The organism is Mycobacterium sp. 20KCMC460 (genome assembly GCF_022179425.1).
GTDB lineage: Bacteria > Actinomycetota > Actinomycetes > Mycobacteriales > Mycobacteriaceae > Mycobacterium > Mycobacterium kiyosense.
On record NZ_AP025524.1, the window covers coordinates 1201250 to 1427864 of the forward strand.

Here is a 226615-nt window from a genome sequence, read left to right on the forward strand (position 1 = left end):
TCCCTGCTCGAGGCGGGCGTCTACCCGCCGTGCAGCGCCTTCGAGGCCTGGTTCGTCTCGGCGGCACTCGACGACACCGCATTCGGTCAGATCGCCGATGCGCTACCGGCCGCGGCCCGAGCGGCGGCCGCGGCGCAGGAGGACACACCCTGATGGCCGAGACGACCCGGGTCCATGTGGTGCGCCACGGCGAGGTGCACAACCCCACCGGAATCCTGTACGGCCGGATACCCGGCTTCCGCCTGTCGGACACCGGCGTCGCCCAGGCCGCCGCGGTCGCCGACTACCTGGCCGACCGGGACATCGTCGCGGTGATCGCCTCGCCGCTGCAGCGGGCGCAGGAGACCGCCGCGCCCATCGCCGCCCGGCACAACCTGACCGTGGACACCGACCCCGACCTCATCGAATCGGCGAACTTCTTCGAGGGCAAGCGCATGGGCCCGGGGGACGGTGCCTGGCGCAACCCGCGGTTCTGGTGGCAGCTGCGCAACCCGTTCCGGCCGTCCTGGGGCGAGCCGTACGCCGAGATCGCCGCCCGAATGGCCACCGCGGCCGGCAAGGCGCGGGCGCTCAGCGCCGGCCACGAGGCGGTGTGCGTCAGCCACCAGCTCCCGGTGTGGACGCTGCGTATGCACGTCAGCGGTAACCGGCTCTGGCACGACCCGCGCCGTCGGCAATGTGCACTGGCGTCGGTGACGACGCTGGTCTACGAGGGTGACCGGCTCGCGGACGTGGAGTACGCCGAACCGGCGGCCACGTGAGAAGCGTGCTGGTCGCCGCAACCCTGCTGGCGGTGTTGCTGAGCGGCTGTTCCACCGGCCGCGACGCGGTTGCGCAGGGCGGCACGTTCGAATTCGTCTCGCCGGGTGGCAAGACCGACATCTTCTACGACCCGCCGCAGAGCCGCGGCCGGCCCGGCCCGGTGTCCGGGCCCAGCCTCACCGACCCCAACCGCACGGTCTCCCTCGACGACTTCACGGGCAACGTCGTCGTCATCAACGTGTGGGGTCAGTGGTGCGGCCCGTGCCGAGCCGAAATCGCGGAGTTGCAGCGGGTTTACGACGCCACCCGCGGCTCCGGGGTTTCCTTCCTGGGCATCGACGTCCGGGACAGCAACCGCGACGCGGCCCAGGATTTCGTCACCGACCGGCACGTGACCTTCCCGTCGATCTACGACCCGCCGATGCGCACCCTGATTGCGTTCGGCGGCAAGTACCCGACCACGGTGATCCCGTCCACGCTGGTGCTGGACCGCCAGCACCGCGTCGCCGCGGTGTTCCTGCGGGAGCTGATCGCCTCGGATCTGCAGCCGGTGGTGCAACGGCTGGCCGCCGAGAGCGCCGGCCCACCGGGGCCGCAGTGACCGGCTTCGCGCATCTCGCCGCCGCCGGGCCACTGGTGGTGGCTCTCGGCGTGTGCATGCTGGCCGGGCTGGTGTCGTTCGCCTCACCCTGCGTGGTGCCGCTGGTGCCGGGTTACCTCTCCTACCTGGCGGCGGTGGTCGGCGTCGACGACCCGCAGCCTGTCCCGGGCCAAGCGGTCCAAACCGGCCAAGCCGGTCGAGCGGTCAAAGTCCCACCCGCGGCCCGCTGGCGGGTCGGCGGATCGGCGCTGTTGTTCGTCGCCGGCTTCACCACGGTGTTCGTGCTGGGCACCGTCGTGGTGCTGGGCATGACCACCGCGCTGATCGACAACCAGCTGCTGCTGCAGCGGGTCGGCGGTGTGCTCACCATCGTGATGGGGCTGGTGTTCGTGGGCTTGATTCCCGCCCTGCAACGCCAGGCCCGATTCAGCCCCCGGCAGGTGACGACGGTGGCCGGCGCCCCGCTGCTGGGCGCGGTGTTCGCCCTGGGCTGGACCCCTTGTCTGGGTCCGACGCTGACCGGGGTGATCACCGTGGCCTCGGCCACCGACGGCGCCAGCGTGGCCCGCGGGATCGCGCTGGTGATCGCGTACTGCCTGGGTCTGGGAATTCCGTTCGTGCTGCTCGCGTTCGGGTCGGCCACCGCGGTGTCCGGTCTGGGCTGGCTGCGCCGGCACAGCCGGGCCATCCAGGTGTTCGGCGGTGTGCTGCTGATCGCGGTCGGGGTCGCCCTGGTCACCGGGGTGTGGAACGACTTCGTGTCCTGGCTGCGCGACGCTTTCGTGTCCGACGTGCGGCTGCCGATATGACGGCGCGAAAGCTGCTGCGTCTGCTCGCCGCAAGGACGCGCAACACCTGGCGGTCGCTGACCTCCATGGGCACCGCGCTGGTGCTGCTCTTCCTGCTGGCCCTGGCCGCGATTCCCGGCGCATTGCTGCCGCAGCGCAGCCTCAACGCCGGCAAGGTCGAAGAGTACGTGCATACCCACCCGATGATCGGGCCGTGGCTCAACGAGCTGCAGGCCTTCGACGTCTTCTCCAGCTTCTGGTTCACCGCGATCTACGTGCTGCTGTTCGTGTCGTTGGTGGGCTGCCTGACCCCGCGGATCGTCGAGCACGCCCGCAGCTTGCGCGCCCAGCCGGTGGCCGCGCCGCGCAACCTGGCCCGGCTGCCCAAGCACGCCGAAGCTCAGGTGCACGACGCCAGCCCCGACGAGTTGGCCGCCACCGTGACCGGCCGGTTACGCGGCTGGCGGACCGCCATCCGGCACCACGAGAACTCCGTCGAGGTCTCCGCGGAGAAGGGTTACCTGCGCGAGTTCGGCAACCTGGTGTTCCACTTCTCGCTGCTGGGTCTGCTGGTCGCGGTCGCCGTCGGCAAGCTGTTCGGCTACGAGGGCAACGTGATCGTCATCGCCGACGGCGGTCCGGGATTCTGCTCGGCGTCGCCGGCCGCGTTCGACTCGTTCCGCGCCGGCAACACCGTCGACGGCACCTCCCTGCACCCGATCTGTGTACGGGTCAACGACTTTGCGGCGAACTACCTGCCGTCGGGGCAGGCCACCTCGTTCGCCGCGGATATCGCCTATCAATCCGGCGGCGATCTGACGACCAACACGTGGCGGCCGTACCGGCTGGAGGTCAACCACCCGTTGCGGGTCGGCGGCGACCGCGTCTACCTGCAGGGCCACGGCTACGCGCCCACGTTCACGGTGACCTTCCCCAACGGCCAGACCCGCAGTTCGACCGTGCAGTGGCGACCGGACAATCCGCAGACGCTGCTGTCGTCGGGAGTGGCGCGCATCGACCCGCCGGCCGGCAGCTATCCCACCGCCGCCGAGCGGCGCAGTCATCAGATCGCGATCCAGGGGTTGCTCGCGCCGACCGAACAGCTCGACGGAACCCTGCTGTCGTCGCGGTTCCCGGCGCTCAACGACCCGGCGGTGGCGATCGACGTCTACCGCGGTGACACCGGTCTGGACACCGGGCGGCCGCAGTCGTTGTTCACCTTGGATCCGCGGCTGATCGAACAGGGCCGGCTGACCAAGGAGAAGCGGGTCAACCTACGGGTCGGGGAACAGGTCCGCATCGACCAGGGCCCCGGGGCGGGCACCACGGTCCGCTTCGACGGGGCCGTCCCGTTCGTCAACTTGCAGGTCTCGCACGACCCGGGCCAGGTTTGGGTGCTGGTCTTCGCGATCACGATGATGGCCGGGCTGCTGGTGTCGCTGCTGGTCCGGCGTCGTCGGGTTTGGGTTCGGCTCACGCCCGAGGGCGGCCCGCCGGGTACGGTCAGCATCGAACTGGGTGGCCTGGCGCGAACCGACAACTCCGGCTGGGGTGACGAGTTCGAGCGGCTGACCGAAAGGTTGCTGGCCGGGTGCCGCACGGCGGCAGCACCCGAGATCGCGGACAGCGGCGCCCCGAGAGTGGATGTCAAATGAAAGTGGACCTCAGATGAACACCCAGCACATCAACATCGGCTTGGCCCGGTACTCCGACTGGGCATTCACCTCGGCGGTGGTGGCGCTGGTGGTGGCGTTGCTGCTATTGGCGTGTGAGCTGGCCTTCGTGCGCACTCGCAAGCTCGAACCCGCCTACGCCGGCGGCGTGAGCAGCGACAGCGCCACCCCGGGAGTGGTGGACGACACCGTGGCGCGGCCGTTCGACGAGCGGGTGGGCCGCGCCGGTCTGGCGGTGCTCTACCTGGGCATCGGTCTGTTGGCGACCTGCATAGTGCTGCGGGGCCTGGCCACGATGCGGGTGCCTTGGGGCAACATGTACGAATTCATCAACCTGACCTGCATGTCCGGTCTGATCGCCGGCGCGGTGGTGCTGCGCCGGCCGCGCTATCGGCCGCTGTGGGTGTTCCTGCTGCTGCCGATCCTGGTGCTGCTGACGGTGTCCGGACGCTGGCTGTACACCAACGCCGCGCCCGTGATGCCGGCCCTGCAGTCCTACTGGCTGCCCATCCATGTCTCGGTGGTGAGTCTGGGCTCGGGGGTGTTCATGGTCGCCGGCATCGCCAGCATCCTGTTCCTGCTGCGGACCTCGCAGCTCGGGGAGCCCGGGGCCGACGGGAGCCTGGCCCGGCTGGTGCAGAAGTTCCCCGACGCGCAGACGCTGGACCGGATCGCCTACCGGACCACCATCTTCGCCTTCCCGGTGTTCGGGTTCGGGGTCATCTTCGGCGCCATCTGGGCCGAGGAAGCCTGGGGCCGTTACTGGGGCTGGGACCCCAAGGAGACAGTGTCGTTCATCGCATGGGTGGTGTACGCCGCCTACTTACATGCCAGGTCAACGGCGGGTTGGCGGGACCGCAAGGCGGCCTGGATCAACGTCGCGGGGTTCGTCGCGATGGTCTTCAACCTGTTCTTCGTTAACCTGGTGACCGTCGGCCTGCACTCGTACGCGGGAGTGGGCTGACCAAGTACACGGGCCGAAAACAGGGGGATTGACGACAGTGGCAGAGCATCCGACGCCGGGCGTGGGGGCGCCGCGGGTCCATCAGGGCGACGGGGACGCCAGCCCGGACCAGCCGACCATGCAGATACCGGCCGTTCCGCACGAGGCCGTCGGTGAGACGCCCACCAGGGCTTTCGCCGGATTCCGCACCGAGCGCCGGGTGCCCGGGGCCACCGACAGCACGGTGGGTTCGGCCAGCATGGTGCCGCCGCCCCAACCGGTCGGGGTGGCCGCCGAGCGGCCCCAGTGGGATGCCGGACCGAACACCGGACCGGTGTCGGCGGCCACCCGGGTGGATCCGACGGCCTACGGCGCGTACTACCCGGGACCGGCCGACCAAGGCGCCCAGCAGGCGCCCGAACGCCCCCAGTTCCGTCCGGAGCCGCTGCCGCAGACGCCGTACCCGGAGCTGTCCAGCACGGTGCTGCTGCGCCCGGTCAAGCCACCGCCATCGGAGGGTTGGCGCCGGGCCCTGTACGTGCTGTCGGGTCAACTGATCAACCTGGGTGAGAGCCCCCGGGCGACGCGGCACAACAACCTGGTCGCCCAGATCAACCGACCGCTGCGCGGCAGCTACCGCATCGCGGTCCTTTCGCTGAAGGGTGGCGTGGGCAAGACCACGATCACCGCCACGCTGGGTTCGATGTTCGCCTCGGTGCGTGGCGACCGGGTGGTCGCGGTGGACGCCAATCCCGATCGCGGGACGCTGAGCCAGAAGATTCCGCTCGAGACCCCGGCGACCGTGCGCCACCTGCTGCGCGACGCCGACAAGATCGAGCGGTACAGCGACGTGCGCGGCTACACCTCGCAGAACGAGAGCGGGCTGGAGGTGGTGGCCTCGGAGAGCGATCCGACGGTGTCCGAGGCGTTCAGCGGCGACGACTACACCCGCACCCTGGAAATTCTGGATCGTTTCTACGGCTTGGTGCTCACCGACTGCGGCACCGGACTGCTGCATTCGACCATGTCGGCGGTGCTGGACAAGGCCGACGTGCTGATCGTGGTCGCTTCGGGATCCATCGACGGTGCGCGTAGCGCCTCGGCGACGCTGGACTGGCTGGACGCCCACGGCCACGAGGATCTGGTACGTAACTCGATCGCGGTGATCAACGGGATCCGGTCCCGCTCGGGCAAGGTCGACATGCAGAAAGTCATCGACCATTTCGCACGGCGGTGCCGCGCGGTGCGGGTGGTGCCGTTCGACCCGCATCTGGAAGAGGGCGCCGAGATCAGCCTCGATCGGCTGAAGCGGGATACCCGCGAAGCGCTCGCCGAGCTGGCGGCAGCGGTGGCCGAGGGATTTCCGGGCGACCCGCGACGCGCCAACCCGAACTTCGTCTAGCGCGGCTTGTTGTCGCCCAGACGGCGCAGAAACTCCGGGTCGTCGTCGGGACCGATGACGCGTGTCTTCGGCGGGCTGGACTGAGCCCGCGCCGCGCGCAAGCCGAAAAAGATCAGCGTCCCCACAATAAGGACGACGAGCAGGAAAAGCACTCGACACCTCCTTGGTCGAATATACCTGCGTCGTAGGCTCGGGTTGTGTCAGAAGCGGCGAGCGAACAGACCACCGGCGGGCCCGGCATAGTCCCCGTCGTCGTCTATGCGGCGGCCAGGCTGCTATTGGCGGCCGTGGTGAGCGGCGCGATATATGGCGTGGCCCGGCTGCTCGGAGTGGCCGATTTCCCGGTCACCGTCGCCGTGCTGCTCGGCCTGGTCGTTGCGATGCCGCTGGGCATGTGGGTGTTCGGCCCGTTGCGCAGGCGGGCCACCGCCGCGCTCGAAGTGACCGGCGAGCGCCGGCGCAAGGAGCGTGACGAGCTTCGGGCCCGGCTGCGTGGCGACGCGGTCGCCGATTCGGGCTCCGACGAGGACTGACTCAGTTGGCGGGCATCCGCACGACCTGCGCGGCGTAGCTCAAACCCGCCCCGTAGCCGATCAGCAGGGCCAGATCACCGGGCCGGGATGCGCCGGTCGCCAGCAGCTCGTGCATCGCCAGCGGGATGGACGCCGCCGACGTGTTTCCGGTGTGTTCGATGTCGTTGGCGACGACCGTGTCCGGGCGCAGCTGCAGGTTCTTGGCCAGCAGCTCGTTGATTCTGCTGTTGGCCTGGTGCGGGATGAAGACATCGACCTCGTCCGGCCGCACCCCGGCGGCGTCCATGGCCTCCCGGCCGACCTTGCCCATCTCGAACGCCGCCCAGCGGAAGACGGCCGTGCCTTCCATCCGCAGGAAGGGGCGCGGGCCGGTCGGATTCAGCGTGTAGTCGATCCAGTTGATGTCCTGGCGGATGGCGTTGGCCTGCTCGCCGTCGCTACCCCAGACGGTCGGACCGATTCCTTGCTCGGGCGTTTCGCCCACCACCACGGCGGCGGCGCCGTCGGCGAAGATGAAGCAGTTGCTGCGGTCCGACATGTCGACGGTGGGAGACAGTTTCTCGGTGCCGATCACCAGCATCTTGCGCGCGCTGCCGCCGCGCACCATGTCGGCACCGACGGCCAGCGCGTAGCCGAAGCCCGCGCACCCCACCGAGAGGTCGAAACCCGGTACTCCCTTGGCGCCGAGCGCCGCCGCGACGGCGGGGGCGGCGGCCGGGGTCTGCAGGAAGTGGGTGTTGGTGGCCAGGATGACGCCGTCGATCTCGGTCGGGTCGAGCGCGGCCCGGGTCAGTGCCTCCCGGCTCGCCTCGACCGCCATCGATGCCGCGGTTTCGTCGTCAGCGGCGAAGCGTCGGGTCTTGATGCCGGTCCTGGAGAAGATCCACTCGTCGGACGAGTCGATGTTGCGGCATATCTCTTCGTTGGTCACCACACGTTCGGGGCGGTAGGCCCCGACGCTGAGCAAACCGATCTTCCGGGGGCCGCTGGCCGAGGCAATTTCCGACATGCTCGTCCTTCCGCGTCATCTAACCCCCCAAGCTTGATCGACTCTAGGCGCGCCGGGGCCGGGGCCGCGCAGTCGGGTGCCTACCGCAGCGCGGTACCGATGCCCCTGCGGCGCGCTCGCCGCCCCCGGAACGGCCGCCGGTTCGGTGCGTCCGTCTTTCCCCCAACCCCTGAGTTACTTGCCGACATTTCCGGCCAGCGCCAACGCCGCAGCCACCGCAATCGCCCACACCACCATGGCCAGCCCGGTGTCGCGCAGCACCGGAATCAGCTCCGGGCCGCCGCGGCCGGATCGCACCGGCCGGTCGGCGCGCAGCGCCAGCGGCGTGGCGACCAGACCCGCCGCACACCACGGCGTCGCGGCCAGCAGGACCAGCGTCAGCACGCCGGTCAGCGCCAGCAGCGAATGGTAGAGCACCCGGGTGCGATGATCGCCCAGCCGGACCGCCAGGGTGATCTTGCCGGACACGGTGTCGGTGGGAATGTCGCGCAGGTTGTTGGCGACCAGCACTGAGGACGACAGCGCCCCGATCGCGACGGCCAGCACCGCGCCGACCCAGTCGATCCGTAACGCCTGAACGTACTGGGTGCCCAGCACGGCGGTCAGGCCGAAGAAGACGAACACCGCCGCCTCGCCGTACCCGGAGTAGCCGTAGGGCTTGGAGCCACCTGTGTACAGCCACGCGCCGAGTACGCAGGCGATGCCGACGCCGATCAGCCAGGGTCCGCTGACCAGCGCCAGCACCAGCCCGGCCACACAGCCGATGAACAGGCTCACCAGTGCGGCGGTCAGCACCGCCCGCGGGGTGGCCGCCCGCGACCCGACCAGGCGCATCGGGCCGGCCCGCTCGTCGTCGGTGCCGCGGATGCCGTCGGAGTAGTCGTTGGCGTAGTTGACCCCGACGATGAACGCCAGCGCCACACCCAACGCCAACAACGCTTTCCACCACACCGCGGAGTGCAGCCAGGCCGCGGCCCCGGTGCCGGCGACGACGGGCGCCACCGCGTTCGGCAGCGTTCGTGGGCGAGCGCCGGAAACCCACTGCGCAAAAGTGGCCACCAGGGCATCCTGCCCTATGCACCACAATGGGCGGATGCTCGGAGTGATCGGCGGCAGCGGCTTCTACACGTTTTTCGACTCGGACACCCGGACCGTAATCCCGGACACCCCGTACGGCCGGCCCAGCGCACCCATCACCGTCGGCGCCGTCGGGGAGCACCAGGTCGCTTTCCTGCCGCGGCACGGCGCGGACCACGAGTACACGGCGCACACCGTGCCTTACCGGGCCAATATGTGGGCGTTGCGCACGGTGGGAGTCCGGCGGGTGTTCGCGCCGTGTGCTGTCGGCAGCCTGGACCCCGACGTGGGACCCGGCTCGGTGGTGGTGCCCGATCAGCTGGTCGACCGGACCAGCGCGCGGGCGGACACCTACTTCGATGTCGGCGGGGTGCACACCAGCTTCGCCGACCCGTATTGCCCGACGCTGCGCACCGCCGTCACCGGCCTGCCCGACGTCCGCGATGGCGGCACGATGGTGGTCATCCAGGGTCCCCGGTTCTCCACACGCGCGGAGAGCCGATGGTTCGCCGCCGCCGGTTTCAGCCTGGTCAACATGACCGGCTACCCGGAGGCGATTCTCGCTCGCGAACTCGAATTATGTTATGCGGCAATCGCTTTGGTGACCGACGTGGACGCCGGCGTCGCGGTGGGCGAGGGCGTCAAGGGCGTCGACGTGTTCGCGCAGTTCGGGCAGCACATCGACAAGCTCAAGCAACTGGTTCGCTCAGCGCTGGGACGTGTCGCCACCGAGCGCACCTGCACGCACTGTCAGCAGCATGCCGGGGTGGCGCTGCCGTTCGAGCTGCCCTGAGCCGGCTCAGGACGGGTTACCCGGCGGCCGGTAGATCTTCGGTCGCGGCGCCCCCTCGCCGGGTGCTGCGGCGCGCGGAGCCTGGCCGTGCCCGGACAGCACCGAGGTGGGTGCGTCGGAACCGGCAGCCCCGAACTGGGTCGTCCGGGCCTCCGACGGAGGCGGCGGTCCGCCGGGACGGGTGGGCAGCGGGACCCGGGGCCGGCCCGGACCCGACGCCCCGGCGGCGGGACGCTGGACGGGGCCACGGCGGCGCGGCCGGCGCGGTTTGCGAATCCGTCCGGCGACGATGATCGCGACCAGGACGCACAGGGCGAGCCCGCACAGGGCTACGTCGAACGTGCTGTCGATCTGCTGCGCGAGGTCGTTTCCGTACACCGGCCCCACCGAGGGCTGCGCGAAGCGCGGCGCCAGCAGGACGCCGAGGATCACCCGGGAAATCATCAGGGCGAACACCAAACCGCTCAACCAGACGAGCAGCCGCGACCGCAGTGCCCCGTCGGCCAGCTTGGCCCGCAGCCACCACGCCAGCATCGCGGCGGTGAGGTTGAACACCGCCAGCATCGAGATGTCGTAGCGGGAGTACGGATAGTTCAGCAACATCTCGACGGCGAGGTCGGTCAATCGCATGAGTACCGATCCCAGACACCAGACGATGATCAGCGCCAGGGCTTTGCGGATCGCGGTGCGCCAGATTTCCCGATCGTTGCGCGTCTCGCCGGAGCTGAACAACGCCATCGGCGCGAAGATCGCGGCGGCGCCCGCCCAGGCCAGGTAGCCCTCGTAGCCGACCCCGGCCGTCGAGGTGTTCTGCGCGATGCCGTGGAACGCGTCGATCTCCCGGCCGGCGGGCAGGGCCCACACGATCATTCCGGCGAGCAGCGTAGAACCGCCCAGCCACAGGGTCGGCAACCGGGAGCCGACGGCGTTGCGCAGCACCCATCGCGACGCGACCAGCACGGCGGCCAGCGCCACCGCGCCGTACACCACCGCGGTCAGGATGACCGCGATATTGCGGGTGCCGAACGACGCCGACCCGTTACTGTCGACCAATGCGTACCGCAACCGCCAGCACAGGTGGAATCCGGCGCTCAGCGACGCCCCGAACATCGATGCGTAGCCGATGAGGCGGGCCAGGCGCAGCCATCGGTGGTAGAGGTTCTCGTCGATCACGGGCCTGCCGAGCACCGGCTGGGCGCTCAGCAGGGCGCCGGCGAAGCCCAGCCAGCCGCCGGGACCGACGCCGCCGGGAACGTAGGCCTTGCCGCCGATCTTGATCGACTCCCACACGTCGAAAACGACGAAACCGACCACCAGCAGCAGGTAGGGGGCGTTCAGGATCACACGCAGCCGATTTGCCGAAACGCGGCCGCGCGACAGCGCCAGCGGCAGCAGCGACAGCAGTGTCACTGCCCCGAGCAGTACCCACAGCAAAGTGCTGCTGTCCGGGATGCCCAACCCGAAATACAGGTTCCACGGGAACAGGGGGGCCAGCAGCAGCAACGCGAACGCGCTCAGGTCACGTCCGGCGTTGCGGCGTTTGGTGAGATGATCGGGCGCCTCCGGCCCGGCGTATGCGGCTGGCCGGGCATCCGCGGGGGGCGGGCCGGAAGGCGCTTGGCGGACGCCCGCGATGGGGCCGGTCGGCGTGTCGTCGCTGCTCAGGCTCACGATGGCCCCCAGGGATCGAGGTCGGGTACTGCCGGTGCAGGTTTCCGAGGGCAAGGGAACCCCTTGCCGGGGCCGCTGCGTTGCTCTGTTGCGAACATAATCTCCATTCGGACGCAGTGGCTGTGAGCAGGTTATGAACACCGGCTGGATAACCGGTGACCGTCCCCGCCGGTCGGGAATGCGGTTACGCTGCGCTCATAGGAAAAAACCTGGTAGCCGAATGATGGATAGTGCCGACGGTATCGCAGTGTAATTATGCCGGGAGATTGCTGGTTATGGGGTAGGCAGCCGAAGGAGAGCCGCATAAATGGACGTGGTGTTGGGGGTGGCGGTCACGGGCCGCGTCGCGCGCCTGGCTCTGGTCGACGCGGTAGCGCGCGGTGGCGAGGTGATCGACCAGTATTCGGTTGACTTGGCGGGCGACCCGGTCGCGGACTTGTCCGAAACGGTGGTGGGCACCCACCGGCTGTTGTCCGACGAGGGACACCGGTTGCTGGCCACCGAGTTGTGCTGGCCTGACCGGTACGGGGCCGAGCGGCTGACGCAGGCGCTGAGCTACGCCGGGGTGCCGAATGTTCATCTGGTGCCGCCGTCGGAGGCGGCGCGGCGGCCGGTGGGCCCGGGGCGTGCGGCCGCGGTGGCGTTGCTGTTCGGCAATCAGATGGCGAGTCCCGCTGCCTCGGGCGACCCGGACGCCCCGCCGACGATGTTTGCCTCCGCACCACCCGACAGCAACTTCGCAGCCGACGCGACGATGGCGTCTCCGGTGGTGTCGTCCGACGCGACGATGGCGGCCCCGGCGCTGGGCGGCGACGGCGGCTACGGCTCGGCCGGTGGTGGCTGGCCGCCGGGCTCGGGCGTCGATCAATCGGTGCCGCCAGGCGATGGCGGCGGTTTCGGGTCCGCGGGGGCGACGATGGCTCAGCCGGTGCTGCCCGGTGATGGTGGCGCTGCCCCCGCTGGTTGGGGGCCGTCGGGTTCGGGTGTGGATCAGTCCGCGCTGCCCGGCGACGGTGGTGCTGCCGGCTCGGCCGGTGGTTGGGGGCCGTCGGGTTCGGGTGTGGATCAATCGCCGCTGGCCGGGGACGGCGGTGCCGGCTCGGCCGGTGGTTGGGCGCCGGCGGATTCGGGTGTGGACAAGTCGGCGCTGCCCGGTGATGGCGGGTCCGGCTCGGCCGGTGGCGGCGGGTATGGCTCACCGATCGAAAATCCGCACTTGCCCCCTGATCACGGCGGGTTCAGCCCCGCCGGCTCGACGGTCGCGCAGCCGGCGCTGCCCGCGGATGCGACCATGGCTGCGCCCTCACTCGGCGATGCGACGATGGCTGCGCCGATCTCCGGTGACGGGGGCGGCGCGAACTTCCATTCGGGTGTCTCCTCGGGCGACCCCGGTGTGGGCGGCGACCCGCATGCGCACGCGTACCTGCATTCGGGAGTGGCTTCCGGTGATCCGGGCGCCCCTGGCGACGCGACCGCCTTCCTGCCGCCCGCCGACGGCGGCGCGTCGTCGTCCGGGGACGAACAGCTCGCGTATTCACAGGCCAGCGAGTACGACATCCTGCCGGTGGACACCGACGGCTTCGGTGAATACGGCGACGAGTACGCCGACGGGTACGAGGACGAATTCGACGACGGGTTCGACGAGGACGACCCGGACGCCGGCGGCAGTCCGCACAACCTGAAGCGGTTGCTGATCAGCAACGCCGTCGCCGCGTTCGCCGTCATGGGGTTTGCTTCGCTGGCCGTCGCGGTGGCCGTCACCGTGCGCCCGGCCGCGGCGTCCACCCCGGTCGAAGGACACCAGAACGCGCAGCCGGGCAAGTTCATGCCGCTGTTGCCGACCGAGCAGCAGGCGCCGGTGCCGCCGCCGGCGCCCGAGGCGCCCACCGTTGGGTTCCAGGGCGGCTCGATCCCCCCGGTGCAGAACATTCCGACGCAGGCGCCGGTGCCGGCCGCTCCGGCTCCGGTGCCGAATGCTCCCGCTCCGGTGCCGAACGCTCCGGCTCCCGTCCCGGTGCCGATTCCGCTGCCGATTCCCTTCCCGGGTTGGGTGCCGGGCATGCCGACCTGGCCGACCTACACGCCACCGACCTACCCGACGCCGTTCACTCCGCCGACTACGCCCTACACAACCCCCGCGACCACGCCTGCCACCACGGCACCGACGACGCCGCCGACCACCGCGCCGACGACGCCACCGAGCACCGCGCCCACGACGGCGGCCCCGACCACCCCGCCCACCACTGCGGCACCGAGGGTGAGCACGCCGCCCACCACGGCCGCCCCCGCCCCGACCACCGCCGCCCCGGTACCGACGACCGCCGCCCCGGTACCGACGACCGCAGCACCGCAACCCACCCGGGCTCCGCAGCCCACCTACGCCCCGCAGCCCACTCAGGCGCCGGCGCCGCGGACCCAGGCCCCCCAGGCGCCCACGGTGGCGCCCAAGGTGCCAACGCAACAGGCGCCGAAGGTGCCGTCGGGGCCGCGCTGAACCGCCAACCTGGTCGGCGGTTTACCAGTTGGTAAAGATGAAGCTGTTCAGCAGCAGCGCCCCGGCGGCGTTGACGGTCAGCCACGCGCGGTGCGACCGCACCGGCAGCAGCGCGGGGGCGGCGGTGAGCCAGACGGTGAACGGCAGCCAGATGCGCTCGGTCTCGGCCTTGCTCAGCATGCTCAGATCCGCGAGGACGATCGCGGCCAGGGCCGCGAGTAGCAGCAGGTGCAGGCCCGATCGGCGCCGGATGGCGGCGGCGTCGAACACCCGGCTCAGCCCGGCGACACCGCCCAGGCCGACCGCGCAGACCGTGCATGCCAGATTGGCCCAGCTCCAATACTGAAACGGCCGGTCCTTCGCGATGCCCTGCCAATAGCGTTGTCGCACAAGGTCGTAACCATCGAACCAGTAGAACCCGGACACGGCGAACGCGACCGCCACCGCCACCGCCACCAGTACGGCCGGTCCCAGCGCGCGCAGGGCCGCTCGCCACTGTGGCGCCGAGATCAGCACCGCCAGCGCGGGCAACCCGATCAGCACCAGGCCATAGCTGAGAAAAATGCCCCAGCCGAGCAGTAGCCCCGCTGCGGCGGCCAGCGGCACCGGGAAGCGGGATTTGCCGTGTGCTGCCAACGCCAGCAGCGCGATGCCCCAGGCCGCGACCCCGGCGAAATAGCCGTCGGCCGATACCGCGATCCAGATCGCGGTCGGTGCCATCGCCACGAACGGGGCAGCGCGGCGCGCGGTCGGTTCGTCGGCCAGCGCGCGCAGGGCGATCACCACGGCGGCGGCCGCGCTGGATCCCACCAACAGGCACAGCAGTCCGGCCCAGGCGCCGCCGTGCAGGCCGATTCGGTCGAGCCACACGAACGTCAGCAATGCGCCCGGCGGATGCCCCGAGACGTGCGTGGTCCACGAGTGCGGTTGGAAGTCGACGATCCGGCCGGCGAACCCGCGCAGCGTCGCGGGGATGTCGGTGATGCCGGGGACTTCCCACAGGTATTCGTCCCGGGTGGTCAACCGGCCCGCGAAACCGCGCTGCCAGCCGTCGATCATGGCCAGCGCGAACGCCCATCCGCACGCCGTCGCCCAGGTTCCCAGAATCAGTGCACGCCACGAAAGTCGTTGTGCTGCAACCGGTCCCCAGCCGATGACAGTCACCGCCAGCAGCGCCGCGGCGACCGTTGCCCAGCCGTAGTGGATGTCCCAGTAGCCGAAGATGGGCGCGGCGCCGGCGTGCCGGGCGAAGCGTTCCAGGCCGGTGTCGCGGCGCGGGTTGACGCCCAGGTGCAGCCGTGGCAGCACGAACGCCGCGACCACCAGTGCGATCGCGGCCGACACCGCGACAGTCTCCCGGCGCGCGATCCTCACAACCGGTCAGCCTAAGACCCGAAGCGGCGGATCAACGCCGTCCGGTCCAGCTTGCCGATGCCGCGGCGCGGGAGTTCGGCGACCACGTGCAGGTCGCGCGGCGCGGCGGTGCTGTCCAGGGTCGCTGCGACGTGGGCACGCAACTCGTCCAGCGTCGGCGCTTTCGATCCCGGCCCGACCACGATCGCAGCGACCACCCGCTGGCCCAATCGGTCGTCGGGAACACCGAACACCGCGCAGTCGGTCACCGCCGGATGGGTGCCCAGTGCCGCCTCGACCGGGCCCGGCAGCACGGTCAGCCCACCGGTGCTGATCGCGTCGTCGACCCGGCCCAACACGATCAGTGCGCCCGAATCATCAAGGGCGCCAACGTCGTCGGTGACAAACCAGCCCGGCTCGGCGAACGGGTCGGGGTCGACCGGATTGCGATAGCCGACCGCCAGGGTGGCGCCACCCAGCACGATGCGGCCGTCGTCTCGCACCCGCAGCCCCACCCCGTCCAGGGGGACGCCGTCGTACACGCAGCCGCCGGCCGTCTCGCTCATCCCGTAGGTCCGGATCACGGTGATGCCTGCCGTCGAGGCGGCCTCGAGCACCGGCCGCGGTGCCGGACCGCCGCCGAGCAGGACGGCGTCCAGTTCGGCCAGCGCAGCGGTCGCGGCGGAGTCGGTCAGCACCTTGGCCAGCTGGGCGGCGACCAACGCCGTGTAACGCCGTCCGGACCCCAATTCGGCTACGGCGCGGGGCAGCCCGCTGACGTCGAATCCGCCGGACACGTCCAGCTCGACCGGCACGGTTCCGGCGATCACGCTGCGGATCAGCACCTGCAGCCCGGCGATGTGATACGGCGGCACGGCCAGCAGCCAGCGGCCGGGACCGCCGATGCGCCGGTGGGTCGCCGATGCGCTGGCGGTCAGTGCGGCCGCGGTCAGCAGCGCACCCTTGGGTGCGCCGGTGGTTCCCGATGTGGTCACGACCAGGGCGACGTCGTCGTCGATCTGCTCGCCGACCCGCAGGCCACGCAGCCTCTGATCGTCCCGCTCGGATGCCACGACCAGCGCCGGGTCTTGCCCGGCGAGCACGCGTTGCAGGGCGGGAAGCAGTACCGCGGTGGCTGATCCGGGGGGGACGCGCAACGCCCGGAGGACGGCTATGCGTGGTCTCCGTTTTCGCGGGCGTCGTCCAGTGGCCAGCCCTGGGCGGCCAGTCGGGTGCGCACGCGTTCGACGTCTGCGGGAGAGGGCAACTCGTCGGTGAGTTGGGTGATGGCCACGCCGATGTCGATATGGTCGACTTTGAGTTCCCCGCGCCGCATCAATTCGTTTGCGACCGTGACGATTTCGTCGTTGGTCAGGCGGCGCGCCAGCAGTGCGAGCACCGCGAAGGAGTCTGTCGGTGGAATGCCTTCCGGGTATCCCGCCCGCAGCCACGAGACGATCGAACTGAGAAATCGGTTCATTGTGCGATCAACTTACCCGGCCGATCGGCGCCGAAACCTAAGTTGACCAGGATTGCTGCGTCATGGCTTGGCCCCCAGGAACGGATAGTGAGTGTGATGAGCGATGAAGTCGCGCGCGATGTAGAGCACCCCCAGAATCACCACCGCGGCCACCAGCGCGTAAATCGCCCAGCCGAGAGCCACCAGCAGCGGGCGCGACTTACCGGGGGATCCGTTCAAGCCGGCGTCTACGCTGCCGGCGGCTTGCAGTCGGATGCCCACCGCGAACAGCCCGGGCAGCGCCGCCCCGGCAAGCAGGCTGAAAAGCAGGATCTTGAGGGTTGCCTCGTAGTTGAACCACGCGTTCATGCCACATTCCCTGAAGTCAGCGAGTCATCGGAGCCGAACTGAGGTGGTGTCGCACCGGGACGGGGTCCGTGGCCGTTGGACGGTTCGTGGTCTGGACTGTCCAGACCAGCGGTCAGGTCGCCCTTCCAATCGGCGTTAACGTTCTTGTGGTCGACGGTGACCTTGCGCGACTGCCGGTAGATCACGCCGGATACCGCCAGCAACAGGCCGAAGCCGATGATGGCTCCCGGGTACCCGCCGATCAGGTGGACGATCCAGTAGGTCACCGCACCGACCAGCCCGGCCAGCGGCAGCGTGACCAGCCACGCGGTTGCCATACGGCCGGCCACGCCCCAGCGCACCTCGCCGCCCGGCTTGCCCAATCCACTGCCCATCACCGAACCGGTGCAGACCTGGGTTGTCGACAGCGCGTAACCGAAGTGCGCAGAGAGCAGGATGACCGCGGCCGAGGACGACTCTGCGGCCATGCCCTGCGGCGACTTGATCTCGACCAGGCCCTTGCCCAGCGTGCGGATGATGCGCCAGCCGCCCAGGTAGGTGCCGGTGGCCATGGCCACCGCGCAGGCGACGATGACCCACAGTGGTGGCACCGAGGCCGACTTGGGGATTGCCCCGTACGACATCAGCGCCAGGAAGATGATGCCCATCGTCTTCTGCGCGTCGTTGGTGCCGTGTGCCAGCGAAACCAGCGACGCCGAACCGATCTGGCCGCGCCGGAACCCGGCCTCGGTGCGTTCGGTCGGAACACCGCGGGTGATTCGGTAGACCAACCAGGTGGCCAGCGCTCCGACCAGGATGGCCAGGATCGCCGACACGACGGCGGGGATGATCGCCTTGGACATGACGCCCTTCCAGATCACCCCGTGTCCGCCGACCGCGGCGATGGTGGCGCCGACGATGCCACCGATCAGTGCGTGCGAGGAGCTCGAGGGGATACCGAGGAGCCAGGTGAGCAGGTTCCAGATCACGCCGCCGACCAGACCGGCGAATACCAGTTCGAGGGTCACGATGTGCGAGTCGATCAGGCCCTTGGCGATGGTGGCCGCGACCGCGGTCGACAGGAACGCGCCCACCAGGTTCAGTACCGCTGACAGCGCCACCGCGACCTTGGGCGCCAGCGCGCCACTGGCGATGGACGTGGCCATCGCATTGCCGGTGTCGTGAAAGCCGTTGGTGAAGTCGAAGGCGAGCGCGGTCACCACGACGATGATCAAGAGGAACAACTGGATGTTCACAGGGCCTGATTCTGGTAGTCGGAGCATTCCGTTGTCGAACGGATGATTAGGTGAAACGCAGGAATATCGCGAGTCGTCGCCAGATGTTACCTAGTAGTTAACCTTGGGTTCGTTCTGCTCACTGCCGGGTGTCCGCGCGCAGCGGATGACCTTGGGGAACCTCGATGAAGATGAGCGTGACGCCGTCGGGATCGGTGACGTGCATCTCGTGCAGACCCCACGGTTCGCGCCGCGCCTCGCGCGCGATCGGCACGCCGCGGCCGCGCAGTTCGGCCTGGGTGGCTTCCAGGTCGCGCACCTGCAGCCACAGCGCGCCGGGAAAAGGTCCGCGGGAATGGTCCGGCTCCCCGAAACCGGCCAGTTCCAGCAGTGACTGGCCGGCGAAAAAGACAGTGCCTGCGCCGTATTCACGAGCGATCGCCAGCCCGATCTCGTCCCGGTAGAAGCTCAGCGAGCGTTCGTAGTCGGCCGGTCGGAGCAGCATCCGGCTCGCGAGGATCTCCATCACTCGTGTCTAGCACGCACGGGTTCAGGCCGAGCCGTTGCGGCGCTGCATCAACGAGTTGACCCAGCGCGGTCCCACGGTGTTGAGGGCCTTGGCCGCGATGGCCATCCGGGGCGCGATCTGCACCGGCCGGGTGCGGGCCGCGGTGACCATCCATTCACCGGCCTCCTGAGAGGTCAGGGCGGGCAGGCCGGCGTAGGCCTTGGTGGGGGCGATCATCGGGGTGGCCACCAACGGGTAGTAGAGGGCCGTCGAGTGCACGCCCTTGGGGCCCCATTCGGTTTCGGCGATCCGGGTCACCGCGGTCAGCGCGGCCTTGGAGGCGTTGTAGACGGCGAACAGCGGGGCTGCCTCGTTGAGCACTCCCCAGGTCGAGACGTTGATGACGTGGCCGTCGCCGCGCTCGATCATCCCGGGGGCCAGTCCGCGCATCAGCCGCAGCGGCGCGTAGTAGTTCAGCTTCATGGTCCGCTCGACGTCGTGCCAGCGTTCCAGTGACTCGATGAGTGGCCGCCGGATGGATCGGCCGGCGTTGTTGATCAGGATGTCGACCCCGCCGATCCGCTCGTTGACGTCGGCGATCAGGGCGTCGACGGCGTCCATGTCGGAGATGTCGCAGGGGATCGACAACGCCGTTCCGCCGCCGGCGGTGATCCGGTCGGCGAGTTCGTCCAGCAGATCCTGACGTCGCGCGACGGCGACGACGGTGGCGCCGCGCTCGGCGAACTGTTCGGCCGCGGCCGCGCCGATGCCCGAGGAGGCGCCGGTGAGCAGCACCCGTTTGCCGTGCAGTTCGACGGGTTTGATCACCGGGCGATTGAGCAGTACCTGGGGCGCCGCGGGCGGGCGCATGCTGGCCAGCACCAGCTGGTCGGTCAGTCGGCGTAACGGGCTCTTACTCACGACGGCAGTCTAGGTGGGTGGGTTGACGCACTTACGCCCAACCGGGCCACGCTGACTATCGAAACCCAGGAGGGTTGGCCTGAATTGAAGCGGCACAACTGATTTCGTCCCTACCTACTCAAGAAGCAGAGGACTTGTCGGTGCCCCTTCGTAGAATTCGGGTATGTCGTCGAGCACGTGTGGGGAGATCGCCGCGGTGCTCGACGGGCTCGATGGCGAGGCGGAACGCTTGTGTGAGTTGAGCTTTGAGGCCTCGACCACTGCGGAGCTGCTGGGTGTGATCGACCGGGTGGAACGCATCGTGCGCAAGCTGGCGGTGCCCGGGCATGCGGTGATCAACCAACTCGCCCTGGCGGCCACCAATGCTGAGCTGTGCGGCACCCTGGGACAGGCGTTGTCGAATCGGTTGCGGATCAACAAAAGTGACGCCAACCAACGCATCACCCAGACCGCGGCCGCCAACGCGACGGGCTGATCGGGGCCGAGCACGTCAACATCATTCAGGGGTTCTTCAACAAGCTGCCCGACACGTCGATGCGCCCGCCCGCGCCGAAGCCGAAGCCAAACTGGCGTTGATCGCCGGGGGGTATCGCCCCGACCAACTCGCCGACTACGCCCAGGTCTATAAAGACTGCCTCAAACCCGACGGCGACTTTAGGCCCGACGAACCCGAACACACCCGCAAACGCGGCATCACCCTGGGCCGCCCAGCAACCCGACGGAATGACCAAGATCAGCGGCTGGCTGACCCCCCAATGCCGCGCCACCGTCGAACCGGTGCTGGCCAAACTCGCCGCCCCCGGCATGGCCAACCCCGACGACGACCACCCGATCCTCGACGGGCGCGCCGCCCAAGACGCCGTGGACCGCGACACCCGCACCGCCGAGCAGCGCACCCACGACGCCCTGATGGGGGCCCTGCGCGTCCTGCTGCAGTCCGGCACACTCGGCCAACACCACGGCCTGCCCACCACCCTCATCGTGACCACCACCCTGGCCGAACTCGAAGCCGGCGCCGGCCGCGCCCTGACCGCCGGTGGCACCCTGCTGCCCATGACCGACGTGATCGGCCCGGCCGCCCGCGCGCACCACTACCTGGCCGTCTTCGACCACGACAAAACCCTGGCCCTCTACCAGGGCAAACGCCTGGCCACCCCCGAACAACGCCTGGTCCTGCTGGGCAAAGACCGCGGCTGCACCAAACCGGGCTGCACCGTGCCCGGCTACTGGACCCAGGTCCACCACCTCGAAGGCTGGTTCGCCAAACAACGCACCCACATCGACGAACTCACCCTGGCCTGCGGACCCGACAACCGCATGGTCGAACTGCGCAACTACATCACCCGCCGCAACGCCCACAGCCTCACCGAATGGATCCCCCCCGACCACCTCGACCACGGCCAACCCCGCACCAACTGCATGCACCACCCCGAACGACCACTGAAACCCGACCCCAAACCCGAGAAGGAACCCGAACCATAGGTACGCCGCTCAGAAGTAATCAGAAGTACCGCGGAAACGGGCTCCAGTCGGGTGGGCGCTTCTGCAGGAAGGCATCTCTGCCCTCGACGGCCTCGTCGGTCATGTACGCCAGCCGGGTGGCTTCCCCGGCGAACAGCTGCTGGCCCACCAGCCCGTCGTCGAGCAGGTTGAACGCAAACTTCAACATCCGTTGCGCCTGAGGAGATTTCGCGTTGATCTCGGCTGCCCACTGGGCGCCGACGGCTTCCAGTTCGGCGTGGTCGACAACCTCGTTCACCGCGCCCATCCGATGCATCTGCTCGGCGGTGTACGGCCGGCCCAGGAAGAAGATCTCGCGGGCGAACTTCTGGCCCACCTGACGTGCGAGATACGCGCTGCCGTAACCGCCGTCGAAACTGCCGACGTCGGCGTCGGTCTGCTTGAACCGGGCGTGCTCGCGGCTGGCCAGGGTGAGGTCGCACACCACGTGCAGGCTGTGCCCGCCGCCGGCGGCCCAGCCGTTGACCAGGCAGATCACCACTTTGGGCATGAACCGGATCAGCCGCTGCACCTCCAGGATGTGCAGCCGCCCGGCCCGTGCCGCGTCGACCGTGTCGGCGGTTTCGCCGGACGCGTACTGGTAACCGCTGCGGCCGCGGATGCGTTGGTCGCCGCCGGAGCAGAAGGCCCAGCCGCCGTCCTTGGGCGAGGGTCCGTTGCCGGTCAGCAGCACCACGCCGACGTCGGGTGACATCCGCGCATGGTCGAGCACCCGGTACAACTCGTCGACGGTGTGCGGGCGGAACGCGTTGCGCACCTCGGGGCGGTCGAACGCCACCCGCACCGTCGCGTCGTTGACGTGGTGGTGATAGGTGACATCGGTCAGGTCGTCGAATCCGTCGACAGTTCTCCAGATGCCGGGGTCAAAGGGGTTGGCGGTCAAGGCTGTTGAACTCCATCCTGGTCGATGGTGAGGTTGCCGCAGCTGATCGTCTGCGCGGATGTCACCTCGGGGTCTGCTGTCGAGGCGGCCGCCAGCGTATCGGAGCGTCCGGTGGTGGCGCGGGTGCCGTCCAGGTTGATCTCGGTGCGGTGCACGGTCCACTGGCCGCCGTTGTCGAGGGCTTGCAGTGCGACCAGGCGACGGCCGTCGCCAAGGTCGCTGCAGCCGACGCCGGTGCCGCTGTCGCGCAGGTTCTGCAAGTCGAAAACGAACGGCTTGCCGGAGCGGCTGTCCACCACCGTCCGGAGCTCGCATTGGGCGAACACGAACAGCTGTGCGCCGCGGCCGTCGCTGACCAGGATCTGGGTTTCTCCGTTCTGCTGCGCGTCAACAGCCAAGGCGCGCAATGGAATCGGACTTGCCGATACGATCGGCACGCCGATCCTGGCGCCGCTTGCGGTACTGACCCCCACCAGTCGGTTCGTGGCGCCGTTGTCGCCCTGCTGTAGTCCGATCCACAGCGCGTCGGGCAGTCCGTCGCCGTCGAGGTCGCCGACCTGGCGCTGCACGCTGCCGGGCGGCAGCGCAGCCCCGCCCGGCGGGCAGCCGGGGGAGGCGTGCGCCGCAGGTGCGAGGCCGAGCCAACCCAGCAGGACCACCACCGTCGCCGCGCGCAGCATCAGAGGGCTTCGAATCGGAAGACGGCGCATCGTCCCGCCAGCGCCTCGAACTCCTCGGGACGGCCGTCCTTGACCAGTCCGGACCGTTTCATGAAGCCGACCCCGGTGGGGACCTCGGTGGGGAACGACCGCAACACCGGTTTGGCCTCCTCCGGGGACAGTTCGACCATTCGTACCCGCTCGGTGCTGCGGCCGCGGGTCAGCGTCACTTGCCCGGCGGCTCGGACGTTCTTCACCCAGTCCGCGCCGGGGAAACCGGCTACCACGTAGCGCCGGCCGGCCAGCGTCATCGGGGTCACCGGGGTGGACCGCTCGGCACCGGATTTGCGGCCTCGCACGGTCAGCACCACCGGACTCTCACCGCCGAAACTCAACCCCAACTTCGACAGCCGGATGAAGACCTTGTTCATCGGTTTCAGCCACCACGGCGGCTTGACGGATTTGCCGTTCGCCATGGCGCCGACGTTACCGCCAGGCGATCGCTGCGCGCCGATCCCTACGCGCCGATCCCCTGCGCGCCGAACCCTGCGCGCCGATCCCCTGTGCGCCGATCCCCTGTGCGCCGAACGTCACGCTAGCGTGACGTTCGCCGCCGAGCGTTGCGCCAGCGTGACGGTCGGGGGGGTCAAGGGGTCAAGGGGTCGGGGGGTCAAGGGGTCGGGGGGTCGGGCGGTCGAGGGGTCGAGGGGTCGAGGGGTCGAGGGCGAACGGTGGGGGGCATGGATCAGCCCACGGCGCGCCCGGCGCCCTCCCAGAACTGTGCGCGGACGGCCTTCTTGTCCGGCTTGCCCAGTCCGGTCAGCGGCAGAGCATCCACCACGACCACCCGCTTGGGCGACTGCACCGAACCCTTGCGTTCCTTGACCGCGGCCTGGACCTCGACGGTCATCGCCTCCACGGCGGCCTCATCCTGGGCGGCGTCGGCACGGAGCACCACCACCGCGGTGACGGCCTCGCCCCACTTCTCGTCGGGTGTACCGACCACACACACCTGCGCAACGGACGGGTGCTCGGCGATGACGTCCTCGACTTCCCGGGGGAACACATTGAAGCCGCCGGTGACGATCATGTCCTTGACCCGGTCGACGATGAAGTAGAAGCCGTCCTCGTCCTCGCGCGCCATGTCGCCGGTGTGCAGCCAGCCGTCTCGGAAGGTCTCGGCGGTCGCCTCGGGCAACTGCCAGTACCCGCCCGCCAAAAGTGGTCCGCTGACACAGATTTCGCCCGGCTCGCCCTGCGGCACCGGCTTGCCGTCCTCGCCGAGCAGCGCCACCCGCGCGAACAGGGTGGGGCGTCCGCAGGAGGTCAGGCGCTTCTCGTCATGGTCGGCCTTGGCCAGATAGGTGATCACCATCGGCGCCTCGGACTGCCCGTAGTACTGGGCGAAGATGGGGCCGAAGCGGCGGATCGCCTCGGCCAACCGCACCGGGTTGATCGCCGAGGCGCCGTAGTACACCGTCTCCAGCGAGGACAGGTCGCGGGTCTGCGAATCCGGGTGGTCCATCAGCGCGTAGAGCATCGACGGCACCAGCATGGTAGCCGTAATACGTTGCTCTTCAATAACTTTCAACACCTCGGCCGGGTCGAACTTGGATAGCACCACCATCTCGCCGCCTTTGACCACCGTCGGCGTGAAGAAGGCCGCACCGGCATGCGACAGCGGGGTGCACATCAGGAAACGCGGATGCTCGGGCCATTCCCACTCCGCGAGCTGGATCTGGGTCATGGTGGCGATGTTGCCGGTGGTGCCGATCACACCCTTGGGTTTTCCGGTGGTGCCGCCGGTGTAGGTGAGGCCGCCGATGTGGTTTGGCGGTAGGTCGGCGACCACCAGCGGCTTGGGCTCGTATTTGGCGGCCTCCGCCGACAGGTCCACCGCCACACCGCGCAACGCCTCGGGCACCGGCCCGATGGTCAGGATCCGCTGCAGGGAGGGCACCTTCTCCAGCAGACCCAGTGCGCGCTCGACGAACATCGGGTTGGGGTCGATGATCAACGCGCTGGCGCCGGCGTCGGAGAGCACGTAGGCGTGGTCGTCCAGCGAGCCGAGCGGGTGCAGCGCGGTGCGCCGGTAGCCCTGGGTCTGGCTGGCGCCCAGGATCATCAGCACCTCGGGGCGGTTGAGCGACAGCAGCCCAACGGTGACCCCGGTGCCGGCGCCCAGTGCTTCGAAGGCCTGGACGTACTGGCTGATCCGTTCGGCGAGCTGACCACCGGTCAGGGTGGTGTCCCCGAGAAACAGCACCGGTCTGTTCTTGTGCCGTTTGAGTGCGCCAACCAGCAGGTGGCCGTTGTGGGTCGGGTTGCGCAGCAGGTCGTCGCTCATGAACCCAGACTAGAACGTGTTGCAGTTCTGCCGATGCCGACCCTCGGCGGCTACTGTTTCAGCACATGAGCGCCGCCGAGGTCGTGATTACCGGGACCGTACTGACCGTCGACGAAAACCGCCCCACGGCGGAGGCGATCGCCATCACCGACGGCCGCATAGTCGCTGTCGGCGACCGCTCCGACATGGCGCCGCACATCGGCCCGCAAACTCGGTCGATCGATATCGGGGACGGCTGTGTCATGCCGGGATTCGTTGAGGCACACGGCCATCCGCTGATGGAGGCCATCGCGCTGTCGGACCGCATCGTCGACATCCGGCCCGTCACCATCCCGGATCCGCACGACGTCGTCGCCGCCGTCCGCAGCGAAGCCGCCCGCCGCGGACCGCAGGGTGCCTACCTGAACGGCTGGGACGCGCTGCTGCAACCCGGCCTGCCCGACCCCACACTGAGCTGGCTGGACGCCGTCGCGCCGGACGGCCCGCTGGTGATCATCCACAACTCCGGTCACAAGGCGTACTTCAACTCTCGCGCCGCACAGCTCAACCGCTTGACCCGGGAAACCCCCGACCCCAAGGGCGCCAGATACGGTCGCGACGCCGACGGAGCGCTCGACGGCACCGCGGAGGAGATCGGCGCGGTGTTCCCCTTGCTGGGCGGGGTTATCGCGGCCGACAGCTACCCGGACATGCTGCGCGCCGAGTGCGCCCGGCTGAACCGGGCCGGGCTGACCACCTGTTCGGAGATGGCGTTCGACCCCAAGTTCGGTCCGCTGGTGCAGCAGTTACACGACGAGCTGACGGTGCGGCTGCGCACCTACGAGGTGTCCAACGCCGAGCTGCACACCGACGCGACCCCCGGGCAGGGTGACGACATGCTGCGCCAGGTCGGCATCAAGGTCTGGGTGGACGGCTCGCCGTGGATCGGCAATATCGCGTTGTCGTTTCCCTACCTGGACACCCCGGCGACCCGATCCGCGGGCATCACGCCCGGGTCCTGCGGCTGTGCCAACTACACAAGCGAGCAGCTGGACGAAATCGTCAACGCTTACTTTCCGCGTGGTTGGCAGCTGGCCTGCCATGTCCAGGGCGACGCCGGTGTGGACGTCATCCTGGATGTGTATGAGCAAGCGCTGCAACGCAATCCGCGCCCCGATCACCGGCTGCGACTGGAACACGTCGGCGCCATCCGGCCCGAGCAACTGCGGCGCGCCGCCGACCTTGGTGTCACCTGCAGCATCTTCGTCGACCAGATCCACTACTGGGGCGACGTCATCGTCGACGGGTTGTTCGGTGCGGAACGTGGCTCGCGCTGGATGCCGGCCGGGTCGGCGGTGGCCACCGGCATGCGCATCTCGCTGCACAACGACCCGCCGGTCACGCCGGAGGAGCCGCTGCGCAACATCAGCGTGGCCGCGACCCGGATGGCGCCCAGCGGGCGGGTGCTGGCTCCGGAGGAACGGCTCACCGTCGAGCAGGCAATCCGCGCGCAGACCATCGACGCGGCCTGGCAGTTGTTCGCTGACGACGTGATCGGCTCGGTGGAGGTCGGCAAGTACGCCGACCTGGTGGTGCTGTCGGCCGATCCGCGCACCGTGCCGCCCGAGCAGATCGCCGATCTCGAAGTGCGTGCGACTTACCTGGCGGGACGCCAGGTCTACTGACTCTTGCGAGCGCGGGCGGCGGCGAGCAGTTCGTCCACGGCGTCGCTGAGGCACTGTTCGTAAACCTCGGGGTCGGGCAGGGCGGCACGGTCGGCGGTGAAGCAGAAGGTCACCCGGTTTCCGTAGCTGCCGATGCCGTTGTTGAGGCCCATCCCGTCGAGCACCGGGCCGAGACCGGTGGTGTCGACCATCTGCGCGCCGCAGAAGTACATCGGTGTCAGCGGTCCGGGGACGTTGCTGACCAGGGTGTGGGCGGCTACGGCGCGTCCGCGCCGGCTGAGCGCGCGCACCGCTGCCCGCTGCACCGTGCCCATCAGGCCGCCGAGGGCTTCCTCCGACATCTCGATGAGCGAGCGGACGGGATGGGCGTCGGACTCCTTCACATGCGCGGTCGAGGTCACGATGCGCGCCAGCCGCTGCATCGGGTCGGCTTCGTCGGTCGCCATGGTGATGGGTGACACGGAGTACTCGTTACCGCTGGTGGCTGTGCTGGTCGCCGAGCTCGCACCGCCGCTGGCGCGGGTGCTGGTCGGCCGGACCGAGATCGGCATCATCGCCACCATCGCCTCGTCGGGCAGCTCGCCTTTGTCGCTGAGGTAGCGCCGGATGGCCCCGCCGACGATGGCCAGGCCGATGTCGTTGATCTTGGCCTCCGGCATTGCGGTGCGGATCTCCTTGAGGACGTCCAGCGTGGTGTACGCGGTGCCGAAGACGCGGTGGGGCGAGACGATCTGGTTGAAGCGGGTCGCTTTGGGCAGCGACGCGGGCGACGTGACGTCGGGGTCGCGGTTGTCGAGTACCAGCGTGGGCAGCTGGCGCGCGACCTTGCGGACTCGGCCCAGCACATCGAAGGGCCGGGTGATGCCGTGCAGCGCGGCCCGGCTGAGCAGGCCGGCGTCGGAGGGGATGGGGTCGGGCTCCCAGTGGTAGCCCTCGGGCACCGGCGGCGGCGCTCCGTCGGGTTCGTGGGTGTGGATCGCGGTGAGGATCTCGGCGCCGGCGACACCGTCGATTGCGGCGTGGTGGATACGAAGGAACACGGCGAAGGCGCCCTCCGGTAGGTGGTCGACGCCGTCAAGGCCGTCGATCAGGTACAGCTCCCAGGGCGGCCGGGTGAGGTCCAGGGGCCGGGCGTGGATGCGAGCGATCTGCGTGCACAGCTGCCGCCAGCTCCCGGGCCGGGGTAGCGCGATGTGCCGCACGTGGTACTCGAGGTCGAAGTCGCCGTCCCGGATCCACCAGGGCCGGTCGGCGCCGAAGGGTACGTGCACGAGCCGTTCCCGGAAGCTCTCGGCGACGTGGAGTCGGGCCTGGATGTAGGTGAGCACCTCCTCGTAGGTGACGGGCTCGCCATTGCGGGTCGAGGGGTCGTAGATGCCGACGATGCCGACGGTGTTGTGGGCATTCGAGGTGTCCAGTGACACCATCGTCCAGTCAGCGCTGGACAGCTGCCGCATGGTCCCTCCTCAGGTTCCGCGCGAGGTTGCGCACGACTCAGTGTCGCAGCCCGCACGATGTGAGCACGGCGGCGATGTGGTCGTCGTAGTCCCGGTCGCGCCATGCGGTGACGTGACCGCGCGGGCGCCAGGTGATCGACGGCTCGTCCCAGTGCCGCCAGAGTTGCGCGGCGCCGCGCGGCGGGGCGATCGCGTCGACCTGCCCGGCCACGATGTGACGCCGCTCGTGCGGGACGAGGCAAGGTCCGGCCAGCGGCGACACCACCCGATGCACCAGCGCTGACCGATCGTCGTGCAGCTGGCGGTGCAACCGGCGCTTGGCGGGTGTTAGCGGCGCCGCCGCGGCCAGCGACGCGGCCAGGTCGCTGGTCGGCACGACTGCGATCAGGCAGGCGAGGTCGCCGTCCAGCGTCGACAGCAGGCTGACCACGTAGGCGCCCAGCGACACACCCAGCACGCCGACCTGTGGCGCCTGCTGGTCGTCGCGCAACCATCGCAGCAGCCGGCGGACGTCCCACACCGCTTGGGTGAGCCCCAGCACGTTGTTTGTCGCGAAGATGTTGGAGGCGAACTGCTGGTAGGGGGAGAAGCCGCAGGCGCGCGGGCCGTGCTTGGGGAGTACCGGGAGGGCGACGTTGATGCCGAGCTCCTCGTGCAGGCGCCGCACGCGCAGCATTTTGACGTCCGACGACCGTCCCATCCCCTGTCCGTGCACGGCGACGAGCCACGGCCGCGGTGGGCCGGGGTGGCGGAGCAGCCGGACCGGCACCCTCTCGTCGGCGCCGTCATGCAGCCAGCGCTCGGCACCCGGTTCGCCCGGTGCGGGCCGCCAGCCGCTGTCGAACCACGCGAGCTCGACCCCGTGCGGTAGGCGCTGTAGTGACACGTCGTCGGGCGCGTGCGGGGGCGGGTGCCGGCGCGCCAGGTCGTCGAACCAGCCGGCGTCGCGGTAGTACCCGACAGCGTGGTCGAGCTCGGCCGATGCCGCCGCGTAATGCTCGGCTGACCCTAGTGAGGACAGCAGCGGCATCGGGCCCGCGATCATGGCGTCGAGGGCGGCCGCCACTGCGAGGCCGACCGACGGCTGCGGAACCGGCACGCCCTCGCGCGTGGTGATGCCGCGTCGGGCAGCGGTCACCGCCCGCGCGACCTCGCCGGCGCCGGCCACCCCGGCCGCCGCCAAGGGTGCGGCCGCGACGGTCAGACCCAGCCGGGTCGACCGTCTCACCGCTGAGCTCGCTGGGCAGTCATCGGTCCTCCGCCATAGCCACGTAGCAGAATAATCTTCTCGTTATTAGAGAATGATATTACCACCTGTCCCGAGCGGTCCGCGGCGTGCTTGGTGCGCTCGGTCTGCGAATCTGAACCCGTGCCTTCGTCGACCACCGTGGATGACCTGCTGGACCGGCTGCATGTCGTGGCGCTGCCCATGCGGGTGCGCTTCCGCGGCATCACCACCCGGGAAGTGGCGCTCATCGAGGGGCCGGCGGGCTGGGGGGAGTTCGGCGCGTTCGTCGAATATGGACCGCCCGAGGCCGCGCACTGGCTGGCCTCGGCGGTCGAGGCCGCCTACAGCGAGCCGCCGCCGGTGCGACGCCACCGGATACCCATCAACGCCACCGTGCCCGCCGTCAGTGCCGCCGAGGTGCCCGACGTGCTGGCGCGCTTTCCCGGCGCGGGTACCGCCAAGGTGAAGGTCGCCGAGCCCGGACAGTCCCTGGCCGACGACGTCGAGCGGGTGAACGCGGTCCGCCAACTGGTGCCCATCGTCCGAGTCGATGCCAACGGCGGCTGGAGCGTGCCGCAGGCCGCGCGGGCCGCCGCGGCCCTGACGGCCGACGGTGCGCTGGAGTACCTCGAACAGCCCTGTGCGACGGTGCCCGAGCTCGCCGAGCTGCGTCGCCTGGTCGAGGTGCCGATCGCCGCCGACGAGAGCATCCGCAAGGCCGACGACCCGCTGGCCGTGGTGCGTGCCGGCGCCGCCGACATAGCGGTGCTCAAAGTTGCTCCGCTGGGCGGCATTTCGGCGATGCTGTCGATCGCGGCGCAGATCGACATCCCGATCGTGGTGTCCAGTGCGCTGGATTCGGCAGTCGGTATCGGCTACGGCCTGACCGCCGCCGCGGCGTTGCCGGAGTTGTGTCATGCCTGCGGTTTGGGCACGGGCAGGTTGTTCCTGGACGACGTTGCCGACGTAGTCGAGCCCGTCGACGGCTGCCTTCCGGTCGGCCCGGTGACGCCGGACCCGGCGCGGCTGCAGGCGCTGGCCGCACCGCCGGAACGCCGGCAGTGGTGGATCGACCGGGTCAAAGACTGCTACCCGTTGCTTGTACCGTCGGTCGAGTGATCAACCTGGCTTACGACGACAAGGGGACCGGTGAGCCGGTTGTCTTCATCTCCGGGCGGGGCGGCGCCGGCCGGACCTGGCATCTGCACCAGGTGCCGGCATTCCTGGCGGCCGGATATCGCTGCGTCACGTTCGACAATCGGGGGATCGGCGCCACCGAGAACGCCAGCGGCTTCGTCACGCAGACCATGGTCGCCGACACCGCGGCGCTGATCGAATCGCTGGACCTCGGGCCCGCCCGCATCGTCGGGGTGTCGATGGGCTCGTTCATCGCCCAGGAGCTGATGGTCGTTCGCTCCGAGCTGGTCAGCTCGGCGGTGCTGATGGCCACCCGCGGCCGGCTGGATCGCACGCGGCAGTTCTTCCACCGGGCCGAGGTCGACCTGGACGCGTCCGGTGTCGCGCTTCCGGCCACCGTGGACGCGAAAAACCGCCTGCTGGAAAACTTTTCGCGCAAGACGCTCAACGACGACGCCGCCGTCGAAGACTGGATCGCGATGTTCAGCATGTGGCCGACCAAGGTCACGCCGGGCTACCGCTGTCAGCTCGATATCGCCCCGCAGACCAATCGGCTGCCGGCCTACCGCAACATCGCCGCGCCGGTGCTGGTAATCGGTTTCTCCGACGACGTGATCACGCCGGCCTATCTGGGACGCGAGGTCGCCGACGCGCTGCCCAACGGGCGTTATCTGCAAATCCCCGACACCGGGCATCTCGGGTTTCTGGAGCGGCCGGAGGCGGTCAATGCCGCGATGCTGAAGTTCTTTGCGGGGGTCAAGGCCTAGCGCCGAACTCAGACCGGGTTGAACTTGTCTACCAGCCAGGTGCCCTTCACTTTGGTCATACTCACCAGAGCCGAACTTGCCGCCACCGCAGGCTCCGTTTTGTCTTTGCTGGTGGTCGATTGGTTGACGAAGACCAGGATCGCGGCCGAGTCGTTGGTCAGGCTTTGAACCCCGGCTCGCGCAACCGTCGCGGAAGTCGTGAGTCCCCTATCCCGAGCACTGGGTGCGATGGTCTGATTGAAGAACTGGTCGTAATAGGCTAGGAAATCTCCCGTGAGGCACGTTTTCGCCGCAGCGAAATCGCGGTCGAGGGTGCCGGGCGAATAAGTCAGAATTTTGACTGTGCAGCTGGTCGCGGCTTGGATTGCCAGCGTTAGATCGGCGGGCTGATCGGCGACGGGTGGTGGTCGGCGACTCTTGGCCTGCCACTGCCAGTCGCCGACGAATGCGGCGGCAAGCGTTACAGCGGCCAGCATGACGACGAGCACCCACCAGGCGGCCCGTTTCACGGCACGAACTCCACTTTGGAAACTTTGTAGCCGGTGCCGATGTGCTCAACTTTCAACCGCAACCGCCAATTTCGGGGATCCTGGTTTGCGCCGGAACTATTGGTGACTTTCGATGTTGCGGCGACAAGAACGTAAGCTGACGTACCCTCGAACGATTCGAATGCGGCGCCGTTAACGGTGCCTTGACTGTCCACTTTGGAGTCGATCACCGACTGGGTGAAATCGGCTCTGCGATTTGCGAAGTCGTTGAGGAATTCGCCGGTCGAGCCGTCGATGATGCGCTGAATGTCACTGGCGGCGGACTGTGAGTTCAAACTGGTCAGCCAGACGGTGAACTGCTTGGCGTAGTCGACATACGGTTGCCACTGCGGCGTCGCGGTGGACGCCTGCGCCCGCGGACGCAAAACCTGCGTCGCCGCGAAGCTGACCGCGCCGAGCAGCAGCACCGCTAGCACCAACGGCACCACGATCGCCGGCCACCGCACCCGGGCCGGCGCGGGATATGGCGCCGGCTGCCAGGGCGGCGGTGGCCCCGGCTGCCAGGGAGCCCTCGGGTGTGGCGGTGGCTGATCGGGCACCGGCCACGGCGCGGCGGCCCGGGGCGCCGGCTCGACCGGCGGCCACACCGGCGCCGGCTGCGTCGCCGGTTGACGCTGCGGCGCAACATCCGTCGCTGCCGCGGCCGCCAGCGCCTGCGCGAAATCCTGACATCGCGCATATCTCTGCGCGGAATCCTTGGCCATCGCCTTGGTCAGCACCGCGTCCAGCGGCGCCAACTCGGGGCGGTGTTCGGCCAGCACCGGCGGCGGGGCGGTGAGGTGTTTGCCGATGATCACCGCCGCGTTGGAGGACTCGTAGGGTGCAACGCCGGTCAGCAGGTGAAAAGCTGTGGCGGCCAACGCATATTGGTCCGCGCGACCGTCCAGCGGCTGGCCCGTCAACTGTTCGGGCGCCGCGTAGGCGATCGATCCGACCGTCACGTTGGTTGCCGTCAGACCGCTGATTTCGTCAGCGCGACGGGCAATTCCGAAGTCCGCCAACAGGATTCGCTGTTGATCGGTCTGCGCTCCGGTGAGCAGGATATTGGCCGGTTTGACGTCGCGATGCAGCAGGTTGCGCTGGTGTGCGTAGTCCAGCGCGTCGGCGACGGCGGCAACGATTTCCAGCACTTGTCGTTGCGGCAGCCCGCCGGAGCCGGCTTCCTGCAGTAAGCGTGCCGCGTCGGTGCCCTCGACGTAGTCCATGGTGATCCACAGCTGGTCGTCGAACTCGCCGCGGTCGTGCAGACCGACGATGTGCGGGTGCCACAGCGTGGCCGCCAGGTCGGCCTCGCGGTTGAACCGCTGCCGGAATTCCGCGTCGCCGGTGAGCGACGCGGGCAGAATCTTCAGCGCTTCTAATCGCGGCAGCCTGGGGTGCTGCGCCAGGTACACCTCGCCCATGCCGCCGGAGCCCAGCAGGCGCAGAATCGTGTAACCGGCAAAGACGTCGCCATCGCGTAGCGGCATGACAGCAAATCCTACTGACTGCCGGGCGCCAAATTCGGCCCCGCACGGCGTAGGGCGCCGATGTGACACCCTGTAGTAGTGAATCCCTCGACGACTCAGGCCAGCATCGTCGTCGACGAATTGATCCGCGGCGGGGTCCGCGACGTGGTGCTGTGCCCGGGTTCACGCAACGCGCCGCTGGCCTTCGCGCTGCAGGACGCCGACCGGTCCGGCCGGATCCGGTTGCATGTGCGCATCGACGAGCGCACCGCGGGGTTTCTGGCCATCGGCCTGGCCATCGGGGCGGACGCGCCGGTGTGCATCGCGATGACGTCGGGCACCGCGGTGGCCAACCTGGGCCCGGCGGTGGTGGAGGCGAACTACGCCCGGGTGCCGCTGATCGTGCTATCGGCCAACCGGCCCTACGAACTGCTGGGCACCGGGGCCAACCAGACCATGGAGCAGCTGGGCTATTTCGGCACCCAGGTGCGCGCGACCATCAGCCTGGGCCTGGCCGAGGACAGGCCCAGCAGCATCGCCGCGCTCAACGCGACGTGGCGGTCGGCGACCTGCCGGGTGCTGGCCGCCGCGACGGGATCGCGCAGCGCCAACGCCGGCCCGGTGCAATTCGACATCCCGCTGCGGGAGCCGCTGGTGCCCGATCGTGAACCGCACGGGCCGGCGACCCCGGCGGGCCGTCCCGACGGAAAACCGTGGACCTACACCCCGCCGGTGACGTTCGACCAGCCGCTGGACATCGACCTGACGCCGGACACCGTCGTCATCGCAGGGCACGGCGCGGGCGTGCACCCGAACCTCGCGGAATTGCCGACCGTCGCCGAGCCCACCGCGCCGGCCCCGGTGTCCGGCGGCAACCCGCTACATCCCCTGGCGTTGCCGCTGCTTCGGCCCAAGCAGGTCATCATGCTGGGCCGGCCGACCCTGCACCGTCCGGTGTCGGCGTTGCTGGCCGACGCCAAGGTGCCGGTTTTCGCGTTGACGACGGGACCGCGCTGGCCCGACGTATCCGGTAATTCGCAGGCCACCGGCACCCGTGCGGTCACCACCGGCACCCCCGACCCGGCCTGGTTGCGCCGCTGCGCGGAGCTGAACGCAAAAGCGCTGGCCGCGGTGCGCGGGCAACTCGCCGATCATCCGCTGACCACGGGACTGCACGTCGCCGCCGCCGTCAGCGACGGGCTGCGCCCCGGGGACCAACTGGTGCTGGGCGCCTCCAACCCGGTGCGCGACATGGCGCTGGTCGGGTTGGACACCCACGGCATCCGGGTGCGCTCCAATCGCGGTGTCGCCGGGATCGACGGGACGGTGTCCACCGCGATCGGGGCGGCGCTGGCCCACGAGCGGGCCCACCACGGGCGCACCGTCGCACTCATCGGGGACCTCACGTTCGTGCACGACAGCTCCGGGCTGCTGATCGGGCCCACCGAGCCGGTTCCGCGGGATCTGACCATCGTGGTGTCCAACGACAACGGCGGCGGCATCTTCGAGCTGCTCGAGCAGGGCGACCCGCGCTTCTCCGACGTGTCGTCGCGGGTGTTCGGCACCCCGCACGACGTCGACGTCGGCGCGTTGTGCCGCGCGTACCACGTGGAGAGCCGCCAGATCGAGGTCGACCAGCTGGCGCCGGCGTTGAGCGAGCCGGCCGGCGGGATGCGGGTGCTGGAAGTGAAAGCCGACCGCTCGTCGCTTCGGCAGCTGCATGCCGCCATCCGGGCCGCCTTATGAAGTCCCCGAAATCCTTGCTGCACATATTGATTCACGGCACCAGCGACCAGCCGCCGCAGACCCGGCCGCGGATTGTGGTGCGCTGGGTGCGTATCGGGGTGCTGATCGTCACGCTGCTGGTGACGCTGCAGTCGGTGCTGTTGGTGGCGGGCGCTTTCCGTAATGACCTGGCGATCGGCCGCAGCATGGGGGTGGCGCAGGCCGAGGTGCTCAGTGCCGGCCCGCGGCGCTCCACCATCGAGTTCGTCACCCCCGATCGCGTCACTTACCGGCCGGAGCTCGGCGTGCTCTACCCGTCGGAGTTGGCTACCGGAATGCGGATTTACGTCGAGTACAACAAGAAGGATCCGAACCTGGTCCGGGTGCAGCACCGCAACGCCGGGCTGGCGATCATTCCCGCCGGGTCCATCGCGGTGGCGGCCTGGCTGCTGGCCACCGGGGCACTGATCGGGCTGGCGGTTCTGGACAAACGGCTCAAGCACTAGATTTCGCGTCGAGTATTCCCCGGCGCAACCTTCCCGACAGGCGGCACTGCGACGGTGGTTGGCGTGCGCGTTGCAATCGTCGCCGAATCGTTCCTCCCGCAGGTGAACGGTGTCAGCAACTCGGTGATCCGGGTGCTTGAGCATCTGCGGCGCACCGGTCACGAAGCATTGGTCATCGCGCCGGACAACCCACCGGGTGAGCCGCGGGCCGAACGCCTGCACGACGGTGTGCGGGTGCACCGCACGCCCTCGCGGATGTTCCCGAAGGTGACCACGCTACCGCTGGGCGTGCCCACTGTTCGCATGTTGCGGGCGCTGCGCGGCTTCGACCCCGACGTGGTGCACCTGGCTTCACCGGCGCTGCTCGGCTACGGCGGGCTGCGCGCCGCGCGCCGACTCGGCGTGCCGACGGTGGCCGTCTACCAAACCGACGTACCGGGTTTCGCCGCGAGCTACGGCATTCCGACGGCCACCCGGGCAGCCTGGGCGTGGTTCCGGCACCTGCACGGTCTGGCCGACCGCACGCTGGCGCCGTCCACCCCGACCATGGAAGTCCTTGCTGCGCAAGGCTTTCCACGGCTTCACCGGTGGGGCCGCGGGGTCGATCTGCTCCGTTATGCGCCGTCGGCCCGCGACGAGACGCTGCGACGGCGTTGGTCGCCGGACGGCAGGCCGATCGTCGGATTCGTCGGCCGGCTGGCCCCGGAGAAACACGTCGAGCGGTTGGCGGCGCTGGCGGCCGACGGCGGGGTCCGTCTGGTAGTGGTCGGCGACGGCGTGGACCGCGCCAAGCTTCAATCACTGCTGCCCACAGCGGTTTTCACCGGCGCACTCTACGGCGATGAACTCGCCGCGGCGTACGCCAGTATGGACGTCTTCGTGCACCCCGGCGAGCACGAGACGTTCTGTCAGGTCGTGCAGGAAGCGCTGGCGTCGGGGTTGCCGGTTATCGCCCCCGACGCCGGCGGCCCACGCGATCTCATCGCGCCGAGCCGCACCGGCCTGTTGCTGCCGGTCGAGGAGTTCGAAGCGCGGCTGCCGGGCGCGGTGGCCTATCTGCTGGCCGACCGGCCACGCTACGCGCAGGCGGCCCGGCGCAGCGTGCTCGGCCGCAGCTGGCCGGTCATCTGCGACGAGCTGCTCGGGCACTACGAGGCGGTGTTGTCACCTGCGGTGAGGGCACGCACCGCGGTGTGGCGCACCCGAAGGGCCTGAGGGCGCTTCAGGCGGCCACGGTAGCGTCGGCACCGTGAGCAGAGCGGACCTGGACAAGAACCCCCGAGACGTCGCGTCGATGTTCGACGGTGTCGCGCGCCGCTACGACATCACCAACACCGTGCTCTCCTTCGGTCAGGACCGGTACTGGCGCCGGGCCACCCGGTCCGCGTTGCGCGTCAAGCCCGGCCAGCGGGTGCTGGATCTGGCTGCCGGCACGGCGGTGTCCACGGTCGAGTTGGCCAAGTCCGGGGCGTGGTGCGTGGCGGCCGACTTCTCGGTCGGCATGCTGGCCGCGGGCAGCGCCCGCAACGTGCCCAAGGTCGCCGGGGACGCCACCCGGCTGCCGTTCGCCGACGAGGTGTTCGACGCGGTCACCATCAGCTTCGGGTTGCGCAATGTGGTCGACTTTGCGGCCGGGCTGCGTGAGATGGCGCGGGTGACTCGTCCCGGGGGCCGGCTGGTGGTGTGCGAATTCTCCACTCCCACAAACGGGTTGTTCGCCACCACCTATAAGGAGTATCTGATGCAGGCGCTGCCGCGGGTGGCGCGGGCGGTGTCCAGCAACCCCGAAGCCTATGTCTACCTTGCCGAGTCGATCAGGGCGTGGCCCGACCAGGCGGCGCTGGCGCAACAGATCGCGCTGGCCGGTTGGTCGACGGTGCGCTGGCGAAACCTGACCGGCGGTATCGTCGCCCTGCACGCGGCCTACAAGCCGCTGCGCTGAGCGGCTCAGATCAGCGGCTTGCCCCGCCGGATGCGCCGTCGGACGTCACTCATCAGTACGTGGCTGCCGCCCTGCCGGATGGCCTTGGGCAGTAGCCGGTTGACGAAGGAGACGAACAGGAAGAGGTGTTCGAAACGCCGGCGGTCGACGTCGGTCCACTGGTAGCCCATCGCCTCGCGGAACACCGGTGCCAGCGAGCCGATGGTCAGAAACCTCAGCAGCGGTCCGAACATCACCCGTAGCAGCGGATTGACCATCTTCAGTCGCACCAGGTCGTCGAGGTAGCCGCGCACCGCGTCGTCGATGTGGATGCGCTCGCAGGCGGTGTTCCAGTAAACGTCGAAACCGGCTCGGGTGGCGGGCCATTGGTCGGCGGTCACCTGCAGCGTGGTGCCCAGCGGCATGGCCGAGGCGTAGAAGTGCTCGGCCTGCTCCTCGGTCATCTTGCCGTACAGCAACTGGTAGGTGTCCTCGAAGCCGATGAACAGGCACGCCGCCACCCACATCTGCAGTTCGCGGCTGAACCCGTTGTACTTGACCGGGCTGTCCGGGGTTGACCGCACCTGCCGGTGCGCGACGTCGACGGCCTGGCGGTAGGCCTTGCGCTCCTCGTCGTCGCCCAGGATGGCCACGGCCAGGTACTGGGTGGTGGTGCGTGCCCGCTTCCACGGGTGGTCGGTCAGCCGGCCAGACGTGACCCGGCTCTCCATCACGCCGTATCCGACTGCAGGCCAGGACAATTGCATGATGACGTTGGCGGCCGCGCCGGCGAACGCCCAGAAGTCCAGCGCATCGGTGAGGTCCACCAGTTTGGAGTTCCAGCGCGGGGTGCGCTGGGTGATCTGAATCCGGGTCTGGGCAGTCGTCAGTGACGGCTGGTACGGCGTTTCGGCGAGGTGGCGGGCGGCCATCGGGAGTTCCTTTCGCTCAGACGGTTTCGACGTCGTTGACAATCCAGCGGTCGCCGCTGCGGATCAGCGTGACCACCATCCGGTACTTCTGGCTGTTGCCTTGCGGCGCGGTGACATTGGTGACGTGCTGGTCGACGAACCCAACGACGACGGCTGAGGAGTCGCCGAGGTGTTCAACCGTCACATGGCTGGCGGTGGCCGTCGCGACGCCCTTGCTGGTGACTACGATGTCGCGCAGCGCCTTGACCATCTCGTCGTACTTGTGGGCGAATTCCGTGGTGGAACCCGCGGTGATGGTGGCGCGATTGGCGTCGAGGTCCTGGTAGTTGAAGGCGGCCATCGCCTCCAGATAGCCGCGGGTGGTCGAAACCGCCTGCTGCGCAAGCTGTTCGGTGTGCCGATGCTGGTAGAAACTCCACGACAGCATGGCCGGCGCGGCAGTCGCGGCCAGCGCCGCCGCGACGAGACTCATCCGGCGCAGCCGTCGCCGGCGGGAAGGGGTCGACGGGGCCTCATCTGTTGCGTCCGAATCGGTTTCATCCTCGGCCGGCTTGTCCAGTGTCAGTACCGCACCGTGTTCGGAGTCGTCGGCGGCCTCCGCCGCTTCGTCGATCGGGTCAGTTAAGTTGTCAGTGGGGTTCATCGAAGTTTCCTCTCAGAATGGCCCGCCACCGGTAGACGATCTCGGCCAGTGTCGGGATTTTGATGGGGTCTTTGACCACCGGGGGACCGATGGGGGAACCGGGGATCTGCGAGTTTTCCATGCCCAACTCGTCGGGTCGCGGCGCGTTGACCGCGCCGCGCATCAGCATGTCGTGCGCCGGCGGGCAATACATCACCAGGTTGGGTTCAACCGGGCTGACGTCTCCGATGGTCCGCCGGTTGACGTCGTAATTGCACACCGGCCCCTGGGTGGCGATCAGCGCGAAATCGGCCCGGTCGCCCTTCACGATCGAGGCCAGGTCGCGCAGGCCCTTCGGTATCGACGTCAGTCCGGTCTGCAGCGAATCGGTGCGATCGGAGATCACTGGGACCACCGCGGCCAGGTTGGCCAGGGTGGCGCCGAAAGTGCCGCCGTAGGTGTCCAATACGTGTTGCAGCGAACCCATGATCGCCGGCGAATGATCGGTCAGATAGAGAAAGACCGGTCCGCTGGCGTCGAGCTGGGTGGCCAGGTGCGCGCTCGCCCGCATCCCATTGACGAACGTGGTGCGCTGGGCGGCCATCGCCGTCACCAGTGCGGTGGTGCCTTCGATCAGTGGTTGCAGTCTGCCGGACTGGGCGCGGATCCGTCGGGCGATGTCGGCGCCGTTGTCGATCAGCGCGGCCATGCTGGGGCCGAGCCCGCCGAACGCGTCGGCGAGTTCGGTGCCGACGGCGCCGACGGTGGCGGGATCGATGGTCTTGACCAGCCGGGCGGCGTCCTGCATCACCCGGTCCATCTGCACCGGCTGGCGGTCGGCGGGCGCGGCGATGACGTCGCCGGAGGCCAGGTATGGGCCTCCGTCGTGCTGCGGCAGAATGTCCACGCTCTGGATACCGGCGGCGGTGCCCATGCCGACGGTAAGGATGCTGTCGCGGGGAATCCGGGTCCGCGGGTCGACGGCGATGCGCACCTTGGCCAGCCCGTCGGCGTCCAGTGTCACCGATTCGACCGTGCCGACCTGCACCCCGCGCACGGTAACGCTGGTGCCCGGGGTGAGGCCGAATGCATCGGCCATGGTGGCGGTGAGCAGGATCGGCGTCCGAAAGCCTTGTGGGCCGGCCACATAACGGATGCCGAAGGGAATCACGATTGCCGCGATCAGCGCGAAGATCGCCAGCTGGATGATCACCAGGCGTTTCATCGAAGCCCGCCCGACAGGAAGCCTTCCAGGCCGTACGGAGCCGGGGTGGGCGTTCCGTTCACCAGCAGTCCGCCGGTGAGGATCTTGTCGATCGTCCCGGGGATGTCCAGCGCACCGTCGAACATCAGGTAGTCGCCGTGGACGGACTTGCCGAATTTCTCCAGGAAGTCGTTCATGGTCGCCAACGTCGCGCCCAGTCGGTCGTTGTACATCCCCAGGGTGGTGATCACCCGTCCCGCGTCGCCGACCATCGCCGCCAGGTCGGTGGCCGAGAGCACGTTGTTGGCTACCGCGGCCAGCGCGGTGGTGGAGGAGAACAGCGAATTCAGTTGCGCACGTTGAACGTCGAGTATGGCGACCACACGCGGCACCGCGTCCAGATACCCGGTCACGACTGACTGGTCGTGCGTGAGCGAAGCGCTGACGTCGGCCGCCAGACTCATCGCCTGCTCGAACTCGTCATGATGGGCAACGGCTTTGGCTGCCAGTGCGCTGAATGTGTGCACCAACGTCCGGATCTTGTCGGATCGACCGCCGAACGCCTTGTTCAGCTCGGTGACGATGGTGGTCAGCTGGTCGATTCCGCTGCGGCTGAGCAGTGCTCCGAAGGTGGCCAGCGCGCCCTCGATCTGGGGTCCCACCTCGGTGCGGTTGGACGGGATCACGTCACCGTCGTCGAGCACGGCGCCCGACGGCTGCGTCGGCGCGCTGAGCCGGACGAACGGATTGCCCAGGGCGGACGGGAGTTCCACGCGCGCCACACTGTTCTTGGGCAGTCTGGCGTCGGTCTGCAGACTCAGTTGTACCGATGCCCCCGCGGCGGCCATGCTCATGGATTTGACTCTGCCGATCACTCGTTGGCCGTTGCGCACGTCTGCACCGATGGTGATGCCGTCGGCGGTGGGCAGCAGCACCGTCACCGTCATCGCGGTGCCCGGAGCGTCGCGGCCCAGCGGCAGATCCTGGATGCCGGCATCGGAAACTCCGTACAGCACAACGGCACCCAGGCCGGCGGCGCAACACAGCGCGGCGGTGGTCGCGGTCGGTTTAGCCATGCGCGCTCACCTCGGGTATTTCGGGTTCGGCGGCGGCGATTGACCGGTGACGGCGGTGATGAACCCCAACGGATCCGACCGGCTGATCGGGTAGGAGACCGGGTTGGTGATTCCGGCGCCCGTGCACATCGGCAGCAGGTAGGTCTCGCAGAAATGCTGGGCGGCGGCGAACTGGGTCAGCACCGTGGACACGTTGAGCCGGATCCGCCCCCGACGGTCCGGCCCGACCGTCGCCGACAGGTTCTGCATCATCAGCGGCACCAGGTCCATGAATTCGGCCAGCGCGGGGCGTTTGGCCGTCAGCACCTCACCGACGGCGTTCAGGTTGGCCGCCACCGCGCCCAAGTCGTTGCCGTGGGTGGCGGTGAAGGTGTTGACCTGGTCGAGCACCACCTTCAGATCGTTCATCGAGCCGGTGATGTCCGGATCCTGATCGGCCCAGCTCTGTCCCAGCTGGCCGAGTTGTTCGACCAGCGTGTTCAACGACACCTGGCGCCGCTCGAACGCGTTCGTCAACGCGGTCAGATTGTCGACCAGGGCGCCGATGTCCTCGGCTCGGGCACCCAGCACGCCGGTGGCGGAGCTGAGGTTTCGAATCGCGGCGTTGAACTGCTTGCCTTGGCCGCGCCACTGTTCGGTGCCGCGGGCCAGCACTTCACCGAGGTCGCCCTGCTGCGGGCCGAGCGCCGCGGTCAGGGTGTTGAGGCTGCCGAGCATGCTGTCGAACGTGATGGGCGCGTGGGTGCGCTCGGCCGGGATGACGTGTCCGCTGCGCAGCGTCGGGCCGCTACCGCGGTACGCCGGACCGAGTTCCACGCTGCGGTCGCTGATCAGCGCGGGGCTGACCACGTAGGCGTCCACTTCGGGAGGTAGCGCGACGTTGCCGGGCAGGCTCATGCTGACGCGCACCGTGGTGCCTTGTGGATGTACGTCGGTGACACGTCCGACCGGCACGCCCAGCACGGTGACCTTGCTGCCGGGGTAGATGCCGTTGACGTAGTTGAAGTCTGCGTGCACGGTGGTCGAGTTGTCGGTGTGGCCGAAGGTGAACCACGCTGCGGCCAGCAGCGCTGGCACCGTTGCGGTTAGCACCGCCCAACGCCGGCCGTTCATCGGCACTCCCGTTGAATGTTCAACGCGCACAACAGGTTGTCCGGCATCACCAGGGAGGGCGAATTGACGTCGGCCCAGTTGCCGGTGCCGGTCGCGTTGACCACCGCGCGGATCGCCGGTGGCATCTTCAGCAGGATCGCGTCGATCTTGTCCGCGTTGGACTTCAGGGTCCCGGTCACCCGGGTCAGGCCGGCGGTAAGCGCCTGGAAGTCAGACTGTTTCGCGGTGTATACCGTCGACAGCTGCGCCAGGACCGCCCGCAGGTTCGCGGCGATCCGGGTCAGCGCCTCGCGGCGGGCGGCCAGGGCGGCGACGATGTGGGCGGCGTTGCCCGCGGTGTCGGCCAGCGTGTCGGTCTGGCGCGTCAACAGCTCCGACAGCGAGCGAAAGACGCGCAGCATCTGGTCGACCTTGTCGCCGTTGCGAGCGAAACCGGCACTGGCCGCGCCGATTCCGGCGAGCGCGGCGCCGAGCTCCTCGTTGTCGCCGGGCATCGACGCGATCAGGGTTCGCATCGTCTCGGCCAGCGTGCGTTGCTCGACGCCGGATGCGGACTCCTCGGCTTTGCGCCCGACGTCGTCGAAGCTGTAGGGCACCGTGGTGCGGGACAGCGGGATGAGCGTGGCGCTGTGCGGGTCGACGGTTCCGGCGGGCATCACGTCCAGGAACCGCTTACCCAACACGGTGCGCAGTCGCACCGTGGCGGTGGTCTGGTTGCCCAGTGCCTGACCGTTGTCCAGCCGGAAGGCGACGCGGACGTGATCGCCTGCCAATTCGACGTTTTCCACCCGTCCGGCCGGCACGCCGGCCACGTACACCGGTTCACCGCTGCTCAGTCCCGCTGCGTTGGCCAGTTCGGCCGCGCAGGCATCGGTGCGCGCGTAATACCAGACACGCGGGATGCCGATCGAGATCAGCATCGCGGTGATCAGCGTGAACGTTCCGATCGAGCCCAGCGCCAGCGGGATCGACGGATTGTGGCGCCGCTTGTCGACGAACAGGAAGATCACCACACCGACGAACAGGTCGATGAGTTTGACCAGGACCATCACAGGCACACCTCGGAATGTCTGCGGCCGAAGATGTTCGCCTCGTGCCGGGAGATCTTGATGGTGAAGTTGCACAGGTAGAGGCTGACGAAGCCGCCATAGCTGGTGGTGTGGTTGATGGCGTCACCGAATTGCGGCAGGTTGCCCAGCAGTCGGGTGAACTCGTCGGTGCTGGGCTCCCAAGTGTCCAGCATCGTCTTGAGTTCGCTGACGCTGGTGGCGTACGCGGCACCCGAGGCTGCCACCGTGTTGCCCAGGGTGGCCAACACCGCGTTGCCCTGGTCGATCAGCAGCTCGAGTTTGCCGCCGTCGGCGACGGTGGAGGTCAGCCGGTGCAGGCCGTCGAGCAACTCCTCGAGCCGGGGTTGGCGAACCTTGACCGTCTGGACCAGTGCGGCGAGGTTGTCGATCAGCCGGGCGAACACGTCGTCTCGGGTAGCCAATGACGTTGTGATGGTGGCGATCTGGGTGATCAGCGTGGCCAGCGTCTGGGTTTGGCCGCTGAAGGTCTCGACGAAGCCGCGGGTCAAGGTGTTCACCTGCGCGGGCTGCAGCGAGTCGAAGAGCGGTTTGAACCCGTTCAGCAGTGCGGTGAGGTCCACCGCGGGAGCGGTCTGGCTCAGCGGGATGACCGCACCGGCGCCCAGCGGCTTGGTCTCGTTGCCGGTGGACAGTTTGCTGATGCCGCCGTCCGGGTCGGACAGCGCGACGTATCGGGCGCCGAGCATGTCGCCATACCGTACTGCAGCCGTAACATGTTGGGAGAGAGGGTAATTGGATTGGACCTCGACTCCGACGTCGGCACGTCTGGTGCCGTCCCCGTTGGGGGCCGAGCGGATCGAGTCGACTCGGCCGATCCGGACGCCGTTCATGGTGACCGGGTTGCCGACGTTGAGACCTTCCACGCTGCTGAACTCGACGACGTAATGCACGGTGGGCCCGTGCACGGGCGTCGACAAGGTGTTGACCACCAGGACGGCCGATGCCACCCCGGCGGTGACGAACGTGCCCAATTTGGCCAGGGCGGGTGATTCGATCTTCATCCGAGCCGCACCTCGGTGCCGCGCACCAGGGGTCCCAGCATCAGTACCGTCGCGATGCTGGGCCGCGTCGAGGGTCCGCCGCCCAGTAACCGGTCCTGCAAGACGGTGAGCGCGTGCGACTGATCCTCGGCGTCAACGACATTGGCCGACGGCGCGACGTGTGGTCCGGGCTGCCCCGCCGCGTCGGCCGGCAGATGGGGGTCGGGCAGCACGAAGGGCGTCACCGGCAGGTCGGCGCGCGGAAGCTGGTAGGGATCGGTGGAGCGTGGCGGAGCCGGGCCGTCCGGCCCGGCTTCGGCGCAGTGCGCGCCGCGGCTGAGCCCGTAGACCGGGCAGTCCTGCTCGGTGTAGGGCATCGGCCCGGCGAAGGTGCCGACGGCGGTGATGCTGAACTTTCCGGTCGCGAAGACCCGTGCTGCGCCGGCACCGAAAGCCTGTGCGCCGGCCAGAGTGTCGAGCAGGCCCACGGGCTGGGCGCCCGCCGTCGCGAGGATTTTCCCGGCGGAGTCGACGACGGTGATGAGCTGTTCGCGGTGGTCGGCCAGAAATGACGTGAACACTCCGGCGAAGCGGGCCAGTGCGTCGGCGGCGCGGCCGATGTTCTGCCGGTCGTCTGCCATCCTGTTGGACACCGAGGTGGCCGCGGCCAGGGTCTTGACGATGTCGGGGGTGGCGGTGTGCAGGGAGTCCAGCACGGCGCGGAATTGCGGTGTGGCATCCAGAAACGCGGTCAGCGACGGAGTCAGGACGCGTGCGCTGTCGCTGAGATCGTCGATCATCGAGCCGATCTCGGTTCCGCGGTCGCGCAGAGCCTGACTGATCGCGGCGAGGGCGACCTGCATGCGCTCCGGCTTGATCTGCGAGAACAGCGCGACCACCTTGGTGAACACGTCGTAGAGGGCCATCGCGTCGGCCCCGGTGTCCATGGCCACCTGGTGGCCGCGGGACAACGGCTGGGCCGACCGCCGTCCGGCATCGACGAGTTGCAGGTAGATGTCGCCGAAGAAGGTGCGCGGAACGACGCGCGCCACCACTGAGTCGGGAATCTTCGCCAGCATGTCGTCCCGAATCGCCAAGCGCACCTTCGATGTTTCGGTGCCCGACTCGATATCGGCGATCCGCCCCACGTTGACGCCGTGATAGCGCACCGGTGATTGGCTGGTGATCATGCCGGCCGATACCGGTACTCCCACGAAGACGTCGGTGCTGCGCTCGAGCCGGCCGGAGGCCCGCGCGACCAGGAGCGTCCCCACACCGATCGCGACGATTACGGTGACCAACCCGCGCAGCGCGAGTTTCAGCGTCGTCCACCGTGTCGATCGTTGCCGGGCCATCACACGCCCATCCCCGGGATCTGCGGCACCAGACCCCACAGCGCGAAAGTTAGCAGCACGTCGAGCACCCCGACCGCGAGGATCGCGGTGCGCAGTGCCCGGCCGGCCGCCTCGCCGACGCCGACCGGGCCGCCGGATGCGAAATACCCGTAGGTGCAGTGGACCATGGCCACCACCAGCGCGAAGACGATTGCCTTGACGCCGGAGTAGGCCAGGTCGCGGGGACTCAGCGCGAGGTGGAAGAAGTAGTCGTAGGTGCCGGGCGATTCGCCGTTGAACACCACTACCACGGTTCGGGTGGACAGGTAGCTGGCGAGTAGGCCGATCATGTAGATCGGGATCACGCATACCGCCGAGGCCACCACCCTGGTGCCGACCAGGAACGGCACCGAACGCAGCGCCATGGCGTCCAGGGCGTCGATTTCGTCGGAGATCCGCATCGCTCCGATCTGTGCGGTGAAGCCCGTTCCGACCTTGGCGGCCAAGGCGATAGCGACCACCACGGGCGCCAGTTCGCGGGTGTTGGCGATCGCGGCCAGCATGCCCGACAGCGTGTTCATGCCGATCAGGTCCAGGCCGCGTTGGGTTTCGACGCCCAGCATCATCGCGGCCGCCAGCGACATGGCGAACACGATGCCGATGGTGCCGCCGCCGGACAGCAGTGAGCTGGTTCCGAAGGTCACCTCACCGATCTGGCTCAGCGTGTGCTTTCGGTAGCGGGTGATCGTATACGGAAGCGACGCAAGCACTTTGACGTAGAAGCTGACATGTCGGCCGACGACGGCCAGTCCCTGGTATGCCGCGTGCGCGGGTAGCAGGTAGCCCCGGTGCAGAGTTGCGGTCACCGATAACTCCCGACGGCGGGGACCGCGACGGTGTAGAGCGCCGAGAGCGTGGTGTTGAGAATGAACACCAGCGCGAACGCGATGACGACGGTTTCGTTGACAGCGTCGGCCACCCCGCGGGGCCCGCCCTTGGCGTGTAGGCCTTTGAACGTCGCGACCAGCGTGGCGGTGAGGCCGAAGACGGCCGCCTTGATCAACGCCATCACGAAGTCGGAGACCCGGCCGTATTGGCTGAACGTCGCGAGAAACGTTCCGGCGGGCAGATGTTGGACCCCGATGTGGTAGCCGTAGCACGCCAGCACGCCGCCGAGGGTGACTATCGAGCACAACATGACGGCCACCAGCACCGCGGCGATCAGGCGCGGGCCGACGAGCCGCTCGACCACGTCGAGTCCCATCACCTCCATGGCGTCGATCTCCTCGCGGATCTTGCGGGAGCCCAGATCGGTGCAGATCGCCGATCCGGCGACGCCGGCCATCATCAGCGCGCACACCAGCGCTGCGGCCTGGCCGACGATGATGAACGCGACCACCGCACCCGAATAGCCGCCCGCACCGATCCGCCCGGCCAGCTCGCCGACCGACACCGCGATGAAAACGCCGATCGGCATCATCAACAGCAGCGAGGGGCCGGTGCACACCCGGCCGATGAACAGTGTCTGATTGACCACCTCCTGCACCGCGAAACGACGGCGCAGCATCGCGGCGACGACACCGACGAACGCCTCGACGGCGAAGCCGATGATGTAGCCGCCCTGGGACATTACGTCACGCAGCGGGCCTTTCGGGGACGGCAACTCGTAGGTCATCCGCTTCCTTCTGGGTTGGCGCTACGGTCTCGACGTGTGCAGCATGTCACAGCCCTCATCCCGCCGCAAGAATAAGTTAATGATGGTTCTGTCATCGTGAATGCCGCGAAATTGACGAGTTTCCGCCACTTAACGCCGGAATACCTGGAACAATCCGGCCGGACAACGGGCCTGTACTTTGCAGCCGGTTCGCCAAATGCCGACAAAGTACCAGTTCAACGACTTTTACCGGCTAGAGTCCGGTCGAGACACAGGAGCGAATCATGGTTAACTTACCCGATGCAGCGGTATGGCCCGGTCGCCACCCCGTCCATCACCGGCGTCCATGCCCTTCACATAGCCGCGTTCGCGTCCGCGGCCTGTGCCGGAGGTGTCCAGACCATCGATGCGATACCACCGCGAAACGCCGACGACAATCACCCGCATTTGCTGGAACAAGCATTAACTTATCTGCGTGGCACGCGCGCAGCAAACTGGGCACCAGATGTCACGACGGTCGGTGCTCGCCGCCACGGCCGCAACCGCTGCCGCTGCCGCGCTGTCCGGCACGGTGCCCGCCGGCCGCGCAGCCACCAATAAGTCGGTCGCCGTTTTCGGGGCCGGTGTGGCGGGGCTGACCGCGGCCCACGAACTCGCCGAACGCGGTTACGCCGTGACCGTGTACGAGCGGAAGGCTCTGGGCGGCAAGGCTCGTTCCATTCCGGTGCCCAACACCGGACCCGACCCGCTGCCGGCCGAACACGGCTTCCGGTTCTTTCCCGGCTTCTACCGCAACGTCCCCGATACCATGCGGCGAATCCCGTTCGCCGGCAACGCGAACGGCGTCTGGAACAACCTGACGCGGGCCACCTCGTACCTGCATTCGGGAATGGGTCGCGCCGATCTGACCATCCCGCTGCCGTTTCCGTTGCCCACCATCCCGAATCCGATCACCCCGAAGGCCTTCATCGAATCCGTTACCACCGTCTTCCAGACGCTGTTCCGGCTGCCGTTGTGGGAAGCCGCTTACGCCGCGCAGAAACTCGCGGTCTATGTGACCAGTTGCACCGAGCGCAAGCTCGGCCAATGGGACAATATGACCTGGTCGGACTATATCGGTGCGGACAAGAGATCGGCCGAGTACAACCGTTACCTGGCCGACGGGATCATCCGTAACCTGGCGGCATCGAAATCCAAGGATGCCAGCGCCCATTCGATCGGACTGGTGGGCGAAGCCTCGGTCTGGTCGATTCTGCTGTTCGGCAACGATACCGACTGCAAAGGATTCGACCGGGTGCTCAACGGCCCGACCAGCGCCCAGTGGTTAGATCCATGGATTGCCCATCTCACCTCCATGGGCGTGACATTCAGAGTGGGGCAAGCGCTTTCACGCCTGAATCCGAACGGCAACCACATCGCGTCGGCCACCGTGACGGACGTGAACGGTCTGCCGCAGCCCGTAGTGGCGGACTGGTACGTCTCGGCGATCCCGTGTGAGAAGCTCGCGGCGGTGCTCACCCCGGACGTCATCGCCGCCGACCCGGGGCTGGCCAACGTCGCGCTGTTGCGTACCGAGTGGATGAACGGGCTGATGTTCTACCTCAAGGAGCGCGTCGACGTCACCAAAGGCCATGTCAACTACGTCGACTCGGGCTGGGGTCTCACCTCGATCAGCCAAGAGCAGTTCTGGAAACGCAGCCTCACCACCTACGGCGATGGCACCGTCAAAGATTGTCTGTCCGCGATCATTTCGGATTGGAGCACGCCGGGCAACTTCAACCGCAAAAGTGCGCGGCAGTGCACGCCGACCGAGATCGCGCAGGAGGCGTGGGCGCAGATCAAGGCGCATCTGAGCGACACCGGTCATGTGGTCGACGACTCGATGCTGCACTCGTGGTTCCTGGATCCCTCGATCATCGACTCGGGTACGCCCAACGTGCGCAACGACGAACCGCTCTTCATCCAGGATCCCGGCTCGTGGGGGCGTCGCCCCAATGCGGTCACCGGAATCGACAACCTGTTCCTGGCCGGCGAATGGATCCGGACCGACCAGAACGTGACGACGATGGAAGGTGCCAACGAGGGCGGTCGCTACGCCGCCAACGGCGTGTTGCAGGCCTCCGGTTATTCGGGGCAAATGGTGAATATTGTCAAGCTCTTTCAGGCGCCGTGGTGGGAGCCGATCAAAGCGGTGGACCAGGCCCGGTACCGCAAAGGGTTGCCGAACGCTCTCGACATCCTGGACACCCGCCGGCCGGGACAATAGTTCCACCGGCGCGACCGGTCGTCGCCGCACTGCCGTAGAGTACGGCTATGTCGACGTCCCCCGCTCTGGGAACAGAGCGTCGGCGGCGTCCCCGGGATCGCAAGGAGCAGATCGCCCGCGTCTCGGCGGAGGCGTTCAGCGAGCTTGGCTACCACGGTGTGAGCATGGAACTGATCGCAGCGCGGGTGGGTGTCACCGCCGCGTCGCTATATCGCCACTATGCCCGCAAATACGATCTGTTCCGGGAGGCGGTGCTGGCGCTGGGGGAGCAGCTGGTGGAGTGCACGGCTTTCCTCGACGACGAATACGGCGACCGCGACGATCCCGAGGAGATCTGGGATCATGTTGTGGCACAGCTGATTAGCACAACACTGCGGAACAGGAGCAGCGGCGGACTGTACCGGTGGGAAGGGCGCTACCTCAAGCCTGAAGACCAAGAGGTGCTCAACCAGCAGATCAAATTGGTGAATCGCAGGCTGCAGCGACCGCTGTCCCGGCTACGGCCCCAACTGAAGTCGCGCCAGCGCTGGACGTTGTCCTCGGCGGTGCTCAGCGTCATCGGCAGCATCACCGACCACCGGGCGCAGCTACCCGACGAGCAGACGCACAGCACGCTGACGCGGATCGCGCGGGCGGTGCGCGACGCCGACCTGCCCGACGACGAGCCTGGCGGCGACGGGGCGGCAAAGCCGTCCGTCGCGCTGGCCGCCGGTGAGTACGAGCAGATCCTGCACGCCGCGATCATGCTGTTCAACGAGCGGGGATACCGCGAGACCGGGATGGACGACATCGCCGCGGCCGCTCATCTGCCGACCACCAGCCTGTACCGCTTCTTCAGCGGCAAAGGTGCCATCCTGGCCGCCATCTACCGCCGTGCCGCCGACCGCGTTTCCAGTGATCTGTCCGAGATCCTGGGGTCCACGGACAACCCGACCGACGCGGTCACCGAGTTGATCGCGGCCTACGTCCGGCGTTCCTTCGCCCGCCCCGAGCTCGCCTACGTCTATTACGCCGAACGCAGCAACGTGCCGCCGGAAGAGCGAACCGCGCTGCGCAGCATCCAGCACGCGACGGTCGAGGCCTGGGTGCATCAGGTGCACCTCGCCACGCCCGAAATCCCAACGGAGGAAGCGCGATTCGCCGTGCACGCCGCATTCAGCCTGGTCGTCGACCTGGGGCGGCTGATGCAGTACGAGAACACCGAGATATCTCGCGCGGTGGTGTGTCATCTGCTGCACACCACCCTGTTGGGGCAGGCGCCGAAAGCCGCCACAGCGGCTCGTCGCGGACGAGCCCGGCAATCCCGCCGTTAGCGCCCAGCCTGCTGCAGGAAGCCCACGTGCTCGGGGCAGTAATGGTCCAGCGCGGCGCCGAGGAACTGGAAGGCCTGCCCCTGCGTGGTGCCCAGCGGCAGGTTGCGCTGCAGGAACTTGGCCGAGTCGTAGGCGGTGTGGTCGACGTTCCGGTCGATCCGCTGGCAACTGATCTTGCCCAGCCAGGCGTTGTAGTCCTGCGGGCCGTAGATGCCGTAGGTGTGCAGCTGCGTGTTAAAGGGAGCGTCGTAGTCGTCGGCCTGGGCGGGGGCCGCCAACCCGACGGCGGCAACCGCGACGGCGACGAAACTGGCCAGCCTCGTTACCTTCATTAGACAGACTATACACCTCAGCCGTGGGCGCGATCAGCCCAGATGCGCCGACAGCAGCCAGGCGCCGACCGACCGACGGCCGTTGCCTTCGTCGCGCGCGTCGAAGCCCGGCATGCCGGGCACGTCCGCCGGGACCTGCGCGTGGATGCGTGCGGGCCGGACGTCGTCGATCACCCAGTACTTGCCGACCACCTCACGCAACTCGGCCTCGGTGACGGCGTTGACCGGGCCGTCCTCGCCCAACGCGGCCCGGTCGAAGACCAGCACGAAGTACGACGCTCCGGGGGCGGCGGCGCGCACGATCGACTGCTGATAGCCCTCGCGCAGTTCGACCGGCATCGAATGGAACAGCGTGCTGTCCACGATGGTGCCGAACCGGCCTTCCGAGCCCGCCGGGTAGGTGCCGAAGTCGCTGATGTCGGCGACCGCGAAGGTGGCGGTGGTGATTCCGCGCTGCTGCGCCTCGCGCTGGGCCAGCTCGATGGCCGTGGGTGAAGCGTCCAGCCCGACGGTCGCGTGTCCACGTTCGGCCAAGGCCAGTGAAATGGCACCCTCGCCGCAGCCGGCGTCCAGGACGTCGCCGTGGAACTTGCCCTGCTCGATCAGCACGGCCAACTCGGGCTGGGGTTCGCCGATGCTCCACGGGGGGCGGCTGCCCTCGCCGAAGCGCTCGGAGTCGCCGCGATAGGCGCGTTCGAATTCGAAGTCCGTTGGTGTGTTCATGCTCCCATGATATATCAACCAGCCTGATATATATCAACTGCGTTGATATATCCGCGCCACTACACTCAGCTGAACGGCGGCCGACGATCGATCAGCCGGGAGGCGCGGCCGCCGCCGCGCCACAGCCGCGCCACCCAGTCGGCGTCCTCGTCGGTGACCAAGTTGGCCATCACCCGCACCGCGATCCGCATCAGGGTGGTGGAGCGCATCGCGATCGGCCCGGTCGCGGGCAGGAACCGCTGGAACGTCAGCAGCAGCGCCAGCCTGCGCGCCACCGAGAAGCCGCGGGCGTAGTGCTCGGTCAGCAGCGCCGGCCACAGCTGGGACAGGTCGCCCGAGTCCAGCACTTCGGCGGCCAGTCGCCCGGTCTCCAGGCCGTAGTCGATTCCCTCACCGTTGAGCGGGTTGACGCAGGCCGCGGCATCGCCGATCAGCATCCAGTTCGGCCCGGCCACCCCGGACACCGCGCCGCCCATCGGCAGCAATGCCGACGCGATCGCCCGCGGTGGGCCGTCGAAGCCCCACTCCTCCCGGCGCAGGTCGGTGTAGTAGGAGATCAGCGGCCGAAGTGCCAGGTCGGCCGGCCGCTTGGTGGTGGACAGCGCGCCCACGCCGATGTTCACCTCGCCGTTGCCCAGCGGGAAGATCCACCCGTAGCCAGGCAGCACCGCACCGTCCGGGGAGCGCAGCTCCAGGTGCGACGTCAGCCACGGGTCTGCACTGCGCTCGGTGGTCAGGTAGCCCCTGGCGGCGACGCCGTACACCGTGTCCTGATGCCAGCGCCGGCCCAGTTTGCGGCCCAGCGGCGACCGTGCCCCGTCGGCGACGATCAGCTGCCGGCACCGCACCTCGGTCCGGTCGGCCAGCGTCAACGACACCGCTCTTCGTGACGAATCATGATGCACTTCAACGGCTTTGGTGCCCAGCAGCATGCGTGCCCCGGACTCCTCGGCGACCTTGCGGATCCGGTCGTCGAGTTCGAGCCGGGCCACCGCGCTGCTGTGCGCCGGGAACGACGGGCCGGGCCAGCCAACCTCCACCTCGCCGCCGAAGCCGCTCATCCGCAGGCCCCGATGCTTGATCCGGCCGTCCAGCCAGTCGCCCAGCCCCAGCTGGCGCAGCTCGGCGACGGCCCGCGGCGTCAGCCCGTCCCCGCACGCTTTGTCCCGCGGGAAGCTGGCCGAGTCGACGACGAGCACGTCGCGGCCCGCGCGGGCGGCCCAGGCCGCCGCCGCCGACCCGGCCGGTCCCGCGCCCACGACGACGACGTCGGCCTGGCAGACTCTGCTGTTCACGCTCACCAGTATGTTGGTCGAATGAACACACCGGCGACCGTGGTGGCGGGCGTTGATCTGGGTGACGCCGAATTCGCGGCGACCGTGCGCGATGGTGTGGCCCGCGTCGAGAAGCTGATGGAAGCCGAGTTGCGCGGCTCCGACGAAGTGATGACCGAGTCGCTGCTGCATCTATTCAAGGCCGGCGGCAAACGGTTCCGGCCGCTGTTCACAATCCTGGCCGCGCAGACCGGGCCGAACCCGGAAAACGCCGAGGTCACCCTCGCCGGGGCGATCGTCGAACTCATCCACCTGGCGACGCTGTACCACGACGACGTGATGGACGAGGCCGAGGTGCGCCGCGGCGCGCCCAGCGCCAACGCCCGCTGGGGCAATAACGTGGCGATCCTGGCCGGCGACTACCTGTTGGCGACGTCGTCGCGGCTGGTGTCCCGGCTGGGTCCGGAAGCAGTCCGAATCGTCGCCGAGACGTTCGCCGAGCTGGTGACCGGGCAGATGCGGGAGACCCGCGGCACTCCCGAGGGCGCCGACCGCATCGAGCAGTACCTGAAGGTCGTGCACGAGAAGACGGGCAGCCTGATCGGCGCCGCGGGCCGGTTCGGCGCGATGTTCTCCGGCGCCGACGACGAGCAGGTGGAGCGGCTGAGTCGGCTCGGCGCCACCGTGGGCACCGCCTTCCAGATCGCCGACGACATCATCGACATCGACAGCGAATCCGACGAGTCGGGCAAGGTGCCGGGCACCGATCTGCGGGAGGGTGTGCGCACGCTGCCGATGCTCTACGCCCTACAGGAGACCGGGCCCGACGGGGCGCGGCTGCGCGAGCTGCTGGCCGGGCCCATTCACGACGACGCCGAGGTGGCCGAGGCGTTGACGCTGCTGCGGGCGTCGTCGGGGATGGCCAAGGCGAAGGAGACACTCGCGCAATACGCGGCCCAGGCCCACCATGAGGTGAGCCTGCTGCCCGAGGGGCTCGGCCGCCGGGCATTGCAGGCGTTGGTCGACTACACCGTCAGCCGGCACGGTTGACCTGCGGATCGTGCTCACCCGGAACCTTCCGGGGCGTTCCGGGCGTTGAATCCGCGGTAATCGACAAAGCTGAACGTGTTCGTAGGAGGACGCACCAATGACGTGGCATCCCCAGGTCAACAGGCTCAAGACGTTCCTGTTGTTGGTCGGCATGTCCGCGATGATCGTGTTCGTCGGCGCTCTGTTCGGCCGGACGACACTGATCCTGGCGACGGTGTTCGCCGTCGGGATGAACGTCTACACGTACTTCAACAGCGACAAGCTGGCGCTGCGCGCGATGCACGCCCAACCCGTCTCGGAGCTGCAGGCCCCGGTGATGTACCGCATTGTGCGCGAGCTCGCCACGTCGGCCCACCAGCCGATGCCGCGGCTCTACATCAGCGACACCAGCGCGCCCAACGCCTTCGCCACCGGTCGCAACCCCCGCAACGCCGCCGTCTGCTGCACCACGGGCATCCTGCAGATCCTCGACGAGCGTGAGCTGCGCGCGGTGCTCGGTCACGAGCTCTCCCACGTCTACAACCGCGACATCCTGATCTCCTGTGTGGCGGGTGCGCTGGCGTCGGTGATCACCGCGCTGGCCAACATGGCCATGTGGTTCGGCGCATTCGGCGGCAACCGCGAAGGCGGCGCCAACCCCTTTGCGATGCTGCTGGTTTCGCTGTTGGGGCCGGTCGCCGCGACGGTAATCCGGCTGGCGGTGTCTCGCTCGCGCGAGTACCAGGCCGACGAGTCCGGCGCGGTGCTGACCGGCGACCCGCTGGCCCTGGCGTCGGCGCTGCGCAAGATCTCCGGTGGGGTGCAGCTGGCGCCGTTGCCGCCGGAACCGCAACTGGCCAACCAGGCGCACCTGATGATCGCCAACCCGTTCCGCGCGGGTGAGCGGATCGGTTCGCTGTTCTCCACCCACCCGCCGATCGAGGACCGCATCCGCCGGTTGGAGGCGATGGCGCGTGGCGCCTAGGCAGCGGCGTCGGGCGCCTCGGTGGTCGTCAGCGACACCAGATGCCGGCGTGGCGGGTGGCCGCGCTCGAGCAGGCCGTCGATCCGGACTTCTCCGCCGGTTGCGTGGTGCCGCTGCTGCCAATCCGTAATCGCCTGGTGCGCAGCATGATCGAGGTAGCTGACGGCGATGTGCAGTGTCACCGTGGTGCGTTCGGGCACTGACGCCAGCACCCGGGTCAGCCGGGGCAGGCTCAGGAAGGTGCAGGCGCCTTCGACGATCACTCGCCATTCGTCGCCGTCGGCGATGGCGTCCACTTTGGCGCGCACCACCCGCCACCCGGTCATCGCGATGGCCAGTGCCAGCCCGATCATCACCCCGTGCAGCAGGTTGAGGAAGACCACGGCCACAATGGTCACCAGGTAGATCGCGAAATCGCCGGTTTTCACCGCGGTTTCGATGTGCGCCGGCTGCAGCAGCTGAATGCCGATCACGATCAGCAGCCCGGCCAGCGCGGCACTGGGGATCTGCTCGATCAAGCCCGCGAAGGGCAGGGCGAACAGCAGGATCCAGCAGCCGTGCAGGATTGTCGAGGCGCTGGTCTTGGCGCCGGCCTTGATGTTGGCTGCGCTACGCACGATTACGCCCGCGATGGGCAGGCCGCCGATAGCTCCGGAGACCAGATTGGAGGCGCCCTGGCCGATCAGCTCGCGGTCGAGGTTGGTGCGCGGGCCGTCGTGCATGCGGTCGGTGGCCACCGCCGTCAGCAAGCTCTGCACGCTGCAGATCAGCGTGACGGTGATGATCCCGATGACCACCGCTGTCCAGTTGCCGCGCGGTATCGCCGGCAGTGTCAGCGCGTCGATCACCGAGCCGTCCAGCGTGATTCGCGAGACGTGGAACGGGAACGCCACGGAGACAACGGTTACCACCACGATCGCGACCAGCGGTCCGGGGACGGCGGCCAGCTTGGCCGGCACCCAGCGCCAGGCGACCATGATGGCGATCACCATCAGGCCGAGGAAGAGTCCGGGGCGGTGCGCGCCGACGATCTGGGCGGGCAACTCCACGACATTGACCCACGCCGAGCTGTGCGACTCGCCGCCGAGCAGGACGTGGGTCTGCTGCAGTGCGATGGTGATCCCGATGCCGGCCAGCATCGCATGCACCACCACCGGCGAAATCGCAAGTGCCGCACGCGCTACCCGGCTGAGACCCAGCAGAATCTGCATCAGACCTGCGACGGCGGTGATGAAGCAGGTTACCCCCCAACCGAATTCGGCGATGAGGTCGGCAACGATGACGGTCAGGCCGGCGGCGGGACCGCTGACCTGTAGTGGTGACCCGCCCAGTGCCCCGCCGATGACCCCGCCGACGATCGCTGCGATCAGGCCGGCGAGCACCGGCGCGTCGGAGGCGATGGCAATGCCGAGTGACAGCGGTAGCGCGACCAGGAAGACCACCAGCGAGGACGGCAGGTCGTGGCGTAAGACCGATCGCCAACGCTCGCTTCGTGATTCGGCTGCATTCGCGTCGGCGAATGGTTCGAACTGTCGCATCGGAGGGCTCCCTCGGGGTCAAGCGGGGGACATTCCGACATCCCGCCCAGTATCACGGTCTCGTAACACATTGGCGCACAGGCGAATACGTGTCACCCGTAACGACGATGTTGTGGGCTGGACCGCCTGGCGACCACTTCCTGACGGTAGGTGGGTGGCCCGTTGCGGGCAACCAGACGCGCCAGGTGCATAGTGAACGCAAATTTTCTTTGTGAGCACCCAGGCATGGCCACCCATGGCGTGACGAAGGTCACAGGTAGGCGCTGCGGGTCAGAACCCCGACCCGTGCACCTCGTGCCCGGGTACCTCGGCGGCCAGCCCCTGGTAGGCCTGCTCGACGGTGGAGCCGTGGTTGATGACGGCATCGACCTCGCGCGCGATCGGCATGTTCAGCCCCAACTCGTTGGCGAATTCCATGATCACACTGGCGGCCTTGACGCCTTCGGCGACCTGGTTCATCGAGGCGATGATCTCGTCGATCGTCTTGCCGGCGCCCAGTTGTTCGCCGACGTGACGGTTGCGGCTGCGCTGGCTGGTACAGGTGACGATCAGATCGCCGAGGCCCGCCAGCCCGGGAAACGTTTCGGGGTCCCCGCCCATGGCCACGCCCAGCTTGGTCATCTCGCGCAGTGAACGGGCGATCACCAGGGCGCGGGTGTTCTCGCCGATGCCCAGCGAATACCCCATGCCGACGGCGATGGCGAACACGTTCTTCAGCGCCCCGGCCATCTCGACGCCCACCACGTCGTCGGTGGTGTAGACGCGGAAGCGCCGGGTGCGGAACAGGCCGGACAGCCGGGTCGCCAGATGCTGGTCGGGCATGGCCAGCACCGCGGCGGCGGCGTAGCCCTCGGCGACCTCGCGGGCGATGTTCGGCCCGGCCAGGATGCCCGCCGGATGCCCGGGCAGGATCTCCTCGATGATCTGCGACATCCGCATGTTGGTGCCCTGCTCGAGACCTTTGACCAGGGAGACCACCGGCACCCAGGGGCGCAGTTCCTTGCTCAGTTCGGTGAGTACACCGCGGAAGCCGTGCGAAGGCACACCCATGACCAGAACGTCGGCACAGTTCGCGGCTTCGGCGAAATCGGTGGTGGCGCGCAGGGATTCGCTGAGCACTACCTCGTCACCGAGATAGCGGCTGTTGCGATGGTTTTCGTTGATGTCCTTGGCGGTGTCCTCCGAACGCACCCACTGCAACGTCGGCCCGCGGCGCGCGCAAATGGACGCGACGGTGGTACCCCAGGACCCGCCACCGAGGACAACGACTTTGGGTTCGCGCTTGTCAGCTGGCATGTTTGTCACCCTATTGCGGTAACCGGGCATTTCCCAAGGATTCACCCGGGATACCTACGGCCACGAGGCGTGGGACTTCGTCCCCTTGCCGCGGTGTCCGCGGCGACGGATCGTAGGGGGTCGGAGCTTGATGGTGAGGAGGGGACGATGTCGGGACGACGCCGGGCGAAGACGCTCGCGCTGTTGGCGGCTGCCGCATGCCTGGCGCCGGCGGGGGCGCCTGCGATGGCGTCGGCCGACGGGGGCCGGCCTCAGTCCAACCCGGAGGAAAGGGCGGCCGCACTGATCCGGCCCGCCGTCATGGTGCTGGGTGCGCAGACGTATGGCCTGGTCAAGCTGCCCGACGGCAAGACGCTGTCCCTGTTCGGCGAAGGATCCAGTGCCCCCATCATCGCCACCTGGACGTGCACGGCCTTCGTTGTCAATCCCGACGGCTGGGTGGCCACCGCAGGCCACTGCGTGGATCCGGACACCGCCAGACGGCTGATAATCACCCGGGCGGCGACCGAATACCTGCGGCAGTTCCCCGACTCGCCGGTGGGGCACGACCCGCTGGTGGTGGCCGAATGGCTGTCGCGTGGCGCGACAATCGTCGGAAACGGGCCAGGGCAGAGTCCCACCGCCAGTCTCACCCTGATATACGGCACCGGGACGAAGGTCACCGACAAGGTGCCTGCCAACGTGGTGGATTTCCGGCCGTTGGGCAAGGGCGACGTCGCGCTGCTCAAGCTGGACAAGCACAACCTGCCGTCGTCCGAACTCGCCACCGACGCCGAAGTCAACATCGGTACTGCGGTGCTGGCGGTGGGCTACCCGGAAACCACCCAGCGGGTGACCGGTCGGACGCTGGACCCCACCAACAAGAGCGGCAAGGTCAGCAAGAAGTCCAGCATGGAATCCAGCCCGGTCTATGAAATCGACGCCGCGGTGGCCGAAGGCATGAGCGGGGGTCCGACTGTCGACCTGTCCGGCCGGGTGATCGGTGTCAACAGCTTCGGACCCGTCGGCGAACCGCAGGCCTTCAACTTCGTCGCCCCTGCCGACGGCCTCGCGTCGCTGATGGCGGCCAAGGCCGTCAAGTCCACGCTCGGGGCTGCCGACCAGTACTACCGCACGGGCCTCGCCCATTACTACGCGGGCCAGTACACCGACGCGATCAAAGATTTCGACCAGGCCCTGACGTTGTCGCCGGATTACCCCGGCCTGGTCGACCTCAAAGCCAGCGCGGCCAACCTGCGCCAGCAGTACGGCGATGTGTCGACGCTACGCGGCTCAAAACTGTTGTGGTACATCGTGGGTGCCGCGTTGTTGGTCCTGGTGGCCGGCGGTTTGGCGGCCAGGGTTTGGGCGCGCCGGCGCCGCGACGCCGGGCTGCACGAAGCCGGCGGACCCCGGCCGTTGGAACTCGTTGCTCCGCAGCGGCTTTCGCCGGGGGAGCCGCATTTCTGCGCGCATTGCGGAGCCCAGCACCACCACGCCGAGAAGTTCTGTCCGAACTGCGGCGAGAAGATTGTGCAGGGCGAATCCGCCTGACCGGGTCAGCCGGCCAGCGCCGCCCGATCCCCGGCCCGCCCGAACGCCATGGCTTCCTCGATGCGGTCGAACCGGTAGTCGATGGCGTCGGCGAAGTAGTTCTGCCGGACGTTCCAGGGCCGTTTGGTACCCGACTTGGGCAGCGCGTGCAGCGCGCGTCGCACGTAGCCGGCCTGGATGTCCCAGGCCGGCTTCTCCGCCATCTGCTGACCGCCCAGATGTGGACTGGCGTGGGTGTAGCCGTGCGCGGACATGTACTCGATCAGTTTGGCCGTCGCGCGGGCGGTCATGTCGGCGCGCAGCGTCCAGGACGCGTTGGTGTAGCCCACACACCAGAACAGGTTGGGTACGTCCTCGAGCATGTGCGCCTTGTAGACGAAGCGTTCGGTGGGATTGATCGGGGTGCCGTCGATACTCAGGCTGGCGCCGCCGAGGGCCTGCAGTTGCAGGCCGGTAGCCGTGACGATGATGTCGGCGTCGAGATGCTTGCCGGATTTCAGCGCGATCCCGGTGGCGTCGAAATGGTCGATGTGGTCGGTGACGACTTCGGCCTTGCCGTCGCTGATCGCCTGGTAGAGGTCGGCGTCGGGAATCAGGCACAGCCGCTGGTCCCACGGGTTGTAGTTGGGCTTGAAGTGCACGTCGACCGCGTAACCCTCGGGCAGGTTCTGGATCGCCTTGCGGCGCAGCAGCCACTTGACGTATCCCGGCGTCTTGCGGGACAGGAACCAGAGCACCGCTTCGGTCAACGCGCTGTAGAACCGGATCACCAGGTGAGCAGCCTTGCGCGGCAACAACTTCCGGCTGATCCAGGCGACCTTGCCGTATTTGGATGCCGAGATCATGTAGGTGGGGGAGCGCTGCAGCATGATCACCTTGCCCGCGCGGTCGGCCATCGAGGGAATCAGCGTCACCGCGGTGGCCCCGCTGCCGATCACCACCACTTGCTTGCCGGTGTAGTCGAGGTCCTCGGGCCAGTGCTGGGGGTGCACCACGGTGCCGCCGAAGTTCTCGATGCCGGGAAAGTCGGGCGTGTAGCCCTCGTCGTAGTTGTAGTAGCCGCTGCCGAAGAACAGGAACCGGCACCGGCACTGCTGGGTGGTGCCCTGATGTTCGAAAGTGACGGTCCAGGTGTCGGTTGCCGAATCCCAGTCGGCGCCGCGCACGTAGCTGTTGAATCGGATGTGCTGGTCGATGCCGTACTTACGGGCCGTGTCGGCCAGGTATTGGCGGATGTGGTCGCCGTCGGCGACGCCCTCCTCACGGGTCCACGGCTCGAACGGGAAGCTCAGCGTGAAGATGCTGCTGTCCGAGCGCACCCCGGGGTAGCGGAACAGGTCCCAGGTGCCGCCGATCTGCTCGCGGCGTTCCAGGATCGTGTAGCTGATCGACGGGTTGCGCTGCTTGATCCGGTACGCCGCGCCGATGCCGGAGATGCCGGCTCCGACGATCAGCACGTCGACATAATCGACTTCGGCGGGGGTGTGGGCGGCTTCGTGGGAAGTCAGGGTCATCGTCTGAGAACCTCACTCGATGTCGGGGACGCGTAATCCAGAGTAGGCACCCACCGGTTGGTTGGGCCAGGGACCTTCGACTCTGTCGCCTCCGACGGCCCCGGAAGCTAGCGGTAGTTGACGAACTGCAGCGCCACGTCGAGGTCGGCCTGCTTGAGCAACGCCTGGACGGCCTGCAGGTCGTCACGCTTCTTGCTGGTCACCCGGATCTCGTCGCCCTGGATCTGCGTCTTGACCGACTTGGGGCCCTCGTCGCGGATCAGCTTGGTGATCTTCTTGGCGTTCTCGCTGTCGATGCCCTGCTTGAGGGTGCCGTTGACCTTGTAGGTCTTGCCGGACGCCTGCGGCTCGCCGGCGTCGAAGGCCTTCATGGAGATGTCGCGGCGGATCAGCTTCTCCTTGAACACGTCGACGGCGGCCTTGACCCGCTCCTCGGTGGACGAGGTCAGCTCGATGCCCTCCTCGCCCTTCCACGCGATCTTGGTGTCGGTGCCGCGGAAGTCGAAGCGGGTGGACAGCTCCTTGGCCGCCTGGTTGAGCGCGTTGTCGACTTCCTGCCGGTCGACCTTGCTGACGATGTCGAATGATGAGTCCGCCATTGCGGTGTATCCCTCCTTCGGTACTGGCCGTTTGTGCTCTGTCTACCCGGTCGTTGTACCCTGCTAGGCGGCAGGTTGCCCGAGCGGCCAATGGGAGCGGACTGTAAATCCGTCGCGAAAGCTTCACAGGTTCGAATCCTGTACCTGCCACCACCAGGTCTGGCCATGTGTCTGCCTTGCGCAGCCGGTTTGCGCTGCACCGTCGTCCGCGGAGCGTCCGCAGTAGTAAGCCGGCCGGATCGCCGGTGATCTAACGGGCTGTCACGTCACCCACCGGGGTCATCGCCCGATCCGGTCCAAGTACGCGCGCCGGCCGACCGGGTCGTAGTGCCCGGGCGGCCGCCTCAGTGTCGCAAGGTGTTTGACGCGCTGCAGCAGCGGCTCCGGCGTCACTTCTTCGATTAGACCGAACGGTGCCAGCCAGCGCGGCACGGTGACCTCGTTGCGTGGGCGGCGGGCACTGTCGGCGATCGCTGCGGCGATATCGGCGGGCTGCCGGGTCGGTAACAGATCCAGGGAGACCCCTGAGGTCAGCTCGGTGTGCACGGCGGTCGGGAACACGGTCGTCAGTGTGACGTGCGTTCCCGCGATCTCGGCTCGCACCGCGCGGGACAGCGCGGCGACGGCGTACTTGGTGGCGCAGTACACCGACATCCCGGGAGTGGTCACTTTCGCCGCCATCGAAGCGACGTTGACGATGTGGCCGTGATCTCGCTCTAGCATGCCGGGCAGGAATTCGTGCATCCCATTGATCACCCCACCGAGGTTTACGGCGACCTCGCGGTGGTACAGCGACAGCTTCTGCTCGACGAACGGCCCCATGTACTGGATGCCGGCATTGTTGACCAGCATCGCGACGGGTCCGTCGGCGCCCGCCGCGGTGTGGAATGCGGCGACGCTGTCGGGATCGGTGACGTCCAGATGCACAGCGTGAGCGCCGATCCGCGCAGCGGTGCGCCGCGCTTCGTCGGCGTCGAGGTCACCGATCCATACCCGGGCACCACGGCGAACCAACTCCTCGGCGGTGGCGGCGCCGATGCCTCGTGCGCCACCGGTGACGCACGCGATCGCACCCGGTAGGCCGATCATGACGCGTCGGAAGTTTCGTCGCTGAACTCCCGCAGCGCGAAGTAGGCGATCAGCCGTACCTCGCCGTCGGGCATGGTGAGCAGCGCCCGACCCAGATACAGACCCGGCGTCAATTCGACGATCTCGTCGCGAGTGCGCTTGATGGGGAAGGTGCGCACACTCGGGTTGCGGTAGGCCGCAACGGAATAGTCCAGGGCGCGCACTGTGATGAACGGTGCGACCGCAGCCGTGCCGAGGTGGTGGTTGAAGTGAAAACCGTTGAGTTCCTTGCCGACACGGCGCAGGCCCCGGTAGCCCGGTGCAATGATCGGCATCACCCACTGGGCGATCGGTGCGAGCCGGTTGAATCCGGTGTCGCCGGCACGATCGAAAGTTTTGCCGCGCCAGGTCGGCTCGATCTTGAGCAGCGGGTTGGCCAGGTGTGCCTCGGGGATGCCGAACAGCTTGCCGACGATCAGGCCTTCCAGAGCACCGTCGATCTGTTCCGGTGCATCGCCGCGACCGAACAGTGCTGCGAGCTGGTCGTCTCGTCCGCGGTTGCCCAATTCCCTGAGGTAGTCCCAGCCCTGCCGTTGTGCCAGAAGCGGCGCAACGCGCGCGAGTTCACGAAGCTCGCGCAGCACGGATGTTCCGGCGTCGCCGGCCGTCGCCTCGGCAAGCGGAGGGACCTGGGGGGAGGTGCGCACGATTTTCCTTCCTATTTCTGGCACGATTTAGTACCAGAATGATCTGGTCCGGAACGGTGCCAGATGAGCCGGAGCGTTGTCAAGGGAGGTGGGACGACGAGAAAGTGCGACGATCGTCCGGTGCCCGATGCCACCTCCCGTCCGTACGCCGGCCAGTCGGCAGACGTCCGTCGGCGGGATCGCAGAGCCCGGCTGACCGCAGCCGCGCTTGACGTCTTGGCCAATGGCGACTGGCGAGCCATCACCGTTGACAAGTTGTGTACCGCAGCCGGGTTGAACAAGCGCTACTTCTACGAGAGCTTCTCCGACCTCGACGCGGTAGCCGCGGCGGTGGTGGACGACATTGCCGAGCAATTGCGCGTGGTCGCGCTGCAGGCCACCGCGTCCACTGTGACCGAGCCGCTGGCGGTGCAGGCAGTAGCGGCGGTCAGCGCACTGGTGAACACGCTGGCCGATGATCCGCGACGCGCGAAGGTGCTGCTGGGAGCGGTGGCCTTATCGCCCGCACTGCAGCGTCACCGCGAGGACATCATGAGCGGCCTGACGGGGGTGCTCGTCGAATATGCCCGTACCGTGCACGATGTCGAACTCGAACGCGATCCGTTGGCTCAGGTGGCGCCCGCGTTCATCATCGGCGGCACCGCCGATGCGATCCTGGCGTTCGTAGAAGGCCGGGCCAGAGTCACCAAAGACGAACTGGTCCAGAGCATCGCGACGCTATGGCTGATCACGGGTAACGGCGCTGCGCAGGTGGCGCAGTCCCGACGGGAGTCCTAGAGGGACGCATCCACGATCGGCAGCGTGAACCCCGCTCGGCGGGCCGGGCATTGAGGTCGCCGAGGGGATGTCCGTCCGGCCGTTCCACCAGACTGCGTGTCCTTGACCGTTGTCGTCACTTGCCCTTCAATCTCTGGTGCAGGATTCGGACCATGCATCGCAACGGATCCGTCATTCTGCGCACGTCTCTCGGCTCTGATGGGTGCGGTGACGAAAGCTTCAGAGGTATTCGAAGCAGTAATCGGAAACCGGTGCGCGACGGCAGAATCGGCGCGTGCCCGTCATGGTCTGCGGCCGGTAGAACAGCGCCTCTCCCTGAGAATTGATGAAGTAGGTTCTGGAGTTCGACTTGCGGTTCTGTTCCAGGTCGAAGTAGAGCCGCACGGCTTTGCCGCGACGCGCGATGTCTTGGTTCCAACGATCGAAGGCCGCGCGCGTCACCGAGGTGACGGCGGCGTTTCGTGACTTGGCTTCGGTGATGATCCGAACGACGTGAGTGGCGATCGCGTCGACCCACTGGAACCACGCGATACCTTGATACCCGAGGGCGCCAACCAGATCCCAACGATTGGGCAGCTCCGGACGCGCACTTCCGTTGTACGACCGTATTCCGTTGCGCCGGTACTCGTCGGCGAGGTCGAAGCCGTGGCGGCCAATGATGGTGCCGGGGCGGTAGCTCTCCGGGTCGATGAACAGGTCGTAACCGGTGGCTGTGACCAGTAGGTCGGCGGGATACTCGGTGCCGTCCACGGTGCGAACACCGTGGGCGGTCACACGGTCGATCGCAGTGGTAACCAGGTGTGTGGTCGGATGGTTGAACGCCCGCACGTACGCAGTGCAGATCACCGGGCGTTTGGCCTGCAGGCCGGACTTTGGCACCAGCGCTTTGCGAGTTGCCTTGTCTCGCAAAGCTACCAGCAACCAGAACCGGAAGAGGAGCCGATAGAAGCTGTCGTACACCGACATAGCGTTGCGGGTGAACGACTCCGGCAGCCGGGGCATGATGTGGAACAGCGGGACATATTGGGAGTCCATCGCATAGTCGCCGACAGCGACGATGGCACGCAGGACGCCCGGTATGCGCAGCATCTTGTTCAGCCAGCGGGGCATGGTGAAGTTGATCTTGGGCAGCACCCACGTCGCGGTGCGCTGAAAGACGTGCAGCGAAGCGACCTTGCCCGAGATCGCGCCAGCGATCTGGGCGCCGCTGGAGCCGGTGCCGATAATCGCGACGTTCTTATCCGTCAGGTCATACTCGTCGTCCCAGGCGTTGGGCCGCAGCACGGTTCCTTCGAAATCGTCCAGGCCCTCGAGGTCCGTCGACGCCTTGGCGTTGAGATACCCGCCCACCGCATTGATCACATACCGCGAACGCAGCGTCTCGCCGCTGCGCAGACGCAAAGTCCAGGTGCCGGACTGATCATCCCAGATTTGTTGCACCACCTCGGATTCGGTGCGTATGAGCGGCGTCAAACCTAACTCATCGACGGTCCGGGTCAGGTAGTGGTACACCTCCACTCCCGGAGCGAAGAATTTCGACCAGTTCGGGTTGGGCGCGAAGGAAAACTGGTACCACAGCGACGGTATATCGACTTCCAGGCCAGGGTAGTGGTTGTCGCGCCAAGTGCCGCCAATGTTCGACGCGCGCTCGAGGATCAGTAGGTCAGTGATTCCCTTGCTGCGCAGGTGATAGGCCGCCGTGATGCCGCCCAGTCCAGCGCCAATGATCAAGACCTCGGCGTCGAGTTTGCCCTCGCCGTCGGCGATAGTCACGCGCGGGCTCCGTCAGGGCCGGTGAGATCGGGACCTGACAGCGGCGTCTTCGCCGCAGAACGACGCGAAATCCCAGCCATAGTTACCTCCGCCGGTCCGTGTGCGTCAGGGGGTCGTGCCCGGATTGCTCCGATGCCAGCCTTACCATACATAATTACGATAGTGTATGGTATGAGTGATGTCGAGGCCCCAGGCTTCTACCGCCTCGGCCCGCACTCAGTACTGAGTTCCCAGGCGATCGAGTATCGTGCAACACCGCCGGGGGTCACTCCAGCACCGAAACTACAACCTGCGCAGGGTTTCCCGTAGGCCGATGCGGACGTAACTCGCAATCGTGTTTTGTCCTGACGAGCGCGGCAGCCGATCTCTTTCCTCAGGGCGACGTCAGCGCGCATTTTTCAGACCCCGAACCATACGTCTTATCGCCAGCGTATGGCCACGAGCTGCGATCCGGCCGCATCGGACGCCAACTCTCGCGACTGCGACCTTAGATAAAAGGCTGTGCGGGAACATATCTCGCTTTGCGGGTGGCGGCCGTCCGACGCCCACTTGTTATGGGCATACAGATCTGTCATAGTGTGTGTCTGGGTCAGTTGGATCGCCCGGAGTGAAGGACTAACGATGTCGGCCAGCCTGCTCGTTTTCAACAGTCCGCTACGTCTCGGCTGGAAAAACAACGCGGCGGAAGCGTTGAATCTGGGGCTGTTCGCGGTATTCGCCTGGTATTCGATCGTCCAGTTCCGTCGCAATAACCGTGTCTACGCGTTTGTCATGGTGACCGCGCTGATCTACGGGGTATCGCTAGAGCTGATGGGGATGGCGACGGTCAATCTGTATACCCAGGGGCCGTTCACGGTGATGTTGAACTTCCCGGTCATCCCGCTCTTCGAGGGCACCACAGCAATGCCGCTTTACGTCAGCATCTACTACCCGGTGATTTTCATGACGGGCTTCAAAGTGCTCGAGGGGCTGGGTATTGCCACGCGATGGAGGGCCGCCGTTGCGGGCGGCCTTTTCCTGATCTGCCAGGAGGCGCCCTTTGTCATACAGGGCGGACTCACCGACGTTCGATGGTTCACATGGCGTCACGATCCGATGTTGCAGTTCTTCATGGGTTGGCCGCTGGTGGACATGTATTGGCAAATCACTTGGGGCACAGTGTTTTTCTATCTTGTGCTGAGAGCGCGCGCCAACATCGACGGTGCGGCGACAGCGCAGCGGTGGTCGACGGGAAGGGCGCTGGGGCTATGGGCTCCGGTAGTGGCCGCCGCTGTCATCGTTGTGGGGTGCATACTCTTCGCGCCGATCATCCTCGCAAAGGTCACGATCGGGCGGCACTGGCCGGTGCTGGCGGTGTTGGTGGCTGGTTATCTGGTCGTGACGGTGACGGCGTTGCGCGCCGCGCAACCCCCGTCGCGGCGCATCCAGGGCGTGACCCTCGGCGTCGTTGTCGCCTATGTCGGAACGTTCGCGGCAATGGTCATTGCCAACGCGGTACATGAGGAGGGGATCACCGCCTACATGGTCGTGCAGACCCTCGGATTGATCGGTGTCACCGCCCTGGCAACCTTCCCGTTGTGGTCCCGGCAGGACTCCGAGGCTGGCGACTCGGTCGGGGTGAAAGCGCAAGGCGCGCAGCACTCGAGCTGAGTGCGTGTCGAAATGCGGCTCCGACGCCGTGGCGTCAACCCTGTGCAGTCGAGCCGGTTAACGTCTTTGACCGCAAGAACTTTCACTGCTGTGGACCGGCATCGGATTGGTGAATGCTTTGCCGCGCACCTAAGAATCCGGTGTTCGCCGTCACCGCACAGAGCGCGGGCCTGTTCGGCGGGGAGCAGCCGTCGGGTTGAGCGAGTTTATGGTCTGGGCGAGTCGCGGATAGATCAGCGCGGGTCCCAGTGTCCGGGTGAGGAAACCACGAAGGGCCGATGGACTGCGCGGCGGGTCACCGCGGTCCATGCAAAACGATTGCAACAGGCGCAGGGTGAACTCGCAAAGCTCGTCGAGTGCGGCGTCGTCAAAGCCATGGGCCTCCCAGTCGACGTCGTACCGATCGAGCATTGCCCGGCCAAAAGCCGTGCTGGTGTCGGACGTGATCGAGTGTGCGAATCCCCCCATTTTGGGGGTCGTGAGCATGGCGACGATCGGATCGTCATCTGCGAGCTCTTCGATCGCGAATGCGACTCCCTCCACGATCGCACTCAGTGGAGTGGTGCGACCCTGCAGATGTCGGGTCAGCTTGTCGAGGAAACCATCTCCCGACCGCATCGCAGTCGCCACCTGCAGGGCCCGGGTACTGGGAAAGTAGCGATACACCGTTTGCCTGGTAACGCCGATGGCACGCGCCACGTCGGCGATCCGCATCGCGTTTCCGCGCTCGGCGATGATCTCATCGGCGGCATCAAGAATCCGGTTGATTGCTTCCTGCTCGGAGGTCGGTGTATTGCCCGACCACCCATGACTGCGCACCAAGATTAACCTCATCAGGCGAGAAGTTAGTGGCCGGATTCTATCGGCCCTGTCATCACATGATGTGGCCAGCCGGTGGTCGCCGTTAAGTCGCGGCTACTGTCCTGGTGAGTTTGCTATGCAGATGCCAAGCCAACCACGTGTTACGACAGCTGCGGCAGCACCTCCGTCGCGAACAGCTCAAGCTGCGCCAAGTCGCTCATGTCGAGCAGCTGCGCGTACACCCGCTGCACGCCCAACTCGCCCCACGGGCCCAGCTTGTCGACGATCTCGCTGGGCGTGCCGACCAGCGGGCTGTTGGACCGCATCTCGTCGACCTCCCGGCCGATCACCGCGGCGCGCCGGGCGATCTCGGCCTCGTCGCGCCCGGTGCAGAGCACGAATGCGCACGAGTAGACCATCGAGCCGGCCGCCCGCCCGGCGGCGGCGACCGCATCGGCCACCCGCCCGAACTGGGTTCGCACCACGTCCATCGGCGCAAAGGGCACGTTGAATTCGGCCGCGTACTGCGCGGCCAGCGCCGGAGTCCGTTTGGCGCCGGTGCCGCCGATCACGATCGGCGGATGCGGGGCTTGCACCGGTTTTGGCAGCGCCGGTGAGTCAACGATGGTGTAGTGCTCACCGGTGTAGTCGAACGTCTCACCCGCCGGCGTGGTCCACAGGCCGGTGACGACCGCGAGCTGCTCGGTGAGCCGGTCGAACCGTTCCCGCACCGGGGGAAAGGGTATCCCGTAGGCTCGGTGCTCAGCTTCGAACCAGCCACTGCCCAAACCGAATTCGACTCGGCCGCCACTCATTTCGTCGACTTGGGCCACCGCGATCGCCAACGGCCCCGGGTATCGGAACGTCGCCGACGTCACCAGCGTGCCCAACCGGATCGTCGACGTCTCGCGGGCGATCGCGCCGAGCGTCACCCACGAATCGGTCGGGCCCGGCAGGCCGTCGCCGCTCATCGCCGAGTAGTGATCGGACCGGAAGAAAGCCGCAAAACCGAGTTGCTCGGACGTTTGGGCGACGGCCAGCTGGTCGGCGTAGCTGGCTCCTTGCTGGGGTTCGACGAAGGTGCGGAATTCCATTGGTCCCACTGTAATCGGCTGCGCCGCAACGGTATGAATTCAGGGGGTACGGGTGTTCTTGGGCTCGAGATCGGTGAACTTGACGCTGACGCGCTGGAAGCGTTTGACCCGTTCGGCTTTCGCCTTGCGCGTGTAGGTCTTTCGGTCAGCGGTCGTGAGGTCGGCGTCCTCGGTGAACGGAGTGAGCAACGAGCGCGGATGCAGCTTCTCCACCAGGACCACGTTGATCTCGGCGCACAGCACCAGCGTCGAAGACACCAGAAACAGGAATGCGAGCAACCCCAGCACCAACGCGAAGACGCTGTTGGTCGCGCTGGCCGACTTCACCACATGCCCGATATAGCCGGCGCCGAACCACTGCAGAACCTGCCAGACGAAAGCAGCGGTGACGGCTCCCGGCAGCACCTCGCGGTAGCTGAGGTCGCGCACGGTGGTGACGCGGAACGCCACCAGACAGATCAACGCGTTGATGCCCACCGCGATCAGGGCGACACCGATCCGGCCGAAACCGCCCAGCGACCCGGCGGCCTGGCCGATCGCCGAGACCAGGGTGGCCGTGATCGCGGCCGTGCCGAGCACCAACAGCAACAGCAAACTGTGCTTACGTGACCGGATCGGATCGCGACGGGTGTGTTTGGGCACCGCCCATACCGAATCCATGGCATTCTGCACCGCCTGACCCACGTTCAGACCGCCGTAGAGCGCGCCCAGAACACCGACCAGTACTGCGACCGTCCCGCCGCTGAGATGTTCGGGTTGGTGCAACTGGCTGCCGATGACGGGAAATTGGCTCAGCGTGCTGTCGAGCACCCGCGCCTTCAGGTCGGGCCGGCCCGCCAGCACCACGCCGAGGCCGGTGGTCAGCAACAGCAGCATCGGGAACAGCGCCACGAACGCGTAATACGTGATCAGGGCGGCAAGGTAACCGCCCTGGTCGTCGATGTACTTATAGACGACGGCCACCACCGCACCCAGCGCTCGGTTGCGTTGCTGCAGCCTGTCCAGCCAACCGACCATCGCCGATCACTTCGTTTCCGCGGACGCCATCCCTTTTGCAGGGCTAACGGGGGGCTACCCTCGTTCGTCGCGCGTCAATCGCCGAGCTGCTCACACCGTCGCGCGGTCGCGGCCGTCCCAGTACGGCTTGCGCAGATCCTTCTTCATGATCTTGCCCGTCGGGTTGCGTGGTAACTCGTCGGCGAAGTCGACGGACTTGGGACACTTGTAGGCGGCCAGCCGTTCGCGGGCGAACGCGATGATCTCCTCCTCGGTGGCCTCACCCTCAAGGGAGACAACGGCTTTCACCACCTCACCCCACCTGTCGTCGGGGACCCCGATGATCGCGACCTCGGCCACCGCCGGGTGTTCGGCCAGCACCTGCTCCACCTCGATCGAGTAGATGTTCTCCCCGCCCGAGATGATCATGTCCTTGAGCCGATCCTCGACGAAGATGTAGCCGCCCTCGTCGACGCGCCCGATGTCGCCGGTCCGGAACCAGCCGTCCTCGGTGACCGCCTCGGCCGTCGCCTCCGGCTTGTTGTGGTAACCCTTCATCAATTGTGGTGTGCGGAACCATAATTCACCCTGCTCACCGGCGGGTACGTCTTCGAGCGTGAACGGGTCGACCACTCGCACCTCCGCGTTGGGCACCAGCGTGCCCGCGCTGCCGAGCCGTTCCGGGTTGTCTTGCGCGCGGTGCGCATCCGGCAGCAGGTGGCTGATCACGCCACACACTTCGGTCAGTCCGTAGGCCTGGATGAAGTCGGTGTTCGGCCACGCCTCCAGCGCGGCTCGCAGCAACGGCAGCGGCATCGGCGACGCGCCGTAGGAATACGTCTTGAGCGCCCCGAACAGTTTTACGGCGTCCTCGCCGGACTCGAGCACCTTCGCCAGCACGGCAGGCACCAGGAATGTTCGGTTGGCGCCCTTGAGGATTGCGCCGGCCAGCGTCATGCCGTCGACGTCGCGCGTCATCACGCTGGCCACGCCGTCGTGAATGCCGAACTGCACATAGGACGATCCGCCGACATGGAACAGCGGCATCGACACCATGCTCTTGTCGCCGGGGTCGAACTCGAAGCCCTCGTGCGCGTTGATCGTGTGCGCGATGATGTTCGCCTGCGTCAGCATCACGCCTTTGGGGCGGCCGGTGGTGCCCGAGGAGTACATGATGATGCACACGTCATCGGGTTCGACGTCTTCGGACCGGCCGACTGGAGTGGCTCCGGCCAGCAGCGCCTCGTATTCGTCGCCGTCGCCGCCTTCCGGTGTCACCTCGATGATGTGTTCCACCTTGGTGAGATCACCGCGGATCTTGTCGATGCTCGGCTTGAACTCCGAGCCGACGATGAGCACCTTGGCTCCCGAATCGTTGAGGACATAGTCGAGTTCGTCGGCGGCCAGCCTGAAATTGATGATGGCGTTGGCCGCCCCCAGCGACGCGGCGGCGATGGTCAGCTCGACACACGCCGGGTGGTTCTTGTCCAGAAACGCCACCACGTCGCCGCGCTTCACGCCGAACTCGGTCAACGCACCCGCCAGCCGGCGGACCCTGTCGTTCCACTGCGCCCAGGTCCAATTCCGGTCCAGGTAGTCCATCGCCTCCTCGTCGGGCTTGGTGGCGGCCCAGTGGGCCAGGCGTTCGTCGAGGAAACGGGGATCGGCTAGGTCAGACATGGGATGAGCCTTTCATCAGTGAATGCGGGCGCTGCCACCGAGGCCGACTTCCAGCACACTGCCGGTGATGACCCCGCGGTCGGTGACCAGGTACACCACCGCGCGGCTGACATCTTCGGGCTCGATCCAGGGCTGCGGAATCGGGTTAGCCTTCATCATCCGGCGCACCAGTTCGTCGGGGACGTCGTCGCCGCCCTCGGGCTGGACCATCGGCGTCCGGGTCGTGGTCGGACACACGACGTTGATGGTGATGCCCTCCTTGGCGACCTCCAGCGCAGCGGACTTGGCCAACCCGATGACACCCCATTTGGTGGCGTTGTAGGCCGCCAGTTCGGGAATGCCCATCCGCCCGCCCATCGAGGAGGTCACCACGATCCGACCGAACCGCTGGCGGCGCATCACCGGGATGGCGGCACGCAATGTGTGGAAGACACCGGTCAGGTTGGTGTCGAGCAGCTGCTGCCAGATGGTGTCGCTGACCTGGTCCAACGGCCCGGTACTGACGACGCCGGCGTTGGCTACCACGATGTCGAGGCTGCCCAGATCGGTCACCGTCTGCTCCACGGCCGTGCCCACCTGCGCCGCGTCGCGCACGTCGACGGTCAACGGCACGCAGCGCCGACCCAGTTCTTCGACCAGTTTGGTGGTCACGCGCAGATCGTCCTCGGTGCCCAGCGGGTAGGTCAGGTCCTGCATCGGCCGTGGCGCATCGGCGACGACGATATCGGCGCCCTCGGCTGCCAGCGCCAGTGCATGGGTGCGGCCCTGCCCGCGCGCCCCTCCGGTGATCAACGCGACCCGTCCATCCAACGCACCCATAACCCGTCAGGTTAGCAGTAGCGCCTGGTCACGAAAACACTTGCAGCGCGCGCTGTTTAGCACCGCCGAACGACTACGGCAGCGGCCCAGCTAGAACCAGGGCCCGGGGTAGTGGCCGTCGGTGTCGCGGGCCAGCAGGATCTCCCGGCAGTCGCCCTTCTGCTCCGGTGCGGTCTCGCCGCGACAGACCAGCGTCCAGTCGGTGATCCGGCCGAACGGCCGGTCGGTCCAGTTGGTCGCCACCGGATTGGTGGCGGGCAGGGCAAGCACCGAGAAGCTGCCGTCTGATTTGGTGATGTAGAGATGGCCGCCGAAGAACGCCAGTTTGGTGATCGGCTGCTTCTTGGCATCGTCGCGGCTGACCAGCAGATCCCAGTGCTGGGTACGCAGATTCCACACGCCGTAGCCGAATTGCGAAGTGTCCGAACCGCGTCCGTCGACGAAGAGGTTTCCGTCGGACAAGGTCGCGGCCAGGCTGCCACCGGAGATCCGGTCGGTGTCACCGAGTTTGAGGACGGAGCGCGAGGCCAGGTCGAAGAACATGGTGGACGTCACCGATGGACTCTCCGAATCCCGGTGTGTGATCTGCACGAATCTGTCTGGTCCGTCCGACAATTCGCTGTCCACGCTGATAACGCCGTTGTCTTGGAAGACGGGTTCGCCGGTGGGTAAACGCAATTCGGCACCCAGCGCATTGCCGACCTGGGTGCTGGGCAGGGGGCTGGGCTCGGTGCTGCGCTGGAACGCGAGAATGTCCTGCCAGATGCGTCCGGGCTGTGCGTCGTCCCACAGTGTCGACAGATCGGTGTTGGACAGGACTACCGTTTTCGGTTGCGTCGCCGCTCCGCCCGCGTCGGTGTAGGGGTGTAGCCATGCCACGCCGGTGGTGGTGGGGGCCAGTCGCCATTCCTTGGGCGCGGCGAGTCTGAGGTCTGCGGGCGGTTGCAGTTCTCTGGTCGCCAGCGGCTGGCTCGACTTCAGGTCGACCACGTAGGCCGTGGTTTTGGTGACTTGAGGCTGCGGTCCTTCAGCGGGCTTGAGCGTGTTGACCAGGTAGACGACTTTCATGTCGGTGACATTGTTCGACAATGCGCAGATGGCGCCCGTGACGGTTTCGCCGGGGGCGATCGCAGGGATGGCGGGCATTATCAAATCCGCGGTGTTGGGGTCCAGGACTTTGGGCCGGATATCGTCGAGTGCGGATTTGCTGGCTGTGAAGTCGGTGGGGCAGCCGAAGTAGACGGTTCCGCCGTAGGTTTTCCAATCTTTGGCCAACGGGCTGATGTGCGGGGGAGGCGGCGCGACCGAGTTGGCCGCGGGTGTCGACGTCGGGATTTTGGTGCTGCCGGGCTGCGCGTCGGGCGGTTTCACGGTCGCCGAGGTGGCGCAGGACGCGCAGGTCAGGGCGGCGACCACCGCAGCCAGCGCACCCGCGCGTCTGGACGCGAACAGCCTGTTCGGCACACTCATCAGCGTTCCCCCCGCTAAGTCCTGTGTGTTCTGAGCCTAAAGCGGGCGCCAGGTTACGGCGAATCGAGCAAATTCGCGGGTTTTGCCTCGGTGTTCTCCGAGTTTGCACGGATGTTTTGCCGTCGAGGCTGCGCACATGCTGGCTAGCATGAGCGCAGATACGGTGAATTGGAGCGACCTGGGCGTGAACGAGCTGCCGACCGGAACGGTGACGCTGCTGCTCGCCGACATCGAGGGGTCGACCCGACTGTGGGAAACCCAGCCCGAGCAGATGGCGTCCGCCGTCGCGCGGTTGGATCGCACGCTGGGTGATCTCGTCACCACCCACCACGGCGTGCGCCCGATCGAACAGGGCGAGGGTGACAGCTTCGTGATCGCCTTCAGTCGCGCCGCCGACGCGGTGGCCTGTGCGGTCGATCTGCAGCGGGCCCCGTTGCAACCGATCCGGTTGCGTATCGGCATGCATACCGGCGACGTCCAGCTGCGCGATCCGGTGAGCGGGGATGCGAACTACGTCGGGCCGGCGATCAACCGGGCCGGCCGGCTGCGTGATCTGGCGCACGGGGGACAGACGGTGCTGTCCAGCGCGACCGAGGCGATGGTCCTCGACAACCTGCCCGCGCAGGCGTGGCTCACCGATCTGGGCACCTATCGGCTTCGCGATCTGCCGCGCCCGGAGCAAGTTCTGCAGCTGTGCCACCCGGAGCTCGGTAACGAGTTCCCGCCCTTACGTACACCGAAAACTGGTGCAGTACATAATCTTCCAGCGCAGCTGACCAGCTTCATCGGGCGCGGTGAACAACTGGCCGAGATACGGCGCATGTTGGGCACCAGCCGGCTGGTGACGTTGACGGGTGCCGGCGGCGTAGGGAAAACCCGGCTGGCCATCGAGGTCGCCGGTGGGTTGGCCACCGAGCCGACGGGTGCGCTGTGGTTCGTCGACCTGGCGCCGATCGCCGATTCCGACATCGTGGCGATCGCCGCGGCGCGGGCGCTGGGCCTGCCCGACCAGCCGGGCCGCTCCACCACGGAGACGCTGGTGGGCTTCATCGGGGACCGTCAGATGCTGATCGTGCTGGACAACTGCGAGCACCTGTTGGACGCGACGGCGGCGCTGGTGGGGGCGCTGCTCAGCGCGTGCGCGGGGCTGCGGTTGCTGGTGACCAGCCGGGAGCCGATCGGCGTGGCAGGCGAGGCGATCTGGCGGGTGCCGTCGCTGTCGCTGAACGACGAGGCGGTCGACCTGTTCGTCGACCGGGCTCGACTGGTCCGGCCCGAGTTCCGCCTCGCCGACCAGCGCGACGTGGTCTGCGACATCTGCAGTCGGCTGGACGGGATGCCGCTGGCCATCGAACTGGCGGCCGCGCGGGTGCGCGCGCTGTCCGTGGACGAGATCCGCGACAGCCTGCACGACCGTTTCCGGCTGTTGACCGGCACCACTCGCGCCGCGGTGCGGCGTCAGCAGACGCTGCGGGCTTCGGTCGACTGGTCGCACGCGTTGTTGACCGAATCGGAACGGGTGCTGTTCCGGCGACTGGCGGCGTTCGTCGGCGGCTTCGATCTGGCAGCGGTGCGTGCCGTTGCCGGGGGTAGCGAGGTCGAGCGTTACCAGGTGCTCGACCAGCTCACCTTGCTGGTGGACAAGTCGCTGGTAGTTGCCGAAAGCCCTAGTGGTGCAACGCGATACCGGATGTTGGAGACGGTGCGCCAGTACGCGCTGGAGAAGCTCGGTGAGTCGGGCGAAGGTGACGACGTACGAGCGCGTCACCGTGACCACTATCTGGAAGTCGCGGCGTCGCTGGAAAACGGGGCGGCCGATCAACAGCAGATCGACCGGGTGGCTGTCGAGATCGATAATCTGCGTGCGGTTCTCGCCTGGAGCGTGGACCAGGGTGACAGCGACAGCGCCTTGCGGTTGGCGTCGGCGCTGGTGCCGCTGTGGTTGATCAGCGGGCGGGTACGCGAGGCGCTGATGGCGTGGTTCGATGCGGCGCTGGGCCAAAATGAAGGCGCCGCAGCAACATCCGCGGTTCGCGCTCGTGCCCTCGCCGACCGCGCCCTGCTGCACACCTGGGCGATCGGGGTGGACAGCGCGACGTGGGCCGAACAAGCCGTGACGATGGCTCGCGAAATCGGCGACCCGGCGCTGCTTGCCCGTGCGCTCACGGCCTGCGGGGTGATGACCGCCTATGGTGGCCAAGACGGCCGGCAGTATTTCGACGAGGCGTTCGGTTTGGCCCGCCCGCTGGGCGACAAGTGGCTGATTGTCCAGCTGTTGGGGTGGCAAACGAACTTGGCTTTCATGAACGGTGACGTTCCGGCCGCTCGCAAGTTCGGAGAAGAAGGGGAGCAGCTGGCGGAGGTCGTCGGTGATCGCTTCACCCGCCGACAGTGTTGCAACTGGCTGGGCTGGGCTCGAACTGTCAGCGGAGATCTCGCGGGCGCGATCGACCAGCTGCGGGGCGTCGAAGCGGACGCGGAGGCGGCCGGCGACGGTATGTGGTGGACGGTGAGCAGGCACATGCTCGGATTAGCCCATGCGTACCGAGGCGACCTCGAGACCGCTCTGGGCATCTTCGACGAAAGTATGCCGATCCTTGCCGAGATGGGTGACCTTTGGCTCGGTAACGGCAACGGTGTGCACGCCGCGGCGATGCTGGCGGCGGGGGAGGTGCTCGAGGCGGACCGGCTGAGTGAATTGTGCCGCCAGCAGTTGAACGCTAACCCGATACACCAGTGGATGCACACCTATCTACGGGCCGAAGTCGCGCTGGCTCAGGGCGACCCGGCCGGGGCGCACCGGTGGGCTGATGAGTCGGTCTCGGTGTCCTCCGGCTGGTACCGGGTGTTGGCGCTTGAGGCCCGCACCCGGGTGGCGATCGCGCGGGGGGAATACGAGCAGGCCGAGCGCGATGCCCACGAGGCGTTGTCGCTGGCGGCGAATCTGGGCGCGTTGCTCGGAATTCCGGATATCTTCGAGCTGCTGGCGATACTCGCCGGCCAGGCCGAGCGGCGTGCTGAAGCGTGCCGGCTGTTCGGCGCCGCTGCCGCGCTCCGGCAGCGGATGGGCGCGGTCCGGTTCAAGGTGCACGACGCCGCGCCCGACGATGCGGTCGCTCGGTTACGGGATGCCTTCGGCGACAACGAATTCGACGTCGCATACGCCGAGGGCGCCGCGATGTCCACCGAGGATTCGATCGCTTATGCGCAACGGGGCCGCGGGGAGCGGCGCCGTCCGTCCGCCGGTTGGGCGTCGCTCACCCCGACCGAGTGCGCCGTCGTCGGCCTGGTCAGCGAGGGACTGGGGAACAAAGCAATCGCCGCAAGGCTTTTCGTCTCGCTGCGGACGGTGGAGAGCCACCTCACCCATGTGTATACGAAGCTCGGATTGTCATCCCGGGTCCAGCTGGTGCAGGAGGCCGCTCGCCATTCGTGATAGACCGAATGTTATGAGTGGACTTGCCGAGGAAACCCGATGGATGGACGCCACCGATCAAGCTGCGCTGATCGCCAAGAAAGAGGTGACACCCGGCGAACTGCTGGAAGCGGCCATCGAACGCATCGAGCAATCCAACGCAACACTGAACGCTGTCGTCATCGAATGGTTCGAACACGCCCGAGCGGTCGCCGCCGACGCGGGTTTGCCGCACGGGCCGCCGCGTCCCTTTCAAGGCGTCCCATTCCTGCTCAAGGATCTCTACACCAGCTTCGCCGGCCAGACGCTGTCCAACGGCAACGCGGCCCTCAAGGCGGCGGCCAAGATCGACACCGCCGACACCACGTTGGTATCCCGGTTCAAGGCGGCCGGACTGGTCATCGCCGGGCGAACCAACAGTCCCGAGATGGGCAGCCTGCCCACCACTCAACCTTTGGCGTGGGGGCCGACCCGTAACCCCTATGCGCTGGACCGTACCCCGGGTGGCTCCAGTGGCGGTGCGGCAGCGGCGGTCGCCGTCGGGATGGTTCCGTTCGCCAACGCCTCGGACGGCGGCGGCAGCATCCGGATCCCGGCGTCGTGCTGCGGGCTGGTCGGACTCAAGCCCAGCCAGGGCCGCATCACGGTTGGGCCGTTGCGCGCCGAGGCGGGCCTGGGCGTGGAGCTGTGTGTCAGTCGCACGGTGCGTGACACGGCGGGACTGCTGGACGCCGTGCGCGGCCCCGGGGTCGGCGACACGGTGATCGCCCCTGCGCCGCAACGGCCTTACGTCGACGAGCTCGGTGCCGACCCGGGCCGGCTTCGGGTCGGGTTGCTCGACATCCATCCGCGGGGAGGGTTCCTGCACCCGGACTGTGTGACGGCGGTGCGCTCGGCGGCCTCCATGCTGGAGGGGCTCGGGCACATCGTCGAACCGGCGTGGCCGTCGGCCCTGGCCGACGATACGTTGCAGCAGAAGTTCATGGCGCTGTGGGCAACGCAGCTGGCGATGGCGGCGCGTGGCTTCGGCGCGACGCTCGGCCGGGAGTTGACCGCCGACGACATCGAGCCGGTCAACTGGGTGCTGATCGAACGTGCGCGGGGGGTCAGCGCCGTCGACTACGCCGCGGCCGAGAACGCGGTGTACGCCTTCCGTCGGGCACTGCAACAGTGGTGGGCCGACGGTTGGGACCTGCTGCTCACCCCCACGGTCGCCGAACCGCCGTTGCCGTTGGCCGAGTTCGAGAACAAGCCCGAGCACCCGACCGCGCCGATGCGCCGTGGCGGCGAGTTCGCGGCGTTCACGCCGCCTTTCAACATGAGCGGGCAGCCGGCCATCAGCCTGCCGCTGCACCGCAACGGCGACGGGCTGCCCATCGGCATCCAGTTGGCCGCCGCTTACGGCCGGGAGGATGTCCTGATTCGCGTTGCGGCCCAACTGGAATCCGCTCACCCCTGGTCGTCCTGTCGACCGCCGCTGGCCTGAGTGTCGCCGCGCTCATCGGTCGAACCCGATCGGCGGTCTGGTTGCTGCCGGCCGCCGGCGCGTGGGTGCCGGCAGTCGATCGGCCGCCGGCCGCTAGTGTCGCTGTGTGGACTTCGAGCTCGACGACGAGCAGCGGGCCTGGCTGGCCGAGGTGCGTCAGTTCCTCGCGGACAACGTCACGGCAGCGCTGCGCGCCGAGATGGCCGAGCATGACCTCGAATTCCAGGGCGGTGAACTTTCGGCTTTTCGCCGCAAAATCGGTGCACGCGGCTGGTTCGGGCTGAACTGGCCCCGCGAGTACGGCGGCCTCGGGCTGACGGCCACCCACCAGCACCTGTTGATGAGTGAGTTCGAGTACGCGGGCGTCCCGGGCCCGGACCTGACCGTCACCTCGGTGGCACCGATGATCATGCGGCACGGCACCGAGCAGAACAAGAAGGAATTCCTGCCGCCGATCGCCCGCGGCGAAATCATCTGTGCGGTGGGTTATTCCGAGCCCAATGCCGGCACTGACCTGGCCGGCTTGAAGACGCGCGCGGTCCGGGACGGCGACCAGTGGGTGATCACCGGGTCCAAGATCTGGAACAGTGGGGCACAGCGCTGCACGCACGAATGGCTTTGCGTCCGGACCGATCCCGACGCGCCGCGGCACCGCGGGATCTCGGTGATCATGGTCCCCATCGACACGCCCGGCATCGAGATCCATCCGCTCTACGCGTGGTCGGGTTATCGCACCAACGAGACATTCTTCCGCGACGTACGGGTGCCCGTCACCAACCTGATCGGGGAGGTCAACCGCGGCTGGACCTACATCACCGGCGCGCTGGACTTGGAGCGTGGTGCGCTGACCAATGCAGGCGATCTGCGCCGAGCCCTCGACGAGTTGGTGGCGTTGGCGTCCCGACCGTGCCGCGACGGTTTCGTGCCGGCCGGCGACCCTGCGTTTCGCCGGCGCCTGGCCCAAGCCGAGGCCGACGTGGAAGTGGCGAAACTGATGGGCTACGAAGCCGCCTCGTTGCTGGACTCCGGACGGATACCCACCGTCGAGGTCAGCGTCGAGAAGATCTTCACCAGCGAATTACGGCAGCGCATCGCGGATTTGGCGATCGACCTGCTCGGTCCCGACGGACTGCTGGCGCATCGCAGCGCCGACGCGCCCGCGGCCGGCTTCTTCGAGCGGCTGTACCGGGTGGCACCGCTGATGCGGTTCGGCGGCGGCACCAACGAGGTGCTGCGGGATGTGATCGCCCAGCGCGGTCACGCAATGCCCTCCTACGGCAGGTGACCGCATGCGACTGATACCCGATCAGGATGAGCAGGATCTGGCCGCCATGTGCCGCAAGGTATTGAGCGCCGCCGGTCCCGCGACAGTGCCGCGTGCACCGCACGGCAACGACCACGTAACACCGGGACTTTGGAAATCGTTGGCCGAAGCGGGTCTGCTCGGACTGCCGATCGAGGAGCGACTCGGCGGATCCGGCGGCACCCTGTCCGAATTCGGCGTCTTCTGCGTCGAAGCCGGACGGGCGTTGTGCCCCATGGGTGTGCACAGCAGCACGCATGCCGCGCTGGCCGTCGACTGGCTGGGTGGTTCGGCAGCGCGCGAAACCTGGCTGCCGGCGCTGGCGTCGGGCACTGCACGCGCGACGACCGCGCTGTACAACCCGCGGGACGCCGCTGATGTCACCCCGAGGTTGCGCGCCCGCGCCGACGGCGACGGGCGCTGGCTGTTAACCGGTCGCCTGGACTTCGTCAGCGACGCCGCTGCGGCCGACCTGATTGTCGTCACCGCCGATACCGGTTCAGCGACAATGGGTTTCGTTGTCGACACCGCCGACCTGCGGGTCCAGCCACTCGCCCTGATGGGCGGGTATCGGGCGTTCGCGGTGGAGTTGCACGATGTGCTCGTCGACGACCACCGCCGCGTCCTGGGTGAGCTGGCCGGCCCGGAGCTGCGCCGGGTGGTCAACGCGGCGGTGGCGCTGTTGAGCCTTGATTTGGTCGGCGTGGCCGACGCGGTGCTGCAACGTACCGTCGAGTACACCAAGATGCGCGAACAGTTCGGCCGTCCGATCGCCTCCTTCCAGGCGGCCCAGCATCTGGTGGCGGACATGCACATCGCGCTGGCGGCGGCGAGGTTGGCCGCTCACTCCGCGGTGTTCTGGATCGGTCGCGGCCGCACGGCCACCCGCGAGACCGCGATCGCCAGGATGCAGGCGTGCCGGGTCAAGCAGATCACGCTGGATGCCCACCAGTTGCACGGCGGCATGGGCTACGTCGTCGACACCGACCTGCACCTGTTCTCCGAACGCGCGCGCATCCTCGCGACGGTCGGGGGCGGCGCCGACGAAGCCGCGAGATGGCTTGACGCAGAGATGAATTGGGAGGGCATGGGTGACTGAAAGCCTCATCGATCCGGACTCGATGGCGCGCGTCGGCAGCGTGGTAGCCACCGCCGTCGGCGAGGTGAGCAGGCGGGACTGGCAACGGTGGGCCGCCGCGGTCGGCGACCACAACCCGTTGTGGTTCGAACCCGAATACGCACGCGCACATGGTTACCGAGACATCGTCTGCCCACCGCTTTACCTGCAGTACGCCGTCCTGGGCGTCACCAGCCTGGACGAGCTGCGACCCGACGGGTCATCCGGCGCCACCACCGGCAGCCTGGCTTTCCCGCGCGCTCCGCGGCGGATGGCCGGCGGCGAGAGCACCACCTTCCACGCCCCGGCCTATCACCACGACCAGGTACAGCTGGTGCGGACCATCGACTCGATCGTGGAAAAGGAAGGCAGATCAGGCCGATTCGTCCTGGTGACCTGGAGTGCCGAATACCGCAATCAGGGTGGCGAGCTTCTTGCCGAAACCACCACGTCGATGATCGCGAGGCCCGCGTGACCGGGCAGCTATACTATGAGGACGTCGAAACCGGTTCGGCGATAACCACATTGACCGTGACGGTGACCGAGACGCAGATGTTCTTGTTCAGCGCCGCGACCTATAACGGGCACCGCATCCACTACGACAAGGATTGGGCGCGCGACGTCGAAGGCTACGACAACGTCCTGGTCCAGGGGCCGCTCCAGGCGGCCTTGTTGTCGCGGGCGCTGACCGACTGGGTCGGCGGCGACGGCAGACTGGTCCGGTTCTCGGTGCAGAACCGCGCCGTCGCATACCCGGGTCAGGAGTTGACGTTCGGTGGCGTCGTGACCGGCAAGGCGGACGGCCTGGTGGACCTGGACGTCTTCTGCCGGCGCGGCGACGACGTGTTGATGCCCGGCACTGCGACCGTCGCACTGCCGCACCGGGCCGGCCGATGAGCGGATTGCGGGGCGAGGCGGCCATCGTCGGCATCGCGGAACTGCCCGCCGAACGCCGCCAGAGTCGGCCGCCGTCGTTCACCCTGGACCAGTACGCACTGCTGGCGAAGATGGTGATCGAGGACGCGGGCGTCGATGCGGCGGTGGTGAACGGTCTTTCGTGTCACGGCCTCGCGGAGTCGGACATGTTTGCGCCGGCCACCCTTTCGGAGTATCTGGGGATCCCGCTGGACTTCGGCGACCGAGTGGACCTGGGCGGTGCGACCGCTGCCGGCATGGTCTGGCGGGCGGCCGCGGCGGTGGAACTGGGTGTGTGCGACGCGGTGCTGGTGGTGGTTCCGGGGTCGTTGGAGATTCCGCGCTCGCAGCGCCGGCCCGGCCGCACCCTGGGCTGGTACGGGGCGTCGAGCAACAACTATGGTTCACCGCAGGCCGAGTTCGAGATCCCCTACGGCAACGTCGGACAGAACGCGCCGTACGCCCAGATAGCCCAGCGCTATGCGGCCGAATACGGCTACGATGCAGCCGCTTTGGCGCGGATCGCAGTACAGCAGCGCACCAACGCCTGCGCCCACCCGGGCGCGGTGTTCCACGGCAAGCCGCTCACCGTCGAGGATGTGCTGAGCAGCCCGGTGATCGCCGACCCGATCCGCATGCTGGAGACGGTGATGCGGGTGCAGGGTGGGGCCGGGGTGTTGGTCGCCAATGCCGATGTGGCGCGCCGTGCCCGGCACCGGCCGGTCTGGGTCAAGGGCTTCGGTGAGCACATCCGCTTCAAAACCCCCACCTACGCCGACGATCTGCTGCACACCCCGATCGGCCGCGCCGCCGAAAAGGCTTTCACGATGGCCGGTTTGGTCCGCGACGACGTTGACGTCGCTTCGATCTATGACTGCTACACCATCACCGTGCTGATGACGCTGGAAGATGCGGGCTTCTGCAGCAAAGGTGCGGGCATGAGGTGGCTCACCGAACACGACCTGACCTTCCGGGGCGATTTCCCGGTCAACACCGCCGGCGGCCAATTGTCGTTCGGACAGGCCGGGATGGCCGGCGGCATGCATCACGTGGTCGACGGCGCCCGGCAGCTCATGGGCCGGTCCGGGGATGCGCAGGTCCGCGACTGCAACACCGCATTCGTGACGGGCAATGGCGGCATCATGAGCGAGCAGGTTGCCCTGCTGCTGGGAGGCGACTGAGATGACTGATCCCCGGCCGCTGCCCGAGCCGACGCCGGTATCGCAGCCATTCTGGGATGCGTTGCGCGAGCACAAGATCCGGATTCAATACTCGCCGTCGACCGGTCGCTACGTCTTCTACCCGCGCACCTTGGCGCCCGGAACGCTGGCCGACGACCTGGAATGGCGCGAAATCGACGGCGCCGGAACGTTGTACACCTACACGGTCGCGCGCCGTCCCACCGGTCCGCCATGGGCAGATCAGCTGCCGCAACTTCTCGCGGTCGTGCAGTGGGACGTCGGACCCCGGGTCAGCACCGAGTTGGTCGAGGTCGCGCCCGAGGACATCCGGATCGGCATGCGGGTCTGCCCGGTGTTCTGCGACGCCGGCGACGTGACGTTGTTGCGGTACAGGCCCGCCGATGATTGAAACTCTGCAGCAGCTGCTGCGCTCCCGCATGCAGGACGACTCCGTGGCGGTGATGCACAATGATCGGACCTGGACCTGGCGCGAGCACCTGCGCGAGGCCTCGGCCGAGGCGTCGATGGTGTTGAACCTCCTCGACCGGCGCCGGCCGCTGCATGTCGCTGCGCTGCTGGGCAATTCGCCGGCGATGCTGCGGTCGATGGCTGCCGCCGCGCTGGGCGGGTACGTGCTGTGCGGCATCAACACGACCCGTCGCGGGGCGGGTCTGGCGGCCGACATCGCCCGCTCGGACTCCCAACTGGTGCTGGTCGACGACGATCACCGGGCGCTGCTCGACGGTCTCGACCTGGGCGGTGTCGCCGTAGTCAACGTCGACGAAGCCGGGTATCGCGACGCGGTGGCGGCGGCGGGACCGCTGGTGCCCCGTGAGGTCGGCGGAGCCGATCCGGTGGTGATTATCTTCACCTCCGGCACCAGCGGCGATCCGAAGGCAGTGCGATTCGCCCACGCGATGGGCGTGCTGTGTGGGGCCAGTCTGGTTGAACGATTCGGGCTCACCCGCGACGACGTGTGCTACCTGGCGATGCCGCTGTTCCACTCCAACGGTGTCGCGGCGGGCTGGGTGGTGGCCCTGTGCGCGGGCGCGGCGATGGTGCCAGTCAAGTTCTCGCCGTCGCGATTCCTGGCCGACATCCGCCGCTACGGCATCACCTACCTGAACTACGTCGGCAAGCCACTGGCGCTGGTGCTGGCCACGCCGGAGCAGCCCGACGATGCCGACAACACGCTGCGTGCGGCGTTCGGGAACGAGGCCACCGAGCGCGACATCGAGGAATTCGCAAAGCGTTTCGGCTGCCGGGTGGTGGACAGCTTCGGTTCCAGCGAATTCGCCGTCGTCGTGATGCGCGAAGACGGGACGCCGGCCGGCTCGATCGGCAGGGGGTATCCGGGCGTGAGTGTGTACCACCCCGACACGCTGACCGAATGTGCCCCAGCGCTTTTCGACGAGCACGACGCACTGACCAACTTCGACGACGCCGTCGGCGAACTGGTCAACACCTACGGTTCCGGCGGCTTCACCGGCTACTACAACGATGCCGCGGCCACCGGTGAGCGGATGCGCCACGGCATGTACTGGTCGGGCGATCTGGCCTACCGCGACGCCGACGGGTGGATCTACCTGGCCGGGCGGACCGCGGACTGGATGCGGGTGGACGGCGAGAATCTCGCCGCAGGACCAATCGAGCGGATCCTGCAACGCCTACCCGAGGTCAACCACCTCGCCGTCTACGCCGTTCCCGACGAACGCGTCGGCGACCAGGTGATGGCCGCGCTGGTGCTCAACAACGGAGCAACGTTGACGCCCAACCAATTCGGTGAATTCCTGGCCGCGCAGCCGGACCTGTCACCGAAAGCGTGGCCGCGGTATGTGCGGATCGAGGCCGCGCTGCCGCGGACCCCGACCAACAAGATCCTCAAACGCGAACTCGTCAAGGCCGGCCCGACCGCCGGGGACGGTGGGGTGTTGTGGGTGCGCTCGGAGCGGGGGCGGGAGTACGTCGCTGCCGGTTAGTCGGGTCCGGGAGATAAATCAACGGCGGCAGCGTTTTTCGCTGTGAGTGAAATCTTCTGCTCGGGCGGGTTTCCGCGCTTGCGGGAGCGCTATTTGTCGGTGGGTCTTCGTAGCATTCGGGGTATGACGGCAAGCAGTCGCGAGGAGATCGTCGCGATCCTCGACGGGATCGACGAACTTCAGGACCGGTTGTGCGCGCTGACATTTGACGGACTGACCACACCCGAACACAAGCGGATCGTCCATCGGCTGGAACGCCAGGCCCGGCGTCCCCGAGCCGTCCAGCACACCCTGATCAACCAGCTGGCCGCCGGGGCCACGAAGGAAGAGTTGGGCGGATCCTTGAGTTCGGCGCTGGCCGACCTGCTGCACATCAACAAGAAAGAGGCGAGCCGCCGCATCGCCGACGCGGCCGACCTGGGACAGCGCCGCGCCATCACCGGGGAGCCGCTGGACCCGCTGTTGTCGAACACCGCCGCGGCGCACCTGGACGGGCGCATCGGTGACGGGCACCTGAAAGCGATCCGGGACTTCCTCAAGGATCTGCCCGCCACGGTGGATCTCGGTGTTCGCGAAAGCGCGGAGGCCGTGCTGGCCGAGCTGGCCGTGGATCGTCGTCCCGACGAGCTAGCCGGCTTGGCATCGCAGCTGTTGGACTGGCTGCACCCCGATGGTGATTTCTCCGATGAGGAGCGCGCCCGCAAGCGCGGTATCAAACTCGGCAAGCAGCAATCCGACGGCATGTCCGCGATCAGCGGTCTGGTCAATCCGGAACTGCGAGCCACGCTCGAGGCTGTGTTGGCCAAGCTGGCAGCGCCCGGCGCGTGCAACCCTCAGGACGACGCCCCGGTGGTAGACGGCACACCCGATGCGGACGCGGCGCGTCGTGACTCCCGCAGCCAGGAGCAACGCAACCACGATGGCCTGTTGGCGGGACTGCGCGGGCTGTTGGCGTCGGGCGAGCTCGGCAGCCACCGCGGTCTGCCGGTGTCGATCGTGGTCACCGCCACCTTGCAGGATCTGGAGTCCGCGGCCGGTCGAGGGGTGACGGGTGGCGGCTCGAAAGTCCCTATCTCGGACCTGATTCGGATGGCGAGTCATGCGAATCATTACCTCGCCCTGTTCGATGGGGCCAAACCGCTGGCGCTGTACCACACCAGGCGGCTGGCCTCACCCGCCCAGCGAATCATGTTGTATGCCAGGGATCGTGGGTGCACGCGGCCCGGTTGCACCGCGCCGGCGTACCACAGCGAGGTTCACCACGTCAGCGGCTGGAAGAACACCGGGCGCACCGACATCGGCGACCTGACGCTGGCCTGTGGCATCGACAACCGCCTGGTCGAAGACGGCGGATTCACGACCCGCACCAACGCCAAGGGCGAGACAGAATGGCTGCCGCCGGCACACCTGGACCATGGGCAGCCGCGGATCAATCGGTATCACCACCCGGAGAAGCTGCTGATACCCGGCGATGACGACGACGAGCCTTAGTCAGCGGTTCCGGATGATCTTGGGCACTTGCTCCGGTAATCGACTTGCCAGTGCTTGATGCCGGTGATGAACGGCGAGCGCAGCCGCTCGGGTTCGGCCAGCGAAGCCACGTCGGGCAAGGTGTCGGCGATGGCGTTGAACATCAGGTCGATCGTCATGCGAGCCAGGTTGGCGCCGATGCAGTAATGCGCGCCGGTGCCCCCGAATCCGACGTGCGGGTTGGGGTTTCGCAGGATATTGAACGCCAGCGGATCGTCGAACACGTCTTCATCGAAGTTGGCGGAGCGGTAGAACAGCACCACCCGCTGGCCCTTCTTGATTGCGACACCGCCGACTTCGGTGTCGACCATCGCGGTGCGCTGGAACGCGGTGATGGGTGTGGCCCACCGGATGATCTCGTCGGCCGCGGTTTTGGGGCGTTGGGCCTTGAACAGTTCCCACTGGTCGGGAAAGTCGGTGAACGCCATCATGCCGTGGGTAATCGAGTTGCGGGTGGTCTCGTTTCCGGCGATGGCGAGCGTGACCACGAACATGCCGAACTCGGCCTCGGACAGGTTGCCGTCGGCGTCGGCCCGCAGCAGCGTCGAGACTATGTCGGGACCGGGATTCTCGGCCTTGCTGGCCGCCAATTGCATGGCGTACCACATCATTTCGGCAGCGGCCGTCAACGAGTTGTGCTCGGCGAACTCGGGGTCGTCGCTGCCGATCATCTGGTTCGACCAGTCGAACAACTGCTCGCGGTCCTCCACCGGCACCCCGAGCAGCCCGGCGATGGCCTGCAGCGGCAATTCGCAGGCCACCTGTCGGACGAAATCGCCCGACCCCTCGGCCGCCGCGCGGGCCGCGATCCGCTGCGCCCGCTCGCCGAGGTCGGCGCGCAACCGTTCCACGGCACGGGGCGTGAACCCGCGGGCGATGATCTTGCGCAGCCGGGTGTGCTCGGGGTCGTCCATCATGATCATCGACGCCCGCCCGGCCTCGACCTGCGCCTGTGCCGCCTCCTGCGGGTAACGCGGCACGACGGACTTCTCGGCGGAGGAGAACACGTCACTGCGCAACGACACGTCGCGAACATCGCGGTGCTTGGTCACCACCCAGTAGCCGCCGTCACCGAATCCGCCCTGATCCAGTGGCTGCTCGTTCCACCAGACCGGGGCGGTGGCGCGTAACTCGGCGAATTCCTGCACCGGCAGGCGATGCGCATAGATGTCGGGATCGGTGAAGTCGAAGCCCGGTGGCAGGTTCGGAGCGGCCATGGGACTTCCTCCTCGATGAGGTGCCGAGCGCGGCGTTGCGCCTGATCGTAGCCGCCTGACCCGCCGACGGTGAAGAGCTCAAGTGTGGATGAACTCAATTCACCCGGGAGTCAGGGGATTTGAGTACCGCGTCGGCATCCAGGTGGGTTGCGGCGGCGACCACCACCCGGTCGATCTGCCGCAGCTGGTGCAGAACAGCGGGATGACGCCGCGGATCCGGTCCGGGCCGGCCGGGATCGAAGGTGTCGTCGTGCTCCTGGGCCAACGTTTCCGCGGCATCCAGGGCATCGGAAGCTGAGATGATGGTCGTGGCGTGCTCGCCGTCGAGCGTGGCGATCAGAGCGTCGATGTTGCGCCGAACCTGGGTCGCGGCATCGGTGACGGCGTCGGCGAGCTCGGCCGGGCAGTCGGGGTGGTGATACTGCTCGCTGCGGCGGGCCAGCACCCGGGCGTAGCGATCGCAGGCGGCGAACAATCGCAGGCTGCGCTGAATGCTGCGGCGCCCGGCCAGCCCGGTGACGCCGGCGAGCAGCGGTTTGGCGGTGGCCCGATACTGCTGCAGTTTGCGGTCGAGTTGGCGTGCCTGCTCCGTCGGGCTGCCGGCCGGACCGCGGTCGAACATCGCGGCCATGGAGGTGTCGATCAGGGTGGACAACGCCGTGAGGAATTCGCGGGTGTCGCTGCGCACGGTGGCGCCGATGTTGGTGGGCAGCACCAGAATTGCCACGGCAACTCCGATGACGGCGCCGATTGCGGTCTCCTCGATGCGGAGCAGCAGCACGTCCACGCTGAACTGACCCATCAGCCCGTACAGCAGCGCCAGCATGGTGGTGATCCAGAATGCCATCAGGCTCTGGGTGACCTGCATGAAGTAGAACGCGCAGAACAGGCACACGAAGACCATCACCAGCGAGGCGACCTCGTTGCCGGAGAAAAGGGTGGCGACCAGCATCCCGCACGGCACACCCAGGGCCGTGCCCAGCAGTCGCTGCCAGCCCTTGGTGAGGCTTTCACCCCAGGTGTTGGTGCCGGCGAAGACCACGAATGCGGCGATCACGGCCCAATACCAGCGGTCCGGTGACACCCGGTCGCCGGCGACGATCGCCAGTGCCGCCGCGACGCACGCCTGGATGGCTTGCCGGGTGGTGGGCCGCAGACCCGCGGCGGGTGGCTCGGTGTCGGTGTCCGTGTCGGGGCCGGTGTCCGGCTCGGGATTTTCGTCTTCCGCTTCGGAATCCTGAGTGACTTCGTCGGTGACGTGCTCAATCTGCGTGCGGGCCTCCGAAGTGGCTGTCGCAGCGGCGATTATCGACATGGCAAGCCGGCGCACCGCGATCTCGCCCAGTCTTTCCGAGCTCGCGGGGTGGCCGTCGAGCACCCGCTGGGCGCGATCCGCGGCGGCCCGCAGCCCGCCCTGGCTGGGAAACCTGATGGCCCGCGCGAGTTCGCTGAGCGCGGCGACGAGTTCGCCGCGGGTCTCGGGCGGTATCTCCGAAGCGACGAGGGCCGCCCGCTGACCGGCCAGCGCGACCCACTCGACGGCGAGTTCCGCATCGAACAGCCACGGTGCCAGTCGTTCTCCGACCGGGGCCGGGTTGGCCTTGTCCTCGATTCGGTCCTGCACCATCAACGCCGTGTCGTTGAGCCGCGCGATGCGGGCTCGCACCCGGCGCCGGCGCCGTTCGTCGAGCCGGCCCGCCTGCAGCCCGTCGGCGGTGGTGTCGACCACGATCGCCATTCGCGCCCGCAGTGAGCGAATAGTGGCTCGCAACACACGATCTGGATCATCGGGCAGCACGTAGGCCGTCATCAGGAACGTGAACAAGGTGCCTACCACCACGGCGCCGACCATCCAGGGCACCTCGTGCACGCCGGCCCGGAGGTAGAGGGTGAAGAAGTAGGCCATGAAACCCACCATGCCCAGCGCGCGACCGCGGGCACCGAAGCGCCGGATGTAGACCGCGATGAAAACCACCACCACGAAGACGATGTCGCCGGCCAGTCGATGCGGCGCCAGCAGCGTGGCGACGACGATGGACAGCGCCGCCGGCAGCGGCAGCAACGCCATCGTGATCCGCTGATCGCGGGGGTCGGGTTCGTTGACCGAGCGGGACGCGACCATGGTGATCACCGCACCGAGCAGGGCGACGGTAAGCGGCTGCCCGGTCGCCCGGGTCAACACGAACATCACCAACAGCGAACAGCCCAGGGCGAGTGTCGTGCGGATCGCCAGCCTCAGCCTCAGCAAGCCGGGGTCGGAGCCGATCGTCCAGGTCTGCGCCCGCTGGTAGAACGTCGCCACCGGTTCGATTGTGACCGGACTCATCCTTCGGTTTGTGTTGTGCGCAAAGAGAACTACCTATTCGCCCGGGGTGAACTTGATCGCAACGAGTTTCAGTCGTTCGATCGCCTCGGCGAATTCCTGCAGCGTCGGGATTCGGTTGTCGCGGAAGCTTATTCCCATCATCCGCTGGGCCTTCTTGACTCCGTAGGACTGCGCGCAGCGCAGGTAGAGTTCGTGCGTCTTGGCCCTGTCCTCGACGATTTCACCGCGCATCGGCCTGGTCTTGCCGTCGTAGACCACCTGCGCGAGGCCGCCGCCGGAGAAGTTGTACTTCCAGTTGGCGCCGGCCAGCGCGTACAGCTCGTTGTCGATGACGTGCGCGCTCACCGGAACCGAAAACTGTTTACCGGACTTGCGCCCGGTGAAGTTGAGCACCATCAGCTGCTTGCGCAGCGGACCGGCGAACGGCGTGCCCAGCAGAAAACCCAGGATCGGGTTGACGGCACGAAGCAGAGCCGACGGCGGATGGCCCACGTCTACGGCATACGACTGTTCTGTCATGAACCAACCGTAAGACCTGTCGCCTTCCGGCGTGGCGAGCAGTGCCCGCCGAACGAAGCGCCGCGGAGCCTGCCCGGCCCCGCGGCGCTCCTCGTGGCGGTCTCGGTCAGGGCGTGATGACGGTCTGGGTGTCGATAGCGTGCATCGCGTCCATCAGTTGCGCCGAATCTGCGTCGAGTGAGTCGGCGTCGAGCTGCAGCAGGTAGGTGCCGTTCGGTCCGGTGATCACCACCGTCTTCTGCGCGGCGCTCCGCTTCTTGCCGTCCTTGGTGTAGGAACCACCGAACTGCCAGGCCTTGAACGACTGCCCGGGGGGCACGCCGAGGGTGGATTCGCTTCCGTTGGGGCTGCTGCCCTCGAACCCGGACAGATTCTTCAACTCACCCGGCGCGTATTCGAAAATCTTGGCCGGGTCGACGTCACCTTCGAGTTTGGTCACGATCGCCAGGACGGTGGGAACCACACTGGGGTCCGAGGGAGAGGTCAAGACGATGGCGCCGTAGGAGGGGACGTTGGGGTCACTGCTTGTATCCCAGCCGGGAGGAATGGGCAAGTCGAGGTTCGGGGCGCCGGGGTCACCGCGTTTGACGACCGTCGTCTTGATGTTCTTGTCCCGGAAGTAGTCGTCGACGGTGTAGTTGGCCTGACCCGGCGGCGGGGTCGGCGTCGCGGAGGCGGCAGCGGTCGACGTCGAGGTGGACGTGCTCGTCGAAGTCGAAGTCGAGGTCTTCACTTCGGTCTTCTTGTCCGACCCGCAACCGACGAGCGTCAGGCTCAACGCCACAGTGGCGATCGCCGCGGTGAGAAGCTTCATCTTTTACTGTCTCCCAAGCTTGGGTCCCGGGCTCTGTGCCGGCGACGTCGGACTGACACTAGTCGAACAGCGCGGATGGTCCACAGGTAGCTGGGCGCGTCGTTTGCCGAAATGCGCCCCCTGGGGCCCTCGGTGGAGTAAGGAGACAGCTATGCGGTCGCGGCGGGCGTTGCGGGTTCTCGTCGCAATCCTTGCGGTGCCGATCCTGTTCGTACCGCTGCTGGCGGGCCCGCCCACCGCGTACGACGGCGAACCCACCATGGTCGGCAATCCAGTCGAGCACGTCGACACCCTGATCGGCACCGGGACCGGTGGCGCGGTGGTGGGCGAGATCAACGGATTCCCGGGCGCTACCGTGCCGTTCGGCATGGTGCAGTACTCGCCGGACACGGTCAACAACTACGCGGGCTACGCCTACGACAATCCGCGGGCCACCGGGTTCAGCATGACCCATGCATCGGTGGGTTGTCCTGCGTTCGGGGACATTTCGATGTTGCCGACCACCAGTGCCATCGGTTCGCAACCCTGGTACTCCTGGGAGCGGATCGCGCACGACCGCACCGAAGTGGGCACGCCCGGTTACTACACGGTGCGGTTTCCCGACACGGGAGTCAAAGCCGAACTCACCGCCGCCACCCACACCGGCATCGGCCGATTCAGCTACCCGCACGACGGCCGGCGGGCGCTGTTCCAGGTGCGTTCCGGTGCGTCGCTGGCCGGGACCTCCCGCGCGACCATCCAGATCGAGGAGGACAACACCACGATCACCGGGTGGGCCACCAGCGGATCGTTCTGCGACAAGTCCAACACCTACACCGTCTTCTTCGCGATGAAGTTCAATCAGCCGTTCCAGGCGTACGGCACCTGGGACGGCTACACGGTGACCGACGGTTCCCGCAACGCGAATTCCCCCTACAGCGGCGGATATGTCGAATTCCCCGCCGGTGCGGTGGTCGAGGTGCGAACCGCGATCTCCTACGTGGGCATCGAGGGTGCCCAGGCGAACCTCGCCGCCGAGGGTGCGACCAGCTTCGACGACATGCACGCGGCTGCGGCCGCCGAATGGAACAGCGCACTCAAGCGCATCGCGATAGCCAGCCGCAATCCCAGCGATGTGCAGACCTTTTACAGCTGCCTGTACCGGTCGCTGTTGCACCCCAACACCTTCAACGACCACGACGGCCGCTACATCGGCTTCGACAACGTCATACACGTCGTGCCACAAGGACATACGCAATACGCCAACTTTTCTGACTGGGATACCTATCGCAGCCTGGCCGCCCTGCAGGCACTGATCTTCCCAGAACGCGCCAGCGACATGGCCCAGTCGCTGGTCAACGACGCCGAGCAGAGCGGGGCGCTACCCCGGTGGGCGCTGGCGAACGCCGCGACCAGCCAGATGACCGGCGACAGCGTGGTTCCGCTCATCGTGGGCTTCTACATGTTCGGGGCCAAGGATTTCGATACCCGGGCGGCGCTGGGCTACATGGTCGATGCGGCAACGAGTGGCGGTGCCGGACGCAACGGATACGTGGAGCGGCCCGGAATCGATACCTATCTACGGCTGGGCTACGCGCCGCAGCTGCCCGAATTCGGGCCCGGCGCCTCGGTCACCCTGGAATGGTCGCTCGCCGACTTCACCATCGGCCGATTCGCCGACGCACTGGGCGACTCCGCCACCGCCGCGGAATTTCAGCGCCGATCCCAGTATTGGCAGAACCTGTTCAATCCCACAACCCGGTACATCTCGCCGCGCGGCCCGAACGGATTTTTCCGCACCGGGCCGGGATTCGTGGAAAACCACTCGGGATTCGGCCAATTCGGTTACGACGAGGGCAATGCCGAGCAGTATCTGTGGTGGGTGCCCCACAACGTGGCCGGGTTGGCTACCGCGCTGGGCGGTCGCAGCGCTGCCGCACAGCGGCTCGACCGGTTCACCAAGCGCCTCAACGTGGGGCCGAACAAGCCCTACCTGTGGGCGGGCAACGAGCCGGGTTTCGGCGTGCCGTGGTTGTACAACTACTTCGGTCAACCCTGGCAGACCCAGCGCACCGTCGACCGGGTGCGCGGCCTGTTCGCCCCGAGCCCCGACGGCGCTCCGGGCAACGACGATCTCGGAGCGCTGTCCAGCTGGTATGTCTGGGCGGCGCTGGGCCTGTATCCGAGCACCCCGGGCACTCCGATCCTGACGGTCGCCACACCGCTGTTCGACCGCGCTGAAATCGCCCTTCCGGCAGGTAAATTCATCCGGATCACCGCGCCCGGGGCCTCCGGTGTCAACCGGTTGAAGTACATCAGGAGCCTCAGCATCGACGGGCAACCCACCGATCGCACCTACCTGCCCGAATCGATCATCCGCACCGGCGGTGATCTCGCCTTCATGCTGGCGGGGCGACCCGACAAATCCTGGGGCACCGCCGAGTCCTCGGCGCCGCCGTCTTTCCAGGCGGGTAGCGCGGCGGTGACCAGCAACGTCGCCCAACCGGTACTGGCCATCGCGCCGGGGACGACGGGAACCGTCGAACTCGACTTGCAGCGGATGATCGACGGCCCCGCCGGCTACACAGTCTCCGGCGCCGTAGCAGCGGGCGGAGTCACGGTGGCGCCGGTATCCGGGCAGTTCGGCGACGACGGTTCAGCCACCGTCGACGTCGCGATCACAGTGGCATCGTCGGTGCCCGACGACCAATACCCGGTCTATCTGACGACCACCGTGGACGGCAGCAGAAGTCGCGCCGTAGTCGTCCTGGTGACCCGCCCGTCGTTCGATGAATAGCTGAGCCGCTCAGACCATTTCGTTCTTGGTGAGCCAGCGCATCACCGGCCATCCGATGAACACCGGCAGCCAGCAGGTGAGCACCCGGTACAGCAGCACCGACGGCACCCCGATGGCCGCGGGCACCCCGAACGCGGCGAGTCCACCGATGAGTGCGGCCTCCACCGCTCCGACGCCACCCGGGGTGGGGGCAGCCGAGGCCAGCGTCCCGCCCACCATCGTCACCACCGTGACGGTGACGAACGTGGTACCCCCGCCGAACGCTTCGACGCTGGCCCACAACGCCAGCGCGGCGCCGAGAGTCGTTCCGGCACTTCCCAATACGATCAGCGCGAGTCGTTTCGGCTCCTTGGCCAACTCGACGAGGTCGTTGCTGACCTCCTTCAGTTTGGGCTGCACCTCGGTGGCCAACCAGCGACGCAGGTTGGGCACGAACAAGAAAGTGCCGACGATGCCCAGTGCGACCCCGGCGATCAGGTACAGCACGGTGGCATTCGGCACGAAGTGCGACAGGTCGGTCGAGGTTCCTGCGACCGCGCTGAAAAAGATCAACAACGACAGGTGGACGATCACCTGCACGGCTTGCTGCAATGCCACCGCGGCGGTGGCACGCAGCGCATTGAGGCCGCCCTTTTGCAGGAAGCGCGTACTGAGAGCCAGGCCGCCCACGCCGGCCGGGGTCGTGGTCGCCGCGAAAGTGTTCGCGATCTGCATGATGGTGAGCTTCCAGAAACTCACCAGCCCGTCGGCGCAAGCCCACAGCGCACCGGCCGCACCGACATAGGTCAACGCCGACACCGTCAAGCCCAGCAGCGCCCACCACCAGTTCGCATTGCGGAGTTCGGAGAAGAACGTCGGCACGGTGCTGATGAACGGGTACGCGACATAGACCAGGGCTCCGATCAGCACCAGCTGAATGACCTGGCTACGGCTGAACCGGGTGATCGTCTCGTCTTTGATCTGGTCGGCACCGGTCTGGCGCTTGACCTCTGCACGGGCATCGGCGATCACCGCTTTGGCATTGGGCACCTGTGCCCGGATCCGTTTGGGCACAGCGGATTTCGTGAGACGCCGGGAGGCGTCGAGGATGGTGGGCTTGCCGAACGCGTCGATCGCGGCGGCCACCGCGGCCTGCGCGTCGTACAACGCCGAAGTGGTCACCAGCAGGTGGGCGATGTCGGACTGCAGCTGGGCGTCGGTGGCGCCGTATTCGGCAGCGCCGAAACCACCGAACAAAACTCGGCCCTCGGCGACGGTGATCTCGTGGCAGCGCAGGTCGCCGTGGGAGACCTGGTGGTCGTTGAGGGTCCGCAGCGTCTTCCACACCTCCGACACCGGCGTCTGGGCAGCGCACTCGTCCAGCGGGATGCCCTGAACGGGGTTGTGCGCGTACAACGTCCAGCCGCGGTCGAGCGCGGCCATCGCGATCGTGGCGGAATTGGCGACGCCGATGTCGCCAATCGCGATGGCCATCAGCGCCCGGTGCTCGACGGCACGGCGCAGCGAGGTCTGCAGGGGAGCGGTCTCCGATCCGCGCAGCCGCAACTTCCACCAGAGCTGGCGCAGGGCGCCGCCGCTGCGTTGATGCGGTCCGTACAGTTCGACGGTCGCGGTGGCCTCGGGATCGGTGGATTCGGCCGACAGCACCAGCGGTCCGGGGCCACCGGGCCGAACCACCAGCAGCCTGGACGCCAGAAATCCGCGCTTGGCCAGCGCGCGGACCGCGCCGTCCAGCGGCACCTCGAGTGCCGGAGTTCCGACGACGAGCACCACGAATGCGCCGACGAACCAGCCCACCGCCAGTCCGACCACGGCGCGGGCCGGGACGATGGCGCTGACCACCAGGTGGATCGGCACGAAGGCCAGCAGCAGACCCCACCACCAGTGCCGCCAGCGGGCCGGCAGCCACGGCCCCGACACCGTCAGCACCGCCGCAAGCATCGCGATCCACCGGGGATCGTCCAGAAACTGGGCGGGCAGCGTGCTGAGTTTGTCGGATAGGTCGAAGTGCCAGCGCGGCGCGGCGATCCGGTTGCTGCTGATCGACAGCGGCAGGAAGGCCATCAACCCGGCCGCCGCGTACGCGGCGAGCAGCTTCCACTGCCGGGAAACGATCAGTCCGATCAGGATCACGAACGGCAGCGCCAGGATCGCGGTGCCGTACACCAGGTACACCAGATCGGCCTGGTTGGGGCTGAGCACGCCCACGATCTCGGAGATGGACTTCTCCAGGGCCACCCACCGCGGCCGGGTGATCAGCGAACTGGTCACCACGGCTATCAGTGCCACCGTTGCCAGCGCCAGCCGGATGATGTCGTTGGTCCGCCGGGTGAGTGGTTGCAGCAAGTTGCCGGACACGGTGATGTCGCGACCGTCAACTCGCATGTGCACGGGTCGTCCTTCGGGGTCCTTCGGATCGGTTGCGCGTGCCGGCGTCGGCTGTTCTACGACAACTTAACGTGCCGACCTCCGCCGATCCTGCTCAAGTAGGGTCGGCACGGATGTGTCCTGCGACGAGGAGGGCTGGGCGTGGCGCGCAGCGATGGCGACAGTTGGGAGATCACCGAAAGCGTGGGGGCGACCGCGCTGGGGGTGGCCGCGGGCCGGGCCGCCGAGACCGAGAGTGAAAATCCGCTGATCAGCGACCCTTTTGCCCGCGTATTTCTGGATGCCGCCGGTGATGGGGTGTGGAACTGGTTCGCGACCGTGGAGCTGCCCGACGAGGTGCTCGAGGCCGAGCCGCAGTTGCCCCAGCAGATGCAGTCGATGGTGGACTACATGGCGTGTCGGACCGCGTTCTTCGACGGCTTTTTCCTCGACGCCGCCCGCGCCGGGGTGCACCAGGCGGTGATCCTGGCCGCCGGACTGGACTCGCGGGCGTGGCGGTTGCCTTGGCCCGACGGCGTCACGGTGTACGAACTCGACCAGGCCAAGGTGCTGGATTTCAAGGTGTCCACGCTGGCCGATCATCCGTCGGGCGGCGCTGCCGCACCGTCCTGCCACCGCGTCGGTGTCGCGGTGGACCTGCGCGAGGACTGGCCTGCCGCGCTGCGGCAGGCCGGGTTCGACGCCTCAGCTCCGAGCGCGTGGTCGGTCGAGGGTCTGCTGCCGTATCTACCGGCCGCGGCGCACGAGTTGCTGTTCGAGCGCATTCATGCGCTAGCCGCCGCGGGCAGTCGGATCGCGGTGGAGGCGCCCGGCCCCGACTGGATGGACCCGGATCTGCTGGCGCGGCGGCAGGAGCGAATGCAGCGGCTGCGTGAGCTGATCGCCGAGGCGGACCCGGATCGGGAGATGCCCGCCACCCAGGAACTGTGGTACTTCGAGGAGCGCGAAGACGTCGGCGCCTGGCTGAGCCGACACGGGTGGAACGCGAATGTGACTCCGGCCGATGAACTGATGGCTGGTTACGGTCGCGGAGTCCCCGACGGGGTCGAGGACACCACGCCGCGCACGCTGTTCGTCTCGGCGGTGCGCTCGTAGCCGCCGCTAGGCCACGCTGCCCTTGACCAGACTGCCGCCCTTGATGATGGCGCTGAACGTCTCGGCGGGCCGGGTGATCAGGGAGATGTCGGCGACCGGGTCGCCGTCGACCAGGATCAGGTCGGCCAGGGCTGCTGCGGCCACCACTCCCAGCTGTCCCGGGTAGGGGTTGCGCGGCCCGGACATGGCCAGCAGCTGAGCGTTGTGAAATGTCGCCTGCTGCAACACTTCTGCCGGTGTGAACCATCGGGTCAGCTTGGCCAGCTGAGCGCCCTGGCGCGTCGCGAGGTGTGCGTCGAACAAGGTGTCGGTGCCGAACGCAATCTTGACTTTGTGCTTGATCGCGAGTTCGTAGGCGCGGTCGGTGCCGGCAACCATCTGTTTGAACTTGGGGAGGCTGGCCGGGGGCAAGGGGGTCGCGTCTTCGTCGTCGAGGAACGGCTGCAGGCACCACCAGATGTCCTTTTCGGCAAGCATCGCGACCGTCTCCTCGTCGAGCAGTTGGCCGTGCTCGATACACCGGACTCCGGCCGCCACCGCGGTGCGGACAGCTCGCGGGGTATAGGCGTGCACCGTGACGTAGGTTCCCCAGTTCTCGGCGGCCTCCACCGCCGCACGCATTTCGGCGAGGGTGAACTGGGAGACGTCGAGCGGGTCGTAGCTCGACGCGACGCCGCCGCCGGCCATCAGCTTCACCTGAGATGCACCGCGGCGCAGCACTTCTCGCGCGCCGCGCAGCACTTCGGCCTCACCGTCGGCGATGACCGCCGCACCGACGATCTCGGTGTAGCTCAGGTGGCCGCAGATGCCGCGCGGCACCTCGTTGGGCAGCCGGAAGTCGCCGTGCCCGCCGGATTGCGAGATGAAGGCCCCGGCCGGAAAGATGCGCGGCCCCAGGATCGCGCCCTCGTCGATGGCCTGCTTGATACCGAACACCGGGCCGCCCAGATCGCGGACGGTAGTGAACCCACGCAACAGCGTCTCCTCCGCGCTGACGACGGCTTTGGCGAAGACATAGCCGATCTCGCTGAGCTGCGCCATGATCGCCGGGATGGTGGTGAACGCGGCGTGCCAGTGCGCATCGATCAGGCCCGGCAGTAGCGTCTTGCCGGTGCCGTCGATCGTTGGGCCGGTTGATGTTTCGGCTCCGTTGTCGGCAGTCGGGGTGACCGCGGCGATCAGACCGCCGCGGACCGTGACGTCCATAGGTTCGGTGATGCGGGCGTCGACGCTGTCGAAGACGTGGACGTTCGAGATGCGGAGGTCGTGCGTTTCCATCCGGGACTCCTCGTCGAGACGCGGGAAACTGCCGTCGCTGGACGCCGCCAAGCATCCGTGGCCAGCCTAAAGAACGCGTCTGTTCATCGTGGAGGCGGTGGCGCGGGTGGGTACTGGCCATAGATTCCCCACGGCTCACCGGATAGGAACGCTTGGTGCTGGCCGTCGGCGCGGGCCGCGATCCTGGCCTGCTCCGCACGACGGTCGAGCGCGCGTTCGTAGGCCCGGTAGCCGAGATAGCCCAGGCCCGCCAGCGCCACCACCCCGAGGAACACCGCGGGATGGCTCACCGCCACGCCCAGCAGGAACAGGCCGCCGAAGACGCCGGCGATGATCAGGCCGGTGTTCGACTGGCCCGCGACCCGGGGCCGGGACGGGCTGGCGATCGCCACGATCAGCCAGATGGGTAGCCACATGCCGCAGGTCAGCAACGTCAACACCAGGTGCAGGGCGTGGTTGGGACCACCGGTGAGCACCACAGGCGGTGGCGTGCCGACGTTGTTGTTGATGATGATCGCCGGCGCGGGCGGGGGCGGCGGCTGACGGTAGGTCCACTGCCGGCCGTCGAAAAAGCGTTGTCCGGGCACGCCGGACGGATCCGGGTACCAGCCGGGAGAAGGTGTATTGCTGTGCATGGTGCGAATGCTAGGACCAGGGTCCGACAGCCCCGATCGAGTCGACCGGTGGTCCGGTGATGTGTCGGTTCGATGCGTTACGGTGCCGGCGTGGAGGAAGGTCTCTATGAATCGCTGGTGACCGAGCGGCTGAGCCGGGCGCTGGCCGCGCGTGCGGATCTCGAACCCGATATCGGGCCGGTCGACGACGCCGAGCAGCCGCTCACGCTGACCAGGCATCTGACGCCGCTGATCGAGCGCTCGCTGCGCGCGTCCAGGACTGCGCAGGCGCGGGCCCGGTTGGTGGACAAAATCTTGGCCGCGCTTTCGGATCCCGCGGTGCTGGACGAGACGCTGCATCAAGACGACCCGGCCAGGATCGACCGACTCGAATCCGTGGTGCGGGCGCACAAGCTCGGCGCGTCCCGCCCGGTGCGTCCGGTCACTCCGTTGTCGGATGCCGCGCTGATGACCAACGCCCGCAACGAGCCGACGCTGGCCGCGGAGCTGCGGGCTGAACTAGCCAGCGCTGATCGGGTGGATCTGTTGTGTGCCTTCGTCAAATGGCAGGGGTTGCGGCTACTCGAGGACCAACTGAACGAGCTGCGGCGCCGCAACGTGCCGGTGCGGGTGATCACGACAACCTATCTGGGGGCTACCGACGCGAAAGCCTTGGATGCGCTGGTTGACGACTTCGGTGCCGAGGTGCGCGTCAACTACGAAACGGACCGGACCCGTTTGCACGCCAAGGCCTGGCTACTGCGGCGAAACACCGGATTCGACACCGCGTACGTGGGCTCGAGCAATCTGTCGCACGCGGCGTTGGTGGACGGGTTGGAGTGGAATGTGCGGCTGTCGGCGATTGCGACGCCGCACTTGCTGGAAAAGTTTCGCGCTACCTTCGAATCATATTGGGAGAACTCGGAATTCGTCCATTATCAGCCGTCCGCCGATGGCGAGAAGTTGCGGCGTGCGCTTGACGTCGCCTCCGGGGCGCAATCGCGCGACCGGCTGACCGTCACGCTGTCCGGCCTGGATGTACAGCCCAAACCCTTTCAGGCCGAAATGCTGGAGGAGCTTGACGCAGAACGGGTTCTGCATGATCGTCACCGCAATCTGATCGTCGCGGCCACCGGAACCGGGAAGACCGTGGTTGCTGCGCTGGACTACCGGCGGCTCGCTCGAGACGTGCACGGTCGCGACCTGAAGTTGCTGTTCGTCGCGCACCGCAAGGAGATCCTGACGCAAGCGCGTCGCATTTATCAGGAGGTACTGACAGATCCCACCTTCGGTGAGCTGCTCGTCGACGGCCAGGTCCCGGTGCGATGGCGTCAAGTGTTCGCCAGCATCCAATCACTGTCCGCCGAACGGCTTGCCAAGCTGGAACCAGAACATTTCGACGTCGTCGTCGTCGACGAGTTCCACCATGCCGAGGCATCCTCGTACCGGCGTCTGCTCGATCATGTGAAACCGTTGGAACTACTCGGTCTAACGGCTACCCCTGAGCGCGGCGACGGCGTAGACGTACGCGAATTCTTCGACGGGCGGGTGGCCGCCGAGCTGCGACTCTGGGAGGCGCTGGAGCAGAACTTGCTCTGCCCGTTCCATTACTTCGGGATCCACGACGGTACGGATCTGGCAGACCTGCAATGGAAGCGCGGCGGCTACGACCTGGATGCGTTGAGCAATCTCTACACCGGCAACGACGCGCGGACCCGCGTCGTGCTCAAGGAGTTGCGCGACAAGGTGTCCGACGTGGCGGCCATGCGGGCGCTGGGTTTCTGTGTGAGCGTCGACCACGCGCGCTACATGACGCAACGTTTTCTCGCAGCGGGGATCAAGGCCCGGGCGGTGTGGGCGCAGACCGGGCCTGCCGAACGCCGGGCGGCGCTGACCGACCTGCGCAATCGGGAGATCAACGTGCTGTTCGCTGTTGATCTGTTCAACGAAGGACTGGACATTCCCGAGGTCGATACCGTGCTGTTCCTCCGGCCGACCGAGAGTGCCACGGTCTTCCTTCAGCAATTGGGCCGTGGTTTGCGGTTGACGCCGGGTAAGACGGTGCTCACCGCGCTGGATTTCGTCGGTAACCAACGCCGGGAGTTCCGTTTCGATCAGCGGTTCCGTGCGCTGACCGGGTTGGGGCGAAAAGCTTTGGAACGCCAGATACAGAACGGGTTTCCGTTCTTGCCGTCAGGTAGCCAGATCGTGCTCGACCCGGTGGCGCAGAATCTGGTGCTGGAAAACATTCGTCAGCAACTCGCACCGCGCTCCGCCGCGTTGGTGTCCGAGATCCGCTCTCATCCCAACGGCGAACTGTCTTCCTACCTGGACGAGTACGGACGCAGTCTCGAGGATCTGCTGCGACCGGGACGCTCATGGACGACGTTGTGCCGCGAAGCCGGCAAGCCGGTAGCCGCGCCAGGTCCACAGGAGCGCGTCCTGGTCAAACGGGTGCGAGCCGTTGCCCACGTCGACGACAGGCGACGCCGCGCTGCCTATCAGGCGATGTTAGGCGGTGAGACGCCGAGTCCCGCGGAAGAGCGTTTGGCGGAGATGCTGTTCTTCTCGCTATTTCCCGACGGCGGTGGCTTTCCAAGCGCCGCAGCAGGTCTCGCTGCGCTGCGGCAGGAGCCGGTCGCCGATGAGATGCGCCAAGTGATCGACATCGCCTTCGATGGTGCGCACCGCAGCACATACCCGTTAGGCCAGTTCGTTCCCGAACTCGACCGAGTGCCACTGGCCGTGCATGCCAGCTACTCCCGAGAGGAGATACTCGCCGCGCTCGGGTTCGCGTCACTGCGTCGCACCCCGAGCACCATGCGCGAGGGTGTCGCCTGGTGTGAATCGGCGCGCACCGATGCATTCCTGATCACGTTGAAGAAGAGTGAAACGGATTATTCTCCGACGACGATGTACCGCGACTTCGCGCTGAACCAGCAGCTATTTCACTGGGAATCGCAGTCCACCACCACTTCGGCGTCGCCGACCGGGCAGCGTTACATCAATCACCGTGAACGTGGCTCCCACATCTTGCTGTTCGTGCGCGAAACGAAGGGAAACGCATTCGGGGCCGCCCCGTATGTCTTCCTCGGTCCCGCTGACTACGTGTCGCACGAGGGCGAACGGCCCATGGCGATCACCTGGCGACTGCGTTGCCCGATGCCCACCGAGGTATACATGGCAGCGCGTGCTGCGGTCGCCTAGAAACGATCAGGGCCGGCTTCGATCCACCAGGGTGGGACGCTGATATCCAGTCGGGTGCTCGCGCGATATCCGGCCCACGTGGGCACGCCCGCCGGCTGCCCACGGTAAATGCCGCGCGCGGCCGCGATGACCCGGGGCCGCTGAGTTGGCCACTGGATGTCATTGGCAATCTGCTCCAACAGATTTGGGTCGCGCTCCAAGACCCGGTCGACGATGTCCACGGCGGGCAGCGCACCGCTCTTGTCGCTGTTGCATCTGCCGCACGCCAGCACCAGGTTGGCTTAGCCGTCGATTCCGACCAACGACCAGGGGAGCACATGGTCGATCGGGTTGTTGGTCGGTAAATGCGTATTGCAGTAGAAGCAGTGCGCGCCGAAAGCTTCTTTCAGTGGATCCCGGACAATGGCCAAGGCGGTACGCTCCCTGCCGAAGAGATGTCCCGCGACGTCGGGCACCTCGGCGTCGAGAAACCTGTTCATCCGGCGGACGTCGTCGACCCACATGATTTCCAGCGCGGGTTTGAGCAGTCCGGACAGCCGTGCCAGGCCGTGCGCCACCCCTGGGTGCAGCACGATGGCGTCCCCGTGGGCGCGCAGCGACGACCGGGAAACGTGATCGTGCAGGAACGAGTCGTCGTACAGAAACGGATCGCTTTGCGCCGACCCGGGCAGCCGTTGCAGCCGGTGCAGCGGCTGCTGCGCCAGGCACAGCGCAATCTCGTCAAGTGCACGCCGATATACCTCCGGCACGCGGATCATCGCCACGTCCAGCGAGCGTCCACTGTTTCCGACAGCGGACGCTATACGTAACTGGTTGACGGTGTGCAGGATCCGGGCTTTGGGTTGGGTGGACTGCTGCAATTCATGTCCGTCGAAGGGGCGCACCTGGCGCCAGTAGATCTCCAACACCCGGTGGGCCAGATCGGGAATCGGGACCGTCAACCTGTCCTCGGGTGCCGGCGGCAGATTCTCGATGCAGAAGTCGATGAGCGCGGTCAGGGTCGCCAGTTTGTAGGTCGCGGTGCGCAACCCGGTCTCCAGGATCGCCACGACGCGCTGCCCCAGTAGCAGCGGATCCAAACGATTCTCGTCCATCGCCCACAGTCACCTCTTCATCCACAATCCTAGGGTTTCCGGTGCCTGCGACCCAGGCTCGGCGCCCTCTCGTGTCAGAACTCGGCGCGACACTCGAGGCAGTCGAAACTTCGAGTTGCAGCTCGCGCGAAAAGACAACGGGCAGTTGGCAACTCTGGATAGCGGGCTGGCGGCCCTGCACAGCGACGTCGCCGTGCTCGTTCCCGTCGCGCCCGGCTAAATCGCCCGAGTGGCGTGCAGCCGATGCGCAAGCCCGCTGGCCCGGATCGCCCGTCGGCCGACGGCGGCGCGCACCGTGCTCTCGGAACCGACTACTCGGACCTTCTTCTTGGCCCGGGTGACCGCGGTGTAGAACAGCTCACGCGTCAGCAGCCGCGAATCCTCCGGCGGCATCAGCACAGTGACGTCGTCGGCCTGGCTGCCCTGGCTCTTGTGGATCGTCATCGCGTGCATGGTCTCGACATCGGACAGCCGGCTGGAGGCGAACCCGAGCAAGCCGTCGGTGCCGGCGATGACGACGCGAAGCGCACCTTCGTGCTCCGCGTCCAGGACAGTCACCCCGGCGTCGCCGTTGTAGACGCCCAGCCCATAGTCGTTGGTGGTGACAAGCACCGGTCTGCCGACGTACCAGGACGACCAGATCGGCTCGCCGGTAGCCTCGGCCAGCCAGCGCTCGACCTGTCGGTTCCAATATTGGATACCGTGCGGACCGCGGCGGTGCGCACACAACAGACGATGCTCGTCGAGGGTCGCCAGCGCGGCCGTCGCATCACCCAGCACCGCTGCCGCACGCAACCGAAGCGCGTGCGGGACAAGTACCTTACGCAGCTCATCGGTGGGCTCGGCGGTGTCGATCCACTCGACGTGATCCCCGCCGGCCCGCAACACTTCGACCGCCAGGTCGGCGTCACCGTCGCGGATCGCCAACGCCAGCGCACCGATCGACTCACCGAAGCGATGGGAGGTCTTCAACACCGCCAGTGCCTCGTCCTGCGGGCCCAAGCCGTCCACCAGGTCGGCCAGCACAGCGCCGGCCTCCACCGATGCCAACTGGTCCGGGTCGCCGACCAGCAGCAGACGCGTCTGGGGGCGCACCGACTCGAGCAGCCGGGCCATCATGGTCAGCGACACCATCGAACACTCGTCGACCACGATGACGTCGTGCGGCAAACGGTTGGCGCGGTGATGGCGAAACCGCGACGAGGAATCCGGCCGACTGCCCAACAACCGGTGCAGTGTGGTGGCGCGCAGACCCGAAACCCGTTGCTGGTCAACCTCACTGAGCTCACCGATCTCCAACTGTACCGCCTCGTTGAGCCGAGCCGCGGCCTTGCCCGTGGGCGCCGACAATGCGATGCGCAACCGCGGCCCGCCGGCCAGCTCCTGCTGCTCGGCGAACAGCGCCAACAACCGTGCCACCGTGCTGGTCTTGCCGGTGCCCGGCCCGCCGGTGAGCACCGTCAAGCCTTGGCGCAGTGCGGTGTTCGCGGCCGCCCGCTGTTCTTCGTAGTCGTGGGGGAACAGCCGGTCGAGCCCGGATATCTGCCCCGCCGCGCGGTTCGACAACAAGGCGCGGTTTGACAACAAGGCTACGAAATCGTCGGCGACCTGTTGTTCCTCCCGCCAATACCGGTCCAGGTACAGCAGGCGGCCGTCGTAAACCCGCAGCACGGGCGGGGATCCGGCCAGCGGGCTGGCCAGGACGGCGGCCAGCCACTCGTCGGGATCCGGCCACGGCAACCTCGGCACACCGACCTGTGCCTCCACCATGCGCAGGTCCAGGCAGACCGAGCCGCCCCGCAACGCGCGCACCACCAAGGCCACCGCCAGCGAAACCGACGGATCCGATTCGCCCGACATCTCCGAAAGCCGCTGCGCGACATGGACGTCCGCCGATTCGATCACGCCGGCCTCGTTGAAGGTCCGCAAAATCCCGGCAGCCCCCACGGCCTGCCGCCAGTCGGCCGGGTCGACGATCTCCACCGTCATGCCGCAGCCCTGCCGGCGTCGAGCAAATCAGAAATCGACGTCACCAGCGCCGCCGGCGGCGCCCAACTGAACACCCCGGCCGGATGCCCGTCCACCACCGGGGTGTCCGGTCCGCACATGCCGCGCAAGAACAGATACAGCACCCCGCCCAGGTGACGGGCCGGATCGTAGTCGGGCACGCGCCAGCGTAGAAAGCGGTGCAGCACAACGCTATACAGCAATGCTTGCAGCGGATAGTCCGAATGCAGCATCGCCTCGACCAGTCGCGGTCGGGTGTAATCGGCCGCCGTCAGCGAGGACCGGTCCGCATCGCCGAGCCAGTTGGTCTTGTAGTCGACCACCAGATACCGGTGTTCGGTGCCGTCGGGAATCCGCAACACCGCGTCGACCGAACCACTGAGATACCCGCGCAACGATTGGTCGCCCAGCGGTTCGCCGGCCAACCTGTCGGCATAGCAGGCCAACGGGTCATCGGCGGGTAGGTGCGAGCGCAACAACAAACCGACATCGGACAGCCGAACATCGGCCGCGCCCGCGCGGACGTCACCGCCGGCCAGGGGAAACTCGAAGTCCAACTCGCGCAGCCGGTCCGGCAGACCGATCTGCCGTAGCGTCACCCCCGCGGCCAGCGGGCCCAGGGGAGTGTCGTGCATCGTGACCAGAGCGGCGGCCAGTTCCGCGGCAGGCGTGTCCACCGGCCACCAGACCGAATGCACCCGGATCTGCGCTTCGAGCTCAGCGGCGAGATCGGCGGCGAACGGATCGGCCGTCTCCAGCACCGCGTGGACCAACGAACCGAACTTCGCGCCGGTCGGCAGTGCGGCCATCGGCGAGGGCACCGCGGATGTGGCTGCCGGCCTGGTCAACGGAATGTCGCCGACTTCGTCGTCCAGCTCGGCCACCTCAGGCTCGCTGCTCACGCCGACGGACACCCCCGGCCGCTCCGAGACCCGGATCAGCCCCGAGTAGGACGTGCGCCGCCATGCGGTGTCGATGGGCCGATGGAAGTGCCGAATGTCCAGGTCCGACGGCGCCATGCGGTCCGGAACGCCGGGCGACGGGCCGATCACCGATTCCTCGATGACCGGACCACTGGCGTCTTCCCACTCCCGCAGTCGCAACCACGCTTCCTCGTCGCTGATCTTGGCGGGCGTGCAGCGGTCGGGCACCACGGAATCCCCGGGGCGCCGGCCCCGCAGCAGCCGGGACAGGCCGCCGTTGGGTTCGTCGTGTGCTGGCGACCACCAGGCCACCACCTGTGACTGGGCCCGCGTCAGCGCGACGTACGTAAGCCGGCTGTCGTCGCTGGCCGCCTCTTGACAACCCAGCTGTTCCACCGCGGCGAAATCCGGACTGTCCTTGCCACCGACATGCAGGCAACGCACATCCCCGTCGTGGAACAGCACCAGATCGCGTTCCTGGATGTTGCGATTGAACGCGAACGGCAGGTACACGACGGGATATTGCAGGCCCTTGCTCACCCACACCGTCATGATCTGCACCGCCGCGGCGTCGCTGTCCAGCCTGCGGTTGCGCTCGGTGGCGCCACCCCGCTCGTCGCGCTGGTCGCGCAGCCAATCCCGCAGCGCGGGCAGCGAATACTGCTCGCGGTGGGCGGTTTCCTGCAGTAGCTGCGTCAAATGCGCCAGGTCGGTCATGTGTCGCTCGCCGCCCTGCCAGGACAGCACCCGATCGCTCATCCCGGCCATCTGCGCCGCCTCGAATATCGCCGCCACGCCGCGCTGCCGGGCGTGGTCGGCCCAGCCGCGCAAGGTGTCGGCGACGCGGTCGGTGAGCGCGTCCCCGCCGCTTGCCAGGTCCTCGGCGGTGTGGCCGAAGAACATCGTCGCCGCGGCGGCGCGCACGATGCCGGGGCGGTGCGGTTGGTCGAAGGCTTCCAGCAGCGCCAGCCAGTCGTCGGCGGCGGCTGAGGCGAACACATCCGAATCGCCGGTGTACACCGCGGGGATACCGGCGTCGGCAAGGGCGCGATGGCAGGCGCGGGCATCCTTGTGCGTCTCGACGATCACCGCGACGTGACCGGCCCCCAGCGGTTTGCCGTCGAACGTGGCGCCGCCGGCCAGCAGCGCGCCGATGTCCGCGGCGAGGTCGCGACCGATGTGCTCCCGCAGTTCGCCGATAGGAAGATTTTGAAGTCCATTGCGGCCCAATGTTTCTCGTTTCACAACGCGAAGCCGGAACGGATGGTTGCGGGGCGCCCCGGCCAGGCGGTGGCCCTGATGACAGGCCGTCACGTCGCGGACGACGATGTCGGGGCCGCCGAGTTCGGCACCCAGCAGCACCGCCTGCAGCCGGTCGACGAGCGCGGCGTCGCTGCGCCAGTTCATCGCCAGCGTCCGTTTGTCGCCCGCGGTCGCGGCGGCATGCAGGTAGGTCACGATGTCGCCGCCGCGAAACGCGTAGATGGCCTGCTTGGGGTCACCGATGAGGATCAGCGTGGACCGGCCGCTGAACGCACGCTGCAACACCTGCCACTGCACCGGGTCGGTGTCCTGAAACTCGTCGACCATCACGATCGGCCAGCGTTGATGCATGCGGACCCGGGCCGGGGAATCGTCGGTGTCGAGGGCGTCGGCCAACCGGATGAGCAGATCGTCGTAACCCAGGATGCCGCGCTTTCGCTTGCGCCTTTCCAGCTCGGCGAGAACGCTTTTGACGAAATTCACGCGCACCGCGGCCGGGGAGCCCTGCGCCGGATCGAGTGGCCGCAGCTGCGTCGACGGGTTGTTCACCGCCTTGCGGGCGATCCGCAGCGCCTCGGGATAATCCAGTACCGGATCGTCACGCTGCTGCCCGAAATGCGCAAGGTACAGATCGTCGACGATCTCGGTGACCAACTCGTCGAGATCTTCAACCAGAGTGACGCCGGCGTCCGTATCACCGGCCACACCAAGTGATTTCAGCACCAACTGGCAGAACTGGTGGATGGTGGCGATGGTCGCGGAGTCGAAGTCGGCCAACGCATCCCGCAGGCGTTGCCGGCGCCCCGCACGTTCGGAATCGGTGCCCGCGACGAGACGGCCCACCAGCTGGTTGTCGCCGACCGCGCCCGGATCGTCGAAAGCATTGAGCGTATCCACGATTTGGCATCGCACCCGTTCGCGGAGCTCCTGGCTGGCCGCCCGCCCGAACGTGATGAGCAACATTTCATCCAGGGTGGCCCGGCCCTCGGCGACGTACCGGGTCACCAGGCCGGCCAACGCGAACGTCTTACCGGTTCCGGCGCTGGCCTCCAGCACCGTGGTGGAGCGCGCGCCGGGCAGCGGGCCGAGCAGGTCGAACGGTTGCATCAGCGGTGGCTCCGTTCCGCGTGCACTTCGGCCCGCAGCATCGGCAGCCAGAGTCGAGCGGCGTAGGCGCCCAGGCGATTGTCTTCTCCCTCGTATTCCTCGCCGGGGCGCAGCGGCTGCATCAGATCAGTCAGCGGGGCGTGCCGTCCCCAGGCTCGCACGTGAGCCGGCTCGTCGTCCTCGCCGGGGTACCGGTCGGATTTCCACCGGTACCGGGCCTTGGTAATCGGGTCCTCACCGGCATAGCGGGCCACCGCCCACGCGTAGGAAGTCTTGACGGGCAACGGAATCGGCTCCCGGCGTCCGGCGTCGTAGATGGCCACCAGGTCACGCAACAGATCGGCGGCGGGCTGCGGTGGTTGTCCGAGGCACTCCTCGCGCGCAGTAGTGCCCCGCTTCGGCCGGCCGATGCAGACGGCCGACCAGTCACGCCCGGGGAACTGGGCGAACAACGCCAACAACGGGATCCACGATTGCAGCAGATGCTTGCCGTCGAGCTTGGAGTACGTCACCGACACCAACCGGTCGCCGAACACATGCGGCACCGTGCCCGTCAACCGTCGACCGCCGAGGTCGATGTCGACGTCGTAGGCGGCCGCGTCGACGTGCCGGTGCTGCCGCGCCGCGTCCGCGAGCAGGGCGGCCTGGTCGCGGATCTCGGTCACCTTGCGCCAGCCGAGCCGGCCGGGTGGCAGCGTCCCGCGCCGCCACTCCGCGTGCCGGGCCTGGTCGGGAGCCATGCCGGCCAGGATGTCGTTGAGCATCCGATCACCGACGGTCCACGCCTCCAGCGCGTCGATCTCCACCGGCATGGCGTCCGCGACGCCGTCGACGTCCCACGGCAACGTGTACTCCAGCGCCCGGAAGAACCCCTTCACCGGATCTTTGAAGAACGAGACCAGGTCTGCGAGTGCGATGTCGTCGATCGGTGGGGGCGGCAGCGGCCCGCAGATGAACTTCGGTTGCTCGGCGCGCACACCGCTGGCCGACCGGGCCGCGCGCAAGACGGTCGGATCGAAGCTGAACGGCACCCCCGGGACCAGTCGGCCACGCTCGACGTTACGAATATCGAAGGGCTGCAACGGATGTTCGGTGACTATCCGGGAACGAACGTGTTGCTCGGTCGTGTTGTCCAGGGTGTCGAGCAACTCGGCCAGCGGGACCGCGGGTGGCCGACGTTGACCCGAATACTCGTTCGCGCCGGTGTAGGTGATGACCAGATGGTCGGTGGCCGCCCCGACGGCGTCGAGCAGCAGTTGCCGGTCCTCGGAACGGATGTCGCGCTCACCGGTCAGCGGGCGGCGGGCCAGCACGTCGTCACCGTCGACGACACCCAAGCGCGGGAAGACGCCGTCGTCCAGACCCACCAGGCAGATCACCCGGTGTGGGACCGAACGCATCGGGACCATGGTGCAAACGGTCAGCGTGCCGGTACGGAAGTTCGCCCGAGTGGGACGCCCGGCGAGGTGGCGTTGCAGCAGTGCGCGCACGTCGGTCAGCCGCAGCGGCGTCTGCGATCGGTCTCCCGCGGTACGGAGCACGTCGCCGAACTCGCGCTGCAGCTGGCTGGTCTGCCACGCATCGGCATCGTCGATCGCCGTCAACAGGGCGACGCCGTCGGTCAACGCGGTCAACCACTCCCGCAGCGCGCGGATCCCGGTGAGGGAATCGACCGCACGCCGCAACCGGTCGACGAACTCGGCGAACTGGCCCACCAGTTCGACCCGGTTGCTGCCGACATCGTCGAGCGGCAGCGTCGAATCGATCCACGAATGCGAAGCCTCCGACAGTGCGACCCCGGCCAGCACGCGGTCGACCCCGAATCGCCAAGTGTTGTGCACGAAGTCGACCCCGAACGGCGCGCGGTGCTCCTTGTCGAAACCCCACCGGATGTTCGCCTGGCGCACCCAGCGGGTGATGCCCTCCAGGTCGTCGTCGCCGAACCCGAAGCGCGCTCGCACCGGAGCGGCTTGGGCAAAGTTGAGCACCTCGCTCGCCGTCACCCGGCCGTTCGCCAGCTCGAGCAGCTGGGAAGCCACGCCCAGCAGCGGATTGGTTTGCAGCAGTGAACGATCGGCGAGCCGCACCCGCAGCCGGTGGCCGGGATGGACGCCCGGAACCACATCGCCGAGCCCGAAGTCGGCCACGATCAACGGCGCATAGGTCTCGATGTCGGGGCACATCACCAGGATGTCCCGCGGCTCCAGGGTGGGGTCGTCGGCGAGCAGGCCGAGCAGCACCTCGCGCAGCACGTCGATCTGGCGGGCCGGGCCGTGACAGCTGTGCACCTGGACCGAGCGGTCGTTCGGCGCAAGTGTGCGTCCCTGGGGCCGAACAGCGTTGGCGGTCAGGTCGGACTGCAGCCAGCCGAGCAGGGTGTCGGGTCTCTCGGCGCCGGCGAGTGCCTCGTCGGTCGCGGGATGAGCGGGCAGGCTACGTTGCAGCTCGCGCAGATCCCTGCCCAGCGTGGCCAACAGCGGATGCCCGACCTCGCGGTGACTGGTGTCCTCCCGGCGCGGCAGGACACCGTGACTGCCGGCCAGCGCCTGCCACAGCGCGTCGCTGGGATGCGGCAGCCACAAGTGCAGCTCGTGGTGGGTGGCCACCGCCTCGAGCAGTTCTACGTCGGTACCGGCCAACCGGGTATGCCCGAACAGGGACAACCTGGGCGGTAGCTCCGCGCGGCCGGCGTGCAAACGGGTGAGCGTCTTTTCGTGCCGGACGTGCGGTGGATCCGCGGGGACCCGGGCGACCAGCGCGCGCCACAATTCGGGCTGCCAGGCCAGATCCTCGTCGAGGTTGCCGCCGTTGCCGTCCAGCCAGTCGACCAGCAAACCGGGGCGTTGCCGAGCGTAGGAGGCGAACAGCCCGGCCAGCCGACGCGCCACCGCGTAACGTCGTCCCCGACGCAGTTCGGCTTCGTCTCCAATTTCGAAGTGCCCCAAATGTTTTGCCAGCGAGGCACACCACGGCTCGTCCAGTGAACAGTCGATCACCTCCAACAGCGGCCACGTCATGGCCTCGGGCGACCACGGATCGTCGTCCACGGTTCCGGTGACCTCGGCGATCAGCGACGCCGGGCTGCGGAACGACACGCCGGCGCACACACCGTCGCCACGATCCGGCTTGCGCCCCAATCGGTGGGACAGCCGCTGACTCAACCAGCGCTCGACCCCGCGGGCCGGCACCAGGACCAGCTCCAGGGCAAAGGGGTCCGCCAGCGGCTCGGCCAACAGGGCGCCCAGACCGTCGGCAAGCAGATCGGTCCGTTCGGCACGGTGTAGATGAAGCGCCATCGCGGGCCACCATAGTCCGTGGGGCCGACACGTCGCCGTCATGCTCGGCTTCCGATCGGGGGCTGCGGTGCGTCGACTCACGCCGGATCACGGCATGCTGGGGGACGTGAACAGACACGAGATCACCGAACAGATCGTCGTCGCCCGGTTGACCAGGGGTCTGAGCTGGCAGCAGCTGGCCGACGCCATCGATCGGCCGCTGCTGTGGACGACGTCGGCGCTGCTGGGCCAGCACCCGATACCCGCCGAACAGGGCAAGATCCTGGTCGACCTGCTGGGGCTGGACGAATCCACCGTGCCGATATTGGCGGCGACCCCGATGCGTGGCGGACTGCCGACCGCGGTGCCCACCGACCCGACCATCTACCGCTTCTACGAGGCGCTGCAGGTCTACGGCGGCGCGCTCAAGGAAGTTATCCACGAGCAGTTCGGCGACGGCATCATGAGTGCCATCAACTTCAGCATCGACCTACAGAAGAAGCCACACCCGTCGGGGGACCGCGTCGTGGTGACCTTCGACGGGAAATTCCTTCCCTACCAATGGACTTCGGCCCATCAGTGAGCCGCCAGCGTAACCGCACTCAGGGTTACTTGGGGGGCATCCGGATTCCACCGTCCACCCGGACGACCTCGGCGTTCATGTAGGAGTTGCTGAGCAACTCGAGAACCATCGAAGCCAGTTCGTCGGGCTTGCCCAACCGGTGCGGGAACAGCACCGACTCGCCCAGCTTCGCCTTGAACGCCTCGGAAGCTTCGCCTTCGCCGTAGATCGGGGTGTCGATCAGACCGGGAGCCACCGTGTTGACCCGGATCCCGACCGCGGCCAGGTCGCGGGCCACCGGCAGTGTCAGCCCGACCACGCCGCCCTTGGACGACGAATACGCGGCCTGGCCGATCTGGCCGTCGAAGGCGGCGACACTGGTCATGTTGACGATCGCCCCGCGCTCACCGGTCGCGCTGGGTTCCAGCCGGCTCATGGCCGTTGCCGCCAAGCGGATGCAGTCGAACGTGCCGACCAGGTTGATCGCCAACACCTTCTTGTAGGCATCCAGGTTGTGCGCCGAGGCGAACTCGCCGTCCTTGCCGATGGTTCGCTGCGCCCAGCCGATGCCCGCCGAATTGACCAGAGCACGCAACGGGCCCAGGTCGACCGCGGTGTTCACCGCATCCTCGATCTGCTCGGTCTTGGTGACGTCGACGGTGACGAAGGCGCCGCCGATCTCGTGAGCGAGCTCCTTGCCGCGCTCCTCCTGCAGATCGGCGACGACGACCCGGGCGCCCCGGGCAGCCAGTTGCCGAGCGGTGGCCGCACCGATTCCCGAGGCCCCACCGGTGACGATTGCACTGATTCCGTTGATATCCACCAGGCAACACTAACTATCCCCCGAATCGGAGATCGCCAGAGGATCTGCCCGCAGCGGTGACTCGGCCCCAGCCGATGGCTAGTCTCGACGGTATTCCTGATACCAAAGCACAGAATTCGAAGCCGGCGCGCCGCAAACCCGTCGACCTGGTGCTCTCCGGCGGCGGCGTCAAGGGCGTCGGTCTGGTCGGCGCCGCCGTCGCCGTCCTGGACGCGGGGTACACGCTCAAACGGGTTTCCGGCGTCTCCGCCGGATCACTGGTCGGGTCGATTCTGGCAGCCGCAGCCAACGGCAACCAGCTCACCACCGACCAGATCAAAGAGATCGCGCTCACCCTGCCCTACGACAAATTCCGGGACAGCGGACCCGTCGGTCAGCTACCGCTGGTCGGCTCGGCATGGGGACTGCTACGCGAAAACGGTTTATATCGAGGCGATTTCGCCCACCAATGGATCCGCAGTGAACTGAAGAACCTGGGCGTGACGACATTCGGTGACCTGGCCCTGACCGACCGGCAGATCAGTGTCGAGCGACGCTACCGGTTGGCGGTCACGGTCACCGACATCACCACCGGTCAACTCGCGCGGCTGCCCTGGGACTACCAACGGCTCTACGGTCTGGATCCCGACGAACAATTCGTTGCCGACGCGGTCCGCGCCTCCATGTCGATACCGTTCTTCTTCCGGCCCGTCACCCTGACCAGCAACACCGGACTCACCTCCACCCTGGTGGACGGCGGTGTGCTGTCGAATTTTCCGATCGACACCTTCGACCGGCCCGACTGCAAGCCGCCGCGCTGGCCCACCTTCGGCATCACCGTGGTGCCGGAACTGCCCGGCGACAACGAACAGGTGATCCCCGGCATCGGCGCGCTGCGCCTGCTGGGCCCGCCGTCAATACTGCTCGAACAACTGATCACCACCCTGATCGTCGGACACGATCAGACCTATCTCAACCAGCCCTGGGTCAAGGCCCGCGCGATCAGGGTCGACTCGACGGCGGTCAACTTCCTGGACTTCGGCATCACCCGCAACGACGCCGAGGCCTTGTACGACAAGGGTTACGCGGCGGCCCAAACATTCCTGTCGACGTGGAATTGGGTTGAGTACCTCGAGCGGTACCGCCAATACCAGTAGCCCCGGTTACCGGCCGAACTCCTTCTCGATGCCGTCGATGCCGGCGCGGATCGCCTTGAGGGCATCCGCGCGGGCCCGCAACTTCGTCGCGGCGTGCGCGGCCTGCTTGAGACGGGCGAATTCGTGCGCGGACTCCTCGGCGCGGGCGACCACCCGGTCGGGCAGCGCCATCTCGTCGATGAAGCCCGCGGCCAGCGCCGTCTCACCGAAGAAAGTCTTTGCCAGGCCGGCGGCCTGCTGGTAGGCCGACGGAGTCAGCCGCAGCTTCATGATTTCCATTGCGGCCCACGGGATCACCATGCCGATCGCGACCTCGTTGGCCTGAATGTTGGACGCGTGGGCGGCGATCCGGTGGTCGCCCGAGCACAGCAGAAACGCGCCCATCGCGATCGCCGGACCGGTGCAGGCCATCACCACCGGCTTGGGGTAGGTCAACAGCCGGTAGGACAACTCGAAGCCGCCGCGCAGCATGTCGATCGCCGGCTGCAGATCCCCGGACGTGAGGATCTTCAGGTCGAATCCGCCACTGAACACCCGCTCGTTCCCGGTGATCACCAACGCGCCGACCTCGTCGCGGTCAGCCTGGTCGATCGCGTCGTTGAGGGCCTGCTGCATGGTCGGCCCCAGCGCGTTGACCTTGCCGTCGTCCATCCGGATGACCCCAATGGCCTCGTCGTGGGTGTAAACGACCGGACCGCTCATCGAGTCTCTCCTTCGGTGTTCGATTGTGTCGCGTCGACGGTGCTACACGCGTTGGCTGTGATGCTTACCCAGCTCATTCTCGGCGTCACCCCAGCGCAGGCTGACGTCGGTCGGCTCGTCCAGCTGCCGCGTGCGCCACCTGTCCTGGGTTTCCTGCACCGCCCGGTTGATGCGGTCGATCTCGCCGCGGAACACCTCGGGGCGCGTTTCCTTGCTCGCGTAGTGGAAATAGGTGAGCACGCTGCGCAGCAGCTCGAGCTTCTGCTTCTCCCGCTTGGCCAGGTCGTGCGTCGTCATCAATTCGATGCGCTGCACGGGCGGCAGCGCGTCCCAGTCCAGCACCACCTTGGTCTCCAGCGGCTGTCGCTCCCGCTGCCAGAACTTCCAGCCCCGCGGCCGCTGCGGCCGGTCGTAGTAACTGACGGTGCCCTCGAAGCGGGACTCGACCCCGTGTCCGATCTCGGCCCGGTCGAGCGCCGAATCCCACACCATTCGCCACTCCTGGCCCGGCGCCAGCATCGGCAATTCCCGCGGCAACTGCAGTTCGACGACGTCGGCGTAACCGTCGGAAGCGTTTTCGTATTCGGCGACGGTCGGGGGATTGGGGAAGTTGAACCGGATATCATACGCCGCGGTGCGACCGAAATTGCGCACCACCAGCTCGATGACGTGCCAGTCCGCCACGTGCGGTTCCATCAGCATGGCGACGTACGGGCGCGTCTTCTCCGCGGCCAGCGCGCGGTTCCGCTGCAGCTGGCGGTAGGTGAAGATCAGCGCGACGACCCCCAACGCGAGTGCCGCCCATGCGGCCCACGCCAACCAGGTGCTGGACTCGGCGTTGGCGATCCCTTGCCAGCTTCCTTGGACCCAACCCATCGAATCCGCCCTCCGCTCGGGAATGTAGCTTCGATGATCGTAGAAGGACTAGCTGTGTATTGCTGCCGGACCTATCGATCGTGCCCAGAATGGCCATTCGTGTTCGCCCGAAAAACGACTATCAGCCGCCCATCATCATTCGCCACTGGTCGAGGTTAGCGGGCCGGTACACATAATTTGTGCGTTTGACCTCCGAGAGTGAGGCATTGGGCTCAGGCGCATACCAGTGCCCGGGAAACACCGTCGGGTCGCCCGGCAACGCCGCCAGCTGCTGCAGGCTGCGGAACATCTCGTCGGAGTCGCCACCGGGGAAGTCGGTGCGCCCGCACCCTTCCAGGAACAGCGTGTCGCCGGCCACCAATCGTCCGTCCAGCAGGAAGCACTGGCTGCCCGGCGTGTGCCCCGGGGTGTGCAGCAACTCGATCTCGATGTCTCCGATGCTGACCTTGTCCCGGTGCTCGTGGGTGGTCAGGTCGCTCAACGGGATCCCGGTTACCCGGGACACCCACAGCGCCTCATGGGTATTGACGTGTACCGGCACGCTCGCCCGGTCGAGCAGCTCAGCCAGGCCTTTGAGCTCGAAACCCATCATCGATCCGCCGACATGGTCCGGGTGGTGATGGGTGACCAGCACTCCCGACAAGTGCATGCCGTCGGCCTCGAGCGCGTCGACCAGATCGCCGGCGGCGTACGCCGGATCGACCACCACACAGTCGCCCGTTTGCCGATCGCCGATCAGGTAAGCGAAGTTGCGCATCTGCGTCGCGATCGGGTCGCCGGTGGCGAAATCACGGCCGGAAAGCAATTGACGGAAATACAGTCGATCGGTGTCAGGCATCCCATCAGAGTATGGGTTGGCCGAAGTAACCCCAATGCGGCCTTCGACCAGGGCAGACCTTGCCAGGGCTCGTAAAATGGATACATGCTGAAAAGGGTCGAGATCGTGGTTGAAGACTCTTTGCTTCAACAGGTCATAGGCAAGTACCACCTGGCCGACGCGCGCGAAGCCGTCTTCCTGGCGCTGAAAGCTCTCCTGGACGAAGCCGACGAGCCCGAGCACGAGCCGCAGGACGAAGAGTACGACGAGTTCAGCGACCTGAGTGCCTGGCGTCGCGACCCCATCGCGACACCGGCGAGCTGACTGCTGTTTGCGGAGTGCGGTCACCTCAACCGCCCCGTGGTTTGGAGACGTTGCGCGCCAGGCTGTACCCTCTTTTAGGCCCGGGACCGGACTGGTCGGCGCGGGCGAACGGCCCCCTTAGCTCAGTCGGTAGAGCGTTTCCATGGTAAGGAAAAGGTCAACGGTTCGATTCCGTTAGGGGGCTCGGCGGACGCCGAGCAGGCGACGGCCCCGACCCTCGGGTTGGCGCTGAGGCGGTGTAGCTCAGTTGGTTAGAGCGAACGACTCATAATCGTTAGGTCGCCGGTTCGAGTCCGGCCATCGCTACAAGGCAACATTGGATTTAGACAGTTCTGAACGACAGACGCGAGAGAGATTGAGTCATGGCTTCCAGTACCGACGTCCGCCCCAAGGTCACTCTGGCGTGCGAAGTGTGCAAGCACCGCAACTACATCACCAAGAAGAACCGCCGCAATGACCCCGACCGGCTGGAGCTCAAGAAGTTCTGCCCGAATTGCGGCAAGCACCAGGGACACCGCGAAACTCGATAGCAGCCGCTGCAGTCGGTTTCAGATCTCCCGGGAAATACTTTAGGTAGGTTCAAGAGCTGTGGCGTTGTCCAAAGACATAGTCGGGATGCATTACCGCTACCCCGACTATTACGTGGTGGAGCGGGAGAAGATTCGCGAGTACGCCACTGCTGTCCAAAACGACGAACCCTACTTCTACGACGAGGATGCGGCGGCTGAACTCGGCTACAAAGGGCTGGCGGCACCGCTGACGTTCATCTGCGTGTTCGGTTACAAAGCTCAGACGGCGTTCTTCGACTACGCGAACATCGCGATCTCGGACGAGCGGATCGTCCAGATCGACCAGGTACTCAAGTTCGAGCGGCCGATCGTGGCCGGCGACAAGCTGTACTGCGACGTGTATGTGGACTCGGTACGCGAGGCACACGGCACCCAGATCATCGTCACCAAGAACATCGTCACCAACGACGCTGGTGACATCGTGCAAGAGACCTACACGACCCTGGCTGGTCGTGCCGGCGAAGATGGGGAAGAAGGATTTTCGGATGCCTCTGCGTGAGTTCAGTTCGGTAAAGGTGGGTGACCAGCTCCCGGAGCGGACCTACCCGCTGACCCGCCAAGATCTGGTCAACTACGCCGGTGTCTCGGGTGACCTCAACCCGATCCACTGGGACGACGAGATCGCCAAGCTGGTGGGGCTGGACACCGCGATCGCGCACGGCATGCTGACCATGGGTATCGGTGGCGGCTACGTCACGTCGTGGGTCGGCGACCCGGGCGCGGTGACCGAGTACAACGTGCGGTTCACCGCCATCGTCCCGGTGCCCAACGACGGCAAAGGCGCCGAGCTGGTGTTCAGCGGTCGGGTGAAGTCCGTCGACCCGGAAAGCAAGTCGGTGACCATTGCGCTGACGGCCACCACCGGTGGCAAGAAGATCTTCGGCCGGGCCATCGCCTCGGCGAAGCTGGCGTAGCGGGATGGCTCTCAAAACCGATATTCGCGGGATGACCTGGAAATATCCAGACTATTTCGAGGTGGGGCGCGAACAGGTTCGGCAATTTTCCCGCTCGGTCAAGTGCGATCATCAGGCCTACTACGACGAAGCTGCCGCCGCCGAGATCGGCTACGACGCCATTCTCGCCCCCCTGACCTTCGTGTCCATCCTGGCGAAACTGATCCAGGACGATTTCTTCCGCAACGTCGACGTGGGCTTCGAGACCATGCAGATCGTGCAGGTCGACCAGAAATTCGTCTACCACAAGCAGATCAAGGTAGGCGACAAGCTCTATGGCAGCCTGCGCATCGAATCGGTCGACGAGCGTTTCGGCGCCGACATCGTCGTCACCAAGAACTTCTGCCACAACCAGGACGGTGAGTTGGTCCTGGAGGCCTTCACCACCCTGATGGGTCACGAAGGAGACAATTCCATCCAGCTCAGGTGGGACAAGGAAACCGGGCAGGTAGTCAGGACCGCGTAATTAGTATCTGGGTCCTGCGTCGATGTACACTCGGACCTCGGGTTTTCCCATTACCAGCGCGCTGTCCGTCGGTTCGCCTCACCGCACGGGGAGCGCGCGAGTCATGTAAGCCCGCCGAAGGGGCGTAGCTCAACTGGCAGAGCAGCGGTCTCCAAAACCGCAGGTTGCAGGTTCAAGTCCTGTCGCCCCTGCTGAAGGCTGAAAGGCCCGAGGAGGAGCCGGACCATGGTGGTGCCGTGCCATGGTGGACACTGGAAGTGTGGCCACCGAAAGTGGCACGGGGGGCGCGGAACAGCTAGCGAACGAAGGAGCATGCGGTGAGCGACGAAGGCGACGTTGCCGACGACGCCGCAAGCAACGGCGGTGAGACCGAGGACAACGGCGGTCGGACGGCCGTGGTGACCAAGGCGGTAACGAGGCCGCAACGCCCGACGGGCAAGCGGTCCCGGCAGCGCGTGGAGATCGACGACGAGTCCTCGTCAGACGAGGAGACGTCCGCCGACGCCAAGGCCGGCAAGGTCTCCGTCACGAAGGACGCCAAGAAAGACAAGAAGGGCGCTGCGAAGTCGTCTTCGGCCAAAGCCAAGTCGGCCGGCAAGGACAGCAAGTCCAAGAAGGCCGGTTCGTCGGGTGCGGTCAACCCGTTCGTCTTCGTCTACAACTACCTCAAGCAGGTTGTAGCCGAGATGCGCAAGGTGATCTGGCCCAACCGCAAGCAGATGCTCACTTACACATCGGTGGTGCTGGTTTTCCTGGCCTTCATGGTCGCGCTGGTAGGCGGCGCGGACCTGGGCCTGAGCAAGCTCGTGCTGCTGGTGTTCGGCTGAGACAGAAATAGAGAGGACCGAAAACCGTGACTACCTTCGACGGTGACACGTCCGCGGGTGAAGCGGTCGACCTGCAGGAGGCCCAGGACGCAGGCGCCCCGGCTGAAGACGCAGGCGCCGCCCCGGCTGAAGACATCGACCCGGCCGCCGCGCTCAAGGCAGAACTTCGCGCCAAGCCAGGAGACTGGTACGTCATCCACTCCTACGCGGGATACGAGAACAAGGTGAAAGCCAACCTCGAGACCCGTGTGCAGAACCTCGACGTCGGCGACTACATCTTCCAGGTGGAGGTGCCCACCGAAGAGGTCACCGAGATCAAGAACGGCCAGCGCAAGCAGGTCAATCGCAAGGTGCTGCCCGGCTACATCCTGGTGCGGATGGATCTGACCGACGACTCCTGGGCAGCCGTGCGTAACACGCCCGGAGTGACCGGGTTCGTCGGCGCGACCTCCCGCCCGTCGGCGCTGGCGCTCGACGACGTGGTGAAATTCCTGCTGCCGCCGGGATCGGCCAAGAAGGTCGCCAAAGGCGCGGCCAGCACCGCCGCCGCGGCCGAGACGGGTGGGCTGGAACGCCCGGTTGTCGAGGTCGACTACGAGGTCGGCGAATCGGTAACGGTGATGGACGGCCCGTTCGCGACGTTGCCGGCCACGATCAACGAGGTCAACGCCGAGCAGCAGAAGCTCAAGGTGCTGGTCTCCATCTTCGGCCGGGAAACACCGGTGGAACTGACCTTCAGCCAGGTCTCCAAAATCTAGCCCGCTGGGCACCCAAATCACGGAAGGAACGTAGGACAACTCATGGCCCCGAAGAAGAAGAAAGTCGTCGGGCTGATCAAGCTGCAGATCGTGGCGGGTCAAGCCAACCCAGCACCGCCCGTCGGCCCCGCGCTCGGCCAGCACGGCGTCAACATCATGGAATTCTGCAAGGCGTACAACGCCGCGACAGAAGCCCAGCGCGGCAACGTCATCCCGGTGGAGATCACGGTCTACGAGGACCGCAGCTTCACCTTCGCGCTGAAGACCCCGCCCGCCGCCAAGCTGCTGCTCAAGGCCGCCGGCGTGGGCAAGGGCTCGGCGGAACCCCACAAGACCAAGGTCGCCAAGGTCACCTGGGACCAGGTGCGTGAGATCGCTGAGACCAAGAAGACCGACCTCAACGCCAACGACATCGACGCTGCGGCCAAGATCATCGCCGGCACCGCCCGGTCGATGGGCATCACCGTCGAGTAGTTCCCGCAGTAACCCGAAAGCGTGGGAGGGCCAGCTTCGGCCCGCTGACCACGGACCCAACCCAGATTGGATATCGAATGAGCAAGACCAGCAAGGCATACCGCGCCGCCGCCGAGAAGGTGGACCGCAACACCCTCTACACCCCGTTGCAGGCGGCCAAGCTCGCCAAGGAGACCTCCTCGACCAAGCAGGACGCGACCGTTGAGGTGGCGATTCGCCTCGGCGTCGACCCGCGCAAGGCCGACCAGATGGTGCGCGGCACGGTCAACCTGCCGCACGGCACCGGCAAGACCGCCCGCGTCGCGGTGTTCGCGGTGGGCGAGAAGGCCGAACAGGCGCAAGCCGCGGGTGCGGACATCGTCGGCAGCGACGACCTGATCGAGAAGATCCAGGGCGGCTTCCTGGACTTCGACGCCGCGATCGCGACCCCGGACCAGATGGCCAAGGTCGGTCGGATCGCCCGGGTGCTGGGCCCTCGCGGGTTGATGCCCAACCCCAAGACCGGCACCGTCACGCCCGACGTCGCCAAGGCCGTCGCCGACATCAAGGGCGGCAAGATCAACTTCCGGGTCGACAAGCAGGCCAACCTGCACTTCGTCATCGGTAAAGCGTCGTTCGACGAGAAGGCCCTTGCCGAGAACTACGGGGCTGCGCTCGACGAGGTGCTGCGCCACAAGCCGTCGTCGTCCAAGGGGCGGTACCTGAAGAAGGTGACGGTGTCGACGACCACGGGTCCGGGTATCCCGGTTGACCCGTCGATCACCCGCAACTTTGCTTCGGAGGGGTAGCGAGCAGCGCCGTAGGCGCTGCGAGCGGACCCGACCGTCGATCTGGCTGGGGTAGCGAGCAGCGCCGTAGGCGCTGCGAGCGGACCCGACCGTCGATCTGGCTGGGGTAGCGAGCAGCGCCGTAGGCGCTGCGAGCGGACCCGACCGTCGATCTGGCTGGGGTAGCGAGCAGCGCCACAGGCGCTGCGAGCAGCGCCACAGGCGCCGGGGCTAGCCACCGCACTCGGCAATACGCCGGCGCAAGAAGGCATGGCTCGGCGCAGAACCGTTGGACGCCAAGGCAATTCGATACCAGTCCACAGCCTCGCCGCGCCGGCCGGCGCGGCGTAGCAGATCCGCCCGCACCGACGGGACCAGATTCGACCGGGCCAACCGCGGATCGTCGGCCACCTGCGCCAAGGCAGCCAATCCGGCGTCGGGCCCATCGCGGAACCCGACCGCCACGGCCCGGTTGACCGCCACCACCGGCGAATCGGCGAGCCCCTGCAAGCGGTCATAGGCCGCGCAGATCGTCCGCCAGTCGGTCTGTTCCCAGGACCGCGCGGTAGCGTGTGCCGCCGCGATCACCGCCTGCGGCAGATATGGGCCCGTCGATCCCGCTGCCAGCCGCAACCGCTGCAGGCCGCGGTCGATCCGACTCCGGTCCCAGCGATGCCGGTCCTGCTCCTCGAGCGGCACCAGCCCTCCCGCGTCGTCGACGCGCGTCGTCCGGCGCGAATCGTGCAGCAGCATCAGGGCCGCCAAGGCGTGGCACTCCGGCTCCTGCGGCATCAGCGCACACAGCTCCCCGCCCAGCCGGACACCCTCGTCGCACAGTTCGTCGCGAATCGCCGACGGGCCGGCCGTCGACCAGTAGCCCTCCGTGAAAACCGAGTAGATGCAGCTCAGCACATGCGGGGTGCGTTCGGGCAGCAACTCCGCGGGCGGGACCCGCAGCGGGATGTTGGCGTGCCGAACCTTGTTCTTGGCCCGCGTGATTCGCTGACCGACGGCACTCTCGGTCTGCAGCAGCGCGCGGGCAATCTCGGCGACGGTCAGCCCCGACACCAGGCGCAGCGTGAGCGCCAGCTGCGACTGGCGGTCCAGCGCGGGATGCGCGCAGGTGAACATCATCCGCAGCTCGTCGTCGGGCACCGGCTGCGGCTCGGTGTCGTCGGTGCGCGCCCGGATGTCGTCCACCACGGCCGCCAATTCTTTTCCGGGACGCACTGATTCACGACGCAGCCGGTCGCGGGCACGATTGCGCGCCACCGTCACCAGCCAACCGCCGGGACTATCCGGAAACCCGTCGCGCGGCCAGGACCGAAGCGCCTCGGCGCACGCCTCCTGGACGGCGTCCTCGGCGAGGGTGAGGTCACCGGACCACCGCGCGAGCGCGGCGACGGCCGGACCCCACTCCCGCCGGAAGACGCCTTCCAGGCTGGTCACGTGGTGCGGCTACAGTCCGGAAATGCCGGCCAGACGGCGCAACTCCACCGCGGTGGCCGGGATCATCGACGCCACCTTCACGGCCTCGTCGCGGTCGTCGGCACCCAGCAGATACATTCCGGTGGCGATCTCCGCGCCCTCGGCGAACGGGCCATCCGTGATCAGCGTTTCGCCGTCACGGACGCGCACCGTCGTCGCGGTGGACCGGTCGTGCAGCGCGGCGCCCCCGATCACGTGGTCGCCCGCGGCGGCTGCGAAGTCCGCGTGCCGAGCCGACGCCGCCTCCCACTCCGGGGTGCCGGGCGGGTGCGCGGAGCCGGGCGGCTCCAGCAGCAGCGCAAGCCAGTCGTCACCGGTAAGCCGGCGCGACGGTTCGAGGGAGTGGACCACCGGCCACAATTCCACCGCCCCGAATGCGGCCACGGGGACGTCGCGTGCCAACGCCAGTGCGTCGTCGAGGTTCTCCACCTCGAACACGTAGTAGCCGCAGGCAATCTCGGCGGACTCGGCGAACGGACCGTCGGTGGCGATCGGCGCATCCTGCCCGCCGGTGATCCGCACCCCCGCCGCCATCGGCGCCAGCGCGTCGCCGGCCCGGATCGCCGGACCCGCCTTGGCGTGGAAGTTCTGAAAAGCTGCCATCGCGGCCGCGCCGTCATCGGGCGTGCGGTCCTGCTCCCTGCTGATCAACAAAGCCAGATACTGCATGTGTCTCACCTCCGGCAGTGAGCGAAACCCTGATGTTCCACTCTCTACCTGTCCGACGAACGGCGCCCGGCGAATCCGACAGCCGGCCGGAGAAATCTAGGCGCTGACCGCCCCCGGCTTGAGGTAGGTGACCAGGCTGCAGTCGAGCATCTCGTCGTCGAAGTAGTGCTCGCAACCCCGCAGGTACTTCATGTACCGGTCGTACACCTCTTGCGAGGTCACCTCGATCGCCTTTTCCCGGTTCGCCTCCAGGGTGTTACCCCAGATGTGCAGGGTTTTGACGTAGTGCGACCGCAATGAGACAGGTTCGGGGACAACGAAACCGGCCTTCTCGCCGTGCTCGACCATCATCTCGGTGGTCGGCAGCCGGCCGCCCGGGAAAATCTCGGTGATGATGAATTTGATGAAGCGCACGGTCTCGAAGGTGAGCTTCTTACCCCGAGCGTGCATGTTGTACGGGTGGTAACTGACGCTGCTTTGGATGATCATCCGGCCGTCGTCGGGCAGGATGTCGAAACAGCGCTTGAAGAAGTCGTCGTAGTTCTCGTGCCCGAAGTGTTCGAATGCCTCGATCGACACGATCCGGTCAACGGGTTCGTGGAAGTCTTCCCAGCCGTGCAGCAGCACCCGACGCGACCGGTCGGTGTCGATGGAGTCCAGCACCTGCTGACTGCGGGCGTGCTGGTTCTTGGACAGCGTCAACCCGATGACATTGACGTCGTACTTCTCGACGGCGCGCTTCATCGTGTTGCCCCACCCGCAGCCGATATCCAGCAGCGTCATCCCCGGCTTGAGGTCCAGTTGGTCCAGGTTCAGGTCGACTTTGGCGATCTGGGCCTCTTGCAGAGAGATGTCCGGCGGCTCGAAGTATGCGCAGCTGTAGGTTCGCGTCGGGTCCTGAAACAGGGCGAAGAAGTCGTCGGAGACGTCGTAGTGCGCCTGGATGTCCTCGAACTGTGTCGGCTTGGTCGCGACGTCGTGGGATTTCTCGGCCATTAGCGGTGGTGTTCTCCTGGTGATGTGGCATTGCCGCGTCGCGCGCACGCGTCTCAAGTCATTGACGTGCAACCCTACCCGATCTGGCAGGTCAGCTGATCGGTTCGGGGCTGCCGCCGATGCCCGTCTGTGACACCGGAAAGTCTACTTCTGCAGGGTGAAGTGGTGGCAGTCGATGTAGCCGATCCGGAAGGACTTGGCAGAGCCGGTCAGGTATTTCATGTACCGCTCATAGATTTCCTCGGACTGGAGCTCGATGGCCGCTTCCCGGTTGGCTTCCAGGGCTTCGGCCCACAGGTCCAGCGTCCGGGCGAAGTGCAGCTGCAGCGATTCCACGTGGGTCACCGAGAACCCGGCCTTGGTCGCGTGCTCCTGGACCTTCTCGATCGACGGCAGCCGGCCGCCGGGGAAGATGTCGGTCACGATGAACTTGATGAACCGCGCCATCTCGAACGTGACGGGCATGCCTCGCTCGACGATCTGGCCGCCGGTCAGTCCGGTGATCGAGTGCAGCAGCATCACCCCGTCCGCCGGCAGGGCGTTGTAGACGAACTTGAAGAAGTCGTCGTAACGCTGGAAACCGAAATGCTCCAGCGCCTCGATGGTGATGATCCGGTCCACCTGCCCGTCGAAGTCCGCCCAGTCGCTCAGCAGCACCTGGTGCGTGCGGTTGGTGTCGACCTGGTCGAGCAGCTGCTGGCAGTAGGCGTGCTGATTCTTGGACAGCGTCACCCCGACCACGTTGACGTCGTACTTCTCCAGCGCCCGCTTCATGGTCGAACCCCAGCCACAGCCGATGTCGAGCAACGTCATGCCCGGCTCGAGTCCCAGCTTGCCCAGCGCCAGGTCCAGCTTGGCGATCTGGGCTTCCTCCAACGTCATGTCGTCGCGCTCGAAATAGGCGCAGCTGTAGGTCCGGGTGGGATCGGTGAACAGCTCGAAGAATTCGTTGGAGATGTCGTAGTGCGCCTGGACGTCGTCGTTGTTCTCTCGCCTGCTTCGGGCGCGAGTCAAGTTGTTAGACATTTGCCCTCCCGATGGGACCTGACCATCCCCCCGCGAGGTGGCCATCTCGGCACCCTACACGCGTGCTCGGGGCAACGTTCGTATCTGAAGGCCCCGGATGCCGCATTTTTCGAATTAGACCTACCAGACGTCACTTTGGTCTCTTTACTTCTCCAGCGTGAACTGGTTGACGTCGATGTATCCCACCCGGAACGCATCGGCACAACCGGTCAGATACTTCATGTATCGGTCGTAGACCTCTTCGGACTGCACCTTGATCGCCTCGTCCCGATGAGCCTGCAGCGCTTCGGCCCAAAGATCGAGGGTCCGCGCGTAGTGCGGTTGCAACGACTGGCGACGGGTCAGCTTGAAACCGGCCTTCGACGAGTGCTCCTCGACCTTCTCGATCGACGGCAGCCGGCCGCCGGGGAAGATCTCGGTCACGATGAACTTGATGAAGCGGGCCATCTCGAACGTCAGCGGCATGCCTCGCTCGATCATCTGATCCGGAATCAGCGCGGTGATGGTGTGCAGCAGCATCACGCCGTCATCGGGCAGCACCCGGGCGGCCAGCGCGAAGAAGTCGTCGTAGCGGTCGAAGCCGAAATGCTCGAACGCGCCGATCGACACGATCCGGTCGACGGGTTCGTCGAAGCGCTCCCAGCCTTCCAGCAGCACCCGCTTGGTCCGCGGCGAGTCCAGCTCATCGAACGACTTCTGGACGTGGGTGGCCTGGTTCTTCGACAACGTCAGGCCGACGACGTTGACGTCGTACTTCTCGATCGCGCGGCGCATCGTGGCACCCCAGCCGCACCCGACGTCCAGCAGAGTCATACCGGGCTGGAGTCGGAGTTTGCCCAGCGCCAGGTCGATCTTGGCGATCTGAGCTTCCTCCAGAGTCATGTCGTCGCGCTCGAAATAGGCGCAGCTGTACGTCTGGGTCGGGTCCAGGAAAAGCCGGAAGAAGTCGTCGGACAGGTCGTAGTGCGCCTGCACGTCGTCGAAGTGCGGTTTCAGCTTCTGAGCCATGATGCCTTTCCGGAACCCCGAAGGCCCCACGATCGCATGCCGAAGTCGTGCCTGATTTCATGCGAGCCCCCCGGCGCATGCCGCAGGCATCTTATCCGACACGACGTCGCATCGCTAAACCACGGCAGTGTCTTGCCAGGTGAAAGGGGTGGCCGCTACTTCGTCAGGGTGTACTGAGCGACGTTGGACAAACCCTTGCGGAAAAGGCCTGCGCAGCCGGTCAGATAACGCATGAAACGGTCGTAGACCTCTTGCGACTGGATTTCGATGGCGCGCTCGCGGTTGGCTTCCAAATTGGCCGCCCACATGTCCAATGTCCGCGCGTAATGCGGCTGCAGGTATTGGATTTGCTCGACCGCGAAACCACTGTTCTTCGCGTTGTCGATGATGTCGACTTCGCCGCACATGCCGCCGCCGGGGAAGATCTCCGTCGCCAGGAAGCGGAAGAAACGCAGATCGCTCATCGTGACGGTGATGCCGTGGTCGCGCCAGTACGTCTGCTCGTGGGTGAAGATGCTGTGCAGCAGCATCCGTCCGTCGTCGGGCAGGATCTCGTAGGCGCGGTCGAAGAACGCCGGCCAGCGTTCCTTCTTGAACGCGTCGAAGGCTTCGAAGCTGACGATCCGGTCGACCTTCTCGTCGAACTCTTCCCAGCCTTGCAGTCGCGCTTCGGTGTGGCGCGTAGTCGGGATCGCGGCGAGTCGGGCCTGGCTGCGCGCGGCGTGATTGCGGCTCAGCGTGATCCCGATGACGTTGACGTCGTACTTTTCCACGGCGCGCACGACGGCGCCGCCCCAGCCGCAGCCGACGTCGAGCAAGGTCATCCCCGGCTCGAGGTTCAGCTTGTCCAGCGCCAGATCCAGCTTTGCGATCTGCGCCTCTTCCAGCGTCATGTCGTCGCGTTCGAAATACGCACAGGTGTAGACCATGTTGGGGTCTAGGAACAGGGCGAAGAAGTCATCGGAGATGTCGTACGTCGCTTGCGACTCTTCGTAATATGGTCTCAATTCGGCCACTTGCGGCCACCTCCCGCGGACACGACTGCACCTCTCATATGCGTGTTACCCGAACACATTCTTCCTAAGCTGCCGGCTGATGTCTTAACCGGCAGCGGTGAAATTGCTTGTCAACTCTTCGATGACGCGATCCCAAAGTTGTCTGGGCAGATCATGACCCATACCGTCGACCAACACCAATCGGGCCCCATTGATAGCACGCGCGACCGCGCGACCACCGGCAGGGCGCATCAGTTTGTCGGCGCGGCCGTGAATCACCACCGTCGGCGCGGTGATGCGCCGGTCGTAGTGCAGTAGGCTGCCGGTGCCCAGGATGGCGCCGAACTGTTGGGTGATGCCCCACGGGTGGAAGTTGCGGTCGTAACTTTCGGCGGCGTCGGCGCGCATCTGTTCTTCCGGCGTCGGGTAGGCCGGGCTGCCGATGATCCGGCTGACCCGCACCGAGTTCTCGATGATGGTCTCGCGCGGCGAGCTCGGCGGCGGACCTTTGATGAGCGAGAACAGCGCACGCGGTGCCGGTGGCGGCAGGAATCGGTGGTTGTTGCTGGAGAAGATGATCGACAGCGACTTGGTGTGGTGGGCGAACCGCGCCGCGAAGACCTGCGCGATCATGCCGCCCATCGACGCCCCGACGATGTGCGCGTGCTTGATGTCGAGGTGTCTGAGCAGGGCCGCGGCGTCGTCGGCCATGTCTTCCAGCGTGTACGCCGCCCGGCTGGGCAGACCCAGCCAGGACCGCGCCATCCGGGTCACCAGCGGTGGCGGGGAGTAACGCTGCGTCTTGGTCGACAGGCCGACGTCGCGGTTGTCGAACCGGATGACCCGCAGCCCCTGAGCGACCAGTCGCTCGCAGAACGCGGTCCGCCACAGCAGCAGCTGGGCACCTAGTCCCATGATCAGCAACACGGGGGGATCCTCGAGGTCACCCATGTCCTCGTAATAGAGCTTCACATCGCTTGACTCGGCGAAGCCGCTTCGAACTTCCACCGCGCTCAGACCTCGACGTCGGATTGATGCTCGCGGCTGACCTCGACCATGAAGTTCGCGAAGTAGCCGGTGAGCTGCGGGTCGGACATCATCTGCCACTTGGGCGCCAGCAGCTTCATGTACCGCTCCACGTAGAGGAACTGCTTGCCGATCAGCACCAACTCGCGGGGCAGCTTGACGTCGTAGGCGTCGGCCAGCGCAGAAAGCTGGCGGCCGATGTCCGCGTAGGACATGTCGCCCAGCGACTGCATGGTCAGCGGGGTGGCGAACTTCTCCAGGTCCTTGGCGGCCTGCGCCTCGGGTTTCATGGTCCCGACCGCTCCCATCAGCACCACGATCTTGCCGGCCGCGGCGTGGTCCTTCTTCACCAGCAGCGCGTAGACCAGTTCACGCAACAGCCAGCGGGTACGCGGGTCGATCCGGCCCATGATGCCGAAGTCGAAAAACACGATCCGGCCCTCGTCGTCCACGTAGAGGTTGCCCGCATGCAGGTCGCCGTGGAACAACCCGTGCCGCAGCCCACCCTCGAACACGCTGAACAGCAGGGCTTTCACCAGCTCGGTGCCGTCGAACCCGGCCTTGCGGATCTCGGCGACGTTGTCGATGCGGATGCCGTGTACCCGCTCCATCGTCAGCACCCGTTCGCTGGTGAAGTTCCAGTGCACCTGAGGCACCCGGATGTTCTTGCCCAGCGGTGACGAGTGCAGATGCGACACCCAGGCGTCCATCGACTGCGCTTCCAGGCGGAAGTCGAGTTCCTCGGCCAAGTTGTCGGAGAAGTCGGCGACCACGTCCTGCGCCGAGAGCCGGCGACCCAGCTTGGCCAGTTCGACGGCCTGGGCGAAGCGCTGCAGAATCTGCAGGTCCGCGGCCACCCGACGCCGAATGCCCGGCCGCTGGATCTTGACCACGACTTCCTCGCCGGTCTTGAGGGTCGCGTAATGCACCTGCGCAATCGACGCAGACGCGAACGGCTTCTCCTCGAATGACGCGAACAGATTCGAGGGCTCGTCGCCGAGTTCCTCGACGAACAGCCGGTGTACCTCGTCGGTGTCAGCCGGCGGAACCCGGTCGAGCAGGGTGCGGAACTCACGGGACAGCGATTCGCCGAAAGCCCCCGGGCTGGACGCGATGATCTGTCCGAACTTCACATATGTCGGGCCCAGATCGGCGAAGGTCTGCGGGATTTCCTTGATGATCTTCTGCTGCCAGGGCCCCTTGCCCGGCAGTTTGGTGACCACGCGCGCGGCGGTGCGGGTGACCTGCCAACCGGTGACAGCGACCCGGGCCGCTTCGACCGGCAACGGCACCCGGTCGAGCTTGGCCACATCGCGGTGTTTGGTGGAGCTCATTGGAGCAGTGTGCCAAATCCGGGGAGTCAACTCCCAATCTGCGTGATGTCGCTCACCAGCGGGGCAGCTCGTTGGTGCAGGTAAAGGTCGCGCAGACAAGCGATCTCGGCGCCGTGGTGGATCGCCTCGCGGTTGACGTGCAGAACCAGCTCGCTCAGCGCGTACTCGGCGTAGGGGCCCTCGGCGGGGCCGCACGGCCGGTACAGGTCGGCACCGGTCAGCGACCGCACCCCGGCGATCCACCCCGCGTAGGCGTCGTCGAGCTGCCGCAGCGCAGTGCCGGCGTCGGTGGCGTAGGGCCAACTCTGGTAGTCGGCGGGCGGCCCGCCGAAGTGGTGGTGTGTCCGCATGGCGAACACGCCGACGATCAGATGGGCCGCGCGCCAGGCGATGGTGGTGAACGGTGCGGGGTCGGGTGCCGGGTACGCGAAGTCGATGGTCCCGTCGGGATGCACGGTCCAGCAGTCCGGTACCGGCTGCCAGAAGTATTCGTCGTCGGTCAGGCCGTCCAGGCGCGGCCGCAACTGTCCACTCCAGTGCCAGTCGAGTTGCTCGACGAGTTGCGTCGTGAGGTCCGCCATGTCTTCCAGGCTGCCACCGATCGCGGCGCGCCCGGTCGTCAAACGCCTTCAGCAGGCCTGCGCAGCGCCGTAAGGTGCTGATATGCAGCTGATTTCGGCGGGCTCGACCGAGCTGTTCGTGGGCCCGCCGAAGCGCCCGCTGCAATTGGCGCGGGTGACGGTCGGCGGCTGTACCGCACCCACCCAGCTGCGTATCGACGGCAACGGTCTACGCGGCGAAGTGGTGGTTGCGGCGGGCCAAGAGGTGGTCGAGGTTCCAGTCGTCGTCGAACGCGCGGTGATCGGCCAGCGCCGCGACGCCGCGGTGCGGGCCGGGGCGGCGCAGCTGTCCTTCGAGTTCGTGGTTGCCGAGCCCGGCTGGACGATGTTCATGGTCAGCCACTTCCACTACGACCCGGTCTGGTGGAACACCCAGGGCGCCTACACCAGCGCATGGACCGAGGACCCGCCGGGACAGTGCCGCCAGACCAACGGCTTCGAGCTGGTCCACGCGCACCTGGAGATGGCGCGCCGGGAACCCGAGTACAAATTCGTGCTCGCCGAAGTCGACTACCTCAAGCCGTACTGGGACACCCACCCCGAGGACCGGGCGGACCTGCGCCGGTTCTTCGCCCAGGGCCGGGTCGAGGTGATGGGCGGCACCTACAACGAGCCCAACACCAACCTCACCAGCCCGGAAACAACCATCCGCAACCTGGTGCACGGCATCGGTTTCCAGCGCAACGTGCTGGGGGCCGAGCCGGCCACCGCCTGGCAGCTCGACGTGTTCGGCCACGACCCGCAGTTCCCGGGAATGGCGGCCGATGCCGGGCTGACCTCGAGTTCGTGGGCACGCGGACCGCATCACCAGTGGGGTCCGGCGCAGGGCGGCGACGTCGAGCGCATGCAGTTTTCCAGCGAGTTCGAATGGATCTCGCCGTCGGGACGCGGCCTGCTCACCCACTACATGCCGGCGCACTATTCGGCGGGCTGGTGGATGGACTCCTCGACCACGCTGGCGGCGGCCGAGGAGGCGACCTACGCGCTGTTCGAACAGCTCAAGAGGGTTGCACTGACGCGCAATGTGCTGCTGCCGGTCGGCACCGACTACACCCCGCCGAACAAGTGGGTCACCGAGATCCACCGCGACTGGGCCGCCCGCTACACCTGGCCGCGGTTCGTGTGCGGGCTGCCGCGGGAGTTCTTCGCGGCAGTGCGGGCGGAGCTGGCCGACCCGAAACGGGTTGCCTCGCCGCAGACCCGCGACATGAACCCGATCTACACCGGTAAGGACGTGTCGTACATCGACACCAAGCAGGCCAACCGGGCCGCCGAGAACGCGGTACTGGACGCCGAGCGTTTCGCCGTGTTCGCCGGGGTGTTGACGGGAGCCGAGTATCCGCAGGCGGCGTTCGCCAAGGCGTGGGTGCAGTTGGCCTACGGCGCACACCACGACGCCATCACCGGCTCGGAATCCGACCAGGTGTATCTCGATCTGCTGACCGGCTGGCGCGACGCGTGGGAGCTGGGCCGCGCCGCGCGGGACGCTTCCCTGCAGGTGCTGTCGTCGTTGGCGGCCGGCGCGTCCGACTCGGTGGTGGTCTGGAATCCGGTGACGCAGCCGCGCAGCGACATCGTCACCGCCCGGCTGGATGCGCCGCTGCCGGCCGGGGTGCGGGTGCTGGACTCCGACGGTGTCGAGCATCCCGCCCAGGTGGACGACGGCGGCCACTCGGTGAGCTGGCTGGCCCGCGACGTGCCGTCGCTGGGCTGGCGGACCTACCGGTTGATTCCGCGTGGTGCGGCCGCCGGCTGGCGGCCCGTGGCCGGGGTGCGGATCGCCAACGAGCACTACCGGCTCACTGTCGACCCGGCGCGCGGTGGGGCGGTGGATTCCCTGGTACGGGCCGGTCGCGAGTTGATCGCCGACGGCCGGGTGGGTAACGAGCTCGCCGTCTACGAGGAGTATTCGTCGCATCCGAGCCAGGGGGAAGGGCCGTGGCACCTGCTGACCAAGGGGCCGGTGGTCGGTTCGTCGGAGTCGTCCGCCGCCGTGCAGGCCTACCACGGTCCGCTCGGCCAGCGGCTGGTGGTGCAGGGCCGCATCGGCGAGCTGCTGCGGTACACCCAGACGCTGACGCTGTGGCACCACATCGACCGGCTGGACTGCCGCACCACCATCCACGAGTTCACCGGCGCCGACCGGTTGCTGCGGCTGCGCTGGCCGTGCCCGGTGCCCGGCGCCACCCCGGTCAGCGAGGTCGGGGACGCCGTCGTCGGGCGCGGATTCGCGCTGCTGCACGACGGGGATCGCGCGGTGGACACCGCCGAATACCTGTGGACGCTGGACAACCCGGCTTACGGCTGGTTTGGGTTGTCCTCGGCGATGCGGGTCCGCGTCGGGGAGGCGACGCGGGCGGTGTCGGTGGCCGAGGTGATCGCGCCGTCGGAGCACGAATCCGGGCCCTTGGCCCGCGACCTGATGGTGGCGCTGGTCCGCACCGGCGTGACGGCCACCTGCAGCGCTGCCGATCGGCCCCGGTACGGACATCTCGACGTCGACTCCAACCTGCCCGATGCGCGGATCGCGCTGGGCGGTCCCGGCCGCAACGCCTTCACCGCCGCGGTGCTGGCCGAGGCGGACCCGGTTTACGCCGCCGAACTGCGCCGGCAGCTGGCAGCCGACGGCGCGGCCCGGGTGTGGGTGCCCGCGGCCACCCGGCTGGCGGACGTCTGGGTACCCGACGCCGACCTGCGCGCACCGCGCGCACTGCCGGTGCTGATCGTCGACGGCCGCGACGACAGGAAACTGGCTGCCGCCATCGCCGCGCTGGTCGGTGACCTCGCCGACGCGCAGATCGTCGTCGACCAGCAGGCGCCGTCGGGGCCGGAACCGTTCGACGACCGCACCGTCGCGTTGCTCAACCGTGGCGTGCCGAGCTTCGCTGTCGAGGGACCGGGCACCGACGGCACCCTGCACACGGCGCTGATGCGGTCCTGCACGGGCTGGCCGTCGGGAACCTGGATAGACGAGCCGCGCCGCACCGCGCCGGACGGTTCCAACTTCCAGCTGCAGCACTGGACCCACGATTTCGACTACGCGCTGGTCTGCGACAGCGGCGACTGGCGCCGCGCCGGGCTGCCGGCACGCAGCGCGCAGTTCGCCAACCCGCTGCTGGCGGTAACCCCGCGGGAGCGGCGGGCAGTGCTCCCGCCGGTCGGTTCGTTGCTGCGGGTCGAGCCCGCCGGGGCGGTGCACCTCGCTGCGCTCAAGGCGGCCGGCAATCCGCTGACGGCCGGCCGCACCGACCCCGTCGCACCCCACGAGGTGGCGTTGCGGTTGGTGGAGTCGGTCGGGTCCGGAACCCGGGTGGTGATCGGCTCGGACCTCGGCGCACTGCGTGCGCTGCGCCAGGCGGACCTGTTGGAGCAACCGCTGCGTCGCAAGCGAATGATCGAGCTGCACGGCTACGAGATCGCGACCGTGCTGGCGCGGCTCGACGTCCCCGCCGTGCGTGCCGCGCCGACGCAATTGGCCCCGCACGCGGAGTCGGCCCAGCCGCTCTACGCGCGATATTGGCTGCACAACCGCGGTCCCGCACCGCTGGGTGGGTTGCCGGCCGTGGCCTACCTGCATCCCCGGCAACTCAGTGCCGGCGCCGGTGACCGCCTGCGGCTGCGGCTGACCGCGGCCAGCGACTGCACCGATGCCACGCTGGGCGGCACGGTCGAACTGCTGGGGCCGGACGGCTGGCTGGTCAGCCCCACTGAGCTGCCGTTCACGCTGGGCGCCGGGGAGCATCTGGAGAACGAGGTTGTGGTGACTGTCCCGGCGGATGCCGCGACCGGGCTGCACCCGATCCGGGCTCAGCTGCGCGTCACCGACGCCGACACTCCGGCGGCGTGGCGGCAGGTGGTGGAGGACGTCGCCGTGGTGGCCGTCGGGACCGAGGACACCGAGCTGATCTACCTGATCGACGGTCCGGCCGAGGTCGAGCTGGCCGCCGGCCAGCGGTCGCGCCTGGCCGTGACGATCGGCAGCCGTGCCGGGGCCGACCTGGCCCTGGAAGCGCACCTCATCAGTCCGTGGGGGACCTGGGATTGGATCGGTCCGGCCGTCATCGGCGCGACGCTTCCCGCCGGCGGCACCGCCGAACTCGCCTTCGAGGTGTCGCCGCCGACGTGGGTGGCGCCGGGGAGCTGGTGGGCGCTGGTCCGGGTCGGCTGCGCGGGCCACCTGGTGTATTCGCCGGCCGCGCAGGTGACGGTGACATCGGGCGGACCTGCAGGAGGAGACGCGTGAGCGAGCATCCCGTTGCGACCGTGGGAGGGGCGGGGGTCGCCGTCGCCGAAGTCGACGAGCGCGAGGCGCGGCTGCGGGCCGGACCTCAGGCCGCCGCTTTGCCGCGGTCCGGTACCAGCGAGGGCCGCCAGCTGCGCCGCTGGCTGACTCAGCTGATCGTGACCGAGCGGGTGGTCGACGTGGAGGTGTCCGCGCGCGGCCTGGACGTGGCTGACGCCCCGGCCGAATCCGAGGTGTTGCCCGATGTCACCGCGCGGTTGGAGATCGGCAGCATCGCGGCGGCCACCCTGGCCCGGCCGGCTGCGCGGGCCTTGTTCGCCGACGTCACGGCCGGCGTCACGGTTAGCGAGGCCGAGGTCGCCGACTACCACGCCCGCAATCCGCTGCGCTTTGCGGCCGAGCGTGCCGGCGACCACGGCTGGCGGGGTCCGGCACTCGCCGGGCCGCCGCTGGAGCAGGTCCGGGCCGCGGTCACCGAGCATCTGCTGGGGGCCGCTCGCCGGCGCACGTTCCGGGTGTGGCTGGACGCGCGGCGGGAGGCTCTGGTGCACCTTGCGCCCGGCTATGAGCATCCCGGTGACCCCCGTCAGCCCGACAACACCCACCGGCACTGACATGCTGACCCTCTGCCTCGACATCGGCGGCACCAAGATCGCGGCCGCACTCGCCGACCCCGCCCGTGCCCGTCCCGCCGATCTGCTGGTGTACAACGCCAAGCGCCCGACTCCGCAAGGTGTGAACGCCGACCAGGTTTGGCAGGCGGTCGCCGCGTTGATCGACGAAGCGGTGCAGGCCGCCGGGGGTGCGGTCGCCGCGGTGGGCATCGCGTCGGCCGGGCCCGTCGACCTGGGGGAGGGCACCGTGAGCCCGGTCAATATCGCGGCTTGGCGCGGATTCCCGCTGCGGGACCGAGTGGCGGCGCTGTTACCCGGTGTGCCGGTGCGGCTCGGCGGCGACGGGGTGTGCATGGCGGTTGGTGAGCACTGGCTCGGTGGCGGACGGGGTGCCGGGTTCATGTTGGGCATGGTGGTCTCGACCGGGGTCGGTGGCGGATTGGTGCTCGACGGCGTTCCCTACGACGGCCGCACCGGAAACGCCGGCCACGTCGGCCATGTCGTCGTCGATCCGGACGGCCGGGCCTGCGCGTGCGGCGGGCGGGGCTGCGTGGAGACCGTGGCATCCGGTCCGTCGATGGTGCGCTGGGCGCGGGAGAACGGCTGGGCCGCGCCCGCCGGGGCCGGCGCCAAGGAGTTGGCCGACGCGGCGGCGAGTGGGGATCCGTTGGCGCAGAAGGTGTTTCGGCGGGGCACGCGAGCGTTGGCGGCGATGATCGCCTCGGTGGGTGCGGTCTGCGACCTTGACCTGGTGGTGATCGGCGGGGGAGTGGCGAAGTCCGGTGACGTGCTGTTCGACCCGCTGCGGGCGGCACTGTCCGAATATGCAGGCCTTACCTTTCTGTCCGGACTGCGGGTGGTGCCCGCCGAACTGGGCGGTGCGGCCGGGCTGATCGGGGCAGCCCGGCTGGCCGGGCTGTAGGCAGCCGCGGAGCGCTACTGCGGCGTTCCGGCCTGCCCGTCGAGTCCGAGCAGCAGGCCCCCGTCGCCGCCGGCGCCCGCAGTGCCCTGGGTGCTGGCGGCGTTTCCGCCGAGGCCCGGATTACCTCCGTTACCGCCGCTGCCGATCAGCCCGGCCGTACCGCCGTCACCTCCGTCGCCGCCGGTGGTGATGGGGCCGGTGCCCGCGCCGCCGGCCCCGCCGGCGCCGCCGAAGCCGGACAGCAACCCGGCGTCGCCGCCGCGGCCGCCGTGGCCCCCGTGGTACCCGTTCCCGCCGTTTTGGCTGATCGACGCCCGCCGCGCTATGGTGGTCACCGATCCACCGAAGACCGTCGGTCACCGAGCAATCGGTTGAAAGTCCGGGAGAATCCCGGCGGCCCACGCAGGAGGACGAGGTGTTATCCGTCGGCGCATGCGTCGGCGCATCCCCAACGCCCCGGCCGCATCCTGCGCCGGGGCGTTCGTCGTTCTCAGGTGATCCGGCAGACCAACAGACTTTCCAGCACATCGGTACTTCGACCACAGGAGGCAGGCATGGCCAAGGCTGACAAGGCCACCGCCGTTGCAGACATCGCCGAGCACTTCAAGGCCTCGAGCGCGACCGTCATCACCGAATACCGCGGCCTGACCGTCGCCAACCTGGCCGAGCTGCGTCGGTCGCTGAGCGGCTCGGCCACCTACGCGGTGGCCAAGAACACCCTGATCAAGCGGGCTGCCTCGGAGGCCGGGATCGAAGGCCTCGACGAGCTGTTCGCCGGGCCGACGGCGATCGCGTTCGTCACCGGTGAGCCCGTCGACGTCGCCAAGGCGCTGAAGACCTTCGCCAAGGAGCACAAGGCGCTGATCATCAAGGGCGGCTACATGGATGGTCACGCCCTGAGCGTGGCCGAGGTCGAGCGCATCGCCGACCTGGAATCCCGCGAGGTGCTGCTGGCCAAGCTGGCCGGCGCCATGAAGGGCAACCTCGCCAAGGCCGCGGGGCTGTTCAATGCGCCCGCGTCGCAGATGGCCCGACTGCTGGCCGCTCTGCAGGAAAAGAAGGACTCCGAGGCTCCCGCGGCGGCCGCCGCGCCGGCCGCAGAGGCACCAGCCGAGGCAGCTGCCGAAGCCGAGTAACACCCGCAAACCCCGACAAACCCGGAAATATCAGGAAGGACCCACACCATGGCCAAGCTGTCCAGCGACGACCTGCTCGACGCATTCAAGGAAATGACCCTGTTGGAGCTCTCGGACTTCGTGAAGAAGTTCGAGGAGACCTTTGAGGTCACCGCGGCCGCCCCGGTCGCCGTTGCCGCTGCCGGTGGTGGCGGCGGCGCCGCTCCCGCTGAGGCCGCCGAGGAGCAGAGCGAGTTCGACGTGATCCTCGAGGCCGCCGGCGACAAGAAGATCGGCGTCATCAAGGTGGTCCGCGAGATCGTCTCGGGCCTGGGCCTCAAGGAGGCCAAGGACCTGGTCGACGGCGCCCCCAAGCCGCTGCTCGAGAAGGTCGCCAAGGAGGCCGCCGACGAGGCCAAGGCCAAGCTCGAGGCCGCCGGCGCCACCGTCACCGTCAAGTAGTTCAGAACCACGCGCAAACCCCCGGATCGACATCCGGGGGTTTTTGCGTTCAGCCGGCCGACGCCCGCGCCGAACGCCGCACCAGCTCCGGCGAATCGCCAAGGGCCACAAGAAGATTCGTGGTCATGGAACTGAGCACCGGCCCGACGGCGGCGTCGTCGTCGCCGTAGAACCCGGCCAGTTCCAGCATCACGAAACCATGCACGCACGCCCAGAATTGGGCGGCGGTGGCCACGATTTCCCGATCCGACCCGGCCTCGGTGGCCGCGGCGCCGGCGCTGATTCGGCCGGCATCCATCGCCCGTTGCACCGCGCGCACCAGGTGCGCGAAGCTCGGGATGCCTTGATAGATCTGGTCCAGCGTCAGCGTCAGCACATTGCCCGCGGGGGCGTTGATGCCGTGTGCGCTGGTGCTGCCGAACATCAAGCGGTAGAGGTGTGGTCGTTGTATCGCGTACCGGCGGTACGCGGCGCCCACCGACAGCAGGTCGGCGACCGGATCGGCGGTCTCGGGCATGCGCAAAGCCACGTCGAACTGCCGTAACCCCTCCTCGGCGACGGCGGCGATCAGCCCGCGCATGCCGCCGAAATGGGTGTACACCGCCATCGTCGAAGTCCCGGCTGCGCCGGCCACCTTGCGCGTCTGCAGCGCGTCGGGACCGTGCTCGTCCAGTAGGGCCACGGCCGCGTGCAGCAACGCGTCGCGCACGTTGCGCTCAGTCTGCGAAGTCATCTCGAGAGACATTATTGCCATCTTCCCGTCGGCGGCGTAGCGTGCCAATAACTAGGAAATAACAATGTTATAGGAGTTCAGGCATGACTTCCGTGCAGACTGCCCAATCCCGGAACCCCTACCTGGAAGACTTTCTGGCGCCGGTGGACGCCGAAGTGACCGCGACCGACCTGCCGGTCACCGGACATATCCCCGACCACCTGCACGGGCGCTACCTGCGTAACGGCCCCAACCCGGCCGCCGAGGTGAACCCGGCGACATATCACTGGTTCAGCGGGGACGGGATGGTGCACGGCGTCGCACTGCAGGACGGCCAGGCGCGCTGGTACCGCAACCGCTGGGTGCGCAGTCTGCCCGTGTGCGCCGCACTCGGCGAACCCCGGCCGGCGCGGCTTGACCCGCGGGCGGGGCTGCTCGCCTTGGGCGCCAACACCAACGTGCTGGCCCATGCCGGCCGAACCCTCGCGCTCGTCGAGGGCGGCGTCGCCAACTACGAACTCACCGACGACCTGGACACCGTCGGTACCTGGGACTTCCGCGGCACCTTGTACGGCGGCTACACCGCCCACCCGCACCGGGACCCCCACACCGGCGAATTGCACGCCGTCTCCTATTCCTTTGCGCGCGGGCGGACGGTCCAGTACTCGGTGATCGGCGTCGACGGCCGCGCCCGCAAGACGGTCGACATCGCCGTGTCGGGGTCGCCGATGATGCACGACTTCTCGCTCACCGACAAATATGTGGTGCTCTACGACCTGCCGGTGACGTTCGACACCGCCCAGATGCTGCCCGCGAACCTGCCGCGCTGGCTGTCGCGGCCGGCGCAACTGGTGGTGCAATCGATGGTCGGCCGGGTGCGGATGCCCAGCCCGATAGCGGCGATGGTCAACCGCAACCCCAATCCGTCGGACCGCATGCCCTACGCCTGGAACCCGAACTACCCGGCACGCATCGGCGTCATGCCGCGGGAGGGATCCGGGAAGGACGTCCGGTGGTTCGACATCGAACCCTGCTACGTCTACCACCCGCTCAACGCTTATTCCGAACAGCGCGGTGAGGCCGAAGTCCTGGTGCTGGATGTGGTGCGTTATGACCGGATGTTCGATCGCGACCGGCGCGGCCCCGGGGAGAGCCGGCCGATGCTGGACCGCTGGACCATCAACCTGTCCACCGGCGCGGTGTCCACCGAACGTCGTGACGACCGGCCGCAGGAGTTTCCCCGCATCAACGAGGCCCTGACCGGTGCCCGGCATCGGTTCGGCTATGCGGTGGGTATCGGCGACGGGTTCGTCGACAGCTACGGCAATCAGGCCGCCCCGATGTCCACCGCGCTGTACAAGCACGACTTTGCGGCCGGGGCCAGCGAAGTCGCCGTCCTCGACCCTGACCTCGTCCTCGGCGAGATGTCGTTCGTCCCCAACCCCGCGCCGGACGGCCGCACTGCGGCCGAGGACGACGGGATCCTGATGGGCTACGGCTACCACCGTGGCCGCGACGAAGGGCAGCTGGTGATGCTGGACGCCCAGACGCTGGAATCGGTCGCCACCGTGCACCTGCCGCAGCGGGTTCCGATGGGCTTCCACGGGAACTGGGCGCCGGTGGCCTGACGGACGGCGTCACCCGATCGGAGGATTGTTACCTCCCAACCCTGATGCCGTGGTGAGGGCGTGCGCTACAGTGACTCAAGCCACACGGGCTGGTGGCTGATACGCGCGTCGACGGAAGGGTTTCCTATGGGTGTCGCGATCGAGGTCAACGGGCTCACCAAGTCGTTCGGATCCTCGAGGATCTGGGAAGACGTCACGCTCACGATCCCCGCCGGCGAAGTCAGCGTGCTACTGGGCCCGTCGGGTACCGGTAAGTCGGTGTTCCTGAAGTCCCTGATCGGTCTGCTGCGCCCGGAGCGCGGCTCCATCATCATCGACGGCACCGACATCATCGAGTGCTCGGCCAAAGAGCTCTACGAGATCCGCACCCTGTTCGGCGTGCTGTTCCAGGACGGCGCGCTGTTCGGCTCGATGAACCTCTACGACAACACCGCCTTCCCGCTGCGCGAGCACACCAAGAAGAAGGAAAGCGAGATCCGTAACATCGTTATGGAGAAGCTGGAGATGGTGGGCCTCGGCGGCGACGAGAAGAAGTTCCCCGGGGAGATCTCCGGTGGTATGCGCAAGCGTGCCGGTCTGGCCCGCGCGCTGGTCCTCGACCCGCAGATCATCCTGTGCGACGAGCCCGACTCCGGTCTGGACCCGGTCCGTACCGCGTACCTGAGCCAGCTGATCATGGACATCAACGCCCAGATCGACGCGACCATCCTCATCGTCACGCACAACATCAACATCGCCCGCACCGTGCCGGACAACATGGGCATGTTGTTCCGCAAGCACCTGGTCATGTTCGGACCGCGGGAAGTGCTGCTGACCAGCGACGAGCCGGTGGTGCGCCAGTTCCTCAACGGCCGCCGGATCGGGCCGATCGGTATGTCGGAGGAAAAGGACGAGGCCACCATGGCCGAGGAGCAGGCGGCGCTCGAAGCCGGCCAGCACGCCGGCGGTGTGGAAGACATCGAGGGTGTGCCGCCGCAGATCGAAGCCTCGCCCGGCATGCCGGAACGCAAGGGCGTGGCTCGCCGCCAGGCCCGGGTGCGCGCCATGTTGCACACGCTGCCGCAGAAGGCCCAGCAGGCGATCCTCGACGATCTCGAGGGCACCCACAAGTACCAGTCGCACGAATTCTGATCGGCTGCCGGCCGCCCGCCCGGCAGTTCGGATCGGAAACGTGAGTTCGGCTCCCTGAGATTCGACGGGTTGTCCGGCACGTTCCAGGTCTGTCCAGAGCTGCGTGCAGCGGCCTGTTCAGCCACGTCACCCCGGGAATTTCCCACAACTTGCCGCGCCCACCTCTTGACGGAAGGGCCTAAACGGGTCAATCTGTTGGGCAGCATGTGTGCGTGTGAAACCAGAGGTGCCAGCCAGCGCCGTTTCCCGTGCACGCTTGATCGTGCTGGGTATTTGAGGAATGCGCCGTCCTGCGCTATTGTTGGACGTTGCGCTGGCTACCTCCTGCCCACCTCACAATCGCCACTTGGCCGCTAAAGACACTGTGGTCTTAGCCTGAGCTCCTTTTTGCGGCTCAGCTATTCAGTTGCGTGCGTGAGATCCGGACAGTTCGTTCGCCAGCCGATACCGACAAAATATCTGCGGCGAACAGCTCAGCAGGCACCGGCTCGCGCCGGCTCGCTCAATGGCTTCGGGGTCCCTCCCGTACGTCGCACGAGGTGCTGGAAGGACGCATCTTGGCCGATTTCCGCCAGAGCAACACAGGTAGCCCACAAAGTTCTTCGAACAGTTCGGTACCCGGAGCGCCCAACCGGGTTTCCTTCGCCAAGTTGCGCGAACCCCTCGAGGTCCCCGGGTTGCTCGACGTTCAGACCGACTCGTTCGAGTGGCTGATCGGCTCCCAGCGTTGGCGCGACACTGCCGCCAAGCGCGGCGACGTCAACCAGATGGGTGGGCTCGAAGAAGTACTGCACGAGCTCTCGCCGATCGAGGACTTCTCGGGCTCGATGTCGCTGTCTTTCTCCGACCCGCGCTTTGACGAGGTCAAGGCGCCGGTCGACGAGTGCAAAGACAAGGACATGACGTACGCGGCCCCGCTGTTCGTCACCGCCGAGTTCATCAACAACAACACCGGCGAGATCAAGAGCCAGACGGTGTTCATGGGTGACTTCCCGATGATGACCGAGAAGGGCACCTTCATCATCAACGGCACCGAGCGTGTCGTGGTCAGCCAGCTGGTCCGGTCGCCCGGTGTGTATTTCGACGAGACCATCGACAAGTCCACCGAGAAGACGCTGCACAGCGTCAAGGTGATCCCCAGCCGCGGCGCGTGGCTGGAGTTCGACGTCGACAAGCGCGACACCGTGGGTGTGCGCATCGACCGCAAGCGCCGCCAGCCGGTCACCGTGCTGCTCAAGGCCCTGGGCTGGACCAACGAGCAGATCCACGAGCGGTTCGGCTTCTCCGAGATCATGATGGGCACGCTGGAGAAGGACAACACCGCCGGCACCGACGAGGCGCTGCTGGACATCTACCGCAAGCTGCGTCCGGGCGAACCGCCGACCAAGGAGTCCGCGCAGACCCTGCTGGAGAACCTGTTCTTCAAGGAGAAGCGTTACGACCTGGCCCGGGTGGGCCGGTACAAGGTCAACAAGAAGCTCGGCCTGCATGTCGGGGATCCGATCACCAGCTCGACGCTGACCGAGGAAGACGTGGTCGCCACCATCGAGTACCTGGTGCGCCTGCACGAGGGCCAGCACTCGATGACGGTTCCCGGCGGCACCGAGGTGCCGGTGGAGACCGACGACATCGACCACTTCGGCAACCGCCGGTTGCGCACCGTGGGCGAGCTGATCCAGAACCAGATCCGGGTCGGCATGTCCCGCATGGAGCGTGTCGTGCGCGAGCGGATGACCACTCAGGACGTCGAGGCGATCACGCCGCAGACCCTGATCAACATCCGGCCCGTCGTCGCCGCGATCAAGGAGTTCTTCGGCACCAGCCAGCTGTCGCAGTTCATGGACCAGAACAACCCGCTGTCGGGTCTGACCCACAAGCGTCGTCTGTCGGCGCTGGGCCCGGGTGGTCTGTCCCGTGAGCGTGCCGGCCTGGAGGTCCGCGACGTGCACCCGTCGCACTACGGCCGGATGTGCCCGATCGAGACGCCGGAAGGCCCGAACATCGGTCTGATCGGGTCGCTGTCGGTGTACGCGCGGGTCAACCCGTTCGGCTTCATCGAGACGCCTTACCGGAAAGTCGTCGACGGTGTGGTCTCGGACGAGATCCACTACCTGACCGCCGACGAGGAGGACCGCCACGTCGTGGCGCAGGCCAACTCGCCGATCGACGCCGAGGGTCGCTTCATCGAGCCGCGCGTCCTGGTCCGCCGCAAGGCCGGTGAGGTGGAGTACGTGCCGTCATCCGAGGTGGACTACATGGACGTGTCACCGCGCCAGATGGTGTCGGTGGCCACCGCGATGATCCCGTTCCTCGAGCACGACGACGCCAACCGCGCCCTGATGGGCGCGAACATGCAGCGTCAGGCGGTTCCGCTGGTGCGCAGCGAGGCACCGCTGGTGGGCACCGGCATGGAGCTGCGGGCGGCCATCGACGCCGGCGACGTCGTCGTCGCCGAGAAGGCGGGCGTGATCGAGGAGGTCTCGGCCGACTACATCACCGTCATGCACGACGAGGGCACCCGGCGCACCTACCGGATGCGCAAGTTCGCCCGCTCCAACCACGGCACCTGCGCCAACCAGTCGCCGATCGTCGACGCCGGCGACCGGGTGGAAGCCGGCCAGGTGATCGCCGACGGCCCCTGCACCGAGAACGGTGAGATGGCCCTGGGCAAGAACCTGCTGGTGGCGATCATGCCGTGGGAGGGCCACAACTACGAGGACGCCATCATCCTGTCCAACCGCCTGGTTGAAGAGGACGTGTTGACCTCGATCCACATCGAGGAGCACGAGATCGACGCCCGCGACACCAAGCTGGGCGCCGAGGAGATCACCCGGGACATCCCGAACGTCTCCGACGAGGTGCTGGCGGACCTGGACGAGCGGGGCATCGTGCGTATCGGCGCCGAGGTTCGCGACGGCGACATCCTGGTCGGCAAGGTCACACCCAAGGGTGAGACCGAGCTGACCCCGGAAGAGCGGCTGCTGCGCGCGATCTTCGGCGAGAAGGCCCGCGAGGTCCGCGACACCTCCCTGAAGGTGCCGCACGGCGAGTCCGGCAAGGTCATCGGCATCCGGGTGTTCTCCCGCGAGGATGACGACGAGCTGCCCGCCGGCGTCAACGAGCTGGTCCGCGTGTACGTGGCCCAGAAGCGCAAGATCTCCGACGGCGACAAGCTGGCCGGCCGGCACGGCAACAAGGGCGTCATCGGCAAGATCCTGCCGGTGGAGGACATGCCGTTCCTGCCGGACGGAACCCCGGTGGACATCATCCTGAATACCCACGGGGTGCCGCGACGGATGAACATCGGCCAGATCCTGGAGACCCACCTCGGGTGGGTGGCCAAGGCCGGCTGGAACATCGAGGGCAGTCCGGAGTGGGCGGCGAACCTGCCCGAGGATCTGCGCCACGCCCAGCCGAACCAGATCGTCTCCACGCCGGTGTTCGACGGCGCCAAGGAGGAGGAGCTGCAGGGCCTGCTGTCGGCCACGCTGCCCAACCGCGACGGCGAGGTGCTGGTCAACGAGGACGGCAAGGCGGTGCTCTTCGACGGGCGCAGCGGGGAGCCGTTCCCGTACCCGGTCACGGTCGGCTACATGTACATCATGAAGCTGCACCACCTGGTGGACGACAAGATCCACGCCCGCTCGACCGGCCCGTACTCGATGATCACCCAGCAGCCGCTGGGCGGTAAGGCGCAGTTCGGCGGTCAGCGGTTCGGTGAGATGGAGTGCTGGGCCATGCAGGCCTACGGTGCCGCGTACACGCTGCAGGAGCTGCTGACCATCAAGTCCGACGACACCGTCGGGCGGGTCAAGGTCTACGAGGCGATCGTCAAGGGCGAGAACATCCCCGAGCCCGGCATCCCCGAGTCGTTCAAGGTGCTGCTCAAGGAGCTGCAGTCGCTGTGCCTCAACGTCGAGGTGCTCTCGTCCGACGGTGCGGCCATCGAGCTGCGCGAGGGCGAGGACGAGGACCTGGAACGGGCTGCCGCCAACCTGGGAATCAACTTGTCGCGCAACGAATCTGCTTCGGTAGAGGACCTTGCCTAATTTGTGAGCGCTCGCGCGAAGAACTAATAACCGAGCTAATCCCGCAAGGGGAAAGGGAGTTACGTGCTAGACGTCAACTTCTTCGATGAACTCCGGATCGGCCTGGCTACCGCGGAGGACATCCGTCAGTGGTCCTACGGTGAGGTCAAGAAGCCGGAGACCATCAACTACCGCACGCTCAAGCCTGAGAAGGACGGCCTGTTCTGCGAGAAGATCTTCGGACCGACTCGCGACTGGGAGTGCTACTGCGGCAAGTACAAGCGGGTGCGCTTCAAGGGCATCATCTGTGAGCGCTGCGGCGTCGAGGTCACCCGCGCCAAAGTGCGTCGGGAGCGGATGGGTCACATCGAGCTGGCCGCTCCGGTCACCCACATCTGGTACTTCAAGGGCGTGCCCTCGCGGTTGGGCTACCTGCTCGACCTGGCCCCGAAGGACCTGGAAAAGATCATCTACTTCGCCGCGTATGTGATCACCGCGGTCGACGACGAGATGCGGCACAACGAGCTGTCCACGCTCGAGGCCGAGATGGTGGTCGAGCGCAAGGCCGTCGAGGACCAGCGCGACGCCGACCTGGAAGCCCGCGCGCAGAAGCTCGAGGCCGACCTGGCCGAGCTGGAGGCCGAGGGCGCCAAGGCCGACGCCAAGCGCAAGGTCCGCGACGGCGGTGAGCGCGAGATGCGTCAGCTGCGCGACCGCGCCCAGCGCGAGCTGGACCGGCTCGACGACATCTGGAACACGTTCACCAAGCTCGCTCCCAAGCAGTTGATCGTGGACGAGAACCTGTACCGCGAGCTGCAGGACCGCTACGGCGAGTACTTCACCGGTGCCATGGGCGCGGAGTCGATCCAGAAGCTGATCGAGAACTTCGACATCGACGCCGAGGCCGAGCAGTTGCGGGATGTCATCCGAAACGGCAAGGGGCAGAAGAAGCTTCGTGCCCTCAAGCGCCTCAAGGTGGTGGCCGCGTTCCAGCAGTCGGGCAACTCCCCGATGGGCATGGTGCTCGACGCGGTGCCGGTGATCCCGCCGGAGCTGCGCCCCATGGTGCAGCTCGACGGTGGCCGGTTCGCCACGTCCGACCTGAACGACCTGTACCGCCGCGTGATCAACCGCAACAACCGGTTGAAGCGACTGATCGACCTCGGCGCGCCCGAGATCATCGTCAACAACGAGAAGCGGATGCTGCAGGAGTCCGTCGACGCGCTGTTCGACAACGGCCGCCGCGGCCGGCCCGTCACGGGTCCGGGTAACCGTCCGCTGAAGTCGCTGAGCGACCTGCTCAAGGGCAAGCAGGGCCGGTTCCGGCAGAACCTGCTCGGTAAGCGGGTCGACTACTCGGGCCGTTCGGTCATCGTGGTCGGCCCGCAACTCAAGCTGCACCAGTGCGGTCTGCCCAAGCTGATGGCGCTCGAGCTGTTCAAGCCGTTCGTGATGAAGCGCCTGGTCGACCTCAACCACGCGCAGAACATCAAGAGCGCCAAGCGGATGGTGGAGCGTCAGCGGCCCCAGGTGTGGGACGTGCTCGAAGAAGTCATCGCCGAGCACCCGGTGCTGCTGAACCGTGCACCCACCCTGCACCGGCTGGGTATCCAGGCCTTCGAGCCGATGCTGGTGGAAGGCAAGGCAATTCAGCTGCACCCGTTGGTGTGTGAGGCGTTCAACGCCGACTTCGACGGCGACCAGATGGCCGTGCACCTGCCGCTTTCGGCGGAGGCGCAGGCCGAGGCGCGCATCCTGATGCTGTCGAGCAACAACATCCTGTCGCCGGCATCCGGCCGCCCGCTGGCCATGCCGCGGCTGGACATGGTGACCGGGCTGTACTTCCTGACCACCGAGGTCGAGGGCGACAAGGGCGAGTACCGGCCGGCCGGGCAGGACACGCCGGAGTCCGGTGTGTACTCCTCACCGGCCGAGGCGATCATGGCGGCCGACCGCGGTGTGCTGTCGGTGCGCGCCAAGATCAAGGTGCGGTTGACGCAGCTGCGTCCGCCGGCCGAGATCGAGGCCGCGCTGTTCGGCGCCAACGGCTGGCAGCCGGGCGACGCCTGGGTGGCCGAGACGACGCTGGGCCGGGTGCTGTTCAACGAACTGCTGCCGCTGGGCTACCCGTTCGTGAACAAGCAGATGCACAAGAAGGTGCAGGCGTCGATCATCAACGACCTGGCCGAGCGCTACCCGATGATCGTGGTCGCGCAGACCGTGGACAAGCTCAAGGACGCCGGCTTCTACTGGGCGACGCGCAGTGGCGTCACGGTCTCGATGGCCGACGTGCTGGTGCCGCCGCGGAAGAAGGAGATCCTCGACCACTACGAGGAGCGGGCCGAGAAGGTCGAAAAGCAGTTCCAGCGTGGTGCTTTGAACCACGACGAGCGCAACGAGGCGCTGGTGGAGATCTGGAAGGAAGCCACCGACGAGGTGGGTCAGGCGCTGCGGGAGCACTACCCCAGCGACAACCCGATCATCACCATCGTCGACTCGGGTGCCACGGGTAACTTCACCCAGACCCGGACGCTGGCCGGCATGAAGGGTCTGGTGACCAACCCCAAGGGTGAGTTCATCCCGCGTCCGGTCAAGTCCTCCTTCCGTGAGGGCCTGACCGTGCTGGAGTACTTCATCAACACCCACGGCGCGCGAAAGGGCTTGGCGGACACCGCGTTGCGTACCGCCGACTCGGGTTACCTGACCCGTCGTCTGGTGGACGTCAGCCAGGACGTCATCGTGCGCGAGCACGACTGCGAGACCGAGCGGGGCATCATCGTCGAGTTGGCCGAGCGTCAGCCCGACGGCACCCTGATCCGTGACCCGTACATCGAAACCTCGGCGTACGCACGGACTTTGGGAGCCGACGCGGTCGACGAGGCGGGCAACGTCGTCGTCGCCCGTGGCGAGGACCTGGGTGACCCGTCGATCGAGGCGCTGCTGGCCGCGGGTATCACGCAGATCAAGGTGCGTTCGGTGCTCACCTGCACCACCGGCACCGGCGTCTGCGCCACCTGCTACGGCCGCTCGATGGCCACCGGCAAGCTGGTCGACATCGGTGAGGCGGTCGGCATCGTCGCCGCCCAGTCCATCGGTGAGCCCGGCACGCAGCTGACCATGCGTACCTTCCACCAGGGTGGTGTGGGTGAGGACATCACCGGCGGTCTGCCGCGTGTCCAGGAGCTGTTCGAGGCGCGCGTCCCGCGCGGCAAGGCACCCATCGCCGACGTCACCGGTCGGGTTCGGCTCGAGGACGGGGAGCGCTTCTACAAGATCACCATCGTCCCCGACGACGGCGGCGAGGAAGTGGTCTACGACAAGCTCTCCAAGCGTCAGCGGCTGCGGGTGTTCAAGCACGAGGACGGCTCCGAGCGGGTGCTGTCCGACGGCGACCACGTCGAGGTGGGTCAGCAATTGATGGAAGGCTCGGCCGACCCGCACGAGGTGCTGCGTGTGCAGGGCCCGCGCGAGGTGCAGATCCACCTGGTCCGCGAGGTCCAGGAGGTGTACCGGGCGCAGGGTGTGTCGATCCACGACAAGCACATCGAGGTGATCGTGCGCCAGATGCTGCGCCGGGTCACCATCATCGACTCGGGCTCGACGGAGTTCCTGCCCGGCTCGCTGATCGACCGTGCCGAGTTCGAGGCGGAGAACCGCCGGGTGGTTGCCGAGGGTGGCGAGCCCGCGGCCGGCCGTCCGGTGCTGATGGGTATCACCAAGGCATCGCTGGCCACCGACTCGTGGTTGTCCGCGGCGTCGTTCCAGGAGACCACCCGGGTGCTGACCGATGCGGCGATCAACTGCCGCAGCGACAAGCTCAACGGTCTGAAGGAGAACGTGATCATCGGAAAGCTGATCCCGGCCGGTACCGGCATCAACCGGTACCGCAACATCCAGGTGCAGCCGACCGAGGAGGCCCGCGCCGCGGCGTACACGATCCCGTCCTACGAGGATCAGTACTACAGCCCGGACTTCGGTCAGGCCACCGGTGCCGCGGTCCCGCTGGACGACTACGGTTACTCCGACTACCGGTAAACGATACGAGCGAATCAGCCCCCGCCGCCCCGACTTTGGGGCCGCGGGGGCTGTTCGTATCGCGCGGCGTTTGCTGCTTGTGCGCCCGCCCGCCGTCGGCCCCAACCTTCCGCCCGAGCGTCACGCCAGCGTGACGCTCGGCGTCGACGGTTGCGCTGGCGTGATGTTCGGCGGACAGGGGTGGTGATGTGCGCCCTCTAGCGCACGGTGAACTCGTGCGTCGTCGACCGGAACGGCTCGATGCGGCCGTGCCGGTCCCGGGTCGCGCCGTGGTGGACGATGCGGTACTGCCCGGCCGCGGCGTCGGCGGGGATCTCCCACCGGATCCGGACGCGCGACCCGGCTCGCCCCTCGCGCTCCCACTCGAATGTGGTCGACCAGTCGCCGTCGTCGGCGACCCGCGTCCACTGGCCTTGCGCGAGGTGCAGCACTTCCAGAAAGGTGCTGTTGCGGTGCAAGTCGTTGTTCGGATAACCGCTGACGAACGCGGCTTCCACCGTGTCGCCGGGCCGGTACGTCCCGTCCGGCTGTGCCAGGATCGCGCCGAAGGAGCCGTTGTCGGCGGGCGGTACCCGCAGCCAGCTGCGTGGTTTACGGCGCCGCGGCCCGCCGCCGGGCGACACCGGTCGGCCATCACGCATCGCTTCGGCCAGCGCGGCGACGGTCTGCATGAGGGCGGGCAGCTCCCAGCGCCCGAACAGGGTGCTGCCGCCCTCGTAACGCTGCTCGAGGTATTCCTCGGGCGTGGTCACGTAATGGATGTAGGCGTTCGAATAGCCCACGCACAGCACGTCATTCAGATCAGCTCCGAGGATCGACGCCACGGTGCGACGCAGCCGCAGGCCCGAGGTGATGGTCGGCTCGCCGGGAATGCCGATCAGATAAAGGCGCCCGATCCGGATCAGTTGTACCGGCACTGTCTCCTGGATGAAGGGCTGCAACCGGTTCAGCAGGTGCGCCGGAATCACCATGCCCTTGGGTTCCTGCGCCGCCCGTGTTCTGGCGCCGAGCCGGTATACCAAGCGGGATATGTTGTCCCAGAGAAAATTTCGCCCCTGTCTGAACCCGGGGAAGCCTTCCCCTTCGTCGGTCCCGGCGAACATCGCGGCGGCGATCATCGGCCGGCCGGTGCGGTGCTCGCGGCCGTCGGGTGTGTACTGCCCGCCGACCAGCACGTCGGTCAGGTCGACGTAGGTGAACCGGGCGTCGACGTCGGTGCCGATCGGCGTGCCGCTGCCCAATTGTGCTGACGCATCCTCGAATTGGGCCAGTCCGATCCGCCGGGTGTTGGCCCTTTCGTCCTCGGAGCGGCGCGGCCCGTAGTCGACGGGACCGTCGACGTGCGGGCTCATGTCACCCGCGTTGGTCTGGGCGAACGCGCCGACGAATTCGGGTTGACCGGCCAGGTAATCGGCGCCGCGCACGGTGCGCTCCCAGTGGTGGGCGGCGAAGCCCTTGTTGTCTCCGGTGATGAGCAGGTTGCGGTTGGTCATGCTGGTGCCGTGGGTGGCGAAGAAGTGGATTGCGCCCACGGTGTCCTGGCCCCGGTCGATCTGGATCAGGGTGGTGAGCGGGTCGATGCGGCCGGGGAAGAAGTCCCGGTCGGATGCCGGGTTGCGGTCGAACGACGACGGCGACCTGTTGATGCTCGCGTCGTGCAGTTCACCGTGGGACAGCAGTACCTCCGCGGGCGCCAGGTCTTCGTGGGCGTGCCGGATGGACTCGACGATTCCGTCGACGATCGCGGTGAAGGTGGCCGGCCGGAAGCCGCCGGTCGACAAGTTGTACAACAGCTGGCCGCAGTACCCGCCGGGACCGGCGTGGGTGTGGGTGGTGGTGATCAGCGTGTTGCCGGCGGTGTAGGTGTTGCCGTAGGACATTGCCAGCAGGCGCAGCACCTCGTCGGTCACGTTCTGCATGGGCAACGGCAGCTCGGCGACCACTAGCAGCACCCGTTGCCGCCCGTCGTCGAAAACGAAAGCGCGCGAACGCAATCGGAGATGGATGCCGGCGGTGCGCTGCTCGATCTTGCCGTACCCGAGCATGCCGCAGTCGGCCGCTTCGCCGGTGATGTCGGAGATGCCCCGCCCGACCGAAAGCCCAGCCGACAGCCCGGCCGAAAGTCTCTCCGAAGCCATCGCCGCACCCTCCACGACCGGTGTTCCTACGGATTCACACCATATGCGCCGTGTCGGGGTGTCTCGTTAAACTCGCCAGGGTGCTGATCGGTTCACATGTAAGCCCACAGGATCCGCTGGCCTCGGCGCAGGCTGAAGGCGCCGACGTGGTGCAGATCTTCCTCGGCAATCCGCAGAGTTGGAAGGCGCCCAAACCGCGTGACGACGCGGCGGCGCTCAAGGCTGCGAAACTGCCCATCTATGTGCACGCGCCGTACCTGATCAACGTGGCGTCGGCCAACAACAAGGTGCGAATTCCGTCGCGCAAGATCCTGCAGCAGACCTGTGACGCGGCCGCTGAGATCGGCGCAGCGGCGGTGATCGTGCACGGTGGCCACGTTGCCGACGACAGCGACCTGGACGCGGGGTTCGCCCGCTGGCGTAAGGCGCTCGACCAGCTGCGCACCGAGGTCCCGGTCTATCTGGAGAACACCGCGGGCGGCGACCACGCGATGGCACGCCACTTCGACACCATCGCCCGCCTCTGGGATGTCATCGGCGACACCGGCATTGGCTTCTGCCTGGACACCTGTCATACCTGGGCGGCGGGCGAGGCGTTGGTGGATGCGGTGGACCGGATCAAGGCGATCACCGGTCGCATCGACCTGGTGCACTGCAACGACTCCAAGGACGCCCCCGGTTCGGGCCGGGACCGGCACGCCAACCTCGGTGCCGGTGAGATCGACCCCGAGTTGCTCGTCGCGGCGGTGAAGGCTGCGGACGCTCCGGTGATCTGCGAGACGGCCGAGGAAGGCCGCAAGGACGACATCGCGTTTCTGCGGGAGAAGACGGGCGGCTGACCGCACATTACGGATCTTGTGCGGTTGTCGGAAAAATGTAATATCGAGGTCATGCCGGATACGCACGTCGTCACCAACCAAGTCCCGCCGCTGGAGAACTACAACCCCGCCACGTCACCGCTCATCGTCGAGGCCCTGATCCGCGAGGGCGGGCAATGGGGGCTGGACGAGGTGACCGAACTCGGAGCCATCAATGGCAGCCGCACCGCGCAGCGCTGGGGCGAGCTGGCCGACCGCAACAGGCCCGTGCTGCACACCCACGACCAAACGGGTCACCGCATCGACGAGGTCGAGTACGACCCGGCCTATCACGAATTGATGCGCACCGCGATCGCCCACGGTCTGCACGCTGCGCCCTGGGCCGACGACCGGGCGGGCGCCCACGTGGTGCGCGCGGCCAAGACGTCGGTGTGGACGGTGGAACCGGGCCACGTCTGCCCGATTTCGATGACCTACGCGGTGGTCCCGGCGCTGCGGTTCAACCCGGAGCTGGCGGCCGTCTACGAGCCACTGCTGACCAGCCGCGAGTACGATCCCGAGCTCAAGGTGGCCACCGCCAAGCCCGGTATCACCGCGGGCATGTCGATGACGGAGAAGCAGGGCGGCTCCGATGTGCGCGCCGGCACCACGCAGGCCAGTCCCAATGCCGACGGCACCTACACACTGGTCGGGCACAAGTGGTTCACCTCGGCGCCGATGTGCGACATCTTCCTGGTGCTCGCGCAGGCGCCAAAAGGCTTGAGCTGCTTCATGTTGCCGCGGATCCTGCCCGACGGCACCCGTAACCGGATGTTCCTGCAGCGCCTCAAGGACAAACTCGGTAACCACGCCAACGCCTCCAGCGAGGTCGAATACGACGGCGCCACCGCGTGGTTGGTGGGTGAGGAGGGTCGCGGCGTGCCGACCATCATCGAGATGGTCAACCTCACCCGGCTGGACTGCACGCTGGGCAGCGCCACCAGCATGCGCACCGGGCTGACCCGCGCCGTCTATCATGCCCAGCACCGAAAAGCCTTCGGCGCCTACCTGATCGACCAGCCGTTGATGCGCAACGTGCTGGCCGATCTTGCGGTGGAGGCCGAGGCCGCGACCATGGTCGCGTTCCGGATGGCCGGGGCCACCGACCAGGCGGTGCGCGGTGACCAGCGCGAGGCGCTGTTGCGTCGCATCGGCCTGGCGGCCAGCAAGTACTGGGTGTGCAAGCGGGCCACGCCGCACGCCGCGGAAGCGCTGGAGTGCCTGGGCGGCAACGGTTATGTCGAGGACTCCGGCATGCCGCGGCTGTACCGAGAGGCCCCGCTGATGGGCATCTGGGAGGGATCGGGCAATGTCAGCGCGCTGGATACGTTGCGCGCCATGGAAACTCGTCCGGAATCCGTCGAGGTGCTGTTCGACGAGCTGGGCCAGACGCACGGTCAGGACCCCAGGCTGGACAGCCACGTGGCGGCGCTGCGAACCGAACTGGCCGACCTGGACACCATTCAGTACCGGGCCCGCAAGGTCGCCGAGGACATCTGTCTGGCGCTGCAGGGTTCGCTGCTGGTGCGCCACGGACATCCCGCGGTCGCCGAGGCGTTCCTGGCCACCCGGCTCGGCGGTCAGTGGGGTGGGGCGTTCGGCACCATGCCCGCCGGGCTGGATCTGGCGCCGATCCTCGAGCGTGCGCTGGTCAAGGGCTGATGACGCACGCGATCAGGCCCGTCGACTTCGACAACCTGAAGACGATGACCTACCAGGTCACCGACCGGGTCGCTCGCATCACCTTCAACCGGCCCGAGAAGGGCAACGCGATCATCGCCGACACGCCGCTGGAGCTCTCGGCGTGTGTCGAGCGCGCCGACCTCGACCCCAACGTCCACGTCATCCTGGTCTCCGGGCGCGGCGAGGGGTTCTGCGCGGGTTTCGACCTGTCCGCGTACGCCGACGGCACCGGCTCGGCCGGCGGGACGGGTGCGTACAGCGGCACCGTGCTCGACGGTAAGACCCAGGGCATCAACCACCTGCCGAATCAGCCGTGGGACCCGATGATCGACTACCAGATGATGAGCCGGTTCGTGCGCGGGTTCGCCAGCCTGATGCATGCCGACAAGCCGACCGTGGTCAAGATCCACGGCTACTGCGTGGCCGGCGGCACCGACATCGCGCTGCACGCCGACCAGGTGATCGCGGCCGCCGACGCCAAGATCGGCTACCCGCCGACCCGGGTGTGGGGCGTTCCGGCGGCGGGGCTGTGGGCGCATCGACTCGGCGATCAGCGTGCCAAACGGCTGTTGTTCACCGGCGATTGCATCACCGGCGCGCAGGCCGCCGAGTGGGGTCTGGCGGTCGAGGCGCCCGATCCGCAGGACCTCGACGAGCGCACCGAACGGCTGGTGCAACGGATCGCCGCGCTCCCGGTCAACCAGTTGATCATGATCAAGCTGGCGCTCAATGCGCCGCTGCTGCAGCAGGGCGTGGCCACCAGTCAGATGGTCAGCACCGTTTTCGACGGCATCGCCCGGCACACGCCGGAGGGGCATGCGTTCGTCGCCGACGCGGTCGAGCACGGCTTTCGCGACGCGGTCAAGCACCGCGACGAGCCGTTCGGTGACTACGGCCGGCAAGCGTCCCAGGTGTAGGCCATGCGGAAGATGACCGCCCGGTCGGTGGTGCTCAGCGTCTTGCTGGGGGCCCACCCCGCGTGGGCCAGCGCCAGCGAATTGATCAGGCTGACAGCTGATTTCGGGATCAAGGAGACCACCCTGCGGGTGGCCTTGACCCGCATGGTCAGTGCCGGTGACCTGATCCGCTCCGCCGACGGTTACCGCCTCTCGGAGCGATTGCTGGCCCGCCAGCGCCGTCAGGACGAGGCCATGCGCCCGCCCACCCTGCCCTGGCGCGGCACCTGGCACCTGGTCGTCGTCACCAGCGTGGGCACCGACCCCCGGACCCGCGCCGCGCTGCGAAACACCATGCACGACAGCAGGTTCGGTGAGTTACGTGAGGGCGTGTGGATGCGGCCGGACAACCTCGGCCTGAGCCTGGATCTCGACGTCGCCGCCCGGGTGCGGGTACTGACTGCGCGCGACGACGCCCCGGTGCAGTTGGCCGGCCAGCTGTGGGACCTGGCCGAGTGGGTGGCCGTCGGGCACCGGCTCCTCGACGAGATCGCGCGGGCCACGGAGGTCCCGGAGCGGTTCGTGGTGGCCGCGGCGATGGTGCGGCATCTGCTGACCGATCCGATGCTGCCCGACGAACTGCTGCCCACCGACTGGCCGGGTGCCCGGTTGCGGGCGGCCTACCACGATTTCGCCGCCGAACTGGCCCGGCGACGCGACGAGGCGGAACGAGAACTGCAGGAGGCGACATGAGCGATCTGGTGCGGGTAGAGCGCAACGGCCCGGTGACCACGGTGAGCATCAACCGGCCGCAGGCGCGCAACGCCGTCAACGGACCGACGGCGGCCGCGCTGTACACCGCGTTCGAGCAATTCGACCGTGACGAGTCCGCTTCGGTCGCAATTCTACGGGGGGAGGGCGGAACCTTCTGTGCGGGAGCGGATTTGAAAGCGTTCGGCACATCGGAGGCCAACTCCGTGCACCGCAGCGGGCCCGGCCCGATGGGTCCGTCGCGAATGATGTTGTCCAAACCGGTGATTGCCGCGGTGGACGGCTACGCGGTGGCGGGTGGTCTGGAGCTGGCGCTGTGGTGCGATCTGCGGGTGGCCGAGCAGGACGCGGTGTTCGGGGTGTTCTGCCGTCGCTGGGGGGTTCCGTTGATCGACGGCGGCACGGTGCGGTTGCCGCGGTTGATCGGGCATAGCCGGGCGATGGACATGATCCTCACCGGCCGTCCGGTCAAGGCCGACGAAGCGCTGGCGATCGGGCTGGCCAACCGGGTGGTCCCCAACGGTGAAGCGCTGCAGGCGGCGCAGCGGCTGGCCGCCGAGCTGGCCGCGCTGCCGCAGCAGTGTCTGCGCTCGGACCGGCTGTCGGCGATGCACCAGTGGGGTCTGCCCGAGTCCGCGGCGATGGACCTCGAGTTCGCCAGCATCTCCCGGGTGGCCGCCGAGTCACTGGAGGGCGCATCGCGGTTCGCCGCGGGCGCCGGCCGACACGGCGCGGCCGCCGATTAGCCGCGTTTAACCCTTGGTGACGGTGTTGCCGGGGCCGATCTTGTCGACCTTCGGGTCGCCGTTCTTGTAGGTGATGGTGTTGTCCATCCCCAGCACGGTGATGCGGGTCTTGACGTTGTCGATGGTGATCTTGTTGTTCATCCCGCCGACGCTGACGGTGTCGCAGTTGCCGTTGACGGTCAGGGTGTTGTCCGACCCGGTGACGTTCAGCGACTTGCCCTCTTCGCACGAGATGGTGGCGGTCTGCCCCTTGTATGCGTAGACCACGGTGTTGCCCACCTGCACCGAGGTGCTGATGGTGGGGCCGTTCTCGCCGGTGGTCGTCTCCGCCGTGCCGCTACTCGACGTGGCTGTCGACGACTTGGCCGACGACGAAGCCGAGCTGCTGCCACCTGGCGGGGTGGCGGTCGAACTGCAGCCGACCAGCGCTGCCGCGCCGGCGACAGACAGCGCGCCCACCAGGGCCGCCAGCCCCCTCACCCGAGGCGGTAAACCAGTTGTGTTGGCGCGCATAGTTTTTCGATCCTCTCCAGGTTTGAGGGGTTGGCTGGGTTCAGGCGCCGACGCGCTGGATCCGGTTGGTCATGCCCAATTCGCGACCGCGGTCCCAGATGAACGGGTCGCCGTTGTGGAAGAACACGGTGCCGTCGTAGCCGTAGACCGTGATGTCGTTGATCACCGTGTCGGCGATGACGGTGTTGGACGTCCCCATCATCGTGACCGCCCAGCAGGTGCCCTTGGCGGTGACGATGTTGGCGGTCCCGTTGACGATCAGGGTGGAGTCATTGCAGTCGATCGTCGTCTCGATGCCCTGCCCGGTGATGTGGGTGTCGCCGTTCTTGGCATGCGCGACCGGGGCCGGGGCGGCGCAGATGGCAGCAATGCTCGACGCACTGAGTGCCAGTGCTGCGGCGGCGGTTGTCCATCTCACTGCGGGCCCCCCTGTCGTCGGGCGGGTGATGTGCGTCTGAGCCTACGTCGAAGGGCCGGTGGGACGACAGACCCAACACGAGAACCGCGCGTGGGTGTCGGCCGCTGCTGGTCGGAGTCAACTAGAGTCATTAGTTGAACGGCCATCTGAACCGAAGGGCGAACCGCCATGGCAGCTCAGCCGGATCCACCGTCGACCGGTGCCCGCGCGCGCGGCGGGAAGTCCGGGACCCGCCAGGCCAAGCTGAGTCGCGACGGCATCGTCGAGGGCGCGCTGACGTTCCTGGACCGCGAGGGCTGGGATTCGCTGACCATCAACGCCCTGGCCACCCAGCTCGGGACCAAGGGGCCGTCGCTGTACAACCATGTCGACAGCCTCGAGGACTTGCGCCGGGCGGTGCGCATCCGGGTCATCGACGACATCATCACGATGCTGAATCGGGTCGGGGAGGGCCGGGCCCGCGACGACGCCGTGCTGGTCATGGCCGGCGCCTACCGCAGCTACGCGCATCACCATCCGGGCCGGTACTCGGCGTTCACCCGGATGCCGTTCGGTGGCGAGGACCCCGAGTACTCGGCTGCGACCAAGGGGGCGGCGGCACCGGTCATCGCGGTGCTGTCGTCCTACGGCCTGGACGGCGAGGACGCGTTCTACGCCGCGCTGGAGTTCTGGTCGGCGATGCACGGCTTCGTGCTGCTGGAGATGACCGGCGTGATGGACGACATCGACACCGACGCCGTCTTCTCCGACATGGTGTTACGGCTGGCGGCTAGCATGGACACCCGCAGCGCGGTGTCCGCCGACCGGGATGTGCTCCGCTGACCGCTCCGGCGCCGGTGGAAGGACCGCTTTGACCTGCCAGACCAGCGGCGGGTATTGTGGTGGCTCGTGCCTGGCGGCTTACGGCGCCTGACGTAAGGGAACGAATGCCGGGCTAATTCGCATGTCCACGACGCATCGGAGCTGGCTCCGGTGCCCCGCGTATGCGACACGCCCGGACGTGGGGTGACGAGTGAACCCCTTCGCGGGGCATAACTGCAGTACAGAGACTTGACGTAGAACGAGAGACAGAGAAAGCCGGTAGATGCCAACCATCCAGCAGCTGGTCCGCAAGGGTCGTCGCGACAAGATCGCCAAGGTCAAGACCGCGGCTCTGAAGGGCAGCCCGCAGCGTCGTGGCGTGTGCACTCGCGTGTACACCACCACCCCGAAGAAGCCGAACTCGGCGCTCCGGAAGGTCGCCCGTGTGAAGCTGACCAGCCAGGTCGAGGTGACCGCCTACATTCCCGGTGAAGGGCACAACCTGCAGGAGCACTCGATGGTGCTGGTGCGTGGCGGCCGGGTGAAGGACCTGCCCGGTGTCCGTTACAAGATCATTCGCGGTTCGCTGGACACCCAGGGCGTGAAGAACCGCAAGCAGGCTCGCAGCCGTTACGGCGCCAAGAAGGAGAAGAGCTGATGCCGCGCAAGGGGCCCGCACCCAAGCGTCCGTTGGTCAACGACCCGGTCTACGGGTCGCAGCTGGTCACCCAGCTGGTGAACAAGGTTTTGCTGCAGGGGAAGAAATCGCTGGCCGAACGCATTGTCTATGGTGCGCTCGAGCAGGCCCGCGACAAGACCGGCACCGACCCGGTGATCACCCTCAAGCGTGCTCTGGACAACGTCAAGCCCGCTCTGGAGGTGCGTAGCCGCCGCGTCGGCGGCGCGACCTACCAGGTGCCCGTCGAGGTGCGTCCGGACCGGTCCACCACGCTGGCACTGCGCTGGCTGGTCAGCTTCTCGCGGCAGCGCCGGGAGAAGACGATGGTCGAGCGGCTGGCCAACGAGATCCTCGATGCCAGCAACGGCCTGGGTGCCTCCGTCAAGCGGCGTGAGGACACCCACAAGATGGCCGAGGCAAACCGCGCCTTCGCGCACTATCGCTGGTGACGCAGCCGGCGCAGTAGCCGGAGCGCTGACAGCGAACTAACCAAGCAATCGAAAGAGTGGGAAGACTTCTGTGGCACAGAAGGACGTGCTGACCGACCTGAGCAAGGTCCGCAACATCGGCATCATGGCGCACATCGATGCCGGCAAGACCACGACCACCGAGCGCATCCTCTACTACACCGGTATCAGCTACAAGATCGGTGAGGTGCACGACGGTGCCGCCACCATGGACTGGATGGAGCAGGAGCAGGAGCGGGGTATCACCATCACCTCGGCCGCTACCACGACGTTCTGGAAAGACCACCAGATCAACCTGATCGACACCCCCGGGCACGTCGACTTCACCGTCGAGGTGGAGCGCTCGTTGCGGGTGCTGGACGGCGCTGTTGCGGTGTTCGACGGCAAGGAGGGCGTCGAGCCGCAGTCCGAGCAGGTCTGGCGGCAGGCCGACAAGTACGACGTCCCGCGCATCTGCTTCGTCAACAAGATGGACAAGATCGGCGCCGACTTCTACTTCTCGGTGCGCACCATGGAAGAGCGGTTGGGCGCCAACGTCATTCCGGTGCAGTTGCCGATCGGTTCCGAGGGCGACTTCGAGGGCGTCGTCGACCTGGTCGAGATGAACGCCAAGGTGTGGCGGGGCGAGACCAAGCTGGGCGAGACCTACGACACCATCGAGATCCCGGCCGATCTGACCGAGCGGGCCGACGAGTACCGCACCAAGCTGCTCGAGGCGGTCGCCGAGACCGACGAGGCGCTGCTGGAGAAGTACCTGGGCGGCGAGGAACTCACCGTCGAGGAGATCAAGGCTGCGCTGCGCAAGCTGACGATCAGCTCCGAGGCGTACCCGGTGCTGTGCGGCAGCGCGTTCAAGAACAAGGGCGTGCAGCCCATGCTGGACGCCGTCGTCGACTACCTGCCGTCGCCGCTGGACGTGCCGCCGGCCGTGGGCCACGCCCCGGGCAAGGAGGACGAGGAGATCGTCCGCAAGCCGTCCACCGACGAGCCGTTCTCGGCGCTGGCGTTCAAGGTCGCGGCGCACCCGTTCTTCGGGAAGCTGACCTACGTCCGGGTGTACTCGGGCAAGGTCGACTCCGGTTCGCAGGTCATCAACGCGACCAAGGGCAAGAAGGAGCGGCTGGGCAAGCTGTTCCAGATGCACTCGAATAAGGAGAACCCGGTCGAAACCGCTTCGGCGGGCCACATCTACGCGGTGATCGGGCTGAAGGACACCACCACCGGCGACACCTTGTGCGACCCGAACAACCAGGTCGTGCTGGAGTCGATGACCTTTCCGGACCCGGTGATCGAGGTGGCCATCGAGCCCAAGACCAAGAGCGACCAGGAGAAGCTGAGCCTGTCGATCCAGAAGCTCGCCGAGGAGGATCCCACCTTCAAGGTGCACTTGGACCAGGAGACCGGCCAGACCGTGATCGGCGGGATGGGCGAGCTGCACCTGGACATTCTGGTGGACCGGATGCGCCGCGAATTCAAGGTCGAGGCGAACGTCGGCAAGCCGCAGGTGGCCTACAAGGAGACCATCAAGCGCAAGGTGGAGAACGTCGAGTTCACCCACAAGAAGCAGACCGGTGGCTCGGGTCAGTTCGCCAAGGTGCAGATCAGCCTGGAGCCCTTCACCAGCGAGGACGGCGCCACCTACGAGTTCGAGAGCAAGGTCACCGGTGGGCGCATCCCGCGCGAGTACATCCCGTCGGTGGATGCCGGTGCGCAGGACGCCATGCAGTACGGCGTGCTGGCCGGCTACCCCCTGGTGAACTTGAAGGTCACGCTGCTCGACGGCGCTTTCCACGAGGTTGACTCGTCGGAAATGGCGTTCAAGATCGCCGGTTCGCAGGTTCTGAAGAAGGCTGCGCAGCAAGCGCAGCCGGTGATCCTGGAACCGATCATGGCCGTCGAGGTCACCACACCCGAGGACTACATGGGTGATGTGATCGGCGACCTGAACTCCCGCCGTGGCCAGATCCAGGCCATGGAGGAGCGGGCAGGAGCACGTGTCGTCAAGGCGCACGTGCCGCTGTCGGAGATGTTCGGCTATGTCGGCGACCTGCGGTCCAAGACGCAAGGCCGGGCGAACTACTCCATGGTGTTCGACTCCTACGCCGAAGTGCCGGCGAACGTGTCGAAGGAAATCATCGCCAAGGCGACCGGCGAGTGATCTTCAGCCAGGAGTAACCTGGCCCGGTTACAACCGCGGCAAAACCTAGAAAAATCAAAACTGCTTTAACGAGCACCAACAGTCCAGGAGGACACAGAAGTGGCGAAGGCGAAGTTCCAGCGGACCAAGCCCCACGTCAACATCGGGACCATCGGTCACGTTGACCACGGCAAGACCACCCTGACCGCGGCTATCACCAAGGTCCTGCACGACAAGTACCCGGACCTCAACGAGTCCAAGGCGTTCGACCAGATCGACAACGCTCCTGAGGAGCGTCAGCGCGGTATCACGATCAACATCGCGCACGTGGAGTACCAGACGGAGAAGCGTCACTACGCGCACGTCGACGCCCCCGGCCACGCGGACTACATCAAGAACATGATCACCGGTGCCGCCCAGATGGACGGCGCGATTCTGGTGGTCGCGGCGACCGACGGCCCGATGCCGCAGACCCGTGAGCACGTGCTGCTCGCGCGTCAGGTGGGCGTGCCCTACATCCTGGTGGCGCTGAACAAGTCGGACGCCGTCGACGACGAGGAGCTGCTCGAGCTCGTCGAGATGGAGGTCCGCGAGTTGCTGGCCGCCCAGGAGTTCGACGAGGACGCCCCGGTGGTTCGGGTCTCGGCGCTCAAGGCGCTCGAGGGCGACGCCAAGTGGGTCGAGTCGGTCGAGCAGCTGATGGACGCGGTCGACGAGTCGATTCCGGACCCGGTCCGCGAGACCGACAAGCCGTTCCTGATGCCCGTCGAGGACGTCTTCACCATCACCGGCCGCGGCACCGTGGTCACCGGTCGGGTGGAGCGCGGCGTGGTCAACGTGAACGAGGAAGTCGAGATCGTCGGCATCCGCCCGACCACCACCAAGACCACGGTCACCGGTGTGGAGATGTTCCGCAAGCTGCTCGACCAGGGTCAGGCCGGCGACAACGTCGGTCTGCTGCTGCGTGGTGTCAAGCGTGAGGACGTCGAGCGCGGTCAGGTCGTCATCAAGCCCGGCACCACCACGCCGCACACCGAGTTCGAGGGCCAGGTCTACATCCTGTCCAAGGACGAGGGCGGCCGGCACACGCCGTTCTTCAACAACTACCGTCCGCAGTTCTACTTCCGCACCACCGACGTGACCGGTGTGGTGACGCTGCCGGAGGGCACCGAAATGGTGATGCCCGGTGACAACACCAACATCTCGGTGAAGCTGATCCAGCCCGTCGCCATGGACGAGGGGCTGCGGTTCGCGATCCGGGAAGGTGGCCGCACCGTCGGCGCCGGCCGGGTCACCAAGATCATCAAGTAAGTCTGTTCGGAACGGAGCCCGGACCGTCATGTGGCGGTCCGGGTTCTGTCGTTTCTGGGTCGTTTCCGGTGTAGTTTCCCGGGGCCGTTTCCGGGGTTCGTGCGGGCCGCGCCATCGCCTTACCGCCCCGCCCAACGTCACGCTGGCGTGACTCTCGCCGCTCGAGCGTCACGCTGGCGTGACGCTCGGCGAGGTGGCGGGCGGCGCCGGGGGCTCGGCGGCGAGGTGGCGGGCGGGGCCCGGGGGCTCGGCGGCGAGGTGGCGGGCGGCGCCGGGGGCCCGGCGGCGAGGTAAGGAGGCGGCCTGGCCGGCGGCGCGAATTTGGGATCGGTAGCCCCAACCCGAGCGCTAGTGTGACATCACCTTTCGGGCTCTAGCGAGGAGTGGGCACATGCTGGCGCGGTATATCAAGATGCAACTGCTGGTGCTGTTGTGCGGCGGCCTGGTCGGGCCGATCTTCCTGGTGGTCTACTTCGCGACCGGGTTCGGGCAGGTGCTGTCGTGGATGTTCTACGCCGGCCTGCTGATCACGGTCGCCGATGTGCTGATCGCCATCGCGATGACGTATTACGGGGCGAACGCGCAGGCCAAGTCGGAGTTCTTAGAGCAGCACGGGGTGCTGGCGCTGGCGCAGATCGTCGGGCTCACCGAGACCGGAACCCGCATCAACGACCAGCAGGTGGTCAAGGTGCGCCTGCACGTTTCGGGGTCGGGGATCACGCCGTTCGAGAGCGAAGACCGCGTCATCGCCAGCGTGACCCGGCTCGGCAACCTCACCGCGGGCAAGCTCGTCGTGCTGGTCGACCCCGCCACCAACGAATACCGAATCGACTGGGAGCGAAGCGCATTGATCAACGGGCTGGTGCCCGCCCAGTTCTCCGTCGAGGAAGACGGCCGAACCTACGACCTGCGTGGCCAGTCCGGGCCGTTGCTGGAGATTCTGCAGATCCTCAAGGCCAACAACATCCCGCTGAACCGGATGGTCGACGTCCGTTCGAATCCGGCACTGCGGCAACAGATTCAGGGGGTGGTGCGCCGGGCCGCCCAATCGCAGGCGGCGCCGCAGTCCTCGGTCGCCGACCGCCTGCAGGAACTGGACTCGCTGCGCGCCAGCGGCGCGGTCAACGACCAGGAGTACGCCAGCAAGCGCGCCCAGATCATCTCCGAGATCTGACCGCGCCGCCCTCGCGGACCAGCAGTGAGCCAACTAGAACACGTTTCAATTCCGCTGCTAACGTAACGGGCAGCGAAAGGGGAGCCGATGGCTGGATCACTGCAAGGACAGGTCGCCTTCATCACCGGGGCCGCCCGCGCCCAGGGCCGCTCGCACGCGGTGCGGCTGGCCCGCGAAGGAGTTGACATCATCGCCTCCGACATCTGCGCGCCGGTGTCGGACACCATCAGCTACCCGCCGGCCACACCGGAGGATCTGGCCGAGACCGTGCGCGCGGTCGAGGCCGAGGGGCGCAAGGTGCTGGCCCGCCAGGTCGACATCCGCGACGACGCGGCGTTGCGGCAACTGGTCTCCGACGGTGTCGAGCAGTTCGGCCGCCTCGACATCGTCGTCGCCAACGCCGGAGTGCTCGGCTGGGGCCGGGTGTGGGAGCTCACCGACGAGCAGTGGGACACCGTCGTCGGGGTCAACCTCACCGGCACCTGGCGGACGCTGCGGGCCACGATCCCGGCGATGATCGAGGCCGGCAACGGCGGTGCCATCGTGGTGGTCAGTTCGGCGGCCGGGCTGAAGGCCACCCCCGGCAACGGTCACTACGCGGCCAGCAAGTTCGGGCTGACCGGGCTGACCAACACTTTGGCCCTCGAGCTCGGTGAATACGGTATTCGGGTCAACTCCATCCACCCCTATTCCGTCGATACCCCGATGATCGAGCCGGAGGCGATGATGGAGGTGTTCGCCAAGCATCCCCGCTTCGTGCATGCGTTCCCGCCAATGCCCATGCAGTACAAGGGTTTTATGTCACCCGACGAGGTGTCCGACGTCGTCGTGTGGTTGGCCGGCCCGGGCTCGGGCACCTTGTCCGGTACCCAGATCCCCGTCGATAAGGGTGCGCTGAAGTACTGAGCGGCCGCCGTGGTATGAACACCACGTGACCAACGGAATCGTGATCGTCGGCGGCGGCCTGGCAGCCGCCCGGACCGCCGAGCAGCTGCGCCGCGCCGAATACGACGGCCCCATCACCATCGTCAGCGACGAGGTACACCTGCCGTACGACCGGCCTCCACTGTCCAAGGAGGTGCTGCGCAGCGAGGTCGAGGACACGGCTCTCAAGCCGCGCGAATGGTACGACGAGAAGAACATCACCCTGCGGCTGGGATCGGCGGCCACCGGGTTGGACACTGCGGCAAAGACTTTGACGCTGGCTGACGGATCCACCGTCGGCTACGACGAACTCGTCATCGCGACGGGCCTGGTGCCGCGGCGCATCCCGAGCTTCCCCGATCTGGAGGGCGTCCGGGTGCTGCGATCGTTGGACGAGTGCCTGGCGCTGCGCAACCACGCCACCTCGGCGAAGAAGGCGGTGGTGATCGGGGCCGGCTTCATCGGCTGCGAGGTGGCGGCCAGCCTGCGCGGCCTCGGTGTGGACGTGGTGCTGGTCGAGCCGCAGCCGACCCCGCTGGCCTCGGTGCTGGGCGAACAGATCGGCGCGTTGGTGACACGCCTGCACCGGGACGAGGGCGTCGATGTTCGCACCGGCGTGGGGGTGGCCGAGGTACGCGGCGATGGGCACGTCGACGCCGTGGTGCTCAGCGACGGCACCGAACTGCCGGCCGACCTGGTGGTCGTCGGCATCGGGTCGCACCCGGCGACCGACTGGCTCGACGGCAGCGGCGTCGAAGTCGACAACGGCGTCGTCTGTGACGAGGCGGGCCGTACCAGCGTGCCCAACGTGTGGGCGCTCGGCGACGTCGCTTCCTGGCGTGATGCGACGGGACATCAAGCGCGCGTGGAGCATTGGAGCAATGTCGCCGATCAGGCCAGGGTCGTGGTGCCGGCGCTGCTGGGCCGCGAAGTGCCGTCGGTGGTGGTCGTCCCGTATTTCTGGAGCGACCAGTATGACGTGAAGATTCAGTGTCTCGGTGAGCCGGAAGCCACCGACATCGTGCATATCGTCGAGGACGACGGGCGCAAGTTCCTGGCCTACTACGAGCGCGACGGCGTGCTGGTCGGCGTGGTCGGCGGCGGGCTGCCGGGCAAGGTGATGAAGACGCGCGCCAAGATCGCCGCCGCGACACCCATTTCCGAGATGCTGAGCTAGCCCCGCTCGCGCCCCTTCAGGACTGTCCCAGATAGAACCGCGAGCCCTGGTCGTCGGTGCATTCGGCGGACAGTCCGTACGGTTGCCGGGACGGTTCGGCCAGCACGGTGCCGCCGGCTTCGCGGACCTTGGCGACCGCGGCGTCGATGTCGGCCACCGTCCACATCGGCACCACAGCCGGACGCCGGCTGCCGCCCGCGGCGCCCGACATCGGGTGGGCATCGCGCACCGCCCAGCCGTCGTCGATGCGACCCGGTTCGAACGTCCACCCCAGCACCCGGCCGTAGAAGTCGCGGAACGCCGCGGAGTCGGCCACCTCGTAGGTGACGTAGGAGACTTCACCGGGCCCGGATCCGTTGAGCTCCGGGCGTTTGACGCCCGGGGTCGCTGCGAAGACGGCGAACGCCATGCCCTGGGAATCCGTCGCGTCCAGGACGGCGCCGTGCTCGGTTTGCCGGACCTCGCCGGTGCTGCCGCCGGCCTCTGCGATGGCGGCGCGGGCAGCGGCGAGGTCGGCGACCGCGTAGCAGCAGAACAGGGTCGGCGTGCCGGGACCGGCGAAGATCCCGGTGGGCAGGTCGGTGTTGGTCACCTGCTGCGACGCCGGGTCGTAGCTCCAACCCAGCACCTTGCGGTAGAAGGTGGCCGCGCGGTCGGCGTCGGGAACGCGCACCGAGATGTACCCGATGTCGCCGGGACGGATCGGTGTGGCCAACGGTCCGCTGAGCATCCAGCGGTGACCGAACGGGTCGATGATCGTCGCGTTGCGCGATCCGTGGTTTTCATAGATTTCGCGCACCACCTCGGCGCCGTGGGCGCGGGCCTGTCGCAGCGTCGCGTCGGTGCTCGCGACGTGCAGCATCAGGCTCACCGAAACAGCTTCCGGGGCAGGTGCTTTCAGTCCCATCTCGGGAAACTCGTCGGCCAGGTACAGCACACCGCGGCCGATTTCGAGCTCGGCGTGGCCGATTCGGCCGTCCGGCATCACGATCGGTTCACCGATCACCGCCGCACCGAAAGCTTCGGTGTACCAGGCGATTGCGGCGCGGGCATCGGCGACGCTGAGGTAGGGCAGCGCGGCCGGTCGTGGTTCGGTCAGTTCGGCGACGGCCGCGGCGGATCCGCTCATGGTGATTCCTTCCGGTAGTGCCAATGCGGTTTGCAGGCGCCGGCGCAATTGCGCCGCGAACGCCGGATCGGGTTGTACCGGAAGGTCATCGGTGCGCAGCACGTGCAGCGGGTCTTGTCGACTCATGACGTGCCTCCTTCCGGATACTCTTTCCTGAACGCTCGTTTGGCGCGGATCAACAGCGCCTCGGTGGCAGGCACGGTGCGGCCGAGCAGTTGGGCGCATTCCCCGACGGTGCAATCGTCGAGATAGCGCAGCACCAACACCGCGCGGTGTGGGTCGCCGAGACGGTTCAGCACGTTCTCGGCGACCAGCCGGTCCAGTTCGGCGTCCCAGTCGTCGAACGCGTCGGTCGGCGGCTCGGCGATCGGCTCGGGATCCTGCCGGCGCCGGTAGTGGTCGGCGAGCTTGTGCCGCGCGACGCCGAGCAACCACGGGACCGAGATCGGCGGCGGGTCGCCGCGGCGCGCCACGTCCATCGCGGCCAGGAACGTCTCGGAGGTAAGGTCCTCGGCCGTTCCCCGGTCCCGGCAGCGCCGCACGAAGTAGCCGTACACCACCGGTAGCGCCTCGTCGTACAGCGCCAACAGCGCGCCTGCGGCGTCGCCACGGTGATCCGATTGGGCGCTCACACTCTTATCGTCGCGTCAACGGCCCGAAATCCGACGCCCTGCATCCAAAAATTTTCATTGCCAGTGCACCGGCGGTCCGTGCGCGTGGCATTCGGCCAGCACCCGGTTACCGCCGCGCGGCCAACTGGCCAGCCGCACCAGGAACTTCAGCGGTGCACCGGGGCCGTCGCGGGCGGGCTCCATGGTCAGATGTGCCAACGGGGCGCGGCTGGTGGCCGCGGCGGCCAGCGCGCCGACCGCCTCTCGGATCGTTGTCTGTTCCTCGGCGGGCAGATACTGCCAGGTGACCGAATGCCACAGCACGGTCAGCGCCCCGTCGGCCAGGGTCAGCCCGGTGACGGCGGCACCGGCCGTTCGGCGTTCCAGCTGTGCGGGCACCTCGCGCGCGACCGCGATCGCGCCGCGCAACCTGCGCAGCCGCGCGTCCTGGTCGGGCCAGACATAGCTCAACACGGTCAGTTCCCCGTCGGTGCCGGTGACGTCCAGCGGGGCGATGTCGAAGCCGCGTCGTTCGACGATGCGCACCTCGCCGGCCGGGGGCAGTTCGCCGCGCCAGGCGTCTTCGAGCAGCACCGGGGAGTCCTGCGGTCCCCAGCGGCCACCGGTGAATCGGTAGTGGTAATGGTCTGCGCGCAAATTCAGGCCCGCGCTGCACCCGATCTCGAAAAGCCTTACCGGTAGCCCGAATTCGTTGGTCAGGCGGCGCAGGCCGCCGATCAGCGCGGCCGAGCGGCCCACCTCGTTGGTCTGCGGTGGCGCCGTTAGAGCCGCGCGCAGCACGCCGGCATGTTCGGCCGCCACTCGCACGATCTCGGGCCAGGCGCGCTGCGCGTCCCAGCGGCCCCCGGCACTGGGGTACCAGCGGCGCAGGTCCGCGGCCCGGCCTTCGAGCACCATCCGGTGCAGGCCGCCGAGTAACCGCAACGGCACCGCGTGGCGCGAGGGTGCGTCCTCGTAGCCGGCCAGGATGCCGGCGAACTCGCCGCCGGCCGCCACGTCGGCGGCGACCCGCTCGAACAGTTCGCCGTACATCGGCGAGCCGGAACCGGCGCAGAAGCGCCCCTGCGAGCGCAAGGTGTGCAGCAGGTGCTCGGTGCCGTGTCTGTCGCTCACCCGATCCCGTCCAGGCTGGCGCCGACGACGTCGTAGGCGGTGCCGAGTGCGGCGGGCAACGGGACCGATTCGTCGCCCAGCCAGAATTCGTATGCGCTCAGTGCCACGCCGAGCATCGTCCAGGCAACGGTCTGCGGCAGCAGGTCGGTGGCTTTGCAGTTCGTCCGGTGCGCGACGAACCCGGCGATCACCTCCCGCCACCCGGCGTACATGGTCATCGAATACGCTTGCAGCTCAGCGGTTTCCAGTATCACGCGCATCCGCTGGCGATGCCTTGCCGCTTCGCATTCGTCGAAGGTGTTGAACTCCAGCAGCGCCGTCCGCAGTGCCTCACGCAACGGAACACCAGGGTCGACGCCGTCGAGCAACTCGCGCAGCTGAGCGAGATAACTGTCGAATTCGCCCCAGGGGATCGCGTTCTTCGACGCGTAGTAGCGGAACAGCGTGCGGCGGGAGATACCGGCGGCCTGGGCGACGTCGTCGACGCTCACCTCGGCGAAGCCGCGGGCGGCGAACAGGTCGATGGCGACGTCGGCGATGTGCAACGGCGTCGTCGAGCGGCGCCGGCCGACCCGCGATTCGGGCAACATCAGCACCCGCCCTTCCATTACGGCACTCGATGCCATATTCTTGTCGACGATTGTGACCCCAACCACTCACAATGTCTATCCCCGGCTATCCCCGAGTTCAGCGAGAAAGGCAAGCGATATGGACAACGAGAACCAGACCGAGACCGAACTGGTCACCGAGATCCTCGTCGAAGAGGTTTCCATCGACGGCATGTGCGGGGTCTACTGACCGTGCCTGCGCCCGCGCGGACGGGGCGGCTCGACGTGACCGAGTTCGACCCCGACCGCGGCTGGCGCCTGCACCCGCAGGTGGCCGTTCGACCGGAACCATTCGGCGCGCTGTTGTACCACTTCGGTACCCGCAAGCTGTCGTTCCTGAAGAACCGCACCATCCTGGCGGTGGTGGAGTCGCTGGCCGACCATCTCGACGTCCGGTCCGCCTGCCGCGCCGCCGGAATAGACGATCACGAGCAGGCGCCCTATCTGCACGCCCTGGGCGTGCTGGCCCGCTCCGACATGCTGGTACCCAGGGAGACTCCATGACAGTGCCCGTCCAAGCCGCCCCAGTCCCCAGCTTGATCGAGCAGTTCGAGCACGGCCTCGACGCGCCGATCTGCCTGACCTGGGAGCTCACCTACGCCTGCAATCTGGCGTGCGTGCACTGCCTGTCGTCGTCGGGCAAGCGCGATCCGCGCGAGCTGTCCACCCGCCAGTGCAAGGACATCATCGACGAGCTGGAACGCATGCAGGTGTTCTACGTGAACATCGGCGGCGGCGAACCCACTGTGCGCCCAGACTTTTGGGAATTGGTGGACTACGCGACCGAACACCATGTCGGGGTGAAGTTCTCCACCAACGGGGTGCGCATCACGCCCGAGGTGGCCGCGCGGTTGGCCGCCAGCGACTACGTCGACGTCCAGATCTCGCTGGACGGCGCGACCGCCGAGGTCAACGACGCGGTGCGGGGCGAGGGATCCTTCGCCATGGCGTGCCGGGCCTTGGAGAACCTCGCCGCGGCCGGCTTCAAAGACGCGAAGATCTCGGTGGTGGTCACCCGGCACAACGTCGGCCAGCTCGACGAGTTCGCCGCGCTGGCCAGCCGGTACGGGGCGACGCTGCGGATCACCCGGTTGCGGCCCTCCGGGCGCGGCGCCGACGTCTGGGAGGATCTGCACCCGACCGCAGAGCAGCAGAAGCAGCTGTACGACTGGCTGGTCGCCAAGGGTGAGCGGGTGCTCACCGGCGACTCGTTCTTCCACCTGGCGCCGCTGGGTGCTGCCGGCGCGCTGTCGGGTCTGAACATGTGCGGCGCCGGCCGGGTGGTGTGCCTGATCGACCCGGTGGGCGACGTCTACGCCTGCCCGTTCGCCATCCACGACCGCTTCCTGGCCGGAAACATCCTGTCCGACACAGGTTTCGGTACCGGCTTTGCGAATGTCTGGAAGTACGCCCCGCTGTTCCGCGAGCTGCGTGAGCCGCAGTCGGCAGGTGCGTGCGGCAGCTGCGGGCACTACGACAGTTGCCGCGGCGGCTGCATGGCGGCGAAGTTCTTCACGGGTCTGCCGCTGGACGGTCCGGATCCCGAATGCGTCCAGGGCTACGGCGGCCCGGCGCTGGCAGCCGAACGCCAGACACCGCGTCCTCGTGTCGACCACTCGCGCGGCCGGCGGCTCAGTGCCCCGGTGCCGCTCACCCTCTCCGTGAGACCGCCGACCCGGCTCTGCAACGAAAGCCCCGTGTAGTCATGGCAGACCAATGGTTTGAAACCGTCGCAATCGCTCAACAACGCGCTAAGCGGCGGCTGCCGAAATCGGTCTATTCGTCTTTGATTTCCGCCAGCGAAAAAGGCGTGACGGTTGCCGACAATGTCGCGGCGTTCAGCGAACTCGGCTTCGCGCCCCACGTCGTCGGCGCGAGCGAAAAGCGGGACCTCGCAACCACCGTTATGGGACAAGACATCTCGCTGCCGGTGCTGATCTCGCCCACCGGAGTGCAGGCGGTGGACCCGGACGGCGAGGTGGCCGTCGCGCGGGCCGCTGCGGCCCGCGGCACCGCAATGGGCCTGTCGTCGTTCGCCAGCAAGCCGATCGAGGAAGTCATCGCCGCCAACCCCAAGATCTTCTTCCAGGTCTACTGGCTGGGCAGCAGGGACTCGATCGCCGAGCGGGTCGAGCGGGCCCGGCAAGCGGGCGCGGTCGGCTTGATCGTCACCACCGACTGGTCGTTCTCGCACGGGCGCGACTGGGGCAGTCCCAAGATTCCCGAGCAGATGAACCTCAAGACCACGTTGCGGATGTCGCCGGAGGCGATCTTCAAGCCGCGGTGGTTGTGGAAGTTCGGCAAGACGTTGCGACCGCCGGACCTGCGGGTGCCCAATCAGGGCCGGCGCGGCGAGACCGGCCCGACGTTCTTCGAGGCTTACGGCGAGTGGATGGGAACGCCGCCACCGACCTGGGAAGACATCGCCTGGCTGCGGGAGTTGTGGGGCGGTCCGTTCATGCTCAAGGGTGTGATGCGCGTCGATGACGCGAAAAGGGCTGTGGATGCCGGTGTTTCGGCGATCTCGGTGTCCAATCACGGCGGCAACAACCTGGATGGCACGCCGGCCTCGATCCGTGCTCTGCCGCCCATTGCCGACGCGGTCGGCGACCAGGTCGAGGTGCTGTTCGACGGCGGTATCCGGCGCGGCAGCGATGTCGTCAAGGCGGTGGCGCTGGGGGCGCGCGCGGTGATGATCGGGCGGGCGTACCTGTGGGGGCTGGCCGCGGCCGGCCAACCCGGTGTCGAGAACGTCCTGGACATCCTGCGCGGTGGCATCGACTCGGCGCTGATGGGCCTCGGGCTCTCGTCGATCCACGACCTGCGTCCCGATGACATTTTGATCCCGGACGGCTTCACCCGGGCATTGGGCGTGGGCTGAGGCGGATTGCGCGACTTGTACCACAGACTTCGACGGCGCGAAAGAGGCTGAAACGCCTAACGAAAATCGGGTCTTGAATAGGTGATACGGGCGTGGCAGTCGTGGCGAACGAGCACTGATTTTTTCCGCCAATCAAGAGGGTTGAAAAATTTTTGAATTGGTAGGGCAACAATTGGTGCACGCCAGGTTAATTCGTCCTACCATCGGCAAGTGCCAATGCTCGGCGGACTGGGAAGTGCGACGTCTAGTCAGCTATTGATATCCACCCCGTCGTCAATTTTGATTCCGTTGGGTTCCACCGAACAGCATGGCCCGCACCTGCCGTTGGACACCGACACCCGAATCGCGACCGCCGTCGCCGGCGCGATCGGTGCCCGCCTCGACTGGCCGGTGGCGCCCGCGATCGCCTACGGCGCCAGCGGCGAGCACCAGAGTTTCGCCGGAACGATCTCGATCGGCACCGAGGCTCTGGCCGCCCTGCTGGTCGAGTACGGGCGCTCGGCCACCGGCTGGACGCGGCGCCTGGTCTTCGTCAACGGCCATGGCGGCAATGTCGCAGCCCTGACCCACGCGGTCAGCTTGTTGCGGTCCGAAGGCCGCGACGCCGGCTGGTGCCCGTGTGTGTCCGGCGGCGGCGACGCGCATGCCGGTCACACCGAAACTTCGGTCCTACTGCACATTTCACCGGAGGCCGTCCGCACCGAGCGGATCCGGGCGGGCAACGACGCGCCACTGCGCGAGTTACTACCGGCGATGCGCCGGGGCGGGGTGGCGGCAGTGAGCGACATCGGCGTGCTGGGGGACCCCACCACGGCCACCGCGGTCGAGGGGAGGCGGATCTTTGCTGAGATGGTCGACGACGGTATCGGTCGTATCGCCCGGTGGCGGCCCGGGGCCGACGGGATGTTGACATGACACAAACCCGACTGCCGAACGGGTTTGCGGTGCAGGTCGATCGTCGCGTGCGGGTACTCGGCGACGGCAAGGCCCTGCTCGGTGGCTCACCGACCCGGTTACTGCGGTTGGCGCCCGCCGCGCAGAGCATGCTGTGCGACGGCCGCCTGCAAGTCCAGGACGAGGTCAGCGCCCAGCTGGCCCGCACCCTGCTCGACGCGACGGTAGCCCATCCACGGCCGGCCACCGGTCCGTCACACCGCGACGTCACCGTCGTTATTCCGGTGCGCGACAACGTAATCGGCGTGCGCCGGCTGGTGGAATCACTGCGCGGCCTGCGGGTCATCGTGGTGGACGACGGCTCGGTGCGCCCGGTGGAACTCGACGATTTCGCCGGCGTCTACTGTGACGTCGAAGTTCTGCACCACCCCCGCAGCAGGGGCCCGGCGGCCGCCCGCAACACCGGCCTGGCCGCCTGCACCACCGACTTCGTCGCGTTCCTGGACTCGGATGTGGCGCCGCGACGCGGGTGGCTGGAGGCCCTGCTCGGCCACTTCTGCGATCCCACTGTCGCGCTGGTGGCGCCGCGCATCGTCGGCCTGATGCCGACCGAGAATGTGATTGCCCGCTACGAGGCCGTGCACTCGTCGCTCGACCTGGGCCTGCGGGAGGCGCCGGTACTGCCGCACAGCACGGTGTCCTATGTGCCCAGCGCCGCGATCGTCTGCCGCACCTCGGCGATCCGCGGGGTGGGTGGCTTCGACGAGACACTGCACTCCGGAGAAGACGTCGACTTGTGTTGGCGGCTGGTGGAAGCCGGTGCCCGGTTGCGCTACGAACCGATCGCGCGGGTCGCGCACGACCATCGGACCGAATTGCGGGACTGGATCGCCCGTAAGGCCTTCTACGGTGGTTCGGCGGCACCGCTGTCGGTGCGGCACCCCGACAAGACCGCACCGGTGGTCATCTCCGGGTGGGCATTGATGGCCTGGATCCTGATGTCGCTCGGGACCGGACTGGCCCAGCTGGCCTCGATAATGGTGGCGCTGGTCACCGGTCGGCGCATCGCCAAGGCGATGCGCAGCGCCGAGACGTCACTGTGGGATGTGATCGTGGTCGCCACCCGGGGGTTGTGGTCGGCCGCGCTGCAACTGGCGTCGGCGCTGTGTCGGCATTACTGGCCGGTGGCGCTGATCGCGGCGATCGTGTCCCGGCACTTCAGGCGGGTCGTGGTGGTCGCGGCGGTGGTGGACGGTGTGGCGGATTGGCTGCGCCGGCGCGATGCGGCGGAGGACGACGCCGAACCGATCGGATTGCTGACCTTCCTGTTGCTCAAGCGGGTCGACGATCTGGCCTACGGAATCGGCTTGTGGTACGGGGTGCTGCGGGAACGCAACCTCAGCGCGCTCAAGCCGCAGATCCGGACGTAGCGGCCGGCTTGTCCGCGGTCGCCGGGCACAGCGACGTCTTGGTCGTCGGCGCCGGAAGCGCTGGTTCGGTTGTTGCCGAACGTCTTTCCACCGACCCCAGCCGCACCGTGCGGGTTCTGGAAGCCGGGCCCGGATTGTCCGATGCCGCCCTGTTGGCCCGCACCCGCAACGGGCTGCAACTGCCGATCGGGTCGGGCAGCCCGCTGGCCGAGCGTTATCTGACGACGCTGACCGATCATCCGGTGCACCGGATGCCGATCGTGCGGGGCACCACGTTGGGCGGTTCCGGCGCCGTCAACGGCGGCTACTTCTGCCGGGGCCTACCCGGCGACTTCGACGGGCTCGGGCTGCCGGGTTGGGCGTGGTCCGACGTGCTGGAGCATTTCCGTGCCATCGAGACCGACCTCGATTTCGACACTGCCGTGCACGGTGGCAGCGGGCCCATCGCGGTTCGGCGGACGTCGGAGTTCACCGGTACCTCCGATGCGTTCGTCGCAGCTGCCGAGCGTGCCGGATTCAGCTGGCTGCCGGACCTCAATGATGTTGGGCCGCAGCTACCTTCGGGTATCGGCGCGGTGCCGCTGAACATCGTCGACGGCGTGCGTACCGGCCCTGGGGCGGCCTTTCTGTTGCCGGCGCTGCGGCGCCCCAATCTGACCCTGTCGGAGCGCACCCGCGCCCTGCGGTTGTGCTTCTCCGGCGTCACCGTGGCGGGGGTCGATGCGGTCGGTCCGGACGGCCCCGTGGTTTTTACTGCTGATCGAATCGTATTGTGCGCGGGCGCGATTCGATCGGCGCAGTTGCTGATGCTGTCGGGGGTGGGGCAGGAGGCGATGCTGCGGGAGGCCGGGGTCGACGTGCGCGCGACGTTGCCGGTCGGTGCCCGGTGCAGCGATCATCCGGAATGGGTGATGCCCACCGACTGGAACGTGGCAGTGGATCGGCCGGTGCTGGAGGTGGTGCTGACCACCGCTGACGGCATCGAGATTCGGCCGTACACCGGCGGTTTCGTGGCGATGACCGGTGATGGCAGTGCCGGGCACCGGGACTGGCCGCATGTCGGTGTTGCGCTGATGCGGCCGCGGTCGCGCGGACGGATCACCCTGACCTCAGCGGATCCCGGTGTGCCGCCCCGGATCGAACATCGCTACGACAGCGAACCCGGTGACGTCGCAGACCTGCAGGCGGGTGTCGAGCTGGCTCGCGAATTATGCGGTACCGCAACGCATATCGGACCGTCGGCTTGGTCGACGTCGCAGCACCTGTGCGGCAGCGCCCCGATGGGCCGCACGGGTGATTCAAATGCTGTCGTCGACAATAAGTGTCGCGTTGTCGGCTTCGAAAACCTCTGGGTGATAGACGGTTCCGTGCTGCCGGTGGTCCCCAGCCGCGGGCCGCACGCCACCATCGTGATGCTTGCGCACCGTGCGGCGGAATTCGTTCAGGAGTAAATCTCGCCAAAGCGCGCGGCGGTCGGAAAATCAGCCGCTAGCAGCCGAGCTCTCGTAGATCGTTCCGACGCGTCCGGTCGAGGATGTGGTGGTCGCGGGTACCGCCCGTGCCGCCAGCGGAGCCGGCAGCGCCGAGACCGCTGACGCCTGAGTGTCCACTTCGACGACCTGCGCGGCGCCGGCCTGCAGCGACGGGATCGGTTGACGCGTCACCGACCCCACCGATCCCGCCGCTACTGCCGACCCCGGCGAACCCACCGACCCGAGCTGGGTGGCCGGTGTTGTCGCAGGGCCCCCCGGCCCCAACGGTCCAACAAGTGCCGTCGGCGTTGGTGCGCCGGCGGCGGGCGCCACCTGGGCGCCGTGACTGAGTACCGAGCGTCCCAGCGTCGGCGCAGGCAGGGCCGCGTCGGTCTGGATGCTTGCGACGTTCGTCGCTTCGCTCAGGCCGTACTGCTGAGCGCCGAGACCCATCAGTTCCACGAACTGGTTGTGGAAGGCCGCGGCCTGCGCGCTGATCGCCTGGAATGCCTGGGCGTGCGCCCCGAACATGGCCGCGATCGCTGCCGAGACCTCGTCCGCGCCCGCGGGTGCCAGTGCGCCCATCGTCGGACCTACCGCCATTGCGGTGGCGTCGTTGACCGCCGTACCGATATTCGCCAAATCCGTTGCCGCAGCGGCAACATAGTCTGGCGCGGCGATTACATACGACATTCCGGTCCCCCAGCTAGCTGGATAGAGTCCGCTGCCCACCTACGAACCTTGCCCCCAGGGTCAAATGCTAGCCACGGGCGCGGGGTCGCCGCGGGGTTTTCGCGAAATCCGTTCCGGCCGCCTGGCCGGGCGCGGCTACCGCCGACCGGACACGATGCGGCGGACCGGGTGCAGCCGGCGGGCTACCGCAGCGAGTAGCGAATCGGCATGTGCTTGAGCCCGCCCACGAAAGTGGTGGCGGACAGCTGGGGTTCGCCGTTGAATTCGATGGACTTCAGTCGCGGCAGCAGCTCGGAGAAGAAGCTGCTGATCTCCATCCGGGCCAGGGCCGCGCCCAGGCAGAAGTGGATCCCGTGGCCGAATGCCAAGTGCCGGTTCGGGTCTCGTGCGACGTCGAAGCGGAACGGATCGTCGAACACCTCCTCGTCGCGGTTGGCCGAGACGTAGGACAGATACACCGATTCGCCTTTGGCGATGGGGACTCCGCGCACGGTGGTGTCAGCCGTGGCGGTGCGCATGAACTCCTTGACCGGCGTCACCCAGCGGACCATTTCCTCGGTGGCCAGCGGCATCAGTTCGGGGTGGTCGGTCAAGCGCCGTAACTGATCCGGGTTTTCGATCGGCGCTCGCAGTCCACCGGAGATGGTCGCGCTGGTGGTGTCGTGACCGGCGGTGGCCACGATCACGTAGTAGGACGCGGTGTCCATGTCCGACAACGGCTCGCCGTCGATGCGGGCATTGGCGATGGCCGACGCCAGGTCCTCGGTCGGGTTGGCCCGTCGCGAGGCGGTGAGCTCGTTGAAGTAGGCGAAGAACTCGAACAGCACCTGCAGCTGCTCTTCGGGGGTGGTGCCGCGCCGGAACTCGGTGTCGTCACCGCCGAAGAGCTCCTGGGTGAGGCTGAGCATCCGGGGGAAGTCCGACTCGGGCAGACCCAGCAGCGACAAGATGACATAGAGCGGGTAGCGCTGGCCGACCTCGGTGGCGAAGTCGCATTCGGTACCGGCTTCCAGCATCTTGTCGACGTGGATCTTGGCCAGCTCGTCGACCCGTACCTTCAGCGCCCGCATCGCCTTGGGGCGAAACCAGTCCGCCCCGATGGCCCGGACCGCCCGGTGCTGCGGGTCGTCCATGTGCACGAGGGTGCGCAGTCCCATCCCGCTGTCGAGCAGCGACTGCGCCAGGTCGTCGGCCTCGGCCGGTGCCAGCAGCGGGCGGGGTGCACTGATGAACAGCTCGTTGTTGCGTTCGATCTCCATGACGTCGGCGTGCTTGGTGATCGCCCAGAACGGCCGGAACGGGGGACGATCGACCAGCGACACCGGCGCGTGTGCCCGCAGGTGGGTCATGGCCGCGTGCAGCCGCGGCTCGTCGGCGTAGGCGGTGGGGTCGGCGAAGATCTTGGCGGCGTCTTCGATGATCGGTGTGCCCATCTCTTGAGTGTCGGTCATCGGGGGTCCGTGTGGCGAGGGTCGCCGGGTGGCGGCTATGCGATCCCCGGCAGACCGTCCAGACCGAGGAGGCCGCCCGCGCCACCGGCTCCCAGGTGGCCGTTGGTGTCGGACACACCGGCGTTGCCGCCGCCGCCGCCGTTTCCGATGATCTGAGCGTCGCCGCCCTTACCGCCGTTGCCGCCGAAGCCGGCCGGTGGGCCGATGGGGACGTCGCCGCCGGCACCCCCCGCACCTCCGTTGCCGATCACCCCGGAGCGGCCGCCGGCACCGCCGTCCCCGCCTTGGCCTCCGCCGCTGTGATGGACGTCGGTATGGCCCGACCCGGTGCCGCCTTCGCCGCCGGCTCCGCCATTGCCGAAGAAGAAGCCCGCGTTTCCGCCGGCCCCGCCGTCTCCGCCGTCACCGATCTCGTTGACCCCACCGCCGACGCCGCCGGCCCCGCCTTGTCCGCCGTTGCCGCTGAAGAAGCCGCCCTCGCCCCCGGCTCCGCCCGCGCCGGCGATCATCCCGTTGCCGCCTCTGCCGCCGGCGCCACCGGCGCCGCCGAACCCTCCGCCGTTGCCGCCGGCACCGCCGGTGCCGCCCAGTCCGGCCTCGGGGTAGCTAGGGGAAGCATCTCCGCCGGCCCCGCCGGCTCCGCCGTTCGCAAACAGCCCGCCGGCCCCGCCGTGGCCGCCGGCACCGCCGTAACCGACCTGCCCGGCGGTGCCGCCCGCGCCACCAGCTCCGCCGGGGGCGAACAGCCCGCCGTTCCCCCCATTGCCACCGGTCCCCGCCGTCGCCAGGCCGGTGCTGGCGCCGAGGCCGCCGGTGCCGCCGGCGCCTCCGGCCCCGCCGAGAAATCCGCCCGCCCCGCCGTTGCCGCCGCTTCCCACGACGCCGCCGACGTTGGCCAATCCGCCGGCACCGCCGGCGCCACCGCTGCCTGCGAAGAAGCCGCCTGCGCCGCCGTTCCCGCCGTTATGGCCGGTCCAACCAGAGCCGCCCGCGCCACCGTTGCCGACCAGCCATCCGGCGTCGCCGCCGTTGGCGCCGGTTCCGGGAGCGCCGTTGGCGCCGTCACCGATCAGCGGGCGTCCGGTCAGTGCCACGCTCGGCGCGTTGACTGCGTTGAGTAGGCCCTGTTCGAGGGTCTGCAGCGGGTTGACCGCGGCGGCCTCGGTGGACGTGTACTGGCCGGCGGCGCTATTCAGCAGTTGCACGAACTGCTGATGGAACTGCTCCGCGCGGGAACTCAAACTCTGGTAGCTCTGCGCATGGGAGTTGAAAATTCCGGCGATCGCCTCCGACACTTCGTCAGCGGCGGCCGCCAGGAGATTCGTGGACGGACCCGCTGCTGCCGAGTTGGCCGCGCTGACGATCGACCCGAGGTTGGCCAGATCTGAAGCCGCGGTGATCATTTGGTCCAGACCAGCGCTCACATACGACATGTCCAACCGCCTCCCCGACTGGGATCGACTGCCCGCCGCACCGACGAGTTACGAGAATCAGACATTAACACCGCATCGGAAACTCAAATTGATTTCAAATGAAATGACGTCTGCGCCTCCTTACGGGTGCCGGCTGCGTCCAGCAGGGCTGACTTTTCCGACCGGTCCGGTGGGTCGCGCGGACGCTCCGGGGTGGCTCCGTCAGGTCGCCGGTGGCCCCCGGAGCGGGTCCGGCAACGGATTTACGCTGGTAAGGCTAGTGAGCGCGAGGGTTTCTGCCGATCGAATCAGTGTGCCGAACCGAGCGGATGGGGCTCTTTGGACGCGCAACCGTCTCGGTCGGTCGGGGATTTGGCCGCGCCGCCGATCTGAGGCATACTGTTCAGGTTGCCCAGCGCCAGGTTTGCGCCTGGACGGGCATACGACCAGCGCCCACCAGGGCGCGTCCGGTCCCATCCTTGGAGAGCGACTATTTCGGCCGCCTACAAGGCTGCGTGCGGGTGACACACCCGACCGCGGGGAGCGGATGGACCACGACAGGTAAACAGCGGCGCAGTTCCGGCGCAACGCTCGATCGGCCCTCCTCAGGGCGGCCGGTCCGCGCGCCGGGGCGCACCAGGTCCGGACCCGGGCTCGAGTGTGGAAGATGAGGTAGGAGAAGCGTGGCGGGACAGAAGATCCGCATCAGGCTTAAGGCCTACGACCATGAGGCTATTGACGCGTCGGCGCGCAAGATCGTCGAGACCGTCGTACGCACTGGGGCCAGCGTCGTAGGACCGGTGCCGCTGCCGACAGAAAAGAACGTGTACTGCGTCATCCGCTCACCGCATAAGTACAAGGACTCGCGGGAGCACTTCGAGATGCGCACGCACAAGCGGCTGATCGACATCCTCGACCCGACGCCGAAGACCGTTGACGCGTTGATGCGCATCGATCTGCCGGCCAGTGTCGACGTCAACATCCAGTAGGGGATCGGCGAAGCAAATGGCGAGAAAAGGCATTCTGGGTACCAAGCTGGGCATGACGCAGGTATTCGACGAGAACAACCGAGTCGTGCCTGTCACGGTGGTCAAGGCTGGACCGAACGTGGTGACCCGCATCCGCACCCCGGAGCAGGACGGGTACAGCGCGGTGCAGCTGGCGTACGGCGAGATCAGCCCGCGCAAGGTGAACAAGCCGGTGACCGGTCAGTACGCGGCCGCGGGCGTCAACCCGCGCCGGCACCTGGCCGAGTTGCGGCTGGACGATGCGGCGGCAGCGGCCGAGTACGAGGTCGGCCAGGAGCTGACGGCGGAGATCTTCGCCGACGGCGCCTACGTCGACGTGACCGGCACCTCCAAGGGCAAGGGCTTCGCCGGAACCATGAAGCGGCACGGTTTCCGCGGCCAGGGCGCCAGCCACGGTGCCCAGGCGGTGCACCGCCGGCCGGGCTCGATCGGCGGATGTGCTACTCCGGCAAGGGTGTTCAAGGGCACCCGGATGGCCGGGCGGATGGGCAACGACCGGGTCACCGTGCAGAACCTGGTGGTGCACAAGGTCGATGCCGAGAACGGCGTGCTGCTGATCAAGGGTGCGGTCCCCGGCCGCACCGGCGGACTCGTCGTGGTCCGCAGCGCGATCAAGCGAGGTGAGAAGTGATGGCGCTCAAGATCGACGTCAAGACGCCGGCAGGAAAGGTCGAAGGCTCCATCGAGCTGCCGGCCGAGCTGTTCGACGCTCCGGCGAACATCGCGTTGATGCACCAGGTGGTCACCGCGCAGCGCGCGGCCGCCCGGCAGGGTACGCACGCGACGAAGACCCGCGGCGACGTCAGCGGCGGTGGCCGTAAGCCTTACCGGCAGAAGGGAACCGGCCGCGCCCGCCAGGGTTCGACACGGGCCCCGCAGTTCACCGGTGGTGGCACCGTGCACGGTCCGCAGCCGCGCGACTACAGCCAGCGCACGCCCAAGAAGATGATCGCCGCCGCATTGCGGGGCGCGTTGTCGGACCGGGCGCGCAACGGACGCATCCATGCGGTCACCGAGCTGGTGGAAGGTCAGACGCCCTCGACGAAGAGTGCCGCGGCGTTTCTGGCCACGCTGACCGATCGCAAGCAGGTCCTGGTGGTCGTCGGCCGCAGCGACGAGGCCGGCGTGAAGAGTGTGCGCAACCTGCCCGGTGTGCACATCCTGCCGCCGGACCAGCTCAACACGTACGACGTGTTGCGGGCCGACGACGTGGTGTTCAGCGTGGAGGCGCTCAACGCCTACATCGGCTCACACACCGGAACCGCGACCGCCGAGGAGGTTTCGGCCTGATGACGACCATCGCTGACCCCCGCGACATCATCCTGGCGCCGGTCATCTCGGAGAAGTCCTACGGACTGCTCGACGACAACGTGTACACCTTCGTGGTGCACCCCGATTCGAACAAGACGCAGATCAAGATCGCTGTCGAGAAGATCTTCGCCGTCAAGGTCGCATCGGTGAACACCGCGAATCGGCAGGGCAAGCGCAAGCGCACCCGCACCGGTTACGGCAAGCGCAAGAGCACCAAGCGCGCGATCGTGACGCTGGCGCCGGGCAGCAAGCCGATCGACCTGTTCGGAGCACCGGCCTAAGCGCCGCGCGCGAGAGAAAGATCTGATTAGACATGGCAATTCGCAAGTACAAGCCGACGACTCCCGGTCGCCGTGGCGCGAGCGTGTCGGACTTCGCCGAGATCACTCGCTCGACCCCGGAGAAGTCTCTGGTACGCCCGCTGCACAGCAAGGGCGGGCGTAACGCGCACGGCCGCATCACCACCCGGCACCAGGGCGGTGGCCACAAGCGTGCCTACCGGGTGATCGACTTCCGTCGCAACGATAAGGACGGCGTCAACGCCAAGGTCGCGCACATCGAGTACGACCCGAACCGCACGGCAAGGATTGCACTCCTGCATTTTCTTGATGGCGAGAAGCGCTACATCATTGCGCCGAACGGCCTTTCGCAGGGCGACATCGTGGAGTCGGGTGCCAACGCCGACATCAAGCCCGGCAACAACCTGCCGCTGCGCAACATCCCGGCCGGCACCCTGGTGCACGCCGTGGAGTTGCGCCCCGGCGGCGGAGCGAAGCTGGCGCGTTCGGCCGGCTCCAGCATCCAGTTGCTCGGCAAGGAAGCCACTTACGCCTCGCTGCGCATGCCCAGCGGTGAGATCCGCCGCGTCGACGTGCGCTGCCGCGCCACCGTCGGCGAGGTCGGCAACGCCGAGCAGGCAAACATCAACTGGGGCAAGGCCGGTCGTATGCGGTGGAAGGGCAAGCGCCCGTCCGTCCGCGGTGTGGTGATGAACCCGGTCGACCACCCGCACGGTGGTGGTGAGGGTAAGACCTCCGGCGGTCGTCACCCGGTGAGCCCGTGGGGCAAGCCGGAGGGCCGCACCCGCAACCCGAACAAAGCCAGCAACAAGCTCATTGTCCGACGCCGGCGCACCGGCAAGAAGCACGGCCGGTAGGAGTAACCAACCATGCCACGCAGCCTGAAGAAGGGCCCGTTCGTCGACGACCATCTGCTCAAGAAGGTCGACGTGCAGAACGAGAAGAACACCAAGCAGGTCATCAAGACCTGGTCGCGTCGTTCGACCATCATTCCGGACTTCATCGGCCACACCTTCGCGGTGCACGACGGCCGCAAGCATGTTCCGGTGTTCGTCACCGAGTCGATGGTGGGTCACAAGCTCGGCGAGTTCGCCCCGACGCGCACCTTCAAGGGACACATCAAGGACGACCGGAAGAGCAAGCGGCGATGACTACCACTACCGAATATCCGTCGGCGACCGCCAAGGCGCGGTTTGTCCGGGTGTCGCCTCGCAAGGCGCGCCGGGTGATCGACCTGGTGCGTGGCCGCTCGGTGACCGACGCGCTCGACATTCTGCGCTGGGCGCCGCAGGCGGCCAGCGAGCCGGTGGCCAAGGTGATCGCCAGTGCCGCGGCCAACGCCCAGAACAACAACGGACTCGACCCCGCCACTCTGGTGGTCGCGACGGTGTACGCCGACGAGGGCCCGACGGCCAAGCGCATCCGGCCGCGTGCCCAGGGGCGTGCCTTCCGGATCCGCCGCCGCACCAGCCACATCACCGTGATCGTGGAGAGCCGGCCGAGCAAGGACCAGCGTTCTTCGAAGTCCGCACGGACCCGGCGCGCCGAGGGCAGCAAGGCCGCCACCAAGGCCGGGCCGGCTTCCGGCGCCAAGAAGGCCGCTACCAAGGCGCCCGCGGCCAAGAAGGCCGCACCCGAGGCCAAGACGTCTGAGGCTGCGCAAGCGAAGGGAGGCTCAGACTAGTGGGCCAGAAGATCAATCCGCACGGCTTCCGGCTGGGCATCACCACCGACTGGAAGTCGCGCTGGTACGCCGACAAGCAGTACGCCGAGTACGTCAAGGAGGACGTCGCGATCCGGCGTCTGCTGTCCACCGGACTGGAGCGCGCCGGCATCGCCGACGTGGAGATCGAGCGGACTCGCGACCGGGTTCGGGTGGACATCCACACCGCACGCCCGGGCATCGTCATCGGCCGTCGCGGCACCGAGGCCGACCGCATCCGCGCCGACCTGGAGAAGCTGACCGGCAAGCAGGTTCAGCTCAATATCCTCGAGGTGAAAAACCCTGAGTCGCAAGCACAATTGGTGGCCCAGGGCGTCGCGGAGCAGCTGAGCAACCGGGTGGCGTTCCGCCGGGCGATGCGCAAGGCCATCCAGTCGGCCATGCGTCAGCCGAACGTGAAGGGCATCCGGGTGCAGTGCTCGGGCCGCCTCGGCGGCGCGGAGATGAGCCGCTCGGAGTTCTACCGCGAAGGCCGGGTTCCGCTGCACACGCTGCGTGCCGACATCGACTACGGCCTCTACGAAGCCAAGACCACCTTCGGCCGGATCGGCGTGAAGGTGTGGATTTACAAGGGCGACATCGTCGGCGGTAAGCGTGAGCTGGCCGCCGCCGCGCCGGCCGGCGCCGACCGTCCGCGTCGCGAACGTCCCTCGGGCACCCGCCCGCGTCGCAGCGGTGCCTCGGGCACCACGGCGACGGGCACCGACGCCGGCCGCGCCGCCGGTGGTGAAGAGAGCGCAGCGACGCCCGCGGCAGACAGTGCAGCCGCGGCGCCCGCCGAAGCGCAGAGCACGGAGAGCTGAATCATGTTGATTCCCCGTAAGGTCAAACACCGCAAGCAGCATCACCCCCGGCAGCGTGGCATCGCCAGCGGCGGCACCACGGTGAACTTCGGTGACTACGGCATTCAGGCCCTCGAGCACGCCTACGTCACCAACCGGCAGATCGAGTCCGCTCGTATCGCCATCAACCGGCACATCAAGCGTGGCGGCAAGGTGTGGATCAACATCTTCCCGGACCGTCCGCTGACCAAGAAGCCCGCCGAGACCCGGATGGGTTCGGGTAAGGGTTCGCCGGAATGGTGGGTTGTCAACGTCAAGCCGGGCCGGGTGCTCTTCGAATTGAGCTACCCCAACGAGCAGACCGCTCGGGCGGCACTCACCCGTGCGATCCACAAGCTGCCGATCAAGGCACGCATCGTTACCCGAGAGGAGCAGTTCTGATGGCAGTGGGAGTTTCCCCTGGCGAACTGCGTGAGCTCACCGACGAAGAGTTGCAGGAGCGGGTTCGCGAGTCCAAGGAAGAGCTGTTCAACCTGCGCTTCCAGATGGCGACCGGCCAGCTGAGCAACAACCGCCGGCTGCGTGTCGTGCGCCAGGAGATCGCGCGCGTCTACACCGTGCTGCGCGAAAGAGAGCTGGGTTTGGCATCCGGGCCGGACGGTTCCGATGTTGCCGACGAGAAGGACGCGTGAAGGAATCGTGATGGCAGAGGCTAAGACTGACGCGAAGAAGGCCACGGCATCCAAGGCGGCGGACGGCGCGCCGAAGGAGAAGGGCCCCAAGAACACTCCGGCCACACCCAAGCCCCGTGGCCGTCGTAAGACGCGCATCGGCTACGTGGTGAGCGACAAGATGCAGAAGACGATCGTCGTCGAGCTCGAAGACCGCGTTCGGCACCCGTTGTACGGCAAGATCATTCGGACCACCACGAAGGTCAAGGCGCACGACGAGAACGGCATCGCCGGCATCGGCGACCGCGTCTCGCTGATGGAGACGCGTCCGCTGTCGGCGACCAAGCGCTGGCGGCTCGTCGAGATTCTCGAGAAGGCCAAGTAGCTATCGGCGCGGGCCGATAAGGTCGGCGCGCAGGTTGTGCAGGAAGCTGCGCAACCTTTCCCGGGTGGCGTTTTCGGGGTCGCTGAGTCGTAGCTGCAGCAGTTCGCGGCCGGCGGCGTAGAGGATCCGAGCGGTGAATTCGGGATCGTGCAGATCCGGGTTGCTGCGTAGTAGTTCGGCGGTCAGGAATTCCCGCACCAGTTCCTGGGATTGAGCCAGCCGGGTATGCAGTTCCGGCGGCGCGCCCTGCGGTGGGAACAAGAACAACCGCCACGTCGCCGGATGGGTGTCCACGGCGGCCAGCACGCCGTCGAGTGCGCGCACCAACGTCTGATTCTGTGCGCTGGGCTCGCCCAGGCCGCTGATCGCCTCGAAGAACTGTCCGCCGGCGCGCCCGGCTTCCCGGTCGATCAACGCGACGAACAGGCCCGCCGGCCCACCGAACTGCTGGTAGATCAATGATCGGTTGATACCGGCTGCCGCGGCGACACGGTTCGGTGTCGCGGCATGAAACCCTTCGGCGTCCACGATGGCGTGGGTGATGTCAAGGATCTGCTCACGCCGGCTTTCGGCGGTCATGCGCCGCTTCGGCACATCCTTAGTGGCGGGAGTCACGCTTGACAGCATAACTAACACTTTGTGAGTATTGCTCACAACTTGTCATTTACGTCAGGGGTTTCTTGATGGTCGCGTATTTCCCGGAGCTCGCCCAGCGGGTCGCAAGCCAGCGCGAGTTGCAGCCAGATCTCTACGGCGACATCAACTTTGACGAACACCCGTACCGCCTGACCGAGGATCCCGAGGACAAGTCGGCGCTGCCCCGGTGGGTGGGCGACCGTGAGTCGATCCTGCAGGACGACCGCATCCGCGAATTGATGGAAACGGCCACCATGCTCGGCGACGTCGTGGCGGACCCGTATGCGGCCCTGATGAGCCGCTACAGCGTGGCGGAGCTGATCGACATGCTCAAGACGGCCTGCCGGCAGGGCATCGAGGCGGTGCCCGACGCGCCGGACGAGTTGCGGGCGTTCCTCGCCGCCATGGAAGCCACCCCGGACTGGATCAACCTCGACCTGGTGGAGGAGGGCGCCCGGAGCGCGCGCATCGCCGCGGCGCTGCTGGCCCACTTCATCACGCGCGGTGCCTTCATCGCGACCTTCACCAACACCTACGCCGCGCTGCCGATGGGCCTGACCGGTGCGCTCTCGGGTCGCCGCGCCGCACGGCGGGTCAACGAGACGGCCAGCTTCTTCGCGGTCACCACCCTGCCCGGCGCGCTGCAGCGCTTCGGCCCGGGGTTCGAGGCGGCCGCGATGGTCCGGTTGATGCACTCGATGGTCCGGTACAACGCGCTGAAGAAGTCCGAAAAGTGGGACACCGCCATTTATGGAGTGCCGGTCCCGCAGGTCGACCAGATGCCGGCCGGGATGATCGGGCAGTATCTGACCTCGCAGCAGGTGTTGCGGCAGGGGCGCACGGAGTTCAACGACGAGGAACGGGCGCTGGTCGAATTCGGGCGCTACCGCTGCTTTCTGCTCGGTCTGCCGGAGGAGTTGCTGCCCACCACGCCCGTCGACACCGTGCATGTCATGCACGCCCGCGCCGCGATGCTGCGCGACGGCTTCGATTCGGTGTGCCGCGAACTCGTCGACTCCACGATGGACGCCTACCTGCGGCCCGACACCACGTTGTTCGACCGGGCGGCCGAGGCGGTCGAGAAGAGCTACAGCAAGGAGACTTTCGTGCGGGCGTTCTGCAACGGCGACCGCGCCGTCGCCGCCGGCATGGGTGTCTCGATCGGGCTGGCGGATCGGGTGCGCATCGCGCTGACCGGACCGTTCATCGCCGGCCGGTTCCTGGCGGTCAACCGCGCCGCCCGGATCCCGGCACTGCGTCAGATCGTCGACGCGTACATCATCAGGCTGCTGAAGCTCCGGTTGGCGACCTACGGCAAGCCCGAATTCACCAGTGACTCAGCGCATTACACGCCGATCGCGGGCTGAGGGCAGGCGGCAGGCGGCAGTGTCAGGCAGCGCCGGGCCCAACCGGCCGGCGCGGGCCTCCCCCGATCGGGGGAGCGCGAATCAACCTGATTCGGCCGGATCGGTGGAGTCCGCGGCACGCGTGACGGCAGTAACTTGGGCGTCAGCGATTCGCGCGTCCCGCGGGTCGAGCAACCATGACGTAGATTCCGGGTCCCACGGAGTGCACCTGCTGCGCACCGTCCTCGGGGTCGGGAAAGACTGTCTACCAATGTTTTTCGGAATTTTTCGGTATCCCGGCGGAAGTCTTCGTGACGGCCCGCGGACGCGCCGAATCGGCCGATTCTGGCCGGGCAGCTGCGCTGAGGCGTTTTCTCAGGGTTTTCATCGGTCCGGCCACTAGCGTGTGCGCGGGTGTAATCTCGCACGCGATGTTCGATGGGTCATTACGGGAGTGAGGCGGGCAGGCATGACAGGGTCGACCGAGTTTCAGGGCAAGATCGCGCTCGATATCCGCGATTCCGAGGCGGATTGGGGTCCCTACGCGGCGCCGACCGCGCCGGAGAACTCACCGAACGTCCTCTACGTGGTGTGGGACGACACCGGAATCGCGACCTGGGACTGCTTCGGGGGTCTGGTCGAGATGCCCGCGATGGCGCGCATCGCCGAACGCGGGGTGCGGTTGTCGCAGTTCCACACCACGGCGTTGTGCTCGCCCACCCGGGCGTCGCTGCTGACCGGACGCAACGCGACGACCGTCGGTATGGCCACCATCGAAGAATTCACCGACGGCTTCCCGAACTGCAACGGCCGCATCCCCCTCGACACCGCGCTGCTCTCCGAGGTGCTCAACGAGCGCGGATACAACACCTACTGCGTGGGGAAGTGGCATCTGACCCCGCTGGAAGAGTCCAGCTTGGCCGCGACCAAGCGGCACTGGCCGCTGGCGCGCGGTTTCGAACGCTTTTACGGCTTCCTGGGCGGCGAGACCGACCAGTGGTACCCGGACCTGGTGTACGACAACCACCCGGTGAACCCGCCCGGCACCCCCGAGGACGGTTACCACCTGTCAAAAGATATCGCGGACAAGGCAATTGAATTCATCCGCGACGCCAAGGTGATCGCCCCCGACAAGCCGTGGTTCAGTTATGTCTGCCCCGGCGCCGGGCACGCGCCGCACCACGTGTTCTCCGAGTGGGCCGACAAGTACCGCGGTGTCTTCGACATGGGTTATGAGAAGTACCGCGAGATCACGCTGGAGAAGATGAAGGCGATGGGGGTGGTGCCCGCCGATACCGAGTTGTCGCCGATGAACCCCTATCTCGACATCAAGGGCCCCAACGGGGAGCCCTGGCCACTGCAGGACACGGTGCGGCCGTGGGACTCCCTCGACGACGAAGAGAAGAAGCTGTTCGCTCGCATGGCCGAGGTGTTCGCCGGCTTCCTGAGCTATACCGACGCCCAGATCGGTCGCATCCTGGACTATTTGGAGGAGTCCGGTCAGCTGGACAACACCATCATCGTGGTGATCTCCGACAACGGCGCCAGCGGCGAGGGTGGGCCGAACGGTTCGGTCAACGAGGGCAAGTTCTTCAACGGTTATATCGACACCGTGGAGGAGAGCATGAAGGTCTTCGACCACCTCGGCGGACCCGAGACCTACAATCACTATCCGATCGGTTGGGCGATGGCCTTCAACACGCCCTACAAGCTTTTCAAGCGCTACGCGTCGCACGAGGGCGGGATCGCTGACACCGCAATCATCTCCTGGCCCAACGGTATTGCCGCCCACGGCGAGGTTCGTGACAACTACATCAACGTCTGCGACATCACCCCGACCGTCTATGACCTGCTGGGGATAACCCCGCCGGACACCGTCAAGGGCATTCCGCAGAAGCCGCTGGACGGCGTGAGTTTCAAAGCGGCCCTGGATGACCCGGCCGCCGACACCGGTAAGACGACCCAGTTCTACGCCATGCTGGGCACCCGCGGGATCTGGCATGAGGGCTGGTTCGCCAACACGTTGCACGCCGCCTCCCCGGCGGGCTGGTCGCATTTCGACCGGGACCGCTGGGAGCTGTTCCACATCGAGGCCGACCGCAGCCAGTGCCACGACGTGGCCGCCGAGCACCCGGACAAACTCGAGGAACTCAAGGCACTGTGGTTTGCTGAAGCCGACAAGTACAACGGGCTGCCGCTGGCCGATCTGAACCTGATGGAGACGCTGAGCAGGTACCGGCCCAGTCTGGCCGGCGACCGCAACAGCTACGTCTACTACCCGGACTGCGCCGACGTGGGCCTGGGCGCCGCCGTGGAGCTCCGCGGCCGTTCGTTCGCCGTGCTGGCCGACGTGACGGTGGACAGCACCGGCGCCGAAGGGGTCTTGTTCAAACACGGCGGCGCGCACGGCGGGCACGTGCTGTTTTTCCAGGACGGTCGCTTGCACTACGTGTACAACTTCCTCGGTGAACGCCAGCAACTGGTTTCCTCCAACGGCCCGATCCCGCTGGGCAGACACGTCTTCGGCGTCCGCTACGAACGCAGTGGCACGGTCGAGAACAGCCACACCCCCCTCGGCGACCTGACGTTGTACTTCGACGACCACCCGGTGGGAACACTGGCCGACGTGGTCAGCCACCCGGGTACGTTCGGGCTCGCCGGCGCAGGAATCACGGTGGGACGCAACGGCGGGTCCAGTGTGTCCAGCCGCTACAAGGCGCCGTTCAAGCTGACCGGGGCCTCCATCGCCCAGGTCACCGTGGATTTGTCCGGGCGCCCCTACCAGGACGTGGAAAAAGATATCGCGCTTGCCTTTTCGCGAGACTGAGTCGGCGGTGTGCCGCGCGGCGACGCTGGGCCCTGACCCAGGAGTTCGGGGTCGTCATACCCTGATGCTGTGCTGACCGAGTTGATCGAGCTGCCCGGCGGGACCTTCCGCATGGGCTCGACGAGCTTCTACCCCGAAGAGGCGCCGATCCACACCGTGGCCGTGGCGGCCTTCGCGATCGAGCGGCACCCGGTGACCAATGCGCAGTTCGCCGAATTCGTCGCCGCCACAGGCTATGTGACGGTCGCCGAGCAGCCGCTGGACCCCGCGCTGTATCCGGGAGCCGATCCCGGCGACCTGACACCGGGGGCGATGGTGTTTCGACCCACCGCGGGGCCGGTCGACCTGCGGGACTGGCGGCAATGGTGGGATTGGGCGCCCGGCGCCTGTTGGCGCAACCCCTTCGGGCCCGGCAGCGACATCGGCGACAGGGCCGATCATCCCGTCGTGCAGATCGCCTATCCGGACGCCGCGGCCTATGCGCGGTGGGCGGGCCGCCGGTTGCCGACCGAGGCCGAGTGGGAGTACGCCGCGCGGGCCGGGGCGACGGGGGTCTACTCCTGGGGCGAGGACGAGAAGCCCGGCGGGGAGCTGATGGCCAACACCTGGCAGGGCCGGTTCCCGTACCGCAACGACGGTGCGCTGGGCTGGGTCGGCACCTCACCGGTCGGCATTTTTGCGCCCAACCGTTTCGGTCTGGTCGACATGATCGGCAACGTATGGGAATGGACCACAACGGAATTCAGTGCCCACCATCGATTGGATCAGCCGCCGAAGGCGTGCTGTGCCCCGACCGGCCCCGCCGACCCGGCGATCAGCCAAACACTCAAGGGCGGCTCGCACCTGTGCGCGCCGGAATACTGCCACCGGTACCGGCCGGCGGCGCGGTCGCCGCAGTCACAGGACACCGCGACCACCCACATCGGGTTCCGGTGCGTGGCGGATTCGGCAACAGGGTAACGAAATTCGCGTATCTCTCGCTCCGCCGTAGGCCTGCGGTTAATGTGTGAGTTTCGCCGGTACACCCCCAGATCGAAAGGCCGCGACCAGATGAGCCACCAGGCCCCGCCCGCACCGCCGCCTACACAACCGTCGGGCCCGCCGCCGACACCCCCGTCGGGGCCGCCGGCGCCGAAGTCCCCGTCGCGGGGGAGACGGATCATCATCGACCTCGGCGTGCTGTTGGCCGTCGTGGTGGTCTATGTGCTCTCGCTATACGGCGTCCACCTGCTGGCCACCTCGGCGGAGGAGATGGAGCAGCCGAACCTGGACACCAGCGACAACACCGTGGTGCAGGTGAAGCTGGAGGAGCTGGACACGGTCAACAACCGGCTGAAGGTCAGTGTGCTCGTCAAGCCGCAGAAAAACCTGATCAACCCGAAGTACTACGTGCTGGCCCAGGACGTCACGGTGCGAATGTTCCCCGAGAACGACCTCGGCGACCTGGTGTATCCGGTCGGCAAGGCGCCGGCGCAGCAGACCACCTATATCGACGCCGAGGGCGATCCCGCCAACTGGCCTTTCGACACCTACCGGACTCCGAAGATCTCCGCCGAGGTTTTCGCCGGGACGGCTGACAACCGCACCGTGGAAGATGCCCGTGTCGAAATCACGGGTTCGGTCGGCGGCTGGGACGTCAGCCTGCGCCGGGTTCAGTCCCCGGGTGACGAAGATCCCCGCCCGGACGATGTGATCATCACCCTGCAAAGGTCCAAGAGCACGCTGATCTTCGATATCGGCATCATCTTGGTCCTGGTCTCGCTACCGGCGCTGGCGCTGTGGGTGTCCATCCCGATGGTCCTGGGCAAGAAGAAGTTCCTGCCACCGTTCGTGTCCTGGTTTGCCGCGATGCTCTTCGCGGTGGTCCCGTTGCGAAATATCTTCCCCGGCAAGCCGCCGGAGGGTTCGTGGGTCGACCAGGCCATCACGTTGTGGGTGCTGCTGGCGCTGATCGTGGCGATGACGCTGTTCATCATGGCCTACCGAAAACAGTCGGACTGAGCGGTCAATCCGACGGGATCGAGCCACCGACCGCGCTGATCGCGTCGACCGCTTCGGAGACCCTCGCCTGGAATGCGGGCGACAGCGGGATGTAACCGGACTTGTTCAGGTCGACCTGTCCCGGCCCAATTGCGGCCTGTAAGAAGGCCTTTACCGCTTGGGCGACCTCGGCCGTGGGGTATCGGGAGCACACGATCTCGTAGGTGGCCAGGACGATGGGGTACACGTCGGGGTGGGCGGGGTTGTAGAACGACGAGATGTCGAGCACCAGGTCGTTGCCGGTTCCGACGATCTTGGCGGCGGTGATGGTCTTGCCCACCGTGTCGGTGCCGATCCGTACCGGCCGCAGCGACCTGCGGCTGGCCGGCGTCTTGATCTCGGCGGCGTACAGGCCTTGCTCGAGGGCGAAGGACAGTTCGTTATAGCTGATCGAGCCTTCGGTGGATCTGACCAACTCCGAAGTGCCCTTGTTGCCGGTGGCGCCGACGCCGACGTCGCCGTGGAACTTCTTACCCGTGCCTTGCTGCCAGACCCCGCCGGAGGCGGCCTGCAGATAGGACTGGAAGTTCTCGGTGGTGCCGGATGCGTCGTTGCGGTAGACGACGCGAATCTCCTCGGCGGGCATGGACGCGTTGAGTGCGGTGAGGGCCGGGTCGTCCCAGCGGGTGATGGTGCCGTTGAAGATCTTGGCCAGGGTGGGCCCGTCGAGCACCAGCGTGTCCACGTTGGCCAGGTTGTAGGTGATGGCCAGCGGGCCGAAAACCACCGGCAGGTTCCACGCGTCGGCGCCACCGCAGCGCACTTTGGCCGCGGCATACTGCTCCGCCGACAGCGGCGTGTCCGAACCTGCGAAATCTGTTTTCCCGGAGAGGAATTCGGTGATTCCGGCACCCGACCCGTTGGCGTTGTAGTTCAGCGTCTGATCGGGGCAGGCTTTGTGGTACGCGCTGACGAAGCGGGTCATCGCGTGGGCCTGCGCGGTCGAGCCGCTCGCAGCCAGCGTCTGCTTACCGCCACAGTCCACCTTCGCGCCACTGACGTAAGGCAGGGTGGCCGGGGCGTTGTCGCACGCCGACAGTGCCAATGCCATTGCGGCGAGCAACGGCACGGCGGCCCGAGTTCGATTCATATTGCGATATATGACTGTCCAACCGGCCCGGAAGCGAACAGCAGGTGAACCGGACTCCGGAACCGGATGAATCTCTGGTGTCCCGGCCGCTTTGCGGCCCCTGCCCGGACGCGCTTTGCCCAGCTGCCGCATCGACCGCCGGATTACGGCCAGATGTATTGCGGGTGAACCGCAATCGGTAGCTGCGCCAGGCGCATTCGGGTTCGCTAGCATCAGTGCCCGTGTCGTGCCGACAAGCCGGATCGGGCATGCCGGAGCCGAACGGAGATGCTCAGTGACCACCGAGGCGCCCCCTACCGAGTCGGCGGAAACCGAGCAGAAACCCGAGAAACCGGCGAAACCTCCCGAGGCGGCGCGCAAGTCGGACAAGAAGATCGCCAAGCAGCGGGCGGCGCAGAAAGCGCACCAGCGCCGCGTCGTGATCGGTGTCAGCGTCTTGGCGGTCATGGCGATCGTCTATGCGCTGTCGCTGGTGGGCGTGCACTATCTGCAGAAATCGGAAGGTCCGCTGCCGCCGCTGGATCTGAGCCAGGGTGGCAGCGATGCCACGATCGTGCAGCTGCGGCTGGAGGAACTCAAGCCGGTCGCCAACCGCTTGACAGTGAATGTGCTTGTCTACCCGGGCATTTCGTTGTACGACAATCGCTACGACGTGCTGGCCACTGACGTCGCCGTGCGCCTTTATCCGACGAGCGACCTGGGCGACCTGCACTACCCGAAAGGTAAGGCGCCGGCACAGCTCACCACCACCGTCGAGGCGCACGGCGACCCCGGTAACTGGCCGTTCGATTCCTACCGCACCGAGCCGATCGCCGCCGACGCGTTCGTCGGCTCCGGCGACAACGTGCGCAAGGTGCCCGCCCGGGTCGAGGTGACCGGCGGGCTGGACGGCTGGGATGTCAGCGTCAACCGCAGGCACGCCGCCATGCTGCCGACTTCCCGCGGGACGGACAACGGGGACGTCGTGATCACGTTCAAGAGGGCGAAAGGGCCGCTGATTTTCGACCTGGGCATCTGCCTGGTGCTGATCGCCCTGCCGACCTTGGCGTTGTTGGTGGCCGTCCCGATGGCGATGGGTAAGAGAAAGTTCCTACCCCCGTTCGCGACGTGGTACGCCGCCAACCTGTTCGCGATCGTCCCGCTGCGCAACATCCTTCCGGGCGCCCCACCGCCGGGGTCCTGGATCGACCAGGCCATCGTGCAGTGGGTGCTGATCGGCCTGGTGACGGCGATGAGCCTGTACATCTTCGCCTGGGTGCGACAGGGCGACTGACCTCGCGTGCCGCCAAACGCGGCGAACCGGAATCCGTACCGGGGTGTCCTGCTGTTAACGCTGGTGACGCGCATTGTTACGGGCGCGTAGCGCATCGCTTCACAAGCTGCCAGCAAACACCTACGTTGCTAACATCACGCTCCGTGACAGTTCAGAGGGACCTGGCGTTGTCGGCCGAGCTGTCCGACACGCTCGCGCTGCCCGCGCGCAGCCCCCAGCAGTCCCCGGTCGAGGCCCCGCCGCGGCGATCGGCGGCCGAATCCAAGCGCCGGCGGCGCCGCCGCCATCTGGCGTTCGACATCTGCATGGTGATCGGGGTTGCCCTGGTCTATCTGCTGTCGTTGTTCGGTTACCACTGGCTGGCCACCACACCGGGACCGCTGCCGGACCCCGACGTGAGCACCGCGGACAACAGCGTGGTGCTGGTGCGGATCGAGCAACTGCACCCCGCCGAGCATCGCCTTGACGTCAAAGTGCTTGTGATGCCCGATGATTCGATGATCGACAAACGGCTCAACGTGCTCACCACGGACACCTCGGTGCGCTTCTTTCCGCAGAACGACCTCGGCGATCTGCAGTATCCGGTGGGCAAGTCGCCGGCACAGGTCGCGACCACCATCCCGGCCCACGGCGATCCCGGTGACTGGCCGTTCGACGGCTACAAGACCGACACCATCCAGGCTGACGTGCTGGTGGGGACGGGGGAGGGGCGGCAGTACAAGCCTGCCCGGGTAGAGGTGACCGGGGTGCTGGAAGGCTGGGACGTCACCGCGACCCGGGTCGGGCGGGACAGCCACGACCCCAACCGTCCCGACAACGTCATCATCACCATCAAGCGGGCCAAGGGGCCGTTGGTGTTCGACCTCGGCATCTGTCTGGTGCTGATCGCCCTGCCGACGCTGGCGCTGTTCGTGGCAATCCAGATGGCCAGTGGCCGGCGCAAGTTCCTGCCGCCGTTCTCCACCTGGTACGCGGCGATGCTCTTCGCCGTGGTGCCGCTGCGCAATATTCTTCCCGGTTCACCGCCGCCCGGCTCCTGGGTGGACCAGGCCGTGGTGATCTGGGTGCTGATCGGGTTGGCGACGGCGCTGGTCCTCTATATCGTCGCCTGGCACCGGCAGGGTGACTGACCGCAATTTGGTGCTGAGCAGGCTGTCCCCTAGACTCTAGGGGTTGCCTTGGGCAGACCTCGGCTGGCTGTGCGTCAAGCAAAGCCGGCCCCGCGTGCCCTTCGGCGATAAAGACCGCGCACGGCAGGGTGCTCACTTGAGCTGGTTTTCGCTTGCCGTGCACACGCGAAACCAGGTCAGGAGATCGAGTGATTCAGCAGGAATCGCGGCTCAAGGTCGCCGACAACACGGGCGCCAAGGAGATCTTGTGCATCCGGGTGCTCGGTGGCTCGTCGCGACGGTACGCCGGCATCGGTGACGTGATCGTCGCGACCGTCAAAGATGCCATCCCCGGTGGCAACGTCAAGCGCGGGGACGTCGTCAAGGCCGTCGTGGTCCGCACCGTCAAGGAGCGCCGCCGTCCGGACGGCAGCTACATCAAGTTCGACGAAAACGCCGCGGTGATCATCAAGCCCGACAACGACCCGCGCGGCACCCGCATCTTCGGGCCGGTCGGTCGCGAACTGCGCGAGAAGCGGTTCATGAAGATCATCTCGCTCGCCCCGGAGGTGTTGTAGGTGAAGGTCCACAAAGGCGACACCGTGCTGGTGATCGCGGGCAAAGACAAGGGCGCCAAGGGCAAGGTCATCCAGGCCTACCCGGACCGCAACCGGGTGCTGGTCGAAGGTGTGAACCGGATCAAGAAGCACACGGCGATCTCGACCAACCAGCGCGGCGCGCGTTCGGGCGGCATCGTCACCCAGGAAGCGCCCATCCACGTCTCCAACGTGATGGTGGTCGACTCCGACGGCAAGCCCACCCGCGTCGGCTACCGGGTCGACGAGGAGACCGGCAAGCGCGTCCGCATCTCCAAGCGCAACGGCAAGGACATCTGATGACCACTGCAGAGAAAACTCAGCCGCGCCTGAAAGAGCGCTACCGCAACGAGATTCGCGATGCGCTGCACAAGCAGTTCGGTTACCGCAACGTCATGCAGATCCCGACCGTCACCAAGGTCGTGGTCAACATGGGCGTGGGCGACGCCGCCCGCGACGCGAAGCTGATCAACGGCGCGGTCAACGACCTCGGCCTGATCACCGGGCAGCGGCCCGAGATCCGCAAGGCGCGCAAGTCCATTGCACAGTTCAAATTGCGCGAGGGCATGCCGATCGGTGCCCGGGTGACACTGCGCGGCGACCGGATGTGGGAGTTCCTCGACCGGCTCACCTCGATCGCGCTGCCCCGTATTCGTGACTTCCGCGGCTTGTCGCCCAAGCAATTCGACGGTGTCGGCAACTACACCTTCGGCCTGGCCGAGCAGTCGGTGTTCCACGAGATCGACGTGGACAAAATCGACCGGGTCCGCGGCATGGACATCAGCGTCGTCACCTCGGCGACGAACGACGACGAAGGACGAGCGCTGTTGCGGGCCCTCGGCTTTCCCTTCAAGGAGAACTGAGCAGATGGCGAAGAAGGCACTGGTCAACAAGGCCGCGCGCAAGCCGAAGTTCGCGGTGCGCGGCTACACACGCTGCAGCAAGTGTGGTCGCCCGCGCGCGGTGTTCCGCAAGTTCGGGTTGTGCCGGATCTGCTTGCGCGAGATGGCGCACGCGGGTGAGCTGCCCGGCGTGCAGAAGAGCAGCTGGTGACGGGACACAGGGACTAAACCAAAATGACTATGACGGATCCGATCGCAGACTTCTTGACCCGCCTGCGCAACGCCAACTCGGCGTACCACGACGAAGTGAGCCTGCCGCACTCGAAGATCAAGGCCAACATCGCCGAGATCCTCAAGAACGAGGGCTACATCACCGACTTCCGGACCGAGGACGCCCGGGTGGGCAAGTCCCTGGTGGTGCAGCTGAAGTACGGGCCGAGCCGGGAACGCAGCATCGCGGGCCTCAAGCGCGTCTCCAAGCCCGGTCTGCGGGTCTACGCGAAGTCCACTAACCTGCCGCGGGTCCTCGGTGGCCTCGGTGTGGCGATCATCTCGACGTCGTCGGGTCTGCTGACCGACCGTCAGGCGGCCAGGCAGGGCGTGGGCGGCGAAGTCCTCGCGTACGTCTGGTAAGGGGGTAGGCAAACATGTCGCGTATTGGAAAGCAGCCGGTTCCGGTCCCCGCCGGAGTCGACGTAACCATCGAGGGCCAGAACGTCTCGGTCAAGGGGCCCAAGGGCACCCTGGCGCTGACGGTGGCCGACCCGATCACGGTGTCGCGCAACGACGCCGGCTCGATCGTGGTCTCCCGTCCGGACGACGAGCGGCGCAACCGCTCGCTGCACGGGCTGTCCCGCACCCTGGTGGCCAACCTGGTCACCGGCGTGACCGAGGGTTACACGACCAAGATGGAGATCCACGGCGTCGGCTACCGCGTGCAACTCAAGGGTTCCAACTTGGAGTTCGCGCTGGGATACAGCCACCCGGTGGTGATCGAGGCGCCGGAAGGCATCACTTTCGCGGTGCAGGCTCCCACCAAGTTCACGATCTCTGGCATCGACAAGCAGAAGGTCGGCCAAATCTCGGCGAACATCCGTCGTCTGCGCCGTCCCGACCCGTACAAGGGCAAGGGCGTGCGCTACGAGGGCGAGCAGATCCGCCGCAAGGTCGGAAAGACAGGTAAGTAGTCATGGCGCAATCACAGGCTGCATCCGATGCGCGTAAGCCGGTGGGGCAGAACGTATCCGCGACTCGGCGGGTGTCCCGGCTGCGCAGGCACGCACGGCTGCGCAAGAAGGTCTCCGGTACCGCCGAGCGTCCCCGCTTGGTGGTGAACCGCTCGTCGCGGCACATTCACGTGCAGCTGGTCAACGACCTCGACGGCACCACGGTGGCCGCTGCTTCGTCGATCGAAGCAGACGTCCGCGGCGTGGATGGAGACAAGAAAGCCCGTAGCGTGCGGGTGGGCCAGTTGATCGCGGAGCGGGCCAAGGCCGCCGGCGTCGACTCCGTGGTCTTCGACCGCGGCGGCTACACCTACGGTGGACGAATCGCGGCTCTGGCCGATGCCGCGCGCGAGAACGGATTGCGATTCTGATGAACCACGCAAGCCTGATGAACGGAAGGACCGCATAATGGCGGAACAATCCGCTGGGAGCCCGACGGATAACCGGGGGTCCGACAGCCGCGACTCGCGCGACGGGCGGGACGGCCGGGGACGCCGCGACGGCGGTGGCCGTGGTGGCCGCGACCGCGACCGCGACGGCGACAAGAGCAACTACCTCGAGCGGGTCGTCGCGATCAACCGTGTCTCCAAGGTGGTCAAGGGTGGTCGGCGATTCAGCTTCACCGCCCTGGTCATCGTGGGTGACGGCAACGGCATGGTCGGCGTCGGCTACGGCAAGGCCAAGGAAGTTCCGGCCGCCATCGCCAAGGGTGTCGAGGAGGCCCGCAAGGGCTTCTTCCGGGTTCCGCTGATCCGCGGCACCATCACTCACCCGGTGCAGGGCGAAGCCGCCGCCGGTGTGGTGCTGCTGCGCCCGGCCAGCCCCGGTACCGGGGTGATCGCCGGCGGTGCCGCGCGTGCGGTGCTGGAATGCGCCGGCGTGCACGACATCCTGGCCAAGTCGCTGGGCAGTGACAACGCGATCAACGTGGTGCACGCCACCGTCGCGGCACTGAAGATGTTGCAGCGTCCCGAGGAGGTGGCCGCCCGGCGCGGTCTGCCCATCGAGGACGTCGCCCCGGCCGGCATGCTCAAGGCGCGCCGGGAAAGCGATGCGATGGCCGCGGCTGCGGCCCGGGAGGCTACCCAGCCATGAGTCAACTGAAGATCACCCAGGTGCGCAGCACCATCGGGGCGCGCTGGAAGCAGCGCGAGAGCCTGCGCACGCTGGGCCTGCGCAAGATTCGCCACTCGGTGATCCGCGACGACAACGCACAGACCCGCGGCCTGATCGCGGTTGTGCAGCACCTCGTTGAGGTGGAGGAGGCCAAGTGACCATCAAGCTCCACGACTTGAAGCCCGCGCCCGGGTCGAAGACCGCGCGCACCCGAGTCGGCCGTGGTGAAGGATCCAAGGGGAAGACCGCGGGTCGCGGCACCAAGGGTACGAAGGCGCGCAAGAACGTGCCGGCAACCTTCGAGGGTGGGCAGATGCCCATCCACATGCGGCTGCCCAAGCTGAAGGGTTTCCGTAACCGGTTCCGCACCGAGTACCAGGTGGTCAATGTCGGTGACATCGACCGGCTGTTCCCCGAGGGCGGCACCGTCGGCATCGACGAGTTGGTGGCCAAGGGCGCCGTGCGCAAGAACTCTCTGGTCAAGGTGCTCGGCGACGGCAAGTTGTCCGCCAAGGTCGACCTGACCGCGCACAAGTTCAGCGGCAGCGCGCGGGACAAGATCACCGCCGCCGGCGGCTCCGCCACCGAGCTCTAGCCCAGCCGCGAGATCACTTCCAGCGCAAGGCGTTCCATCTGCTCGCGGTCCTGCGCGACGTTCGCGCCGAGCGGGTTTAGCAGGAGCATCTGCGCGCCCGCGTACATCACCCGGGACAGCTCGCCGGCGACCCGCGCGGCGTTGCCGGCCACCGCGACCGTGTCCAGGTCGGGCCGCTCGCCGTAGATGCGTCGCAGTCCGGCCAGCGCACGCTCGCGGGCCCGTTCGGTGTCGTCGTCGACGACCACGTACACCCGCTTGGCGATGGTGAAGCCCGCCGGGTCCTTGTGCTGCGCGTCGAGTTCGCGGCGCACGATGGCCACGGCGTCGGCGAACGCCTCAGTGGTGGCCGACCCGGCCCCGATGAACGCGTCCCCGAGCCGAACCGCCCGGGCCAGCGCCGCGGGTGCGTGACCGCCGAACCAGATCGGCGGATGCGGGCGCTGCACCGGCTTGGGCTGGATCGGAAGATCGTCGAGCTCGCGGAAGCGACCGTGGAACGTGATCCTGGGCTGATCGGACCAGGCGGCTCGCATCAGCTCCAAGCCTTCGGTGAAATAGCTTACGTGCGTGGCCTTTTCGACGCCGAAGGCGCCGAACTTGCGGGACCCACCGCCGGCCACCACACCGAGGTCCAGCCGGCCGTTGCTGAGCCGGTCGACGGCGGTCACGGCGGCGGCCAGCTGCAGCGGATCGTGTAGCGAGGTCACCATGACCGCGACGCCCAGTCGCATACGCCGGGTGCAGGCCGCGGCGAAGGCCAGCACCTCCAGCGGCGCAAGCAACGCCGACTCCCCGATGGCCTGCTCCAGGGTCCAGCCGCCCTCGAAGCCGAGTTCCTCGGCGCGCACCAGATAGTCCCGCAACCCGGTGGTATCGAAGTCGTCGGTACCCAGTTGGGGAATCGCGATGGAGAATCTCACGGTTTCCACCGTACGGGTGGGGCGTCGTCGCCGATCGGTACGCTTCAGACATGTTCGCGTTTTTGCCTGACCTGCCCGGGGTGAACGACATACGCGCCTTGGCCGACCGCGTCGACACCGCCCGCCACCACGGCGTACCGAATGGTTGCGTGCTCGAATTCAGCCTGCGCAGCCTGCCGCCGGAGACCACCGGATTCGACCCGGTCACCATCATCACCGGTGGTGGCCGGCAGCTGCCGTTGCGCGAGGCGGTCGCCGCGATACACCGCGCCGCCGAAGATCCGCGGGTCGCCGGGCTGATCGCGCGGGTGCAACTGCCGGCGTCGCCCATCGGCGCGGTCCAGGAGTTGCGCGACGCCATCGCTGCCTTCAGCGCGGTCAAGCCGTCGCTGGCCTGGGCCGAGACCTATCCGGGCACCTTGTCCTACTACCTGGCGTCGGCTTTCGGCGAGGTCTGGATGCAGCCATCCGGTGAGGTGGGATTGATCGGGTTCGCGGCCAATGCCATGTTCCTGCGCGATGCGCTGGACAAGGTGGGTATCGAGGCCCAGTTCATTGCGCGCGGCGAATACAAGTCGGCGGCAAACCTTTTCACCGAAGACGGGTTCACCGACGCGCACCGCGAGGCGGTGACGCGGATGCTGGAAAGCCTGCAGGACCAGGTCTGGAAGGCGGTCGCCGAATCGCGCGGCATCGATGCCGGCACCCTGAACGGCGTTGCCGACCGCGCCCCGCTGTTGCGCGACGACGCGGTGGCCGCGGGCCTGGTCGACCGCATCGGGTTCCGCGACGAAGCGTACGCGCATATAGCGGAATTAGTTGGTGCACCGGGTAATTCGCATTCTGAAGAGGTCGCCGACCCGGACCGGGACCCGCCGCGGCTGTACCTGGCCCGGTACGCCGGTTCGGCCCGATCGCGGCTGGCGCCGGCGACGCCGTCGCTGCCCGGACGCCGGCCCAAGCCGGCGATCGCCGTGGTCACCGTGGCGGGGGCCATCGTCAATGGTCGCGGCGGCCCGCAGGGCCTCCCGTTCGGTCCGTCCAACGCCGGCGGCGACACGATCGCCGCGGCGCTGCGGGAAGCGGCCGCCGACGAGTCGGTGGCGGCGATCGTGCTACGGGTGGACAGTCCCGGCGGTTCGGTGACCGCATCGGAGACCATCTGGCGGGAGGTGAAGCGGGCCCGGGAGCGGGGCAAGCCGGTGGTGGCGTCGATGGCTTCGGTCGCCGCGTCCGGTGGCTACTACGTCTCTATGGTCGCCGACGCGATCGTGGCGAATCCCGGCACCATCACCGGTTCCATCGGCGTCATCACCGGCAAGCTGGTGGTGCGCGATCTCAAGGATCGCCTCGGCGTCGTCTCCGAAACGGTTCGCACCAACGCCAACGCCGACGCCTGGTCCGCCGACGCACCGTTCACCCCGGAGCAGCGGGCACATCGGGAGGCCGAGGCGGACCTGATCTACACCGACTTCGTGGAGCGCGTCGCACAGGGCCGCAACCTGTCCACCGAGGCGGTGGATCTCGTTGCGCGCGGCCGGGTTTGGACTGGGGCGGACGCACTCGAGCGCGGTCTGGTGGACGAACTGGGCGGCTTTCGCACGGCGGTCCGCCGGGCCAAGGTGCTCGCCGGACTGGACCCCGACGCGCAGGTGCGCCTCGTGGACTACCCGGGCTCGTCGCTGCTGGACATGCTGCGCCCGCGGGCCTCGTCGCAGCCGGCCGCCGCATCGCTGCCGGAAGCCGTCGGCGCGTTGCTCACGCGTTCGGTCGCCGGCGTCGTAGCGAATCTGGAGCAGACGATCAACGGGTCCAGCGTGTTGTGGGTGGGCCAGACCCGCTTCTGACCCGGTCGTCGTCAGGCCAGTCGGCCGCTGATGAAGATGATCTCGCCGAGCGGATCGTTGTCCTGCGGGTCGGGAACGTGCAATCCGTGCCGCTCGAACAACTCGGTGCGCGTCACCCCTTCGACGTCCCAGCCCTTGCCGCGCAGGTAGTCGACGACATGGTTGCGTGCACCGGAGTACACCAGTGACGCCATGTCGATGTCGACACCGTGGTCGCGGAATCCGCCGGACATCTGGCTGACCTTGTCGGCATCGAAATCGATTATGCCGGGCACGAATTCGGTCGCCACCGTGCTTCCGGGCACACTGAGTGCGGTGATGTTGTCGAACAGCCGGTCCTGGGCGTCCGGGGGCAGGTAGATCAGCAGTCCCTCAGCCAGCCAGGCCGTCGGCTGCGTCGGGTCCAGACCGGCTTGCCTCAGCGCCGTCGGCCAGTCCCCGCGCAGGTCGATCGCGACGGTGCGCCGGGTCGCGGTGGGCTGCGCGCCGAGACCGGCCAGCGTGTTTGTCTTGAATTCGATGACCTGGGGCTGGTCGATCTCGTACACCACCGTTCCGTCCGGCCAGGGCAACCGGTAGGCCCGCGCGTCCAGCCCCGAGGCCAGGATGACCACCTGCCGGATCCCGGCCTCGGTCGCCCGCGCGAAGTAATCGTCAAAGTACTTGGTGCGCACGCCCATTCCGTCGATCATCGCCTGCACCCGCTCCGGCGTGATGTTCTCGAAGGACTCGGGGTCGAGCTCACCGTCCATCATCTTGGTGAAGAAATCCACCCCGACCGCGCGCACCAGCGGTTCGGCGAACGGGTCGTCGATCAACCCGTCGGGCGCGTTGGTCACCATTGCCCGGCCAGCCGCGACCATGGTCGCGGTGGCGCCAACGCTGGACGCGAGATCCCAGTTGTCGTCGTGAGCGCGTGGCATGCCCGTCCTACCTCTCAGTTCGCTGCGTGCTTCCGGTCCAGGGTGCCACTGACGTAGACCATCTCGATTTTGGGTGCACCCTCCTCCTCGACTGCCGGCGGAAGGCCGTTGGCGGCCCGCAGCTCGGGCAGTGGGACCGTGTCGAGCTTCCACCCGTGGTCGGCAAGATAGGACGCTGCCTCGTTGCGCTCACCGAGATAGATCAGGGCGCTCATGTCCAGGTCGAAACCATGCGCGCGCCAACGCTCGGACGTCTTCTGCATGTGCTGCTTGAGTAGCGCCTCGTCGGTCGTCTCGGTGCCCCGCATGCTCTCGGTGGCCAGTCGGCTGCCCGGCGCGCTGAGTTCGGTGATGGTGTCCAGCAGCCGGTCCTGAGCTTCCGGTGGCAGGTACCCCAGCAGTCCCTCGGCGCTCCACGCCGTCGGCTTGCCGGGATCGAATCCCGCCTCCCGCAACGCAGCCGGCCAGTCGTCGCGCAGGTCGACAGCGACCGCGCGCCGGATTGCGCTGGGCGTGGCGCCCAGCTCGGCCAGGGTGCGCGACTTGAACTCGATGACTTGCGGCTGATCGATCTCGTACACCACGGTGCCGTTCGGCCACGGCAGCCGGTAGGCGCGAGCGTCAAGTCCCGAGGCCAGGATCACCGCCTGTTTGATGCCCGAGCTGGTGGCCTCCAGGAAGAACTCGTCGAAGAATTTGGTGCGCACCGCCATGTTCTCGGCCACGTTGGCCACTGGGGCGAAGGGGCGCTGCGGGTCGTTGTCGAGGTCGGCGACCGTCATCTCCCCGGTGGCCAGCCGCGTGAGCAGGTCCACCCCGACCGCCTGTACCAGCGGTTCGGCGAACGGGTCGTTGATCAGCGGATTGTCCGCGCGGGTTGCCATTGCCCGGCCGGCGGCGACCATGGTCGCGGTGACCCCCACGCTGGACGCGAGATCCCAGGTGTCTCCGTCGTGCCGTGAACTGCTTGATGTCATGGCGAGCCTCATTCCGAAGTCACAGGATGATACTTAGCCAATATAACAAAATTTTTCCGGCGGGATTCCGGTCCCGGCGGCGTCGGGGGTGGGGGCGGGCGCCGGAACCGCGCTGGTCCGGGATCTAGTCCGGGCGGGTCGCCTGGTAAAAGGCGAGTTGCCCGAGCAGCCGGTGTGGCTGCGCGGCGACCTGAGCGCAGTCGAAACCGACGCCGCGCAGCAGATTCGGGATCGCGTCGCCCAGATTGCCGGCCGCGTGATGGTTGCGTTTCATTATTCGCGCCAGCAATCCGCCGTGGTGCGCCGCGTCTCCGCCGAGGTCGACCAGATGCAACCGGCCGCCGGGCCGCAGCACCCGGAATACTTCCTGTGCCGCTGCGGCTTTGGCCTGTCCGTCGAGATGATGAAACATCATCGACGACAACACCCGGTCGAATTCGCCGTCGCCGTAGGGGAGCCGCTGGGCGTAGACCTGCTCGAACCGGATCCCGCTCAGTCCGGTGGCCTTTCGCCGGGCCCGGGCCAGCGCCCGCGGGTCCGGGTCGGAGCCGACCGCGTCGATGCCGGGACGAGCCCGCTTGGCCGCGATCGTCACATTTCCGGTGCCGCAACCGATGTCCAGCACCCGCTGGCCGTCGGTGAGCTCGGCCTGCTCGATCAGTTTCGGATAGCTGTCACGCATACCCATCAACCGGGTGATCAGGTCGTACGCGGGAAGCAGCGCGTCGTGGCCGGCCGCCGGCAAATAGTCGTGGTGTGAATGATTTGTCGTCACATGATCCATGATGAGCGGTTGCAGCAGGCCGTGATTGGGTGATCTTCGCCAAAAGTAGGATTATCTTTGGCACGGTGCCCTCACCTGCCCGGCTGGCCCGGTACCGCGGCGGCGTGCCCGTCTATCAGTATCGAACCGGTCCTGACACGCCTCCGGTGTCGGTGGCGCGGCGCGGCGACCTCACCGAACGCGAACGACACATCCACGACTTCCCGGCGCTCTGGTATGTCCCCGCCGCCGGGCAGGTGTACGTTGCGGCCGCGGGCGAAATTCTGGACCCTCGCGACGTCGTTCCCCCCGCCGAGGGAGTCGCGGTCTTCTTCGACCCCGCGGCGCTGGGAGAGGACGTGCGATCGCCCTGGCCCACCTGGCAGTCGCACCCACTGCTGTTCCCGTTCCTGCACGGACACTCCGGTGGGGTCCTGCTCCTGGATGTGCCGGCTGCACGAAGAACGCTATGGGACAACGCAATCCGGTCCATCGAGTCCGAACTGAGCACGCGGCAACGGGGGTACCGGCAGGCTGCCCTGGCGCATCTGACCCTGCTATTGATCGAGCTAGCCCGGATCTCCGGCGACGTGGTGGCCGATCTACGGCGCAGCGGTGAACCATTGTTGGCCGAGGTGTTCGCGGTGATCGACCGCCGCCTCGGCGATCCGCTGTCGCTGCGGGGTGTGGCGGCCGAGGTCGGCATGACCCCGGGCCATCTCACCACCGTGGTGCGCCGGCGCACCGGGCGCACCGTGCAGGACTGGATCATCGAGCGGCGCATGGCGCAAGCCCGAGACCTGCTGACCGAGACCGACCTACCCGTCGCGGAGGTGGCCCGGCGGATCGGCATTGGCGATCCCGGCTACTTCAGCCGGCTGTTCCGCCGGACGCACGGCAGCACGCCCCGGCAGTGGCGGACGGATCAGCGCCTACAGCGTTGAGGTCCCGCATCCAACGGAATCCTGTTGAACACCAACCAGGTCGAGGCCGGGGAGCCGAAGCCACTGCTACCAACATGACCGTGTACAAGTCGCTGCCGGTACGCCTGGGCTAGAGCCGCGCGAAGTCCAGCCAGCGCTCGACGTCGAAGCCGCTGTCGACGGGACGCAGCGTCGCACCACCGTGGCCGGGGTAGTGCGCGGGCACCACGGCCGCGCCCGACTGGGCGGCCTCGCTGAAGATGCGACGCCGGGCAGCCGCGGCGGCGCCGGCGTCGACGTCGAACCCGCAGGCGTCGTCGGGCCGGCGCAGCTGCACCGGGCTGTGGGTGAGGTCGCCGACGAAGACGGCGGGCCGGCCGGCGTCCAGCCACAGCACCGAGGCACCCGGGGTGTGGCCGGCCGCCGGCCGTAACCGCAGCGCAGGGCTGATCTGGTAATCGTCGGACCATTGGACGATCTGTTCGTCGACGGGCAGCACGCTGTCCTCGAACACCAGGCGATTGCCGCGCTGGGCCAGCTCCTCCTCCGCGCTGCGCGGCGGTTGCCGCGCCGCCGGCCCGTCCGGATGGAAGTGGCGGTAATCGGCCGCCGGCACCAGATATCGGGCATTGGGGAAGGTCGGCACCCAAGAACCCTTGTCCAGCATGGTGTTCCACCCGACGTGATCGGAGTGCAGGTGGGTGTTGACCACCACATCGACGGCGCGGCGGTCGATGCCGGCGCCCTGCAGCGCGGCCAAAAAGCCGGTGTCGAGGTGATCCAGCGGCGGCATGTGGGGCCGGACGCGGCCGTTGCCGACGCCGGTGTCCACCACCACGGTCAGCCCGTCGACCTCGACGACCCAGGTTTGGATGGCAATGTGCCACTGGTCGGTGTCCAGGTCGACGAAGTCCGGCACCAGCAGGTCGTCGTTGTCACGCCACACCGGCGGCGGCGTGTGCGCGAAGGCGCGGGTGGGCAGCTCGAACCGCAGTTCCACCACCCGCGTCACGGCGGCGCGGCCGAGCTGGACTCGATCCATCACACTCCTCGCCTCCGCCACGGTGGGTGTGAATCGTACGACGCGTTCGCGTCGCGTCGCGTCGCAGGATCCACAGTCGGCGAGCCGAGGGGCTAAGTGTTGGCCCTCAAGTAGCGGTACACACCGGCGAAGTTGCGGTTCACATCCTCCGGAACCGGCACAGCTCCACCCAGAGCCCTTGCCCCCCAGGCGATTTGAGCGGTCCGCTCAACCAGTGCGGTGATGTGCAACACCTTGTCGGGGCGCGGTCCCACGGCCACCAGGCCGTGATTGGCGATCAGCGCCGCGCCCCGGCCCTCCAGCGCCTTGACCGCGTTGGCGCCGACATCCGGGGTGCCGGAAGCGGCGTAGTCGGCGCAGCGCACGTCGCCGCCGCAGTACACGGCGAACTCGTCGATGCAGGCCGGGATCGGCTGATGGGCCACGGCGAACATGGTGGCCCACACCGGATGGCTGTGGATGACCGCGCCGATGTCGTCGAAGGCCTGAAAACAGGCCAGGTGCAACGCCATCTCGGTGGACGGCATCCGGCCGTCCTTGGCTTGCAGCACAGCACCTTCCGGGTCGACGAGCACCAGGTCGTCGAGTTTCATGTCGGCGTAGTCGACCGACGACGGCGTGATCACCAGGTTCCCGTCGGAGCGGCGCGCCGAAATGTTGCCGGCGGTGCCCTCGACCAAACCGCGGCGCAGCATGTCCTTGGCCGCGGCCAGCACCGCCGCTTCGGTGTTCTCGACATATTTCACGAGCCCAGCACCTCCGGGTTGACGATATGGGCGGGTCTTGCGCCGGACAACAGTGCCTCCAGATCGTCGGCGACCAGCTGCGCCTGCCTGGCCTCGGTGTTCCAGGTGGCTCCGCCGATATGCGGGGTCAGCACCACGTTCGGCATGGCCGCCAGCGGATGGTCGGTGGGCAGCCACTCGCCGGCGAAGTGGTCCAGCCCGGCGGCGGCGACCTTGCCGCTGCGCAGCGCGTCGAGAAGGGCATCGGTGTCGTGCAGCTGGGCACGCGCAGTGTTGAGGAAGACGACGCCGTCGCGCATGGCGGCGAACTGCGCGGCGCCGATCATCCCGGTGGTGTCGTCGGTGACCGGCGCATGCAGCGAGACGACGTCGGATTCGGCCAGCAACTCCTCGAGGCTGTGGTGGGCCTCGTCGCTGTACGGGTCGTAGGCGACGACCCGCAACCCGAGTCCCTCCAATCGCCACCGCGTGGCCCGGCCGACCGCACCGAGGCCCACCAGCCCGGCGGTGCGCCCGGCGATCTCCCAGCCCCGAAATCGTTGATAGGGGATAGTGCCGTCGCGAAACATGTTGCCGCTGCGCACATCCGCGTCCGCGGTCAGCAGGTGGCGGGTGGCGGCCAACAGCAGCGCCACTGTCATCTCGGCGACCGCGTCGGCGTTGCGGGCCGGGGTGTTGAGCACCGGGATGCCGGCGGCGGTGGCGCCCGGGATATCGACGTTGTTGGGGTCGCCGCGCGTCGATGCGATCGCGCGCAGACCCACCTCGAAAACCGGACCTTGCACCGAATCACTTTCCACCACAACGATATCGGCGGATTCAGCGGCGATCCGCTCGGCCAGCTGCTCGGGGCTGTAGATCCGCAGCGGGGTCTGCTCGATCCAGGGGTCGTACACCACGTCGACCAGCTGGCGGAGTTTGTCGAACCCGGGGCCGCGCAGCGGGGCGGTCACCAGGGCACGTGGTCGAGAGCTCACGTCTGCCTATGCTGGCGTACCGTGGCGCCCGTGTCACGCTTCGATGTGCAGGACGTCACGATCGGCATCGACATCGGCACGACTTCGGCCAAGGCGGTCGCGGTCGACGAGAACGGCCGCGTGCACGCCCGGGCGCGGATTCCGCATCAGCTGCGGGTGCCCTCGCCCGACAAACTGGAGCACGACGCCGACGCGGCGTGGCGACAGGGCCCGGTGGCGGCCCTCGAGCAGCTGAACCGGCCGGACGCCAAGGCAGTTGCCGTCTCGTCGATGGTGCCCTCGATGACCGCCGTCGACGCTGCGGGCCGGCCGATCACACCGGGCCTGCTCTACGGCGACAGCCGCGGACGGGTGCCGGGTGCCGCCGAACAACCCCTGCCGGCGCTGGGCGAAGCCGCGGAGTTTCTGCGCTGGACGGCCGCGCAGGCGCCCGACGCAGCCGGGTACTGGCCCGCGCCCGCGGTCGCCAACCACGCGCTGGCCGGCGAAGCGGTCATCGACTTCGCCACCGCGATCACCAGCCTGCCGCTCTTCGACGGCACCGGCTGGAATGCAGCGGCATGCGCCGACTGCGGCGCCCGCGTCCAGCAGATGCCCAGGGTGGAGACATTCGGCACCGCCGCCGGGCGGGTGCGTGGGGCCTCGCCGGACGCCGGCGTGCTGGCGGTGGGCGCCATCGACGCCCTGTGCGAACAGATGGTGGCCGGCGCCGACCACGACGGCGACGTGCTGGTGTTGTGCGGCACCACCCTGATCGTGTGGACCACCATCGCCGATGCCCGGCAGGTGCCGGGGTTGTGGACCATTCCCCACACCGCCGCCGGCAAGAGCCAGATCGGCGGCGCCAGCAATGCCGGTGGGTTGTTCCTCAACTGGGTGGATCGCGTTGTGGCGCAAGCGGATCCGGAGACAGCCGATCCGCGTCGGGTGCCGGTTTGGTTGCCCTACATCCGTGGCGAGCGCACCCCGTTTCACGACCCGGATCGCCGCGCGATGCTCGACGGCGTGGACCTCACCCACGATGCGGCGGCGCTGCGGCGCGCGGCCTACGAGGCGTCCGGGTTCGCCGTTCGCCAGATCTTGGAGCTCGGTGGTGCGCCGGTGCGCCGCATCCTCGCCACCGGCGGGGGTACCCGGCTGCGGCCCTGGATGCAGGCCATCGCCGAGGCGACCGGGCGGCCGGTCGAAGTGTCGGCGGTGGCCGAGGGGGCGGCACTGGGCGCAGCGTTCCTGGCCAGGATGGCGGTCGGTCGCGAGTCGGTGATCACTGATGCGTCCCGATGGGCCGGCGTCGAACAGGTGGTGGAGCCCCGCCCGGATTGGTTGGAGCCGACCAGGGATCGGTATCGCCGGTTCCTGGAACTCAGCGGATCGAAACTGGTCTGACGGTCGCCCATCGAGTGGCGCGCATCCCGGCGCGTCGTTCTAGTCTTATGCAATGACTGACCACGACCAGACCGCCGCCCGTCGAGAGATCGCAGATGCCCTGCTTGCCGCGTTGGAACGGCGGCACGAGGTCGCCGACGCCATCGTCGAGGCGAAGAACAAGGCCGCTGCGGTCGAGTCGATCGTGACACTGCTCGGCACCTCGCACCTGGCCGCGGAAGCCGTGATGAGCATGTCTTTCGAGCAGCTCACCCAGGATGCGCGGGCGAAGATTCTGGCCGAGCTCGAAGACCTGAACAAGCAGCTCAGTTTCGCGGCCAACGAACGCCCGGCCAGTTCGGGGGAGACCCTGGAATTGCGGGCGTTCTCCGCCACCGAGGACCGCGACATCTTCATCATGCGCACCGACGAGATCAAGGCCGCCGGTGACGGGTCCGGTCTGCCCGCGGGGGCCATCGACGACGAGATCAAGGCGGCCCTGAAGCGGCTGCGCGACGAAGAGGCCGCCTGGTTCGTGGCCGTCGACTCCGGCGAGAAGGTCGGCATGGTGTTCGGTGAGCTGCAGCAGGGTGAGGTCAACGTTCGCATCTGGATCCACCCCGAGCACCGCAAGAAGGGCTACGGCACCGCGGCGCTGCGCAAGTCGCGCTCGGAGATGGCCTGGGCTTTTCCGGCGGTACCCATGGTGGTTCGCGCGCCGGCCGCTAAGCCGGAGTAGCGCAACGCAATTGGTGACCGTCAGCGGGTGGCGGTGACGGTCACGATGTTGCGCAGCTGGGCCAGTTCGGATTCCTCGGGGAAACTACGTCCGTACTCGCCGAACAGCTCGCGTCGGGGACGGGTGTGTACCTGCCAGCCCAGCCCGCTCAGGTAGTCGACGACGTTGTTGCGCTTGCCGTCGTAGAACAATCCGGACAGATCGATGTCGCAACCGAAATCGGCCCACCGCTGACTGAACTGTTGGGCGCGTTCGGACATCGCCACCCCGGAGTCGGGGTGGTACTCGGTGGCCAGTCGGCTACCCGGCCCGCTGAGCGTGGTGATGTTGTCGAAAAGCAGGTCCTGCGCTTCGGGTGGCAGGTACATCAGCAGCCCCTCGGCGATCCACGCCGTCGCCCGCGACGGATCGAATCCGTTATGGCGCAGCGCGGCCGGCCAGTCGTCGCGCAGATCGACGCTGACCGACTTGCGGTGCGCGGAAGGGCTGGCGCCCAACGCGGCCATGGTGGCGTTCTTGAACTCGATGACCTTGGGCTGGTCGATCTCGTAGACCACGGTGCCCCGCGGCCAGGACAACCGGTACCCGCGGGCGTCCAGGCCGGAAGCCAGGATCACCGACTGCCGGATGCCGGCGCGGGCGGCGTCGAGCAGGAACTCGTCGAAGAAGCGGGTGCGGACCGCGATCGAATCGATCTCGAGCTGGAAATCGTGCTCGGCCCGCTCGCCCGGAAGGTTGCCGTCGACCAGGCGGGTGAAGAAATCCAGGCCGACCGCGCGCACCAGCGGCGCCGCGAACCGGTCATCGATGATCGGATTGTCCTGTCTGCTGGCCACGGCGCGGGCGGCAGCGACCATCGTCGCGGTAGCGCCCACGCTCGACGCCAGGTCCCAGCTGTCTCCGGTGGATCGTTGCGATTCGATGGACATGGCTACCGTCGCTCCGCGGTCAGGAAGACCACCTCGCCGAACGGGGCGTCGTCGGCCTCGGCCGGTTGCAGCCCGTGGGCGGCGAACAAGTCGGCGTTGCCCACCCTGGTGGTGTGCCAACCGTGCGCTGCCAGATACGTGCCGGCATCCGTACGGTCGTCGAAATACACCAGCGCGGCCATGTCGAAGTCGAGTCCGTGCCGGCTCCATCGTTCGTTCTGGCGCTTCATCCGGCGGCGGAGTTCGTCCTCGTTGAGCGCATTGATGTCGAGCAGGCCTTCGGTGGCGAATCGGCTGCCGGGCACGCTCAGCGCCGTGATCTGGTCCAGCAGCCGGTCCTGAGCCTCGGCCGGCAGATAACCCAACAAACCCTCGGCGATCCACGCGGTGCGCTGCGCCGGGTCGAAGCCGGCGTCGCGCAGCGCCGCCGGCCAGTCCTCGCGTAGGTCGACGGCCACCGTCCGGCGCTGCGCCGTCGGCTGCGCATCCAGGCCGGCCAATGTGGCGGTCTTGAACGCGATCACGGCCGGCTGGTCGACCTCGAAGACGGTGGTGCCCGCGGGCCAGCGCAGCCGGTAGGCCCGTGAGTCCAGGCCGGCGGCCAGGATCACCGCCTGCCGGATGCCGGCCGCGGTCGCGTCGCCGAAGAAGTCGTCGAAGAACCTGGTGCGCACCGCCATCGCGTTGGCGAAGTGCTCGGTGCCGCGGGCCGTCTCCTCGTCGAGTTCGCCCGCGTCCAGTTCACCGCTGGCCAGCCGGGCGAAGAAGTCGACGCCCACGGCCCGTACCAGTGGCTCCGCGAACTGGTCCGTGGCCACCGCACCGGCGCCGGCAGTGTCCCGGGCGGCGACGGCACGCGCCGCCGCGACCATGGTGGCCGTCAGGCCCACGCTGGATGCCAGGTCCCATGTGTCGCCCTCGAACCGAGCGCTGGGCATCTGGGTCATTCGTACGCTCCCGATAGTCAGATCTGATACTTAGCAAATATAACGAGCTATCCCGACTGTACGCCGCCGTCGCCGCCCGTCGCGGTGGTCCCAGAGCGGCCCTGGCAGGGCCGGCCCACATCAACTGTTAGTCTCGTACACGGTTTGACGCGCCCTGGCCTGCTGGTATCGGGCAGGTGTACGCGGAATAACCCCAGGAACGATCAGAAAAAGGACCCAACCGGCCAATCCCGGTCGACATGCCGTACCAGAGTTCGGCTGCGCAGGAGGAAGAGTGCTTTCGGCTTTCATCTCATCGCTGCGAACAGTCGACCTGAGACGGAAGATTCTCTTCACGCTGGGCATCGTCATCCTGTACCGCGTCGGCGCCACGCTGCCGTCGCCCGGGGTCAACTTCCACAACGTCCAGCAGTGCATCAAAGAGGCCAGCGGTGGACAGGCCGGACAGATCTACTCGCTGATCAACCTGTTCTCCGGCGGGGCGTTGCTGAAGCTGACGGTGTTCGCGGTGGGCGTGATGCCCTACATCACCGCGAGCATCATCGTGCAGCTGCTCACCGTGGTCATCCCGCGCTTCGAAGAGCTGCGCAAAGAAGGTCAGGCCGGCCAGGCCAAGATGACGCAGTACACGCGTTACCTCGCGATCGCGCTGGCCATACTGCAGGCCACCAGCATCGTGGCGCTGGCCGCCAATGGCGGGCTGCTGCAAGGTTGTTCGCTGGACATCCTGGCCAACCAGACCATCTTCTCCGAGATCGTGATCGTGCTGGTGATGACCGCCGGCGCGGCCCTGGTGATGTGGATGGGTGAGCTGATCACCGAACGCGGCATCGGCAACGGTATGTCGCTGCTGATCTTCGTCGGTATCGCCGCCCGGATTCCGGCCGAAGGCAACCAGATCCTGGAGAGCCGCGGCGGGATGATCTTCGCGGCGGTCTGCGGGGCCGCGCTGCTGATCATCGTCGGCGTGGTGTTCGTCGAGCAGGGCCAGCGGCGGATTCCGGTGCAGTACGCCAAGCGCATGGTGGGACGGCGGATGTACGGCGGAACCTCGACCTACCTGCCACTGAAGGTCAACCAGGCCGGCGTCATCCCGGTGATCTTCGCGTCCTCGCTGATCTACATCCCCAACCTGATCACCCAATTGGTGAACAGCGGCGGCGGCGGTGGCCGCGGCTGGTGGAGCAAATTCGTCAGCAAATATCTGTCCGATCCGAGCAACCCGGTTTACATCGGCATCTATTTCGGCCTGATCATCTTCTTCACGTACTTCTACGTTTCGATCACGTTCAATCCCGACGAACGCGCCGACGAAATGAAGAAGTTCGGCGGCTTCATTCCCGGTATCCGCCCCGGCCGACCGACCGCCGATTACCTGCGCTATGTGCTGAGCCGGATCACCCTGCCCGGCTCGATCTACCTCGGTGTGATCTCGGTGCTGCCCAACGTGTTCCTGCAGATGGGTAACAGCGGCGGGATCCAGAATCTACCCTTCGGGGGAACCGCGGTGCTGATCATGATCGGTGTCGGGTTGGATACGGTCAAGCAAATCGAGAGTCAGCTCATGCAGCGCAACTATGAAGGGTTCCTCAAGTGAGAGTCGTACTGCTTGGTCCGCCGGGGGCGGGCAAGGGAACACAAGCGGAGAAGCTGGCCGAAAAGCTCAACATCCCCCACATATCCACCGGGGAACTGTTCCGTTCGAACATCCAGCAGGGCACCAAGCTCGGGCTGGAGGCCAAGCGTTACCTGGATGCCGGCGACCTGGTGCCATCCGAGCTGACCAACGAACTCGTCGACGCCCGGCTGAACGATTCGGACGCGGCCAACGGGTTCATCCTCGACGGGTACCCGCGCTCGGTCGAACAGGCCAAGGCCCTGCACGACATGTTGCAGCGTCGTGGCACCGACATCGACGCGGTGGTGGAGTTCCGGGTGTCCGAAGACGAACTGCTGACCCGGCTGAAGGGCCGTGGTCGTGCCGACGACACCGAGGACGTCATCCTCAACCGGATGAAGGTCTACCAGGACGAGACCGCGCCGCTGTTGGACTACTACCGCGACGAACTGAAGACTGTCGACGCGGTGGGCACCCTCGACGAGGTGTTCGCCCGCGCGCTGCAGGCATTGGGCAAGTAACCCGATGGGTGCCCTGGCACGACTGCGGGGCCGCCGGGTCGTACCGCAACGCACCGCCGGTGAGCTCGACGCCATGGCCGCGGCGGGCGCCGTGGTCGCCGCGGCGTTGCGCGCGGTGCAGTCCGCCGCCTCAGCCGGAGTGTCCACCCTGGCGCTGGACGAGATCGCCGAATCGGTGATCCGCGAGGCCGGCGCCGTCCCGTCGTTCCTGGGCTACCACGGATACCCGGCTTCGATCTGCTCGTCGGTCAATGACCGTGTGGTGCACGGCATTCCGTCGGCCACCGAGGTCCTCGCGCCCGGTGACCTCGTCTCCATCGACTGCGGCGCCATCCTGGACGGCTGGCACGGCGACGCCGCCGTCACCTTCGGGATCGACAGCCTCATTCCGGCCGACGAAGCCCTGTCCCAGGCCACCAAGGAGTCGCTGGAAGCCGGCATCGCGGCGATGGTCATCGGGAACCGGCTGACCGACGTCTCGCACGCCATCGAAACCGGAACCCGTGCCGCCGCGGCCCGCTACGACCGCGCATTCGGCATCGTCGAGGGGTACGGCGGCCACGGCATCGGCCGGCAGATGCACATGGACCCGTTCCTGCCCAACGAAGGTGTCCCCGGCCGGGGGCCGTTACTGGCGGCCGGATCGGTGCTGGCCATCGAACCGATGTTGACGCTGGGCAGCGGAAAGACGAACGTCCTGGACGACAAATGGACGGTCATCACCATCGACGGGTCCCGCGCGGCGCATTGGGAACACACCGTGGCGGTCACCGAGGATGGTCCGCGTATCCTCACCCTCTGAACCAACTCGCCGCTCGGCTCGTGTCGTAGGCGGGAGGTGATCGAGTGGCTCGCGAGGCCGGGACTTGGGGCGGGTCCGAGACCGCCGAAGCCGCTCTGATGAAGGCGTTGTACGACGAGCATGCCGCGGCCTTGTGGCGTTACGCGCTGCGGTTGACCGGCGATGCCAGCCAGGCCGAGGACGTCGTCCAGGAGACGCTGCTGCGGGCCTGGCAGCACCCCGAGGTCGTCGGCGACGCGGCGCGGTCGGCTCGGGCGTGGTTGTTCACCGTAGCCCGCAACATGATCATCGACGACCGCCGCAGCGCCCGGTTCCGCAATGTCGTGGGATCGATCGACGAGGCCGGGGCGCCGGAGCGGGCCACCCCCGACGAGGTCAACGCGGCCCTCGACCGGCTGTTGATCGGCGACGCGATGGCCCAGCTCTCCATTGACCATCGGGCTGTGATCGAGCGGTCCTACTACCGCGGCTGGACCACCACGCAGATAGCTGACGACCTGAAAATCGCCGAGGGAACGGTGAAGTCGCGGCTGCACTACGCCGTGCGGGCGCTGCGGCTGCAACTGCAGGAACTGGGAGTCACCCGATGATCGCCGTCTGGGCGGTCGTCGGCTCCGAATACGTGAGGATGACGGGAGATGGATGACATGAATCGGCCGTCGTGGGGGCCGTCGGAACGGCACGGCCCGCCCACCGACACGCATCACTATGCGACATGGGATGCCGCTTATGTACTGGGGTCGCTGTCCGCGACGGACCGCCGCGAATTCGAAGACCACCTGGCCGGTTGTCCGGCATGTCGCGACGCCGTCGCCGAACTCAGCGGCATCCCGGCCCTGCTCGCCCAATTGAGCCATGCCGACGTGGATGCGATCAGCGAGTCGGGCTACGTACCGCAGATATCGCCGCGCCTACTGCCGTCGTTGCTGGAGACCGTGCGCGCGCGCCGGCGCCGCACCCGCATCACCACCTGGGCGGCCTCGGTTGCCGCGGCCGTGGTGCTGGGTGTCGGCGTATTGGTGGGTGTGAATGGCGCGGCCGACATTTTCGGGAATCACCCGCAGCCCGCCGCCACGTCGGCCCAACCCATGGCGCAGGTCGGAACCAAGCTGTTGACGTCGACGATTTTGTTCAGCAGCCAGAGCTGGGGGACGATGATCAGCCTGCAGTGCTACTGCTTGGCGCCGCCGGACGCTCACCACGACACCCTTGCCATGGTGATAGTCAATCGCGACGGCAGCCAGACCCGGCTGGCCACCTGGGTGGCCGAGCCCGGCCGCACCGCGAACCCGGCGGGCAGCACCTCGACGCAACTCGACCAGATCGCTTCCGTACGAGTGATTTCCGCCGACAGCGGACAGGTACTGCTGGAACGGACCCTCTGAGAGGGCCGCGTCGAGGGCCCCAGTGCGGTAAGAAAGAGGCGTGGCCGACTCCGCGAAGCGTGATCCCATCGCCGCGGCACGGGCCAATTGGGAGCGGGCCGGATGGGCTGACGTCTCGTCGGGCATGGTTGCCGTGACCTCGGTGATGCGGGCGCATCAGATCCTGCTGGCGCGGGTCGAAGCGGCCCTGCGGCCTTACGACCTGAGCTTCTCCCGGTTCGAACTGCTGCGTCTGCTGGCGTTCAGCCGCACCGGCGCGTTGCCGATCACCAAGGCGTCGGACCGGCTGCAGGTGCACGTCACCAGCGTCACGCATGCGATCCGGCGGTTGGAAGCCGACGGGCTGGTGCGCCGGGTGCCGCATCCCACCGACGGGCGGACCACGCTGGTCGAGATCACCGAACTCGGCCGGTCCACCGTCGAGGACGCCACCGTCACCCTCAACGAGCAGGTGTTCGCCGACATCGGGATGGGGGCCGACGAGTCGGAGGCGCTGGTGTCGTCGATCGAGACGTTGCGTCGCCACGCGGGCGACTTCTAGGACCCGCGTTTTTTAAGCCTCGCGCAGGGTTTCGATGATCGCGCTGAAGTCCTTATCGGGGTGCTCGACAGCGAAATCGGCGTAGAGACGGGCGGCGTGGCTACCCAGCGGCGCCGACGCTCCGGTCGATTTCACCGCGTCCATCGCCAAGCCCAGGTCTTTGTTCATCAGCGCGGTCGCAAAACCCGGCTTGAAATCGTTGTTCGCCGGCGATGTCGGAACCGGTCCTGGCACCGGGCAATTGGTATGTACCGCCCAACAGTTACCGGTCGCGCCGGTGATCACGTCGAACAGCGACTGCGCCGGTAGCCCAAGCTTCTCGGCCAGCACGAACGCTTCACCGATCGCGATCTGCTGCACCGCGAGCACCATGTTGTTGCACACCTTGGCGGCCTGTCCGGCGCCCGGGCCGCCACAGTGAACTATCTTGCCCGCCATGGGTTTCAACGCCCAGCGGGCACGCTCCACGGCTTCGGCGTCGCCGCCGACCATGAACGCCAGCGTGCCGGCCGCCGCACCCTTCACACCCCCGGAGACCGGCGCGTCGACCTGCGCCATGCCGTGAGACTCGGCCAGCGCGTGGACTTCTCGCGCGTCATCGACCGAGATGGTGGAGCTGTCGACGAACAGGGCACCGGGCCGTGCGGCGGGCAGAATCTCGGCGTAGCAACGTTTGACCACATCACCGCTGGGCAGCATGGTGATCACCACGTCGGCGTCGGCCACCGCCTGGGCCGGGCTGTCGAAGACCGCCGCGCCCTGGCCGGCAGCGGCGTCCGCAGCGGCGGGGGCGGGGTCGAACCCGCGCACCGCGTGGCCCGCTTTCACCAGGTTCGCCGACATCGGCCCGCCCATGTTTCCCAGACCGAGGAACGCAATCGTCAGGAACTCGGTCATGGTCGCCCTTCTAGCACTGGTTCATCCGGCGGCTTATCCCGCAGCTTTGAAACGGGCGGCCTCGGCGCGGCCGACTACTACCCGCATGATCTCGTTGGTCCCTTCCAGGATCCGATGCACCCGCAGATCGCGAACGATCTTTTCCAGACCATACTCCCGCAGGTAACCGTAACCGCCGTGCAGTTGCAGCGCCTTGTCGGCGACTTCGTAGCACGTGTCGGTGACATAGCGCTTGGCCATCGCGCACAGTTCCACCTTGTCGGCGGTGTCCTCGTCGAGCGCATTCGCCGCCCGCCACAACATCATTCGCGATGTCTCCAACCCGGTGGCCATGTCGGCCAGGGTGAACCGGATGGTGGGCTCGTCAATGAGGGCCTTGCCGAACGCGTGGCGCTCGCGCACGTACGCGCCCGCCTTGTCGAACGCGGACTGGCCGCCGCCCAGTGAGCATGCCGCGATGTTCAGCCGGCCACCGTTGAGGCCGTTCATCGCAATGCCGAAGCCGGTGCCCTCGCCGTCGGCGCCGCCCAGCATCGCGTCGGCAGGTACCCGGACGCCCTCGAGGATGACCTGCGCGGTGGGCTGCGCGTTCCAGCCCATCTTCTGTTCCATCGCACCGAAACTCAGCCCAGGCGTGTCCTTTTCGACGACGAACGCCGAAATGCCGCGGGGACCCTCGGATCCGGTTCGGGCCATCACCACGTACACGTCGGACGCGCCGGCGCCGGAGATGAACTGTTTGACGCCGTCGAGTACGTAATCTGAGCCCTGCTTGGCCGCGCGGGTGCTCAGCGCGCTCGCGTCGGAACCGGCGCCTGGCTCGGTCAGGCAATAACTCGCGATGACATCCATCGAGGCCAGTCGCGGCACCCAGCTCTTGCGTTGCTCCTCGGTGCCGTAGCGGTCGATCATCCACGAGCACATGTTGTGAATGGACAGGAACGCGGCGGTGACCGGATCCGCGATGGCCAACTGTTCGAAGATGCGCACGCCGTCGAGTCGCCGCAAGCCGCTGCCACCGACGTCGTCGCGACAGTAGATCGCCGCCATGCCGAGTTCGGCGGCCTCGCGCAGCACATCGGTCGGAAAATGCTTGCTGGCATCCCATTCCAGGGCGAACGGGGCGATGCGCTTTTCGGCGAACGCCGCCGCTGTCTCGGTGATTACCCGTTCTTCGTCGTCAAGAGTGAACATGGTGACCGCTAATCCATTGTCGGGATGGAGAATTCGGCACCATCCTTGATGCCCGATGGCCAGCGCGACGTGACGGTCTTCACCTTCGTGTAGAACTGAATGGACGCGGGGCCGTGCTGGTTCAGGTCGCCGAATCCCGAGCGCTTCCAGCCGCCGAAGGTGTGGTAGGCCACCGGTACCGGGATCGGCACGTTGACGCCGACCATGCCCACTTCAACCCGTGAGGTGAAGTCGCGCGCGGTGTCGCCATCGCGGGTGAAGATGGCCACGCCGTTGCCGTATTCGTGTTCGCTGGGCAGCCGCAAGGCCTCTTCGTAGTCGTGCGCCCGCACGATGCACAACACCGGGCCGAAGATTTCGTCGGTGTAGATGGACATGTCGGTGGTGACCCGGTCGAACAGAGTGGGGCCGATGAAGAAGCCGCCCTCCAGGTTGGCGTCACCGAAAGTCAAGTCGTCGCTTGCCCGTTCACGGCCGTCGATGACCAGTTCGGCGCCGGCGTCCACACCCTGGCCGATGTAGTCGCGCACGCGATTGAGCGCTGCTTCGGTGACCAGCGGGCCGTAGTCGGCCTTGGGGTCCAGGCTGTGGCCGACCCGCAGATTGTTGATTCGCTCGATCAGCCTGGCGCGCAATCGATCCGCGGTTTGCTCGCCCACCGGGACGGCAACGCTGATGGCCATGCACCGCTCGCCGGCGCTGCCGTAGCCGGCGCCGATCAGCGCGTCGACGGCCTGCTCGAGGTCGGCGTCCGGCATGACGATCATGTGATTCTTGGCCCCGCCGAAGCACTGCGATCGCTTCCCGGTGGCCGCGGCATTGGCGTAGATGTACTGCGCGATGTCGGAACTGCCGACGAACCCGACCGCCTTGATGTCCGGGTGCTGCAGGATGGCGTCGACGGCCTCCTTGTCGCCGTGCACCACTTGGAAGACCCCGGGCGGCAGTCCGGCCTCGGTGAACAGCTCGGCGAGGCGCAGCGGAACCGATGGGTCCCGCTCACTTGGCTTGAGTACGAACGCATTTCCGCACGCGAGGGCGGGGCCGGCCTTCCACAGCGGGATCATGGCCGGGAAGTTGAACGGGGTGATCCCCGCGACCACACCGAGGGGTTGGCGCAGCGAGTACACGTCGATGGCCGGCCCGGCGCCCTCGGTGTACTCGCCCTTGAGCAGGTGGGGGATGCCGAGGCAGAACTCGATGACCTCGATGCCGCGCTGGATGTCGCCCTTGGCGTCGGCCACCGTCTTGCCGTGTTCGAGGGACAGCAGCTCGGCAAGCTCGTCGCTGTTCTGGTTGACCAGCTCGATGAACCGCATCAAGACTCGGGCGCGACGCTGTGGATTCCAAGCGGCCCAACCCTTTTGGGCTTCTTTGGCGGATGCGACGGCGGCGTCTACGTCGGCCTGGCCGGCCATCGGCACGGTGGCCTGGACCTCCCCGGTGCTGGGGTTGAGAACGTCGGCGGTGCGGGTGGACTGGCCGGCGGTGCGCTGGCCGTCGATGAAGTGCGGAACCTGTGTGGTCATGGTTGTCCCAGCGGGGTTAGGAGGAGTATAGGAACGATACTTGCATATCCTAGTAAATTGCGGCGGGCGATCGCAAGGCGGTCCGGTGTGCACCTTGCGCCGGACTGTGCTACGATCGAACACATGTGCGAATCGCTTGACTTAGCGGTGGTGCCGGCCGGCGCCGGTGAGGCCGAGTTGATCGCGCGGATCACCGAGCTCGAGCAGATCAAATGCGCCGCGGCGGCCGGGCAGGCCCGCGCGGCGGCGGCCCTGGATGCCGCGCGGCGCGCTACCGAGGCAGCCACCGGGGTGCCCGCGGGCAAGCGGGGCCGCGGGGTGGCCAGCGAGGTCGCCCTAGCCCGCCACGACTCCCCGAACCGCGGCGGTCGCCACCTCGGGTTCGCCAAAGCCCTGGTCCACGAAATGCCCCACACCCTGGCCGCCCTGGAATCCGGGGCGCTCTCGGAATGGCGCGCGACGTTGATCGTGCGCGAATCAGCTTGCCTGGACCTCGAAGATCGACGCAGGCTCGACGCCGAGCTGTGCGCTGACGCGGCGGCGTTGGCCGGCATGGGTGATCGGCGCATCACCGCCGCCGCAAAGACGATTGCTTACCGTCTGGACCCGCACGCGGTCGTCGATCGCGCTGCTAAAGCGGTCGAGGAGCGCACGGTCACCACCCGGCCGGCCCCGGACATGATGACCTGGATCAGCGCACTACTGCCGGTCGCCCAGGGTGTGGGCGTCTACGCGGCGCTCCGCCGCGCCGCCGACACCACCTTCGACGGCCGCTCACGTGGGCAGGTGATGGCCGACACTTTGGTTGAGCGCGTCACCGGCACCCCCGCCAGCGCGGCGGCACCGGTGACGGTCAACGTGGTGATCTCCGATCAGGCGCTGCTCGGCGACGACACCGCGCCGGCCGTCCTCGAGGGCTACGGACCCATCCCCGCCGCAGTGGCCCGCAACATGGTGACCAGCGCGGTGGCCGACCGGAAGTCCAAGGCGACGCTGCGCCGGCTCTATGCCAGTCCTGCCACCGGCGCCCTGGTCGCCCTGGAATCGCGGTCCCGCACCTTCCCGCGCGGCCTGGCCGACTTCATCGGCCTGCGCGACCAAACCTGCCGCACCCCCTACTGCGACGCCCCCATCCGCCACCGCGACCACGCCCAACCCTGCAAACGCCGCGGACCCACCACCGCCACCAACGGCCTGGGACTCTGCGAACACTGCAACTACCTCAAAGAATCACCCGGCTGGACCGTCACCACCCACGACAACAACGGCACCCACACCGCCGCATACGCGACGCCGACCGGTGCGCGGTACCAATCGTCCGCGCCACCGATCTATCCGAAATTCGATATCAGCGAAATCGAAACAGCCATCAGCATCACACTGACCAACCGCCATGCCGCCTAAATCAGGGGCAGGTGGCGTCGACCTCGAAGGTCTTGCTGACCTGTGCGCCCGCGTTGTCGACGCCGGTCGCCGTGCCGGTGATCTGGTAGGTGCTGCCGTTCTTGGTTGCTTTGGCGCTGTTGCCCGGCGCGCCCTCGGTGAAGCTGAGGACCACGCCGTCGACGGTGCCCAGCCCGGCGCTGTGGACCGCGGACCCGTCTTGCTCGAGTCCGACGATGACGCCGATGATCGGATCGCCGATCTGAATGGAGAACTTGCCCTGATACGTCTCGCACACCACTGGGCCGACGGGCTGCGGCTGGCCGCCGATGAGGACCTTGGTCTCCCCGGCCGCTGCGGCGGGCGACGCCGGCACGGTGCCGGAACTGGTGCTGGTCGCGGCCGACGACGAAGCCGAACTCGAAGATGAACTGCCCGAAGACTTCTCGTCCTTCGAGCATCCCGCCATGCCCGCGACCAGCGCCGCGGCGCCAAAGACGATCAACAGCTCTCGCTTCACCAAAGTTCTCCTTCAGTCATTCTGCGGCCCGACGCACGACAGATGCCCAAGCAGTATGGCCGGTGGCGCGGCCTGTTGCACAGACGCCTATTAGCGCCGGCTCGACAAGCCCTTGACGAATGCCTGGGTCTCGTCCCAGGTGGGCAGCAGGCCGGAATCGCGCACTTCGGCGAAGCTGGGGGCCGCGGCGTCGCGGTCCGACAGGCTGGGGGCGGCACCGTCCACCAGCGGCCAGTCGACGGCCAGCGTGGGATCCGTGGCGC

Annotated in this window: 211 protein-coding genes, 4 tRNA genes and 4 pseudogenes (2 of these 219 cut by a window edge); 121 read left to right on the forward strand and 98 right to left on the reverse strand. The window is 67.3% G+C overall.

Annotated elements, in window-relative coordinates; genetic code table 11:
- The 7 genes in view from hemL to MKCMC460_RS05585 are tightly spaced (at most 37 nt apart) and all read left to right on the forward strand, a layout consistent with a single transcriptional unit that may run on beyond the window.
- Window positions 1-153, forward strand: the final stretch of a protein-coding gene (hemL, locus tag MKCMC460_RS05555) for a glutamate-1-semialdehyde 2,1-aminomutase (RefSeq protein WP_236980875.1). It extends 1176 nt beyond the left edge of the window; only the last 153 of its 1329 coding nucleotides appear in the window; its start codon lies beyond the left edge, outside the window; its stop codon occupies window positions 151-153.
- Complete coding sequence (locus tag MKCMC460_RS05560; protein ID WP_236980877.1) at window positions 153-761, forward strand: histidine phosphatase family protein; 609 nt, start codon at window positions 153-155, stop codon at window positions 759-761. The genes hemL and MKCMC460_RS05560 overlap by 1 nt, the downstream gene beginning before the upstream one ends.
- Window positions 758-1363: a TlpA disulfide reductase family protein gene (locus MKCMC460_RS05565; protein ID WP_236980879.1), complete on the forward strand. Its 606-nt coding sequence runs from the start codon at window positions 758-760 to the stop codon at window positions 1361-1363. The genes MKCMC460_RS05560 and MKCMC460_RS05565 overlap by 4 nt, the downstream gene beginning before the upstream one ends.
- Window positions 1360-2172, forward strand: a complete 813-nt coding sequence (locus MKCMC460_RS05570; RefSeq protein ID WP_238305383.1) for a cytochrome c biogenesis CcdA family protein — start codon at window positions 1360-1362, stop codon at window positions 2170-2172. Before MKCMC460_RS05565 ends, MKCMC460_RS05570 begins: the two co-directional genes overlap by 4 nt.
- Window positions 2169-3806, forward strand: coding sequence for a cytochrome c biogenesis protein ResB (locus MKCMC460_RS05575; RefSeq protein ID WP_236980881.1), 1638 nt, complete (start codon window positions 2169-2171; stop codon window positions 3804-3806). Before MKCMC460_RS05570 ends, MKCMC460_RS05575 begins: the two co-directional genes overlap by 4 nt.
- Before the next feature lie 13 nt (window positions 3807-3819).
- Window positions 3820-4788: a c-type cytochrome biogenesis protein CcsB gene (gene ccsB / locus MKCMC460_RS05580; protein WP_236980883.1), complete on the forward strand. Its 969-nt coding sequence runs from the start codon at window positions 3820-3822 to the stop codon at window positions 4786-4788.
- A 37-nt stretch (window positions 4789-4825) separates the two neighbouring features.
- Entirely contained in the window at window positions 4826-6169 is a 1344-nt protein-coding gene (locus tag MKCMC460_RS05585) for a MinD/ParA family protein (RefSeq protein ID WP_289624942.1), read from the forward strand.
- Here MKCMC460_RS05585 and MKCMC460_RS05590 read toward each other — a convergent pair.
- Window positions 6166-6321 carry a hypothetical protein gene (locus MKCMC460_RS05590; RefSeq protein WP_236980885.1) on the reverse strand — a complete coding sequence of 52 codons (156 nt, stop codon included), beginning with the start codon at window positions 6319-6321 and terminating at the stop codon, window positions 6166-6168. The genes MKCMC460_RS05585 and MKCMC460_RS05590 overlap by 4 nt on opposite strands.
- Before the next feature lie 45 nt (window positions 6322-6366).
- Here MKCMC460_RS05590 and MKCMC460_RS05595 point away from each other — a divergent pair, with 45 nt between their 5' ends.
- Window positions 6367-6702: a DUF4229 domain-containing protein gene (locus MKCMC460_RS05595; protein ID WP_236980887.1), complete on the forward strand. Its 336-nt coding sequence runs from the start codon at window positions 6367-6369 to the stop codon at window positions 6700-6702.
- A 1-nt stretch (window position 6703) separates the two neighbouring features.
- Here MKCMC460_RS05595 and fabH read toward each other — a convergent pair whose 3' ends face one another.
- A complete protein-coding gene (fabH, locus tag MKCMC460_RS05600; RefSeq protein ID WP_236980896.1) occupies window positions 6704-7711 on the reverse strand; it encodes a beta-ketoacyl-ACP synthase III in 1008 nt (335 codons plus the stop codon).
- Between the two features lie 174 nt (window positions 7712-7885).
- A complete protein-coding gene (locus MKCMC460_RS05605) occupies window positions 7886-8770 on the reverse strand; it encodes a 1,4-dihydroxy-2-naphthoate polyprenyltransferase (RefSeq protein ID WP_236980898.1) in 885 nt (294 codons plus the stop codon).
- A 16-nt stretch (window positions 8771-8786) separates the two neighbouring features.
- Between MKCMC460_RS05605 and MKCMC460_RS05610 the strand changes: the two genes are divergently transcribed.
- A complete protein-coding gene (locus MKCMC460_RS05610; protein ID WP_255731137.1) occupies window positions 8787-9581 on the forward strand; it encodes an S-methyl-5'-thioadenosine phosphorylase in 795 nt (264 codons plus the stop codon).
- Window positions 9582-9587: 6 nt separating this feature from the next.
- On the opposite strand, the gene MKCMC460_RS05615 is transcribed toward MKCMC460_RS05610, so the two are convergent.
- Window positions 9588-11099 carry a hypothetical protein gene (locus MKCMC460_RS05615; protein ID WP_236983791.1) on the reverse strand — a complete coding sequence of 504 codons (1512 nt, stop codon included), beginning with the start codon at window positions 11097-11099 and terminating at the stop codon, window positions 9588-9590.
- Between the two features lie 460 nt (window positions 11100-11559).
- On the opposite strand from MKCMC460_RS05615, the gene MKCMC460_RS05620 reads away from it, so the two are divergent.
- Window positions 11560-13746 (forward strand): hypothetical protein, encoded by a 2187-nt coding sequence (locus tag MKCMC460_RS05620; protein WP_236980902.1) that lies wholly within the window; start codon window positions 11560-11562, stop codon window positions 13744-13746.
- A 21-nt stretch (window positions 13747-13767) separates the two neighbouring features.
- On the opposite strand, the gene MKCMC460_RS05625 is transcribed toward MKCMC460_RS05620, so the two are convergent.
- The 7 genes from MKCMC460_RS05625 to MKCMC460_RS05655 all read right to left on the reverse strand — a co-directional run bounded on the left by MKCMC460_RS05625 (window position 13768) and on the right by MKCMC460_RS05655 (window position 19570).
- Window positions 13768-15120 carry a hypothetical protein gene (locus MKCMC460_RS05625; RefSeq protein ID WP_236980904.1) on the reverse strand — a complete coding sequence of 451 codons (1353 nt, stop codon included), beginning with the start codon at window positions 15118-15120 and terminating at the stop codon, window positions 13768-13770.
- 11 nt (window positions 15121-15131) lie between these two features.
- Entirely contained in the window at window positions 15132-16202 is a 1071-nt protein-coding gene (menE, locus tag MKCMC460_RS05630; protein ID WP_236983793.1) for an o-succinylbenzoate--CoA ligase, read from the reverse strand.
- A gap of 68 nt (window positions 16203-16270) precedes the next feature.
- Window positions 16271-16579: a DUF3349 domain-containing protein gene (locus MKCMC460_RS05635; protein ID WP_236980906.1), complete on the reverse strand. Its 309-nt coding sequence runs from the start codon at window positions 16577-16579 to the stop codon at window positions 16271-16273.
- 60 nt (window positions 16580-16639) lie between these two features.
- Window positions 16640-16927 carry a hypothetical protein gene (locus tag MKCMC460_RS05640; RefSeq protein WP_236980908.1) on the reverse strand — a complete coding sequence of 96 codons (288 nt, stop codon included), beginning with the start codon at window positions 16925-16927 and terminating at the stop codon, window positions 16640-16642.
- Window positions 16924-18162, reverse strand: a complete 1239-nt coding sequence (locus MKCMC460_RS05645; RefSeq protein WP_236980910.1) for an inorganic phosphate transporter — start codon at window positions 18160-18162, stop codon at window positions 16924-16926. Before MKCMC460_RS05645 ends, MKCMC460_RS05640 begins: the two co-directional genes overlap by 4 nt.
- Before the next feature lie 118 nt (window positions 18163-18280).
- Entirely contained in the window at window positions 18281-18667 is a 387-nt protein-coding gene (locus tag MKCMC460_RS05650; RefSeq protein WP_236980912.1) for a VOC family protein, read from the reverse strand.
- A 24-nt stretch (window positions 18668-18691) separates the two neighbouring features.
- A complete protein-coding gene (locus MKCMC460_RS05655) occupies window positions 18692-19570 on the reverse strand; it encodes an SDR family oxidoreductase (protein ID WP_236980914.1) in 879 nt (292 codons plus the stop codon).
- A 163-nt stretch (window positions 19571-19733) separates the two neighbouring features.
- Between MKCMC460_RS05655 and MKCMC460_RS05660 the strand changes: the two are divergent.
- Window positions 19734-21052: pseudogene (locus MKCMC460_RS05660) on the forward strand (HNH endonuclease signature motif containing protein).
- A gap of 19 nt (window positions 21053-21071) precedes the next feature.
- Here MKCMC460_RS05660 and MKCMC460_RS05665 read toward each other — a convergent pair.
- The 4 genes from MKCMC460_RS05665 to fadD8 all read right to left on the reverse strand — a co-directional run bounded on the left by MKCMC460_RS05665 (window position 21072) and on the right by fadD8 (window position 24980).
- The gene (locus MKCMC460_RS05665; protein WP_236980916.1) at window positions 21072-21974 is read right to left on the reverse strand and encodes a 1,4-dihydroxy-2-naphthoyl-CoA synthase; all 903 of its coding nucleotides are present in this window, start codon (window positions 21972-21974) and stop codon (window positions 21072-21074) included.
- Window positions 21971-22654 carry a hypothetical protein gene (locus tag MKCMC460_RS05670; RefSeq protein ID WP_236980918.1) on the reverse strand — a complete coding sequence of 228 codons (684 nt, stop codon included), beginning with the start codon at window positions 22652-22654 and terminating at the stop codon, window positions 21971-21973. The genes MKCMC460_RS05665 and MKCMC460_RS05670 overlap by 4 nt, the downstream gene beginning before the upstream one ends.
- Window positions 22654-23109 (reverse strand): nitroreductase family deazaflavin-dependent oxidoreductase, encoded by a 456-nt coding sequence (locus tag MKCMC460_RS05675; RefSeq protein ID WP_236980920.1) that lies wholly within the window; start codon window positions 23107-23109, stop codon window positions 22654-22656. The genes MKCMC460_RS05670 and MKCMC460_RS05675 overlap by 1 nt, the downstream gene beginning before the upstream one ends.
- Before the next feature lie 269 nt (window positions 23110-23378).
- Window positions 23379-24980 (reverse strand): fatty-acid--CoA ligase FadD8, encoded by a 1602-nt coding sequence (gene fadD8 / locus MKCMC460_RS05680; protein WP_236980922.1) that lies wholly within the window; start codon window positions 24978-24980, stop codon window positions 23379-23381.
- A gap of 65 nt (window positions 24981-25045) precedes the next feature.
- On the opposite strand from fadD8, the gene MKCMC460_RS05685 reads away from it, so the two are divergent.
- Window positions 25046-26644 (forward strand): amidohydrolase, encoded by a 1599-nt coding sequence (locus tag MKCMC460_RS05685; protein ID WP_236980924.1) that lies wholly within the window; start codon window positions 25046-25048, stop codon window positions 26642-26644.
- Here the strand turns inward: MKCMC460_RS05685 and MKCMC460_RS05690 are convergent.
- Window positions 26638-28101 carry a wax ester/triacylglycerol synthase family O-acyltransferase gene (locus MKCMC460_RS05690; protein ID WP_236980926.1) on the reverse strand — a complete coding sequence of 488 codons (1464 nt, stop codon included), beginning with the start codon at window positions 28099-28101 and terminating at the stop codon, window positions 26638-26640. The genes MKCMC460_RS05685 and MKCMC460_RS05690 overlap by 7 nt on opposite strands.
- A 37-nt stretch (window positions 28102-28138) precedes the next feature.
- Window positions 28139-29329: a S9 family peptidase gene (locus MKCMC460_RS05695; RefSeq protein WP_236980928.1), complete on the reverse strand. Its 1191-nt coding sequence runs from the start codon at window positions 29327-29329 to the stop codon at window positions 28139-28141.
- 201 nt (window positions 29330-29530) lie between these two features.
- Between MKCMC460_RS05695 and MKCMC460_RS05700 the strand changes: the two genes are divergently transcribed.
- The gene (locus tag MKCMC460_RS05700) at window positions 29531-30448 is read left to right on the forward strand and encodes an o-succinylbenzoate synthase (protein WP_236983795.1); all 918 of its coding nucleotides are present in this window, start codon (window positions 29531-29533) and stop codon (window positions 30446-30448) included.
- Window positions 30445-31233: an alpha/beta fold hydrolase gene (locus MKCMC460_RS05705; RefSeq protein ID WP_236980930.1), complete on the forward strand. Its 789-nt coding sequence runs from the start codon at window positions 30445-30447 to the stop codon at window positions 31231-31233. Before MKCMC460_RS05700 ends, MKCMC460_RS05705 begins: the two co-directional genes overlap by 4 nt.
- An 8-nt stretch (window positions 31234-31241) precedes the next feature.
- Here MKCMC460_RS05705 and MKCMC460_RS05710 read toward each other — a convergent pair whose 3' ends face one another.
- Both MKCMC460_RS05710 and MKCMC460_RS05715 read right to left on the reverse strand, forming a co-directional pair.
- A complete protein-coding gene (locus tag MKCMC460_RS05710; RefSeq protein WP_236980932.1) occupies window positions 31242-31742 on the reverse strand; it encodes a hypothetical protein in 501 nt (166 codons plus the stop codon).
- A complete protein-coding gene (locus MKCMC460_RS05715; protein ID WP_238305385.1) occupies window positions 31739-33250 on the reverse strand; it encodes a serine/threonine-protein kinase in 1512 nt (503 codons plus the stop codon). Before MKCMC460_RS05715 ends, MKCMC460_RS05710 begins: the two co-directional genes overlap by 4 nt.
- A gap of 78 nt (window positions 33251-33328) precedes the next feature.
- Between MKCMC460_RS05715 and menD the strand changes: the two genes are divergently transcribed.
- From menD to MKCMC460_RS05735, 4 genes are all read left to right on the forward strand, one after another.
- Window positions 33329-34975, forward strand: a complete 1647-nt coding sequence (gene menD / locus MKCMC460_RS05720) for a 2-succinyl-5-enolpyruvyl-6-hydroxy-3-cyclohexene-1-carboxylic-acid synthase (protein ID WP_238305386.1) — start codon at window positions 33329-33331, stop codon at window positions 34973-34975.
- Window positions 34972-35460, forward strand: coding sequence for a DUF3592 domain-containing protein (locus MKCMC460_RS05725; RefSeq protein ID WP_236980936.1), 489 nt, complete (start codon window positions 34972-34974; stop codon window positions 35458-35460). The genes menD and MKCMC460_RS05725 overlap by 4 nt, the downstream gene beginning before the upstream one ends.
- A 63-nt stretch (window positions 35461-35523) precedes the next feature.
- A complete protein-coding gene (locus MKCMC460_RS05730) occupies window positions 35524-36675 on the forward strand; it encodes a glycosyltransferase family 1 protein (RefSeq protein WP_236980938.1) in 1152 nt (383 codons plus the stop codon).
- Between the two features lie 34 nt (window positions 36676-36709).
- Complete coding sequence (locus tag MKCMC460_RS05735; protein WP_236980940.1) at window positions 36710-37402, forward strand: demethylmenaquinone methyltransferase; 693 nt, start codon at window positions 36710-36712, stop codon at window positions 37400-37402.
- Between the two features lie 5 nt (window positions 37403-37407).
- Here MKCMC460_RS05735 and MKCMC460_RS05740 read toward each other — a convergent pair whose 3' ends face one another.
- The 10 genes from MKCMC460_RS05740 to MKCMC460_RS05785 are packed head-to-tail and all read right to left on the reverse strand — an operon-like array spanning window position 37408 to window position 47408.
- Window positions 37408-38313: an oxygenase MpaB family protein gene (locus tag MKCMC460_RS05740; protein WP_236980949.1), complete on the reverse strand. Its 906-nt coding sequence runs from the start codon at window positions 38311-38313 to the stop codon at window positions 37408-37410.
- Window positions 38314-38329: 16 nt separating this feature from the next.
- Window positions 38330-38956 carry a mce associated protein mas1a gene (locus MKCMC460_RS05745; RefSeq protein WP_236980951.1) on the reverse strand — a complete coding sequence of 209 codons (627 nt, stop codon included), beginning with the start codon at window positions 38954-38956 and terminating at the stop codon, window positions 38330-38332.
- Window positions 38943-40160, reverse strand: coding sequence for an MlaD family protein (locus tag MKCMC460_RS05750; RefSeq protein ID WP_236983797.1), 1218 nt, complete (start codon window positions 40158-40160; stop codon window positions 38943-38945). The genes MKCMC460_RS05745 and MKCMC460_RS05750 overlap by 14 nt, the downstream gene beginning before the upstream one ends.
- Window positions 40157-41215, reverse strand: coding sequence for an MCE family protein (locus tag MKCMC460_RS05755; protein ID WP_238305387.1), 1059 nt, complete (start codon window positions 41213-41215; stop codon window positions 40157-40159). Before MKCMC460_RS05755 ends, MKCMC460_RS05750 begins: the two co-directional genes overlap by 4 nt.
- A gap of 6 nt (window positions 41216-41221) precedes the next feature.
- Window positions 41222-42328 carry an MCE family protein gene (locus tag MKCMC460_RS05760; RefSeq protein WP_238305388.1) on the reverse strand — a complete coding sequence of 369 codons (1107 nt, stop codon included), beginning with the start codon at window positions 42326-42328 and terminating at the stop codon, window positions 41222-41224.
- Window positions 42325-43377: an MlaD family protein gene (locus tag MKCMC460_RS05765; RefSeq protein ID WP_236983799.1), complete on the reverse strand. Its 1053-nt coding sequence runs from the start codon at window positions 43375-43377 to the stop codon at window positions 42325-42327. The genes MKCMC460_RS05760 and MKCMC460_RS05765 overlap by 4 nt, the downstream gene beginning before the upstream one ends.
- Window positions 43377-44420 carry an MCE family protein gene (locus MKCMC460_RS05770; protein ID WP_236980955.1) on the reverse strand — a complete coding sequence of 348 codons (1044 nt, stop codon included), beginning with the start codon at window positions 44418-44420 and terminating at the stop codon, window positions 43377-43379. The genes MKCMC460_RS05765 and MKCMC460_RS05770 overlap by 1 nt, the downstream gene beginning before the upstream one ends.
- Window positions 44417-45754, reverse strand: a complete 1338-nt coding sequence (locus MKCMC460_RS05775; protein ID WP_236980957.1) for an MCE family protein — start codon at window positions 45752-45754, stop codon at window positions 44417-44419. The genes MKCMC460_RS05770 and MKCMC460_RS05775 overlap by 4 nt, the downstream gene beginning before the upstream one ends.
- On the reverse strand, window positions 45754-46542 hold the full coding sequence (locus MKCMC460_RS05780; RefSeq protein WP_370653144.1) for an MlaE family ABC transporter permease: 789 nt from the start codon (window positions 46540-46542) through the stop codon (window positions 45754-45756). The genes MKCMC460_RS05775 and MKCMC460_RS05780 overlap by 1 nt, the downstream gene beginning before the upstream one ends.
- A gap of 53 nt (window positions 46543-46595) precedes the next feature.
- The gene (locus MKCMC460_RS05785) at window positions 46596-47408 is read right to left on the reverse strand and encodes an ABC transporter permease (protein WP_236980959.1); all 813 of its coding nucleotides are present in this window, start codon (window positions 47406-47408) and stop codon (window positions 46596-46598) included.
- Window positions 47409-47892: 484 nt separating this feature from the next.
- Between MKCMC460_RS05785 and MKCMC460_RS05790 the strand changes: the two genes are divergently transcribed.
- On the forward strand, window positions 47893-49653 hold the full coding sequence (locus MKCMC460_RS05790; protein ID WP_236980961.1) for an FAD-dependent oxidoreductase: 1761 nt from the start codon (window positions 47893-47895) through the stop codon (window positions 49651-49653).
- A gap of 47 nt (window positions 49654-49700) precedes the next feature.
- On the forward strand, window positions 49701-50966 hold the full coding sequence (locus tag MKCMC460_RS05795) for a TetR/AcrR family transcriptional regulator (RefSeq protein WP_236980963.1): 1266 nt from the start codon (window positions 49701-49703) through the stop codon (window positions 50964-50966).
- Here the strand turns inward: MKCMC460_RS05795 and MKCMC460_RS05800 are convergent.
- The 3 genes from MKCMC460_RS05800 to menJ all read right to left on the reverse strand — a co-directional run bounded on the left by MKCMC460_RS05800 (window position 50963) and on the right by menJ (window position 53316).
- Window positions 50963-51298 (reverse strand): DUF732 domain-containing protein, encoded by a 336-nt coding sequence (locus MKCMC460_RS05800; RefSeq protein ID WP_236980965.1) that lies wholly within the window; start codon window positions 51296-51298, stop codon window positions 50963-50965. The genes MKCMC460_RS05795 and MKCMC460_RS05800 overlap by 4 nt on opposite strands.
- Before the next feature lie 33 nt (window positions 51299-51331).
- Window positions 51332-52021, reverse strand: coding sequence for a methyltransferase domain-containing protein (locus tag MKCMC460_RS05805; RefSeq protein WP_236980967.1), 690 nt, complete (start codon window positions 52019-52021; stop codon window positions 51332-51334).
- Between the two features lie 65 nt (window positions 52022-52086).
- Window positions 52087-53316, reverse strand: coding sequence for a menaquinone reductase (menJ, locus tag MKCMC460_RS05810; protein ID WP_236980969.1), 1230 nt, complete (start codon window positions 53314-53316; stop codon window positions 52087-52089).
- Between the two features lie 21 nt (window positions 53317-53337).
- Here menJ and grcC1 point away from each other — a divergent pair, with 21 nt between their 5' ends.
- Both grcC1 and htpX read left to right on the forward strand, forming a co-directional pair.
- On the forward strand, window positions 53338-54345 hold the full coding sequence (gene grcC1 / locus MKCMC460_RS05815; RefSeq protein ID WP_236980971.1) for a nonaprenyl/(2E,6E)-farnesyl/geranylgeranyl diphosphat synthase: 1008 nt from the start codon (window positions 53338-53340) through the stop codon (window positions 54343-54345).
- A gap of 97 nt (window positions 54346-54442) precedes the next feature.
- Window positions 54443-55309 (forward strand): zinc metalloprotease HtpX, encoded by an 867-nt coding sequence (gene htpX / locus MKCMC460_RS05820; protein ID WP_236980973.1) that lies wholly within the window; start codon window positions 54443-54445, stop codon window positions 55307-55309.
- On the opposite strand, the gene MKCMC460_RS05825 is transcribed toward htpX, so the two are convergent.
- Window positions 55306-56847, reverse strand: coding sequence for a SulP family inorganic anion transporter (locus MKCMC460_RS05825; RefSeq protein ID WP_238305389.1), 1542 nt, complete (start codon window positions 56845-56847; stop codon window positions 55306-55308). The genes htpX and MKCMC460_RS05825 overlap by 4 nt on opposite strands.
- A 270-nt stretch (window positions 56848-57117) precedes the next feature.
- Window positions 57118-58143, reverse strand: coding sequence for an NAD(P)H-dependent glycerol-3-phosphate dehydrogenase (locus MKCMC460_RS05830; RefSeq protein WP_236980975.1), 1026 nt, complete (start codon window positions 58141-58143; stop codon window positions 57118-57120).
- 147 nt (window positions 58144-58290) lie between these two features.
- Between MKCMC460_RS05830 and MKCMC460_RS05835 the strand changes: the two genes are divergently transcribed.
- Window positions 58291-59676, forward strand: coding sequence for a trypsin-like peptidase domain-containing protein (locus MKCMC460_RS05835; protein WP_236980977.1), 1386 nt, complete (start codon window positions 58291-58293; stop codon window positions 59674-59676).
- Window positions 59677-59681: 5 nt separating this feature from the next.
- Here MKCMC460_RS05835 and MKCMC460_RS05840 read toward each other — a convergent pair whose 3' ends face one another.
- Together MKCMC460_RS05840 and MKCMC460_RS05845 are read right to left on the reverse strand one after the other, a co-directional pair.
- Window positions 59682-61190 carry an NAD(P)/FAD-dependent oxidoreductase gene (locus MKCMC460_RS05840; protein WP_236980979.1) on the reverse strand — a complete coding sequence of 503 codons (1509 nt, stop codon included), beginning with the start codon at window positions 61188-61190 and terminating at the stop codon, window positions 59682-59684.
- Window positions 61191-61297: 107 nt separating this feature from the next.
- Window positions 61298-61789, reverse strand: a complete 492-nt coding sequence (locus MKCMC460_RS05845) for a YajQ family cyclic di-GMP-binding protein (RefSeq protein ID WP_236980981.1) — start codon at window positions 61787-61789, stop codon at window positions 61298-61300.
- A 69-nt stretch (window positions 61790-61858) separates the two neighbouring features.
- On the opposite strand from MKCMC460_RS05845, the gene MKCMC460_RS05850 reads away from it, so the two are divergent.
- A tRNA-Tyr gene (locus MKCMC460_RS05850) sits at window positions 61859-61942 on the forward strand.
- Between the two features lie 126 nt (window positions 61943-62068).
- Here the strand turns inward: MKCMC460_RS05850 and MKCMC460_RS05855 are convergent.
- Both MKCMC460_RS05855 and MKCMC460_RS05860 read right to left on the reverse strand, forming a co-directional pair.
- Window positions 62069-62878, reverse strand: coding sequence for an SDR family NAD(P)-dependent oxidoreductase (locus MKCMC460_RS05855; RefSeq protein WP_236980983.1), 810 nt, complete (start codon window positions 62876-62878; stop codon window positions 62069-62071).
- The gene (locus tag MKCMC460_RS05860) at window positions 62875-63564 is read right to left on the reverse strand and encodes a hypothetical protein (RefSeq protein ID WP_236980985.1); all 690 of its coding nucleotides are present in this window, start codon (window positions 63562-63564) and stop codon (window positions 62875-62877) included. The genes MKCMC460_RS05855 and MKCMC460_RS05860 overlap by 4 nt, the downstream gene beginning before the upstream one ends.
- Window positions 63565-63684: 120 nt before the next feature.
- Here MKCMC460_RS05860 and MKCMC460_RS05865 point away from each other — a divergent pair, with 120 nt between their 5' ends.
- The gene (locus tag MKCMC460_RS05865; protein ID WP_236980987.1) at window positions 63685-64341 is read left to right on the forward strand and encodes a TetR/AcrR family transcriptional regulator; all 657 of its coding nucleotides are present in this window, start codon (window positions 63685-63687) and stop codon (window positions 64339-64341) included.
- Window positions 64342-64560: 219 nt separating this feature from the next.
- Here the strand turns inward: MKCMC460_RS05865 and MKCMC460_RS05870 are convergent, their stop codons facing one another.
- Window positions 64561-66114, reverse strand: coding sequence for an NAD(P)/FAD-dependent oxidoreductase (locus MKCMC460_RS05870; RefSeq protein ID WP_236980989.1), 1554 nt, complete (start codon window positions 66112-66114; stop codon window positions 64561-64563).
- A gap of 621 nt (window positions 66115-66735) precedes the next feature.
- Here MKCMC460_RS05870 and MKCMC460_RS05875 point away from each other — a divergent pair.
- The gene (locus MKCMC460_RS05875) at window positions 66736-67764 is read left to right on the forward strand and encodes a hypothetical protein (RefSeq protein WP_236980991.1); all 1029 of its coding nucleotides are present in this window, start codon (window positions 66736-66738) and stop codon (window positions 67762-67764) included.
- 150 nt (window positions 67765-67914) lie between these two features.
- Here MKCMC460_RS05875 and MKCMC460_RS05880 read toward each other — a convergent pair whose 3' ends face one another.
- The 6 genes from MKCMC460_RS05880 to MKCMC460_RS05905 form a co-directional block, all read right to left on the reverse strand.
- Entirely contained in the window at window positions 67915-68583 is a 669-nt protein-coding gene (locus tag MKCMC460_RS05880; RefSeq protein ID WP_236983803.1) for a TetR/AcrR family transcriptional regulator, read from the reverse strand.
- Between the two features lie 143 nt (window positions 68584-68726).
- Window positions 68727-69659: an LLM class F420-dependent oxidoreductase gene (locus MKCMC460_RS05885; RefSeq protein ID WP_238305390.1), complete on the reverse strand. Its 933-nt coding sequence runs from the start codon at window positions 69657-69659 to the stop codon at window positions 68727-68729.
- A 39-nt stretch (window positions 69660-69698) separates the two neighbouring features.
- Window positions 69699-70676 (reverse strand): YihY/virulence factor BrkB family protein, encoded by a 978-nt coding sequence (locus tag MKCMC460_RS05890; RefSeq protein ID WP_236980995.1) that lies wholly within the window; start codon window positions 70674-70676, stop codon window positions 69699-69701.
- A gap of 90 nt (window positions 70677-70766) precedes the next feature.
- Entirely contained in the window at window positions 70767-72335 is a 1569-nt protein-coding gene (locus MKCMC460_RS05895) for a long-chain-fatty-acid--CoA ligase (RefSeq protein ID WP_236980997.1), read from the reverse strand.
- Between the two features lie 15 nt (window positions 72336-72350).
- Window positions 72351-73154 (reverse strand): mycofactocin-coupled SDR family oxidoreductase, encoded by an 804-nt coding sequence (locus tag MKCMC460_RS05900; RefSeq protein ID WP_236980999.1) that lies wholly within the window; start codon window positions 73152-73154, stop codon window positions 72351-72353.
- A 90-nt stretch (window positions 73155-73244) separates the two neighbouring features.
- Window positions 73245-74624 (reverse strand): hypothetical protein, encoded by a 1380-nt coding sequence (locus MKCMC460_RS05905; RefSeq protein ID WP_236981001.1) that lies wholly within the window; start codon window positions 74622-74624, stop codon window positions 73245-73247.
- A gap of 148 nt (window positions 74625-74772) precedes the next feature.
- Between MKCMC460_RS05905 and MKCMC460_RS05910 the strand changes: the two genes are divergently transcribed.
- The 10 genes from MKCMC460_RS05910 to MKCMC460_RS05955 all read left to right on the forward strand — a co-directional run bounded on the left by MKCMC460_RS05910 (window position 74773) and on the right by MKCMC460_RS05955 (window position 87511).
- The gene (locus tag MKCMC460_RS05910) at window positions 74773-78060 is read left to right on the forward strand and encodes a LuxR C-terminal-related transcriptional regulator (protein WP_238305391.1); all 3288 of its coding nucleotides are present in this window, start codon (window positions 74773-74775) and stop codon (window positions 78058-78060) included.
- Window positions 78061-78073: 13 nt separating this feature from the next.
- Window positions 78074-79525: an amidase gene (locus MKCMC460_RS05915; RefSeq protein WP_236981005.1), complete on the forward strand. Its 1452-nt coding sequence runs from the start codon at window positions 78074-78076 to the stop codon at window positions 79523-79525.
- 106 nt (window positions 79526-79631) lie between these two features.
- A complete protein-coding gene (locus tag MKCMC460_RS05920; protein ID WP_236981007.1) occupies window positions 79632-80810 on the forward strand; it encodes an acyl-CoA dehydrogenase family protein in 1179 nt (392 codons plus the stop codon).
- A gap of 4 nt (window positions 80811-80814) precedes the next feature.
- The gene (locus MKCMC460_RS05925; RefSeq protein WP_236981009.1) at window positions 80815-81927 is read left to right on the forward strand and encodes an acyl-CoA dehydrogenase family protein; all 1113 of its coding nucleotides are present in this window, start codon (window positions 80815-80817) and stop codon (window positions 81925-81927) included.
- A 22-nt stretch (window positions 81928-81949) separates the two neighbouring features.
- A complete protein-coding gene (locus MKCMC460_RS05930) occupies window positions 81950-82420 on the forward strand; it encodes a MaoC family dehydratase N-terminal domain-containing protein (protein WP_236983805.1) in 471 nt (156 codons plus the stop codon).
- Complete coding sequence (locus MKCMC460_RS05935; protein ID WP_236981011.1) at window positions 82417-82842, forward strand: MaoC/PaaZ C-terminal domain-containing protein; 426 nt, start codon at window positions 82417-82419, stop codon at window positions 82840-82842. The genes MKCMC460_RS05930 and MKCMC460_RS05935 overlap by 4 nt, the downstream gene beginning before the upstream one ends.
- Window positions 82839-84041 carry a thiolase family protein gene (locus MKCMC460_RS05940; RefSeq protein ID WP_236981012.1) on the forward strand — a complete coding sequence of 401 codons (1203 nt, stop codon included), beginning with the start codon at window positions 82839-82841 and terminating at the stop codon, window positions 84039-84041. The genes MKCMC460_RS05935 and MKCMC460_RS05940 overlap by 4 nt, the downstream gene beginning before the upstream one ends.
- Window position 84042: 1 nt before the next feature.
- Complete coding sequence (locus MKCMC460_RS05945) at window positions 84043-84450, forward strand: Zn-ribbon domain-containing OB-fold protein (RefSeq protein ID WP_236981014.1); 408 nt, start codon at window positions 84043-84045, stop codon at window positions 84448-84450.
- Complete coding sequence (fadD1, locus tag MKCMC460_RS05950) at window positions 84443-86020, forward strand: fatty-acid--CoA ligase FadD1 (protein WP_238305393.1); 1578 nt, start codon at window positions 84443-84445, stop codon at window positions 86018-86020. The genes MKCMC460_RS05945 and fadD1 overlap by 8 nt, the downstream gene beginning before the upstream one ends.
- 123 nt (window positions 86021-86143) lie before the next feature.
- Entirely contained in the window at window positions 86144-87511 is a 1368-nt protein-coding gene (locus tag MKCMC460_RS05955) for an HNH endonuclease signature motif containing protein (RefSeq protein WP_236981018.1), read from the forward strand.
- On the opposite strand, the gene MKCMC460_RS05960 is transcribed toward MKCMC460_RS05955, so the two are convergent.
- From MKCMC460_RS05960 to MKCMC460_RS05975, 4 genes are all read right to left on the reverse strand, one after another.
- Entirely contained in the window at window positions 87508-88767 is a 1260-nt protein-coding gene (locus MKCMC460_RS05960; protein WP_236981027.1) for a cytochrome P450, read from the reverse strand. The two genes, MKCMC460_RS05955 and MKCMC460_RS05960, sit on opposite strands and share 4 nt — an antisense overlap.
- Window positions 88768-88861: 94 nt before the next feature.
- Window positions 88862-91093, reverse strand: coding sequence for an FUSC family protein (locus tag MKCMC460_RS05965; protein ID WP_238305395.1), 2232 nt, complete (start codon window positions 91091-91093; stop codon window positions 88862-88864).
- A gap of 33 nt (window positions 91094-91126) precedes the next feature.
- Window positions 91127-91612 carry a hypothetical protein gene (locus tag MKCMC460_RS05970; RefSeq protein ID WP_236981031.1) on the reverse strand — a complete coding sequence of 162 codons (486 nt, stop codon included), beginning with the start codon at window positions 91610-91612 and terminating at the stop codon, window positions 91127-91129.
- 106 nt (window positions 91613-91718) lie between these two features.
- On the reverse strand, window positions 91719-92426 hold the full coding sequence (locus tag MKCMC460_RS05975) for an LpqN/LpqT family lipoprotein (protein ID WP_236981033.1): 708 nt from the start codon (window positions 92424-92426) through the stop codon (window positions 91719-91721).
- A gap of 151 nt (window positions 92427-92577) precedes the next feature.
- On the opposite strand from MKCMC460_RS05975, the gene MKCMC460_RS05980 reads away from it, so the two are divergent.
- Complete coding sequence (locus tag MKCMC460_RS05980) at window positions 92578-95202, forward strand: GH92 family glycosyl hydrolase (RefSeq protein WP_238305397.1); 2625 nt, start codon at window positions 92578-92580, stop codon at window positions 95200-95202.
- Window positions 95203-95211: 9 nt separating this feature from the next.
- On the opposite strand, the gene MKCMC460_RS05985 is transcribed toward MKCMC460_RS05980, so the two are convergent.
- On the reverse strand, window positions 95212-97587 hold the full coding sequence (locus MKCMC460_RS05985; protein WP_236983807.1) for a lysylphosphatidylglycerol synthase transmembrane domain-containing protein: 2376 nt from the start codon (window positions 97585-97587) through the stop codon (window positions 95212-95214).
- A gap of 144 nt (window positions 97588-97731) precedes the next feature.
- Between MKCMC460_RS05985 and MKCMC460_RS05990 the strand changes: the two genes are divergently transcribed.
- Complete coding sequence (locus MKCMC460_RS05990; protein WP_236981035.1) at window positions 97732-98685, forward strand: class I SAM-dependent methyltransferase; 954 nt, start codon at window positions 97732-97734, stop codon at window positions 98683-98685.
- Window positions 98686-98691: 6 nt separating this feature from the next.
- On the opposite strand, the gene MKCMC460_RS05995 is transcribed toward MKCMC460_RS05990, so the two are convergent.
- Both MKCMC460_RS05995 and MKCMC460_RS06000 read right to left on the reverse strand, forming a co-directional pair.
- Complete coding sequence (locus MKCMC460_RS05995; RefSeq protein ID WP_236981037.1) at window positions 98692-99963, reverse strand: amidohydrolase family protein; 1272 nt, start codon at window positions 99961-99963, stop codon at window positions 98692-98694.
- Between the two features lie 83 nt (window positions 99964-100046).
- Window positions 100047-100598 (reverse strand): DUF2510 domain-containing protein, encoded by a 552-nt coding sequence (locus tag MKCMC460_RS06000; protein ID WP_236981039.1) that lies wholly within the window; start codon window positions 100596-100598, stop codon window positions 100047-100049.
- A 90-nt stretch (window positions 100599-100688) separates the two neighbouring features.
- On the opposite strand from MKCMC460_RS06000, the gene MKCMC460_RS06005 reads away from it, so the two are divergent.
- Window positions 100689-103784 carry a DUF3427 domain-containing protein gene (locus MKCMC460_RS06005; RefSeq protein WP_236983809.1) on the forward strand — a complete coding sequence of 1032 codons (3096 nt, stop codon included), beginning with the start codon at window positions 100689-100691 and terminating at the stop codon, window positions 103782-103784.
- Here MKCMC460_RS06005 and MKCMC460_RS06010 read toward each other — a convergent pair.
- Window positions 103781-104878: pseudogene (locus MKCMC460_RS06010) on the reverse strand (HNH endonuclease). The gene MKCMC460_RS06005 and the pseudogene MKCMC460_RS06010 overlap by 4 nt on opposite strands.
- 118 nt (window positions 104879-104996) lie before the next feature.
- Between MKCMC460_RS06010 and MKCMC460_RS06015 the strand changes: the two are divergent.
- A pseudogene (locus MKCMC460_RS06015) lies at window positions 104997-105098 on the forward strand (VapC toxin family PIN domain ribonuclease); the annotation flags it as partial.
- Here the strand turns inward: MKCMC460_RS06015 and recD are convergent.
- Genes recD through recC form a run of 3 tightly spaced genes read right to left on the reverse strand, consistent with a single transcriptional unit; the run spans window position 105095 to window position 113474 of the window.
- Window positions 105095-106867, reverse strand: coding sequence for an exodeoxyribonuclease V subunit alpha (recD, locus tag MKCMC460_RS06020; RefSeq protein WP_236981041.1), 1773 nt, complete (start codon window positions 106865-106867; stop codon window positions 105095-105097). The pseudogene MKCMC460_RS06015 and the gene recD sit on opposite strands and share 4 nt — an antisense overlap.
- Complete coding sequence (recB, locus tag MKCMC460_RS06025; RefSeq protein WP_236981043.1) at window positions 106864-110178, reverse strand: exodeoxyribonuclease V subunit beta; 3315 nt, start codon at window positions 110176-110178, stop codon at window positions 106864-106866. Before recB ends, recD begins: the two co-directional genes overlap by 4 nt.
- Window positions 110178-113474, reverse strand: coding sequence for an exodeoxyribonuclease V subunit gamma (recC, locus tag MKCMC460_RS06030; protein WP_238305399.1), 3297 nt, complete (start codon window positions 113472-113474; stop codon window positions 110178-110180). Before recC ends, recB begins: the two co-directional genes overlap by 1 nt.
- A gap of 94 nt (window positions 113475-113568) precedes the next feature.
- Here recC and cynS point away from each other — a divergent pair, with 94 nt between their 5' ends.
- A complete protein-coding gene (gene cynS, locus MKCMC460_RS06035; protein WP_236981046.1) occupies window positions 113569-114036 on the forward strand; it encodes a cyanase in 468 nt (155 codons plus the stop codon).
- 25 nt (window positions 114037-114061) lie between these two features.
- On the opposite strand, the gene MKCMC460_RS06040 is transcribed toward cynS, so the two are convergent.
- Entirely contained in the window at window positions 114062-114838 is a 777-nt protein-coding gene (locus MKCMC460_RS06040) for an SDR family oxidoreductase (protein WP_236981048.1), read from the reverse strand.
- Between the two features lie 74 nt (window positions 114839-114912).
- Here MKCMC460_RS06040 and MKCMC460_RS06045 point away from each other — a divergent pair, with 74 nt between their 5' ends.
- Window positions 114913-115974, forward strand: coding sequence for a patatin-like phospholipase family protein (locus MKCMC460_RS06045; RefSeq protein WP_236981050.1), 1062 nt, complete (start codon window positions 114913-114915; stop codon window positions 115972-115974).
- A 6-nt stretch (window positions 115975-115980) separates the two neighbouring features.
- Here MKCMC460_RS06045 and MKCMC460_RS06050 read toward each other — a convergent pair whose 3' ends face one another.
- From MKCMC460_RS06050 to MKCMC460_RS06060, 3 genes are all read right to left on the reverse strand, one after another.
- Complete coding sequence (locus MKCMC460_RS06050) at window positions 115981-116676, reverse strand: crotonase/enoyl-CoA hydratase family protein (protein WP_236981052.1); 696 nt, start codon at window positions 116674-116676, stop codon at window positions 115981-115983.
- Between the two features lie 42 nt (window positions 116677-116718).
- Window positions 116719-117552, reverse strand: a complete 834-nt coding sequence (locus MKCMC460_RS06055) for a hypothetical protein (protein ID WP_236981054.1) — start codon at window positions 117550-117552, stop codon at window positions 116719-116721.
- A 121-nt stretch (window positions 117553-117673) separates the two neighbouring features.
- Window positions 117674-118390 (reverse strand): MBL fold metallo-hydrolase, encoded by a 717-nt coding sequence (locus tag MKCMC460_RS06060; protein ID WP_236981056.1) that lies wholly within the window; start codon window positions 118388-118390, stop codon window positions 117674-117676.
- A gap of 84 nt (window positions 118391-118474) precedes the next feature.
- Here MKCMC460_RS06060 and MKCMC460_RS06065 point away from each other — a divergent pair, with 84 nt between their 5' ends.
- The 12 genes from MKCMC460_RS06065 to rplA all read left to right on the forward strand — a co-directional run bounded on the left by MKCMC460_RS06065 (window position 118475) and on the right by rplA (window position 123528).
- Window positions 118475-118693, forward strand: coding sequence for a type II toxin-antitoxin system VapB family antitoxin (locus MKCMC460_RS06065; RefSeq protein ID WP_236981058.1), 219 nt, complete (start codon window positions 118475-118477; stop codon window positions 118691-118693).
- Between the two features lie 111 nt (window positions 118694-118804).
- Window positions 118805-118877, forward strand: a tRNA-Thr gene (locus tag MKCMC460_RS06070).
- 48 nt (window positions 118878-118925) lie between these two features.
- Window positions 118926-118999 (forward strand) — tRNA-Met (locus MKCMC460_RS06075).
- A gap of 56 nt (window positions 119000-119055) precedes the next feature.
- Window positions 119056-119223, forward strand: coding sequence for a 50S ribosomal protein L33 (gene rpmG / locus MKCMC460_RS06080; RefSeq protein WP_205876410.1), 168 nt, complete (start codon window positions 119056-119058; stop codon window positions 119221-119223).
- Between the two features lie 58 nt (window positions 119224-119281).
- Complete coding sequence (hadA, locus tag MKCMC460_RS06085; protein ID WP_236981060.1) at window positions 119282-119761, forward strand: (3R)-hydroxyacyl-ACP dehydratase subunit HadA; 480 nt, start codon at window positions 119282-119284, stop codon at window positions 119759-119761.
- On the forward strand, window positions 119748-120176 hold the full coding sequence (hadB, locus tag MKCMC460_RS06090) for a (3R)-hydroxyacyl-ACP dehydratase subunit HadB (RefSeq protein WP_236981062.1): 429 nt from the start codon (window positions 119748-119750) through the stop codon (window positions 120174-120176). The genes hadA and hadB overlap by 14 nt, the downstream gene beginning before the upstream one ends.
- Window positions 120177-120180: 4 nt before the next feature.
- Window positions 120181-120681 (forward strand): (3R)-hydroxyacyl-ACP dehydratase subunit HadC, encoded by a 501-nt coding sequence (gene hadC, locus MKCMC460_RS06095; protein WP_236981064.1) that lies wholly within the window; start codon window positions 120181-120183, stop codon window positions 120679-120681.
- 118 nt (window positions 120682-120799) lie between these two features.
- Window positions 120800-120872, forward strand: a tRNA-Trp gene (locus tag MKCMC460_RS06100).
- A gap of 126 nt (window positions 120873-120998) precedes the next feature.
- Window positions 120999-121508 (forward strand): preprotein translocase subunit SecE, encoded by a 510-nt coding sequence (gene secE, locus MKCMC460_RS06105; protein WP_236981066.1) that lies wholly within the window; start codon window positions 120999-121001, stop codon window positions 121506-121508.
- A gap of 26 nt (window positions 121509-121534) precedes the next feature.
- Window positions 121535-122266 carry a transcription termination/antitermination protein NusG gene (nusG, locus tag MKCMC460_RS06110; RefSeq protein ID WP_236981067.1) on the forward strand — a complete coding sequence of 244 codons (732 nt, stop codon included), beginning with the start codon at window positions 121535-121537 and terminating at the stop codon, window positions 122264-122266.
- A gap of 42 nt (window positions 122267-122308) precedes the next feature.
- Window positions 122309-122740, forward strand: coding sequence for a 50S ribosomal protein L11 (rplK, locus tag MKCMC460_RS06115; RefSeq protein WP_180916890.1), 432 nt, complete (start codon window positions 122309-122311; stop codon window positions 122738-122740).
- A gap of 77 nt (window positions 122741-122817) precedes the next feature.
- Window positions 122818-123528 carry a 50S ribosomal protein L1 gene (gene rplA / locus MKCMC460_RS06120; RefSeq protein ID WP_236981069.1) on the forward strand — a complete coding sequence of 237 codons (711 nt, stop codon included), beginning with the start codon at window positions 122818-122820 and terminating at the stop codon, window positions 123526-123528.
- Between the two features lie 210 nt (window positions 123529-123738).
- Here rplA and MKCMC460_RS06125 read toward each other — a convergent pair whose 3' ends face one another.
- From MKCMC460_RS06125 to MKCMC460_RS06165, 9 genes are all read right to left on the reverse strand, one after another.
- Window positions 123739-124956 carry an RNA polymerase sigma factor gene (locus MKCMC460_RS06125; RefSeq protein ID WP_236981071.1) on the reverse strand — a complete coding sequence of 406 codons (1218 nt, stop codon included), beginning with the start codon at window positions 124954-124956 and terminating at the stop codon, window positions 123739-123741.
- Between the two features lie 9 nt (window positions 124957-124965).
- A complete protein-coding gene (locus tag MKCMC460_RS06130; RefSeq protein WP_238305400.1) occupies window positions 124966-125664 on the reverse strand; it encodes a YciI family protein in 699 nt (232 codons plus the stop codon).
- A 96-nt stretch (window positions 125665-125760) separates the two neighbouring features.
- Complete coding sequence (gene mmaA4, locus MKCMC460_RS06135) at window positions 125761-126660, reverse strand: hydroxymycolate synthase MmaA4 (protein WP_236981073.1); 900 nt, start codon at window positions 126658-126660, stop codon at window positions 125761-125763.
- A gap of 144 nt (window positions 126661-126804) precedes the next feature.
- A complete protein-coding gene (locus MKCMC460_RS06140; protein ID WP_236981075.1) occupies window positions 126805-127686 on the reverse strand; it encodes a cyclopropane mycolic acid synthase family methyltransferase in 882 nt (293 codons plus the stop codon).
- Between the two features lie 144 nt (window positions 127687-127830).
- The gene (locus MKCMC460_RS06145) at window positions 127831-128694 is read right to left on the reverse strand and encodes a cyclopropane mycolic acid synthase family methyltransferase (RefSeq protein ID WP_236981077.1); all 864 of its coding nucleotides are present in this window, start codon (window positions 128692-128694) and stop codon (window positions 127831-127833) included.
- A 155-nt stretch (window positions 128695-128849) separates the two neighbouring features.
- On the reverse strand, window positions 128850-129710 hold the full coding sequence (locus MKCMC460_RS06150; protein ID WP_238305401.1) for a cyclopropane mycolic acid synthase family methyltransferase: 861 nt from the start codon (window positions 129708-129710) through the stop codon (window positions 128850-128852).
- 84 nt (window positions 129711-129794) lie between these two features.
- Window positions 129795-130697 (reverse strand): alpha/beta fold hydrolase, encoded by a 903-nt coding sequence (locus tag MKCMC460_RS06155; RefSeq protein ID WP_236981081.1) that lies wholly within the window; start codon window positions 130695-130697, stop codon window positions 129795-129797.
- Window positions 130698-130702: 5 nt separating this feature from the next.
- Window positions 130703-132049 carry an AarF/ABC1/UbiB kinase family protein gene (locus MKCMC460_RS06160; RefSeq protein ID WP_236981083.1) on the reverse strand — a complete coding sequence of 449 codons (1347 nt, stop codon included), beginning with the start codon at window positions 132047-132049 and terminating at the stop codon, window positions 130703-130705.
- A 26-nt stretch (window positions 132050-132075) separates the two neighbouring features.
- Window positions 132076-132630 (reverse strand): DinB family protein, encoded by a 555-nt coding sequence (locus tag MKCMC460_RS06165; protein ID WP_238305402.1) that lies wholly within the window; start codon window positions 132628-132630, stop codon window positions 132076-132078.
- A gap of 82 nt (window positions 132631-132712) precedes the next feature.
- Here MKCMC460_RS06165 and MKCMC460_RS06170 point away from each other — a divergent pair, with 82 nt between their 5' ends.
- Genes MKCMC460_RS06170 through MKCMC460_RS06180 form a run of 3 tightly spaced genes read left to right on the forward strand, consistent with a single transcriptional unit; the run spans window position 132713 to window position 138448 of the window.
- The gene (locus MKCMC460_RS06170; protein WP_238305403.1) at window positions 132713-136912 is read left to right on the forward strand and encodes an NEW3 domain-containing protein; all 4200 of its coding nucleotides are present in this window, start codon (window positions 132713-132715) and stop codon (window positions 136910-136912) included.
- Window positions 136882-137526 carry a malonyl CoA-ACP transacylase gene (locus MKCMC460_RS06175; protein WP_236983811.1) on the forward strand — a complete coding sequence of 215 codons (645 nt, stop codon included), beginning with the start codon at window positions 136882-136884 and terminating at the stop codon, window positions 137524-137526. The genes MKCMC460_RS06170 and MKCMC460_RS06175 overlap by 31 nt, the downstream gene beginning before the upstream one ends.
- A 1-nt stretch (window position 137527) precedes the next feature.
- Window positions 137528-138448, forward strand: a complete 921-nt coding sequence (locus MKCMC460_RS06180; RefSeq protein WP_236983813.1) for an ROK family protein — start codon at window positions 137528-137530, stop codon at window positions 138446-138448.
- A gap of 14 nt (window positions 138449-138462) precedes the next feature.
- Here MKCMC460_RS06180 and MKCMC460_RS06185 read toward each other — a convergent pair whose 3' ends face one another.
- Complete coding sequence (locus tag MKCMC460_RS06185) at window positions 138463-138783, reverse strand: hypothetical protein (protein ID WP_238305404.1); 321 nt, start codon at window positions 138781-138783, stop codon at window positions 138463-138465.
- Window positions 138784-139002: 219 nt separating this feature from the next.
- Here MKCMC460_RS06185 and rplJ point away from each other — a divergent pair, with 219 nt between their 5' ends.
- Window positions 139003-139584, forward strand: a complete 582-nt coding sequence (gene rplJ, locus MKCMC460_RS06190) for a 50S ribosomal protein L10 (RefSeq protein WP_238305406.1) — start codon at window positions 139003-139005, stop codon at window positions 139582-139584.
- Between the two features lie 48 nt (window positions 139585-139632).
- Complete coding sequence (gene rplL, locus MKCMC460_RS06195) at window positions 139633-140025, forward strand: 50S ribosomal protein L7/L12 (RefSeq protein WP_236981085.1); 393 nt, start codon at window positions 139633-139635, stop codon at window positions 140023-140025.
- A 49-nt stretch (window positions 140026-140074) separates the two neighbouring features.
- On the opposite strand, the gene MKCMC460_RS06200 is transcribed toward rplL, so the two are convergent.
- On the reverse strand, window positions 140075-140758 hold the full coding sequence (locus MKCMC460_RS06200) for a TetR/AcrR family transcriptional regulator (protein ID WP_236981087.1): 684 nt from the start codon (window positions 140756-140758) through the stop codon (window positions 140075-140077).
- Window positions 140759-140841: 83 nt separating this feature from the next.
- On the opposite strand from MKCMC460_RS06200, the gene MKCMC460_RS06205 reads away from it, so the two are divergent.
- The 4 genes from MKCMC460_RS06205 (at window position 140842) to MKCMC460_RS06220 (ending at window position 151559) form a co-directional block, all read left to right on the forward strand.
- Window positions 140842-142365, forward strand: coding sequence for a carotenoid oxygenase family protein (locus MKCMC460_RS06205; protein WP_236981089.1), 1524 nt, complete (start codon window positions 140842-140844; stop codon window positions 142363-142365).
- A 126-nt stretch (window positions 142366-142491) separates the two neighbouring features.
- Window positions 142492-143496, forward strand: coding sequence for an ABC transporter ATP-binding protein (locus MKCMC460_RS06210; protein ID WP_236981091.1), 1005 nt, complete (start codon window positions 142492-142494; stop codon window positions 143494-143496).
- A gap of 557 nt (window positions 143497-144053) precedes the next feature.
- Window positions 144054-147545: a DNA-directed RNA polymerase subunit beta gene (locus MKCMC460_RS06215; protein WP_370653077.1), complete on the forward strand. Its 3492-nt coding sequence runs from the start codon at window positions 144054-144056 to the stop codon at window positions 147543-147545.
- A 63-nt stretch (window positions 147546-147608) separates the two neighbouring features.
- A complete protein-coding gene (locus tag MKCMC460_RS06220; RefSeq protein ID WP_236981095.1) occupies window positions 147609-151559 on the forward strand; it encodes a DNA-directed RNA polymerase subunit beta' in 3951 nt (1316 codons plus the stop codon).
- A 197-nt stretch (window positions 151560-151756) separates the two neighbouring features.
- Here MKCMC460_RS06220 and MKCMC460_RS06225 read toward each other — a convergent pair whose 3' ends face one another.
- Window positions 151757-153697 (reverse strand): neutral ceramidase, encoded by a 1941-nt coding sequence (locus MKCMC460_RS06225; RefSeq protein ID WP_236981097.1) that lies wholly within the window; start codon window positions 153695-153697, stop codon window positions 151757-151759.
- Window positions 153698-153777: 80 nt separating this feature from the next.
- On the opposite strand from MKCMC460_RS06225, the gene MKCMC460_RS06230 reads away from it, so the two are divergent.
- The 5 genes from MKCMC460_RS06230 to MKCMC460_RS06250 are packed head-to-tail and all read left to right on the forward strand — an operon-like array spanning window position 153778 to window position 158650.
- The gene (locus MKCMC460_RS06230; RefSeq protein ID WP_236981099.1) at window positions 153778-154536 is read left to right on the forward strand and encodes a deoxyribonuclease IV; all 759 of its coding nucleotides are present in this window, start codon (window positions 153778-153780) and stop codon (window positions 154534-154536) included.
- Between the two features lie 51 nt (window positions 154537-154587).
- Window positions 154588-156216, forward strand: a complete 1629-nt coding sequence (locus MKCMC460_RS06235) for an acyl-CoA dehydrogenase family protein (protein ID WP_236981101.1) — start codon at window positions 154588-154590, stop codon at window positions 156214-156216.
- The gene (locus MKCMC460_RS06240) at window positions 156216-157154 is read left to right on the forward strand and encodes a crotonase/enoyl-CoA hydratase family protein (RefSeq protein ID WP_236981103.1); all 939 of its coding nucleotides are present in this window, start codon (window positions 156216-156218) and stop codon (window positions 157152-157154) included. The genes MKCMC460_RS06235 and MKCMC460_RS06240 overlap by 1 nt, the downstream gene beginning before the upstream one ends.
- A 3-nt stretch (window positions 157155-157157) precedes the next feature.
- Window positions 157158-157886, forward strand: a complete 729-nt coding sequence (locus MKCMC460_RS06245; RefSeq protein ID WP_236981105.1) for a PaaX family transcriptional regulator C-terminal domain-containing protein — start codon at window positions 157158-157160, stop codon at window positions 157884-157886.
- The gene (locus MKCMC460_RS06250; RefSeq protein ID WP_236981107.1) at window positions 157883-158650 is read left to right on the forward strand and encodes a crotonase/enoyl-CoA hydratase family protein; all 768 of its coding nucleotides are present in this window, start codon (window positions 157883-157885) and stop codon (window positions 158648-158650) included. Before MKCMC460_RS06245 ends, MKCMC460_RS06250 begins: the two co-directional genes overlap by 4 nt.
- 6 nt (window positions 158651-158656) lie before the next feature.
- On the opposite strand, the gene MKCMC460_RS06255 is transcribed toward MKCMC460_RS06250, so the two are convergent.
- A complete protein-coding gene (locus MKCMC460_RS06255) occupies window positions 158657-159163 on the reverse strand; it encodes a DUF3060 domain-containing protein (protein WP_236981109.1) in 507 nt (168 codons plus the stop codon).
- Between the two features lie 40 nt (window positions 159164-159203).
- A complete protein-coding gene (locus MKCMC460_RS06260; RefSeq protein WP_236981111.1) occupies window positions 159204-159581 on the reverse strand; it encodes a DUF3060 domain-containing protein in 378 nt (125 codons plus the stop codon).
- 168 nt (window positions 159582-159749) lie between these two features.
- Here MKCMC460_RS06260 and MKCMC460_RS06265 point away from each other — a divergent pair, with 168 nt between their 5' ends.
- The 8 genes from MKCMC460_RS06265 to MKCMC460_RS06300 all read left to right on the forward strand — a co-directional run bounded on the left by MKCMC460_RS06265 (window position 159750) and on the right by MKCMC460_RS06300 (window position 168251).
- The gene (locus MKCMC460_RS06265) at window positions 159750-160403 is read left to right on the forward strand and encodes a TetR/AcrR family transcriptional regulator (RefSeq protein WP_236981113.1); all 654 of its coding nucleotides are present in this window, start codon (window positions 159750-159752) and stop codon (window positions 160401-160403) included.
- 262 nt (window positions 160404-160665) lie between these two features.
- The gene (gene rpsL, locus MKCMC460_RS06270; protein ID WP_007167812.1) at window positions 160666-161040 is read left to right on the forward strand and encodes a 30S ribosomal protein S12; all 375 of its coding nucleotides are present in this window, start codon (window positions 160666-160668) and stop codon (window positions 161038-161040) included.
- Window positions 161040-161510, forward strand: coding sequence for a 30S ribosomal protein S7 (gene rpsG, locus MKCMC460_RS06275; protein ID WP_068033913.1), 471 nt, complete (start codon window positions 161040-161042; stop codon window positions 161508-161510). The genes rpsL and rpsG overlap by 1 nt, the downstream gene beginning before the upstream one ends.
- Before the next feature lie 70 nt (window positions 161511-161580).
- Window positions 161581-163686 carry an elongation factor G gene (gene fusA / locus MKCMC460_RS06280; protein WP_238305408.1) on the forward strand — a complete coding sequence of 702 codons (2106 nt, stop codon included), beginning with the start codon at window positions 161581-161583 and terminating at the stop codon, window positions 163684-163686.
- 99 nt (window positions 163687-163785) lie between these two features.
- Complete coding sequence (gene tuf / locus MKCMC460_RS06285) at window positions 163786-164976, forward strand: elongation factor Tu (protein WP_236981115.1); 1191 nt, start codon at window positions 163786-163788, stop codon at window positions 164974-164976.
- Window positions 164977-165367: 391 nt separating this feature from the next.
- A complete protein-coding gene (locus MKCMC460_RS06290; protein ID WP_236981117.1) occupies window positions 165368-166150 on the forward strand; it encodes an SHOCT domain-containing protein in 783 nt (260 codons plus the stop codon).
- 87 nt (window positions 166151-166237) lie between these two features.
- Complete coding sequence (locus MKCMC460_RS06295; RefSeq protein WP_238305410.1) at window positions 166238-167056, forward strand: mycofactocin-coupled SDR family oxidoreductase; 819 nt, start codon at window positions 166238-166240, stop codon at window positions 167054-167056.
- Window positions 167057-167081: 25 nt separating this feature from the next.
- A complete protein-coding gene (locus MKCMC460_RS06300; RefSeq protein WP_238305411.1) occupies window positions 167082-168251 on the forward strand; it encodes an NAD(P)/FAD-dependent oxidoreductase in 1170 nt (389 codons plus the stop codon).
- Window positions 168252-168267: 16 nt separating this feature from the next.
- Here the strand turns inward: MKCMC460_RS06300 and MKCMC460_RS06305 are convergent, their stop codons facing one another.
- Genes MKCMC460_RS06305 through mftR form a run of 4 tightly spaced genes read right to left on the reverse strand, consistent with a single transcriptional unit; the run spans window position 168268 to window position 171715 of the window.
- Window positions 168268-169506: a VOC family protein gene (locus MKCMC460_RS06305; RefSeq protein WP_236981125.1), complete on the reverse strand. Its 1239-nt coding sequence runs from the start codon at window positions 169504-169506 to the stop codon at window positions 168268-168270.
- Entirely contained in the window at window positions 169503-170012 is a 510-nt protein-coding gene (locus MKCMC460_RS06310; protein WP_236981126.1) for an RNA polymerase sigma factor, read from the reverse strand. Before MKCMC460_RS06310 ends, MKCMC460_RS06305 begins: the two co-directional genes overlap by 4 nt.
- 54 nt (window positions 170013-170066) lie before the next feature.
- Complete coding sequence (locus MKCMC460_RS06315; RefSeq protein WP_236981128.1) at window positions 170067-171125, reverse strand: DUF2332 domain-containing protein; 1059 nt, start codon at window positions 171123-171125, stop codon at window positions 170067-170069.
- Window positions 171122-171715: a mycofactocin system transcriptional regulator gene (mftR, locus tag MKCMC460_RS06320; protein WP_236983815.1), complete on the reverse strand. Its 594-nt coding sequence runs from the start codon at window positions 171713-171715 to the stop codon at window positions 171122-171124. Before mftR ends, MKCMC460_RS06315 begins: the two co-directional genes overlap by 4 nt.
- Window positions 171716-171833: 118 nt before the next feature.
- Here mftR and mftA point away from each other — a divergent pair, with 118 nt between their 5' ends.
- From mftA to mftG, 7 genes are all read left to right on the forward strand, one after another.
- On the forward strand, window positions 171834-171923 hold the full coding sequence (gene mftA / locus MKCMC460_RS06325; protein WP_236981137.1) for a mycofactocin precursor MftA: 90 nt from the start codon (window positions 171834-171836) through the stop codon (window positions 171921-171923).
- Window positions 171908-172237, forward strand: coding sequence for a mycofactocin biosynthesis chaperone MftB (mftB, locus tag MKCMC460_RS06330; RefSeq protein WP_236981139.1), 330 nt, complete (start codon window positions 171908-171910; stop codon window positions 172235-172237). Before mftA ends, mftB begins: the two co-directional genes overlap by 16 nt.
- Window positions 172234-173436: a mycofactocin radical SAM maturase gene (gene mftC / locus MKCMC460_RS06335; RefSeq protein WP_236981149.1), complete on the forward strand. Its 1203-nt coding sequence runs from the start codon at window positions 172234-172236 to the stop codon at window positions 173434-173436. The genes mftB and mftC overlap by 4 nt, the downstream gene beginning before the upstream one ends.
- 2 nt (window positions 173437-173438) lie before the next feature.
- The gene (gene mftD, locus MKCMC460_RS06340) at window positions 173439-174614 is read left to right on the forward strand and encodes a pre-mycofactocin synthase MftD (RefSeq protein WP_238305412.1); all 1176 of its coding nucleotides are present in this window, start codon (window positions 173439-173441) and stop codon (window positions 174612-174614) included.
- A 216-nt stretch (window positions 174615-174830) separates the two neighbouring features.
- Window positions 174831-175529 (forward strand): mycofactocin biosynthesis peptidyl-dipeptidase MftE, encoded by a 699-nt coding sequence (gene mftE, locus MKCMC460_RS06345; RefSeq protein WP_236983816.1) that lies wholly within the window; start codon window positions 174831-174833, stop codon window positions 175527-175529.
- Window positions 175526-176938, forward strand: coding sequence for a mycofactocin biosynthesis glycosyltransferase MftF (mftF, locus tag MKCMC460_RS06350; protein ID WP_236981151.1), 1413 nt, complete (start codon window positions 175526-175528; stop codon window positions 176936-176938). Before mftE ends, mftF begins: the two co-directional genes overlap by 4 nt.
- A gap of 8 nt (window positions 176939-176946) precedes the next feature.
- Window positions 176947-178389, forward strand: coding sequence for a mycofactocin system GMC family oxidoreductase MftG (gene mftG / locus MKCMC460_RS06355; protein ID WP_236981153.1), 1443 nt, complete (start codon window positions 176947-176949; stop codon window positions 178387-178389).
- A gap of 30 nt (window positions 178390-178419) precedes the next feature.
- Here the strand turns inward: mftG and MKCMC460_RS31360 are convergent, their stop codons facing one another.
- The 4 genes and pseudogenes from MKCMC460_RS31360 to MKCMC460_RS31690 form a co-directional block, all read right to left on the reverse strand.
- Entirely contained in the window at window positions 178420-179103 is a 684-nt protein-coding gene (locus MKCMC460_RS31360; protein ID WP_255731245.1) for a PE domain-containing protein, read from the reverse strand.
- A 182-nt stretch (window positions 179104-179285) separates the two neighbouring features.
- Window positions 179286-180536, reverse strand: coding sequence for a cytochrome P450 (locus tag MKCMC460_RS06365; protein ID WP_238305962.1), 1251 nt, complete (start codon window positions 180534-180536; stop codon window positions 179286-179288).
- A gap of 53 nt (window positions 180537-180589) precedes the next feature.
- Window positions 180590-181987, reverse strand: a complete 1398-nt coding sequence (locus tag MKCMC460_RS31365; RefSeq protein ID WP_264890813.1) for a PE family protein — start codon at window positions 181985-181987, stop codon at window positions 180590-180592.
- 287 nt (window positions 181988-182274) lie between these two features.
- Window positions 182275-182522, reverse strand: a pseudogene (locus tag MKCMC460_RS31690) (hypothetical protein).
- 127 nt (window positions 182523-182649) lie between these two features.
- Between MKCMC460_RS31690 and rpsJ the strand changes: the two are divergent.
- Genes rpsJ through rpsQ form a run of 11 tightly spaced genes read left to right on the forward strand, consistent with a single transcriptional unit; the run spans window position 182650 to window position 188165 of the window.
- A complete protein-coding gene (rpsJ, locus tag MKCMC460_RS06375; RefSeq protein WP_003873519.1) occupies window positions 182650-182955 on the forward strand; it encodes a 30S ribosomal protein S10 in 306 nt (101 codons plus the stop codon).
- A 16-nt stretch (window positions 182956-182971) separates the two neighbouring features.
- Window positions 182972-183625 (forward strand): 50S ribosomal protein L3, encoded by a 654-nt coding sequence (gene rplC, locus MKCMC460_RS06380; RefSeq protein ID WP_236981155.1) that lies wholly within the window; start codon window positions 182972-182974, stop codon window positions 183623-183625.
- Complete coding sequence (gene rplD, locus MKCMC460_RS06385; protein WP_236981157.1) at window positions 183625-184284, forward strand: 50S ribosomal protein L4; 660 nt, start codon at window positions 183625-183627, stop codon at window positions 184282-184284. Before rplC ends, rplD begins: the two co-directional genes overlap by 1 nt.
- A complete protein-coding gene (gene rplW / locus MKCMC460_RS06390) occupies window positions 184284-184586 on the forward strand; it encodes a 50S ribosomal protein L23 (RefSeq protein ID WP_180916934.1) in 303 nt (100 codons plus the stop codon). The genes rplD and rplW overlap by 1 nt, the downstream gene beginning before the upstream one ends.
- A gap of 32 nt (window positions 184587-184618) precedes the next feature.
- Complete coding sequence (rplB, locus tag MKCMC460_RS06395) at window positions 184619-185461, forward strand: 50S ribosomal protein L2 (protein WP_180916935.1); 843 nt, start codon at window positions 184619-184621, stop codon at window positions 185459-185461.
- Between the two features lie 12 nt (window positions 185462-185473).
- On the forward strand, window positions 185474-185755 hold the full coding sequence (gene rpsS, locus MKCMC460_RS06400; protein WP_011739061.1) for a 30S ribosomal protein S19: 282 nt from the start codon (window positions 185474-185476) through the stop codon (window positions 185753-185755).
- Window positions 185752-186288 carry a 50S ribosomal protein L22 gene (gene rplV / locus MKCMC460_RS06405; RefSeq protein ID WP_236981159.1) on the forward strand — a complete coding sequence of 179 codons (537 nt, stop codon included), beginning with the start codon at window positions 185752-185754 and terminating at the stop codon, window positions 186286-186288. The genes rpsS and rplV overlap by 4 nt, the downstream gene beginning before the upstream one ends.
- Window positions 186288-187130 carry a 30S ribosomal protein S3 gene (rpsC, locus tag MKCMC460_RS06410; RefSeq protein ID WP_236981161.1) on the forward strand — a complete coding sequence of 281 codons (843 nt, stop codon included), beginning with the start codon at window positions 186288-186290 and terminating at the stop codon, window positions 187128-187130. The genes rplV and rpsC overlap by 1 nt, the downstream gene beginning before the upstream one ends.
- Window positions 187131-187133: 3 nt before the next feature.
- Complete coding sequence (gene rplP / locus MKCMC460_RS06415; protein WP_047313519.1) at window positions 187134-187550, forward strand: 50S ribosomal protein L16; 417 nt, start codon at window positions 187134-187136, stop codon at window positions 187548-187550.
- Window positions 187550-187801 (forward strand): 50S ribosomal protein L29, encoded by a 252-nt coding sequence (gene rpmC, locus MKCMC460_RS06420; protein WP_238305413.1) that lies wholly within the window; start codon window positions 187550-187552, stop codon window positions 187799-187801. The genes rplP and rpmC overlap by 1 nt, the downstream gene beginning before the upstream one ends.
- Window positions 187802-187808: 7 nt before the next feature.
- The gene (gene rpsQ / locus MKCMC460_RS06425; RefSeq protein WP_238305414.1) at window positions 187809-188165 is read left to right on the forward strand and encodes a 30S ribosomal protein S17; all 357 of its coding nucleotides are present in this window, start codon (window positions 187809-187811) and stop codon (window positions 188163-188165) included.
- Here rpsQ and MKCMC460_RS06430 read toward each other — a convergent pair whose 3' ends face one another.
- Window positions 188166-188744 (reverse strand): TetR/AcrR family transcriptional regulator, encoded by a 579-nt coding sequence (locus tag MKCMC460_RS06430; RefSeq protein ID WP_236983817.1) that lies wholly within the window; start codon window positions 188742-188744, stop codon window positions 188166-188168.
- Between the two features lie 104 nt (window positions 188745-188848).
- Between MKCMC460_RS06430 and MKCMC460_RS06435 the strand changes: the two genes are divergently transcribed.
- From MKCMC460_RS06435 to MKCMC460_RS06450, 4 genes are all read left to right on the forward strand, one after another.
- Complete coding sequence (locus tag MKCMC460_RS06435) at window positions 188849-190168, forward strand: oxygenase MpaB family protein (RefSeq protein WP_236981169.1); 1320 nt, start codon at window positions 188849-188851, stop codon at window positions 190166-190168.
- 448 nt (window positions 190169-190616) lie between these two features.
- Window positions 190617-192974 (forward strand): arylsulfatase, encoded by a 2358-nt coding sequence (locus MKCMC460_RS06440; protein ID WP_236981171.1) that lies wholly within the window; start codon window positions 190617-190619, stop codon window positions 192972-192974.
- Between the two features lie 69 nt (window positions 192975-193043).
- On the forward strand, window positions 193044-193934 hold the full coding sequence (locus MKCMC460_RS06445) for a formylglycine-generating enzyme family protein (RefSeq protein WP_236981173.1): 891 nt from the start codon (window positions 193044-193046) through the stop codon (window positions 193932-193934).
- A 90-nt stretch (window positions 193935-194024) separates the two neighbouring features.
- Window positions 194025-194975, forward strand: a complete 951-nt coding sequence (locus MKCMC460_RS06450) for a DUF4436 domain-containing protein (protein ID WP_236981175.1) — start codon at window positions 194025-194027, stop codon at window positions 194973-194975.
- Window positions 194976-194979: 4 nt separating this feature from the next.
- On the opposite strand, the gene pstS is transcribed toward MKCMC460_RS06450, so the two are convergent.
- Window positions 194980-196104, reverse strand: coding sequence for a phosphate ABC transporter substrate-binding protein PstS (gene pstS, locus MKCMC460_RS06455; protein WP_236981177.1), 1125 nt, complete (start codon window positions 196102-196104; stop codon window positions 194980-194982).
- Between the two features lie 445 nt (window positions 196105-196549).
- Between pstS and MKCMC460_RS06460 the strand changes: the two genes are divergently transcribed.
- The 12 genes from MKCMC460_RS06460 (at window position 196550) to rplO (ending at window position 202861) form a co-directional block, all read left to right on the forward strand.
- Entirely contained in the window at window positions 196550-197377 is an 828-nt protein-coding gene (locus MKCMC460_RS06460; RefSeq protein ID WP_236983818.1) for a DUF4436 domain-containing protein, read from the forward strand.
- A gap of 305 nt (window positions 197378-197682) precedes the next feature.
- Window positions 197683-198507 (forward strand): DUF4436 domain-containing protein, encoded by an 825-nt coding sequence (locus tag MKCMC460_RS06465; RefSeq protein ID WP_236983819.1) that lies wholly within the window; start codon window positions 197683-197685, stop codon window positions 198505-198507.
- 188 nt (window positions 198508-198695) lie between these two features.
- Window positions 198696-199064, forward strand: a complete 369-nt coding sequence (gene rplN, locus MKCMC460_RS06470; RefSeq protein WP_003403649.1) for a 50S ribosomal protein L14 — start codon at window positions 198696-198698, stop codon at window positions 199062-199064.
- Complete coding sequence (gene rplX, locus MKCMC460_RS06475; protein WP_236981179.1) at window positions 199065-199382, forward strand: 50S ribosomal protein L24; 318 nt, start codon at window positions 199065-199067, stop codon at window positions 199380-199382. It begins immediately after the preceding gene.
- Entirely contained in the window at window positions 199382-199945 is a 564-nt protein-coding gene (gene rplE / locus MKCMC460_RS06480; protein WP_236981181.1) for a 50S ribosomal protein L5, read from the forward strand. Before rplX ends, rplE begins: the two co-directional genes overlap by 1 nt.
- A 4-nt stretch (window positions 199946-199949) precedes the next feature.
- On the forward strand, window positions 199950-200135 hold the full coding sequence (locus MKCMC460_RS06485) for a type Z 30S ribosomal protein S14 (RefSeq protein WP_011739072.1): 186 nt from the start codon (window positions 199950-199952) through the stop codon (window positions 200133-200135).
- A 23-nt stretch (window positions 200136-200158) separates the two neighbouring features.
- The gene (gene rpsH, locus MKCMC460_RS06490) at window positions 200159-200557 is read left to right on the forward strand and encodes a 30S ribosomal protein S8 (protein WP_236981183.1); all 399 of its coding nucleotides are present in this window, start codon (window positions 200159-200161) and stop codon (window positions 200555-200557) included.
- Window positions 200558-200571: 14 nt separating this feature from the next.
- Complete coding sequence (rplF, locus tag MKCMC460_RS06495) at window positions 200572-201111, forward strand: 50S ribosomal protein L6 (protein WP_236981185.1); 540 nt, start codon at window positions 200572-200574, stop codon at window positions 201109-201111.
- A 41-nt stretch (window positions 201112-201152) separates the two neighbouring features.
- A complete protein-coding gene (rplR, locus tag MKCMC460_RS06500; RefSeq protein WP_236983820.1) occupies window positions 201153-201521 on the forward strand; it encodes a 50S ribosomal protein L18 in 369 nt (122 codons plus the stop codon).
- A 37-nt stretch (window positions 201522-201558) separates the two neighbouring features.
- Complete coding sequence (gene rpsE / locus MKCMC460_RS06505) at window positions 201559-202245, forward strand: 30S ribosomal protein S5 (RefSeq protein WP_238305415.1); 687 nt, start codon at window positions 201559-201561, stop codon at window positions 202243-202245.
- Window positions 202242-202424, forward strand: coding sequence for a 50S ribosomal protein L30 (gene rpmD, locus MKCMC460_RS06510; protein WP_236981186.1), 183 nt, complete (start codon window positions 202242-202244; stop codon window positions 202422-202424). Before rpsE ends, rpmD begins: the two co-directional genes overlap by 4 nt.
- Window positions 202421-202861, forward strand: a complete 441-nt coding sequence (gene rplO, locus MKCMC460_RS06515) for a 50S ribosomal protein L15 (RefSeq protein WP_236981188.1) — start codon at window positions 202421-202423, stop codon at window positions 202859-202861. Before rpmD ends, rplO begins: the two co-directional genes overlap by 4 nt.
- Here the strand turns inward: rplO and MKCMC460_RS06520 are convergent.
- Window positions 202858-203784, reverse strand: a complete 927-nt coding sequence (locus MKCMC460_RS06520) for an LLM class flavin-dependent oxidoreductase (protein ID WP_236981190.1) — start codon at window positions 203782-203784, stop codon at window positions 202858-202860. The genes rplO and MKCMC460_RS06520 overlap by 4 nt on opposite strands.
- A 50-nt stretch (window positions 203785-203834) precedes the next feature.
- Between MKCMC460_RS06520 and sppA the strand changes: the two genes are divergently transcribed.
- Window positions 203835-205631: a signal peptide peptidase SppA gene (sppA, locus tag MKCMC460_RS06525; protein ID WP_236981191.1), complete on the forward strand. Its 1797-nt coding sequence runs from the start codon at window positions 203835-203837 to the stop codon at window positions 205629-205631.
- Window positions 205632-205642: 11 nt separating this feature from the next.
- Here the strand turns inward: sppA and MKCMC460_RS06530 are convergent, their stop codons facing one another.
- From MKCMC460_RS06530 to MKCMC460_RS06540, 3 genes are all read right to left on the reverse strand, one after another.
- Window positions 205643-206554: a class I SAM-dependent methyltransferase gene (locus MKCMC460_RS06530; RefSeq protein ID WP_236981193.1), complete on the reverse strand. Its 912-nt coding sequence runs from the start codon at window positions 206552-206554 to the stop codon at window positions 205643-205645.
- A 14-nt stretch (window positions 206555-206568) separates the two neighbouring features.
- Window positions 206569-207531, reverse strand: coding sequence for a class I SAM-dependent methyltransferase (locus MKCMC460_RS06535; RefSeq protein WP_236981195.1), 963 nt, complete (start codon window positions 207529-207531; stop codon window positions 206569-206571).
- Window positions 207532-207655: 124 nt separating this feature from the next.
- The gene (locus MKCMC460_RS06540; RefSeq protein ID WP_370653078.1) at window positions 207656-208315 is read right to left on the reverse strand and encodes a class I SAM-dependent methyltransferase; all 660 of its coding nucleotides are present in this window, start codon (window positions 208313-208315) and stop codon (window positions 207656-207658) included.
- 65 nt (window positions 208316-208380) lie between these two features.
- On the opposite strand from MKCMC460_RS06540, the gene MKCMC460_RS06545 reads away from it, so the two are divergent.
- Window positions 208381-209238: an AraC family transcriptional regulator gene (locus tag MKCMC460_RS06545; RefSeq protein ID WP_236981199.1), complete on the forward strand. Its 858-nt coding sequence runs from the start codon at window positions 208381-208383 to the stop codon at window positions 209236-209238.
- A 109-nt stretch (window positions 209239-209347) separates the two neighbouring features.
- Here MKCMC460_RS06545 and MKCMC460_RS06550 read toward each other — a convergent pair whose 3' ends face one another.
- From MKCMC460_RS06550 to MKCMC460_RS06560, 3 genes are all read right to left on the reverse strand, one after another.
- The gene (locus MKCMC460_RS06550) at window positions 209348-210259 is read right to left on the reverse strand and encodes an MBL fold metallo-hydrolase (RefSeq protein WP_236981201.1); all 912 of its coding nucleotides are present in this window, start codon (window positions 210257-210259) and stop codon (window positions 209348-209350) included.
- A 92-nt stretch (window positions 210260-210351) separates the two neighbouring features.
- Window positions 210352-211005, reverse strand: a complete 654-nt coding sequence (locus MKCMC460_RS06555) for an L-fuculose-phosphate aldolase (protein ID WP_236981202.1) — start codon at window positions 211003-211005, stop codon at window positions 210352-210354.
- Entirely contained in the window at window positions 211002-211982 is a 981-nt protein-coding gene (locus MKCMC460_RS06560; RefSeq protein WP_238305416.1) for an NAD(P)-dependent oxidoreductase, read from the reverse strand. The genes MKCMC460_RS06555 and MKCMC460_RS06560 overlap by 4 nt, the downstream gene beginning before the upstream one ends.
- Before the next feature lie 45 nt (window positions 211983-212027).
- Between MKCMC460_RS06560 and MKCMC460_RS06565 the strand changes: the two genes are divergently transcribed.
- On the forward strand, window positions 212028-213368 hold the full coding sequence (locus tag MKCMC460_RS06565; protein WP_236983824.1) for an FGGY-family carbohydrate kinase: 1341 nt from the start codon (window positions 212028-212030) through the stop codon (window positions 213366-213368).
- A gap of 52 nt (window positions 213369-213420) precedes the next feature.
- The gene (locus MKCMC460_RS06570) at window positions 213421-214086 is read left to right on the forward strand and encodes a GNAT family N-acetyltransferase (protein WP_236981203.1); all 666 of its coding nucleotides are present in this window, start codon (window positions 213421-213423) and stop codon (window positions 214084-214086) included.
- Between the two features lie 20 nt (window positions 214087-214106).
- Here the strand turns inward: MKCMC460_RS06570 and MKCMC460_RS06575 are convergent, their stop codons facing one another.
- A complete protein-coding gene (locus MKCMC460_RS06575) occupies window positions 214107-215015 on the reverse strand; it encodes a class I SAM-dependent methyltransferase (protein ID WP_236981204.1) in 909 nt (302 codons plus the stop codon).
- A gap of 2 nt (window positions 215016-215017) precedes the next feature.
- Entirely contained in the window at window positions 215018-215962 is a 945-nt protein-coding gene (locus MKCMC460_RS06580; protein WP_370653079.1) for an SAM-dependent methyltransferase, read from the reverse strand.
- Window positions 215963-216236: 274 nt separating this feature from the next.
- Between MKCMC460_RS06580 and secY the strand changes: the two genes are divergently transcribed.
- The 6 genes from secY to MKCMC460_RS06610 are packed head-to-tail and all read left to right on the forward strand — an operon-like array spanning window position 216237 to window position 220829.
- Window positions 216237-217559: a preprotein translocase subunit SecY gene (secY, locus tag MKCMC460_RS06585; protein WP_236981205.1), complete on the forward strand. Its 1323-nt coding sequence runs from the start codon at window positions 216237-216239 to the stop codon at window positions 217557-217559.
- Window positions 217556-218101, forward strand: a complete 546-nt coding sequence (locus MKCMC460_RS06590; RefSeq protein WP_236981206.1) for an adenylate kinase — start codon at window positions 217556-217558, stop codon at window positions 218099-218101. Before secY ends, MKCMC460_RS06590 begins: the two co-directional genes overlap by 4 nt.
- A gap of 4 nt (window positions 218102-218105) precedes the next feature.
- Window positions 218106-218903: a type I methionyl aminopeptidase gene (gene map, locus MKCMC460_RS06595; protein ID WP_236981207.1), complete on the forward strand. Its 798-nt coding sequence runs from the start codon at window positions 218106-218108 to the stop codon at window positions 218901-218903.
- Between the two features lie 44 nt (window positions 218904-218947).
- Window positions 218948-219493: a sigma-70 family RNA polymerase sigma factor gene (locus tag MKCMC460_RS06600; RefSeq protein WP_255731138.1), complete on the forward strand. Its 546-nt coding sequence runs from the start codon at window positions 218948-218950 to the stop codon at window positions 219491-219493.
- A gap of 48 nt (window positions 219494-219541) precedes the next feature.
- On the forward strand, window positions 219542-220288 hold the full coding sequence (locus tag MKCMC460_RS06605; RefSeq protein ID WP_370653080.1) for an anti-sigma factor: 747 nt from the start codon (window positions 219542-219544) through the stop codon (window positions 220286-220288).
- 40 nt (window positions 220289-220328) lie between these two features.
- Entirely contained in the window at window positions 220329-220829 is a 501-nt protein-coding gene (locus tag MKCMC460_RS06610; protein ID WP_236981208.1) for a MarR family winged helix-turn-helix transcriptional regulator, read from the forward strand.
- A gap of 12 nt (window positions 220830-220841) precedes the next feature.
- Here MKCMC460_RS06610 and mmsB read toward each other — a convergent pair whose 3' ends face one another.
- The 3 genes from mmsB to MKCMC460_RS06625 are packed head-to-tail and all read right to left on the reverse strand — an operon-like array spanning window position 220842 to window position 224449.
- Window positions 220842-221726, reverse strand: coding sequence for a 3-hydroxyisobutyrate dehydrogenase (gene mmsB, locus MKCMC460_RS06615; protein ID WP_236981209.1), 885 nt, complete (start codon window positions 221724-221726; stop codon window positions 220842-220844).
- 33 nt (window positions 221727-221759) lie between these two features.
- Window positions 221760-222920, reverse strand: coding sequence for an acyl-CoA dehydrogenase family protein (locus tag MKCMC460_RS06620; RefSeq protein WP_236981210.1), 1161 nt, complete (start codon window positions 222918-222920; stop codon window positions 221760-221762).
- Between the two features lie 8 nt (window positions 222921-222928).
- Window positions 222929-224449 carry a CoA-acylating methylmalonate-semialdehyde dehydrogenase gene (locus MKCMC460_RS06625; RefSeq protein ID WP_236981211.1) on the reverse strand — a complete coding sequence of 507 codons (1521 nt, stop codon included), beginning with the start codon at window positions 224447-224449 and terminating at the stop codon, window positions 222929-222931.
- Between the two features lie 123 nt (window positions 224450-224572).
- Here MKCMC460_RS06625 and MKCMC460_RS06630 point away from each other — a divergent pair, with 123 nt between their 5' ends.
- Window positions 224573-225853, forward strand: a complete 1281-nt coding sequence (locus MKCMC460_RS06630; RefSeq protein ID WP_238305418.1) for a DUF222 domain-containing protein — start codon at window positions 224573-224575, stop codon at window positions 225851-225853.
- 1 nt (window position 225854) lies between these two features.
- Here the strand turns inward: MKCMC460_RS06630 and MKCMC460_RS06635 are convergent, their stop codons facing one another.
- On the reverse strand, window positions 225855-226352 hold the full coding sequence (locus MKCMC460_RS06635; protein ID WP_236981212.1) for a lipoprotein LpqH: 498 nt from the start codon (window positions 226350-226352) through the stop codon (window positions 225855-225857).
- Between the two features lie 90 nt (window positions 226353-226442).
- A protein-coding gene (gene rfbC, locus MKCMC460_RS06640; RefSeq protein WP_236981213.1) for a dTDP-4-dehydrorhamnose 3,5-epimerase crosses the window boundary here: on the reverse strand, window positions 226443-226615 show its 3' portion. It continues 439 nt past the right edge of the window; 173 of the gene's 612 nt are visible here — the last part of the coding sequence; the start codon falls outside the window, past its right edge; its stop codon occupies window positions 226443-226445.

What these genes read in the sequence shown, in the direction of transcription:
- MKCMC460_RS05560 (WP_236980877.1), top strand. Translation starts at nt 153, where the DNA reads ATGGCCGAGACGACCCGGGTCCATGTGGTGCGCCACGGCGAGGTGCAC.
- MKCMC460_RS05575 (WP_236980881.1), top strand. Translation starts at nt 2,169, where the DNA reads ATGACGGCGCGAAAGCTGCTGCGTCTGCTCGCCGCAAGGACGCGCAAC.
- ccsB (WP_236980883.1), top strand. Translation starts at nt 3,820, where the DNA reads ATGAACACCCAGCACATCAACATCGGCTTGGCCCGGTACTCCGACTGG.
- fabH (WP_236980896.1), bottom strand. Translation starts at nt 7,711, where the DNA reads ATGTCGGAAATTGCCTCGGCCAGCGGCCCCCGGAAGATCGGTTTGCTC.
- MKCMC460_RS05610 (WP_255731137.1), top strand. Translation starts at nt 8,787, where the DNA reads ATGCACCACAATGGGCGGATGCTCGGAGTGATCGGCGGCAGCGGCTTC.
- MKCMC460_RS05620 (WP_236980902.1), top strand. Translation starts at nt 11,560, where the DNA reads ATGGACGTGGTGTTGGGGGTGGCGGTCACGGGCCGCGTCGCGCGCCTG.
- MKCMC460_RS05635 (WP_236980906.1), bottom strand. Translation starts at nt 16,579, where the DNA reads ATGAACCGATTTCTCAGTTCGATCGTCTCGTGGCTGCGGGCGGGATAC.
- MKCMC460_RS05640 (WP_236980908.1), bottom strand. Translation starts at nt 16,927, where the DNA reads ATGAACGCGTGGTTCAACTACGAGGCAACCCTCAAGATCCTGCTTTTC.
- MKCMC460_RS05650 (WP_236980912.1), bottom strand. Translation starts at nt 18,667, where the DNA reads ATGGAGATCCTCGCGAGCCGGATGCTGCTCCGACCGGCCGACTACGAA.
- MKCMC460_RS05670 (WP_236980918.1), bottom strand. Translation starts at nt 22,654, where the DNA reads ATGCTGCGCGCGGCGACGGTGGTGGTCCTGCTGGGTTGGCTCGGCCTC.
- MKCMC460_RS05675 (WP_236980920.1), bottom strand. Translation starts at nt 23,109, where the DNA reads ATGGCGAACGGCAAATCCGTCAAGCCGCCGTGGTGGCTGAAACCGATG.
- fadD8 (WP_236980922.1), bottom strand. Translation starts at nt 24,980, where the DNA reads ATGAGCGACGACCTGCTGCGCAACCCGACCCACAACGGCCACCTGCTG.
- MKCMC460_RS05685 (WP_236980924.1), top strand. Translation starts at nt 25,046, where the DNA reads ATGAGCGCCGCCGAGGTCGTGATTACCGGGACCGTACTGACCGTCGAC.
- MKCMC460_RS05690 (WP_236980926.1), bottom strand. Translation starts at nt 28,101, where the DNA reads ATGCGGCAGCTGTCCAGCGCTGACTGGACGATGGTGTCACTGGACACC.
- MKCMC460_RS05700 (WP_236983795.1), top strand. Translation starts at nt 29,531, where the DNA reads ATGCGGGTGCGCTTCCGCGGCATCACCACCCGGGAAGTGGCGCTCATC.
- MKCMC460_RS05715 (WP_238305385.1), bottom strand. Translation starts at nt 33,250, where the DNA reads ATGCCGCTACGCGATGGCGACGTCTTTGCCGGTTACACGATTCTGCGC.
- MKCMC460_RS05725 (WP_236980936.1), top strand. Translation starts at nt 34,972, where the DNA reads ATGAAGTCCCCGAAATCCTTGCTGCACATATTGATTCACGGCACCAGC.
- MKCMC460_RS05740 (WP_236980949.1), bottom strand. Translation starts at nt 38,313, where the DNA reads ATGGCCGCCCGCCACCTCGCCGAAACGCCGTACCAGCCGTCACTGACG.
- MKCMC460_RS05745 (WP_236980951.1), bottom strand. Translation starts at nt 38,956, where the DNA reads ATGAACCCCACTGACAACTTAACTGACCCGATCGACGAAGCGGCGGAG.
- MKCMC460_RS05750 (WP_236983797.1), bottom strand. Translation starts at nt 40,160, where the DNA reads ATGAAACGCCTGGTGATCATCCAGCTGGCGATCTTCGCGCTGATCGCG.
- MKCMC460_RS05755 (WP_238305387.1), bottom strand. Translation starts at nt 41,215, where the DNA reads ATGGCTAAACCGACCGCGACCACCGCCGCGCTGTGTTGCGCCGCCGGC.
- MKCMC460_RS05760 (WP_238305388.1), bottom strand. Translation starts at nt 42,328, where the DNA reads ATGAACGGCCGGCGTTGGGCGGTGCTAACCGCAACGGTGCCAGCGCTG.
- MKCMC460_RS05765 (WP_236983799.1), bottom strand. Translation starts at nt 43,377, where the DNA reads ATGGTCCTGGTCAAACTCATCGACCTGTTCGTCGGTGTGGTGATCTTC.
- MKCMC460_RS05770 (WP_236980955.1), bottom strand. Translation starts at nt 44,420, where the DNA reads ATGAAGATCGAATCACCCGCCCTGGCCAAATTGGGCACGTTCGTCACC.
- MKCMC460_RS05775 (WP_236980957.1), bottom strand. Translation starts at nt 45,754, where the DNA reads ATGGCCCGGCAACGATCGACACGGTGGACGACGCTGAAACTCGCGCTG.
- MKCMC460_RS05785 (WP_236980959.1), bottom strand. Translation starts at nt 47,408, where the DNA reads ATGACCTACGAGTTGCCGTCCCCGAAAGGCCCGCTGCGTGACGTAATG.
- MKCMC460_RS05790 (WP_236980961.1), top strand. Translation starts at nt 47,893, where the DNA reads ATGTCACGACGGTCGGTGCTCGCCGCCACGGCCGCAACCGCTGCCGCT.
- MKCMC460_RS05795 (WP_236980963.1), top strand. Translation starts at nt 49,701, where the DNA reads ATGTCGACGTCCCCCGCTCTGGGAACAGAGCGTCGGCGGCGTCCCCGG.
- MKCMC460_RS05800 (WP_236980965.1), bottom strand. Translation starts at nt 51,298, where the DNA reads ATGAAGGTAACGAGGCTGGCCAGTTTCGTCGCCGTCGCGGTTGCCGCC.
- MKCMC460_RS05805 (WP_236980967.1), bottom strand. Translation starts at nt 52,021, where the DNA reads ATGAACACACCAACGGACTTCGAATTCGAACGCGCCTATCGCGGCGAC.
- grcC1 (WP_236980971.1), top strand. Translation starts at nt 53,338, where the DNA reads ATGAACACACCGGCGACCGTGGTGGCGGGCGTTGATCTGGGTGACGCC.
- htpX (WP_236980973.1), top strand. Translation starts at nt 54,443, where the DNA reads ATGACGTGGCATCCCCAGGTCAACAGGCTCAAGACGTTCCTGTTGTTG.
- MKCMC460_RS05825 (WP_238305389.1), bottom strand. Translation starts at nt 56,847, where the DNA reads ATGCGACAGTTCGAACCATTCGCCGACGCGAATGCAGCCGAATCACGA.
- MKCMC460_RS05830 (WP_236980975.1), bottom strand. Translation starts at nt 58,143, where the DNA reads ATGCCAGCTGACAAGCGCGAACCCAAAGTCGTTGTCCTCGGTGGCGGG.
- MKCMC460_RS05835 (WP_236980977.1), top strand. Translation starts at nt 58,291, where the DNA reads ATGTCGGGACGACGCCGGGCGAAGACGCTCGCGCTGTTGGCGGCTGCC.
- MKCMC460_RS05840 (WP_236980979.1), bottom strand. Translation starts at nt 61,190, where the DNA reads ATGACCCTGACTTCCCACGAAGCCGCCCACACCCCCGCCGAAGTCGAT.
- MKCMC460_RS05845 (WP_236980981.1), bottom strand. Translation starts at nt 61,789, where the DNA reads ATGGCGGACTCATCATTCGACATCGTCAGCAAGGTCGACCGGCAGGAA.
- MKCMC460_RS05855 (WP_236980983.1), bottom strand. Translation starts at nt 62,878, where the DNA reads ATGATCGGCCTACCGGGTGCGATCGCGTGCGTCACCGGTGGCGCACGA.
- MKCMC460_RS05875 (WP_236980991.1), top strand. Translation starts at nt 66,736, where the DNA reads ATGTCGGCCAGCCTGCTCGTTTTCAACAGTCCGCTACGTCTCGGCTGG.
- MKCMC460_RS05885 (WP_238305390.1), bottom strand. Translation starts at nt 69,659, where the DNA reads ATGGAATTCCGCACCTTCGTCGAACCCCAGCAAGGAGCCAGCTACGCC.
- MKCMC460_RS05890 (WP_236980995.1), bottom strand. Translation starts at nt 70,676, where the DNA reads ATGGTCGGTTGGCTGGACAGGCTGCAGCAACGCAACCGAGCGCTGGGT.
- MKCMC460_RS05895 (WP_236980997.1), bottom strand. Translation starts at nt 72,335, where the DNA reads ATGTCTGACCTAGCCGATCCCCGTTTCCTCGACGAACGCCTGGCCCAC.
- MKCMC460_RS05900 (WP_236980999.1), bottom strand. Translation starts at nt 73,154, where the DNA reads ATGGGTGCGTTGGATGGACGGGTCGCGTTGATCACCGGAGGGGCGCGC.
- MKCMC460_RS05905 (WP_236981001.1), bottom strand. Translation starts at nt 74,624, where the DNA reads ATGAGTGTGCCGAACAGGCTGTTCGCGTCCAGACGCGCGGGTGCGCTG.
- MKCMC460_RS05910 (WP_238305391.1), top strand. Translation starts at nt 74,773, where the DNA reads ATGAGCGCAGATACGGTGAATTGGAGCGACCTGGGCGTGAACGAGCTG.
- MKCMC460_RS05915 (WP_236981005.1), top strand. Translation starts at nt 78,074, where the DNA reads ATGAGTGGACTTGCCGAGGAAACCCGATGGATGGACGCCACCGATCAA.
- MKCMC460_RS05925 (WP_236981009.1), top strand. Translation starts at nt 80,815, where the DNA reads ATGCGACTGATACCCGATCAGGATGAGCAGGATCTGGCCGCCATGTGC.
- MKCMC460_RS05930 (WP_236983805.1), top strand. Translation starts at nt 81,950, where the DNA reads ATGGCGCGCGTCGGCAGCGTGGTAGCCACCGCCGTCGGCGAGGTGAGC.
- MKCMC460_RS05940 (WP_236981012.1), top strand. Translation starts at nt 82,839, where the DNA reads ATGAGCGGATTGCGGGGCGAGGCGGCCATCGTCGGCATCGCGGAACTG.
- MKCMC460_RS05945 (WP_236981014.1), top strand. Translation starts at nt 84,043, where the DNA reads ATGACTGATCCCCGGCCGCTGCCCGAGCCGACGCCGGTATCGCAGCCA.
- fadD1 (WP_238305393.1), top strand. Translation starts at nt 84,443, where the DNA reads ATGATTGAAACTCTGCAGCAGCTGCTGCGCTCCCGCATGCAGGACGAC.
- MKCMC460_RS05955 (WP_236981018.1), top strand. Translation starts at nt 86,144, where the DNA reads ATGACGGCAAGCAGTCGCGAGGAGATCGTCGCGATCCTCGACGGGATC.
- MKCMC460_RS05960 (WP_236981027.1), bottom strand. Translation starts at nt 88,767, where the DNA reads ATGGCCGCTCCGAACCTGCCACCGGGCTTCGACTTCACCGATCCCGAC.
- MKCMC460_RS05965 (WP_238305395.1), bottom strand. Translation starts at nt 91,093, where the DNA reads ATGAGTCCGGTCACAATCGAACCGGTGGCGACGTTCTACCAGCGGGCG.
- MKCMC460_RS05970 (WP_236981031.1), bottom strand. Translation starts at nt 91,612, where the DNA reads ATGACAGAACAGTCGTATGCCGTAGACGTGGGCCATCCGCCGTCGGCT.
- MKCMC460_RS05975 (WP_236981033.1), bottom strand. Translation starts at nt 92,426, where the DNA reads ATGAAGCTTCTCACCGCGGCGATCGCCACTGTGGCGTTGAGCCTGACG.
- MKCMC460_RS05980 (WP_238305397.1), top strand. Translation starts at nt 92,578, where the DNA reads ATGCGGTCGCGGCGGGCGTTGCGGGTTCTCGTCGCAATCCTTGCGGTG.
- MKCMC460_RS05985 (WP_236983807.1), bottom strand. Translation starts at nt 97,587, where the DNA reads ATGCGAGTTGACGGTCGCGACATCACCGTGTCCGGCAACTTGCTGCAA.
- MKCMC460_RS05995 (WP_236981037.1), bottom strand. Translation starts at nt 99,963, where the DNA reads ATGGAAACGCACGACCTCCGCATCTCGAACGTCCACGTCTTCGACAGC.
- MKCMC460_RS06000 (WP_236981039.1), bottom strand. Translation starts at nt 100,598, where the DNA reads ATGCACAGCAATACACCTTCTCCCGGCTGGTACCCGGATCCGTCCGGC.
- recD (WP_236981041.1), bottom strand. Translation starts at nt 106,867, where the DNA reads ATGACGGTGGAGATCGTCGACCCGGCCGACTGGCGGCAGGCCGTGGGG.
- recB (WP_236981043.1), bottom strand. Translation starts at nt 110,178, where the DNA reads ATGCAACCGTTCGACCTGCTCGGCCCGCTGCCCGGCGCGCGCTCCACC.
- recC (WP_238305399.1), bottom strand. Translation starts at nt 113,474, where the DNA reads ATGGCGCTTCATCTACACCGTGCCGAACGGACCGATCTGCTTGCCGAC.
- cynS (WP_236981046.1), top strand. Translation starts at nt 113,569, where the DNA reads ATGCTGGGGGACGTGAACAGACACGAGATCACCGAACAGATCGTCGTC.
- MKCMC460_RS06045 (WP_236981050.1), top strand. Translation starts at nt 114,913, where the DNA reads ATGGCTAGTCTCGACGGTATTCCTGATACCAAAGCACAGAATTCGAAG.
- MKCMC460_RS06050 (WP_236981052.1), bottom strand. Translation starts at nt 116,676, where the DNA reads ATGAGCGGTCCGGTCGTTTACACCCACGACGAGGCCATTGGGGTCATC.
- MKCMC460_RS06055 (WP_236981054.1), bottom strand. Translation starts at nt 117,552, where the DNA reads ATGGGTTGGGTCCAAGGAAGCTGGCAAGGGATCGCCAACGCCGAGTCC.
- MKCMC460_RS06060 (WP_236981056.1), bottom strand. Translation starts at nt 118,390, where the DNA reads ATGCCTGACACCGATCGACTGTATTTCCGTCAATTGCTTTCCGGCCGT.
- MKCMC460_RS06065 (WP_236981058.1), top strand. Translation starts at nt 118,475, where the DNA reads ATGCTGAAAAGGGTCGAGATCGTGGTTGAAGACTCTTTGCTTCAACAG.
- rpmG (WP_205876410.1), top strand. Translation starts at nt 119,056, where the DNA reads ATGGCTTCCAGTACCGACGTCCGCCCCAAGGTCACTCTGGCGTGCGAA.
- hadB (WP_236981062.1), top strand. Translation starts at nt 119,748, where the DNA reads ATGCCTCTGCGTGAGTTCAGTTCGGTAAAGGTGGGTGACCAGCTCCCG.
- hadC (WP_236981064.1), top strand. Translation starts at nt 120,181, where the DNA reads ATGGCTCTCAAAACCGATATTCGCGGGATGACCTGGAAATATCCAGAC.
- rplK (WP_180916890.1), top strand. Translation starts at nt 122,309, where the DNA reads ATGGCCCCGAAGAAGAAGAAAGTCGTCGGGCTGATCAAGCTGCAGATC.
- rplA (WP_236981069.1), top strand. Translation starts at nt 122,818, where the DNA reads ATGAGCAAGACCAGCAAGGCATACCGCGCCGCCGCCGAGAAGGTGGAC.
- MKCMC460_RS06130 (WP_238305400.1), bottom strand. Translation starts at nt 125,664, where the DNA reads ATGCAGTATCTGGCTTTGTTGATCAGCAGGGAGCAGGACCGCACGCCC.
- mmaA4 (WP_236981073.1), bottom strand. Translation starts at nt 126,660, where the DNA reads ATGGCCGAGAAATCCCACGACGTCGCGACCAAGCCGACACAGTTCGAG.
- MKCMC460_RS06140 (WP_236981075.1), bottom strand. Translation starts at nt 127,686, where the DNA reads ATGTCTAACAACTTGACTCGCGCCCGAAGCAGGCGAGAGAACAACGAC.
- MKCMC460_RS06145 (WP_236981077.1), bottom strand. Translation starts at nt 128,694, where the DNA reads ATGGCTCAGAAGCTGAAACCGCACTTCGACGACGTGCAGGCGCACTAC.
- MKCMC460_RS06160 (WP_236981083.1), bottom strand. Translation starts at nt 132,049, where the DNA reads ATGAGCTCCACCAAACACCGCGATGTGGCCAAGCTCGACCGGGTGCCG.
- MKCMC460_RS06165 (WP_238305402.1), bottom strand. Translation starts at nt 132,630, where the DNA reads ATGGCGGACCTCACGACGCAACTCGTCGAGCAACTCGACTGGCACTGG.
- MKCMC460_RS06170 (WP_238305403.1), top strand. Translation starts at nt 132,713, where the DNA reads ATGCAGCTGATTTCGGCGGGCTCGACCGAGCTGTTCGTGGGCCCGCCG.
- MKCMC460_RS06180 (WP_236983813.1), top strand. Translation starts at nt 137,528, where the DNA reads ATGCTGACCCTCTGCCTCGACATCGGCGGCACCAAGATCGCGGCCGCA.
- rplJ (WP_238305406.1), top strand. Translation starts at nt 139,003, where the DNA reads ATGGCCAAGGCTGACAAGGCCACCGCCGTTGCAGACATCGCCGAGCAC.
- rplL (WP_236981085.1), top strand. Translation starts at nt 139,633, where the DNA reads ATGGCCAAGCTGTCCAGCGACGACCTGCTCGACGCATTCAAGGAAATG.
- MKCMC460_RS06200 (WP_236981087.1), bottom strand. Translation starts at nt 140,758, where the DNA reads ATGACTTCGCAGACTGAGCGCAACGTGCGCGACGCGTTGCTGCACGCG.
- MKCMC460_RS06205 (WP_236981089.1), top strand. Translation starts at nt 140,842, where the DNA reads ATGACTTCCGTGCAGACTGCCCAATCCCGGAACCCCTACCTGGAAGAC.
- MKCMC460_RS06210 (WP_236981091.1), top strand. Translation starts at nt 142,492, where the DNA reads ATGGGTGTCGCGATCGAGGTCAACGGGCTCACCAAGTCGTTCGGATCC.
- MKCMC460_RS06225 (WP_236981097.1), bottom strand. Translation starts at nt 153,697, where the DNA reads ATGGCTTCGGAGAGACTTTCGGCCGGGCTGTCGGCTGGGCTTTCGGTC.
- MKCMC460_RS06235 (WP_236981101.1), top strand. Translation starts at nt 154,588, where the DNA reads ATGCCGGATACGCACGTCGTCACCAACCAAGTCCCGCCGCTGGAGAAC.
- MKCMC460_RS06240 (WP_236981103.1), top strand. Translation starts at nt 156,216, where the DNA reads ATGACGCACGCGATCAGGCCCGTCGACTTCGACAACCTGAAGACGATG.
- MKCMC460_RS06245 (WP_236981105.1), top strand. Translation starts at nt 157,158, where the DNA reads ATGCGGAAGATGACCGCCCGGTCGGTGGTGCTCAGCGTCTTGCTGGGG.
- MKCMC460_RS06250 (WP_236981107.1), top strand. Translation starts at nt 157,883, where the DNA reads ATGAGCGATCTGGTGCGGGTAGAGCGCAACGGCCCGGTGACCACGGTG.
- MKCMC460_RS06255 (WP_236981109.1), bottom strand. Translation starts at nt 159,163, where the DNA reads ATGCGCGCCAACACAACTGGTTTACCGCCTCGGGTGAGGGGGCTGGCG.
- MKCMC460_RS06265 (WP_236981113.1), top strand. Translation starts at nt 159,750, where the DNA reads ATGGCAGCTCAGCCGGATCCACCGTCGACCGGTGCCCGCGCGCGCGGC.
- rpsL (WP_007167812.1), top strand. Translation starts at nt 160,666, where the DNA reads ATGCCAACCATCCAGCAGCTGGTCCGCAAGGGTCGTCGCGACAAGATC.
- rpsG (WP_068033913.1), top strand. Translation starts at nt 161,040, where the DNA reads ATGCCGCGCAAGGGGCCCGCACCCAAGCGTCCGTTGGTCAACGACCCG.
- MKCMC460_RS06290 (WP_236981117.1), top strand. Translation starts at nt 165,368, where the DNA reads ATGCTGGCGCGGTATATCAAGATGCAACTGCTGGTGCTGTTGTGCGGC.
- MKCMC460_RS06295 (WP_238305410.1), top strand. Translation starts at nt 166,238, where the DNA reads ATGGCTGGATCACTGCAAGGACAGGTCGCCTTCATCACCGGGGCCGCC.
- MKCMC460_RS06305 (WP_236981125.1), bottom strand. Translation starts at nt 169,506, where the DNA reads ATGAGTCGACAAGACCCGCTGCACGTGCTGCGCACCGATGACCTTCCG.
- mftR (WP_236983815.1), bottom strand. Translation starts at nt 171,715, where the DNA reads ATGTTGCCCGAATCGCGGGTCGGCCGGCGCCGCTCGACGACGCCGTTG.
- mftA (WP_236981137.1), top strand. Translation starts at nt 171,834, where the DNA reads ATGGACAACGAGAACCAGACCGAGACCGAACTGGTCACCGAGATCCTC.
- mftC (WP_236981149.1), top strand. Translation starts at nt 172,234, where the DNA reads ATGACAGTGCCCGTCCAAGCCGCCCCAGTCCCCAGCTTGATCGAGCAG.
- mftD (WP_238305412.1), top strand. Translation starts at nt 173,439, where the DNA reads ATGGCAGACCAATGGTTTGAAACCGTCGCAATCGCTCAACAACGCGCT.
- mftE (WP_236983816.1), top strand. Translation starts at nt 174,831, where the DNA reads ATGCTCGGCGGACTGGGAAGTGCGACGTCTAGTCAGCTATTGATATCC.
- mftF (WP_236981151.1), top strand. Translation starts at nt 175,526, where the DNA reads ATGACACAAACCCGACTGCCGAACGGGTTTGCGGTGCAGGTCGATCGT.
- MKCMC460_RS31360 (WP_255731245.1), bottom strand. Translation starts at nt 179,103, where the DNA reads ATGTCGTATGTAATCGCCGCGCCAGACTATGTTGCCGCTGCGGCAACG.
- MKCMC460_RS06365 (WP_238305962.1), bottom strand. Translation starts at nt 180,536, where the DNA reads ATGGGCACACCGATCATCGAAGACGCCGCCAAGATCTTCGCCGACCCC.
- MKCMC460_RS31365 (WP_264890813.1), bottom strand. Translation starts at nt 181,987, where the DNA reads ATGTCGTATGTGAGCGCTGGTCTGGACCAAATGATCACCGCGGCTTCA.
- rplC (WP_236981155.1), top strand. Translation starts at nt 182,972, where the DNA reads ATGGCGAGAAAAGGCATTCTGGGTACCAAGCTGGGCATGACGCAGGTA.
- rplD (WP_236981157.1), top strand. Translation starts at nt 183,625, where the DNA reads ATGGCGCTCAAGATCGACGTCAAGACGCCGGCAGGAAAGGTCGAAGGC.
- rplW (WP_180916934.1), top strand. Translation starts at nt 184,284, where the DNA reads ATGACGACCATCGCTGACCCCCGCGACATCATCCTGGCGCCGGTCATC.
- rplB (WP_180916935.1), top strand. Translation starts at nt 184,619, where the DNA reads ATGGCAATTCGCAAGTACAAGCCGACGACTCCCGGTCGCCGTGGCGCG.
- rpsS (WP_011739061.1), top strand. Translation starts at nt 185,474, where the DNA reads ATGCCACGCAGCCTGAAGAAGGGCCCGTTCGTCGACGACCATCTGCTC.
- rplV (WP_236981159.1), top strand. Translation starts at nt 185,752, where the DNA reads ATGACTACCACTACCGAATATCCGTCGGCGACCGCCAAGGCGCGGTTT.
- rplP (WP_047313519.1), top strand. Translation starts at nt 187,134, where the DNA reads ATGTTGATTCCCCGTAAGGTCAAACACCGCAAGCAGCATCACCCCCGG.
- rpmC (WP_238305413.1), top strand. Translation starts at nt 187,550, where the DNA reads ATGGCAGTGGGAGTTTCCCCTGGCGAACTGCGTGAGCTCACCGACGAA.
- MKCMC460_RS06430 (WP_236983817.1), bottom strand. Translation starts at nt 188,744, where the DNA reads ATGACCGCCGAAAGCCGGCGTGAGCAGATCCTTGACATCACCCACGCC.
- MKCMC460_RS06435 (WP_236981169.1), top strand. Translation starts at nt 188,849, where the DNA reads ATGGTCGCGTATTTCCCGGAGCTCGCCCAGCGGGTCGCAAGCCAGCGC.
- MKCMC460_RS06440 (WP_236981171.1), top strand. Translation starts at nt 190,617, where the DNA reads ATGACAGGGTCGACCGAGTTTCAGGGCAAGATCGCGCTCGATATCCGC.
- MKCMC460_RS06450 (WP_236981175.1), top strand. Translation starts at nt 194,025, where the DNA reads ATGAGCCACCAGGCCCCGCCCGCACCGCCGCCTACACAACCGTCGGGC.
- pstS (WP_236981177.1), bottom strand. Translation starts at nt 196,104, where the DNA reads ATGAATCGAACTCGGGCCGCCGTGCCGTTGCTCGCCGCAATGGCATTG.
- MKCMC460_RS06460 (WP_236983818.1), top strand. Translation starts at nt 196,550, where the DNA reads ATGGCGATCGTCTATGCGCTGTCGCTGGTGGGCGTGCACTATCTGCAG.
- MKCMC460_RS06465 (WP_236983819.1), top strand. Translation starts at nt 197,683, where the DNA reads ATGGTGATCGGGGTTGCCCTGGTCTATCTGCTGTCGTTGTTCGGTTAC.
- rplE (WP_236981181.1), top strand. Translation starts at nt 199,382, where the DNA reads ATGACCACTGCAGAGAAAACTCAGCCGCGCCTGAAAGAGCGCTACCGC.
- MKCMC460_RS06485 (WP_011739072.1), top strand. Translation starts at nt 199,950, where the DNA reads ATGGCGAAGAAGGCACTGGTCAACAAGGCCGCGCGCAAGCCGAAGTTC.
- rpsH (WP_236981183.1), top strand. Translation starts at nt 200,159, where the DNA reads ATGACTATGACGGATCCGATCGCAGACTTCTTGACCCGCCTGCGCAAC.
- rplF (WP_236981185.1), top strand. Translation starts at nt 200,572, where the DNA reads ATGTCGCGTATTGGAAAGCAGCCGGTTCCGGTCCCCGCCGGAGTCGAC.
- rpsE (WP_238305415.1), top strand. Translation starts at nt 201,559, where the DNA reads ATGGCGGAACAATCCGCTGGGAGCCCGACGGATAACCGGGGGTCCGAC.
- rpmD (WP_236981186.1), top strand. Translation starts at nt 202,242, where the DNA reads ATGAGTCAACTGAAGATCACCCAGGTGCGCAGCACCATCGGGGCGCGC.
- sppA (WP_236981191.1), top strand. Translation starts at nt 203,835, where the DNA reads ATGTTCGCGTTTTTGCCTGACCTGCCCGGGGTGAACGACATACGCGCC.
- MKCMC460_RS06530 (WP_236981193.1), bottom strand. Translation starts at nt 206,554, where the DNA reads ATGCCACGCGCTCACGACGACAACTGGGATCTCGCGTCCAGCGTTGGC.
- MKCMC460_RS06535 (WP_236981195.1), bottom strand. Translation starts at nt 207,531, where the DNA reads ATGACATCAAGCAGTTCACGGCACGACGGAGACACCTGGGATCTCGCG.
- MKCMC460_RS06540 (WP_370653078.1), bottom strand. Translation starts at nt 208,315, where the DNA reads ATGGATCATGTGACGACAAATCATTCACACCACGACTATTTGCCGGCG.
- MKCMC460_RS06550 (WP_236981201.1), bottom strand. Translation starts at nt 210,259, where the DNA reads ATGGATCGAGTCCAGCTCGGCCGCGCCGCCGTGACGCGGGTGGTGGAA.
- MKCMC460_RS06570 (WP_236981203.1), top strand. Translation starts at nt 213,421, where the DNA reads ATGACTGACCACGACCAGACCGCCGCCCGTCGAGAGATCGCAGATGCC.
- MKCMC460_RS06575 (WP_236981204.1), bottom strand. Translation starts at nt 215,015, where the DNA reads ATGTCCATCGAATCGCAACGATCCACCGGAGACAGCTGGGACCTGGCG.
- MKCMC460_RS06580 (WP_370653079.1), bottom strand. Translation starts at nt 215,962, where the DNA reads ATGACCCAGATGCCCAGCGCTCGGTTCGAGGGCGACACATGGGACCTG.
- map (WP_236981207.1), top strand. Translation starts at nt 218,106, where the DNA reads ATGGGTGCCCTGGCACGACTGCGGGGCCGCCGGGTCGTACCGCAACGC.
- MKCMC460_RS06605 (WP_370653080.1), top strand. Translation starts at nt 219,542, where the DNA reads ATGGATGACATGAATCGGCCGTCGTGGGGGCCGTCGGAACGGCACGGC.
- mmsB (WP_236981209.1), bottom strand. Translation starts at nt 221,726, where the DNA reads ATGACCGAGTTCCTGACGATTGCGTTCCTCGGTCTGGGAAACATGGGC.
- MKCMC460_RS06620 (WP_236981210.1), bottom strand. Translation starts at nt 222,920, where the DNA reads ATGTTCACTCTTGACGACGAAGAACGGGTAATCACCGAGACAGCGGCG.
- MKCMC460_RS06625 (WP_236981211.1), bottom strand. Translation starts at nt 224,449, where the DNA reads ATGACCACACAGGTTCCGCACTTCATCGACGGCCAGCGCACCGCCGGC.
- MKCMC460_RS06630 (WP_238305418.1), top strand. Translation starts at nt 224,573, where the DNA reads ATGTGCGAATCGCTTGACTTAGCGGTGGTGCCGGCCGGCGCCGGTGAG.